Here is a 187,748-nt window from a genome sequence, read left to right on the forward strand (position 1 = left end):
TGCAGCCGCCCGGCCTGCGCCAGGAGCTGGCAGACCATGACCTCCGGGTTGGTCGAGCCGAGCGAGTTGTCCCGGGTGTCGAGGGTCCCGTAGTCGGGGTTGTAGGCGTGCGCGATGTTGCCCAGGGCGGCGGGGGCGACGTCGAGCACCTCGGCCAGCGCCTGACGCTGCTGCACGAGGGTGAGGGTGACGTCGGCGAGCCGGTCGACGTTGGTGGTCAGCAGCGTGGTGTTGGTCCGCACGAAGCTGGCGATCTCCCCGAGCGCCTGCGAGAGCAGGGCGACGGCGGCCGCGAGGTCCTCCCGCTCGCCCTCGAGCTGGGCGGCGACCGCGGCCGTGTTCGCGTTGAACTGCCCGACCTGGGCGTCGATGGAGGCCAGGGCCGAGGTGAAGGTCTGCAGGTTCTCCACCGACCCGAACAGGTCGTCGCGGTTCTCCGACAGCGTCCGCACCGCCTGGGAGAAGCCGGTGAGCGTGCGGTCCAGCGCGCCGCCGTTGCCCTGCAGGTTGTCGGCGCCGACGGCGAGCAGGTCCGACAGGGCGCCGTCGGCGTTGGCGCCGGTGGGCCCGAGCGCCGCGGAGAGCTGGTCGAGGGCGCCGTAGACCGCGTCGAGCTCGACCGGGGTGGCGGTGCGCGAGAGGTCGAGCTCCGCGCCGTCCTCCATCGTCGGGCCGCCGTCGTAGACCGGGGAGAACTGCACGTACCGGTCGCTGACCAGTGAGGGCGCGAGGACGACGGCGTCGGCGTCGGCCGGGATGTCGTACTGCTCGTCGACGAGCATGTCGACGCGCACCCGGTCGCCCAGGGGGACGACGGCGGTGATCTCGCCGACGTCGATGCCGAGGACGCGCACGTCGCCGCCCTCGTAGACGCCGACGGCCTGGCCGAAGTACGCGGTGACCCGCATCTGGCCGGCCGGGCGCAGGACGGTCCAGCCGAGCGCGGTCACCAGGACCGCCGCGGCGGCCAGCGCCACGCCGCGCTGCAGGGTGCCGCTCACCGCCCCTCCCCGCAGGAGACGAGGCCGCCGGGCGCCTGCGCCGCGCCGCCGCACAGCACCGAGCCGACGGCGCCGGGCAGCAGGTTCTCGACGAAGCTGTCGAACCAGCGGCCGTTGCCCAGGGTGTTGGTGAAGACCCGCACGAACGGCGCCAGGTCCGCCACCGTCTCCCCGAGCGCCTGCCGGTTGCGCGACAGGATGTCGGTGACCGTGGCCAGCTGCTGCAGCGCCGGGGTGAGCGCCTCGCGGTTGTCGGCGACGAGGCCGGTCAGCTGCCCGGCGAGCGTCTGGGTGTTCGTGAGGATCGAGTCGATGAGCGCCCGGCGCTCCTGCACCTCGGTGAGCAGGGTGTTCGAGTCGAGGACGAGCCGGGTGAACTCGCCGTCGCGGTCGGCCAGGACGCGGGTGACGTCCTCGGTGGCCGACAGCAGCTCGCGCAGCTGCGCGTCGCGGGAGGCGATGGTGTCCGAGAGCCGGGCCAGGCCGTCGAGGGAGGTGCGCACCTCGTCGGGGGTGTCGGCGAAGGTCTCCGCGAGCACCTCGAAGGAGCCGGCCAGCTGGGCTGTGTCGATCTCCCCGACCGTCGTGGACAGGTCGGCGAAGGCCTCGACGACGTCGTAGGGCGAGGCGGTCCGGGTGAGCGGGATGCGCTCCTCGGGGTCCAGCGGGGACGCCCCGCGCGGCACGAGCGCCAGGTACTTGGCGCCGAGCACCGTCTCGATCCTGATGGCCGCCTCGGAGGCGTCGCCGACGAAGGCGTCGCGGACCCGGAACTCCACGGTGACCGCGCCGTCCTCCAGGGACAGGCTCTCGACCTGCCCGACCTTGACGCCGGCCACCCGGACCGGGTCGTCGGGGCGCAGGCCCGCGGCCTCGGAGAACTGGGCGCGGTAGACGGTGCCGCCGCCGATGAGCGGCAGGTCCTTGGCGTTGAAGGCCAGCAGCACCAGCAGCGCGATGAGGGTGAGGCTGATCGCGCCGATGACCACGGGGTCCCGGTCCCGGAAGGGCGTGCTCGCGCGGCGGGCCATCAGCAGCCCCTCGCGCCGGAGGACAGCCCGCCCGCGGGGACGGTGCTCGGCTCCGTGGACCCGGGCAGGGTCACCGAGCCCGACGCCCCGCACAGGTAGAAGTTGAACCAGGAGCCGTTGACGGCGGTCCGCGTGATCAGGTCGATCTTCGACGGCGCGAGCTGCAGGAACTCCTCCAGGACGTCGCCGGAGTCGGCGAGGTTGCCGGCCAGGCTGCCGAGCTGCTCGACGTCGGCGGCCAGCGGGGCGCGGGCGTCCTCGAGCAGGCCGGCCGTGCTCACCGCCAGCCCGTCGATGGTCTGCAGCGAGTCGAAGATCGCGTCGCGGTCCTGGGCCAGGCCGCTGACGAACTGCTGCAGCGAGACGACGAGCGAGGACAGCTGCTCGTCGCGGGCCGCGACGGTGCCCATGACGGTGGTCAGGTTGTCGATGACGCTGCCGATGACGGCGTCCTTGTCGGCCAGCGACGACGTCAGCGAGGCCACGTGCCCGAGCAGGCTCTCGACGGTGCCGCCCTCGCCCTGGAACACCTGGATGACCTCGAAGGACAGCCGGTTGACGTCCTGCGGGGACAGCGCCTGGAACAGCGGCTGGAACCCGCCGAACAGGGTGGTGAGGTCCAGCGCCGGCCGCGTCTGCGCCAGCGGGATGGTGGCGCCCTCCGCGAGGGTGGCCCCGGCCGAGCCCTCCCCCTCGGTGAGCGCCACGTAGCGCTGCCCGACGAGGTTGCGGTAGCGGATGGTGGCCTGCACCGAGGTGGGCAGCGGGACCTCCGCGTCGACCTCGAGGGACACCTCGGCCACCGGGCGCTCGGTCCGGCCGGAAAGCCCGATGCCGGTCACCTGGCCCACCCGGACGCCGGCGATGCGCACCTCGTCGCCCTCGACCAGGCCGGCGACGTCGCTGAACTGGGCGCGGTAGCCGAGGGACTCGCCGTACCCGGCGTTGGTGATGGTGGTGACCAGGACGTAGCTGGCCAGCACGGTGACCAGCGCGAAGACGGCCAGCTTGGTCAGCGGCGCGGCGAGGCCCCTCATCGCAACGCCACCTGGGTCCCGCGCAGCAGCGGCGCCATGGTCGAGGCGGCGAGGTCGGAGACCCGCGCCGGCTCGGTGCCGGTCTGGTACCCGAGGATGCTGCGCACCAGGTCGAGCTCCGCCGTCGACCCGGGCAGCGCGCCGGGCAGCGCGTCCCCGAGGGAGGCGGCGACGGCGGGGTTCGGCTCGCCGGAGCCGGCGGGGACGTCGGCCGGGCCGCGCCCACCCAGGCAGGTGGGGTTGCCGCTGGAGGGGTTGTCGGCCGACTCGACGCCGTCCTGCGGCGGCACCGGGCAGTAGTACTCGCCCCGGTCGGCCGCGGCGATGATCGCGTCGATGTCGTCGAGGCCCTGGCAGTCGGGCCCCGACCGGTCGAGGTAGGCCGGCTGGTCACCGGGCTGGTAGGCGTTGCGGGGCGGCAGCGTCACGACGATGTCCAGGTTCAGAGCGGGGTCGCCGTCGCCGCCGAAGGCCTCGGTGATCATCGGCGTGAACCGGGCGAGCCCGTCGAGCAGGCAGGGGTAGACCGGCGAGTACTCGGCGAAGGTGCCGAGCACCGGCCGGGAGGTGGCGGCCAGCGAGATGAGGCTGCGCTCGTTGGCCTCCAGGAAGCCGGCCGCGGTGGCCGAGGAGCCGCCGACGACGGTGAACGTGCGCCGCAGCTGCTCGGCCTGGTCGACCAGCGTCCGCGACGTCACCGCCAGGTCGTCGAGGACCGCGAGCAGGTCGTCGGCGGCCGAGTCGTAGGTGTCGGCGACGTCGGCCAGGCCGCTGATGTCGGCCTGCAGCTCGGGCAGCACGGTGTTGAGCTCGCCGACGTAGCGGCCGACGGCGGCCAGGTTCTCGCCCAGGCGCTCGCCGCGGCCGCGCAGCGCGGAGGCGACGGCACCGAGCGTGTAGCTGAGGTCCTGCGGCTCGACGGCGCGCAGCAGCGGCAGCAGGTCGTCGATCACCCGCTGCAGCTCGACCGCGTTCTCCGTGCGGTCCTGGCCGATCTCCGCGCCGTCGGCCAGCCGCTCCGGCGAGGGCTGGTCGGGCACCACCAGCGACACGTAGCGCTCGCCGAACAGCGTCTTGGGCAGCAGCCGGGCGGTGACGTCGGCGGGGATCTGCTCGAGGAACTGCGGCCGGATGCCCAGCTCGATGGTGGCGCCCTCGGCGCTCGCCTCGACCGAGCGGACCTCGCCCACGATGACGCCGCGGACCTTGACGTCGGAGGTCTCCTGCAGCTGGTTGCCCACGGTGTCGGCGCGCAGCACGACGCGGGCGGTGTCGGTGAACGCCTTCTGGTACAGCGCCACGGTCAGCGCCAGCAGCAGCGCCAGGACGACGAGGAACGCCACGCCCTGGAGACGGCGGCGGACGACCGCTCCCCTGCCCTCGCTCACCGGCCGCTCACCCCGCGATCCGGACGGTCGTCGTCGAGCCCCAGATGGCCAGCGACAGGAACAGGTCGATGACCATGACCGCGACGATCGAGAAGCGCACCGCCCGGCCCACCGCGAGGCCGACGCCGGCGGGGCCGCCGCCGGCCCGGTAGCCGTAGTAGCAGTGGCTCAGGATGATCACGACGGCGAACACGAGCACCTTGGCGAAGGACCACAGCACGTCCTGCGGCGGCAGGAACAGGGTGAAGTAGTGGTCGTAGGTGCCGGCCGACTGCGCGTACGCCTGCGTGGTGATCGTCCGCGTGGCGAAGTAGCTGCTCAACAGGCCGATGACGTAGAGCGGGACGACCGCCACGAAGCCCGCGACGATGCGGGTGGTCACCAGGAACGGCAGCGAGGGCACGCCCATGACCTCCAGGGCGTCGATCTCCTCGTTGATCCGCATGGCGCCGATCTGGGCGGTGAACCCGCAGCCGACGGTCGCCGACAGGGCGAGCCCCGCGACCAGCGGCGCGATCTCGCGGGTGTTGAAGTACGCGGAGAGGAAGCCGGTGAACGCCGAGGTGCCCAGCTGGTCGAGGGCCGCGTAGCCCTGCAGCCCGACGTCGGTGCCGGTGAAGAACGACAGGAAGGCGATGACGCCGACCGTGCCGCCGATGACGGCGAGCGCGCCGGTGCCGAAGGTGACCTCGGCGAGCAGCCGGAGCGTCTCGCGCTTGTAGCGGCGCAGGGTGCGCGGCGTCCAGCCCAGCGCCCGGCCGTAGAAGGACAGCTGGTCGCCGAGGTCCTCGAGGGTGTCCATCGGCCGGCCGTACACGCGGCGGACCAGCCGGCGTGCGCCGAGGCGGACCCGGTCGACCGGGGAGAGGAGGGCCACGGGGTCACTGACCCTTCGGCGGGACGAGCTGGAAGTAGATCGCCGTCATCACGAAGTTCACCGCGAACAGCAGCAGGAAGGTGATGACGACGGACTGGTTGACCGCGTCGCCGACGCCCTTGGGCCCACCCCCGGCGCGCAGCCCCTTGTAGGAGGCGACGATCCCGGCGATGAGGCCGAAGACCAGGGCCTTGAGCTCCCCGGACCAGAAGTCCTCGACCTGGGCCAGCGCGCCGAACGACGCCAGGTAGGCGCCCGGGGTGCCGCCCTGCAGGACGACGTTGAAGAAGTAGCCGCCCGCGACGCCGACGACGCTGACCAGGCCGTTGAGCAGCGTGGCGACCACCATCGCGGCGAGCACCCGCGGGACGACGAGGCGCTGGATCGGGTTGATCCCGAGCACCTCCATGGCGTCGATCTCGTCGCGGATCTTGCGGGCGCCGAGGTCCGCGCAGATGGCCGAGCCGCCGGCGCCGGCGATGAGCAGCGCGGTGACGATCGGGCTGGCCTCGCGCAGCACGGCGAGCACCGACGCCGAGCCGGTGAACGACTGGGCGCCGAGCTGGCGGGTGAGCGACCCGAGCTGCAGGGCGATGACCGCGCCGAACGGGATGGCGACCAGCGCCGTCGGCAGGATGGTCACGCTGGCGACGAACCAGGTCTGCTGGACGAACTCCCGCAGCTGGAACGGCCGCTTGGGCATCGCCCGGAAGGTGTCGAGGGCGAAGGCGAAGAGGTCGCCGCTCGCGCGCAGCGGCCGCGTCGGGGACAGCTTCCCGTCGAGCAGCCCCGGCGCCTCGGGCTTCCCGGGAGCCGTCACCGGCCGTCCCGGGGCCCGGGCAGGACGCCGATGGCCTGCGTGCCGTCGGCGGCCCAGTGCCGCCCGCCCGCACCTGCGGGAGGTGCGAGGACGCCGGCGTCGGCCTGGGCGAGCAGGTCGGCGGGCAGGCTGTCGCGGATGGCGTCGGCGGTGGCCGGGTCGAACGCGTGCAGCATCCGTGCGACGCGCTCCTGGCGGCGGCGCTGGGCCCGGCGCTCGGGCAGGCCCGGGGACGGGTCGAGCTGCGGCGGGACGGCGTCGCCGCCGACGGCGCCCTTGGGCCCGACGCCGTTGTGCCGGTCCCCGCCGCGCGCCTGCAGGGCGGCCATCTCGGCCTCGACCTGGGCGACGTCCTTCTCCTCGCTCATGCCGATCGGGCCCTCGCGGCGGCCGTTGAGGAACTGCTGGACGACCGGCTCCTGCGAGGTCAGCAGCTGCTCGCGCGGGCCGAACATGGCCAGGTGCTTGCGGTAGAGCAGGCCGAGGTTGTCCGGCACGGTGCGGGCGGTGCCGATGTCGTGCGTGACGATGAGGAAGGTGGCGTCGATCTGCGCGTTGAGGTCGACGATCAGCTGGTTGAGGTAGGCGACGCGGACCGGGTCGAGGCCGGAGTCCGGCTCGTCGAACAGGATGATCTCCGGGTCGAGCACCAGCGCGCGGGCGAGGCCGGCGCGCTTGCGCATGCCGCCGGAGATCTCCCCGGGCAGCTTCCGCTCGGCGCCCTGCAGGCCGACCATGTCCATCTTCTCGAGGACGATGCGGCGCACCTCGGACTCGGTCTTGCGGGTGTGCTCGCGCAGCGGGAAGGCGATGTTGTCGAACAGGTCCATCGAGCCGAACAGCGCGCCGTCCTGGAAGAGGACGCCGAAGAGCTTGCGCACGTCGTAGAGCCGCGACTCGCTGCACCGGACGATGTCGGTGTCGCTGATGACGATCGAGCCGCGCTCGGGCTTGAGCAGGCCGACCAGGGACTTGAGGAAGACCGACTTGCCGGTGCCGGACGGGCCGAGCAGCACCGAGATCTCCCCCGGCGGCAGCGTCAGCGTGACGTCGCTCCAGATGTTCTGGCTGCCGAAGGACTTGGTCAGCCCCTCGACCTCGACGGCGACGCCCACCACGACCCCCTCGTCCGGCTCCGTCGCCGGTCGCACCCCGGTGTGCGTCCGGCTCTACTGGCGGGTAACGAGGACGCCTCCGGGAGGTTACGGAGATCACTCGCCTCGCGTGACACGGATCGCTGTCGCATCACCCGGAGACGCGACAGGGGCCGCCCTCCCGGAGGAGGACGGCCCCTGTGTGGTGCGGGGTGGTGCAGGTCCCCGGCTCAGGCCGGGGACGGCGTCACTTGACGGTGACGGTGGCGCCGGCGCCCTCGAGGGCGGCCTTGGCCTTCTCGGCAGCGTCCTTGGCGACCTTCTCCAGGACCGGCTTCGGCGCGCCGTCGACCAGGTCCTTGGCCTCCTTGAGGCCGAGCGAGGTCAGGCCGCGCACCTCCTTGATGACCTGGATCTTCTTGTCGCCGGCGCTCTCGAGGATGACGTCGAACTCGTCCTGCTCCTCGGCGGCGGGAGCGCCACCGTCGCCGGCACCACCGGCGGCCGGGGCGGCCGCGACGGCGACCGGAGCAGCGGCGGTGACCTCGAAGGTCTCCTCGAACTGCTTCACGAAATCGGACAGCTCGAGCAGCGTCATCTCCTTGAACGCGTCGAGCAGCTCCGTGGTGGACAGCTTGGCCATGATCTCTCCTTGGGGGTCAGTCGGTGCCGGCCGCGGCGTCGGCGGCGTCGGCGGAGTCGGTGGTGGTGTCGGCAGCAGTGCCATCGGTGGCCTGGGCGGCCGCAGCCGGAGCGTCGCCCTCGGCGGGCTTCTTCTCCTGCAGCGCGGCGGCCAGGCGGGCGACCTGCGACAGCGGGGCCTGGAACAGGCCGGCGGCCTTGGTCAGGTTGCCCTTCATCGCGCCGGCCAGCTTGGCCAGGAGCACCTCGCGGGGCTCGACGTCGGCCAGAGCGGTGACCTCGGCGGGCGTGACCGTGCGGCCCTCGACCACGCCGCCCTTGACGACGAGCAGCGGGTTGGCGCGCGCGAAGTCACGGATGGCCTTGGCGGCCTCGACGACGTCGCCCTCGATGAAGGCGATCGCGGTCGGGCCGTTCAGCAGCGGGCCCAGGTCGGTGTGCCCGACCGAGTCCGCCGCCCGCTTCGTCAGGGTGTTCTTGACGACGGCGTAGCTGCTGCCCGCACCGAGGGAACGGCGCAGCTGGGTCAGCTGCGCCACGGTCAGCCCGCGGTACTCGGTGAGCACGGCCGCACTGGAGTTCTGGAACCGCTGGGTGATCTCGTCGATCACCACGGCCTTCGCCTGCGTGGGCATGGGCCTCCTCTCGTCTGTCGGGCGACCGCTCGTGCGTCGTGCGGGAGCGGGCGATCGGGCCCGGAGACGAGGAACGCCCCGGCGCAGGGCGCACGGGGCGAGGGCGGGCGCGCGCGGCGCCGCCGATCGGACCGTCCTCCTGCGCGGGCCGCCCGGGGATCCGGGACCTTCGATCGCACGCGGACGTGCGACGACCAGCGGTCATGGGTGAACGACGACGAGCATACGCGATCCCGCGGCGGAGGCGGCGGCCGGTCCGGGAGACGACGGAGGCCCCGCCGCGCGGGTGCGCGGCGGGGCCCCTCGTGAGGTGCTGGAACGGCCTCGTCCCGGGGCCCGTCCTGAGCTCGCTCAGGACGGGGAGGACGAGGTCCTTCGTTAGGCGGTGGGCTCGTCCACCGTCAGGTTGCGGGTGCGGTTCGGGTCGACCGGGATGCCCGGGCCCATCGTCGTGGAGATGGTGACCTTCTTGACGTACCGGCCCTTGGCGGCGGCCGGCTTCGCGCGCAGCACCTCGTCGAGGGCGGCGGCGTAGTTCTCGACGAGCTTGGTCTCGTCGAAGGAGGTCTTGCCGATCACCAGGTGCAGGTTGGCCTGCTTGTCGACGCGGAAGTTGATCTTCCCGCCCTTGATGTCGTTGACGGCCTTGGTCACGTCGGGGGTCACGGTGCCGGTCTTCGGGTTCGGCATCAGGCCGCGGGGGCCGAGGATGCGGGCGATCCGGCCGACCTTGGCCATCTGGTCGGGGGTGGCGATCGCCGCGTCGAAGTCCAGGAAGCCGCCCTGGATCCGCTCGATGAGGTCGTCGCTGCCCACGACGTCGGCGCCGGCGGCCTCGGCCTCGGCGGCGCGGTCACCGGTCGCGAAGACGATGACGCGGGCGGTCTTGCCGGTGCCGTGCGGCAGGTTGACGGTGCCGCGGACCATCTGGTCGGCCTTGCGCGGGTCGACGCCCAGGCGCATGGCCACCTCGACGGTGGCGTCGTACGCGGTCGGCGAGGTCTGCTTCGCCAGGCCGGCCGCCTGCAGCGGGCTGTAGAGGTTCTCGCGGTCGACCTTCGCCGCTGCCTCGCGGTACTTCTTGCCGTGCTTCGCCATGGTGGTTCCTCTCCCCCGCCGCGCGGGCGGGGATCTCGTGGTGTGCGGGCCTGGCGGGGCCCTCCCACTGGTGACGTGCTGGTGCGGCCCGGTGGGGCCGCCGGTGCCGTCGGGGGCGTCAGCCCTGGACGGTGATGCCCATCGACCGGGCGGTGCCGGCGATGATCTTCTCGGCCTCGTCGAGCGAGTTGGCGTTGAGGTCGGCCATCTTGGTCTGGGCGATCTCGCGGACCTGGTCACGCGTGACGGTGGCGACCTTGGTCTTGTGCGGCTCGCCCGAGCCCTTCTCGACACCGGCGGCCTTGAGCAGCATGCGCGCGGCCGGCGGGGTCTTGGTGATGAAGGTGAACGAGCGGTCCTCGAAGACCGAGATCTCGACCGGGACGACGTCGCCGCGCTGCGACTCGGTCGCGGCGTTGTACGCCTTGCAGAACTCCATGATGTTGACGCCGTGCTGGCCGAGCGCCGGACCGACGGGCGGCGCGGGGGTGGCCGCACCGGCCTTGATCTGGAGCTTGATGACCGCGGTCAACCGCTTCCTGGGGGGCATGACTTCCTTCTCCGTGACGGGGTGGGACGGCCGCGTCGCAGGGTCCCGCCGTCGATTCTACGAGCGGCGGGGGGCGACCCGGTCCGTCGTCAGATCTTGGCGACCTGGGTGAACGACAGCTCGACCGGCGTCTCCCGGCCGAAGATCGAGACCAGCACCCGCAGCTTCTGCTGCTCGGCGTTGATCTCGTTGATGGTGGCCGGGAGGGTGGCGAACGGGCCGTCCATGACGGTGACCGACTCGCCGACCTCGAAGTCGACGACGGCGACCGGCGACGCGGCCGCGGCGGCCGGCGAGGCCGCCTCGGCGGTCTTCGCCGCCTGCGGCGGGGCGTCGGGGACGAGCAGGTTCACGACCTCGTCGATCGACAGCGGCGAGGGCCGCGAGGTGGCGCCGACGAAACCGGTGACGCCGGGGGTGTTGCGCACCGCGCCCCAGGACTCGTCGTTGAGGTCCATGCGGACGAGCAGGTAGCCGGGGAGCTTCTTCCGGTTGACCTGGGTGCGCTTGCCGTTCTTGATCTCGGTGACCTCCTCGGTGGGCACCTCGATCTGGAAGATGTAGTCCTCCATGTCCAGCGACTGGATGCGGGACTCGAGGTTGGTCTTCACCTTGTTCTCGTAGCCCGCGTAGGAGTGGATGACGTACCAGTCGCCGAACTGCGTGCGCAGGGTCCGCTTGAGCGTCTCCCGGGGGTCCTCGTCCTCCGCCTCGGCCTCGGCGAGCGCCTCGGTCACGATCGGGTCGTGGTCGGGCGCCGGGGCCGCGAGCGGGTCGCCGACGAGGGCGTCGCGCCCGCCGCCCTCGACCGCCGGGGTGACGTCGGCGACGCCGGTGGCGGTGTCCTGGTCGGTGGTGTCGCCCGAGCCCTCGGCGGCACCCACCTCGTCGGCGCCGGTCTCGACGTCGACGCTGCCGCGCACGTCCATGCGGGCGTCGTCGAGGTCGATGTCCTCGACGTCGCTGTCGGTGTCGAACGGCTCGCGGGGGTCGGTCACGGCTTCTCTTCCTTCTCGGGTGGCGGGCGGGCGCAGGGGGCGGTCAGCCGAAGACGGCGAGCACGCCCTGCGCGAAGAGGACGTCCAGGCCCGCGACCAGCGCGACCATGAAGGCCACGAAGAGGATCACGACGGTCGTGTAGGTGATCAGCTCCCGGCGGCCCGGCCAGATGACCTTGCGGAGCTCGGCGACGACCTCGCGGAGGAACCGGCGCAGGTTGCGGCGCTGGCGGACCTCGTCGGCCCGGGCGCGCTGGGCGGCGGCGCGGGAGCGGGTGGCGCCGCCCTCCTCGGAGCGGCCGGCGGGGCGGCTCGCGGCGCGCTCGCGGGCGGGACGGCGGGTGCGCGGCGCGGTCGGCTCGTCGTCCTCGTCGTCGTCGCCGGCGGTGATCCGGCCACCGCGGCGGCGTGCCGGGGCGGGGACGACCTTGTCCTCCTCGGCCTGCGCCTCGGCGGCGACCTCGTCCTCGGCGGCCTCGAGCTCGGCGGCGTCCTCGACGCCCGGGGCCTCACGGTCGAGCTGCTCGTCGGTCAGCTCGGCGTCGGAGGCGGAGCGGGGGTCCTCCCCGCGGCCCGGCTTCTCGTCGCTCACTGCGCCTCGCTCGCGTCGTGGTGGTGGCCGCTGTCGTCGGGCCGTCTGCCGTCGTGCCCCCGGGGCCGCGCGGGCCCCGGGCCGGCACCGGCCGCGCCGGCGCTGCCGGGACACGGGGCGGTGCCGGGTCGTGCTCGTCGCCGGCGCACACCGGCGGCACGGGCAGGGGTGACAGGACTTGAACCTGCAGCCTGCGGTTTTGGAGACCGCTGCTCTGCCAGTTGAGCTACACCCCTAGTGCCCGGGACCGAGGTCCCGAGCGAGCCCCGGGACGGCCGGTCCGCCGGTCCGGCGCGGTCCCAGGAGATGCTCCGGGGCACGCCGGTGGCGGGGTCGATCGCCCCAGGGTTGCCAGTGTACGGGACCGCGCCCGGCACCCGTGACTCCGCTCCGGTCCGTGCCCCGGACGGGGTGCGCGCGGCCGGCTCCCGGCCCCGGGACCGTCCCCGGGCCTGCGGCGACCCGGAACGGGGCAGCCCGGACGGCGGTGCTCCTGACACGATGGGGCGCATGACCGCCGTCTCCCCGTCGGAGCCCGCCGCCCAGTCCCCCGCCCGGTCGCGCGTCTCGCGCCGCGTCGCCGCCATCGCCGAGTCCGCGACGCTCGCGGTCGACGCGAAGGCGAAGGCGCTCAAGGCGGCCGGCAAGCCGGTGATCGGCTTCGGCGCCGGGGAGCCGGACTTCCCGACGCCGGACTACGTCGTCGAGGCCGCGGTCGCCGCGTGCCGCCAGCCGGCCATGCACCGCTACACCCCCGCGGGCGGCCTGCCGGTGCTCAAGGAGGCGATCGTCGCCAAGACCGCCCGCGACTCGGGGCTGGCGCTCACCCCCGCGCAGGTGCTGGTGACCAACGGCGGCAAGCAGGCCGTGTACGAGGCCTTCGCCGCGATGCTCGACCCGGGCGACGAGGTGCTCGTGCCGGCGCCGTACTGGACCACCTACCCGGAGGCGATCCGGCTGGCCGGCGGCGTCCCGGTGCCGGTGGTGGCCGACGAGGAGAGCGGCTACCTGGTGTCGGTCGCGCAGCTCGAGGCGGCCCGCACCGAGCGCACGAAGGTGCTGCTGTTCGTGTCGCCGTCCAACCCCACCGGCGCGGTCTACCCGCCCGACCAGGTGGAGGCCATCGGCCGCTGGGCGGCCGAGACCGGCCTGTGGGTGCTCACCGACGAGATCTACGAGCACCTCACCTACGGCGGGGCCACCGCGCCGTCGATGCCGGTGCTCGTGCCCGAGCTGGCCGACCGCTGCGTCGTCGTCAACGGGGTCGCCAAGACCTACGCGATGACCGGCTGGCGGGTGGGCTGGATCGCCGGGCCGGCCGACGTCGTCAAGGCCGCGACCAACCTGCAGTCGCACGCGACGTCGAACGTCGCCAACGTGTCGCAGGCCGCGGCGGTGGCCGCGCTGACCGGCGACCTGTCGGCGGTCGACGAGATGCGCACCGCCTTCGACCGGCGCCGCAAGACCATCGTGTCGATGCTGCGGGAGATCCCCGGCGTCGCCTGCCCCGAGCCGCAGGGCGCCTTCTACGTCTACCCCTCGGTCAAGGCGCTGCTCGGCCGGCCGATCAACGGGCGCACGGCGTCCTCGAGCGCGGAGTTCGCCGAGATCGTGCTGGAGGAGGCCGAGGTCGCCGTCGTCCCCGGGGAGGCGTTCGGCACCCCGGGCTACGTGCGGATGTCCTACGCGCTGGGCGACGACGACCTCGCCGAGGGCGTCGGCCGGCTGCAGCGGCTGCTCGGCCCGGCCGGCTAGTCCGGGCGGTCGCCCTCGTCGAGGGCACCGGCCGCCACGAGCACGTCGAGGGCGGCCGGCAGGTCGGCGAGGGCGGCCGCGACGTCGTCCGGTGTGGCGATCGCCCAGGCGTTGACCTGCACGTAGCAGCGCAGCGCGGCGTCGAACGGACCCTCGCCGGCCGCCTGCCGCGCGGCGAGCAGGGCGGCGCCGCCCTTGCCGTAGACGGCGTCGAAGTACTCCTCCGTGCCCGCGAACTCGTCCATCGCGCCGCCGACGTCGCCCGGGGCGGCCAGCGCACGGTCGAGGGACTCCTGCGACACCTGGCCGTCGACCCGCTCGGCGTAGGTGGCGAACGCCTCGTCGAGCCACGGGTCGCGGAACTGCGAGTCGCCGACCATCCCGTAGAACCACATGTGCGCGACCTCGTGCTCGAGCACCGACCGGTCGGCGCCGGCCATGAGGATCGAGCTCGGGTACTCGATGCCGCCGCCCTCGGCCGGCAGGAGCGGCACGGTGAGGGTGTCGTAGGGGAAGGCGCCGAGGCGGTCGGCGAGGTCGGTGACGGCCTCGCTGGTCCAGTCGGCGAGTTCGCCGGGGCCCACGTCGGCGCCGTCGAGCACGCCGGTGGTGATCTCGACCCCGCCGGGCGAGGTGAGCGTGGCCGTGCGGAACGGGCCGGCGGCGACGCTGACGTCGCGGGCGACCGGCTCCCGCGAGGTCCAGGTGCGCCGGCCGTCGTCGGGCGCCGAGGGCTCCTCCTGCGCGCCGGTCATCAGCACGGTGAGGTCCTCGGGGGCGTCGACGGTGACCGTGGTGTCGGCGACCGGGCTGCTCGCGGTCTCGCCCAGGACGTCGACGAACGGGTCGCGCGCCCAGCCGGCGCCGGGCTCCCACGCCAGCAGGGGGAAGCCGCTGGCCCACCAGGCGGTGCCGTCGGCCGTGCCGAGGCGCTGCAGGCCGTCACCCCCGCCGAGCGACAGGGTGAAGTCCAGCTCGACCTCGGTCGGGTCGCCCGCGGCGAGCTCGTCGTCGAGCTGCAGCACGTACAGCCCGCCCGGCGACCGCGCGCCGGCGTCCTCGTAGCCGCCCTCGCGGACGTCGTCGCCGCGCACGTCGTCGACGGTCAGCCGGCTGCCGAGCTCGGTACCGCCGGGGCTGTTGGGCACCAGCCGGAACACCATCTCGTCGGTGTCCTCGTCGGGGGTGAAGACGACGGTCTCGGTGCCGGTGACGGTGCGCAGGTCCTCCGACAGCCGGAAGGACAGGTCGACGACGGGCCGGTCGGGGTCGGGCTCGGCGCGCGGGGCGGGGCAGGACGCGTCGCCGCTGGCGTCCCCCTCGTCGGTGGGCGCCGGATCCGACGGCGCGGCGGCCGACGGGGCGTCCTCCGCGGCGACGGTCTCGCTGAAGGAGGTGCAGCCGGAGACGAGCAGGACCGCGGCGGCCAGGGCCGCGCGCCGCAGGGTCATGCCAGGGCGACGGTGGCGCGGGCCAGCGAGAGGACCTTCTCGCCGCCGCTGGTGACCGTGAGGTCGACGCGGACCCGGCCGCCGTCGAGGACCGCCCCGACCTTCCCGCGGACGGTGACCTCGGCGCCGGTGTCGTCGTCGGGCACGACGACGGGGCGGCTGAAGCGCACCTGGTACTCGACCAGCGCGCCGGGGTCGCCGGCCCAGTCGGTGACGGCCCGGGCGGCCAGGCCCATGGTCAGCATCCCGTGGGCGATGACGCCGGGCAGGCCGACGCCGGTGGCGACCCGGTCGCTCCAGTGGATGGGGTTGAGGTCGCCGGAGGCGCCGGCGTAGCGGACCAGGTCGGCGCGGGTGACGCGGTGGACCTGCTCGGGCAGCTCGGTGCCGACGGCGACGTCGGCGGCCGCCGGACGGGCGCTCACGCCGTCCCCCGGGCGACGAGGAGGGAGGTGGCGGTGCAGACGGCCTCGCCGTCCTCGGTGGCGACGTCGACCCGGGTGGTGAGCATGTCGTTGCCGGCGACGCTGCGCACGGCCTCGATCGTGGTGGTGCTGACCAGCCGGTCGCCGGGCCGGATGGGGCGGGTGTGGGTGAAGCGCTGCTCGCCGTGCACGACGCGGCTGTAGTCGAGGGCCACGTCCGGGTCGGCGATGACGACGTCGGCGGCGCCCATGGTGACCACGATGGCGAAGGTCGGCGGGGCGATCACGTCGGGGTGGCCGAGCGCCCGGGCCGCCTCGGCGTCGGTGTGCGCCGGGTCGGTGGCGCCGACCGCGGCGGCGAACTCGGCGATCTTCGCGCGGCCGACCTCGTAGACGGCGGAGGGCGGGTAGCTGCGCCCGACCAGTCCTGCGTCCAGCGCCACTCCCGCCCTCCCTGCTCCGTCCGGGACCTGCGTCAGCGGGTCTCGCGGTGGACGGTGTGCCGCTTGTCCTTGGGGCAGTACTTCTTCAGCTCGAGCCGGTCGGGGTCGTTCCGCCGGTTCTTGCGGGTGATGTAGTTGCGGTTCTTGCACTCCTGGCAGGCCAGGGTGATCTTCGGACGGACGTCGGTGGCTGCCATGGAGGCTCTCCTCGCCTTGTCTGGACCGGCCCGCCACGGGCCGGGGTGCCGTGGCGGCGGGTGCCGACACGGCGACGGACCCCGGAGGTCCGGGGTCCGTCTGGAGTAGCGGTGACCGGACTTGAACCGGTGACACAGCGATTATGAGCCGCTTGCTCTACCAGGCTGAGCTACACCGCCGGGATGACCGTGCGGCCCGGTCTGGCGACTGGACCGGCTGGTCGGAGCCCCTTTACGGAATCGAACCGTAGACCTTCTCCTTACCATGGAGACGCTCTGCCGACTGAGCTAAAGGGGCGTGCTCTGGGAGCCGTCGAGAACCATACACGACGCCTCCGGGCCCTCCCGGCAGGGGTCGCCGGGCCTCTCAGGCGCGGACGAACAGCCGGCGGTGCTGGGCGCCGGGCGCGGCCGAGCGCACGCCGGTGCGGGCCAGCAGCCAGCTCTCCAGCCGCTCGTCGGGCAGCGGCCGGCTGACCAGGAAGCCCTGCAGCTTGTCGCAGCCCATCTCGGTGAGGAGCTTGCGGGTGAGCTCGTCCTCGACGCCCTCGGCCACCACGCGCAGGCCCAGGTTGTGCGCCAGCTCGATGATCGAGCGGGCGATGAACGACTCCCCCTGGCTGGTGGACATCCCCAGCACGAAGGACTTGTCGATCTTCACCTCGTCGATCGGCAGCTGCCGCAGCTGGGACAGCGACGAGTAGCCGGTGCCGAAGTCGTCCATCGACAGCCGCAGGCCCAGCGCGTGCAGCTCGGCGAGGACGGTGCTCGAGCGCACGGAGTCGTCGACGACGCTGCCCTCGGTCAGCTCGAGGATGAGCAGCTCGCCGGGGACGCCGTGCAGCCGCAGCGCACGCTGGACGCGCTCGACGAGGTCGGGCTCGGACAGGCAGCGCGCCGAGAGGTTCACCGCGACCGACAGGGCGATGTCCTGGTCGAGCCACCGGCGGCAGCGGGCCAGGGCGAGGTCCAGCACGTGGTCGGTGAGGTCGCCGATCCGGCCGATCTGCTCGGCGAGGTGGATGAAGTCGTCGGGCGGGATGGCGCCGAAGCGCGGGTGCGCCCAGCGCACCAGCGTCTCCACCGAGACGATGTCGGAGGTCCGGGCGTCGATGATCGGCTGGAAGACGACGCTGATCTGGCCGTCGGCCATCGCCTGCTCGAGCTCGGTGCCCAGCTGCAGGCGGCGCAGGCTCTGCTGGTCGAGGACCTGGTGGTAGCTGGCCACGCCGGGACCGTCCGCGGCTGCGAGCAGCGCGACGTCGGCCCGCTGCATGAGCATCCCCGAGTCGGTGCCGTGCACCGGCGCGGCGGCCACGCCGATGGTCAGCGTGACCTCCAGGTCCAGCCCGGCGACGCGGGCGCGCGTGGAGGTGGCCTCGCGCAGCCGGCGGGCGGCCCGCTCGGCGGCGTCCAGGGACAGACCCGGGAGGAGGACGGCGAACTGCTCGCCCTCCATGCGGGCCACGAGGGCGTCCGGCGGGGCGTGCTCGCGGAGCAGACCGGCGGTGACCAGGAGCAGCTCGTCGGCGGCGGCGTGGCCGAGGGTGTCGACGATCTCGGTGAGGTTGTCGAGGCTCGCCAGCACCAGGCCCGCGCGGGCGCCGACCGGGTCGGCGGCGAGCAGCGTGTCGATCTCGACGGCGAGGCGCTGGCGGTTGGGCAGGCCGGTGAGCCGGTCGTGGTCGGCGTCGTAGCGGATCTGGGTGAGCAGCTGCTGGGCCCGGATGGCCGCGTTGACGTGGGTGAGCATCGAGTCCAGCGCCGCGCGGTCACCCTCGGAGAAGGAGACGACGTCGCTGCGCCGGTCACAGACCTCGAGGTAGCCGGGCTCGCCGGCGGCGGTGGCGACCGGGGCGCCGAGGACCTCCTGCGCGCCGCGGCGGGCGAGGGCGGCCGTCTCGGCGGCCGAGGCCCGGCCGGCCAGGACGAGCACCGGGCCGTCGGAGCCGGGCTCCAGCGCGCGGCGGCGCACCAGGTCGTCGGGGTCCCCCGGGCCGTCGTACCAGCCGGCGCCGCCGTCGGCCGCGACCACCAGCCGGGGCGCCTCGTCGAGGTAGGGCGGCAGCCACAGCGCGACCTTGTCGGCGTTGAGCAGTTCCTTGACCGCCATGGCGATCTCGAGCGACCCGTCCTCGCGCCCGGACACCGCCTCGATCCGCCGGGCGAAGTCGTAGATGCGCTCGAGTCCCTGGCCGGCCCGGGACACCTGGGCGAAGCGGCGGAAGAGGACGATGACCGCCGCAGCGGCCGGGGCGATGAGGACGGCCGCCCAGCCGGTGAGGGTGCTGAGGAGGATGGCCACCAGCCCGACGGACACCGCGAAGGGCGCCACCACGCCGATGGGGAGCAGCAGCTCCTTCCACAGCCGACGACTGGGGTTGCCGCCGCTGAGACGGATGGCGGCGAAGACCAGCGGCGTCCCCACGAGGTTGGCGACCAACACCGCGACGAGCAGGCAGAGCCAGCTGACCGGGTCGGCGAGCGCTCCGAACGGGAGCACCCGGAGGACCGTGACGGCCGCGGCGACCTCGACGACCGAGACCGCGAGGTTGTAGACGACCTTGGCCCAGGAGTAGCGCTGCCAGGCCATGCTCGCGCCGAGTCCCAGGACACGGGCGGCCGCGGCCCAGACGCCGCCGACCTCGATGAGGGCGATGGTCAGCGCGAACTCGCTCACCGACCACGCCCACGTCTGACGTCGGAACTCGACGTGCAGCGACACCATGTCCGTGACGAAGAAGGCCACGACCACGACCAGGAAGGGCACGAGCCGGAACTCGGTCGGGGCGCCGGGGAAGGCCAGGAGGCCGACGACGACCGCCAGGACCACACCGGCAGTGGCGATGACGCCCAGGGGTAGCGGCGTGCCGACGCGACGGGGCGTGACACGCGCGCGACTCGCCAAGGTCACCCAGTCTGTAGAGGAGGTACGGGGCGCCGAGGCTAACAGCGCCGACGCCCCTCCCCTAGATGACCCGACCCCTCAGAGGGAGGTGGCACGCCGGTCTCCGGGAGGACCGGCGCGGCCCGGCAGATCAGCCGTGGGTCAGGCCCACTTCGAACCGCGTGCCCACTTCGAACCCCGTGCCCACTTCGAACCCCGTGCCCACTTCGAACCGCGCTCGTTCATGACGCCTCCTCAGGCATGAAAGACAGCACTCAGACGTGCGGCTGTCACCCAGGCGCGGGGGCAGAGCGTCGTTCGTGTACGGACCGCGCCCGAGACACTCATGCCCTCACCCGGGCGAGGCAAGCACGGAGGATCACGGACGGGTGACGGCCCGTTATGTCGTCACCAACAGTCCAGAGTGATCATCGGAGCGTCACCGAAACGGGTGAACGGTGTGTCGCGTGGGACGGACGGCCCTGGGGACGGGCAGCCTGCGGGAGGCTGGACGGCCCTACGCTCCGCGCCGTGCCGGCGAGGACGGACCCCGACGAGCTCGATGCCGAGCGGGGCTCCGCGCTGCCCTTCGTCCTGGTCTGCTGGCTGGTGGCGGCGGTCATGGCCCTCGGGGCGATCGCGGCGTCGGACGCCTTCCTCGAGCATCGCGACGTCCAGGCGGTCTGCGACGGCGCGGCGCTGGCCGCGGCCAACCGCGCCGACGAGGGCCGCGTCTACGCCGCAGGCGTCGGCGAGGCGCTGCCGCTGACCACCGAGACGGCCCGGGCGGCCGTCGCCGACCACCTCGCCGACGGTGGGACGGCCCTCGACTCCTGGTCGGCCGAGACCGACGGCACGGAGGTCACCGTCCGCTGCGGCCGCTCGGTGCAGATCGCCTTCGGCTGGCTCTTCCTCGGCGGCCGGCCGCTGGAGGTCGCGGCCGTCGCGGGCGCCCGCGCACCGGCTCTCTGAGCACCGCCGATCCGAGCACCGGTCCCGGACACGACAGCGGCCCCCGACCTGCTGGTCGGGGGCCGCTGCGCGTGGGTGTGGCGGGTGAAGGATTCGAACCTTCGTAGGCTAAGCCGACGGATTTACAGTCCGCTCCCATTGGCCACTCGGGCAACCCGCCGTGGTGCCACGGGAGAAGAGTACAAGACGGGCCGACGCCGGCCCGACGGGTCCCGCCCGGGCCACCCCCGCGCGGGAGGGAGGAGCAGACATGGCCGACTCGTCGTTCGACGTCGTCAGCAAGGTCGACCGCCAGGAGATCGACAACGCGCTCAACCAGGCGGGCAAGGAGCTCTCCCAGCGCTTCGACTTCCGCGGCACCAACGCGCGCATCGCCTGGGCCGGTGAGGACGGCGTCCTCCTGGAGGCCGACACCGAGGAGCGGGTGACCGCCGCTCTCGACGTCTTCAAGGACAAGCTGATCAAGCGGGGCATCTCGCTCAAGGCGCTCGACGCCGGCGAGCCCGCGGCGTCGGGCAAGGCCTACAAGCTCTCGGCGCGCATCAAGCAGGGCATCGAGTCCGACACCGCGAAGAAGATCGCCAAGATCATCCGCGACGAGGGCCCGAAGGGCGTCCAGGCGCAGATCCAGGGCGACCAGCTGCGGGTCAGCGGCAAGAAGCGCGACGACCTGCAGGCCGTGCAGCAGCTGCTGCGCGGCAAGGACCTCGACGTCGCCCTGCAGTTCGACAACTACCGCTGAGGGTCCGCCGTCCGGCACGGATCAGGGGGTGACCAGGGTCCTCCCGGATGTGCCGGACGGCGCCCGCGCGGGAGCGTGGACCCGTGCCCGCGACCGTGCTCGACGCCCCGCCCGCGCCGGTGCGCGCGGACGCGGCCGGGACGCGCCGGCCGACCGCGCCCGGCGACCGCCCGACCGTCCAGTTCGTGCGCTTCGTCCTGGTCGGCGGGTCGGCCAACCTCGTCTACGCCGCACTGTTCCTGCTGCTCGGCCGCTTCGGCGACCAGGCGGCCAACGTCGTGGCGGTGCTGGCGTCCACGGCGCTGGCCAACGAGCTGCACCGGCGGCTGACCTTCCGCGCCGGGGACCGGGTGGGCTGGGCGACGGCGCAGTGGGCCGGCGGGGGCATCGCCGCCGTCGGGCTGGCCGTCTCCAGCCTCACGCTGGCCGCCGTCGAGGTCTGGACCGACTCCGCCGGGCCGCTGGTGTCCATCGCCGCGGTGGTCGCCGTCAGCGGCGCCGTGGGCCTGGCGCGCTTCGCCGGGCTGCGCTGGGTGCTGGTCCTGCGCCCGGGCGCGGCCCTGACGCCCGGCCGGCTCAGCGGCCCTCGCGGGCCATCTGCTCGAGCCGGGCGATCCGCTCCCCCATCGGCGGGTGGGTCGCGAACAGCGCCGCGAGGCCGCCGCGGCGGCAGGGCGGGGCGATCATCAGGTGGCTCTGCGCGACCAGCTGCCGCTCGGGCGGGAGCGGCCGGGCCGCCGCCTCCGCGGCGATCCGGCGCAGCGCGTCGGCCAGCGCCTGCGGGTCGCCGCACAACCGGGCGCCGTCGGCGTCGGCCTCGTACTCGCGGCCGCGGCTGACCGCCATCCGCACGAGGCCTGCGGCCAGCGGGCCGAGGAGCACCAGGAGCAGGGCGCCGAGCAGCCCCTCGCCGTCGCGCTCGTCGCTGCGGCCGCCGAGCAGCGCGCTGAACGTGGCGAGGTGCGCCAGGTAGGTGACGACGGCGGCCAGCGCGCCGGCGACCGAGCCGAGCAGCACGTCGCGGTTGTGCACGTGGGAGAGCTCGTGGGCGAGGACGGCACGCAGCTGACGCCGGTCGAGCAGCTCGAGGATCCCCTGCGTGCAGCACAGCGCCGCGCGGCGCGGGGTGCGGCCGGTGGCGAAGGCGTTGGGCTGGTCGGTGGGGCTCACGTACAGCCGCGGCATCGGCTGGCGCGCCTGGGTGGCCAGCTCGCGGACCACCGCGTAGAGCCCGGGCGCCTGGGTCTCGGTGACCGGGAAGGCCCGCATGGCGCGCAGCGCGAGCCGGTCGGAGCGGTACCAGGCCCAGCCGTTCACCCCGAGGGCGACGACGAGCGCCACGAGCAACCCGGTGCGGCCGCCGACCAGCGCCCCGGCGGCGAGGACGAGACCGGCCATCAGGCCCAGCAGGAGGGCCGTCCGCACCCCGTTGTCCCAGCGCCGCACCCCTCGTGAACGGAACGACCGGGACCGCCGTTCCCCGCTCCCCCCTGCGAGGTGGCTCACGGACGGCGGCGTCCGGAATGGCGGCCGCCCGGGCCGGGTTGCGCTGGGAGAGACCCGCACCCCGCTGGGCGCGTCGACCACGCTCCGTGATCCGCCTCACGGGACCGGCCGCGTCACCGCCACGTAACCTCGCCTGCTGGAGGTAACACGCCTGATGACTGCTCTGGACCCGTCCACCACGCCCGGCAGCTCGGCCCCCGGTGGGCTCGTGAAGAGCGTCGTCGAGCTCGACCGCGTCGTCATCCGGCTGGCCGGCGACTCGGGCGACGGCATGCAGCTGACCGGTAACCGCTTCACCAGCGAGACCGCGTCCTTCGGCAACGACCTGTCGACGCTGCCCAACTTCCCCGCCGAGATCCGCGCCCCCACGGGGACCCTGCCGGGCGTCAGCTCCTTCCAGCTGCACTTCGCCGACCACGACATCATGACGCCGGGTGACGCCCCCGACGTCCTGGTGGCGATGAACCCGGCCGCGCTGCGCGCCAACCTGGCCGACCTCCCCGGCGGCGGCCTGGTGATCGCCGACAGCGACGAGTTCACCCCGCGCAACCTGGCCAAGGTCGGCTACGCCACCAACCCCCTCGAGGACGGCTCGCTCGACGGCTGGCAGGTCGTCGCGGTGCCGCTGACGAGCATGACGCTCGAGGCGCTCAAGGACTCCGGCCTGGGCAAGAAGGAGGCCGAGCGCAGCAAGAACATGTTCACCCTCGGCCTGCTGAGCTGGATGTACCACCGGCCCACCGAGGGCACGGTGCGCTTCCTCGAGCGGCAGTTCCGCCGCAAGCCCGAGATCGCCGCGGCGAACATCGCGGCCTTCCGCGCCGGCTACAACTACGGCGAGACGACGGAGGCCTTCGCGGTCTCCTACGAGATCAAGCCGGCCCCCATGGCGCCGGGCCGCTACCGCAACATCTCCGGCAACCAGGCGCTGGCCCTCGGGCTGGTCGCCGCCGGGCAGCGGTCGGGCCTGCCGGTGTTCCTCGGCGCCTACCCGATCACCCCGGCGTCGGACATCCTCCACGAGCTGTCCCGGCACAAGTCCTTCGGCGTGCGCACCTTCCAGGCCGAGGACGAGATCGCCGGCATCGGCGCGGCGCTGGGTGCCTCCTTCGGCGGTGCGCTGGGCATCACGACGACGTCGGGCCCCGGTGTCTCGCTGAAGTCCGAGACGATCGGCCTGGCCGTGATGACCGAGCTGCCGCTGGTGATCGTCGACGTGCAGCGCGGCGGCCCGTCCACCGGCCTGCCCACCAAGACCGAGCAGTCGGACCTGCTGCAGGCGATGTTCGGCCGCAACGGCGAGGCGCCGCTGCCGGTGATCGCCCCCCGCTCCCCCGGCGACTGCTTCGACGCGGCGCTGGAGGCGTCCCGGATCGCGCTCAAGTACCGGACGCCGGTCATGCTGCTGTCCGACGGCTACCTGGCCAACGGCGCCGAGCCGTGGGCGATCCCCGCCGCCGACGAGCTCCCCGACCTGCGGGTCGACTTCGCCACCGAGCCCAACGGCGCCGCCGCCGACGGGACGCCGGAGTTCCTCCCCTACCTGCGCGACCCCGAGACGCTGTCCCGCCCGTGGGCCATCCCGGGCACCGCGGGCATGCAGCACCGCATCGGCGGGCTGGAGAAGGCCGACAAGAGCGGCAACATCTCCTACGACCCGGCCAACCACGACCTGATGACCCGGCTGCGGCAGGCCAAGGTCGACGGGATCGCCGCCGACATCCCGCCGACCGACGTCGACGACCCGGACGGCGACGCCCGCGTGGCCGTCATCGGCTGGGGCTCCACCTACGGGCCCATCGGGGCCGCGGTCCGCCGGATCCGCCGGTCGGGCCGGAAGGTCGCCCAGGTCCACCTGCGCCACATCAGCCCGTTCCCGGCCGACCTCGGCGACGTCCTGCGCCGCTACGACCGGGTCGTGTGCCCCGAGATGAACCTCGGGCAGCTCTCGCTGCTGCTGCGCGCCAAGTACCTCGTCGACGTCCAGAGCCACACGCAGGTGCGCGGGCTGCCCTTCCGGGCCGCCGAGCTCGCCGCCGTGGTCCAGGACGTCATCGACTCCACCCCCGGAGGCCAGAAGTGACCACCTCCCCGCACGTCCACGAGCTCGGCATGCCGGGCAGCCCGATCGACGCGCGCATCCAGCAGGCGATCGCCGACTCCGTGGCCACCCAGGGCGAGAAGCAGACCGCCCTCAAGGCCAAGGACATGAAGACCGACCAGGAGGTGCGCTGGTGCCCGGGGTGCGGTGACTACGTCATCCTCAACGCGGTCCAGAGCTTCCTGCCCTCGCTGGGCATCGCCCGCGAGGACATGGTCATCGTGTCGGGCATCGGCTGCTCCTCGCGCTTCCCGTACTACATGAACACCTACGGGATGCACTCGATCCACGGCCGTGCGCCGGCCATCGCCACCGGCCTGGCCGCCTCCCGGCCGGACCTGTCGGTGTGGGTCGTGACCGGCGACGGCGACGCGCTGTCGATCGGCGGCAACCACCTGATCCACGCGCTGCGCCGCAACGTGAACATGACGATCCTGCTGTTCAACAACCGGATCTACGGGCTCACCAAGGGCCAGTACTCGCCCACCAGCGAGGTCGGCAAGGTCACCAAGTCCACCCCGATGGGCTCGCTGGACCACCCGTTCAACCCGGTGTCGCTGGCCATCGGCGCCGACGCCACCTTCGTGGGCCGGGCGATGGACTCCGACCGCAAGGGCCTCACCGAGGTGCTGCGGCAGGCGGCCGAGCACGAGGGCACCGCGCTGGTGGAGATCTACCAGAACTGCAACATCTTCAACGACGGCGCGTTCGACCTGCTCAAGGACTCCTCGACCGGCCCGATGTGGACCATCCCGCTGGTGCACGGGCAGCCTCTGGTGTTCGGCCCGGACGGCGCCTCGTGCGTGGTCCGCGACGAGTTCGGCGGCCTGCGGATCGCCGAGACCAACCAGGTCGACGCGGGCGAGATCGTCGTCCACGACGCCACCCGCGAGGACCCGTCGTACGCGTTCGCGCTGTCGCGGCTGTCCAGCCAGGACCTGCGGTACACCCCGATGGGCGTCTTCCGGTCGGTGCGCAAGCCCACCTACGACCGGATGATGGCCGACCAGCTCGCCGACGCCCGCACGGAGGGCGCCGGCGACCTGGACACGCTGCTCGCGGGCAGCGACACCTGGACCGTCCCGGCCTGACGAAGGACCTCCCTGCCCCCCCACCGCTCGCACGCTCGCGGCGGGCCCCTACAGGGAGGCCACGGCCGGCCCGTCTCCCTCCGGGGAGGCGGGCCGGCCGCGTCCTGCCAGGACCCCGGCCAGCACGGGCAGCGCCCGCCGGAGCTCCGCCCGCGCCGGCGCGGCGAAGCCCAGGACCAGGCCGGCGGGCGGGTCGTGCGGACCCGGTCCGGCGAGGTGCCGGGCCAACCCGTCGACGGCGAGCCCGCGGGCGGCGGCCGCGGCGACCACCGCCTCCTCGGCCGCGCGGTCGGGCAGCGGCACGAACACGTGCGCGCCGGCCGGGTCGCCGGTCACCGGCACCCCCGCGCCGGCCAGCCCGTCCACCACCAGCGCGCGCCGGTGGGCGAGCTCGCGCCGCAGCCGCCGCAGGTGCCGGGCGAGGTCCCCGGAGGTGGCGAGCGCGGCGAGCACCCGCTGGCCGGCCCGGCCGGGGCGGGTGCCGGTGGCGGTCCGGGCGGCGGCGACGGCGGTGCGCACCTCCGGCGGGGCCACGAGCCACCCGACGCCGAGGGTCGGGCTGAGGACCTTGCTGCTGGTGCCGAGGTGCACGACGACGTCGGGCGCGAGGGCGGCCAGCAGGGGCAGCGGGGCGACGTCGTAGCGCAGCTCGCCGTCGTAGTCGTCCTCCAGCACCCACCAGCCCTCGGCGCGCGCCCGCGCGACCAGCGCGACGCGGCGGGCGGCCGACAGCCGCCGGCCCAGCGGCCACTGGTGCGCCGGCGTGCAGTAGACGGCGGCCAGCCCGGGCGGGACGGCCTCGACGACCAGCCCGTCGCCGTCGACCGGGAGGGGCACCACCTCGGCGCCGGCGGCGCGGAGCGCGCCCACGGCCCGCAGGTAGCCGGGGTCCTCCACGCCGACCCGCGCGCCGGGCGGCAGCAGGCGGGCCACCTCCGCCACCGCCGCCGACGTCCCGCCGGTGGCGAGGACCTCCTCCGGCGCGGCCGGCAGCCCGCGGTGGCGCAGCAGGTGCTCGGCGACGGCGGCCTGGAACGCCGGGTCGGCGGCGGGCTCGGGGCCGGGGTCGGGCGGGCGGTCGCCGGCGGCGCGCCAGGCCCGCCGCCAGGCGGCCGGGTCGAGGACCTCCAGGCACGGCGAGCCGGCGCGCAGGTCGACGGCCGGCCGCTCCGGCGTCGCCCGCGGCGTCCCCCGGCGGGCCGCCGCGGTGCCGGCGGGGGCCAGCCCGACGACGTAGGTGCCGGCGCCGCGGCGGCCCTCGGCCCAGCCCTCGGCGACGAGCTGGTCGTAGGCGGCGGCGGTGACGGTGCGGCTCACCCGCAGGGCCGCGGCGAGCACGCGGGTGGACGGCAGCCGGTCGCCCGGGCGCAGCACGCCGCCGGCGGCCGCGGTGCGCAGCGCGTCGGCGAGCTGCACGGCCAGCGGCCGGCCGGTGGCGCGGTCGAGGACCAGCGGGGGCATGTCCACGCGCGGCTCCGTCCGGGAAGTGGCCTGGTCGAACAGCAGGCTACTGGCCCTTCCGGCAGGCCACTCCCCCGCGCAGGCTGGGCCCGTGACCACCTCGACGCCCCTGTCCCCGACCCCGCGCAGCACCCTCCGGCGGCTCTCCGACCGCGCCCGCACCGACCGGGCCGACCTGTACGCCGTCCTCGACGCGGGCCTCGTCGGGCACCTCGGGATCGTGCTGGGCGGCGCCCCGGTCGTGCTGCCGACCGGCTACGGGCGCGACGGCGACACCCTGTACCTGCACGGGTCCACCGGCGCGGCGACGCTGCGGGCGGCCGCGGACGGGTCGCCGGTGTGCTTCACGGTCACCCACCTCGACGGGATCGTGTACGCGCGCTCGGCCATGCACCACTCGATGAACTACCGCTGCGCCGTCGTGCACGGGACCCCCCGGCCGGTCACCGACCCCGACGAGCGGCTGCGCGCCTTCGCGGTGCTCACCGAGCACCTGGCGCCCGGGTCGTGGGCCGCGACCCGGCAGCCGTCGCGGAAGGAGGCCGCCGCGACGGCGGTGCTCGCCCTGGACCTGACCGAGGCCAGCGTCAAGGTGCGCACCGGCCCGCCCGGCGACGACGAGGCCGACCTGGCGCTGCCCGTGTGGGCCGGCGTGCTGCCGCTGCGCACCGTCGTCGGCGAGCCCGAGCCCTGCCCGCTGCTCCCCGAGGGGACGCCGGTGCCGGACCGCGTGCTCAGCCGGCGGGCGTGATCCGGAGGAGGCGGTCGTCGCCCTCACCGTTGTCGGTCGTCAGGTAGAGGGCGCCGTCGCCGCCGAGCACGGGGGTGCGCACGCGCCCGTAGGTGTCCTCGAGCTCGGGCACCCGGAACTGCTCGACCAGCCGGCCGTCGTCGACCCGCAGCGCCAGCACGCCGGTGTCCTTCTGCACGCCGACGACCAGCACGCCGTCGTAGCCGCCCCACTGCGGGCCGCTGAGGAACTCCGCGCCGCTGGTGGCGATCGTCGGGTCGCCGGAGGACCAGACGGCGGCGAGCGCGCCCGGGATGCCCGGGTCGGTCATGGGCACGCTCTCGTCGTACCCGCCGCCGGCACCGTCGGGGTCCCAGCCGTAGTTGCCGCCGGGCACCGAGAGGTTGACCTCGTCGTCACGGTCGGAGCCCTGCTCGGCGGTGTACACCGCGCCGGTGCCCGGCTGGACGGCGATGCCCTGCACGTTGCGGTGCCCGTAGCTGAGCACCAGCCGGGTGTCGGGGTCGGCGTCGCCGGCGTAGGGGTTGCCCGCGGCCGGCCCGCCGGTGGCCGGGTCGACCCGCAGCACCTTGCCGGCCAGCGTGCCGAGGTCCTGCGGGTTGCCGCCGACGGCGTTGTCGCCGGTGCCGACCAGCAGCGCGCCGCTCGGGTCGAAGCGCACCCGGCAGCCGCCGTGCCGGCCCGAGGACTCGTTGACCGGGATGTCGCCGACGAGCGGGTCGGCGACGCGGGTGGCGCGGGTCCAGCCGTCGTCGACGGTCCAGGCGACCACCTGGATCTCCGCGCCGCCGTCCTCCTCGACGCCCTGGCACGTGTAGAAGCGCCGGTCGTCGGCGAAACCCGGGCTGAGCACCAGGCCCATCAGCCCGGTCTCGCCGTCGGCGAAGAGGTCGGAGAAGTCGGCGTCGAGCCCGCGGGCGGTGCCGTCGGGCAGGACGGCGGTGAGGCCGCCGCCGCGCTCGTCGAGCAGCAGCGTGCCGTCGGGCGCCCGGGCGACGTCCCAGGGGTGGTCGAGGCCGTCGAGGACGGTCTCCACCTGCAGCGCGGGGAGCGCCGCCGGGGTGGCAGCGCCGGCGTCGGGGACGTCGGTGGCCCCCTCGTCCTCCTGCCCGCCGGGCAGGTCGCCCGTCCCGCCGGTGTCGCCGGTGGAGCAGCCGGCGAGCACGAGGACGGCGGCCAGCAGCGCGGCGCGGGGAGACCTCACCCCGCCGAGCATCCCCGGGAACGGCGGACGACGCCGTCCGCGCTCAGCTGGTGCGGGTGACCACGTAGTCGCACATGGCGGCGAGCGCGTCGCGGACCTCGCCGGCCGGCACGCCCGCCAGCGACGCCTGCGCCCGGTCGGCGTACTCGCGCAGCACCCCGCCGGCCCGCTCCAGCGCCGCGGACGAGCGCAGCAGCGCCAGCCCCTCGGCGTGCTCGCCGTCGTCGGACAGCGGGCGGGAGACCAGCTCCCGCAGCCGCGCGTCGGCCGGGTCGTCGCCGGCCAGCGCGATGAGCGCCGGCAGCGTGGCGATGCCCTCGCGCAGGTCGGTGCCCGGCGACTTGCCCGAGGTGCCATCGGTGACGATGTCGAGCAGGTCGTCGGAGAGCTGGAAGGCGACGCCGACCTCCTCGCCGAAGCGGGTCAGCGCCTCGACCAGCCCGGGCTCGACGCCGGCGAAGCTCGCGCCGAAGCGCGCGGAGGTGGCCACGAGCGAGCCGGTCTTGTCGGCCAGCACCTCGAGGTAGTGCGCCACCCGGTCCTCGCCGGGCCGGGCGCCGACGGTCTCCCGGATCTGACCGGTGACCAGCCGCTCGAAGGTGCGCGCCTGTATCCGCACCGCCTCGGGGCCGAGGTCGGCGAGGATGTCCGACGCGCGGGCGAAGAGCAGGTCGCCGGTGAGGATGGCCACGCTGTTGGTCCAGCGGCTGTTGGCGCTCTGCGCCCCGCGGCGCACGTCGGCCTCGTCCATGACGTCGTCGTGGTACAGCGTCGCGAGGTGGGTGAGCTCGCAGACGACGGCGGCCTGCACCACCTCGGGCGCCCGCGCGTCGCCGAGGTGCGCGGCGAGCAGCGCCAGCATCGGCCGGAACCGCTTGCCGCCGGCGGCCATCAGGTGCCCGGCGGCCTCGGAGACGAAGGGGTGCTCGCTGGCGACCGCGGTGGCCAGGGTGGCCTCCACGCGGGACAGGCCCTCGGCGAGGGACTCGCCGAGGGCCCCCGACGGGAGCCAGGGGCCCATCGTGGAGGCGGGGGTCGCGATGCGGTGCCAGACCTCGGCCGGGGCGATCCCGTCGACGGCGGCACGGGGTCCGGTCATCAACCGACGAAGATAGCCGCCCGATCGGCCAGTCCGAGCACCGCCCCGGGGACGACGCCCAGGACCAGCGTGGCCGCGGCGGTCACCGCGAGCACGATCGTCGTGGGCATGCCGGGCACGCCGACCGTCGGGCCGTCGGCCGCGGGCTCGGAGAAGTACATGAGCACGATGACCCGCAGGTAGAAGAACGCCGCGATCGCGCTCGCGAGCAGCGCCACCAGGGCCAGCGGCCAGGCGCCGTCCTCGATCGCCGCCCGGAACACCGCGAACTTGCCGGTGAAGCCGCTGGTCAGCGGGATCCCGGCCAGCGCCAGCAGGAACAGGCTCATGACGGCGGCGGTCAGCGGCGAGCGCTGCGCCAGCCCCGCCCACTGCGACAGGTGGGTGGCCTCGCCGTCGCCGCTGCGGACCAGGGTGAGGACGGCGAAGGCGCCGAGCGTCGTCGTCCCGTAGGCCAGCAGGTAGAACAGCACCGCCGGCAGCCCGGACCCGGCCGGGTCACCGGTGGCCGGGAAGCCCACGACGCCGACGAGCAGGAACCCGGCGTGCGCCACCGACGAGTAGGCGAGCATCCGCTTGAGGTCGGTCTGGGTGAGGCCGAGCACCGCGCCCACCACCATCGACACGATCGCGACGCCGTAGACCAGCGGCCGCCACGTCCACTCCTCGGTGCCGAAGGCGACGTAGAGCACGCGCAGGATCGCCCCGAAGGCCGCGACCTTGGTGCAGGCGGCCATGAACGCGGTGACCGGGGTGGGGGCGCCCTGATAGACGTCCGGCGTCCAGGTGTGGAAGGGCGCCACGCTGGCCTTGAACAGCAGGCCCACGACCAGCAGCGCCAGCCCGAGGACCAGCAGGGTGTCGCTCTCACCCGCGCCCACGGCGTCGCGGACGGCCGACAGCCGCACGCTGCCGGTGGCGCCGTAGACCAGCGCCAGGCCGTAGAGGAAGAACGCCGACGCGAAGGCGCCGAGCAGGAAGTACTTGACCGCCGCCTCCTGCGACAGCAGCCGCCGCCGGCGGGCCAGGCCGCTGATCAGGTACAGCGGCAGGCTGAGCACCTCGAGCGCGACGAACATGACCAGCAGGTCGTTCGCCGTGACGAACAGCATCATGCCGCCGACGGCGAAGGTGGCCAGCGGGTAGACCTCGGTCTGCACGCGCTGGACGGTCAGCAGCTCCCGGTCGCGGGCGCTGCCCGCCGGCACCGCCGCCGACACGACGAACGCCGACCGCGCGGGGTCCAGGTTGCGCTCGGCGAACAGCAGCACCGACAGCGCGCCCAGCCCGGCGATGGTCGCCTGCAGGAACAGCCCGGCGCCGTCGACGGCGAGCGCGCCGCCGGCGGTCACCTCCTGGGTGCCGGCCAGCAGCAGCGTGGTGACCAGCCCGCCGAGCATGCCGACCAGCGCGACGCCGACCTGCACGGGATGGCGGCTCTCCCGCGGGCCGAACGCCTCCACCAGCACGCCCACGCAGGCGGCGCCCAGGACGAACAGCAGCGGCGCCAGCGCGGCGAAGGACAGGTCGGGTGCCTCGATGGGCATCAGTCGGTCCCCTCGGACGGTGCGGACCCGGCGCCGACGTCGCTCATCGTCGCGGCGACGGCGGGCTCGATCAGCCGGATCAGCGGCTGCGGGTAGACGCCGAGGACGAGGACCAGCGCCACCAGCGGGGCGACGACGAGGGTCTCGCGGCGGGTGAGGTCGTACATCCGCGAGGCCCCGCCGGACCGGGCCGGGGCGGGCGCGGTCAGGGTCGCCGTCGCGCCGTGGGCGCCGTGCCCGCCACCGGCCGGGGCCGCCGTCGCTCCGTGCCCGGCACCGGCCGGGGCCGCCGTCGCTCCGTGCGGGGCGGCTCCGTCCGCGGCGCCGCCCGCGGCGTCGTCGGCGGCGGCGTCGGCGGCGGCGTCGGCCGGGAACAGCACGCCGCGCGGCGGGCCGTGCATCGTCCGTTGGTAGAGCAGCAGCACGTAGAGCGCGGCTAGGATGATGCCGACGGTGGCCAGCACGGTGAACACCGGGCGGGTCGGGAACGAGCCGATGAGCACCAGGAACTCGCTGACGAAGCTGTTGGTGCCCGGCAGGGCCAGCGAGGCGAGACCGGCGACCAGGAAGACGCCGGCCAGCTTCGGCGCCCGCGAGGCGACGCCGCCGTAGTCGCCGACCAGCCGCGAGCCGCCGCGGGCGATGAGCATCCCGACGACGAGGAACAGCAGGCCCGTGGCGATGCCGTGGTTGACCATGTAGAGCACCGCGCCGGTGCCGGCCTCGGTGGTGAAGGCGAAGACGCCGAGCGCGATGAACCCGAAGTGGGCGATCGAGGTGTAGCTGATCAGCCGCTTCATGTCCGTCTGGCCCATCGCGAGCAGCGCCGCGTAGAGGACGCCGGCGACGGCGAGCACGAGCACGAGGGGGGCGAACTCCCGCGACGCCTCCGGGAACAGCGGCAGGCAGTAGCGCAGGAAGCCGAAGGTGCCGACCTTGTCCAGCACGCCGACCAGCAGCACCGCGCCGCCGACCGGGGCCTCGGCACCGGCGTCGGGGAGCCAGGTGTGCAGCGGCACCAGCGGCGCCTTGATCGCGAAGGCGACGAAGAAGCCGAGGAACAGCAGCCGCTGCACTCCGGGGTCGATGTCGAGCTGACGCAGCGACTCGAAGGCGAAGGTGCCCTCGCCGGCCGCCTCGCTCACCACGTACAGGCCGATGACCGCGGCCAGCATGACCAGCCCGCCGACCAGGCTGTAGAGGAAGAACTTCACCGCCGCGTACTGCCGGCGCGGGCCGCCGAAGCTGCCCACGATGAAGTACATCGGGACGAGCATCGCCTCGAAGAAGACGTAGAAGAGGAAGACGTCGGTGGCGGCGAAGACGCCGACCATGCACGCCTCGAGCAGCAGCAGCCAGGCGAAGAAGGTGCGCATCGACCGGTTGGGCGGCGCGGTGTCCTCCCACGAGGCGAGCACGACGACCGGCACGAGGACGCCGACCAGCAGCAGCATCACCAGCGCGATGCCGTCGACGCCGAGGGCGAAGTCGACGCCGAAGCCGGGGATCCAGGGCACCGAGCTGGTGAGCTGGAACCGGTCACCGCCGGGGTCGAAGGCGACGGTCGCGAGCACCGCCAGGACCAGCACCACCAGGCTGACGCCCAGCGCGAGCTGCCGGGCGGTCGCCGTCCGGTGCTTCGGCAGCCCGGCGACGACGGCGGCGCCCACCGCGGGCACCACCACCATCGCCACGAGCAGCAGCGAGTCGCTCACGCCGTCTCCCCCTCCAGGGCCGTGGACCTGCGCCCGCTCATCCCGCCGTCACCGCCAGCAGCGCCCCGGCCACGACCACCGCGCCGCCGAGCATCCCGAGCGCGTAGGAGCGCACGAATCCGGTCTGCGCCCGGCCCAGCCGCGACGACGACCCGCCGAGCGTGGCGGCCAGGCCGTTCACCGCGCCGTCGACCCCGCGGTTGTCCACCCACACCAGCGCGCGGGTCAGCCACTGGCCCGGGCGCATGAACACCGCCTCGTTCACCGCGTCGGCGTACAGCGACCGCCGGGCGGCGCGGGTGACCGGCGAGACGCGCGCCGGCGCCACCTCGGGCACCTCGCGGCGGCCGACGAACAGCCACGCGGCGAGCACACCCACCGCCATCACCGCGGTGACCACCACCCCGACGACGGCCGGCGCGACGACGTGCTCGGCCTCCTCGGGGACGCCGAACACCGGCTCGAGCCAGTCGCCCAGCGGCGCGAGCACGACGAGCAGGAAGCCCGCGGCCACCGACCCGATCGCCAGCAGCACCATGGGCGCGGTCATCACCGACGGGGACTCGTGCGGGTGCTGGCCCTCGGTCCACCGCGGCCGGCCGAGGAAGGTCATGATCATCAGCCGGGTCATGTAGAACGCGGTGAGCCCGGCGCCGAGGACGGCGACCCCGCCGAGCAGCCAGCCGGCCCAGTCGCCGCGGTCCAGCGCCGCCTCGATGATCGCGTCCTTGGTCCAGTAGCCGGACAGGAACGGGAAGCCGATCAGCGCCAGGTAGCCCAGGCCGAACGTCACGAAGGTGACCGGGAGCTTGCGCGCCAGTCCGCCGAAGCGGCGCATGTCCACCTGGTCGCCCATCGCGTGCATGACCGACCCGGCGCCGAGGAACAGCCCGGCCTTGAAGAAGCCGTGGGTGAGCAGGTGCGCGATGGCCGCCGCGTAGCCGACGGGGCCGAGCCCGACGGCCAGGAACATGTAGCCGATCTGGCTGACCGTGGAGTACGCGAGCACCTTCTTGATGTCGTCGTACGCGCAGCCCACGATCGCGCCGTACAGCAGCGTGACCGCGCCGACGGCGAGGACGACGGCCCGGGCGGTGGGCGTGAGGTCGTAGATCGGCGCGGACCGGGCGATGAGGTACACGCCGGCGGTGACCATGGTGGCGGCGTGGATGAGCGCCGACACCGGCGTCGGGCCCTCCATGGCGTCGGGCAGCCACGCCTGCAGCGGGACCTGGCCGGACTTGCCGCACGCGCCGAGCAGCAGGAGCAGGCCGAGCGCCGTCAGCGTGCCGCCGGCCAGGGCGCCCACCCCGCCGAAGACGCCCTCGTAGGAGACCGTCCCGAGCTGGGCGAACATCACGAAGATCGCGATCGCCAGGCCGACGTCGCCGACCCGGTTCATCACGAACGCCTTCTTCGCGGCGGTGGCCGCGGCCGGGCGGTCGTGCCAGAAGGCGATGAGCAGGTAGGACGCGAGGCCCACGCCCTCCCAGCCGACGTAGAGCGCCACGTAGTTGTCGCCGAGGACGAGCAGCAGCATCGCCGCGACGAACAGGTCCAGGTAGGCGAAGAACCGGCGGCGGCGCGGGTCGTGCGCCATGTAGCCGATCGAGTAGACGTGGATGAGCGCGCCCACGCCGGTGATCAGCAGCATGAACGTCGCCGACAGCGGGTCGACCAGCAGGCCGGCCTCGACGTCGAGCGACCCGGCCGAGACGAAGGTGAACAGGTCGACGTCGACCACGCGCTCGTCGAGGCCGGCCAGCTGCACCGTGCACAGCAGCGCGACGACGAACGCGGCGACGACGGTCGCCGTCCCCAGCAGGTGGCCCCAGCGGTCGGTGCGCCGCCCGCCCAGCAGCAACACCGCGGCGCCGAGCAGCGGCAGCGCGATGACCAGCCAGGAGGACGACAGCAGCCCCGAGGCCGCGACGGTGTCCATGGGTGCGCCGGCTCCCGTCAGTACTTCAGCAGGTTGGCGTCGTCGACCGACGCCGACCGGCGCGTCCGGTAGATCGACATGATGATCGCGAGCCCGACGACGACCTCCGCCGCGGCGACGACCATGACGAAGAACGCCATGATCTGGCCGTCGACGGTGCCGGTGGCCCGCGCGAAGGTGACCAGCGTCAGGTTGACCGAGTTGAGCATCAGCTCGACGCACATGAACACGACGATCGCGTTGCGGCGCACCAGGACGCCGACCGCGCCGATGGTGAACAGGATCGCCGCGAGCACCAGGTAGTGCGTGAGCGTCATCGCTCGGTCTCCGCGCTGCCGAGGGCGGCGTCGGGGCTGCCGAGTTGCGCGCGGCCGGTCGGGCGGGGCATCTGGTCGGCCTCCTGCGCCTCGATGCCGGTGGCCAGGCTGTCCTCGGCGGTCCGGCCGTCGGGCAGCAGCGCGCCGACGGCGACGGAGTTGGCCCGCGCGAACACGCCGGGACCGGGCAGCGTCTGCGGCCGGTCGCCGAGGAAGCGGGCCCGCGAGAGCTCCTTCTGCGTCTGCCGGGTGCCGGGCTCCCGCTCGATGTGGGCGAGCACCATCGCGCCGACCGCGGCGGTGATCAGCAGGGCGCTGGTCACCTCGAAGGCCAGCAGGTAGCGGGTGAACAGCAGCTCGGCGATCGCCTCGATGTTGCCCACGCCGCCGGCGTCGGCCAGGCCGCCGGCGGGGATGTCCTCCGTGGCCCGCGCGATGCCCGCGCCGACCAGCCCGGCGAAGCCGACGCCGAGCACGGTGGCGGCGACCCGCTGCCCGCGCAGCGTCTCGACCACCGAGTCGGAGGAGTCGCGCCCGACCAGCATGAGCACGAAGAGGAACAGGATCATGATCGCGCCGGTGTAGACGATGATCTGCACCGCGCCGAGGAACGGCGCCTGCTGGACGACGTAGAAGACGCCCAGCGCCAGCATCGTGTTGACCAGCCACAGCGCCGAGTGGACGGCGTTGCGGCTGAACACCATCCCCAGCGCCCCGGCCAGCGCGACCGGCCCCAGGATCCAGAAGACGACGGCCTCGCCGGTGCCCAGCTGCGTGGTGGTGCCCGCCGCCGCGGCCAGCACGCTCATGCCCGCTCCACCGTGACCGGCTCGGCGGCGGACCCGGCCTCGGGCTCGCGCACGTAGTACGCCTTCTCGTCGTCGCCCAGGCGCATCGCGTGCGGCGGGGCCTCCATGCCGGGCAGGAGCGGCGCCATGAGCTGCTCCTTGGTGTAGATGAGGCTCTGCCGGTCGTCGTCGGCGAGCTCGAAGTCGTTGCTCATCGTCAGCGAGCGGGTGGGGCAGGCCTCGATGCACAGCCCGCAGAAGATGCAGCGCAGGTAGTTGATCTGGTAAACGGCGCCGTACCGCTCCCCCGGCGAGTAGCGGGCGTCCTCGGTGTTGTCGCCGCCCTCGACGTAGATGGCGTCGGCCGGGCACGCCCAGGCGCACAGCTCGCAGCCGACGCACTTCTCCAGGCCGTCGGGGTGCCGGTTGAGCACGTGCCGGCCGTGGTAGCGCGGCTTGGTCACCTTCGGGACCTCGGGGTACTGCTCGGTGGTCACCTTCTTGAACATCTGGGCGAAGGTGACGCCGAAGCCCTGCCCGGGCGCGGGCAGCAGGCTGCGCCGGGCGGGCGCCGCGCCGCCGTCGCGGCCGGCCCGCTCGACCTCGCCGCCGGTGCGCCCGGCCGCGCCGGCCCCCGCGGGGGTGGGCTCAGTCATCGCTGTCCTCCTGTGCGCTGGTGGCGGTGGCGCCCGCGGTGCCGCCGGCTCGGCGGCCGGTGCCGACGACCCCGCCCTCGGACCGGCGGGCGCCCACGGGCTCGGCGCGCCGCAGCCGGGGCGACGGCGGGACGGTGAGGTCCATCGGCGGGACCGGGAACCCGCCCTCGGCGCGGGCGGGCCCGGTGCGCTGCGCCGGGCGGGTGCGCGGCCCGGCCGGCGGCAGCACGTCGGGCTCGGGGTCGACGGCGTGCACCCCGCCGGCCGCGGCCTCCTCGGCCATGAGCCGGGTGTCGCGGTTGCTGGCGCGGCTGGCGATCGACAGGCCGAGCAGCACCACCAGGGCGATCGGCACGCCGACGAAGACGGCCACCTCGCCGGTGGACAGGTCCGCCTCGCGGGAGACGGTGCGCATCGTGGCGACGGCGAGGATCCACACCAGCGCCGTCGGGACGAGCACCTTCCACCCGAACCGCATGAACTGGTCGTAGCGGAGCCGGGGCAGCGTGCCGCGCAGCCAGATGAAGACGAACAGCGCCAGGCAGACCTTGAGGAAGAACCACAGCATCGGCCACCAGCCGGAGTTGGCGCCGTCCCAGATCGACAGCGGCCACGGGGCCCGCCAGCCGCCGAGGAACAGCGTCGCGGCCAGGGCCGAGACGGTGACCATGTTGATGTACTCGGCGAGGAAGAACAGCGCGAACTTCAGCGACGAGTACTCGGTGTGGAACCCGCCGACCAGCTCGGACTCGGCCTCGGGGAGGTCGAAGGGCGCCCGGTTGGTCTCGCCGACGACGGCGATGGCGTAGATGACGAAGCTGACCGGCAGCAGCACGGCGTACCAGCCGGGGCCGGTGAACTCGAACCCGAAGAAGGACAGCTGCGTGCCGTCGGCCTGCGCCGCCACGATCTCCGACGTCGACATCGTGCCGGCGTAGAGGAACACCGCGACGATCGACAGCCCCATCGCGATCTCGTAGCTGACCATCTGCGCGGCACTGCGCAGGCCGCCGAGCAGCGGGTAGGTGGAGCCCGACGCCCAGCCGGCGAGCACGATGCCGTAGACGCCCATCGCCGAGCAGGCGAGCACGACGAGCACGCCGATGGGGGCGTCGGTGAGCTGCAGCGGCGTGCGCTCGCCGAAGATGCTGACCGTCGGCCCGAGCGGGATGACCGAGAAGGCCAGGAACGCCGGGACGGCGGCGATCACCGGGGCCAGGAAGTACACCGGCTTGTCGGCGAGCGCCGGCATGATGTCTTCCTTGAAGGCGAGCTTCAGCCCGTCGGCGAGGCTCTGCAGCGACCCGCGCGGCCCGACCCGGTTGGGGCCGACCCGCTGCTGCATCCGCGAGACGACCTTGCGCTCGAAGACGATCGCGAACAGCGTCATCAGCACGAGCACGACGAAGACGCCGACGATCTTGATGAGCACGATCCACCAGACGTCGGACCCGAAGTCCTCGAGCGTCGGCTGGTCGGGTGCGGCGAGCAGCATCAGGCGGCCCCTCCGGTGCCGAGGCGGACCAGCCCGCCGGGGGCGGTGCCGAGGCCGGCGCGGACCTCGCTGCCGGGCGAGCGCATGGGCAGCCACACGATGCCGTCGGGCATCTCGGTGACCAGCACCGGCAGCGTCACCGAGCCGGTCGCGCCGGTGACGGTGAGCGGGTCGCCGTCGGCCAGGCCGAGCCGGGCGGCCGCCTCCGCGCCGATACGGGCCACCGGCGGGCGGGCGGTGCCGGCGAGCTCGGGCTCGTCGCGCTGCAGGGTGCCGGCGTCGAGCAGCTGCCGCCACGAGGCCAGCAGCGCCTCGCCGTCGGCGGGCTCGGGCGCCACGGCGGGGGCGACGTCGAGGCCGGCGCCGTCGGCGCGGGTGCCGGTGTCGCCCAGGGCGGCGAGCTCCGCGCGGGCCGCCTCGGGCGTGGGCAGCCGCAGGTCGGCGTCCATCAGGTCGGCCAGACCGTGCAGCACCCGGCCGTCGGGCAGTTGGCCGGTGCCGTGCAGCGTCGCGTCGAAGGACCGCACCCGGCCCTCCCAGTCGAGGTAGCTGCCGGCCTTCTCGGGCGCCGCGGCCACCGGCAGGACGACGTCGGCGTGCTCGGTGACGGCGGAGGGCCGCTGCTCGAGGCTGACGACGAAGCCCGCGGCGGCCAGCGCGGCCTCGGCCAGCGCCGGGTCGGGCAGGTCGGCGGGGTCGACGCCGCCGACGAGCAGGCCGGCGAGCCGGCCGTCGCGGGCGGCGGTGAGGATGCCGGTGGTGTCGCGGCCCGGCGTGGCCGGCAGGTCGGCCGGGTCGACGCCCCACAGCGCGGCGACCTCGGCCGCGGCCACCGGGTCGGCGACCGGGCGGCCGCCGGGCAGCAGCCCCGGCAGCGCGCCGGCCTCCACCGCGCCGCGCTCGCCGGCCCGCCGCGGCACCCAGGCCAGCCGGGCGCCGGTGGCGCGGGCGAGGGCGGCCAGCGCGGTGAACGCGCCGGGCACCTCGGCCAGGCGCTCGCCGGCCAGGACCACCGTGCCGGGCTGCCGCAGCGCCTCGACCGCCGGGCCGCCCCAGCTGCCCTCGGCCAGCGCGCCCAGCGCGCGGGCCTCGTCGCCGGGTCGGGTGACCAGCACGGTGGCCTGGAGCTTCTCCGCCGCGCGGGTGGCGAACGGCGCGAGGTCGTAGACGGTGAGCGACCCCGTCCGCACGGCCTTGCGCAGGCGCAGGAAGACGATGGGCGACTCCTCCTCCGGCTCGAAGCCGGCCAGCAGCACCGCCGGGGCGGCCGCGAGGTCGTCGTAGGTGACCGCGCCCCGGCCGGGGCCGGTGCCCGCCACGTGCGCGGCCAGGAACGCCTGCTCCTCCGGCGAGTGCGCGCGGGCGCGGGCGTCGACGTCGTGGGTGCCCAGCACCACGCGGGCGAACTTCGCGTAGGCGTAGGCGTCCTCGACCGTCAGCCGGCCGCCGGGCAGCACGCCGACGCCGCCGGCCGCGCGGGCCGCGCGCAGCCCCTCGGCCGCGGCGGCCCAGGCCTCCGGCCAGGACGCCGGCTCCAGGACGCCGTCGCGGCGGACCAGCGGGGTGGTCAGCCGGTCGTTGCTGGTGGCGTAGCGGTAGGCGAAGCGGCCCTTGTCGCAGGTCCACTCCTCGTTGACCGCCGGGTCCTCGCCGGCCAGCCGGCGCATGACCTTCCCGCGCCGGTAGTCGGTGCGCATCGAGCAGCCCGACGAGCAGTGCTCGCAGACCGACGGCTCGCTGCGCAGGTCGAACGGCCGCGAGCGGAACCGGTACTGCGCGCTGGTGAGCGCGCCGACCGGGCAGATCTGCGTGGTGTTGCCCGAGAAGTAGGAGGAGAACGGCTCGTCCTGGTCGACGGCGACCTGCTCCAGGGCGCCCCGCTCGAACAGCTCGATGAACGGGTCGCCGGCCACCTGCTGGGAGAAGCGGGTGCAGCGGGCGCACAGCACGCAGCGCTCGCGGTCCAGCAGGATCTCGGTGCTGATCGGCAGCGGCTTGGGATAGGTCCGCTTGACGTCGACGAACCGGGTCTCGCCGCGGCCGTTGCTCATGGCCTGGTTCTGCAGCGGGCACTCGCCGCCCTTGTCGCAGACCGGGCAGTCCAGCGGGTGGTTGATCAGCAGCAGCTCCATCGTGCCCTGCTGCGCCTTGTCGGCGACCGCGCTGGTGAGCTGCGTCTTCACCGCCATCCCGTCGGTGACCGGCATGGTGCAGGAGGCCACCGGCTTGCGCTGGCCCTCCACCTCCACCAGGCACTGCCGGCAGGCGCCGACCGGGTCGAGCAGCGGGTGGTCGCAGAACCGCGGGATCTGGATGCCGACCATCTCGGCCGCCCGGATGATGAGCGTCCCCTTGGGCACGGCGACGTCGAAGCCGTCGATGGTGCAGTGGACGGCGTCGGGCGGGGTGTGCGGTCCGGGGACGCCGGGCGGGACGGCCGCCGCGGGCTCCGGGCTCACGGGGGTCAAGGTCACGAGGCGACTCCGACGGGCTCGAGGCGCAGGGAGCGGCCCAGGCGGGCCTGCTCCTCGGGCGGCAGCAGGGCGACGTAGTCGTCGCGGAAGTACTTGAGCGAGCTGGTGATGCAGCTGGTCGCGCCGTCACCGAGGGCGCAGAACGAGCGGCCGAGGATGTTGTCGCAGGTGTCGGTCAGCAGGTCGAGGTCGGCGGCGGTGCCCTGCCCGTCGACGAGGCGCTGCAGCACCTGCACCAGCCAGTAGGTCCCCTCGCGGCACGGGGTGCACTTGCCGCAGGACTCGTGCGCGTAGAACTGGGTGAACCGCAGGGTGGCCTCGACGATCGAGTCGGTCTCGTCGAACACCATGAGCGCGGTGGTGCCGAGCATGGAGCCCGCGGCGGCGACCGAGTCGAAGTCGAGCGGGACGTCGAGGTGCTCGGCGGTGAAGTACGGCGTCGACGAGCCGCCCGGCGTCCAGAACTTGAGCTCGTGCCCGGCGCGCACGCCTCCGGCCATCTCCAGCAGCTCGCGCATCGTGGTGCCCATGGGGGCCTCGTACTGGCCGGGCCGGTTCACCCGGCCCGACAGCGAGTAGATCTTCGGTCCGGGCGACTTCTCCGGGCCGAACTCCTTGAACCACTCGGCGCCGCCGCGGACGACGAACGGCACGGTGGCCAGCGTCTCCACGTTGTTGATGACCGTCGGGGCGCCGTACAGGCCGGCGACCGCGGGGAACGGCGGCTTGAGCCGGGGCTGGCCGCGGTAGCCCTCGAGCGAGTCGAGCAGCGCCGTCTCCTCGCCGCAGATGTAGGCGCCGGCGCCGGCGTGCACGACCAGCTCCAGGTCCCAGCCGGAGCCGAGGACGTCGCTGCCGAGGTACCCGGCCGCGTAGGCCTCCTCGACGGCGGACACCAGCCGCCGGTGGGCGTGCACGGCCTCGCCGCGGACGTAGATGACGGCGAACCGGCAGCGGATCGCGTACGCCGAGATGATCACGCCCTCCACCAGGGAGTGCGGGTCGGTCATCATCAGCGGCAGGTCCTTGCAGGTGCCCGGCTCCCCCTCGTCGGCGTTGACCACGAGGTACTTGGGCATCGCGGCCGGCCCGGTGGGCGTCTCCCCCGGCTTGGGCTGCGGGATGAAGCTCCACTTCATGCCGGTGGGGAAGCCGGCGCCGCCGCGGCCGCGCAGGCCGGAGTCCTTGACCAGGGAGACCAGCTCGTCGGGCTGCATGGTCAGCGCGGTGCGCAGCGCGGAGTAGCCGCCGAGGGACTCGTAGGTGGACAGCCGCCAGGGCTGGTCGGCGCCCCAGCGCGAGGTGAGGACGGGGGTGAGGGGCATGGGTCAGGCCTCCCGGGTCGCGGGCCCCTGGCCGGAGGTGCCCGGCTCGGTGCCCGCGGGGGTGTCGGGGGTGGGACGGGGGCCGCCGGGCGTGCGGCGGCCGTACTCGGTACCGCGGTCGGGGTGCGCCTGCGCGGCGCCGGCCCGCTCGGCCGGGTTGTCGGCCGCGGCGACGCGGGCGTCGGCGGCCTCCTGCTCGGGCGTCTGCCCGGCGTCCCCGGACGGCGCGACGGTGTCGGCGGGCTCCCCGGCGTCGGCGGGCTCCGGCTCGGGGCCGGTCATCGGCGGGGCGGACTCGCCGCGCTCGGCGGCGAGCCGGACGCCGGCCAGCGTCGGCCCCCACTCCCCCGGCGCGTCGACGGCGGCCGCGGCGGCCGCGACGTCGGCGTGCTGGGAGAAGCCGGCGAGCTGGCGGGAGACGCCGCGGAAGTCGGTGAGCGGCGCGCCCCGGGTCGGGTGCGGCTTCTCGCCGCGGCGCAGCGCCGCCACCAGCGCGCGGGCGCTGTCGACGTCCTGCTGGTCGTAGAACTCGTAGTCGACGGTGACCACGGGCGCGTAGTCGCACGCCGCCAGGCACTCGGCGTGCTCGAGGGTGACCGACCCGTCGGCGGCGGTCTCGTCGTGGTGGACGCCGAGGTCGTCGGACAGGGCGTCCATGATCCGCTGCCCGCCGAGGACGGCGCACAGCGTGTTGGTGCAGACGCTGACGATGTGCCGGCCGGTCGGGCGGCGCTTGTACATCGTGTAGAAGGTCGCGACCGCGCCCACCTCGGCGCGGGTCAGGCCGAGCTCCTCGGCGCACAGCCCGATGCCCTCGGGGCTGACGTAGCCCTGGTAGCTCTGCACCAGGTGCAGCATCGGGAGCAGCGCCGAGCGCGGCTGCGGGTAGCGGGCCATGATCTCCCGCGCCTCGAGCCGGGTCCGCTCGGTCAGCGGCGGCAGGTCGGCGGTCGCCGGCGCGACGGGGCTGTCGACCAGTCCCGTCGTCGCCGCGCCCTCCGCCGATCCGGGCAGGGCGGTCACCGGTCGACACCTCCCATCACCGGGTCGAGCGAGGCGATCGCGGCGATGACGTCGGCGATCATGCCGCCCTCGCTCATCGCCGCGGTGGCCTGCAGGTTCACGAAGCTGGGGTCGCGCACGTGGACGCGCCACGGGCGGGTGCTGCCGTCGCTGACCACGTGGTAGCCGAGCTCCCCGCGCGGCGACTCGACCGGCACGTACACCTGCCCGGCCGGCACCCGGAAGCCCTCGGTGACCAGTTTGAAGTGGTGGATCAGGGCCTCCATCGAGGTGCCCATGATGTGCCGGACGTGGTCGAGGGAGTTGCCCATGCCGTCGGCGCCGAGGGACAGCTGGGCCGGCCAGGCGATCTTCCGGTCCTCGACCATCACCGGGCCGGGCTCGAGCCGGTCGAGGGCCTGCTCGACGATCCGCAGCGACTCGTGCATCTCCGCCATCCGGACCAGGAACCGGCCCCAGGCGTCGGAGGTGTCGGCGGTGGGCACCTCGAAGTCGTAGGTCTCGTAGCCGAGGTAGGGCTCGATCTTGCGCAGGTCCCAGGCCAGCCCGGTGGCGCGCAGCGGCGGCCCGGTGACGCCGAGCGCCAGGCACCCGCTGACGTCGAGGTACCCGACGTCCTTGAGCCTCCGCTGCCAGATCGGCTGGGCGGTGAGCATCTGGTGGTAACCGGCCAGCTGCCCGGGCATGACCCGGAGCCACTCGCGGATCGACTGCTCGGCGCCCGGCGGCAGGTCCTGCGCGACGCCGCCGGGGCGGATGTAGGCGTGGTTCATCCGCAGCCCGGTGATCTCCTCGAGCAGGTCGAGGCACATCTCCCGCTCGCGGAAGCCGTTGGTCATGCCGGTGAGCGCACCGAGCTCCATGCCGCCGGTGGCCAGGCACACCAGGTGCGAGGCGATCCGGTTGATCTCCATGACCAGCACGCGGATGGTCTGCGCCCGCTGCGGCACCTCGATGCCGAGGAGCTTCTCGACGGCCATGCAGTAGCCGGCCTCGTTGAACAGCGGGGACAGGTAGTCCATCCGCGTCACGAAGGTCGTGCCCTGCGTCCAGGTGCGGTACTCGGTGTTCTTCTCGATGCCGGTGTGCAGGTAGCCGATGACCACCCGCGCCTTGGTCACCGTCTCGCCCTCGAGGTCGAGCACCAGCCGGAGGACGCCGTGCGTGGAGGGGTGCTGCGGCCCCATGTTGACGACGAGGCGCTCCTCGCCGGTGAGGTCGCTGCCGAAGGTCTGGTCCCAGTCGCCGCCGGTGACCGTGTAGACGCGGCCCTCGGTGGTCTCGCGCGACCCGGCGTACGGGTCCTGCCCCGTGGACGTCGTGGCGGTCACCGGTAGCTCCGGCGGGTGTCCGGCGGCGGGATCGTCGCGCCGTGGTACTCCACCGGGACGCCGCCGAGCGGGTAGTCCTTGCGCTGCGGGTGCCCGTCCCAGTCGTCGGGCATGAGGATCCGGGTGAGCGCCGGGTGGCCGTCGAAGACGATGCCGAACATGTCGTAGGTCTCCCGCTCGTGCCAGTCCGCCGTCGGGTAGACCGACGACACCGACGGGACGTGCGGGTCCTCGGCGGTGACGGCCACCTCGAGCCGGACCCGGCGCCGGTAGGTCATCGACGTCAGGTGGTAGACGACGTGCAGCCGCGGCCGCCCCGGCGTCGCGACCGGCCCGCCGCTGCCCTCGTAGTCGACGCCGGAGACGCTGCTGCACAGCTCGAAGCGCAGCGCGTCGTCGTCGCGCAGCGCCCGGACGAGGGTGAGCAGGTGCTCGCGGGCGACGAAGTAGGTGATCTCCCCGCGGTCGACCAGCACCCGCTGGACGGCGGCGGCGTAGGTGGCCTCGCCGACCGCCTCGGCCAGCGCGTCGGTGACCTCGTCGAACCAGCCGCCGTAGGGCCGCTCGGTGGAGTGCAGCGCGACCGCGCCGCCGGGCTCGACACGGACCAGGCCGCCGAAGCCGGAGGTGTCGCCGCTGCCGGAGACCCCGAACGCGCCCTTGCGGAAGCCCCCGGACGGGGCCGCGACCCCCTGGCCGGCGTCGGCGCCGCTGCGGTCGCCGGGGCCGGTCACCGGGCGCCGCCGTACTGCTCGGGCAGCAGGACGGCGTTGCCGCCGCGCCGCTCGATGAGGAACTGGCCGGTGCGGCCGGCCGCCGCGGCCTCCTCGTAGGCCCGCCGGGCCTCCTTGTCGGCGCGGATGCTCGAGGGCATCTCGACCAGCAGGTCGCGGGCGCGACCCTCGGCCCGGTCCTGCTCGAGCTGGCGGGCCCGGCGGGCGCCCAGCGGCTCGTTCTGGATCTTGTGGTGGAGCTTGAGGATGGCGTCCATCAGCATCTCCGGGCGCGGCGGGCAGCCGGGCAGGTACATGTCGACGGGGACGACGTGGTCCACGCCCTGCACCACCGCGTAGTTGTTGAACATGCCGCCGGAGCTGGCGCACACGCCCATGGCGAGCACCCAGCGCGGCTCGGGCATCTGGTCGTAGATCTGCCGCAGGACCGGCGCCATCTTCTGGCTCACCCGGCCGGCGACGATCATCAGGTCGGCCTGGCGCGGGGAGGCGCGGAAGACCTCCATGCCGAAGCGCGCGAGGTCGTAGCGGCCGGCGCCGGTGGCCATCATCTCGATGGCGCAGCAGGCCAGGCCGAAGGTGGCCGGCCACAGCGACGACTTGCGCGTCCAGTTGACGAGCTTCTCGACCGTGGTGAGCAGGAAGCCGCTCGGCAGCTTCTCCTCGAGACCCATGTGTGTCAGCTCCTCGCCGTCGGGGTCACGCCCGTCAGTCCCACTCGAGGCCGCCGCGGCGCCAGACGTAGGCGTAGGCGAGGAAGACGGTGGCGATGAAGACGACCATCTCGACCAGGCCGAACAGCCCCAGCGCGTCGTTGGCGACGGCCCACGGGTAGAGGAAGACGATCTCGATGTCGAAGACGATGAACAGCATCGCCGTCAGGTAGTACTTGACCGGGAACCGGCCGCCCTGCAGCGGCTGGTCGACCGGCTCGATGCCGCACTCGTAGGCCTCGAGCTTCGCCCGGTTGTAGCGGCGCGGGCCGACGTACGGCGCGACCGCCACGGAGAACAGCGCGAAGGCCGCGGCGAGCGCGAACAGACCCACGATGGGGACGTAGGCCGACAGCACCGGCGCCTCCCTCGGCGACTCGAACGCTTGTGAAGAATTTCACAAACTGGTGCATCGAGCCTATGCCGCGACCCCGGGGGATGGAAGCGCCGGGGGTGAGTGAGTTCACATCGGGCGGTCACGGTCCGGTCACGGACCGCCGCGACGGCCGCGTTGGACCCAGGGCGTCAGACCGAGGGCGTCAGCCGGGTGAGGACGGCGACCGCGCGGTCGAACCGGTCGCCGTCGCGGCCGTCGGAGAGGTTCCCCATGAGCCGCAGCGCGGCGTTCACCATCGCCGGGCGCTTGAGCCCGTGCGCCGTGGCGAAGCGGACCAGGCCGGGGCGGTCGAGCAGCGCCAGGAAGGCCGTGCCGAGCCGGTGGTGGCGGCCGTAGGCCTCCCGCAGCCGCTCGGGGTAGGCGCGCAGCACCGCCTCGCGGGCAGGGCCCTCGGGCGCGCGCAGCGCGGCGGCCGCCGTCTCGCCGGCCATCCGGCCGGTCTCCAGGGCATAGCTGATGCCCTCGCCGTTGAACGGGTTGACGACGCCCGCGGTGTCGCCGGCCAGCAGCAGCCCGCGGGTGTAGGCGGGGCCGCGGTTGAGCGCCATGGGCAGGCCGGCGCCGCGCAGCGGGGTGACGGCGTGCTCCTCGCCCAGCTGCCACTCCGGCGGGAGCGTGGCCAGCCAGCGGCGCAGCACGGTGCGCGCGTCGGTCTCCCCGCCGCGGCGGGTGTCGAGCAGGCCGAAGCCGACGTTGGCGGTGCCGTCGCCCATGCCGAACGACCAGCCGTAGCCGGGCATGGAGTCGGCGGTCGGGCCCTCGGCGGACAGGTCGAAGGAGATGTCGAGGTAGTCGTCCTCGCCGCGCGGCGTCCGGACGTAGCGGCGGACGGCGACGCCGAGCGGGCGGTCCTCGCGGCGGGTCAGCCCGATGGCCTTCGCCAGCCGCCCCGACAGGCCCTCCGCGGACACCACCAGCGGCGCCCGCCAGGTCACCGGCTCCTTGCCCGGCCCGGCCTGCGCGTGCACGCCCGCGACCCGGCCGGCGTCGTCGAGCAGCGGGTCGGTGACGGTGACCTCCTGCTCGAGCCGGGCGCCGGCGGCCACGGCGTGCTCGGCCAGCATCGGGTCGAGGTCCCTGCGCTGCCGGATGAGGCCGTAGGGCGGCCAGGAGTCCAGCGACGGCCAGTCGACCTCGACGACCTGCCCGCCGCCGAAGACCCGCAGCCCCCGGTGCCGGACCCAGCCCGCGGCCGGGGAGACGTCGACGCCCATCTCGTCGAGCGCCTTGACCGCGCGCGGCGTGAGGCCGTCGCCGCAGACCTTCTCCCGCGGGAACCGGGCCTTCTCCAGCACGACGACGTCGAGCCCGGCGGTGGCCAGCGCCCAGGCGGCCGCCGACCCCGCGGGGCCGGCACCCACCACGACGACGTCGGCACTGCCCCCGGCGGTCGGAGTCGTCACGCGCTGGCCCCCTCGGTGCTCGGTCGCGGCCCGGGCGGACCGACCGTGCGAGCCTAGGCGGGGCCCCGGCGGGCGGCGGAGGCGAGCGCGGCGACCACCTCGTCGTCGCCGGTCTGGCCGAAGTCGTCGTACCAGCGGCCCACCGCGCCGAACGGCCGCGGGGCGAGCAGGCAGACGACGGCGTCGGCGTCGAGGGCCACGCCGGGCGCGGCGACCGGGACGGCCACGACGACGGCGGCCGGGCCGGTGCGGCGCACGGCGACCAGCGCGGCGCGCATGGTGGCGCCGGTGGCGAGGCCGTCGTCGACGAGGACGACGGTGCGGCCGGCCGGGTCCGGCGGCGGGCGGTCGCCGCGGTAGGCCGCGCGGCGCCGGTGCAGCTCGGCGAGCTCGGCGCGGCGGACGTCGGCGGCGGCCGCCTCGTCGACCTCGACGCGGGCCAGCACCTCCTCGACGGCGACGCTCTCGACCGCCTCCCCCACCGCCGCGACCGCCCCGACGGCCAGCTCCGGACGGCCGGGCAGGCCGAGCTTGCGGACGGCGACGACGTCGAGCTCCGCACCCAGCGCCGCGGCGACCTCCGCGGCGACGAGCACCCCGCCGCGGGGCAGGCCGAGGACCAGCGCGCCGGCGTCGAGCGGGACGGCGGGCGCGGTGGCGGGGTCGGTCAGGCGCGCGGCGAGCTGCCGGCCGGCGTCGCGCCGGTCGGCGAACGGCGGCGGGCCCACCGCGGCCGCCGGGTCAGACCGGCTGTGGTCCCGCCGGCGGGGGCGCGGTCGGGTCGGTCGGGCTCGGCTGCGGCAGCGGGGCCGGCGACGGCGGGGAGATCGGGTCCACCGGGGACGGCGAGGGGCCGGGCGGCTCGGGTGCCGGGAACGGATCGGTCATGGACCGACGCTATCCCCGTGGACGCGGGCCGGCGTCGGCGTCCGCGCCCGGCCTACGGGCGGCGGGCGCGGTGCAGGGCGACGATCCCGCCGGTGAGGTCGCGCCACTCGACGTCGGCCCAGCCCGCGGCCTGGATGCGGGCGGCGAGCGCCGGCTGGTCGGGCCAGGCCCGGATCGACTCGGCGAGGTAGACGTAGGCGTCGGGGTTGCTGCTCACCGCGGTGGCGATCCGCGGGAGCGCCCGCATCAGGTACTCGGTGTAGACGGTGCGGAACGGCGTCCACGTGGGGCTGGAGAACTCGCAGACGACGAGCGTGCCACCGGGCCGGACGATGCGGGCGAACTCGCGCAGCGCGGTGTCGGGGTCGGCCACGTTGCGCAGGCCGAAGGAGATGACCAGCCCGTCGACGCTCGCGTCGGCCAGCGGCAGCGCCATCGCGTCGCCGGCCACCATCGGCACCGGCCGCCACGCGCCCGCGCGCAGCATCCCCTGGGAGAAGTCACAGGCCACCGCCCGGACGCCGCCCGCGGCGAGCTCGACCGTGGAGACGCCGGTGCCGGCGGCGACGTCGAGCACGACGTCCCCCGGACGGGCGCCCAGCGCCTCGCGGGTGGCCCGCCGCCAGGACACGTCGCGGCCGGCGGACAGGACGGTGTTGGTGAGGTCGTAGCGCCGCGCGACGCCGTCGAACATGGCCGCGACCTCGTGCGGCTGCTTGTCCAGACCGGCCCGCCGACCGGCGGTGTGTGCGCTGTCTCGCCGGTCCGTCACGGCGCCGACGCTACCGGCCTGCCTACGCTGGGGAGCGTGACAGCCGCGGCGGTGACCTCCCCGGACCCCGTCGCGCCCGCGGTCACGACGGTCGCGCTGCCCGACGCCCCCGACCTGCTGTCGCTGCTGCCGCGCGAGGGCGCCCTGTCCTGGGTGCGCCGCGGCGAGGGGATCGTCGGCTGGGGCGAGGCCGACCGCCTCGAGGTCTCCGGCCCTGGCGCGCTGGCCGAGGCGGCCGCCTGGTGGGCCGACCGCAGCGCCGCGCTCGCCGTCGACGACGACGTCGCGGTCCCCGGCTCCGGCCCGGTCGTGTTCGCCAGCATCGCGTTCGACCCGGCCGCGGGGACGTCGGTGTTCGTCGTCCCGGAGGTCGTCGTCGGCCGGCGCGGCGGGGTGGCGTGGATGACCACGACCGGCGACGCCGACCCGCGTGACCTGCCCGCCCCCGCTCCCCTGCCGCCGTCGCCCGGCCGGCTGCGCTACGCCGACGGGGCGCTCGACCCCGCGTCCTGGTGCGGCGCGGTGTCCGCGGCGGTCGCCCGCATCGGCGACGGCGACCTCGCGAAGGTGGTGCTGGCCCGCGACCTGCTGGTCACCGCCGACGTGCCGCTCGACGCCCGCCGGCTGCTCGACCGCCTGGCCGCCCGCTTCCCCGACTGCTGGACCTTCGCCGTCGACGGACTGCTCGGCGCCACCCCGGAGCTGCTGCTGCGCCGCACCGGCCGGCAGCTGTCGGCCCGGGTGCTCGCCGGCACGGCGCCGCGCGGCGCGGGGGCCGACGACGAGCGGCTGGCGGCGGGCCTGCTGGCCAGCCCGAAGGACCGCGCCGAGCACGCCCTCGCCGTCGACTCCTTGGTGCGGGCGCTCGACCCGTTCTGCACCGCGCTGTCGGTGCCGGACGAGCCCTCGCTGCTGACGCTGCCGAACGTGCGGCACCTGGCCACCGACGTCGTCGGCACGCAGCGCCGGTCCGGGGAGCGGGGGCGCGCGGGACTGCTGGACCTGGTCGACGCCGTGCACCCGACGGCGGCCGTCTGCGGCACCCCGCCCGACGTCGCGCGCGCGGTCATCGCCGAGCTCGAGGGGATGGACCGCGGCCGCTACGCGGGGCCCGTGGGCTGGCTCGACGCCCGCGGCGACGGCGAGTTCGGCCTGGCGCTGCGGTGCGCGCAGTTGTGCGACGACGACCCCGCCTCGGCCCGGCTGTTCGCCGGGTGCGGCATCGTGGCCGGCTCCGACCCGGCCGCCGAGCTCGCCGAGACGCAGTCGAAGTTCGCCGCCTTCCAGGCCGCGCTGGAGAGCTGATGCGGCTGGTCCCGGACCTGCGCTGGGACCACAACACGTACTACCGGCACCTGCTGCTGCGCGCCGTGCCACCCGGCGCCGCGCGGGTGCTCGAGGTCGGCTGCGGTGCCGGCGACCTCGCCGCCGAGCTCGCCGGGCGGGCGGCGCGGGTGGACGCCGTGGACCGCTCGGCGGAGATGGTCGCGCTGGCCCGCGCGCGGGTGCCGGCGACCGTGCGGGTGGACCGGGCCGACGTACTGGACCTCGCGCTGCCGGCGGGCGGGTACGACGCCGTCGTCGGCATGAGCGTCCTGCACCACCTGCCCCTGGAGGAGGCGCTGCGGGCCCTGGCCGCGGCCCTGCGCCCGGGCGGCGTGCTGGCGATGGTCGCCCTGCCGCGCACCGACCTGGCCCGCGAGCTGCCGCTGGAGCTCACCGCGGCGGTCGCGGACCGTGCCGTCGGGCTGCGGCGGGCCGTGCGCGGGCACGCCGCCGGAGCCCCCGTGCCGGGCATGCCGATGCGCGACCCGGAGCTCACCGTGCGGGAGGTGCGGGCGCGGGCCCGGGCGGTGCTCCCGGGCGTGCGCGTCCGCCGGCTGCTGTTCTGGCGCTACCTGCTGGTGTGGCAGCGGCCGGCCTGACCGTGGGAAAGGAGTCGGCAGGCGACGACGGCGCTGGTTGGCTGGCGCGGTGCGCCCCGTCCCCACCGTCGCCGGTGCCCGATCGCTGCCGCCGCCGTTCGACCACCCGCACGCCTCCGCGGAGGCCCGCGCGATCGCCGAGCGGGGGACGGTCCTGCGCGCCCAGGTCGGGTCCGGCGTCCACGGCACCTCCGTGGCCGGCCAGGACGACCGCGACGAGATGGGCATCTGCCTCGAGCCGCCGGAGTTCGTGACCGGCACCGCGCGGGTGCCGGCGGGCCTGTCGACGACGGCGACCGTGCCGTTCGAGCAGTACCACCGGCACACCGCCTGGGACCGGCCCGGTGGGCTGGTCAACCGCTCCGGCGCCGGCGACCTCGACGTCGTCGTCTACTCGGCACGCAAGTGGGCGCGGCTCGCGCTCGGCGGCAACCCGACGGTCCTCCTCCTGCTGTTCGTGCCGGACGAGGAGGTCGTGGTCCGCACCGAGGCCGGTGCGGAGCTGGTCGCGCACGCCGACCGGTTCGTCTCACGCCTGGCGGCCGACCGCTTCCTCGGATACCTGCGCGCCCAGCGGGCGGCGATGACCGGCGCCCGCCCCGGCCGCGCGGAGCTGGTCGACGCACACGGGTTCGACGTGAAGTTCGCGATGCACGCGCTGCGGCTCGGGGTGCAGGGCGCCGAGCTGCTCGGTACGGGGCGGATCACCCTGCCGGTGCCGGAGCCGGACCGGGCGTACCTGCGCCGGGTGCGCCGCGGGGAGGTGCCGCTCGCCGAGGTGGTCGAGGCGGTCGAGGACGCCGAGGCGCGCTTGCTGGCGCTGCGCGACAGCCCGGCGGTGCCGCCGCTTCCCGACCGCGCCTGGGTGGACGGCTGGCTGCACCGTGCCCACCTCGCGTACTGGGCGTCGCTGCCCTGAGATGGCGGGGTGTCAAGACCTGTCCGGCATCTGTGGACAGGCTCGTGACCTGCGGATACAGGTCGCCGCACCACACTCGGGGCGGTAGACTCCGTACATGTGTTCGAGCGGGATCGGCGGCGGGGGCGTGTTGGACGACGTCGCCGCGCTGGTCGCCGAGCGCAACCGGATCGACGCCCGCCTGGCGCGCGCGGTGCGGGCCGCCGAGGCGTCCTCCGCTCCCGAGCGCGACGGGCTGAAGTCCGTGGCGTCGTGGTTGCGGGGGCACTGCCGGTTGTCCGGGCGGGAGGCGTCCCGGCCGGCGCACAACGCTCGTGCGCTGGAGCACCTGCCGGCCCTCGCCGAGGCGCACCATGCCGGGCTCGTCACCGCCGCCCAGGTCGCTGTGGCCGCGGAGGTGACCACCCCGGACCGGCTGACCGCAGCCGCCGCGCAGGGCGTCGACCTCGGCGAGATCGACGCCGTCCTCACCGACGTGGCGGTCGAGCAGGAGCACGACGCCCTGGTCGTCGTGGTGAAGCGCTACTGCACCGCCCTCGATCCCGACGGCCCCGCGCCCGACCCCACCGAGGGGCGGCGCATGTCGGTGGTCCGCCACGCCGACGGCACCGTCACCTTCCACCTGCACCTCGACCCGGTCGGTGCCGAGCGGTTCGCCACGGCGGTGGAAGCACACGTGCAGGCCGACCGGCCCGCCGGCGACGACCGCAGCCGCGCGCAGCGGCTCGCCGACGGCGCTGTCCAGCTCGCCGACACCGCGCTGGCCACCGGCGCGGCACCGCAGCTGCGCGGGGTCAAGCCGCAGGTGGTCGTGAAGGTCGACGCGGAGGACCTGCACGACCCCGCCTGTCCGGCCGACCAGGCCACGACCGGCTCAGGAGCCGGGACCGACGGTGACGGCGCCGGCCAGGCCGACGCCGCGACCGACAGCGACGCCGACTCCTCCGCGGCCGAGACAGGCGGTGCCGGCGAGGCGACCAGGAGCATCCGCCAGGCCCGTGCCGGGTCGAGGAGGACGTCCTCGCTGCCGCGGTGGCGGGGCAGCGCGACCCTCGGGTCCGGTGCCGTGGTCCCCGCGGCCGCCGCCCGCTGGCTGGCCTGCGACGGCGCGATCACCCGCGTGGTGCTCGGCCCCGACGGCGTCCCCCTCGACCTGGGCCGGGAGCAGCGCCTCGCCGACCGGCACGTCCGCCGCGCCGCGGAGGTCCGCGACGGTGGGTGCGTGTTCACCGGCTGCGGCGCCCCCACCTGGTGGTGCGACGTCCACCACGTCGTGCACTGGCTCGACGGCGGACCGACGTCGCTGGAGAACTCGGCGCTGCTGTGCGAACGCCACCACACGAAGGTCCATCACGGCTTCCGCGTGCAACGCCTGGCTGACGGGCGATGGCACACGTGGCGGCCCGACGGCACCGAAATCCGCACACCCGCGGCGCTGCGGTCGCCGCCCCTCGTCCCCGCCTGAGACGACGAGGACCCCGGCCGCGGGCGGCCGGGGTCCTCGTGTCGGGCGGTGGTCAGCCGACGTAGTTCACGTGCACGTGGTCGAAGTGGTTCGCGGTGACGCCACCGCGGTCCTCCATGGCGCGCCACGCGCCGTCGGGCGAGGTGAGGATGCGCTGCTCCCAGATCACGTACTCGACACCGAGCTCGTCCCAGTGGTCCACGTGGTACTGCGCGATGGCGTCGCCGAGGGTGGCGTCGCTCATGACCATGTAGTCCAGGGCCTTGCCCGAGGGGTGCCCGTCGGGGTCGACGGCGCTGGGCCGGGTGCCGCCGAGGGTGATGTCACCGGCGCCGGGCACCGCGCTCACGACGGCGTTCGCGGCCGCCTGCACCGCGGCGTGGATCGGCCCGGAGCTGTTGGTGATGGTGGCGACGGCGGCGGCCGAGGCGGGCGCCGCGGCGACCTCGGGGGCGGCCTCGGCGAGCGGGGCGACCTCGCCGACCGGCGCAGACTCCCCGGCGTTCGAGCCACCGGCGGGCGTCTCGGCAGGGGCTGCGGCGGGCGCGGGGGCCGGGGCCTCGGCGGGGGCCGCGGCAGGCGCGGGGGCCGGCGCCTCGGCGGGCGCGGCGGCCGGAGCCGCCCCGCTCACCGCGAACACCTGACCCGGGAAGATCAGGTTCGGGTTGCTGCCGATGACGTCGACGTTGCGCTCGTAGAGCTCCCGCCAGCTCTGGGCGTGGGCGGCGGCGATCTTGGCGACGGTGTCGCCCCACCGGACGGTGTAGTCCTCGGTGTCGCCAGCGGCCGGCGCAGGCGCGGCCTCGGCCGGCGCGGCCGGGGCGGCGGGAGCGGCCTCCGGCGCGGGAGCCTCCGCGGCGGGCGCGGCGGGAGCGGGGGCCTCCGCGGCGGCCGCGGTGGTGCCCTCGGCCAGGTACTTCCCGCAGGACGGCCAGGCGCCGACGCCCTGACCGGCGAGGACGGCCTCGGCGATCTCGACCTGCTGGGCGGGGGTGGCGAGGTCGGCGCGCGGGGCGAGCTCGGTGCCGCCGAACGCGGCCCAGGTGGACTGGCTGAACTGCAGGCCGCCGTAGTAGCCGTTGCCGGTGTTGATCGACCAGTTGCCGCTCGACTCGCACTGGGCGACGCCGGACCAGTCGTGGCTGGTCGAGGCGGAGGCGGGCGAGCTGAGGACGCCGATCCCGACGACGGTGGCGCCGGCGGCGACAGGGGCCTTGGCGATGACCTTCTTGGTGCGGACGTAACGGGGTGCGCGGTGCTTGGGCATGGTGATGATCTCCCGATCACCGCCGGCGAGGTGAGCTGTCGGGTTCGGGCGATCGGTGCCCGGCCGCGGGACGCGGCTTCACCCCGGAGACGCGTTCAGGTCAGGCCCCCGTAGGCCGTCACGCGCCGGAAGTGGGTCCCCCACCCCTGCCCTTGGGAGTTGACGTGAGCGACCGGTGGGCAGGGTTTGGCGGACCGGCGCCGCGCTCCGGTGTGCTGAGCGCAGCCAAAACGTTACATATCGTCATGGCAACTGTCGTCGTGTCGCCGGTCACGTCGAGGTTGTTCTGTGCTCCTGCGGGGTATCGGCACCCCTCGGTCGAGGGGCCGGCGACCCCGCTCTCCGGACGATCCACCCTGGTCGCGCCCCGTGTCGCGGAGACGGCCCCTGCCCTGCACCGACGGCCGGGACCAGCGGCGGCCGGTGACGCAGCACACCGGCCGCGCGGGTCAGGTCAGGGCACGGGCGGCGGTCTCCCGCAGCGCGACGGCGAGGCCGGCCTCCGCGCGCTGGTCGGTGCGCACGACCACCACCCGCGGCCCGCCGAGCGCCAGCGCCGCCGGCAGCTCGTCCGCGGTGGTCACCGCGGTGGCCGCCCAGCCCAGCGCCCGGGCGACGGCGACCAGGTCGCGGCCGTGCGGCGTGCCGAACACCCGCCGGTAGTCGCGCTCGTGCGCGGGCCGCCCCGGCTCGAGCTGGGCGAAGATCCCGCCGCCGTCGTTGTCCGGGACGACGACGGTGAGGTCCGGCCGGGCCTCGCCCTCGCCGGTCAGCAGCCCCTGCAGGTCGTGCAGGAAGGTCAGGTCGCCCATGAGCGCGACCGCCGGGCCGCCGTGCACCAGCGCGGCCCCGATCGCCGTGGAGATCGTCCCGTCGATGCCCGCGACGCCGCGGTTGGCCAGCACGCTCACGTCGCCGCGCGGCACGGCGAGCCGGTCGACGTCGCGCACGGGCGTCGACGAGCCGAGCACCAGCAGCGCGCCGGCGGGCAGCGCGGCGACGACGTCGCGGGCCAGCCGGGCGGCGGTCAGGCCGGGAGCGCCGTCGAGCAGCGCGTCCACGGCCGTGCCCACCCGCGCGGCGGCGTCGCGCCAGGCGACTGCCCAGGCGGCGTCCGCGGGCGGCCCGGACGGCGGGACGGCGCGGGTGACCGACGTGCTGGAGCGGCCGGGGTCGGGCCAGCGCGGGCCGGACACCACCGTCTCCACCCGCACCCGGGGGTCGGCCAGCAGCGCCGAGACCGGCCGCGACAGCGTCGGCCGCCCGAGCACGACCACCCGCGCGGGCCGGTGCTCCTCCAGCCAGTCCGGCGCACCGAGCAGCAGCGCCCCGCCGCGCACGGCGTCGCCGGTCCACGCCCCGCCGCTGGGCTCGGCGACCACGGGCCAGCCCGCGGCCGCGGCACCCTCGGCCCACGCCCGGCCGGCCGCCGACGGCCCGTCACCGGCGACCACCAGCGTGCGAGGGGCGTCGGGCAGCGGATCGACCGGCGCGAGGGAGGCCCGGCCCGCGGTCCACGCGCCGCCGTCGTCCCGCCCGGCCCACGGGCCGGTGAGCGGGCCCGGTTCCTCCTCCGGCAGCAGCGGGTCGCGCAGCGGCAGGTCGAGCTGCACCGGCCCGGGGTCGCCCGACAGCGCGCCGGTGGCGGCGAGCAGCGCGCGGGAGACCACGGAGCGCCAGTAGCGGTTCTGCGCGGCCTCGCGGCCGGCCTCGGGCACGCCGACGTCGGCCGCCCAGCGCACCGCGCCGCCGTAGAGCCCGGGCTGCTCGATGGTCTGGTTGGCGCCGGTCGAGCGCAGCTCCGGCGGCCGGTCGGCGGTCAGCGCGAGCAGCGGCACGCCGGTGACGTCGGCCTCGAGGACCGCGGCGTGCAGGTGCGCGGTCGCCGTCCCGGACGTGGTGAGCACCGGCACCGGCCGGCCGGAGGCGCGGGCCAGGCCGAGCGCGAGGAAGGACGCCGTCCGCTCGTCGATGCGCACGTGCAGCCGCAGCGAGCCCGCGCGCTCCGCGGCGGCGAGGGCGAGCGCCACGGGCGCCGAGCGCGACCCCGGGGCGACGACGGCGTCGCGGACCCCGCCGCGGACGAGCTCGTCGACCAGCACGCGGGCGAAGGCGGTGGAGGGGTTCACGCCGCGAGCACCGCCGCGAGCCGCCGGCCCCAGCGGCCGGCGACGTCGTCGGGCGCGGTCACCTCCGCGAGCCGGTCGGGCTCCACCGCGCGGACGGGCAGCGCGCCGTCGACGGGCAGCAGCGGGTCGGCCGTCACGTCGCCGCCGAGCAGCGCGACGGTCGCCAGGCCGCACGCGAAGGGCAGCTCCGGCAGCGCGGCGGCCAGCGCCACCCCGGCGGCGATGCCGACCGAGGACTCCAGCGCCGAGGACACCACGCAGGGCAGGCCGTGCGCCTCGGCCACCCGCAGCGCCGCGCGCACCCCGCCGAGCGGCTGCACCTTGAGGACGACGACGTCGGCGGCCTCGCGCAGGTCGACCGCGAGCGGGTCGCCGGCCCGGCGCACGCCCTCGTCGACGGCGACCCGCACGTCGACCCGGCGGCGCAGCGCGGCCAGCTCCTGCAGCGTGGCGCAGGGCTGCTCGACGTACTCCAGGCCGACCCGGTCCAGCTCCCGGATCCTGGAGACGGCCGTGTCGACGTCCCACGCGGCGTTGGCGTCGACCCGCACCGCGCCCGCGGGGCCGAGCGCGTCGCGGACGGCCTCCACGCGGGCGAGGTCGTCGGCCGGCGTCTGCCCGGGTTCGGCCACCTTCACCTTCGCCGTCCGGCAGCCCGAGGCGGTCACGATCGCGTGCGCCCGCTCCGCGTCGACCGCCGGCACCGTGACGTTGACGGGAACGGAGTCGCGCACCGGCGCGGGCCAGCCCTCCAGCGCCGCCTCCGCCGCGGCGGCCCACCAGCGGCGGCTCTCCGCCACGCCGTAGTCCCAGAACGGGGAGAACTCGCCCCAGCCGGCCGGCCCGCGCACCAGCACGCCGTCGCGGACGTCGATGCCGCGGAACCGGGTGCGCATCGGCACCGACCACACCGCCGTCGCCGTCGTCCCGGGCGGGAGCGGCACGGAGGTGATCACGGCGGCAAGCGTATGCCGGGCGGGTCGTACCCTCGGGGATCGTGCCCCGGCAGCTCACCGTCCTCCCCGCGCCGGAGGCCCCCGCAGACGTGCTGGGCTCCGTGCTGCCCGCCGTCCACGCCGCGCTCGAGGGGTCCGCGCCGCTCGCCGTGCTGCCCGCCGGCCCCGCCGCCGCTGCCGCCCGGGAGGTGCTCGCCCCGGAGGAGCCGCTCGAGGACGGCGCCGACCTCGTCGTCGTCACCTCCGGGTCCACCGGCGGCGGGCGTGGCGTGCTGCTGCCCGCCGCGGCGCTGCGGGCGTCGGCGACCGCCACCCTCGACCGGCTCGGCGGCCCGGGCACCTGGCTGCTGGCGCTGCCGGTGTCCGCGATCGCCGGGCTGCAGGTGCTCGTCCGCTCGGCGCTGGCCGGCACGCTCCCGGCCGTCCTCGCGCCCGGGGAGGGCCTGGCCGCGGCCGCCGCCCGGATGCCCGGCGGCCGCCGGTACACCGCGCTGGTGCCCACGCAACTGCGCCGGTACCTGGACCGCGAGCCGGAGGTGCTGCGCACCTTCGACGCCGTCCTGGTCGGCGGCGCGGCCACCGACCCCGCACTGCTCGCCCGGGCCCGCGCCGAGGGCGTGGCCGCGGTGACCACCTACGGGATGAGCGAGACGGCCGGCGGCTGCGTGTACGACGGCGTCCCGCTCGACGGGGTCCGCGTGCGGGTGGACGACGACGGGATCGCCATCGCCGGGCCGGTGCTCGCCCTCGGCTACCGCCGCGACCCGGCGAGCACCGCGGCCGCCTTCACCGGCGGGGAGTTCCGCACCCGCGACGCCGGGACGATCGGCGCCGACGGGCGGCTGACGGTCACCGGCCGGCTCGACGACGTCGTGGTCACCGGCGGGGTGAACGTCGCGCCGCAGGCCGTCGAGGGCGCGCTGCGCGAGCACCCCGACGTCGCCGACGCCGTCGTCTTCGGCCGGCCCGACGACGAGTGGGGCCAGCGCGTGGTGGCCGCCGTCGTGCCCGCGCCCGGCGCGGCCCCCGAGCTGGCCGCGCTGCGGGCCTGGGTGAGCGGGCGGCTGGGCGGGCCGAGCGCGCCGCGGGAGCTGCACCTGCTCGACGCCGTCCCCACGCTGCACACCGGCAAGCCCGACCGGCTCGGCGTCGCCGCCACGGTGACCCGCTGATGGCCACCCCGGCGCAGTGGGTGGCCGGCGCCCGGCCCCGCACGCTGCCCGCCGCGCTCTCGCCCGTCCTGGTGGGCACCGGCGCGGCCGCCGCGCTCGACGGCTTCCGGCTCGTCCCGGCGCTGCTGGCGCTGCTGGTCGCCCTCGCGCTGCAGGTGGCGGTCAACTACGCCAACGACTACTCCGACGGGAAGCGCGGCACCGACGCCGACCGGGTCGGGCCGATGCGGCTCGTCGGCTCCGGCGCGGCGCCGGCCCGGCAGGTGCTCACCGCGGCGCTGCTGTCCTTCGCCGTCGCGGCGGGCGCGGGCCTCGCGCTGGCGGCGCTGTCGAGCTGGTGGCTGGTCGCCGTCGGCGCGGTGTGCATCGCCGCGGCCTGGACCTACACCGGCGGCCCGCTCCCCTACGGCTACCGGGCGCTGGGCGAGGTCTTCGTCTTCGTGTTCTTCGGCCTGGTCGCCGTCGCCGGGACGACCTTCGCCCAGACCGGCCGGGTCGAGGGCCTGGCCCTGGCCGCCGCGGTGCCGGTCGGGCTGCTGTCGGTGGCGCTGCTGGTGGTCAACAACCTGCGCGACGTCGAGGGCGACGCCCAGGTGGGCAAGCGCACGCTCGCGGTGCTGCTCGGAGCCCCGCGGACCCGGCTGTTCTACGTCGGGCTGCTGGCGGTCGCCTTCGCCGTCGTCGTCGCCATCGGGGTGGGCCGGCCCTGGGCGCTGCTCGCGCTGGCCGCCGCGCCGCTGGCCGTCCCGCCGGCGCGGGTGGTGCTCTCCGGCGGGCGCGGCCCGGCGCTGATCGCCGCGCTGCAGGCCACGGGCCTGCTCACCCTCGCCACCGGCGTGCTGCTGGCGGCGGGGCTCGCCCTCAGCGGCTGATCGCGCTCAGGCGGGCTGGTCGCCCGACAGCCGGGTGCGGAACTCCTCCTTGGCCCGGCGCTTCTCCTCCGCGCGCAGGACCAGGGCGACGCTCAGCTGCTCGCGGGAGCGGCGGAGCAGGAAGTACGCCACCGGCATCGACGCGACGAGGCCGAACAGCAGGCCGGACCAGAAGTCGAGGCCGACCATCCACAGCACGACGGTCAGCAGCGCGAAGACGGCCAGCCGGCCGACGGTGTGCATCACCAGCCAGGGCAGCACCCTCGGCCGCGGCAGCGGCTTGCCGTCAGGGCCCACCGGGGTGCGCGCCTGCTCAGTCATGTCGTCCCTCCCACTTGGTCGAGAGCACCACGGTCGTGCGGGTGCGCGCGACGCCCTCGATCCTGTTCAACGCGTTGATGGCGGCCTCCAGTGCCGGGATGTCGGTCACCCGCACCTTGAGCACGTAGCCCTCGCTGCCGGCCACCCGCCAGCAGTCCTCGACCTCGGGCATCGCCCGCAGCGCTGCCTCGACGCCGGTGTCGTCGACCGAGTCGCTCTCGATGACGCCCACCAGCGCGGTGACGTCGAGGCCGAGGGCGGCGGGGTCGACGACGGCGCGGTAGCCGGTGATCACCCCGGCGGTCTCCAGCTTGCCCACCCGCTCGTGCACGGCCGGCGCGGAGAGGCCGACCTGCCGGGCGAGCTCGGCGTAGCTGGCCCGTCCGTTGGCGCGCAGCAGGTCGACGAGCTGTCGGTCGACGGCGTCGATGGGGCACTCCGTCCGGGAGGGGGCGAGGGATCGAGGCGGCGCGCCGCACTCGCACTGGCGAGTATCCCCGCGGTCGTACAGTGGCGGGGAGACGAGGAGGTGGGCCCGGTGGCTCCGTTGTTCCTGCTGGTGGTCGCCGTGGTCGTGGTCCTGCTCGTGATGCGGGCGACCGCCGCGGCCGGCCGTGGGGTGCGCCCCCAGCGCCCCGCCCGCCGTCCGCGCCCGCCGCGCGCCACGCGACCGGTCGCGCCCGACGACGACCCGGAGTTCCTGCGCGAGCTCGGCCGCCGCGCCCGCCGCGACGACGGGTCGCCCGCCTAGTCGCCAGGTGGCAGGCGGCCGCCGCTCAGGCGGCGGTGCCGCCGAAGATCCGGCGCCATCCGCGCCGCGTGGGCGGCTCGGCGTCGTCCCCGAGTCCGTCCGCGGGGTCGTCCCCGAGGACGTCCCGCGGGTCCGGGACGGCCGGGACGGCGTCCATGCGCGTGGTCTCCCGCAGCACGTCCTCCGCGGCCTCGACGACGGCCCGCTCGGCGTCCGCGTCGACGGCCCCGACGGTCTCCACGACCTCGGCGGCCTCGCCGGCCGGCCGGGCGTCCTGGGCCGCGGCCCGGTCGATGCCGCCGGGCCAGCCGAGGCCCCCACCGGTGGTGGTGTCCCCGGGCCAGCCCAGGCCGCTCTCCGTGCCGCCGTCCGTGCCGCCCTGGGTGCCGCTGCCGGTGCCGCCGTCGGGGGAACCGTCGGCGGTGGCGTGGCGGGTCCCGGGAGCGGCGCCGTCCTGCGACGCGAGCGCTGCGGCGACGATCGGGTCGGTGCCTGCTCCGTCGGCGGCGGCGTGCCTACCCACGGTCAGCCCCCGTGCGTGCGGTCATGGCGACAAGTGGAGCACGCAGCGGGAGCCACGGGCGCCCGGACCCCGAACGGGAGGGGCGGGACGCGCGTGCTGGGACCCGTGGGGCGGAAGTCAGTTGACCCCGCCGTAACTGTGCAGCCCCGTGGACACCATGTTCACGTACAGCAGGTTGAACACCATGACCGCGAGGCCCACCACGTTGACCCACGCCGCGGGCCGGCCGCGCCAGCCGGCGGTCGTGCGGGCGTGCAGGTAGGCGGCGTAGACCACCCACGCGATGAAGGCCCAGGTCTCCTTGGGGTCCCAGCCCCAGAACCGGCCCCAGGCGCTCTCCGCCCAGATGGCGCCGGCGATGACGGCGAAGGTCCAGATCGGGAAGCCGAAGACGGCGGTGCGGTGCGCGACGCGGTCGAGCGTGGCCGCCGACGGCATGCGGGCCACCAGCCGCGAGGACGACGGGTCGCCGCCGCGGGCCTCGTACCGCGACCGGACCAGGTAGAGCACGCTCGCGATGCCGCTGACGAAGAAGACGCCGAAGCCGAGGATCGCCGTCGACACGTGCACGGCCAGCCAGCTCGAGCGCAGGGCCGCCACCAGCGGGCCGCCCTCGACGTAGAGGAACAGGCCGATCGCGACCATGCTGACCACGACCGGGGCCAGCACGAACAGGCCCAGGTGGCGCAGGCCCGGCGAGCGCAGCGCCAGCACCAGGAAGGCCACCACGGCGACGAGCACGACCGCCGTGGCGAACTCGTACATGTTGCCCCAGGGCAGCCGGTCGGTGGCCATCCCGCGGGTGACCAGCACGCCGGCGTGGGTGAGCGCCCCGACGGTGGCCAGCAGCATCGCCACCCGGCCCCAGCGGCGCACCGACGGCGGGTCCTCGGGCAGCGCGCCCGGGTCCGCCGGGGACGGCGGCGGCAGCTCGGCGGCGCCCCCGCCGGCGGTCACCAGCGCCCGCTCCCGGGCCGGGCGGCGGCCGAACGCCAGCTGCGCGCAGAACGCGACGGTGGCCAGCGAGTAGAGGCCCACGCTGGTGGAGAACAGGGTGTCCGACAGGCCGGACAGCTGGTCGGGCGTCACGCGGATGTTCCTCCGGTCGAGGATGCGCCCCCGGACGGGGCGCGGTCGGCACGGGCGGGGTCTCGGCTGGCGAGGACCGCCCGCAGGTCGTCGGTGAGGGCCGCGAACCGCGGCGCGCCGTCGCCGCTGCCGCGGGTCAGCGCACCGACGTCGAGCACCGTACCGCCGGTGGCGGGGTCGGTGTCGGCGCGGGCGAAGACCCGCTCGCGGCGCAGCAGGAGCATCCCGAGCAGGCCGGCGAGCACCGCGATCGCGGCGCCGAGCACCCACACCTGGCCGGGGTCGTGCGAGAACTGCAGGGCGGCGAACTCCGAGTACCCGTCGAAGGTCACCGTGGTGCCGTCGGGCAGGTCCAGCGACTCCCCCACCGACAGGTTGCCGCGGGCCACCTCGGTGAGCCGGCCGCGCTCGATCTGCGACTGGTCGAGGGAGTAGACCGACTGCGGCAGCCCGGAGTCCAGGCCGAGGTAGCCCTGGAAGGCCACGACCGCCACCTGCGGCGCGAGCGGCCGCGGGTCGATCGAGGTGAGGACGTCGTCCTGCACCAGCCCGGTGGGGGCGAAGAAGCCCTGCAGCGCGAGCTGGTCGTCGGAGCCGGCGCCGAGGTCGGGCAGCTTGAGCGCGCCCTCGCTGGACATCGTCGACTGCTCGACGGGCAGGAACGGCGCGGAGACGTCGGCGAAGGTGCGCCCGTCGGGCAGCGTCACGGTGAACCGCGGGCTGAAGCCGTGGCCGGTCACGTAGACGCGGTCGCCGTCGACCCGCAGGGGGTCGTTCACGCCGATCACCTCGGGGCTGCCCTCCTCGCCGGGGGCGCCGTAGGTGATGTCGGCGGTGAAGGAGGCCGCCGTCAGGTTCTCCTCGTACTCCGCGCGGAAGTCCTCGAGGCCGACGCAGACCGGCGAGAGGTCGCCGCTGTCGACCAGGGCACCTGCGGAGTAGGTGTCGTACTGCTGGAACGAGTTGCAGAACCGGTCGCCCTCGGTGACCAGGATGCTGCCCTCGTAGCCCCAGAGCTTGCCGCCGGCGAGACCCAGCAGCAGCGCCACCAGCGCGAGGTGGAAGACCAGGTTGCCGGTCTCCTTCAGCAGCCCCTTCTCCGCGGACAGCTCGGCCACGCCCCCGCGCTCGCGCCGCACGACGCGGTAGCGGCGCACCCGCAGCTCCTCCTCGACGGCGTCGAGGGCGGCGCCGGCCGGCAGCGTCGTGCCCAGCCGGGCGGAGTCGGGCAGCCGGGTCAGCCGGCGCGGCGCCGGCGGCGGCGGGGTGCGCAGCGCGCGGGCGTGCTCGAGCGCGCGCGGCAGCACGCAGCCGATCAGCGAGACGAACAGCAGCAGGTAGACCGCGGCGAACCACGGGGAGCTGAAGACGTCGAACAGGAAGAGGTCGTCCAGGACCGGCGCGAGCGTCGGGTGGTCGGCGAAGTACTGCTGGACGTTGGCCTGCGACAGCGAGCGCTGCGGCAGCAGCGAGCCGGGGATGGCGGCGAGCGCGAGCAGGAACAGCAGCACGATCGCCGTGCGCATGGCGGTCAGCCGCCGCCACTGGCGCAGCAGGAACCCGCCGAGACGGCGGACCGCGGAGGGGCGCGCGGGCGAGGACGGCGGGGGCGCGGCGGCCGGCCGGGGCGGGGCGACGGTGCTCACGGCGCCTCCTCGCTGACGCTCGTCGGTGCCGTGAGCAGGGCTGCTCTGTCCATCGGTGACCTCGCGAGCTCGGTCACAGCGCCGACTCCCCCAGGCCGGTGGCGGCGAGCCACGCGCGCAGCCAGGCCATCATCTCGGTCCACGCCCCGGTGAGCAGCAGCAGCCCGACGAGCACGAGCACCGCGCCGCCGAACCGGGTGACCGCGCGCGCGTGCCGGCGCAGGAACGTCGTCGCCCCGACCGCCCAGCGGGCGCCGAGGGCGACCAGCACGAAGGGCACGCCGAGGCCGACGCAGTAGGCGACCGACAGCAGCGCGCCGCGGCCCGCGGTGGCCTCGGTGTAGGCGAGCGAGTAGACCGCCGACAGCGTCGGGCCGAGGCACGGCGTCCAGCCCAGGCCGAAGACGACGCCGAGCAGCGGCGCCCCGGCGAGGCCCGCCGCCGGGCGCACCGACAGCCGGGCGGTGCGCTGCAGCAGCGGCAGCCACCCGAGGAAGGCCAGGCCCACGACGACGACGACGACGCCCATCACGCGGGTGATCACGTCGTCGTACTGCACGAGCAGCCGTCCCAGCCCGCCGAACGCGGTGCCGACGGCGACGAAGACGGCGGTGAAGCCGAGCACGAACAGCAGCGCGCCGAGCACCATCCGCCCGCGCGGGGAGCGCTCGTCGGTGCGGACGGCGGTGGCCGTCGCCCCGGGCGCCGCGCCGTCGCCGGCGGGCGCGGGGGCCGTGCGGGCGCCGCTCGCCGCCCCGCTGCCCACGAGGCCGGTGACGTAGGAGAGGTAGCCGGGCACCAGCGGCAGGACGCAGGGTGAGGCGAAGCTGACCAGCCCGACGAGGGCGGCGACGGCGGCGGCGACCAGCAGCGGCCCGTCGGTGACCAGCGCGGCGAACTCCTGTCCCACGTCAGCCCTCCCCGAGCAGCAGGTCCAGCACGGCCCGCAGGTCGTCCTGCGACACCTCGCCGGTGTAGACGGCCGCGACCCGGCCCTCCCGGTCCAGCACGATCGTGGACGGGATCGCGTTGGCCGGGTAGTCCCGGAACGTCAGCGCGACCTCGCCGGCGGGGTCGTAGAGGGAGGGGAACTCGATGCCCTGGGTGTCGACGAACGCCTGGCCGAACTGCTCGTCGGCCTCCTTGACGTTGAGCCCGAGGAACTCCACGCCCTCGTCGCGGACCTCGGCGTAGACCTCCTGGAACTGCGGCGTCTCCACCCGGCAGGGCGCGCACCACGAGCCCCAGAAGTTGAGGACGGCGATCTGCCCGTCGAGCTCGTCGGACGTCCAGTCGCCGCCGCCGAGCAGCGTCCCGCCGAAGTCGGGGGCCGACTGGCGCTCGCCCTCCGGGATCACCTCGCCGGCGGGGGTGCCGGCGACGAAGCGGAACTGCCCGCCGTTGGTGACGTCGACCTGGTCGTCGCCGGTGGAGCAGCCGGTGAGGACGGCGAGCGCGGCCGCGGCGGCCAGCAGGGCGCGTCTCATGCGCCGGGGACGGCGTCGGGGTCGGTGGCCCCCGCCGGCTCGGCGTAGTCGATCCGCGCGACGGAGTCGCCCTCGTACGTCACCGAGGTGACGCTGGCCAGCCCGCACTGCCGGCGGCGCGGGTCGTGCGCGTACCGCTTGCCCTCCAGGTGCAGTCGCAGCGTCCAGATCGGAAGCTGGTGGCTGACGCAGACGGCGGCCCCGCCGCGCGCGGCGTCGCGGGCGGCCTCGACGGCGAGCAGCATCCGGGCGGCGATCTCCACGTACGGCTCGCCCCACGAGGGCCGCACCGGGTTGCGCAGCCGCCACCAGTTGCCGGGCGAGCGGAACACGCCCCGGCCGCCGGCCACCCGCAGCCCCTCGAAGGCGTTGCCGGCCTCGATGAGCCGCTCGTCGACGGCGACGTCCAGGCCGAGCGCGTCGGAGACCGGCGCGGCGGTCTGGCGAGCGCGCTCCAGCGGGCTGGACACCAGGTGCGTGACGCCGCGGCCGGTGAGCCACTCGGCGGCCCGGCGGGCCATGTCCTCGCCGGCCTCGGACAGCCGGTAGCCGGGCAGCCGCCCGTAGAGCACGCCCTCGGGGTTGTGCACCTCCCCGTGCCGCAGCAGGTGGACGACCGTCGTCTCCATCAGGGCTGCAGCTCCTGGGCGTCCTTGGCGTCCTCGTCGGACGGCGCGTCGGCGGGGTCGGCGGCCGCGGCGGCGCGGGCGGCGGCGGGCAGCGCGTCGAGCACCCGCTCCACGGCCTCGTCGTCGAGCGCGGCACTGACGAACCAGGCCTCGAACGCCGACGGCGGCAGGTACACGCCGCGGGCGAGCATCTCGTGGAAGAAGGCGCGGTGCGCCGCGACGTCCTGGGTGCGGGCGTCGTCGTAGTCGCGCACCTGGCGCTCGTCGGGGACGAAGAACACCGAGAACATGGAGCCGGCCTGCTGCACGCGGTGCGGGACGCCGGCGGCGAACAGCGCCGCGCTGGCCGCGCCGCGCAGGGTCACGGCGACCTCGTCGCAGCGGGCGTAGACCTCGTCGGTGCAGTGCCGCAGCGTGGTGAGCCCGGCGGCGACGGCGACCGGGTTCCCCGACAGCGTGCCGGCCTGGTAGACGGGCCCGACGGGAGCGAGCTGCTCCATGAGGTCGGCGCGGCCGCCGAACGCCGCGGCCGGCAGCCCGCCGCCCATGACCTTGCCGAAGGTGAACAGGTCGGCGTCGACGGGGTCGAGGCCGTACCAGCCCGAGCGGGACACCCGGAAGCCGGTCATCACCTCGTCGAGCAGCAGCAGCGCGCCGTGCTCGGCGGTGATCCGGCGGAGGGAGGCGTTGAAGCCGTCCAGCGGCGGGACGACGCCCATGTTGCCCGGCGCCGCCTCGCTGACGACGACGGCGATGTCGGACCCGCGCTCGGCGAAGACGGCCTCGACCGCGGCGACGTCGTTGTAGGGCAGCACGATCGTGTCGGCGGCCGCGCCGGTGGTGACGCCGGGGGTGTCGGGCAGGCCGAGGGTGGCCACGCCGGAGCCGGCGGAGGCCAGCAGCGCGTCGACGTGACCGTGGTAGTTCCCGGCGAACTTGACGACCAGCGGGCGGCCGGTGGCGCCGCGGGCCAGGCGCAGCGCGGAGAGCACCGCCTCGGTGCCGGAGTTGACCAGCCGCACCCGCTCGACCGGGGCGACGCGGTCGACGATCTCCTGCGCGAGGTCCAGCTCGCCCTCGGTGGGCGTGCCGAAGGAGAAGCCGCGGCGGGCGGCCGCGGTGACCGCCTCGACGACGGCCGGGTGGGCGTGGCCCAGGATCATCGGCCCCCACGAGGCGACGAGGTCCACGTAGCGGCGGCCGTCGGCGTCGGTGAGCCAGGGCCCCTGCGCCTGCGCCATGAAGCGCGGCGTGCCGCCCACGGCGCGGAAGGCGCGCACCGGCGAGTTGACCCCGCCGGGGGTGAGGCGCTGCCCGCGGGCGAACAGGTCGGCCGAGACGGGGGCCGCGTAGTCGTACCGGGTCGTGTCCAGCGAGGTCACGGCCCCAGTGTCCCCCTGCCGGCCGGGCGGCCGTCGGGGGTGTCGCGGTCGGCGGGGTGTGACATCGGGCTCGGCGGCGGGGCGCTCCCCGGCACCGCGGCGAGCAGGGCCGCGGTCAGCGCCGCGGGGTCCCTCGTGGCTACGAGCACGGTGCGCCCGTCGGTCAGCCGCAGCGGCAGCCCGGTGCGCCCGCGCGGCACCGACCAGCCGCCGCCGAGCACGGACGCGCCGGCGTCGACGCCCGCCGTCCCCTCGCGGACGGCGCGCAGGTGGGCGGCGTCGACGTCGGCCAGCGGCACCCGCTCGCGGCCCACCGACAGGGCGCCGTCGGGGCCCGCGGCGTCGACCCGGACGGTCCACGCCCGTCGCCCGGCGAGGCAGCCGGAGGCGACGACGCCGAGGACCGCGACGACGGCGACCAGCCACAGCAGCGGCGGCACGTCGGGCCCGGGCAGCACCAGGTCCAGGACGCCGAGGAGCCCGAGGACCCCGGCGACCGTCCAGAACGGCCGCCAGGAGCCCCCGGGCTCGACGTGTCCCACGGTCAGCGGGTGAGCAGCCGCGCGGCCTCGACCGCCCAGTAGGTGAGCACCTGGCCGGCGCCGGCCCGCCGGATGGCGGTGAGCGTCTCGAGGATGGCCCGCTCGCGGTCGATCCAGCCGTTGGCGGCGGCCGCCTCGACCATCGCGTACTCGCCGCTCACCTGGTAGGCGCTGACCGGGACGTCGACGGCGTCGGCGACCCGGGTGACGATGTCCAGGTAGGGCAGCGCGGGCTTGACCATGACGGCGTCCGCGCCCTCGGCGAGGTCCTGCGCGACCTCGCGCAGCGCCTCGTCGGCGTTGGGCGGGTCCATCTGGTAGGTCGAGCGGTCGCCGAACTGCGGCGCCCCCTCGGCGGCCTCGCGGAACGGGCCGTAGAAGCCGCTCGCGTACTTCGCCGCGTAGGCGAGGATCGGCGTCTCCGTGAAGGCGCGGGAGTCCAGCGCCCGGCGGATCGCCGCGACCTGCCCGTCCATCATCCCGCTGGGGGCGATGACGTGGGCGCCGGCCTCGGCCTGGGCGATGGCCACCGAGGCGTAGCGGTCCAGCGTCGGGTCGTTGTCGACGACGCCTGCGGGCGTGACCAGGCCGCAGTGCCCGTGCGAGGTGTACTCACACAGGCACAGGTCGGCGATGAGGACCAGCTCGTCGCCGAGGTCGGCCCGCAGCTCGCGGAGCGCGACGTTGACGATCCCGTCGGCGGCGTCGGCCTGGGAGCCGGCCTCGTCCTTCTCGGCGGGGATGCCGAAGAGGACGAGGCCGCCGATCCCGGCCTCCGCCGCCTCGTGCGCGGCCTTCCGCAGCGAGTCGGTCGTGTGCTGGACGACGCCGGGCATCGAGCCGATCGGGACCGGCTCGGAGATGCCCTCCTTGACGAACACCGGCAGCACCAGGTCGGCCGGGGCCACCCGGGTCTGCGCGGTGAGGCGGCGCAGCGCGGGCGTCGACCGCAGCCGGCGCCCGCGCGCGAAGCCCGGGACCGCCCCGCCCTGCGCCGGGGTCACTCCCCGGCCTCCGCCCGCTTGGCCTCGGCGTACTCCGCCAGCGCGTCGACCAGCGGCGCGACGGCGGCCGTCTCCGGCTGCACGTCGACCCGCAGGCCGAACTCCTGCGCGGTCGCGGCGGTGGCGGGGCCGATCACCGCGACGACGGTCTTGGCGTGCGGCTTGCCCGCGATGCCGACCAGGTTGCGCACGGTGCTCGACGAGGTGAAGCACACCGCGTCGAAGCCGCCGCCCTTGATCGCCTCGCGGACCGGCGCCGGCGGCGGGGCCGCCCGGACGGTCCGGTAGGCGGTGACGTCGTCGATCTCCCAGCCGCGCTCCTGCAGGCCCGCGGCGAGGGTCTCGGTGGCGATGTCGGCGCGCGGCAGCAGCACCCGGTTGATCGGGTCGAGCACGTCGTCGAACTCGGGGAAGTCGGCCAGCAGGCCCTCGCTGGACTGCGCGCCCGAGGGGACGAGCTCGGGCACGATGCCGAACGAGCGCACCGCCTCGGCGGTCTGCTCGCCGACGCAGGCGACCTTCACGCCGGCGAACGCGCGGGCGTCGAGGCCGAGCTCGGCGAACTTCTCGCGCACGGCCTTCACGGCGTTGCCGGAGGTGAACACGATCCAGCCGTAGCGGCCGGTGACCAGGCCCTTGACGGCGCGGTCCATCTGGGCGGCGCTGCGCGGCGGCTCGACGGCGATCGTCGGCACCTCGACCGGCACCGCGCCGTAGGCCCGCAGCCGCTCGCTCATCTCGCCGGCCTGGTCCTTGGTGCGCGGCACGAGCACCCGCCAGCCGAACAGCGGGCGGCTCTCCCACCAGGAGAGCTTGCCGCGCTTGTCGACGGCCGAGCCGACGGTGGCCACGACCGGCCCGGTGAGGCCGCCGAGGTCGGCGGTCTTCTCCGCGACGGCGGACAGCTTGGCGGTGACGCTCCTCTGGCCGGTGCCCGAGCCGCCGGTGGTGACGACGACCGGGGTGCTGCCGGACAGGCCGCCCTCGACGAGCCGGGTGGCGGCGTCGGGGAGCTGCTCGGCACCGGCCTGCAGCACCACGGGGGCGCCGAGGGCGGCGGCCGCGGTGGCGAGCGCGGCGACGTCGGTCCCGCCGTCGCGGATGTCGGCGGTCAGCGAGGTGCCGCCGAGCGCGACGCCGGCGTAGGCGGGCACCGCGGTGGACGGGGCGACGCCGGGGACGACGTCGAAGGGCACCGACGTGCGGCACACGGCGAGCACCTCCTTGACGGCGGCCTCGGAGGTGTACGGGTCGCCGGCGACGAGCCGGACGACGACGTCGCCGTTCTTGGCGGCGGCGACGGCGGTCTTGGCCACCTCGGCCGGCTCGCCGCTGACCGTGGTCGGCTCGAGGCCGGGCCGCTCCTCGCGGACGGCGTCGGTGAGGGCGGCCGGCACGTCGGGGTCGACGAGCACGGCCGTGGCCTCGGCCAGCGCGGCCGTGGCCCGGGCGGTCAGCATCCCGGGGTCGCCGGGGCCGGCGCCGACGAAGACGACGCGGCCGGGGGTCTTGCGGAAGCGCGTCATCGCGAGCTCCTGGTCCTTCTGGGGGTCGATGCCCTGGGGAGGGCGTGTGCGGGGGTCTGGGGGTGCGGGTCCCGGCGGGTCACCGGGAGGCCGCCATGAGCGCGGCGGCGCCGCGGTCGAGCAGGTCGGCGGCGAGCTCGCGGCCGAGCCGCTCCGCGTCGCCGACCGGGCCGGTGAGCGAGCCGCGGACGCCGTCGCTGCCGTCGATCGCGGTCACCGACGCGCGCAGGTACAGCTCCGGGCCGTCGTCGCCCTCGGCGAGCTCCGCGTAGGCGGCGACGGGGGCGCTGCACCCGGCCTCCAGCGCGGCGAGCGTGGTCCGCTCGGCGAGCACGGCGGCGCGGGTGTCGGGGTCGTCGAGCGCGGCGAGCAGCGCGCGCGTGCGCTCGTCGTCGGCCCGGCACTCGACGGCGAGCGCGCCCTGCGCGGGCGCGGGCAGCACCTGCAGCGGGTCGAGGGTCTCGGTGACCACCTCGAGCCGGCCGAGGCGGGCGAGCCCCGCGCGGGCGAGGACGACGGCGTCGAGGTCGCCGGGGACGACGCGGGCCATGCGGGTGTCGACGTTGCCGCGGATCGGCACGATCTCCAGCCCCAGGCCCAGCGCCCGCAGCTGCGCGACGCGGCGCGGGGCGCCGGTGCCGACGCGCGCGCCGGCCGGCAGCTCGCCGAGGGTGAGCCGGTCGCGGGCGACGAGGGCGTCGCGCGGGTCCTCCCGCGGCGGGACGGCGGCCAGCACGAGGCCGGGCTCGGGCGCGGTGGGCAGGTCCTTGTAGCTGTGCACGGCGACGTCGACGGTGCCCTCGAGCAGCGCCCGGCGGATCGCGGTGACGAAGACGCCGGTGCCGCCGAGCTGCGCGATCGCCGCGGAGTTGCGGTCGCCCTCGGTGCTGATGTGCACGAGCTCGACCGGGACGCCCGCGGCCGCGCTGAGCGCGTCGGCGACGGTCTGGGACTGGGTGCGGGCCAGCTGGCTGGCGCGGGTGCCCAGCCGCAGGGTCGCGGTGGTCTGCGGGCTCACGCGGCACCGCCGGGGCGCAGGTCGTCGGGGTCGACGGCGACCGCCTGCGCCAGCCGCGGGCCGTCGGCGGGCACCTCGGCGTCGAGGCCCAGGCCGAACAGCGCGCGCAGGGCGTCGGCGTAGTCGACGCCGCCGGGCGTGCTGGCCAGCTCCTTCACCCGCACGGTGGGCTCGTGCAGCAGCTTGTCGACGACGCGGCGCACGGTGCGGGCGATCTCGCTGCGGGCGCGGGCGTCGAGGTCGGGCAGCCGGGTGGACAGGCGCAGCAGCTCGGCGTCGACCACCTCGGCGGCCTGGCTGCGCAGCGCGGAGACGGTGGGCGCCACGGCGGCGGCCTGCCGCTCGGCGCGCAGCAGCGCGGTCTCGGCCTCGATGAGGGCGTGCGCGGCGGAGACGTCGTCGGCGGCGACCGGGCCGGCGCCGTCCTCGCCGGCGGCCGAGCGCTCGCCCTGCAGCAGGGCCAGGTCGACGACGTGCACGCCGGGCAGCGCGGCCACGCCGGGGTCGACGTCGCGCGGCAGGGCCAGGTCGACGACGGCCAGCGGGCGCCCGCCGCGGTCGGCCATGGCGGCGGCGACGACGTCGGTGCCCACGACCAGGCCGGTGGCGCCGGTGCAGGTGACCACGACGTCGGCGTCGGCGATCGCCGCGCGCAGGTCGGCGAGCTCGGCGGTGCCGCCGTCGACGGCGGCGGCGAGGCGCGCGGCGGACTCCGGGGAGCGGCTGGCGACGGTGACCAGGGCGCCGCGCCGCGACAGCGTGGTGGCGGCCAGCGCGCCCATCGAGCCGGCGCCGACGACCAGGGTGCGGCGGCCGGCCAGCGGGCCGACGCGGTCCTCCGCGTGGTCGAGGGAGACGGTGACCAGGTTGGCGCCGGCGCGGTCGATGCCGGTCTCGGAGTGCACGCGCTTGCCGACGCGCAGGGCGTGCTGGGCGACCGGGTGCAGCGACCGGCCGACCGTGCCCTCCTCCTGGGCGAGGGCGTAGGCGGCGCGCAGCTGGCCGAGCACCTGGGTCTCGCCGACGACCATCGAGTCGAGCCCGGCGGCCACGGTGAACAGGTGCGCGACGGCCTGGTCCTCGTAGTGGACGGTCACGTACGGGGTGAGCTCCTCGACGCCGGCGCCGGACTGGCGGGCCAGCACGCGGCTGACCTCGGCGACACCGCCGTGGAAGCGGTCGACCTCGGCGAAGACCTCGATGCGGTTGCAGGTGGCGAGGACCAGCGCCTCGCTGACGTGGTCGCTCTCGACGAGCTCGTGCAGCGCCTTGACCTTGTCGTCGGTGGTCATGGCGAACTGCTCGAGCAGCGCCACCGGCGCCGTCTGGTGGCTGATGCCGACCGACAGCAGGCTCATGCCATCCCCCCGGCGGGCGCGAGGGCGTCCAGCCGGATGCCGGGGACGGCGCCGCGCTGCTTGTCGAGGAAGGCGAGGACCTGCAGCTCGACGGAGAGGTCGACCTGGCGGACGTCGACCCCCGCGGGCGCGCTCAGGGTCACCGGCGCGAAGTTCAAGATGCTCCTCACCCCGGCCGCGGCCAGCCGGTCGCAGACCGGCTGGGCCACCTCGGCCGGTGTCGCGATGACCCCGATCGTCGCCCCGGTGGCGGCCACGACGTCCTCGAGCTCGGCCACCGGGCGCACCGGGAGGCCGCCGATCTGCTGACCCACCCGGGCCGGCGAGGCGTCGAAGAGCCCGACGAACTCGAAGCCGCGGCTGCCGAAGCCGCCGTAGCCGGCGAGCGCCGCGCCGAGGTTGCCGATGCCGACGAGCACGCAGGCGTGGGCGGTCTCCATGCCGAGCACGCCGGCGATGCGGTCGCGCAGGGTGGACACCTCGTAGCCGACGCCGCGGGTGCCGCAGGGGCCGAGGTGGGAGAGGTCCTTGCGCAGGCCGGCCGGGTTCACGCCGGCCGCGGAGGCCAGCTCGCCGGAGGAGACGGTGCGCCGACCGCCGTCGGCCAGGCCGGTGAGCACCCGCAGGTACACGGCCAGCCGGGCGACGGTGGCCTCCGGGATCCGGGGCCGCGACTGCATCACGGGCCTACTCCACAGCGGTCGCGCCCGGGCGACGGCGGGAGCCGAGGGGGGCGGACGACATCGGGGATCCGGGCGGTCGGCCGCCCGGCGTCTGCCACGGTAACCGCTTGTGAACGCAGGAACAAAGTCGCGCGGGGGCCCTCGGGCCCCGGGCCTGCGCGGATGCGGCGACCTGTGTCCGACACCATACCCGCGCGGATGACGGGAGACCCGGGGGTCAGCCGGTCCCGAGGTCGCGGCGCAGGCGCGGGACGTCGACGGTGAAGTAGGAGTGCTCGCGGCCGTCGAGCAGCACCACCGGCACCCGGTCGCCGTACTCGGCCTGCAGGTCGGGGTCGGCGTCGACGTCGACCTCCCGGCTGGTCACCCCGGCCTCCGCGGCGAGGCGCGCGAGGGTCTCGGCGGCGGTGACGCACAGGTGGCAGCCGGCGCGGGTGAGCAGCGTCAGCCGGGCCTCGGGGCCGGTCACGGGGCCACGTCCCCGGTCGACGGCTCCCCGGTCGCCGGGCCCCCGGTCGCCGGCTCGTCGGTCGCCGGCTCGCCGGTCTCCAGGCCGAGCTCGCGCAACCGGGCGCGGCTGACCTTGCCCGTGAGCGAGTGCGGCAGCGCCGGGCGGAACACCACGGTCGTCGGCACCTTGTAGCGGGCCAGCGACGCGGCGGCGTGCGCCCGCAGCGCGGCGGCGTCCACCTCCGCGCCGGGGACGGTCACCACCACGGCGACGACGGCGGCGCCGGTGCGCGCGTCGGGCACGCCGATGACCGCGCTCTCGGCGACGGCGGGGTGCGCGTCGAGCACCCGCTCCACCTCGGCCGGGTAGACGTTGAAGCCGCTGACCAGCACGAGGTCGCTGCGCCGGTCGACCAGGCGCAGGTCGCCGTCGGCGTCGCGGTGGGCGAGGTCGCCGGTGGCCAGCCAGCCCGCGGCGTCGGGCCCGTCGGCGCCGTCGGGCCAGAAGCCGGCGAAGAGGTTGGGGCCGCGCACCCACAGCTCCCCCGGGCCCTCACCGGCGTCCGGGTCGCCGCCGTCCGGGTCGCCGCCCGCCTCGCGCAGCGCGACCTCCACGCCGGGCAGCGGGCCGCCGATGCAGGCGGGCTTGGCCCGGCCGGTGGCCAGGGTGCTCGCCACGACCGGGCAGGCCTCGGTGAGGCCGTACCCCTCCCACACGCGCACGCCGGCGCGGTCGAGCATCGCCGTCCAGGTCTCCTCGGGCAGCGGCGCGGCGCCGGAGGAGGCCATGCGCACCGAGGCGAGGGCCGCGCGCAGCCGGGTGTCGCCGCCCTCGGCGTCGGCCACCGCGAGCCAGGCCTGGTACATCGGCGGCGCGCCGGGGACGGCCGTGACCCGCTCCCGCTCGACCACCTCGAGCGCGGCCCGCGGGTCGAACGCCGGCAGCAGCACCGCGCAGGCGCCGGTGGCCGCGACCAGGCCGAAGCCGGCGTTGAGGCCGTAGACGTGGAACAGCGGCAGGACCAGCAGCACGCGGTCGTCGGACCGCACCGGCGGCGGGTCGAGGGCCAGGCACTGCTCCTGGTTGGCCCGCAGCGCCGCCGCGGTGAGCATCGCGCCGCGCGGGCGGCCGGTCGTGCCGCTGGTGTAGGCGAGGAAGGACAGCGCGGCGGGGTCGTCGTCGTCCGCGGGCGGGTCGCCGTCGGCGTCGGGCGGGCCGGCCAGCACCGGCACCCCGGCCACGGGCTCCCGCTCCCCCGCGGCCACGAGCAGCGACGCCCCGGAGTCGGTCAGCACGTGCGCGACCTCGGCGTCGGTGTAGGCGGTGTTCACCGGGACGACGACCAGCCCGGCGCGCAGCGCCCCGAGGACCGCGCGCAGCCAGGCGACGCCGTTGGGCAGCTGCACGGCCACCCGGTCGCCGCGGCGCAGCCCCCGCGCGGCCAGGGCGGCGGCGCTGCGGTCGACCAGCGCGTCGAGCTCGCCCCAGCTCAGACGGGTGTCGCCGTCGACGACGGCGGGCGCGTCCGGGCGGCGGCGGGCGGCGTCCCGCACGAGCGCGGCGAGGCCCGTGGGCGCGGCGGGCGGGGTCACGCGCACCTCCTCCGGGCGAGGCGGTCCCCCGGGGGAGGTACCGCGGAGTACCGGCCGACCGCCCGGCGTGGACGGTTCGCAGTCATGTTGTCACCATGGGGCAGGACCCGCAGCAGCGCGGGACCCCGCCGAGCTGGGGAGGCCCCCGTCGGGCGAGCCGTCCGCGCTCGGCGGGCCGACGAGGAGGTCGACGTCCCGCATGCCGCAGTCGCGCCCGGTGGACGAGCGGTCGTCCGCCGTCCCGACCGGGCGGCGGCCCGGCCCGCGTCCGCGCCCGACGCCGCAGCCGCGTGCCAGCGCGGAGGGCGCCCCGCCGGCGGACGCGGCCCCCGTCGAGCCTCCCGCGGTCGAGCCTCCCGCGATCGGGCCGGCGCAGGACGCCGAGGACGACGGCGCGCTGGCCGAGGAGCTCGCCGCCCTCGAGGAGGCGCTGCCCGGGGACCGGGTCGACGTCTGGGGGCTGGTGCACCGCGCCCAGGACGGCGACGCCGAGGCGTTCGGGCAGCTCTACGACCACTACGTGACGCTGGTGTACCGCTACGTGCTGCACCGCGTGGGCGACCGGGCGCAGGCCGAGGACTTCACCAGCGAGACCTTCGTGAGGGCGCTGCGGCGCATCGACTCGCTGTCGTTCCAGGGCCGCGACGTCGGCGCGTGGCTCGTGACCATCGCCCGCAACATCATCCGCGACCACGTGAAGAGCAGCCGCTTCCGGCTGGAGGTCACGACGGCGGACATGCGCGACGCCGACCAGGCCACCGACGGGCCCGAGGACGCCGTCGTCGCCCGGCTGACCAACGAGCAGCTGCTGGCCTGCATCCGGCAGCTGGGCAGCGAGCAGCAGGAGTGCATCTCGCTGCGGTTCCTGCAGGGGCTCTCGGTGTCGGAGACCGCCGCGGTCATGGGGAAGAAGGACGGCGCCATCAAGGCGCTGCAGCACCGGGCGGTGCGCCGGCTGGCGAGCCTGTTGCCGGAGGGGCTGCGGTGACCGCCGGGACCCCGGGCGGGGGACACGCCGTTGTTACCGGCCGGTACCCCGTAACGGCCCCCCACCTGCGTCGTTGCTCCGGTCGATCCCGTCCCGACCGACCGACCGGAGGCCTCAGGTGAGCGCCGAGCACGACGCCGCGGGCAGGCCGCGCCGCGCGTCCGTGCAGGAGCGCGAGCTCGCCGTCGAGGAGCGGCTGCGGGCCCTGGCCACCGACCTCGACGACGGCCCGGCGCCCGACTTCCGCGCCGCCACCCGCGCCCGGCTGGTCGCGATGGCCGCCGTCCGCACCCCGGAGCCGGCGCCCCGCCGCGGCCTGGCCCGGCTCGCGCCGTCCCGGCGGCGGTCGAACCCGTGGCGCGCCCGCCTGGCGGCCACGGTCGCGGGTGTCGCGATGGCGGTCACCGCGCTCGGCACGCTGGTGGCGCTGTCGAGCGACGCGCAGCCCGGCGACGTCCTCTACGGCCTCAAGCGCGGCACCGAGCAGACGCAGCTCGCGCTGGCCGGCGACGAGCGAGGGCTGACCCTGCTCGAGTTCGCCACCACCCGGCTGCAGGAGCTCGACGCGCTGGTCGAGGCCACCGGGGGCGCGCCGCCGGCCGACCTGGTCCGCGACACCCTCGCGACGATGGACGCGCAGACCACCGAGGGCGCAGCGCTCGTGCTCACCACCGCCGTCGACGCCGCGGACACCGCGCCGCTGACCGTGCTCGGCGGCTGGGCGCAGCAGCAGGGCACCGGGCTGTCGGACATCCGCGCCGCGCTGCCTGCCGAGGCCGGCACGTCGATCGCGCTCGTGGAGCGGGTCGGCTCCCGCACCGCCGCCCTGCAGACGGCGCTGACCTGCCCGTCCGGTCCGGCCACCGCCGGCCGCGACGCGCTCGGCCCGCTGCCGGGCGAGTGCGGCGCCGCGCCGGCCGCCCCCTCGGCGCCGGCTCCGCCCACCGCCCCCGCACCGGGCACCGGCACCCCCTCCGCCGAACCGCCGGCCGGCCGGACCCCGGCGGTCCCGCCGGCGGACCCCGAGCCCTCCTCCCCCACGGGCGGCACCCCCGCCCCGGCGCCGGCGCCCGCCCCCCCGGGTGGCGCGCAGCCGACGCCCTCGGTGCCGACCGGCGGCAGCGGACCGCAGACGCCGGCCCCGACCCCGGGGCTGCCGCTGCCCCCGCTGCCGGTCCCGGGCGGCACGGGGCCGACGACGTCGTCGCCGTCCCCGGGCCCGCTGGTCGACCTCCCGCTGCCGATCTGCGTCTGGCCGCTGGTCTGCTGACGCCCGGCCGCCGCACCTGCTGCGGGACCTGCTGCCGCGACGGGTGGCCCGGCGGCGGCCGATAGGGTCGGGCGCGGGGGACCGCCGCGAGGCGGGGCCGCAGAGCCAGGGAGGGAGCCCGTGCCGGGACTGCCGTTCCGCGGCCGCCGCCGGTCCGACGCGGCGACGCCGTCGGAGGAGGAGATCCGCGCGCACGTCGCCGGTCTGGCGTCGGCCGCCGCCGCCGAGGTCGAGCCGGTCCCGGCCGTCGTCCACGACCGCACCGCGGCCGCGTTCTTCGACGTCGACAACACGATGATGATGGGCGCGTCGCTGTTCTGGTTCGCTCGCGGCCTGGCCTCCCGCAAGTACCTGACCTCGCGCGACATCGCCCGCTTCGCCTGGCAGCAGGCCAAGTTCCGCGTCGCCGGCAACGAGAGCGCCGGCGACATGCTGACGATCCGCGAGACCGCGCTGGCCTTCGTGGCCGGGCGCGAGGTGGCCGAGATCGTCGACGCGGGCGAGGAGATCTACGACGAGCTGATGGCCGACCGGATCTGGTCGGGCACCCGCAACCTCGCCCAGCAGCACCTCGACGCCGGGCAGCGGGTGTGGCTGGTGACCGCGACGCCGGTGGAGCTGGCGCGGATCATCGCCCACCGGCTCGGGCTGACCGGCGCGCTCGGCACCGTGTCGGAGGTGGTCGACGGGCGCTACACCGGCCGGCTGGTCGGCGAGCTCATGCACGGCGAGGCCAAGGCGGAGGCGGTGCGGGCGCTGGCCGAGCGCGAGGACCTGGACCTCTCGCGCTGCACCGCCTACAGCGACTCCGCCAACGACCTGCCGATGCTGTCGCTGACCGGCACCGCGGTGGCGGTGAACCCCGACACCGAGCTGCGCGCCGTCGCCCGGTCCCGCGGCTGGACGATCCGCGACTTCCGCACCGGCCGGAAGGCCGCCCGCATCGGCGTCCCGACGGTGGCCGCGGCGGCGCTCACCGGCGGCGTCGTCGGGGGCGCGCTGGCCTTCCGCCGCCGCAAGACGGTCTGACCGCTCCACCGGGAGTGCAGCCAGCGGGCTCTCCGCGCCACCCCGCGCCCCCGGCAGGCGCACACTCGCGCCGCGCTTCGTGCACGCATCGCGCTCGAACGCGGCCGCACACCGCGCTGCGTGCCCATCCCGCCGCCGGCGATCGAGCGTGCGCCCGGCGGGGCCTCGGACCACCCCGTGACCCCGACAGGCGCACACTCGCCCCACGTCTTGTGCACACACCGCGCCCGAGCGCGGCCGGACACCGCGCTACGTGCACATCCCGCGGGCGACCACCGATCGTGGCGCTCGGCCGGGCATCCCTCCACCCCGCGCTCGCGACGGTTCGTGCGCACGACGCGCCAGGACGTGGGGCCGCACCGCGCTGCGTGGACACCCGCCCGGACGCCCGGCGCGGTCAGCTGAAGACGGAGCTCCGCTGCAGGAGGAGCTGGTAGATCGACTGCTGGATGGTCTCGCGGACCTGGTCGGTCAGGTTGAACACCAGCATCGGGTCCTCGGCGGCCGCCGGGCCGTAGGACGCCGTCTCGATCGGCTCACCGAAGGCGATCAGCCACTTGGACGGCAGCGGCACGAGGCCGAGCGGGCCGAGCGCGGGGAAGGTCGGCGTCACCGGGAAGTACGGCAGCCCGAGCAGGCGGGCCAGCGTCTTCGCGTTGCCGATCATCGGGTAGATCTCCTCGGCGCCGACGATGGCGCACGGGATGATCGGTTTGCCGGTGCGCAGGGCCGCCGTGACGAAACCCCCGCGGCCGAACCGCTGCAGGGTGTACCGGTCGCGGAACGGCTTGCCGACCCCCTTGAAGCCCTCGGGGAAGACGCCGACCAGCTCGCCGCCGCACAGCAGTCGCTCGGCGTCCTCGCTGCAGGCCAGCGTGGCGCCGAACTTGCGGGCCAGGGAGCCGACGACCGGCAGGTCGAACACCAGGTCGGCGCCGAGCAGCCGGAAGCGCCGCTGCGCGGGGTGGTCGTCGTGCAGCGCCACGGTGGCCATGAGCGCGTCGACCGGGACCGTGCCCGAGTGGTTGGCCACCACGAGCGCGCCGCCGTCGGTGGGCACGTTCTCGACGCCGGAGGTCTCCACGCGGAACCAGCGGGAGAACAGCGGCCGCAGCAGCGGCAGCAGCACGTGGTCGGTGAGGTCGGGGTCGAAGCCGAACTCGTCGGTCTCGTAGTCGCCGGTCAGCCGGCGACGGAGGAACTCCAGCCCGCCGGCGACCTGGTCGTCCCAGCTCGGGTCCGACGGCGGCGGGACGTGCGGCTGCTCGTCGTCGGGACGCAACCGGATGACGCGGGCCTCAGGCATCCCGCACCGCCCGCAGTCCCGGGGGCGCCGGCGCCGGCCGCAGCCGCCCGTGCACGGTGGTGCCCACGGTCGAGGCCACGGAGGAGGCGACCGATCCGGCCCGGTGGACGAGGCCCTCCGCGCGGCCCGCGAGCTCGCCGACCAGGTCGGGCGCGACGACCGGCGGCACGGTGCGCGCGTAGTCGGCCAGGGCCTCGGACGTGATGTAGCGGGGCGTGTAGCCGAACTCGGTGCGCAGCACCGTGGTGTCGACGACGCGGCCGAAGTTGAGGAAGCGCATCTGCTCGGGTGAGTAGTCGACGTAGCCGAAGCGGCGGGTGAGCCGGCCCAGCGACCCCAGCGCCGGCGAGGGCACCGGGAGCTGGAGCCGGCCGAGGCGGCGGATGACCTGCGACAGCAGCAGCGTGCCCTCTCCCCCGACGTTCACGGTGCCGGCGAACCCGCCCGTGGTGGCGCGGGTGAGCACGCCGAGGGCGTCGTCCTCGTGCAGCAGCTGCACGCGGGCGTCGTAGCCGAGCGCCGTGGGCACCACCGGCATCCGCAGGAACCCGGTGAGCACCGAGTCGATCCGCGGGCCGATGAAGTTGGTGAACCGCAGGACGGCGACCCCGACGTCGGGACGGCGGCGCGAGAACGACCGCACGTAGCCCTCGATGTCGAGGCTGTCCTTGGCGAAGCCGCCCGAGGGCACCCGGCGGGCCTGCATCCGCTCGGTGAAGACGGCCGGGTCGCGCGGCGAGGCGCCGTAGACGGCGCTGGTCGACTTGAGCACGAGCCGGCGGACCGACGGGGCGCGCTGGCATGCGGCGAGGAGCTGCATCGTCCCGATGACGTTGAGCTCCTTCATCGGCCCGCGCCCGCCGGCACCGGCGGGCGTGGAGCTGATGTTCATGTGGACGACGGTGTCGACCCCCGCGGTGGCGATGACCTTGCCGATCAGCGGGTTGCGGATGTCGGCGCGCACGAACTCGGTGCGGCCGAGGCGGCGGAGCAGCTCCGCCGACGGGGGGACGGTGTCGACCCCGATGACCCGGTCGATGGCCGGGTCGCGAGCGAGCTCGGCCGCCAGCGCGCCACCGAGCCACCGGCTCACGCCGGTGACCAGGACGACCGCGGGCGGCACGAGCGTCAGCTCACTTCTTGTTGCGACGCTGCACGCGGGTCTTCTTCAGCAGCTTGCGGTGCTTCTTCTTCGCCATCCGCTTGCGGCGCTTCTTGATGACCGAACCCATGTCCTGCTCCCGACGTGTTGGCCGCGTGGCGTGCGCCGGTGGCCGCAGGGGCGGAACCGGACGCCACGCGAGTGTGGATCAGCTCGTGTGCGACGGTTCCGGCCGGGGCCGGGGTTGTCGCTCGGCGCCCGAGCCTACCCGGCGCCCCCGCGGCGACGCTGCCGCGGGAACCGGGCCGGACGGATCCCACCCCGAGGGGTGGGGGCGCCGATCGACGGTCGATCGGTGGTGCCGCGTGGTGCTCAGGTGGTGCTGCCACGGCCGGGAGCCGCGGCGACCGGGACGGGCCCGGTCAGGCGGGCACCGATCAGGCGATGTCGGTGTAGGCGTCGCGCAGGTAGTCCTGGACGGCGCGCTCCGGGACGCGGAACGACCGGCCGACGCGGACGGCGGACAGCTCGCCGGCGTGGACGAGGCGGTACACGGTCATCTTGGAGACGCGCATCATGCTGGCGACCTCGGCGACGGTCAGGAAGGTGACCGCGGCGCGCGGCTGCGGGACGGCCGGGCGGCCGACCGGCATGGCGGCGGGGTGCTGCGGGCCCACGGGGCGGGCGACGGCGGCGGCCGGGATGGGGCGGGCCATCGGGCGCGGGCCGGGGACGGCCGGGCGGACGTAGGCGGCGTTGGTGCGCTGGGGCATGGTCATGATCAGCTCTCCGGACCTAGCACGAGTCGGGCGCCGGCTTCCCCACCGGCTACGGGACACGCACGTGCTGATACAGAGAGTAGGGGGGCCCGCGTGACTGATGCGATGGAAGAAACGAACACGGGGAACGGTCCGTCCCTGGCAGAACTACACCTATGCAACTCGCTTCACAGCCGTATCGGCGCGTCCACGAGTAGATGTGTCGACACGGTGACGCAGCGTCCACCCGTCCCGGCCTGAGCCGGGGTACGGTCACCGGCTCCCGTCGGCGCGGCCCAGCTCCACCGAGCGCCGCGCGGCCGCCTCGATGGCCGCGATGAGCGCCGAGCGCACCGAGTGCCGCTCCAGCTCCCGGATGCCGGCGATCGTCGTCCCGCCCGGGCTGCTGACCGCGTCCCGCAGCTGGGCCGGGTGCTCGCCGGACTCGCGCAGCATCACCGCCGAGCCCAGCGCCGTCTGCACGACCAGCTCCGTCGTCAGCGCCCGCGGCAGGCCCAGCAGCACGCCGGCGTCGACCATCGCCTCGACGAGGTAGAAGAAGTAGGCCGGGCCGCTGCCCGACAGCGCCGTCACCGCGTCCTGCTGGTACTCCGGCACCCGCGCCACGCGGCCGACGGTCGACAGCAGCGCCTCGGCCTCGTCGAGCTCGGCCTCCCCGGCCGAGGCACCGGCCGACAGGACGCTCATCCCCTCGTCGACCAGCGCCGGGGTGTTGGGCATGACCCGCACCACGGGCACGCCGGCGGGCAGGGCCGCCTCGACGGTCGCCGTCGAGATGCCCGCGGCGATGCTCACCACCAGGTGGCCCGGGCCGACCGACGGCGCGAGCCGCTCCAGCAGCGCCGGGAGGTCCTGCGGCTTGACGGCCAGCAGCAGCACCCGCGAGCGCGCCGCCGCCTCCTCGAAGCCGACGACGTCGATGCCGTAGCGCGCCGCGAGCTCCGCGCCGCGCTCCGGGTGCCGCTCGCAGACGACGACGCCGTCCGCGCCCTGCCGCCTCACCAGCCCGGCCAGCAGCGCCTCGCCCATCTTGCCGCCGCCCAGGACCGCCAGGCCCCGCCGCTCGCCCATCCGCCCGCTCCCGCCTGTCGAGGTACCGGTCGGACCGTAGTGCGCCGGGGTGTGCCGCCCGGGAGCCCCGGGTAGCCGCGCCCGCATGGCAGGAGAACTGGACGGGATGAAGGTGGCCGTGCTCGCGACCGACGGCGTCGAGCAGGTCGAGCTCGAGCGGCCGTGGCAGGCGCTCGAGGAGGCGGGGGCCGAACCGGAGCTCGTGTCGCTCGACGGCGGCTCGATCACCATGTACCAGCACATCGACAAGGGCGACACCAAGAAGGTCGACACCACCGTCGCCTCGGCCGACCCCGAGGACTACGCCGCGCTGGTCCTGCCCGGCGGCGTCATCAACGGGGACTTCGTGCGGGCCGACGCCGACGCCGTGGCGTTCGTGAAGGCCTTCTTCGAGGCGGACAAGCCGGTGGCGGCCATCTGCCACGCGCCGTGGGTGCTCGCCGAGGCCGACGTCGTGCGCGGGCGGCGGATGACGTCGTGGCCCTCGCTGCAGACCGACCTGCGCAACGCCGGCGCCAAGTGGGTGGACGAGGAGGTCGTCGTCGACGGCAACCTGGTCACCAGCCGCAACCCCGACGACCTCGACGCGTTCTCCGCAGCCATCGTGGAGCAGTTCGCGCAGGCCGACGCCGGGGACGACGAGGACGAGTGAGCCCCGGCCGGGCCGCTCGCCCCGTCAGGAGGCGGCGGCGAGCAGCCCGGCGGCCGGGGCGATGGTGAGCAGCGTCCCGGCGAAGACGAGGACGGCGACCACCTTCGGCCCCACCGGCTCCCGGCCGGTGCGGCTGCGCCAGGCGCCGACGCCGGCGACCAGGGCGGTCACCGCGAGCGGGGCGAGCACCACGGCCACCTGGGGCAGCTGCTCCCAGACGACGGTGGACAGGAAGTAGATGCCGACGCCGGCGGCGAGGGCCAGCACCAGCTCGCCGGCGAAGCGCAGCCAGGCGAGCGCGCCCTCCTTGGCGCCGAGCGGCTCGTCGAGGACGTCGGTCTCGCCGGCCCGGGTCACGGGGATCGGGCCGGTGGCGGGCGCGGGGTCGGAGGCGCCGGGGACGCCGGGCTTGCGCGAGGGCCCGCCGAGACCGGGGATGGCGGCCGTCGTCGGGCCGTCGGGTCCGCGGCCGGCCTTCGCCGGGGCGCTGCGCCCGGTGTCCCGGTCGGCGTCACGGGCCGGGCGGACGGCCTCCCGCCTCCGGCCGGTGTCGGAGACGCGGCCCGTGTCCGAGACCCGGCCCGTGTCGCTGGCCCGCCGGCCGGGGTTGGGGCGGCCGCCGTCGGTGTCGGGCTCGCGCTGGCGCTGCTTGACCGGGATGTCACCGGTGTCGCCGCGGCGGCGCCGGGCGCTGCGGGGTGCCTCGATGCCCGCCTCGCGCAGGATGTCGGCCAGCGGCCGGCCACCGGTCTCCGGACCGGGCTGTGACATCACGCGCCTCCCAGGGTGTCGAGCCGCCGGAGGATGACGCCCTCCCGCAGGGCCCACGGGCAGATCCGCACGGAGGGTAGATCCAGAGCCTGCATGGCGGCCTGCGCCACCACGGCACCGGCGGGCACCTGGTGCGCGCGGTCGGGCGACACGCCGCGCAGCTCGGCCAGCGCGCGGGACTCGATCCGGGAGACGAAGCCGATCAGCTGGCCCAGCCCGTCGGCGCTGAGCTCCCGCGGCACCCGCAGCCCCGCCGAGTAGGGCGCCGCGCCGGTGAGCCGGGCGAGCGTGCGGAACGTCTTGCTCGTCGCGGCCACCAGGTCCGGCGGCCCGGCCGCGCGCAGCTTCTTCGCCGCGGGCCGCAGCACGTCGGAGGCGTGCTCGCGCAGCGCGTTGAGGGCGGCGAGGTCGGGACGGCCGCCGGTCGCGGCCTCGGGCAGGAAGCGGCGGGTCATCCGGCCGGCACCCAGCGGCACCGACAGCGCCATGTCGGGGTCCTCGTCGGTGCCGGTCGCCAGTTCCAGCGAGCCGCCGCCGATGTCGAGGACCAGCAGCCGCCCGGCGCTCCACCCGTACCAGCGGCGGACGGCGAGGAAGGTCAGCCGCGCCTCCTCCTCCCCGCTGGTCACCTGCAGGTCGACGCCGGTGCGCGAGCGGACCCGGTCCAGCACCTCCATGCCGTTGCGCGCCTCGCGGATGGCGGAGGTGACCAGCGCGAGGACCTCGTCGCACTTCTCCTTCTCCGCCTGGTCACAGGCCTTCTGCACGGCCTTGACCAGCGCCTTCTCGCCCTCCTTGGACAGCACGTCGTCGGCGCCGACGTGCTCGGAGAGGCGCAGTAGCCAGCGGTCGTCGTGCTGCGCGGTGGGCTCCGCGCCGCGGTGGGCGTCGACCACCAGCAGGTGCACGGTGTTCGAGCCGACGTCCAGCACCCCGAGCCGCATGGGCACCAGTCTGCCGGGCGGGCCCCCCGCGGGCCCGCGGCGGGCCGACCGCGGGAGCCGACCTAGCCTGATCGGGTGCAGGACGTGCCGCCCGAGGTCGACCCCGACTTCGCCCGCGAGTGGGTGGAGTTCCCCGACCCGGCCGACCCGCGGCACCGCGTCCGCGCCGACCTGACCTGGCTGTCCTCGGCCTGGACCTGCGTGTTCGGGCGGGGCTGCGCCGGCGTCGTCCCCGGCCGGGCCGACGACGGCTGCTGCAGCCACGGCGCTTTCTTCAGCGACGAGGACGACCTCGCCCGGGTGACCGCCGCCGTCGCCGACCTCACCGACGACGACTGGCAGCTCGCCCCCGTCGGCCGCGGAGCCTGGACCGAGGAGGACGACGCCGACGACGAGGCCGACGACGAGGCCCCCGCGGAGGGCGGCGTCCGCTCCCTGCGCACCCGCCTGGTCGACGGCGCCTGCGTCTTCCTCAACCGGCCCGGCTTCGCCGGCGGCACCGGCTGCGCGCTGCACCGCATGGCCCTGCGCGAGGACCTGCACCCGCTGCTCACCAAGCCCGACGTCTGCTGGCAGCTGCCGGTGCGCCGCGAGCAGGAGGAGGTCGAGCGGGGCGACGGCAGCACCGTCCTGGTGAGCACCATCGGCGAGTTCGACCGCCGGGGCTGGGGCCCGGGCGGCGCCGACCTGCACTGGTGGTGCACCGGCTCCCCCGCCGCGCACGTCTCCCCCGAGCCGCTGGTCCTCACCTACGCCGCCGAGCTGACCGCGCTGGTCGGCCCCGACGCCTACGCCGAGCTGCGCCGGCTCACCGAGGCGCGGCTGGACCAGGGGCTCGTCGCGCCGCACCCGGCCAGCCCCGCGCCGGTGCCGCTGACGCTCCTCCCCCGGCGGCCGGGAGCCTGAGACCGCTCGCCCGTCCGGGTGCGGCGGGGCCTGACGATCACGGTCCGCCACTACCCTGCGGAGGACGACCGCGACGACCGGACGGCGAGGACTGTGAGCGACGGACATGCGGCGAGCCCGGGCACGCACGGGCCCGGGTCGTCGGCGACCGGTCGGGGCACCGACAACGCGCTGGTCGCGCTGCTGCGGATCCCGGTCTTCCGGCGCATGTGGGCGGCGATCGCCGTCTCCAGCCTCGGCGACTGGCTGGGCCTGCTCGCCACCACCGCGATGGCCCAGCAGCTCACCCGCGACGAGTCGACGGCGGTGCAGGGCGTCGCCATCTCCGGCGTCATCCTCGTCCGGCTGCTGCCCGACCTGCTCCTCGGCCCGATCGCCGGTGCCCTGGCCGACCGGCTCGACCGCCGCACCACCGTCATCGTCGGCGACCTGCTCGCCTGCGGCCTGTACCTCTCCATCGCGCTGAGCTACGAGCTGACCTGGCTGTACGTCGCGCAGTTCCTGGTCGAGGCCGTCGGCCTGTTCACCAACCCGGCCAAGCAGGCCAACTGGGTGGCCATCGTCCCGCGCGAGCGGCTGGCGACCGCGAACCAGGTGTCGCTGTTCAGCGTGTACGGGTCGGTGCCCGTCGCCGCGCTGCTGTTCGCCCTGCTGTCCACCGTCTCGCGGGTGTTCCCGGGCGGGGAGGCCGGCGACACCCGGACGGCGATCGTCGTCGCGCTGGTGTTCAACTCGCTGACCTTCGCGCTGTCGGCGGGCATCGTGCTGCTGTCGCGGGCGCTGATACCGGCCACGCAGGTCGACCGCGAGGCACCGGCGAACGTCTTCTCCCTCGTCGTCGAGGGCGTCTCCTTCCTGCGCGGGCAGCCGCTCATGCGCGCCCTCTACGTCGGCGTCATCGGGGCCTTCGGCGCGGGCGGGCTGACCGTCGGCGTCGCCCAGCTCTACGTCGTCACCCTCGACGCCGGTGCCGCGGGCTACGGCATCCTCTTCGGCGTCGTCTTCACGGGCCTGGCGATGGGCATGCTGGTCGGCCCGCGGATCCTGCCGACCATCCCCCGGCGCACCCTGTTCGCCCGCTCCATCGGCCTGGCCGGCCTCGCGCTGCTCGCGATGTCGCTGCTGCAGGAGTTCGTGCTGGCCGCGGCCGCGGCGTTCCTCGTCGGCCTGTTCGCCGGCGTCTCCTGGATCATCGGCTACACCCTGATCGGCTTCGAGGTCGAGGACCGGCTGCGCGGGCGGGTGTTCGCCTTCGTCTTCTCCTCGGTGCGCATCGAGCTGCTGCTCGCCGTCGCCGTCGGCCCCGGCCTCGCCGGGCTGCTCGGCTCGCACGAGCTGAACGTCGGCGAGCTGCGGTTCACCGTCAGCGGCCCGGGCCTGACGCTGCTGGTCGGCGCGCTGCTCGCGCTCGGGGTCAGCGCCTACGCCGTCCGGCAGGTGGCGCCGCGCGGGCGCCCCGGCACGCGGGCTCGCGACGTGTTCCGGCTGCTGTGGGGCAGCTCGGACCTGCTGTCGGCGTCCTCCAGCGGGGTGGGCCTGTTCGTCGTCGTCGAGGGCGCCGACCGCGACCTCACCCGCCGCTACACCGCCGACCTCGCCCGCGTGCTGCGCGCGGACGACCGCCCGGTGGTCACCACGCACGAGCCCAGCGACACCGCGCTCGGCCGCCAGGTGCGCGGGCTGCTGTTCCCGCCGGCCCCGCCGCCCGCCGACGGCCGAACGGCGACGGACGGCCGCACGGTCACCGACGACGAGGGCCGCCCGGTGGCGGCCTACACCGCGGCGCTGCTGGCCGCCGCCGACCGCGCCGAGCACGTGGCCACGGTCATCCGCCCGGCGCTGCAGCGGCGCGAGATCGTGGTGTGCAACCACTACGTGGACACCTCGATGGCCTTCCACGGAGCCGGCCAGGGCCTCGACGCCGACCGCATCCTGCGCACGTCGCTGTGGGCCACCCGCGGCCTGCTGCCCGACCTGACCGTGCTGGTCGACTCGCCGGTCACCGCCGGGCCCGACGGTGCCGACGCCGACGCCGTGCGCGCGGGGTTCCTCGCCCGGGCCGACGCCGCGCCCGACCGCTACGTCGTCGTCCCCGGGGAGCTGCTCGACGCCGACGCGCCGCACGACGGCGACGGGCTGGTGTCGGCCGCGGTGCGGCGCCGACTGGGCACGCTGCTGGCCCAGCGCTACCCCGAGAGCGGCATACCGGCCCCCGCGGATGCCTCCGACGGCGCGAGCGGCCCGGCCGACGCGCCGGTCGGCGCGGGCCGGACCGGTACCGGGACCGTCCCGGGAGGCTCCGTAGGCTGACCGCCGTGGCTGCCCCGGTGACCCCTCCCCCGCCGACCTGGACGGCCGAGGACACCGAGGAGGTCGACTGCTGCCTCTGCGGCGTCCGCGGCCGGCTCGTGCACGACCTGGCACCCTTCGGCGTCGTCCGCTGCCCGTCCTGCGGCCTGGTGTTCGTCAGCCCGCGGCTGCGCCCGGAGGCCCTGCAGCGCCTCTACGACGACGTCGGCTACTTCGAGGGCGGCGTCTACGGCGGTGCGGTCGACGGCGGGTCCGCCGACGGCGGGGCGCAGGAGACGGGGCGGTTCGACCCGGCGATGGTCCTGCAGCGCACCTGGACGGCGGGCCGGCTCGCCCTGCTCGACCGGGTGCGCGGTCGCGCGGCCGGGGGCCGGCTGCTCGAGGTCGGCGCCGGCTACGGGCTGTTCCTCGACGCCGCGCGCCGCGCCGGCTGGACGACCAGCGGCGTGGAGCTCTCCCGCACCGGCGCGCAGCACGCGGTGGACGCGCTCGACCTCGACGTCTTCTGCGGCCAACTCGCCGACGCGCCGTTGACCCCGGGCTTCGACGTCGTCTGCGCCTGGGACACCGTCGAGCACGTGCCCGACCCGCTCGACTTCTGGCGGACGGCGCGCTCGCTGATGGCCGAGGACGGCGTCGTGCTGTTCTCCACGCCCTACGTGTCGTCGCTGCCGGCGCGGCTGCTGGGCACCCGCTGGTGGACGCTCAAGCCCGCCGAGCACATCTGGCACTTCACCCCGCGCACGCACGCGATGGTGCTGGCGCGCGCCGGCTTCGCCCTGACGCAGGTGGTGCGCAGCCCGCTCGCGCCGAGCAACGCCGGCCGGCTGGACAGCCTGGTGGGCGTCGCCCGGCCGATCCCGGTCTGACCCTCCTCCGCCCTCAGGCGGCCGAGCCCTCGCCGACCGGTACCAGGGCCGCGGCGCGGAAGGTCTGCCGGTAAGCCCGCGGTGAGACGCCCCGGCGGCGGCCGAACTGCTCGCGGAAGCCGGCCGCGGTGCCGAACCCGACGAGCCGGGCGATCTCCTCGACCGGGGCGTCGCTCTCCTCGAGCAGCGTCTCGGCCGCGGCGAGGCGCTGGGCGAGCAGCCACGCGTGCGGCGTCGTCCCCGTGGTGGCCTTGAAACGGCGGGCGAAGCTGCGCGGGCTCATGAGCGCACGCCGGGCGAGGACCTCGACGCTGATGTCCTCGGCGAGGTGCGCGCGGGCCCAGTCGAGGACGAGGCCCAGCAGGTCGTCCTCGCAGCGGGCGACGGGCTCGTCGATGTACTGGGCCTGGCCGCCGTCGCGGTGCGGCGGCACGACCATCTCGCGGGCCAGCGCGTTGGCCGCCGCCGAGCCCCACTCGCGGCGCACGAAGTGCAGCAGCGCGTCGACGCCGGCGGCCGTGCCGGCACCGGTGATCAGGGTGCCCTCGTCGACGTAGAGGACGCGCGGGTCGACGTCGACCGCCGGGTACCGGGCGGCGAGCTCGCCCGCGTAGCGCCAGTGGGTGGTGGCCCGCTTCCCGTCGAGCAGCCCGGCCGACGCGACGACGAACGCGCCCGTGCAGTGGCTGATGATCTGGCCGCCGCGGGCGTGCACGGCGCGCAGCGCCTCGAGGACCTCGTCCGGCACCGGCTTCGACAACTTCTCCCAGGCGGTGACCAGGACGACGTCGGAGACCGCGAGCCGCTCGAGGCCGTGCTCGGCGTGGACGGCGAGCCCCGTGTCGGTGCGCACCACCCCCGGCGCGGTGCTGACGATCGCGAAGTCGAAGCGCGGCAGGCCGAAGCGGGAGTGGTCGTAGCCGAAGACCTCCGCGGCGACGCCCAGGCCGAAGGCGCCCAGGACGCCGTCCCCGGCGAGGAGGCTGACGACGACGGGACGGTCGGTTCCGGTCACGCCGACATCATGGCAGGAAAGACGCGGTCCATGTCACCCCTGCCACTCGTCGGCGCAGGTCGGCCGGAGCACGCTCGTCCCATGTTGCTGATCACCTGCCCCGTGACCCGGACCGACGAGCTGGTCGCCGACCGGCGGATCCGATCGGTCACCAACCACCCGACCCACGTCGCGCTGGCCGTGGAGTGCCCCTCCTGCGGCAGCGTGCACGTCTACCGGACCGGCCGCCGCTGGGAGTCCCGCGAGGCCGCGCCGGCCGCCGCGGCCGCTCGACCTGCGCCGGAGCTCGCGCGCGCCTAGGCTCGAACACATGAGCGAATCGAACGTCAACACCGGTCAGGCCGGCGACCCCACGGCGGAGAAGGACCCGTCGGACTGGGTGACCGGCGACGAGCCCGCCACGGGCGCGCAGAAGAGCTACCTCCACACGCTGGCCCGCCAGGCCGGCGAGGACGTGCCGGAGGACATCACGAAGGCCGACGCGTCGAAGAAGATCGACGAGCTCCAGGAGGAGACCGGCCGGGGCCAGTGACCCCGGTCGGTCAGCTCGGGCGGCGGGTCCGGAGGACCCACCCCCGAGCTGACGGGAGCGCGCGGTACGAGGTGAGCGGCACGGAGCCGCGTCACCCGACCGCAGTCGCTCTGCGCAGGACGGCGGACCGGTCGCGGGGCCGGAGGCTCCCGACCGGCACGCCGTGGCAGGGCTCAGCGCAGGCCGGGACGGCACTTGGTCGCGGTGTCGGCCGGTAGGCCGACGGTGTGATCGCCCTGCGAGGACGGTGGACCGGTCGCGGGGCCGGAGGCTCGTGGTGACGTGCTGGAACGGCCCTGTCGCAGGGACCCGCCCTGAGCTTGCGAGGGGTGGGGGGCGACGGGGTCCTTCTACTGCTCGAACTTGTAGCCCAGGCCGCGGACGGTCACCAGGTGCTTGGGGTTGGCCGGGTCGGGCTCGATCTTGGCCCGCAGGCGCTTGACGTGGACGTCGAGGGTCTTGGTGTCCCCCACGTAGTCCGAGCCCCAGACGCGGTCGATGAGCTGGCCGCGGGTGAGCACCCGCCCGGCGTTGCGCAGCAGCAGCTCGAGCAGGTCGAACTCCTTGAGCGGCAGGGCCACCTGCTCGCCGTCGACGGCGACGACGTGCCGCTCGACGTCCATGCGCACCGGGCCGGCCTCGAGCGCGCCCTCGACGGGGGCGTCGACGTCGCCGCGGCGGCGCAGCACCGCGCGGATGCGGGCGACGAGCTCGCGCGCCGAGTACGGCTTGGTGACGTAGTCGTCGGCGCCGAGCTCGAGGCCCACGACCTTGTCGACCTCGGAGTCCTTGGCCGTGAGCATGATGATCGGGACGTTGCTGCGGGAGCGCAGCGCCCGGCAGACCTCGGTGCCGGGCAGGCCCGGGAGCATGAGGTCGAGCAGGACGATGTCCGCTCCGGCGCGGTCGAACTCGGCCAGCGCCTCGGGCCCGGTGGCGGCCACGACCGCCTCGAAGCCCTCACGGCCGAGCATGTAGGACAGCGCGTCGGAGAAGGACTCCTCGTCCTCCACCACGAGCACTCGCGTCATTTCCGTCCTTCCTGGAGGACCCCGGCCGGGGCGTCGTCCGCCGCGCCGGGAGGTTCGGGGCGGTCGGAGGGGTCCTCGACCGCGAGGGGGATGCGCAGGGTGAACGTGGAGCCGAGGCCCTCCTCGCTCCACACGCTCACCGAGCCACCGTGGTTGCTGGCCACGTGCTTGACGATCGCCAGACCCAGCCCGGTCCCGCCGGTGCTGGTGGCCCTTGACTGGTCGACCCGGTAGAAGCGCTCGAACACCCGCTCCCGGTCGGCCCGGGGGATGCCGATGCCGCTGTCGGTGACGGCGATCTCGGCGAACCCGCCGCGGGACCGCGCGCCGACGGCGATCTTCGTGTTCTCCGGGCTGTAGGCGACGGCGTTGGCCAGCAGGTTCGTGACCGCCGTCGTCAGCTGGTTCTCCACGCCGCGGACGGCGAGGCCGCGACGCCCGCCGACGGCGATGGTGATGCCCTTGGCGGCGGCGGCGAGGCCGGTGCGGTCGACGGCCTCGGTGAGCACGGTGTCGACGTCGACCGGCGCGAGCTCGGGCAGCGGCTCGGCGCCCTGCAGCCGGGACAGGTCGATGAGCTCGCGCACCAGCTTGGCCAGCCGGTCGGCCTCGTGCGCCATCCGGGCGGCGAAGCGCTGCACCGTGTCCGGGTCGTCGGCCGCACCCTGCATCGCCTCGGCGAGCAGCCCCAGCGCGCCGACCGGCGTCTTGAGCTCGTGTCCGACGTTGGCGACGAAGTCGCGGCGGACCGCCTCCACGCGGCGCGCCTCGGTGACGTCCTGCAGGACGAGCGCGACGGGGCCGGGGACGACGGTGGGCGCGGCGTCCAGCGGGACGCCGTGCGCCCCGACCAGGCGGGTGCCGCCGCCGACGACCTCGCCGGGCAGGGAGACGTCGGCGCGCCGGCTGCCGGAGGTGCGCACCGTGCGGACGAGGTCCGACAGGGCCGGCACCAGCAGGCGCCGGTCACGGACCAGGCCCAGGGCGCGGGCGGCCGGGTTGGCCACGACGACGGCGTCGTCCTTGTCGAGCACCAGGACGGCGGGGTCCATGAGGTCGATGAGCCGCCGGGCCAGCGCGGCCTCGCGGGCGGCGTCGCCGGGGTCGGCGGCGGCCCGCGCGGCCGCGTCGGACGGCCGGCGGGCCAGGACGACCGCGACGGCTCCCAGCGCCGCACCGACGACGAGGCCGGCCACGACGGCGACCAGCAGGCTCACGCCGCCGATGCTAGGCGTCGCGGGGCCCGGGACATCCCCCGTGTGAGTGGTCGCGGAACCGGGTAGACCGATTGTTCATGCCCGGGTGCCCCCGCGTTCACCGGGCGGGATCTCGCGGCGTCCGGTGAGCACCTACCCTCGGTGTCCTGGGGACGGCCGCCGAGCAGAGGTGTCCGGACGGCGTGACCGGTGAGGGCCGGCCCGACGAGGAGGACCCGTGCGCGAGCACTACCGCGAAGAGCTCGAGGACATCAACAACTGCCTCGTGGAGATGTCGAACTCCGTGGGCTCGGCCATGAGCAAGGCCACCACCGCGCTGCTCGACGCCGACGTCGCCCTCGCCGACCTGGTGATCGCCGGCGACGAGCACATCGACGCGGTGCGCGAGAGCATCGAGGAGCGCTGCTTCACCCTCCTCGCCCGCCAGCAGCCGGTCGCCACCGACCTGCGCACGGTCACCACCGCCATGCGGATCGTCGGGGACCTCGAGCGCATGGGCGACCTCGCCGTCCACGTGGCCAAGCTGGCCCGGATGCGGTTCCCCGAGTCCGCCGTCCCCACCGAGGTCCGGCCGATCTTCCTCGAGGCCGGCCACGTCGCGCAGAGCCTGGTGACCCAGGTCGGCACGGTGATCGCCAAGCTCGACGTCCAGGGCGCCGCCCAGCTGGAGCGCGACGACGACCTCATGGACCAGCTGCACCGCCAGCTGTTCACCGAGCTGCTGAGCCCCGGCTGGCCGCACGGCATGGAGTCGGCCATCGACATCACGCTGCTCGGCCGCTACTACGAGCGCTTCGCCGACCACGCCGTCAGCGTCGCCCGCCGGGTGGTCTTCCTGGTCACCGGCGAGCGGGACATGGTCGCGCTCCCCAACTGAGCCGCCGCACGACGAGGGCCCCCGCACCGGACGGTGCGGGGGCCCTCGTCACATCGTCGCCCTACCGGGCTCCCACCGCGGCCACGTGCAGCCCGAGTCGCGTGGAGCACCGACCGCGCTTCCTCGCGGAGGCCTCCGGCCCCCACTCGTCAGCGCGAGCTCGCTGCCGCTCGCTACTTCTTGCCCTGGTTCTTCACGGCCTCGATGGCGGCCGCGGCGGCCTCGGGGTCGAGGTACTCCCCGCCCGCCTTGACCGGCTTGAGGTCGGCGTCGAGGTCGTAGCGCAGCGGGACGCCGGTGGGGATGTTGAGCCCGACGACCTCGTCCTCGCCCATGCCGTCGAGGTGCTTGACCAGCGCCCGCAGGCTGTTGCCGTGCGCGGCGACCAGCACGGTCGCGCCGGTGCGCAGGTCGGGGACGATCGAGTCGTACCAGTACGGGAGCATCCGGACGACGACGTCGGCCAGGCACTCGGTGGCCGGCCGCACCTCCGGGGGCAGGAAGCCGTAGCGCGGGTCGGCGTCCTGGGAGTACTCGCTGCCGAGGTCGATCGGCGGCGGCGGGGTGCTGTAGGAGCGGCGCCAGGTCATGAACTGCTCCTCGCCGTACTCGGCGAGGGTGGCGGCCTTGTCCTTGCCCTGCAGCGCGCCGTAGTGCCGCTCGTTGAGCCGCCACGACCGGCGCACCGGGATCCACTGCCGGTCGGCGGCGGCGAGCGCCAGCTCGGCGGTGGTGATGGCGCGCCTGAGCAGCGACGTGTGCAGCACGTCGGGCAGCAGGCCGTGCTCGGCCAGCAGCTGCCCGCCGCGCGCGGCCTCGGCGCGTCCCTTCTCCGACAGCTCGACGTCGACCCAGCCGGTGAACAGGTTGGCCCTGTTCCACTCGCTCTCGCCGTGGCGGAGCAGCACGAGGGTCCCGGGCGTGGTTCCCGCAGACATGGTCACGGGTCCATCCTGCCCGACGCCGTCCTCAGCGGGTGACCAGTGGCCAGAGCACCCAGGCCTCGTAGAGCGCCGGGGGCGCCAGGCCGGCCAGCAGCCAGGGGCTGCGCACCCGCCGGGCGGCGCCCCACCGCACCGCCGCCACCAGCGCGACGCAGCAGCCCACGGCGACCGCGAGCCACAGCACGGTGGCGCCGACGTCGACCACGAACAGCTGGGCGAGCACGAGCTGCACGGCGCACAGCAGCAGCGGGTACACCAGGCCGGAGGCGGCCACCACGCCCATCAGCGCGCGGCCGAGCCGCTCCTGCTGCGCGGGTGGCTCCTGCACGCCCCCACGCTAGGCGGCGGAGGCCTCCCGCGCGCCCGGCCGGCGGCGGCCTGGCAGCCACACCAGGACGACGACGGCGGCGACCGCGGAGGCCGCGGCGGTGCCGACGGCGGTCAGGTGCATCGCCGAGACGAACGCGTCGCGGGCGGTGTCCTCGAGCGCCCCGGCGGCGGCGACGGTCTGCGCGTCCCCGGCGGCGCGGGCCCGCTCGGCCGTCGTCCGGGCCGCCTCCAGCGTGGCCGCGATCGACGTGCTCGCCTCCGCGCGGACGCCGGCGGGCAGCACGTCGACCGCGCGGCCGACGTTCGCGGCGTAGGCGGTGGCCAGCACCGACCCGAGGATGGCCACGCCGAGCGCGCCGCCGACCTGGCGGACGGTGTTGTTCACCGCGGCGCCGGCGCCGGCCTTCTCGCGCGGCACCACGGCCATGATCGACTCGGTGGCCGGCGCCATCACCGCGCCCATGCCGAGGCCCTGCACGGTCAGCGCGGTCAGCAGCAGCCACAGCGGTGCGGCCTGGTCGAGCAGCTGGAAGCCCAGGAACGACAGCGTGATGAGCACGAAGCCGCCGGCGCAGACGGCCTTGGCGCCGAACCGCTCGGCCAGCCGCGAGCTGCGCGGGGCCATCAGCGCCATGCCCAGCGCCACCGGGATCAGCGCGGCGCCGGACTGCAGCGGGTCGTAGCCGCGGGCGCCCTGCAGGTAGTAGACGAGGTAGAACGTGGCGCCCATCAGCGCGAAGAAGTTCAGGCCCAGCGCCGCGGCGGCCGCGGAGAAGGCCGGGTTGCGGAACAGCGAGACGTCGAGCGCCGGGTGCGAGGAGCGCCGCTGCAGCCAGACGAACAGCGCCAGCAGCAGCGCGCCGCCGAGCAGCGGCACGAGCACGCCCGGCGTCGTCCAGCCCACCCCGGAGCCGCCGTGGATGATCCCGTAGACCAGGCCGGCGAGCGCCGCGATCGACAGCAGGACGCCGGGGACGTCGAGGCGGCCGGGCGCCGGGTCGCGCGACTCGGGGACGAACACCAGCGTGGCCACGACGCCGAGGACGGCGACCGGCACGCCGATCAGGAAGATCGCGCCCCACCAGTAGTGCGTGAGGACGGCGCCGCTGGCCAGCGGCCCGCCCGCGACGGCGAGCCCGGCGGTGGCCGCCCAGATGCCGATGGCGCGGCCGCGCTCGCCGGGCGGGAAGACGTTGGTGAGCACGGCGAGGGTGGTCGGCTGCACCGCCGCGCCGCCGACGCCCATGACCGCGCGCCAGGCGATGAGCTCCAGGGGGCTGTCGGAGAACGCGGCGAGGACCGACCCGGCGGCGAAGACGGTGAGCCCGATCAGCAGCACCCGGCGGCGGCCGATCCGGTCGCCGATGACGCCCCAGGAGAACAGCAGCCCGGCGAACACGACGATGTAGGCGTCGACGGCCCACTGCAGCTCGCCCTGGGTGGCGCCGAGCTCGCGCTGCAGGGTCGGGATCGCGACGTTGAGCGTCGTGTTGCCCATGATCACCACGAGCAGGCAGACCGTCATGGTGGCCAGCACCCACCAGCGCCGGGCGTAGCCGGGGCGCTCCTCGGCGGGGGCGGCCAGGTCCTCCCGCCCGGGAGCGGTCATCCCCCGCCGTCCGGTGCGGGCGCTCCCCCGCCGTCCCTCCGGTCGGCTCCCCCGGCCTGCGCGAAGGCGGCGAAGGCCTCCAGGTTGCGCAGCGACTCCCCGCGCCTGACCCGCCACTCCCACTCGCGCCGGATCGAGGTGCCGAAGCCGATCTCGAGCAGCGTGTTGAACGAGTCGTCGGCGTAGCTGAGCACCGCGCCGAGCACGCGGTCGAGCTCCTCGGGCGTGACCGCGGCGTGCGGCAGCCGGCCGGTCAGGTAGATGTCGCCGACCCCGTCGATCGACCACGCGACGCCGTACATGCGGGCGTTGCGCTGCAGCAGGTGGGTCCACAGCTGCTCGCGGTTCTCGTCGGGCTGGCGGCAGACGAAGGCCTCCACGCGCAGCGCGTGCTCGCCGACGACGAGGCCGCAGACCGTCTTGAGCTTCTTCGTGCCGGGCAGGTCGACCAGCCAGCGGCCGGGCGCGGGGTGCTCGTGCACCAGCTCGGCCTCGCGCAGCGTGGCGTCGATGACGGCGTCGAGCGCCGCGACGACGTCGCCCCGCGCGGTGCGGACCTCCTCCGGGCCGCTCACCAGGCCACCTGCGGGACCGTCGGGAGGCCGGCCACCGGCCGCAGCGCCGGGCGCCCGGCGGCGGCCATCTCGGCGGCGGCCGCCGCGTAGGCGTCGACCAGCGCGCCGGCCGTGCGGTCCCAGGAGAACGCCGCGGCGTGCCGGCGGGCGCCGGCGGCGAGCATCGGGCGGCGGGCGAGCACCGCGCGGATCGCCGCGGCGTAGGCGCCGGGATCGCGGCTGCCGACGAGCACGCCGGAGACGCCGTCGCGCACGGCCGTGGGCAGGCCGCCCACCGCGGCGGCCACGACCGGCGTGCCGCACGCCTGGGCCTCCAGGGCCACCAGCCCGAAGGACTCGTTGTGGCTGGGGACGACGGCGACGTCGGCGGCGCGGTAGTGCAGGGCCAGCCGGTCGGGGCTCTGCGGCGGCAGGAAGCGCACCAGGTCGCCGATGCCGAGGTGCGCGGCGAGCTCCTCGAGCTGCCGCGGCGCCTCCAGCCCGGAGCCGCTGGGCGCGCCGACCACGTGCACGCGCAGCCGACCACGCAGCGACGGGTCGTCGTCGAGCATCCGCGCGGCGGCGGCGAGCAGCAGGTCGGGCGCCTTGAGCGGCTGGATCCGCCCGACGAAGGTCAGCACGACGGCGTCGGCGGGGACGCCCAGCGCGCGGCGGGCGGCGGCGCGGTCGCCGGGGGTGAACCGGTCGAGGTCGACGCCGGGCGGGACGACCAGCGTGCGCCGGGGGTCGGCCCCGTAGTGCTCGACGAGCTGGCGGGCCTCCTCCTCGGTGTTGGCGACCAGCCGGTCGGCCTCGGCCACCACCTGTTCCTCACCGATCACCCGCGCCCGCGGCTCGGGGCGGTCGCCGTCGGCCAGGGCGGCGTTCTTCACCTTCGCGAGGGTGTGCGCGGTGTGGATGAGCGGCACGCTCCAGCGGTCCCGCGCCAGCCAGCCGACCTGGCCCGACAGCCAGTAGTGCGAGTGGACGACGTCGTAGTGCCCGGGCTCGTGCAGGGCCTCCTCGCGCAGCACGCCGGCGGTGAAGGCGCACAGCTGGCCGGGCAGCTCCTCCTTGCCGAGGCCCTCGAACGGTCCGGCGCTGACGTGCCGCACGGTGACGCCGGGGCTCATCTCGACCACCGGCGGCAGGTCGCTGGAGGTGGCGCGGGTGAACACGTCGACGGCGATGCCGCGCGCGGCCAGCCGCCGGGACACCTCGACGATGTAGACGTTCATGCCCCCGGCGTCGCCGGCACCGGGCTGGTCGAGGGGGCTGGTGTGCACCGAGATCGTCGCGACCCGGCGCAGCGCGCGGGAGCCGAGGCGTCGGCGAGCAGGCACCCGCGACCTCCCGCCTCGCGCCGTCCTGGGTGCCGTCGCGGCACCCCTGTCGGCTCTCCATCCTGCAACAGGGACAGGATGGCCACATGCCCGGTGTCGCCGATCTCTCACCGTCCACCGCCCGTCCCCTGCCGGGGTCCGGGCGCACCGCCGTCGTCACCGGGGCCTCCAGCGGCATCGGCGCGGCCACCGCGGAGCGCCTGGCCGCGGACGGCTTCGACGTCGTCCTGGGCGCCCGGCGGCTGGACCGGCTCGAGGCGCTGGCCGAGCGCACCGGCGGCCGCGCGCTGCAGCTGGACGTCACCGACCCGGCGTCGGTGGAGGCGTTCGCCGCCGCGCTGCCGCGGGTCGACGTCCTGGTGAACAACGCCGGCGGGGCCTTCGACACCAACCCGGTGGCCGACGCCGACCTCGACTCGTGGGCGCGCACCTACGACGTCAACGTGCTCGGCACCGTGCGGCTGACCAAGGCGCTGCTGCCGGCACTGCGGGCCTCGGGCGCCGGCGACCTGCTGTTCGTGGGCTCCACGGCCGGGCTGGTCAGCTACGAGGGCGGGGCGTCGTACACGGCGGCCAAGCACGGCGTGCACACGCTGGCCGGGACGCTGCGCCTGGAGCTGGTGGCCGAGCCGGTGCGGGTCATCGAGATCGCGCCGGGGATGGTGCGCACGGAGGAGTTCTCGCTCAACCGCACGGGCAGCCAGGAGAAGGCCGACGCCGTCTACCGCGGCGTGCGGGAGCCGCTGGTGGCCGAGGACGTCGCCGACTGCATCGCCTGGGCGCTCACCCGGCCGCACCACGTGAACGTCGACCTGCTCGTCGTCCGCCCCCGCGCCCAGGCCGCGCAGCACAAGGTCCACCGCGAGGACTGACGGCCGCCGCACCCGCGACTCCCGGGGAGTCGCTAGTCGGACGGGTCCGCTGACGGCGACTTCCCCGCAGTCGTCGTCGGCGCGGGACGCCGGCCGACACTCCCGCCAGCCTCGCGCCGCGGTGCCCGACCTCGCGCTACGGGGCGAGGCCGGGCACCGCGGGACGAGGGTGGCCCGGGACGCCGTGGCAGGGCTCAGCGCAGCCGGGGAACGGCCCCTGGCCGCGGTGTCGGCCGGCAGGCCGACCACGTCACAGCCGCTGCGGCTCGGGGACCAGCGTGACGCCGAACCGGTCGTGGACGGCGGTGACGACGCGGTCGGCGAAGGCCATCAGCTCCTCCGCCGTGGCGCCGGGCTCGGTGGTCAGCGCCAGGCTGTGCCGCGACGAGGTGCCCACCCGCCCGTCGCGGGTGCCGCGGCCGAAGCCCGCCGACTGCACCAGCCAGGCGGCGCTGAGCTTCACCCGGCCGTCGGCGGCGGGCCAGCTCGGGCAGCCCGGCACCGCCTGCTCGGGCGGGACCACCGGGTTGGTGAAGAACGAGCCGGCGCTGCGGGTGTCGGGGTCCGCCGGGTCGACCACCATGCCCTTGCCGCGCCGCAGCTCCAGCACGGCCGCCCGGACGTCGGCCAGCGGCGCCCGCCCGCCCAGCTCGACGTCGAGGCGCTTTGCGAGCTCGGCGTACTGCACGGGGCGGGACAGCGGACCCGCGTCGAGCGCGAAGGTGACGGTGAGGACGACGAACCGGCCGGGCTCGCGCTTGAGCCGGCTGTCGCGGTAGCCGAACGCGCAGTCGGCGTTCGACAGCACCCGCTCCTCGCGGGAGGTCCGGTCCCAGACGCGCACCTCGGTGACCGTCTGCGCGACCTCCTGGCCGTACGCGCCGACGTTCTGCACCGGCGTCGCGCCGGTGGAGCCGGGGATCCCCGACAGCGCCTCCATCCCGGCCAGCTCCTGCTCCACGGTGAGCGCCACGAGGTCGTCCCACGGCTCGCCGGCCTGCACCTCGACGACGTCGCCGCGCCGCTGCACGCCGCGGCTGCGCACCGCCACGACGTCGCCGGACCAGCCCGCGTCGGGGGCGACGACGTTCGAGCCGCCGCCGAGCACGAACAGCGGGCGCCCCGCGTCGTCGGCCTCGCGGACGGCGGCGACCAGGTCGGCGGCGGTGGTGACCTCGACCAGCCGGTCGACGGGCCCACCGACCCCGAGCGTCGTGAGGTCGGCGAGACGGGCGTCGGAGCGGACGAGCACCCGCCCACGGTAGCCACGGCCCGCCAGCCCGCCGGGGAGGCGGACTACGCTCGGGTCCGGTGAGCGAGGGCGACAGCGGGCACAAGCGCCGGGCGTCGCTCACCCCCCGCAGGGCCAACCCGCGCCTGGCCGCCGGCCGGGCCCGCGCGCTGGGCCTGCCCACCCGCGGCACCACGAACGCCAACCGGCTGCGCCGGGTCGACCGCTGGATCCTCGCCACCCAGCTCCCCCGCCTGCGCGACGCCGCCCGCCCGCTCGTCGTCGACCTCGGCTACGGCGCGTCGGCGGTGACCACCCTGGAACTCGTCGACCGGCTGGCCCCCGCCGTGCCCGGCCTCGAGGTCGTCGGGCTGGAGATCGACCCCGCCCGGGTGGCCGCCGTCGAGGCCGACCGCGACCCGCCGCGGGTCGACTTCCGCGTCGGCGGGTTCGAGCTCGCGGGGCTGCGCCCGGTGCTGGTGCGCGAGTTCAACGTGCTGCGCCAGTACGACGAGGCGTCCGCGGCACGCGCCTGGGAGACCACCTGCGCGGCGCTGGGCCCCGGCGGTCTGCTGGTGGAGGGCACCTGTGACGAGTGGGGACGGCGGGCGACCTGGGTGGCCCTCGACGCCGACGGCCCGCTCACGCTGACCCTCGCCGCCCGCGTCGCCGAGCTCGACCGGCCCTCCGACCTCGCCGAGCGGCTGCCCAAGGCGCTCATCCACCACAACGTGCCCGGGCAGCCCGTGCACGACCTGCTGCGCGCCCTCGACGCCGCCTGGGCCGCCGCGGCGGGGCTGACCGCGTTCGGCCCGCGCCAGCGGTGGGTCGCCGCGGTGCAGGCCCTCGCCGACGACGGGTGGCCGCTGGTGGGCTCCACGCGGCGCTGGCGGCACGGCGAGCTGACGGTGCGCTGGTCGGCGGTGGCGCCGTCGTGAGGCGCGGCGAGCGCCCCCCGGTGGTGCCGCCGGGTCCCACCGAGGTCGACGGCGGCACGGCCGAGCTGCTCGGCGACGCCGACCGCGACGGCTCGTGGGTGCTGATGGTCGAGGGGACGCCGCAGTCGCACGTCGACCTCGACGACCCCGCCCACCTGGAGTTCGAGTACGTCCGCCGGATGGGCCACGTGCTCGACCTGGCGGCGCCCGAGGGGCAGCCGGTCGACGCCGTGCACCTCGGCGGCGGCGCGCTCACGTTGGCCCGCTACCTCGCGGTGACCCGGCCCGGCTCCCGGCAGCGGGTGGTGGAAGTCGACCAGCGGCTCACCGACCTGGTCCGCGCACACCTGCCGCTGCCCCGCGACGCGCGAGTGCGGGTGCGCGCCGCGGACGCCCGCGCCGGGCTGGCGGCGCTGCCGCCGGCGAGCGCCGACGTCGTCGTCAGCGACGTCTTCGCCGGGGCGCGGACGCCGGCGCACCTGACCACCGTCGAGTACGCCGCGGAGGCGCACCGGGTGCTGCGGCACGGCGGCGTCCTGGCCGTCAACGTCGCCGACGGCCCGCCACTGCGCTTCGCCCGCGGGCAGGTGGCCACGCTGCGGGCGGTCTTCGCGCACGTCTGCGTGCTCGCCGAGCCCGGCACGCTGCGCGGGCGGCGGTTCGGCAACCTCGTCGCGGTGGCCTCGGACGCGTCGCTGCCGGTGGCCGCCCTGACCCGGCGCTGCGCCGCCGACCCCATGCCCGCGCGGGTGGTCGAGGGCGAGGACCTGGCCCGGTTCGTGGGCCGCGCTCAGCCGGTGACCGACGCCGGGGCGGTCGCCTCCCCGGAGCCGCCGCCGGGCGTGTTCAGCCGCTGACCAGGGTCTTCCCCGATGCCGGTGTGCCCGGAGCGCGCCTAGGGTCGGGGCATGACCTATCCCGCACCGGCCCCGCGCCGGCTCGCCCGCGACACCCGCAACAAGATGATCGCCGGCGTCTGCTCCGGCATCGCCCGCCGCTACGGCATCTCGACCGGCGCCCTGCGGCTGGCCTTCGTGGTCTCGTGCATCCTGCCCGGACCGCAGTTCATCGCCTACCTGGTCCTGTGGGTGCTCATGCCGCGCGACGACCGGTACTGACCCGGCCGCCCGCGGTCACCAGGGGCTGTTGCCCCGCTGCACCCCGCGGACCGCGGGCCGCACGTCGACCAGGTAGACGACGGCGGCGATGACGGCGGGCAGGCCGAGGAAGGTCATCGGCCCGGACAGGTAGAGCACCACCGCGGCCAGCGCGGTGATCGCCGCCCAGGCCGGCTTGGTGAGCTTCCCGGCGGCCTCGTAGTTGGGCGCCGGGCGGATGACCGCGTCGGCGAGGGCCCAGACGGTCAGCGCGAGGGTGGCCCAGTACAGGGCCTCGAGCAGGACCGCGTCGAACGCCATGCCGGGCAGGGTACCCGCCGGGAGGGACCGCGGGATCCCTCCGCAGGGAGGACACGGCCAGGGACGCGACAGGGCCCCGGAGCGCCTGCGGCAGCTCCGGGGCCCTGGTCGGGTACCGAGGTCAGTCGGTGGTCTTGGCGGTGCGGGTGCGGCTCACGCGGGTCGAGGTGCCGGCGGCCTTGCCGCGCGCGGCAGTGGTGCGCTTGGCCGGCTTGCGGGCGGCCTTCGCGGTCGCCTCGTCGGCGGCCTCGGCGGTCTCCTCGATGGTGGCCTTGGCCGAGTCGGCGGCCTCCTCGACGGCCTCCTCCGCGCGGGCGGCGGCCTTGGTGGTCTTCGAGGCGGCCTTCTGGACGCGCGAGGTGATCTCGTCGGAGGCCTCGGTCACGGCCTCGGCGGCGTCCTCGATGACCTCCTCGACGGTCTCCTCGACGGTGTCGACGGCGGCCTCGGCCTTGGCGGCGAAGCGGCGGAAGCCGGGCTGGCGGCGCAGCTCCTGCAGCACGTCGGCGCCGCGCTCGGCCAGCACCTCGACGGTGCCGGCGGCCTGGGCGCGGGCCTGCTCGACCAGCGTGTTCAGGGTGCCGACGACGGCCTCGGGGCGGACGGCGCCGGCCAGGCCGCGGGCGCGGTCGGCGGCGAGCTCGGCGCGGGTGCGGGCCTCCTTGGTGGCCAGGTCGACCTGGACCTGGGCCTCACCGGGGAGGGCCTCGGCGCGGGAGCGCAGCGTGGCGAGGACGGTGCGGGCCTGCGTGACGGCGAGGTCACCGGCGCCGACGGCGACCAGCAGCGGGGTGCGGCCGCGCTCGGCGACCTGCTCGAGCAGGGAGGTGGCGGTGGTCATGCTGTCTCCTCGGAGATCGTGGGCCCGTCCGCGGGGACGCGGTGCGGGGCGGGGCTCGGGGCGGTGCTCGGGGAGGTGCCGGGTGTCCGCGGGGCGGCGGCGTGCTCGCGCACGTAGGTCTCGTACAGCTCGAGGAGCACGGCCTTGTGCCGTTCGAAGAGCTGCTCGTCGGACCGGATCGCCGCGATCGTGTCGGGGTTGCCGGGGCGCCGGTCGAGGATGCCCGCCTGCTCGTAGAGCGTCTCGGCGGAGATCTCCAGGCCCTTGGCGATGGCGGCCAGGATCTCCGCCGACGGCTTGCGCAGCCCCCGCTCCACCTGCGACAGGTAGGGGTTGCTCACCCCCGCGGTGCGGGCGAGCTCGCGCAGGGACACCCGGGCGACGCTGCGCTGCTCCCGGATGAACTCCCCCACCTGCGAGCGCACGGTCGAGACCTGCTGGGCCTCGGCCGCGACGGTCTCCGCGACGCTGCCGGCGAGCTGGTCCACCTTCTCGCGGACCGACCTCACCTGACCGCTCACGAACTCGCCGGGGGTCTGCACGTACTAGACGGTAACCAGGGGTGCTAGCAACTGCAAGCGCAGCTGCTAGCACCTCTGGGTGAGTCCTCTCACACCCGGCGTGTCCCCCGCCGGGGCGCGGGTCAGGCGGTCAGCACCGCCGACGGCCGCACCTCACCGACGACGCCGTCGCCGCCGGTGACGGGCGGGGCCGACCAGCGGGCGAGCACGTCGGCGTCGACCCCGAGGCGGCGCAGCGCGGCGGCGAGCACCGGCGCGCGGCCGCGGTCGCCGCCGTCGTCGAGCTTGTAGGCGATCGCACCGCGGCCGGGCAGCGCGGCGACGTGCACGCCGTCGGCCCCGCCCTTGACCAGCAGGCCGGGCACGGCCTCCATGAGCAGGGTGTCGTCGCGGTCGGTGCCGGCGACGTACCAGGGGTGCGCCCGCATCGCGTCGGCCACCGCCCGCTCGGGGCTGCCCCCGGGCGCCTCGACCAGCCGGCCGACGCCGCGCGCGAGCCCGGTCAGCGACAGCCCGTGCTGCGGGGCGCCGCAGCCGTCGACGACGACGGCGGCCACCGGCTCGCCGGCGGCCGCGGACAGGCGGGCCTCGATCGCCTGCTGCAGCGGGTGCTGCGGGTCGAGGTAGCCCTCGGTCGGCCAGCCGGCCGCGACGCAGGTGGCGAGCATCGCGGCGTGCTTGCCCGAGCAGTTGAACGCCAGGCGCTCGGGTGCGCGGCCGCCGGTGATCCAGGCGGCGCGCGTCGCCTCGTGCCCGGGCAGCGCGGCCGGGCAGCCGAGGGCGCCCGCGTCGAGACCGGCGGAGGCGAGGATCGCCTCGGCGCGGTCGCGGTGGCCGTCCTCGCCGGCGTGCGAGCCGGCGGCGATGGACAGCTCCTCGCCCGTGCGCGGGCGCCAGCCGGCGGCGAGGTAGGTGGTGGCCTGCACCGGCTTGTTGGACGAGCGGGGCAGCACGGGGCGGGCGACGTCGCCGGCCGACCAGCGCACGTCCCCGTCGGGGCCGAGCACGACGACGGCGCCGCGGTGCACCGACTCGAGGAAGCCGGAGCGCCAGACCTCGACGAGGACCGGCGCGTCGGGCCAGGGCGCGCTCAGTGCCGGGCCTCGTCGGCGAGGAGCGCGGCGACGTCGGCTTCGCCGTTGCGGTAGCGGCGGGCGAGCTCGCCGGCGAGGGCGTCCATCACCTGCTGCACACCGCGGCGGCGCTCGGAGAGGGAGCCCTCCGCGGCGGCCAGGGCGCGGGCGGCCTGCTCGAGGTCGGCGTCGGGGAGCCCGGCGACGTCGGACAGGTCGACGCCGCGGGTCAGGCCGTTCACCCAGGACTCGTAGCGCTCGGGCGCGGCCGGCTGCACCGTCTGGTGGCGGCCCAGGCCGTGCGCGGGGCCGCGGCCCTTCTCGGCGAGGATCTCCGGCAGCAGGTCGACCAGCGAGCGGCCGTCGTGCTCGGCCCGGCGCTGCAGCTCCCGGCGCACGATGTCCAGCCGCCCCTGCAGCAGCCGCCGCGTGTAGGAGAGGTTGACCTCCTCCTGCTCGGCCCGGCGGCGCAGCCCGCGGACGTCGGCCATCGGGCGGGACTCGACGCCGGCGAGGAAGGCCGGGTCGAGCAGCTCGTCGACGGCCGCGCCGCCGGCGGGGGTCGGAGGGGTGCTCGCGGAGGTCACCGCCCGATGGTGGCAGACCGGACGGCGCGGACGCGGTCGCGGGCGGCGGCCCGGGTGTCGTCGAGCGCAGCGGGGGCGTCGTCGGGGTCGATCACGGCCCGCGATCCGCCCACCGTCAGCTCGTCGCCGGTGCCCACCGACTGCTTGACCAGGGCGAGCGCGACGACGCCGAGCTCGTGGTGGCGCACGACCGTGCCGGCGCGGCCGACCTCGCGCTCGCCGCGCAGCACCGGCGCGCCCGCGGCCGGCAGGTCCTCGCTGACGCCGTCGAGGTGCAGCAGCACCAGCCGCCGCGGCGGGCGGCCGAGGTTGTGCACGCGCGCGACGGTCTCCTGGCCGCGGTAGCAGCCCTTCTGGAGGTGGACGGCGCTGTCGAGCCACTCCAGCTCGTTGGGGATGGTGCGGTGGTCGGTGTCGGCGCCCAGCCGCGGACGGCGGGCCTCCACGCGCAGCGCCTCGTAGGCGTCCAGGCCGGCGGTCCCGGCGCCGGCGGCCGCGAGCGCGTCGGCGCGGGCGGCGAGCTCGGCGCGCGGCACCAGCAGGTCGACCGCGGGGACGCCGTCGCCGAGGGCCGGCATCCGGCGCACCCAGCCGCCGCCGGGCAGGGCGGCGACGGCGTACGGGGCCTCCGGCGCGGGCAGGCCGGCGGCGGCGAGCACGTCGGACCCGCGGGGGCCGACGAGCGTCAGCAGCGCCCAGTCGCCGGTCACCAGGGCGGGCTCGACGCGGAGCATGAAGACCATCCGCTGCAGGAAGGTCGCCAGCGCGGCGCCGGTGCCCGGCTCGACGTCGGCCCAGGTGGTGCCGCCGAGCTCGGCGAGCACGAGGTGGTGCTCCACGTGGCCCTGCGGCGAGAGGACCAGCGCCTGGGTGCCGGTGCCGTCGGCGAGCCGCTCGAGGTGCTGGCTGGTGAGGCTGTGCAGCCACGAGAGCCGGTCGGGGCCGGGGATCGCGAGGACGTCGCGGTCGCTGCGGTCGACGAGCCCGGCGCCCTCGGCGAGCAGGCGCTGCTCGCGCAGCGGGTCGCCGTGGTGGGCGGCGACGGAGCCGCCCTCGGCGACGACGGCGCCCGCTCGCGCGGCGAGGGGGGAGGTGGTGCTCATGCGGTCACTCCTGGGACGTCCCGGACTCTCGGCAGCGGCGGCACGTGCCCGACAGCGCCACGTGCCCCACGTCCAGGGTGAAACCCAGGTCGGCCGCCAGACGTTCCGCCGCCTGCTCGAGCACCTCCGGGTCGGCGGAGGAGATCTCCCCGCAGGAGGCGCAGACCACGTGCAGGTGCGGGTGCTCGGAGGCGTGGTAGACCGGCGCGCCCTTGGCGACGTGGGTGTGCCAGACCAGGCCGAGCCGCTCGAGCAGCTCCAGCGTGCGGTAGACCGTCGAGGTGTCCGGCGCGGCGCCGCCCGGCCCGGCCTGTTCGCGCAGCCGGGCGCCGATCGCCTCCGGGGTGGCGTGGTCGAGCTCCGCGACCGCCGCCAGCACCTGCTGGCGCTGGTGCGTCAGCCGCAGGCCCTGCGCACGCAGCCGCTCCGCGAGGGGGGCACCGGGATCGGACACGCGCGACAGCCTAGGACCGGCCCGTGCTCACGGGACGGCGCTGCGCGAGGCCTCCAGCACCCGCCGCAGCGACTCCAGGTACCGCGCCGGGATGCCGTGCTCGCCGCGCGGCGGGAGGAACCGGGCGACGGTGGCGTCGGTGACCTGCGCGGCGTCGGCGGCCTCGGCGCCCAGCAGGCGGACCACCGGCTGCGAGCCCCACGAGCGGGACGCGGCCAGGTGCGCCATCGCGGCGGCGCTCTCGGCCCGCTCCCCCACGCAGTCGAACGGCTTCTCGGTGGCCCACAGCCGCCGGAAGCCGTCGGCCAGCGACGGGTCGGCGAGCGGGTTGCCGCCGAACATCTCCTCCGCCTCGGCCGGCGGGAGGAACACCGCGAAGCAGAGGAAGGTGAACAGGCACTTGTCGCAGTGCAGGCACCAGCGCTGCTCGGCCTGCCCGCCGATGCCCATGTGCTTCTGCGTGTACGAGCGGTTGCAGCTGAGGATGTCGCCCCGCAGCGGCAGGGCGGCCACGGCGGCGACCGTCGCCAGCTCCGAGAGCTGCCGGGTCAGGCTGAAGTACCCGGTGCCCACCTCCGCGGCGGCCGCGGTGAACAGCCGCTCGAAGGCGTACGACTTCGAGTACTGGTGGTTCACGCTGGCGCCGTCGACGGTGAGGGTCTCCTCGTCGGCGGACCGCTCGTTGGCGAAGACCACCGGGTCGTACCCGCCGAGGACGGCGACCAGGGTGGCGATGGCGGAGTTGATCGCGGTGACCGGCACGTGCCCGTTGAGCCCGCCCTGCGCGGTGCGCTCGGCCAGCAGCGGGGCGAGCCGGCGCCGCACCTCGACCAGCGGGACTCCGGCCGCGCGGGCGACGTCGCGCTGCGCGCCGGTCGGGTTGACCGCCAGCGCCGTCCCGTCGGGGATGACCACGAGCGCGAGCGCGGAGTCCTTCCCCCCGCCGACCGGCAGCAGCGCGCCGCGGCCGCCGGGCTCGACCGCCTGGCCCGGCTCGCGCACCTCGGCGTCGAACTCCACCCGGTGCGGCACCGGCAGCCGGTTGACGGCGGCGAACTCGCCGAGGCCGTCGGTGTAGGCGGCGCGCGCGACGGCGAGCTGCGCGGCGGTCACCGGTCGCTCGACGACCACCCGGCCGGGCGCGGCCAGCTTGTAGTAGCTGGTGCCCATGACCAGGTGGACGAGGTCGAGGGCGGCGTCGAGCGCCGCCGGGGCCGGCCCGCTGCCGAGCAGCACCGGGTCGAGCACGAGCCGCTCGGTGAACTCGTCGGCGCCGAGGCGGTAGGAGAAGGCCGCCTCGCCGGTGGAGAGGTCGAGGGACCGTCCGGCGACGACGAACGCGCCGGTCTCAGACACCGGGGACGCGCTCGGCGCCGGAGTCGACGAGGATCTGCTCATAGGTGGCTGCCAACTCCTCGAAGTCGCGGAAGCGGTTGTAGCTGGGGGCGCCGGGTGAGAGGAGCACGACCCCGCCCGGCGGGGTGCCGGCGATCGCCGCCGACACCGCCTCGGCCAGGGACTGCGTCTCGGTGAGGCGCACCGCCGCCCCGGCGGCCTCCCGGCGGACGTCGTCGGCCAGCCGCGCCCCCGTGTCGGGGACAGTGACCAGCGCGACGGTGTCCCGCCGCTGCACCAACGTCGCGGCCAGGCCGGTGTAGTCCAGGCCCCGGTCCTGCCCGCCGGCGATGAGGGTGAGCGGGCGCCCGGCGAGCGCGTCGAGCGCGGCCAGCACGGACACCGGCGTGGTCGACAGCGTGTCGTCGACGAAGGTGACGCCGCCGAGCGTGGCCACGGGTGCGAGCCGGTGCGGCAGCGCCCGGAAGCCCGCGACGGCGGCGGCGACGGCGTCCGCGGTCGCGGCGAGGTCGAGGCCCAGCAGGGCGCAGGCGGCCAGCGCCACCTCGACGTTGCTGCGGTTGTGCGCGCCGGGCAGGTGCACCGGCTGGACGGCGTCGGCGAGGCCCGCGGGCAGCACCTCGGCGGGGTCGACGAGCTGCGCGGGCCGCAGGTACCGCTCGGCGACCGGGCGGGCCTGCGCGCCGACCGCGACAGAGCGGTCGGGGCAGCCGGCGAAGACGCGCAGCTTGTCGCGGAAGTAGGTGGCCTCCGAGCCGTGCCAGTCCAGGTGCTCGGGCGCCAGCGAGGTGAGCGCGCCGCGGCCGGCGAAGTCGGGGACGGCGGCGGCCTGGTAGCTCGACACCTCGACGACCAGCGTGCGGTCGCCGACGCCGTCCAGCACGGCGTCGAGCAGCGGGGTGCCGATGTTCCCGGCGTGCACGGCCGGGCGCCCGGCGGCGGTGAGGACGGCGGCGGCCAGCGCGCTGGTGGTGCTCTTGCCCTTGGTGCCGGTGACGCACAGCACCGGGACCCCGCGGGCGGCGGCCTCGGCCAGGGCGACGCCGGTGCCGGTGGTCACCACGGTGCGGTCGGCGAGCGACCGCGCCTCCCCGCGGTAGGGACTGATCCCCGGCGACCGGAAGACGACGTCGCAGCCGGCGAGGTCGGCGACGTCGGCGGTGGCGGTCACGCCCGGCGGCAGCGCGGCGGGGTCGACCGGCCGGCTGTCGGCGACGAGGACGGCGGCCGCGCCGGCGTCCAGCGCGGCCCGGACGGCGGCGCGCCCCTCGCGGCCGTGGCCCCACACGCCCACCCGGCGGCCGGCCAGCTCGGCCAGCCGGAGGGACCGCTCCCGCGGGGGAGGCGCCGGGCGGGGGTCCACGGCGACCACTCTACGGAGCGCCCTCCACTCCGGACGGCGACGACGGGCGGGTGCCGATACGGTGGACGACGGTGTGCCGGGAAGTCTGGTCGGCGGGCTGCCCCTGAGCGGGCAGGGCCGAGCCGACCCCTCTCCCGCCGGAGCCGCCCCATGAACGCCCCCCACGGGTCCACCCGCGTCTTCGCCCGCGGCTCCTGGGCCGAGGCCAGCCGGATCGCCGCGGTCCTGCGCCGCGAGACCGTCGGCGGCCTGCTGCTGCTGGCCGGCACGGTCGTCGCGCTCGCCTGGGCCAACTCCCCCTGGAGCGGGGCGTACGAGGCGCTGCGCGACACCCGCGTGGGCCCGGCCTCGCTGCACCTGGACCTGACGCTCGGCACCTGGGCGGCCGACGGGCTGCTCGCGGTCTTCTTCTTCGTCGCGGGCCTGGAGCTCAAGCGCGAGTTCGTCGCCGGCGACCTGCGCGACCCGCGCCGGGCGGTGCTGCCGGTCGCGGCCGCGGTCGGCGGGATGGTCGTGCCGGCGGTGCTCTACGTGCTGGTCAACCTGGGCGGCGACGGCCTGCGCGGCTGGGCCGTCCCGACGGCCACCGACATCGCCTTCGCGCTCGCCGTGCTGGCCGTCATCAGCACGCACCTGCCGAGCGCCCTGCGGACGTTCCTGCTCACGCTCGCCGTCGTCGACGACCTGCTGGCCATCACGATCATCGCGGTCTTCTACACGTCGTCCCTGGCGGCGGGGTGGCTCGCGCTGGCGCTCGTCCCGCTCGCCGTCTTCGGGTTCCTCGTGCAGCGGCGGGTCCGCTCCTGGTGGCTGCTGCTGCCGCTGGCGGTGCTCACCTGGGTGTTCGTCCACGAGTCCGGGGTGCACGCCACGGTCGCGGGCGTCCTGCTGGCGTTCACCGTCCCGGTGGTGCGCAGCGAGGCCGCCGGCGGCCCGGACGCCGGCCCGGGGCTCGCCGAGCACCTCGAGCACCGCTTCCGGCCGATCTCGGCCGGGATCGCCGTGCCGGTCTTCGCGTTCTTCGCCGCGGGCGTCACCGTGGGCGGCCTGTCCGGGCTGGTGGAGTCGCTCGGCGACCGGGTCGCGCTCGGGATCGTCGCCGGACTGGTCGTGGGCAAGGTGGTGGGCATCGTCGGGGCGACCTGGCTGGTCACCCGGTTCACCCGGGCGGAGTTCGCCGACGAGCTGGGCTGGCCCGACCTCGTCGGCATGGCGCTGCTCGGCGGCATCGGCTTCACGGTGTCGCTGCTCATCGGCGAGCTGGCGTTCGGCACCGGCAGCGAGCGCGACGACCACGTCAAGGTCGGCGTCCTGGTGGGGACGGTCGTGTCGGCGCTGCTGGCCGCCGTGGTGCTGAGGCTGCGCAACCGCCGGTACCGGCGCATCGAGGAACTCGAGTCCGTCGACGAGGACGCCGACGGCATCCCCGACGTCTACCAGCGCGGACCGGACGCCTCGGGGACCCCCCGTCCGCGGCCGTTCACCGACGGCTGAAGAACGGCGTTGCAGACCCCCGGAACGGCGACGTACCGTCGAGCTACACGAGAGGGGAGGTGGTCCGAACAATTGAATTCTTATCGGACTCGTGAGGTGGCTGTCCGCTAGCCGCCGTCCAGATGGGCCGCCCGTTCGGAGTGGAATCCGAGCGGAGGCACTGATCGCCCGTCCGTCGCACGGCGGCGAGCGAGAACCGGACAGTCACCCGACCCCCGGGCCGCCGACACTTGTCCAGTCGGCCCGCGAGCTGCCTCCTCTCGAGGCGCCGCGGAGCAGCCCGGGGGTTGTCCGTTCTCCGGGGGAGGGAGCAGCGGCCGTGCAGACCGCTGGGCGCACCGCACAGGCCGGCCGCTGGATCGCCGACGCCGTCCGCGCCGCTCCGCCCGACACCGTGGCCGCCCTCGTGCCCGCCGTGTTCCCCGCGCACGCCCGGGTGTTCCACCCCGCCGTCCGCTACGAGGGCGACACCGACGTCTTCGTCCGCTGGGACGAGGTGGCCGCGGCCAACGGGACGACGCCGCACCGGCTCATGCAGTGGCCCGGCATCACCGGCTCGTGGGAGTACCTCGGCGAGGACGACCAGCCCGGGCTGTGGAACGACGCCCCCGCCGAGGGGCACCTCGCCGCGCACGTCGCCGGCGAGCTCGCCGCCGTCCTGGCCGCGCACACCGCCGGCCCCGGCGAGTGCTGGTTCGGCTGGGACGACGAGGGGGCGGCCGACCTGCCGCGGCTGCGCCTCCCCCGCAGCGACCTGCTGCTCGTCCGCGCGCCGGTCGACCGGGCGGCCACCAACTTCGCCCCCGAGCCGCGCGAGCAGAGCGCGACGCTGTGGTGGCCGGCCGACCGGTCCTGGTGCGTGGTCACCGACCCGGCGCTGACCAGCACGTACGTGGGCGCGAGCGTCGCCGCCGTCGACGAGCTGCTGGCCAGCCGGCTGGAGGTCGCGCCGGCGCTGCCCGGCGACCCGGTCACCCCCGACAGCGACCCGGTCAACCGGGTCGACGCCCGGGGCTGAACCCGCCTCAGACCCCCGCGCCCACCGGGGCGCCGGCGGTCGCCGCGACCACCTCGTCCCACGGGGTGGCGGCCAGGCCGAAGGTCCGCTCGGTCGCCGAGGCGTCCAGCACGTACTCCTGGTCGAACTGGTGCCGCACGTCGACCACCTCGCGCATCATCGGCGAGAACCAGCCCATCGCGGTGAGCACCGGCCAGGGCAGCCCGCTCACCGGGGCCGGCGCCCGGCCCAGCGCGCGGGACAGGTCACCGAGCGCCTGGCGCTGGGAGCGCGGCGCGTTGCTCGGCACGTGCCAGGCCCGCCCGAGCGCGCGCTCGTCGGTGCCGAGGACGGCCAGGGTCGCGGCGACGTCGGGCAGGTAGGTCCAGCTGCGCGGGGCGTCGGGGTCGCCCACCACCCAGGCGCGCCGGCCGCGGCACAGCGCCGGCAGCTGCCGCACCAGGTGCGACTGGGCGGCCGGCACCTGCGGGCCGACGAAGTCGCCGGCGCGCGCCTCGGCCATCCGGATGCGGCCGGCCTCGTGGGCGGCGAGCGCGTCGCGCCACATCGCCACCCGCACCCGGCCCTTGGTGTCGGTGGCCGCCAGCGGGCTGTCCGGGGTCATCGGCCCGGCAGGGCGGCCGTAGACGTAGAGGTTCGACATGGTCACCAGCACGGCGCCGGAGCGCTCGGCGGCGGTGAGCAGCGCGGTCGCGACCGGTGGCCAGTCGGTGGTCCAGCGGTGGTAGGCCGGGTTGACGGCGTTGTAGAGCGCGGCCGCGCCGGCGGTGGCGGCGGTGAGCGCGGCGGCGTCGGCCGCGTCCACCCGGCGGTGCTCGACGGCGCCGGTGGAGATCCCGCCACTGCGCGACAGGACGCGCACCTCGTGCCCCCGGGCGGCCAGCAGGTCCGCCGTCGTCGTGCCCACGGGGCCCTTGCCCACGATCACGTGCAGTGCCATGAGGACTCCTCGTCCGGTCCGCGAGAGCGGTGCTCTCGTCCGAGGACGACGCTCCCACCGGTCCGGTCCGGTGTCAAGAGCGGTGCTCTCTCTTGCGTCCGCCGCTCTCGTCGGCGGAGGATGCGGGGGTGCCCACCGCCCGCGAGCGCGTCCGCGCCGAGATCACCGCCGAGATCACCGCGGCCGCGCGCCGGCAGCTCGCCGAGGTGGGCGCGGCCGCGCTCTCGCTGCGGGCGGTGGCCCGCGACGTCGGGATGGTGTCGTCGGCGGTCTACCGCTACTTCCCGAGCCGCGACGACCTGCTGACCCGCCTGATCATCGACGGCTACGACGCCCTCGGGACGGCGGCCGAGACCGCCGACGACCCGGCCGCCGGGCCGGAGGAGCGCTGGGCCGCGGTGTGCGGTGCGGTGCGGGACTGGGCGCGGGCGCACCCGCACGAGTACGCGCTGCTCTACGGCTCGCCGGTGCCCGGCTACTCGGCGCCGCGCGACACGGTGCCGGCCGCGTCGCGGGTCGGGATCGTGCTGGGCACGATCCTGGGCGACGCAGCCCGCGCCGGCCGGCTGACCGGCGGCAGCGGGGACGGTGGGAACCGCCGGGTGCCCGGGCTGATCGGCGACGCCGCCGTCGAGGTCCTGGGGAAGGGCGCCCCGGGGGTCGACGACGCCGTCCGCGTGCGCGCCCTGCTGGCCTGGAGCTCGCTGTTCGGCAGCATCAGCTTCGAGCTGTTCGGCCACCTCGTGGGGTCGGTCGAGGACGCCGACGCCTACTTCGCCCGCGTGGTCGCCGAGCTGGGGACGCTGGTCGGGCTGGGCCCGGCCCGCTAGAGCGCCGCGAGCTCCGCCTCGAGGTCGTCGAGGCCGAGGGACCCCTGCGACAGCGCCGCCATGTGCCACGCCTTGAGGTCGAACGCGGCACCGCGGGCCCGCTGCGCCGCCGCCCGGCCGGCCAGCCAGGCCCGCTCCCCCAGCTTGTAGCTGATCGCCTGCCCGGGCAGGCCCAGGTAGCGGATGAGCTCGCTGTCGAGGAAGGCCGGGTCACTGCCCAGGTGCTCGCCGGCGAACGCCCGCGCGAGCTCCGGCGTCCACGGCTCCCCGCGGTGCCCGGCGAGCACGCCCTCGGCGTCGGCGGGGACGGGCAGCCGCAGGTGCATGCCGATGTCGATGACCACCCGGATCGCGCGCAGCTGCTGGGCGTCGAGGTAGCCGAGGCGGGCGCCGGGCTCGGTGAGGTACCCGAGCTCGTCCATGAGCCGCTCGGCGTACAGCGCCCAGCCCTCGACGTTGGCGCTGACCGAGCCCAGCGACGTCTGGTAGGTGGACAGGTCGCCGGAGACGTACGCCCACTGCGCGAGCTGCAGGTGGTGGCCGGGGACGCCCTCGTGGTACCAGATCGAGACGAGGTCCCAGAGCGGGAAGCGCTCGCGGCCCAGCGTCGGCAGCCAGGTGCGGCCCGGGCGGGAGAAGTCCTGCGCCGGTCGGGTGTAGTACGGCGCGGCCGCGCTGCCGGGCGGCGCGATCATCGCCTCCACCCGGCGCACCGGCTCGGCGAGGTCGAAGTGCGTGCCGTCGAGCGCGGTGATCGCCTCGTCCATCATCGCCTGGAGGCGCTGCCGGATCGCCTCGACGCCGTCGACGGCGGGCCCGTGCTCGTCGAGCCAGGCCATCGCCTCCCTCGGCGAGGACCCCGGCCGCAGCGCCTCCGCCTCGGCCCGCTGCTCGGCCAGCAGCCGCCGGTGCTCGCCCCACCCCCAGGCGTAGGCCTCCTCCAGGCCCTGCCCGGCGCCGAGGTCCGAGCCGTTCCACCGGCGGGCGGCGACGGCGTAGCGGTCGCGGCCGACGGCGTCCGGCGTCCCCTCGGCCCGCGGGAGGTACTCGTCGCGCAGGAAGTCGCGGACCTCGGCCACCGCGGCGTCGGCCGCGCGGGCGGCGGCGTCGAGGTCGCGGCGCACGGCGTCGGGGCCGGAGGCGGCCAGGCCGGCGAAGAACGGCCCGGACAGCCACTCGCCGAGCTGGCCGACGACGGTGGACACCTGCCGCGGCGCCACGAGCAGGCCGCGCCGGGCGCCCTCGCGCAGGGTGTCGAGGTAGCCGCGGTACGCCCCGGGCACCCGGGCCATCCGGCGGGCCACCACGGCCCAGTCGTCGTCGGTCGCGGTCGGCATGAGCAGGAACACCGAGCGGATCGAGTGCACCGGGCTGAACAGGTTCGACAGCGCGCGGAAGCCCTCGCCCGCGTCGTGGGCCAGCAGCTCGGCGCCGAGGCGCTCGCGCAGCAGCCGGGCGCAGCGGCGCTCGACCGGGTCGGCGTCCAGCGCGGGGTCGGCGGCGAGGACGGCGTCGAGCTCGGCCAGTGTGCGGCGGGTCAGCTCGGCCTCGGCCTCGATGCCCGCGGGGCTCGGGTCGGGCAGCCGGTCGTCGCCGGGCCGGGTGCCCAGCGACGTCGCGACGATCGGGTCGAGGTCGCAGACGGCGTCGACGTAGCGGTCGGCCACCTGGCGGGGCGTGGCGCCCGGGGCGGTCACCGGAGGCGCTCCAGCCGGGCCGACATGGTGGGCCGCAGGTCGGTGTCGGCACCGGCCCGGTCGATGGCGTACATGAGCGCGCCGTCGACGATGCCGTACAGCCGCACGGCGCGCGTGGTGTCCGGCGCGTCGGGCGTGCGGGCCACGACGTCGCTGGTCAGCTCCCAGCTGGTGGTGGTCCGCGCCGTGCCGACGTAGAGCTCGATGATCCCGTCGTGGCTGGCGACCAGCAGCTCGACGTCGTCCTCGCCGCGCGGCCGCCAGAAGCCCGACTCGCGGGTGGCGGGCCCCGCCACGGCGCCGTCGTCGCCGATCAGCCAGGCGCGGGCCTCGTAGGCGAGGAAGTCGCGGCCGTCGTGGGCGAAGCGGATCCACTGGCCGAAGCGCCGGTCGCCGGCGTCCCCGCCGGCCAGCACGCCCTCGCCGTGCCACTCGCCGAGCAGCGGCAGCACCGACAGCAGCCCGTGGGCCACCTCGGGTCCCGAGCGGACGTCGACGGTGTCGGCGACGGGCAGTTCGGTCGGGCCGGTCACCGGCCGGCGTCCCGCGGAGGCATGCCCGCCACGGTAGTCAGCGGCCGCGCGCCCCGCGGCCCGGCGGGGGCACGGCGGCCCGGGCGGCAGGCCGGTCGGCGCTGCGGGCGGCGGCACGGTCGGCGGTCCGGTCGGCGCTGCGGGCGGCGGCACGGTCGGCGGCCCGGCGCTCCCGGCGCGGGCGGCCCCCGGGCCGGGCCAGCCGCCCGACGGCGACCGCGCAGCCCAGCGCCAGCAGCGCGGCGAGCGCGACGAGGACCCACGCGGCGACCACGGCGCCACGGTAGGCGCGCCCGGCCGGGGTCGGACGGCGGACCCGCCGCGCCGGGGACGATGGCGGCCGTGCCGTTCACCGGGAGCCACCCCGCCGCGGTGCTGCCGTTCCTGCAGGCCGGGTTGCCGGCCTCGGCGCTGGTGGCCGGGAGCCTGGCGCCCGACGTCCCGCTGTACCTTCCGTCGACCCTCGGCCTCCGGACGCACACCGCGCTCGCCGTCGTCACCACCGACGTGGTGCTCGGCGCGCTGCTCTGGGCGGTCTGGCACGGGCTGCTCGCCCGCCCGGCCCTGGCCTGGGCGCCCGCCGGGCTCGCGGCACGGCTGCCCGGATCGGCGGCGCCCGGGCTGCGGCGGCGGCTGCGCGCGCCGGTGCGGGTGCTCGCCGCCCTCGCCGTGGGCGCCGCCACGCACGTGCTGTGGGACGAGTTCACCCACCCCGGCCGCCTGGGGACCGAGCTCGTGCCCGCCCTCGGGCGCACCTGGGCCGGCGCGCCGGGCACGGCCTGGGCGCAGGACGGGAGCGGGCTGGTCGGAGCGCTGCTGCTCGCGGCCTGGACCGGCCGGTGGTGGCGGCGGACACCGCCGCGGGCGGCCCCGGGGACCACGCGGTGGTGGTGGGCGCCCTGGGCGGTCCTGGCCCTCGTCGCGGCCGCCGCGGGGGCGGCGCAGGCGGCCGGGGCACCGGACCCGCGGTCGGCCGCGGTCGCCGCCGCCTTCGCCGGGGGCGGTGCCGCGTCGGCCGCCGCGGTGCTGCTCGCGCTGGCCTGGTCACTGTGGGCGCGCCGCGGCTGAGCCCATGGGGCAGGCTGGTGTGACACCAGCGAGACCGAGGAGGACGGCGCGATCGACAGGCGAGGACCGGCGGCCGACGGCGGGCTGTCCCGCGTGGAGGCCGAGCTGGCGCGGACGGCGGCCCGGCACGAGCGGGTGCTCGCGACCGTGGCCGACGGCATCTACGGCCTGGACCGGGCCGGCCGCGTGGAGTTCGTCAACCCGTCCGCGGAGCGCATCACCGGCCGGACGGCCGCCGAGCAGCTCGGCCACGACCAGCACGCCCTGGTGCACGCCACCCGGCCCGACGGACGGCCCTACCCGCGCCACGAGTGCCCGGTCTGGCAGGCGCTCACGACGGGGCGGACGGTGTCGGCCGACGACGAGGTCTTCTGGCGCGCCGACGGCACCGCGATGCCGGTGGAACTGGTCGCCGTGCCGATGGTCGAGGACGGCGGGGTCAGCGGCGTCGTCGTCTCCTTCCGCGACCTCACCGACCGGCTGGCCGCCCGGCGGCAGGCCGAGGAGCTGCGCCGGCTGACCGCCCAGAACGCCGCCGACCGCATGCTGTCCGACCGGCTGCAGCGGGCGCTGCTCACCCCGCCGCCGGAGCCCGACCACCTGCACGTCGCCGTCCGGTACCGGCCGGCCGCCGTCGGCGCCCGGGTGGGCGGGGACTGGTACGACGCCTTCCTGCAGCCCGACGGCGCGACCGTGCTGGTGATCGGCGACGTCGTCGGCCACGACAGCTCCGCCGCGGCGGCGATGGGTCAGGTCCGGGGCCTGCTGCGGGCGCTGGCCTACGACGGCGACCGCTCCCCCGCGGCCACGCTGGCCCGCCTCGAGCACGTCGCGCGGGGCCTCGACGTCAGCACGCTCGCGACGGTGGTGCTGGCCCGCGTGGAGCGGCACCCCGACGTCCCCGTCGCCGGCACCCGGGTGCTGCGGTGGAGCAACGCCGGCCACCTGCCGCCGGTGCTGCTCGCCCCCGACGGCACGACGACGCTGCTGGAGACCCGCGCCGACCTCATGCTCGGTGTCGACCCCGACGCCCGCCGCGCCGAGCACACCGCCGAGCTGGCCGACGGGCACACGCTGCTGCTGGTCACCGACGGGCTGGTCGAGCGCCGCGACGCCGACCTCGACAGCGGGCTGGCCGCGCTCCGCGAGGCGCTGCGCGACCTCGGGACGACGCCGCTCGAGGAGCTGTGCGACACGCTGCTGGCGCGAATGGTGCCGGCGGCCGGCGCCGACGACGTCGCGCTGGTGGCCGTCCGCGCCTATCCGGAGGACCGGCCGCGCCCGCCGGAGGCCGGGCCGAACCGGCTGCCGCCCGAGCACCCCGCGACGTGACGGAGCCCCTCCCGGCCGCGGCCGGGAGGGGCTCCGTGGGGGCGAGGAGATCCCTCGTCAGTCGAGGACGACGGTCGTCTCGGTCAGCCCGACCTCGGCCTCGACGACGCGCTCACCGCGGCCGACGGGGGCCAGCGAGCGCAGCTTCCAGGTGCCGGGGGCGGCGAAGAACCGGAACTCGCCCTCGGGGCTGGTCACCACCTCGGCGGTGAACTCGTCGGTCGCGTCGAGCAGCCGGACGTAGGCACCGGCCACCGGGGCGCCGTCGTGCCACACCTGGCCCTGGATCACCGTCTGGGTGTCCAGGTCGATGCCGGCGAGGGCACCGCCCTGCTTCGGGGCTCCGCACATGTCAGCTCACTTCTCGATCGGCACGCCGACGAGCGAGCCGTACTCGACCCAGCTGCCGTCGTAGTTCTTGACGTCGGACTTGCCGAGCAGCTCGCGCAGCACGAACCAGGTGTGGCTCGAGCGCTCGCCGATGCGGCAGTAGGCGATGGTCGGGCGGCTGTCGTCGAAGCCCTGCTCGGCGTACAGCTCGGCGAGCTGCTCGTCGCTCTTGAACGTGCCGTCCTCGTTGGCCGCCTTGCTCCACGGGATGTTGATCGCGGTGGGCACGTGACCGGCCCGCTGCGACTGCTCCTGCGGCAGGTGGGCGGGGGCGAGGATCTTGCCGGAGAACTCGTCGGGCGAGCGCACGTCGACGAGGTTCTTCGAGCCGATGGAGGCCACGACCTCGTCGCGGAAGGCCCGGATCGACAGGTCGGGCTCGGAGGCCTGGTACTGCGTGGCCGGGCGCTCGACGGCGTCCTTGGACAGCGGGCGGCCGTCCAGCTCCCACTTCTTGCGGCCGCCGTCCATGAGCTTGACGTCGCGGTGGCCGTAGATCTTGAAGTACCAGTAGGCGTAGGCGGCGAACCAGTTGTTGTTGCCGCCGTAGAGGACGACGGTGTCGTCGTTGCCGATGCCGCGCGAGGACAGCAGGCTCTCGAACGAGGTCTTGTCCAGGTGGTCGCGGCGCAGCGGGTCCTGGAGGTCCTTCTTCCAGTCCAGCTTGACGGCGCCCTCGATGTGGCCGCCGTCGTAGGCGCTGGTGTCCTCGTCGACCTCGACGAGGACGATGCCGGGCTGGCCCAGGTGCTCCTGGACCCAGTCGACGCTGACGAGCACGTCGTTGCGGCTCATGGGGGGTGTTCCTCCCTGTGGTGGGTGTGCGGTCGGGTCAGGCGGTGCGCGCCGGGACGACCCGGCGCACGGTCAGGTACAGCTCGCAGCCGAGGCAGAAGCCCGTGGCCGCGTTGAGCAGGGCCGCCACCAGCGCGAGGCCGGTGGCGACGGCGCCGAGGACCGGCGCGCCGAGCAGGTAGCCGGCCGCGCCGACGGCGGCGAACACGAACCCGACGAGCTGGGCGAAGCGCACCGGCGCCTCGGGCTCCCGCTCGCGCACCGGGCCCAGCCGCGGGGCGAGCAGGGTGCGGTACAGCACGGCGTAGGGCGCGTACCGCAGGCCGGCGGCCGCGCCGACGGCGAAGACGGCGGCCTGCGCCGCGGCCAGCGGGCCGCTCGCGGTGAGCAGGACGACGGCCAGCACGGCGCTGGTGACCCACGCGGCGGCGCGGGGCCCGCGCACGTCGACCGTGCGCGTGGAGCTCTGGGACATGGGATGGGCTCTCCGGACGGCGGTCAGGGCACGTCTGGGCGGAGCGGTACCGCCCTCAGGAGGCGCGACACAGGCAGCTGCCGACGCGGCACAGGTCCACTGTGCGGCGCGAGGTCAGCAGGGTGCCCATGCGGCGAGGGTAGCCGATCAGGCCCGGGGGCCCGTGTGGGCGTCGACCAGGGCGGTGAGCTCCTCCGGGCGCGGGGCGCCGCTGCTGCGGCCGAGCACCGCGCCCCCGCGGTCCAGGTAGAACAGCGTCGGGGTGCGCCGGACGTCGAGCTCGCGGACGGCGTCGAGGTGGCTCTCGGCGTCGACGTGGACGTAGGCCAGGCCCGGCCGGGTGACCTGCAGGTGCTGCAGGCGGGCGCGGGTGGTGCGGCACGGCCCGCAGAACGCCGTCGAGAACTGCACGACCGTCAGGTCCGCCTCGCCGGGCCGCACGCCCAGGTCGCCGAGCACCGCCGCCGGTCCGCGCACGCCGTCCTCCTCCTGCCGGGCGGGTGCCCGCACCGCGCCGTCGCGGGCGCGCAGCCACCACGCCGCGGCCCCGGTCAGCACCAGCGCGGCGGCCAGCACGGCCAGTCCCGTCCCGCTCATCCCCGGCGGCAACCCGGCCGGGCCGGCCGGCATTCCGTCACCCGGTGGTGAACACCGCGTCGGTGGCCCCGGCGGTGACGACCACGCCGTCGTCGGCCGGGCGGACGCCGGTCAGCTGCAGGCCGAAGGGCAGCACGACCGGGTAGCGCAGGTCGAGCAGGTCCACCGCCCGGTCGACGACGAAGTCCGGCACGTCCACGCCGGCGGCCGACGCGTCGGCGACGTCGACGACGAGGTCCTGGCCGTCGAGCGACACCGTCCCGGTGGCGGTGAGCGGCAGCGTGTAGCCGAGCACCTCGACCGTGCGGGTGACCCGCAGCCCGTCGCCGGCCCGCTCGAGCACGGTGTCCGCGCCGAGCTGCGCCGACAGCAGCGCGTAGGACAGCGTCGCGGTGCCGTCGACCCGGTCGACCGGCACCTGCCGCACCGACCCCGACAGCACGTCCGACAGCGGCACGTGCACGCCCTGCAGGACGACGTCGGCCCGCGTGCCGGCGGGCTGGCCGAGGTCCTCGGCGGTCAGGGAGATGCGGACGTCGTCGTAGGTCCCCGACACCGCCTGGGTGAGGAACGGCCAGCCGGTGACGTCGACCTCCGGGGTGCCCGCGAGGCCGCCGCCGTCGCGCAGGGCCGCCGCCACCCGGTCCTCGGCGACGCCCTCCGCGAGGGGGTCGGCCACCAGCCCGACGACGAGGAGCAGCGCGGCGAGCAGCGCGAGCAGCCCGAGGAGGGTGCGCACGGGCTCAGACGACGGCGAGCGCCAGCAGGGCCGGCGCGCACACGGCCAGCGGCAGCAGCGCCTCGACGCCCGCGGCGGCGGCCGCCGGCACCCGGCGGCCTGAGGCGGCGGTGTCGGCCAGCGCGAACGACGAGGTCATGCCCGCGAGCGCGGCGACCAGGCCGACCACCAGCCCGGTGGTGAGGCCGGCCAGCACGTCGACGGTCTCTGCCGTGCCGGTCTCGGCCAGGGCCACGGCCACCGCCGCGGCGAGGGCTGCGAGCACGCCGAGCCCGCCGCGCGGGACGCCGTCGGCGACCGCGGGGCGGGGCACGAGGGCGTCGGCCAGGTGGCCCGCGGCCAGGGCCGCCCCGGCGACCAGCAGCGGCGAGGCGGCCGGGGACGCCGCGTCGCCGGCCACCTCGGGGAGCAGGAGCAGCGCCAGGGCGCAGACGGCGGCGACCAGCAGCGCCACGGTGCCGAGCGAGCCCACGACGTCGGCCCGCGGCGGGCGGCGCAGCATCTGGTGGACGACCGCGACGACGAGCGCGGGCCCGGCGACGACGAGCAGCACGCCCGGCCCGGGCCCCCCGGTCGGGTCGGCGGACGCGGCCAGCAGGTCGGCGGCGACGGCGGCCGCGAGGGCCAGCGCCGCGGCACCGCGGGCGCCCGCCGGGGCCACCGCGAGCACCCAGGCGGCCACGAGCGCGGCCTGCAGCACGAGCACCACGCCCAGCCGCGCGGCCTCCCCGCCCGCCTCGGGCGCCCAGGCGAGCGCGGCGGCGGCGAGCGCGACGGCGGCCGCCGCGGCGACGTGCCGCCCGCGCGTGGCGGCCGGGGTCTGCAGCGCGGTCGTCACGTCGCCTCCTGCCCGCGGACGGCGGGTGCGTCCGCCGGCGCCCGCTGGACCCCGATCGTCGCAGATCCCCGCCGGACGGCCCGCCGGCGAGCCGCGTGCGCCCGCGTGTCGGCGAGGTCACAGGGAGGTGGCCGGCCGTCGGCTATCCTGCGGTCTCGGTTCGACAGCGCCGTCGACGCCCTCCCCGAGGAGACGACATGCGACTCGTGCTCATGACCGCGGCGCGTCAGGCCACGACCGAGGTGCTGCCCGCCCTGGGCCTGCTCGGTCACCAGGTGCGCGTGGTGGCACCCGAGCTGTCGAGCCTGCTCGACGGCGACTCCGGCGACGTGGTGCTCGTCGACGCCCGCCACGACCTGATCCAGGCGCGCACGCTGTGCAGCCTGCTGTCCTCCACCGGGGTGGCCTCCGCACTGGTCGCCGTGCTGTCGGAGGGCGGCCTGGTCGCGCTGTCGGCCGACTGGGGCGTCGACGACGTCCTGCTCGACACCGCCGGCCCCGCCGAGGTCGACGCCCGGCTCAAGTGGGCCACCGCGCGCCGGATGGCCGCCGCCACCCCCGCCGACGGCGCCGACGGCGGCGTCACCCAGGCCGGCGAGCTGGTCATCGACGAGCACAGCTACTCCGCCAAGCTCCGCGGCCGCCCGCTCGACCTCACCTACAAGGAGTTCGAGCTCCTCAAGTACCTCGCCCAGCACCCGGGCCGCGTGTTCTCCCGCGCCCAGCTGCTACAGGAGATCTGGGGCTACGACTACTTCGGCGGCACCCGCACCGTCGACGTCCACGTCCGGCGGCTGCGCGCGAAGCTCGGCACCGAGCACGAGGCGCTGATCGGCACGGTGCGCAACGTCGGCTACAAGCTCGACCAGCAGGTCGCCGACGCCACCGCCGCTGCCGCGCGCGCCGAGGCCGAGGCCGACCCCTCGCGCAGCACGGCGCCGCTGCTCTGAGCACGCCCGCCGTCCGGGACTCCGCGGGCTTCGCGCCCGCGGAGACCGCCGCCGTCCTCGCCCTGCTCAAGGACGCGGCCGCCGCCGACGGCGTGCGCCCGCTGTCGGAGGAGGGCGAGCTGCGGCTGCAGCACGGCGGCCCGCCCGGCGGGCGCGACGTGCTCGCCACCGACGCCGACGGCGTGCCGCTGGGCTACGCCCGCCTGGAGCTCGGGGAGCCCGGGTCGGCCGACGACGCCGAGGCCGAGCTCGTCGTCGCCCCCGCCGCCCGGGGTCGCGGCACCGGCCGCGCGCTGCTGGCCCGGCTCGAGGAGCTCGCCGGCGGGCGCCCGCTGCGGGTCTGGGCGCACGGCGACCTGCCGGCCGCGGCCGCCCTGGCCGGTGCCCGCGGCTACACCCGCGCGCGGGTGCTGCTGCAGATGCGCCGCCCGCTCACCGACGCCGACCTCGACGCCCCGGCCCCGCTGCCCGAGGGCGTGCACGTCGAGGCGTTCCGGCCCGGCCGCGACGAGGAGGCGTGGCTGCGGGTGAACGCCCGCGCGTTCGCCACCCACCCCGAGCAGGGCTCGTGGACCGCGACGGACCTCGCGCTGCGCGAGGCCGAGCCGTGGTTCGACCCCGCCGGCTTCCTGCTCGCCTGGCGCGGCGACCCGGCCGGCGGCGGCACGCTGCTCGGCTCGCACTGGACGAAGGTCCACCCGCCCGGCGACGCCGGCCCCGACCCGGCCGGCGAGGTGTACGTCCTCGGCATCGACCCCGGCGCCCAGGGGCTCGGGCTCGGCCGCGCGCTGACCGCGCTGGGGCTCGCGCACCTGCGCCGGACCGGCCTCGGGCAGGTGCTGCTCTACGTCGAGGAGGACAACGTGCCCGCGGTCGCGCTGTACGAGCGCACCGGGTTCACGCGGTTCGCCGTCGACGTCTCCTGGCGCCTCTCCCGCTGACGCGCGGAGCGCCCGACCGGGCGCAAACGCCCCTTTCTGCCGCACGCGGAGTGGCCGTCGCCACCTGACGCGCACGCGTTCACCTGCTGGACGTGACGCCGTTCTCACCCGGTCGGGAAAGGTCCCGCGGGCGTTCACCACCCGTTCACCGAGCGACCCGGGACCGGCCACCTGTGCTGCCTACCGTCCTCGCCGTTGGTCCCGCTCTGCCCGGCAACGAGGTCCGGGTCCCCCTCTCCGAAAGGCACAGAGTTGAAGCTCAGCACCAGGTCGCGCGCCGCCGTCCTCTCGACGGCACTGGCCAGCACCCTCGCGCTCGCCGCGTGTGGCGCCGCGAACGAGTCCGAGGCCTCCTCGGGCGGCAGCGACAGCGGCAGCGGCTCGAGCGCCGCCGAGCTCAGCGGTGACCTCGTGGGCGCCGGCGCCAGCAGCCAGCAGGCCGCCATGGAGGCGTGGCAGGCCGGCTTCGAGGGCGAGTACCCCGACGTCCAGTTCAGCTACGACCCGGCCGGCTCGGGCGCGGGCCGCGAGCAGTTCATCGACGGCCGCGCCGACTTCGCCGGCTCCGACGCCGCGCTCGACGAGGAGGAGCTGACCGCCGCCCAGGAGCGCTGCGGCGGCGGCGAGGTCTTCGAGCTGCCGAACTACATCTCGCCGATCGCGGTCATCTTCAACCTCGAGGGCGTCGACCAGCTCAACCTCTCGCCCGAGGTGATCGCCCGGATCTTCACCGGCCAGATCACCACCTGGAACGACTCGGCGATCGCCGAGGCGAACCCGGACGTCGAGCTCCCCGACACCGCGATCACCCCCGTGCACCGCGCCGACGACTCGGGCACCACGGACAACTTCACCGACTACCTGTTCCAGGCCGCCGGTGACGTGTGGACCGCCGAGCCCGACGGCGTGTGGCCGCTGCCCGGTGGCGAGGCCGCGAACGGCACCTCCGGCGTCGTGGGCGTCGTCGAGAGCACGGCCGGCGCCGTGACCTACGCCGACGCCAGCCGCGCCGGTGAGCTCGGTGTCGCCAACGTCGGCGTCGGCTCGGAGTTCGTGGCCCCGTCGGCCGAGGCCGCCGCCGCCGTCGTCGAGAACTCCCCGGCCGTCGAGGGCCGCGGCGAGTACGACTTCGCCATCGAGGTCAACCGGCAGACCGAGGGCTCGGGCGAGTACCCGATCGTGCTGGTCAGCTACCACGTCGGTTGCGTCGAGTACGACGACCAGTCCACCGCCGACAACGTCAAGGCCTTCATGACCTACGTGGTCAGCGAGGACGGCCAGCAGGCCGCGGCCGACAACGCCGGCAACGCGCCGATCTCCGACACGCTCCGCGAGCAGGCCCAGGGCGCCGTCGACGCCATCACCGCCGCGGGCTGATCCGTCACACTCCCGGTGGCCCGGGGCGTCGACCGACGCCCCGGGCCACCACCCCGCCCGGCGACGGGCGTCCCGCACCACCCCGACCACCCGGAGCAGCGGTGACCGCCACGAAGGCCCCCACCCCACCCCCCGTGCAGCAGCGCGTCGTGCGCCGGGCGGGTGACCGCATCTTCGCCGGCAGCGCCAAGGGCTCCGGCATCTTCATCCTGCTCGTGCTGGCCGGCGTCGCCGCCTTCCTGATCAGCGAGGCGATCCCGGCCCTCACCGCGCCCGCGGAGGACATCCCCGGCGGCGAGGGCCTCGGCTCCTACATCGCGCCGCTGGTCCTCGGGACGCTGCTCGGCGCCGTCCTCGCCCTCCTCGTCGCCACCCCGCTGGCCGTGGGCATCGCGCTGTTCGTCACCTACTACGCGCCCCGCCGCATCGCTGCCGGCCTCGGCTACGTGATCGACCTGCTGGCGGCGATCCCCAGCGTCGTCTACGGCTTCTGGGGCCTCGCGGTGCTCGCCCCGGCGCTCGTGCCCTTCCACGTGTGGGCCGCCGACAACCTGAGCTGGCTGCCGATCTTCGCCGGCCCCGCCTCCACCAGCGGCCGCACGATGCTGACCGTCGGCCTGGTGCTCGCGGTCATGATCCTGCCGATCATCTCGGCCATCGCTCGCGAGGTGTTCGGCCAGGCGCCGGCGCTGCACCGCGAGGCCGCCCTGGCCCTCGGCGCCACGCGCTGGGAGATGATCAAGATGGCCGTCCTGCCCTACGGCAAGTCCGGCGTGATCGCCGGCGCGATGCTGGGCCTGGGCCGCGCGCTCGGCGAGACGATGGCGGTCGCCATCGTGCTCTCCGGTGGTGCCGGCGCCACGCTGAACCTGATCAGCAGCTCGAACCCCTCGACGATCGCGTCGAACATCGCCCTGCGGTTCCCCGAGGCCACCGGCCTGGGCATCAACACCCTGGTCGCCAGCGGCCTGGTGCTGTTCGTCATCACGCTGGCGGTCAACATGCTCGCCCGCTGGATCGTCAACCGGCGCGCCGACTTCTCCGGAGCCAACTGATGAGCACCTCGACGCAGTCCCCCGTCCGGGTCGCCGAGGAGCCCTCCGGCCCGATCCGGCCGCAGCGCAAGCTCCCCCGCTACGCGGGCCTCGGCCTCTACGTCGCCGGCCTCGCCGCCGGCGCCCTGCTGGCGGCCCTCACCGGCTCCGGCATCGCCCTCGCCGTCGTCTACGGCGTCGTCCTCGGCACCCTGGCGGTGTACGTCGGCTCGCGAGCCGTCGAGGGCACCCGGAAGGCCACCGACCGGCTGGTCACGGCGCTGGTCACCACGGCCTTCGGGATCGCGATGATCCCGCTGGTGTCGCTGGTGTACACGGTCCTCGACAAGGGCCTGGCCCGCTTCGACGCCCAGTTCTTCTCCAACTCGATGTTCCGGGTCGTGGGCGAGGGCGGCGGTGCCTACCACGCCATCCTCGGCACCGTGATCATCACCGCGGTCACCGCGGTGATCTCGGTGCCGATCGGCCTGCTCACCGCCATCTACCTGGTGGAGTACGGCACCGGCCGGCTCAAGAAGGCGATCACCTTCTTCGTCGACGTCATGACCGGCATCCCGTCGATCGTCGCCGGCCTGTTCGCCTTCGCGCTGTTCACGCTGCTGTTCGGCAACGACGTCCGGCTCGGCCTCATGGGCGCCGCGGCGCTGTCGGTGCTGATGATCCCGGTGGTCGTGCGCTCCTGCGAGGAGGTCCTCAAGCTCGTCCCCAACGAGCTGCGCGAGGCCAGCTACGCCCTGGGCGTGCCGAAGTGGCGGACGATCGTGAAGGTCGTCCTGCCGACCGCCGTCGCCGGTCTCGGCACCGGCATCACCCTCGCCGTCGCCCGCGTCATCGGTGAGACCGCGCCGCTGCTCATCACCGTGGGCCTCATCACGGGGACGAACCTCAACCCGTTCGACGGACGGATGGCGACGCTGCCGGTGTTCGCCTACTACCAGCTGACCCAGCCGGGAACCGACACCCAGGCGTTCCTGGACCGGGCCTGGACGGCGGCGCTCGTCCTCATCATCCTGGTCATGGTCCTCAACGTCGTGGCCCGCCTGATCAGCCGTTTCTTCGCCCCCAAGACCGGTCGCTGACCGGCCCCGACCCGGAGGATCTCCCCGTGGCCAAGCGCATCGAGGTCTCCGACCTCAACATCTACTACGGCAACTTCCTGGCCGTGGAGGGCGTCAACGTCTCGATCGAGCCCCGCAGCATCACGGCGCTGATCGGCCCCTCGGGCTGTGGCAAGTCGACGTTCCTGCGGTCGCTCAACCGCATGCACGAGGTCATCCCGGGCGCGCGCGTCGAGGGCAAGGTCGTCATGGACGGCGTCGACCTCTACGGCGCTGACACGGACCCGGTCGACGTCCGCCGGCAGATCGGCATGGTCTTCCAGCGGCCCAACCCGTTCCCGACGATGTCGATCTACGACAACGTCATCGCCGGCAACCGGCTCAACAACAAGAAGATGAAGAAGGCCGAGACCGACGAGCTGGTGGAGCGGGCCCTGCGTGGCGCGAACCTCTGGAACGAGGTCAAGGACCGGCTCGACCGCCCGGGCTCGGGCCTCTCGGGCGGCCAGCAGCAGCGGCTGTGCATCGCCCGCGCGATCGCCGTCGAGCCCGACGTGCTGCTCATGGACGAGCCCTGCTCGGCGCTGGACCCGATCTCCACCCTGGCGATCGAGGACCTCATGGCCGAGCTCAAGGACCGCTTCACCATCGTGATCGTCACGCACAACATGCAGCAGGCGGCACGGGTGAGCACGTCGACCGGCTTCTTCAACCTCAACGGGGTGGGCCAGCCCGGCCGGCTCATCGAGTTCAACCCCACCGAGAAGATCTTCAGCAACCCCGACCAGAAGGCCACCGAGGACTACATCTCGGGCCGCTTCGGGTGAGCTGAGCGCTCCTCGGACCGACGGGGCCCCCGCGAGCAGCAGCTCGCGGGGGCCCCGTCGTCTGCGCGGGGAGCCTCGTCGTCCGCGGGAGGGCTCAGCCGCCGGGAAGGACGGGCGGGTCAGCCGCAGTTGACCGGGCCGGTGGTGGTCGCCGGGTCCGGGGCCGGGGCGGTGGTGTCCGCGGGGGCCGGGGTGTCCGCCGGGGTCTCGGCGACGACGGGCACGGGCGCGGCCACCTGCACCGGCACGACGCCGGTGTAGCCGGGGCCGAGGACCAGCTGCACCGTGTCGCCGATCGCGTCGCTGGGCTGCAGCACGGCGCCGGGCACCGCGGCGGCCACCGTGCGCGCCTGCTCGGCCACGCCGGGGCCGTGCCGGACCACGGTCTCGTTGACGACGCCGGTCTCGTTGCCGACCTGGCCGACGGTGAAGCCCTGGGCGCGCAGCAGGTCGGCGACCGTGGAGGCCAGCCCGCTGGTGGCGGTGCCGTTGAGGACGTCGACGGTCACGCCGGACGGGGCCACGGTGAGCGCCTGCGGGGCCGGCGCGGCCGCGGAGGGCTCCGGCGCCGGGGCGGCCGCGGCGGCGGGGTCGGGCGCCGCCGCGGTGGCCGCGGCCACCGCGGGGGCGGCGAGCTCGGCGGGCACGCGGGTGTCCTCGATGACGCCGTCGAACAGGGAGCGGACGCCGGTGCCGTCGAGCAGCACGTACGCCTGGTCGGTGCCGGCCGGCACGTAGCCGACCTGGGACACGGGCAGGGCGGCGCGCTGGACGGCGCCGCCCTCGAGGTCGCCGAGCGCCGAGGCCAGCGTGCGCAGGTCGCCGAGCGTCGTCTGCTCGTCGAGGGTCAGCGCGCCGGCGGCGCGGGTGAGGAAGGTGGTGAGCTCGGGGGTGTCGAGCAGTGTGCCGGCGCTCACCGCGGTGCGCAGCGTCGCCGACAGCAGCAGCTGGGTCCGCTGCGCCGCGGCGGCGCCGGTGACGTCGGACCCGGCCTCCCCCGGCGTGAGGTAGCTGCTCGCACGCTCGCCGTCGAGCTCCGTGGTGCCGGCCGGGAGGGGCGCGGCGGAGGAGGCGTCGGCGTCGGCGGTGGGCAGGCAGACGCTCACCCCGCCGACGGCGTCGACCAGGGCGGGCAGGCGGCCGAGGTCGAGGCCGAGGTAGTGGTCGACCCGCAGGCCCGACAGCTGCTGGACGGCGCGCACGGTGCACGCGGGCCCGCCGTCGAGCAGGGAGGTGGCGAAGGCCTCCGAGACCGGCTCGCGGAACTCGCCGTCGTCGGTGCGGCAGCCCGGGGTGTCGACCAGCGCGGTCGGCGGGACGCTGACCAGCGCCGCCCGCTCCCCGTCGGACGACACGTGCACCAGCATGGTCGTGACCGACGCGGCGCCCTCGGTGCCGGGCAGGCCGGTGCCGACGACGAGGTAGGTGGTCGCACCCTCCTGCAGCTGCGCCGCGATGACCTCCGGGCCCTCGGGGGCCAGCGCGGAGACGCGGGTGATGCTCTGGTCGACGTAGGAGTACAGGCCCAGGTGGTACGCGGCGACGACGCCGACCAGCGCCCCCGCGCCGATCAGCGCCCGGCGGATCCGGCGGCGGGCGGGGCTGCGCGGCGGCCGGGGCGGCGACGGCCGCCGCGTGCTGCCGGCGCCGGACATGGCCGGCGCGTCGATGCCCGGGATGGGCGGCAGCGGTGCCGGCCGGCGGGTGGCGCCGGTGGGCGGCCCGAGCGGCGGGAACAGCGGGGTGGAGGGGCGGGCGCCCGGCGTCCCCGGCAGCGGCGGCACGGGCGCGGAGCGGTGCACGGCGCCGGGCAGCGGCGGCACCGGCTGCGAGCGGTGGACGGCGCCCGGCAGCGGCGGCACGGGCGCGGACGGCTGGGCGCCCGGCAGCGGCGGGACCGGGCCGGAGCGGTGCACCGGCCCGGTCCCCTGCCCCGGGAGCGGCGGCACGGGCTGCGAGCGCTGCACGCCGCCGGGCACCGGGGGCAGGCCACGGCGTGGCGTCTCGTCGGCGGGCTGGGCGGGCGGCTGCGAGGCGGGCTGGGCAGGCGGCTGCGAGGCGGGCGGTGCGGCGGGCGGTGCGGCCCGGTCGGCGGCCGGCGGCACGGGCGGGCGGGGCCCGCGGTGCGACGGCAGTGATTCCCCCGGCTCGAGCGGGATGGGGACCTCACCGGTCCGGCGCGCGGCGCGGCGGCCGGTGGCGTTGCCGGACCGGGCGATCAACTGCTCCACGGTGATCGGGCCCGGCGCGTCGGACCCGCGGCCGTCGGCCCGGTCGTCCCGCCCCCGCTCGTCGCCCACCGGTGTCGACATCCCATCGTCGTCGTTCCGTGTCCGTCGTCCGCGGTTGCTCCCCGCACACGCGGCAGCACTCGACGATACGGCCCGCGGGCCGGATCGCGGGCCGACGCGCGGGACCGGCGGGCTCCGGGATGCGTCCGGGGCTACCCGTGCGGGGGGCGGACCACTCGCCGACCGGGCGTCGCGCCGCCCCCGGACGTAGCGTCGGCGCGTGCGGCTCCCCTCGATCCCCGGCCCGTCCGACGTCTTCTCCGCCGTCGAGAGCCTGCGCGACGGCGTCGCCGAGGCCCTCGCTCTCGTGCCGCGGGTGGCGGCGGCGGTGGACCGGCTCGACGACCTGCTCGACCGCGTGGACCGGGTGGTCGGCCGGGCGGAGGGCCTGGTGGAGCACGCCGGCGGGACGATCGCCGCCGCCGACCGTGCGATCGAGGCGGTGGGCAGCACCCGCGAGCGCGCGGACGCCGCCATCGCCGACGTCGCCCGGACGCGGCAGCGGGCGGACGAGGCGATCGCGAGCGTCGAGGAGACGCAGCAGCGGGCGGACGCCGCCATCGGCAACGTCCAGGCGACCCAGCAGCGCGCCGATGCCGCCATCGATAACGTCGAGCGGACGCAGCAGCGGGCGGACGCCGCCATCGGCAACGTCGAGGCGACCCAGCAGCGCGCCGACGCCGCGATCGGGAACGTCCAAGCGACGCAGCAGCGCGCCGACGAGGCCATCGGGAACGTCGAGCGGACGCAGCAGAAGGCCGACGCCGCCATCTCGGCCGTCGAGCAGACGCAGCTAAAGGCCGACGCCGCCATCTCCGCGGTCGAGCTGACGCAGCAGAAGGCGGATGCTGCGATCAGCAACGTCGAGGCGACCCAGCAGAAGGCCGACGCGGCGATCTCCGCCGTCGAGCAGACCCAGCAACGGGCCGACGAGGCGATCGGTGCGGTCGGCCGGACGATCGACGGCGCGCAGGGCGCCGTGGAGCGCACCGAGGGGCTGGTCGGCCGGATCGACCCGCTGCTCGCCGGCTACGAGGAGCCGCTGACCCGGCTGACGCCGTCGGTCCGCCGGCTGGCCGAGACGCTGGACCCGCACGAGGTCGAGGCGCTGGTGCAGCTCGTCGACCGGCTGCCCTCGCTGGTCACGCACCTCGACGAGGGCGTGATCCCGGTGCTCGAGGGGCTCGGCGACGTCGGCACCGACGTGCACGACCTGCTCGACACCATGCAGGACATCCGCGAGGTGGTGAAGGGCTTCCCCGGCTCGAAGCTGTTCCGCCGCCGGGGTCGCGAGGAGATCGCCGACGAGGCCGACAACGGCTCCCCGGACGGCCAGGAGGCCCAGGAGCGCACCGGCTCCTGAGCCTCCTCGGCCGGCCCCGAGGGGCCGCGGGACCAGGTCAGGTCTCGGTCGGGTACCCCAGCGCCCGGGCGACGTCGCCGATGCGCTCGTAGGTCTCGCCCTCGGGCAGCCGCTCCAGCTCGGCGACGACGGCGTCCGGGGCGCGGTGGTCCTGCGCGGCCTCGACCAGGGCGGGGCCGTCGGCCGGGAAGTCGGCCCGGACGAGCCAGCGCGCGAGCTCGGCCCGCGCGACCACGGCGTCCTCGGTCATGCCGACCGGGACGCCGCCGATCAGCGTGCTGTTCGGGCTGCCGGCGGGGTCCGGCTCGCCCTCGGCCACGGGCTCCACCTCGCGGAACTCCTCGGACCGGGTGGCGCGCCCGGACTTGAGCATCCCCTGGATCTCGTGCTCGATCTCCTCGTCGAGACGCGGGTTGTGCTTGTCGCTGCGCGACGACACCCCGGCGAATCGGTCGTCCATCTCGCTCACGGCATCTCCTACTTCTCGTCGAGCGCGGACGGCTTGTGCACCGCCGTCTTCCCGCTCTTGTCGCTCTTGACCTCGTACTGCGGCTCGTCGGAGCTGGCCTTGACCTTCCGGCCGCCGGCCTCGGTGTCCTTCGTGATCTTCTTGGTGACCTCGCCCTCGGCCTTGCTGCCGTGGCTGTTCCAGGTGACGTGGTCACCCTTCGTGAACTCGTCGGCCATGACCCCGTCCTCGGTCGTCCGTGTGGTCCTCCCCCGGTGCCCGGCCCGTCCGGGGGGCACACATGCCGCCCGGGCCGGCCGGCGAGCGACCCAGATCACCCCGGCGGCGGGGAGGTCCACCCGATCGGGCAGTGCCGCGGACGCGGCGGTCACGTAGCGTTCACGTCGACGGGGGTCACCGACACGAACCCGCTGCTCCGAGTCGAGGGGCAGTGACGGAGCGTGAGGTCCTTCGTCCTCGATCGCCGGCCCGGTCGACCTCATTCCCCCGGGGTCGGCCGGGTCGGCCCGCATCGGCCCCCGGTCCCTACGCTCGCTGCGTGTCCGAGCCCGGCGATCCCCGCAGCGTCGACGTCCTCACCGTCACCTGCGTCGCGGACGCGACGCCGTCGGTGCGGCGGGTGGTCCTGTCCGGCACGGCGGACGCCGTCGCCGCGGCCGGCCCGACGGTCAACCTGCTCGTGCCCCGGGTCGGCGACCCGGACCCGCGCTGGCCGTCGGTCGCCCGCGACGGGCGCGTGGTCTGGCCGGTGGGCGCGCACGGGGTGAGCCTGCGCAGCTACACGGCCCGCCGGCAGGACGTGCAGCGCGGCGAGGTGGAGATCGACTTCGTGCTGCACGGCGACGGCCCCGCGGCGTCGTGGGCGGCCGCCGCGGCCCCGGGCGCCCTGCTCGGGGTGGCCGGGAGCGGGGCCCTGGGCGACCGGCCCGCGCGCACGCTCCTGCTGGCCGGTGACGAGACGGCGCTGCCGGCGATCAGCCGGATCCTCGCCGCGGCCGCGCCGGACACCACCGGCACCGCGCTGCTGGAGGTGGCGGGCCCCGAGGAGGAGCAGTCCCTGGCCGCCCCGGCCGGCGTCGAGGTGCGCTGGCTGCACCGCGGCGGCACCCCGCCCGGGGAGGGCACGCTGCTCGCCGACGCCGTCGCCGCCCTCGACCGCCCGGCCGGGGACGACCTGTTCGCCTGGGTGGCCGCCGAGTCCGCCGCCGTCCGGGTGGTGCGGGCCGACCTGCGCGGCCGTTGGGGCCTGTCCCGCGCCCAGCACCACGCGATCGGCTACTGGCGGCGCGGCCGGGCGATGTCCCCCGCCGGCTGAGCGGCGACGTCCGGACCGCGGGACGTCCTGACCACCGACGTCCAGGGAGCTCACAGGTACCGTCCAGTGCACCCGCAGCCGCGCCCCGCACCGTGGGTGCCATGACGACGGTAGCCAGGCGTCCGACGGGAGATGTCGTGACGGGGACCCGCAGCGCTCGCGCCACCGGACCGGAGGCCCGCCTCCTGGTGGTCGACGACGAGCCGAACATCCGCGAGCTGCTCTCGGCGAGCCTGCGCTACGCCGGCTTCGAGGTGGCGACGGCGGCCGACGGGCAGCAGGCGCTCGCGCTGGCCGCGTCCTTCCGGCCCGACCTGCTGGTGCTCGACGTGATGATGCCGGGGCTCGACGGCTTCGGCGTCGTCCGGCGGCTGCGCGAGAGCGGCCGGCACACCCCGGTGCTGTTCCTCACCGCGCGCGACGCCGCGGAGGACAAGGTCTCCGGGCTGACCCTCGGCGGCGACGACTACGTCACCAAGCCCTTCAGCCTCGACGAGGTGCTCGCCCGCATCCGGGCCGTCCTGCGCCGCAGCACCGGCCAGCAGCGCGCCGCCGAGAGCCCCCGGCTGTCCTTCGCCGACATCGAGCTCGACGAGGAGTCGCACGAGGTCGTGAAGGCCGGCGAGGTCGTCAGCCTCTCGCCGACGGAGTTCAAGCTGCTGCGCTACCTGATGGCCAACGCCGGGCGCGTGCTGTCGAAGGCGCAGATCCTCGACCACGTGTGGAACTACGACTTCAACGGCGAGGCGAACGTCGTCGAGTCCTACATCTCCTACCTGCGGCGCAAGGTCGACACCACCGAGCCCCGCCTGCTGCACACCATCCGCGGCGTCGGCTACACGCTGCGCCTGCCGCGCGGTTCGTGAGCACGCCCGCCGGGGCCCCGCCCGCGGCCCGCGGCGGCTCCCCCCTGCCGCGGGTCCCGCTGCGGATCACGCTGGTGGCGCTGCTGCTCGTGCTGGTCACCGTCGCGCTGGTCGCCACCGGCGTGGCGGCGACGTCGCTGCTCAAGCGCTACCTCGTCGACCAGCTCGACCAGCAGCTGGAGAGCACGCTGCGCCAGTCGGTGGAGCAGGAGAACTACGTCACCGCCTGCCTGTTCGGCGGGCGGCAGCGCTACGTCACCCCCGGCGACTACCAGGCCTGCCTCGTCCCCGGCGACGAACGGCCGGTGGTGCTCTCCGGCCCGCTGTCCGACGACGACCTGCCCGCCCTCGACGACGACACGGTCGAGGAGCTGACCTCGGAGGCCGGGCGCGGCCGCCCCGGCCCCGGCGGCCACGGCGCCCACACCGTCGCCTCCGCGGACCGGGACACCTACTGGCGGGTGACCGCCGTGGAGCTGCCCGGCGGCCTGGTGCTCGTCGCCGGCGGCGACCTGGACCGCGACGACCGGGTGATCGCCCGGCTCGTCGTGATCGAGGTGGTCGTCGGGCTGGTCGTGCTCGCCGCGCTCGGGGTGGCCGGGTACGCCCTGGTGCGCAGCAGCCTGCGGCCGCTGGCGGCCGTCGAGCGCACCGCGCAGGCGATCGCGGCCGGCGACCTGTCCCAGCGGGTGCCCGAGGGCGACGGCCGCACCGAGGTCGGCCGGCTGTCCCAGGCGCTCAACGGCATGCTCGCCCGCATCGAGAGCGCCTTCCGCGCCCAGCAGCGCTCCGAGGAGCAGGCGCGGGCGTCGGAGGAGCGGATGCGCCGGTTCGTCGCCGACGCGAGCCACGAGCTGCGCACCCCGCTGACGTCGATCCGCGGCTTCGCCGAGCTCTACCGGCAGGGCGCCGTCGGCAGCGCCGAGGAGACCGGGCGGCTGATGGCCCGCATCGAGAGCGAGGGCTCGCGGATGGGCGTGCTGGTCGAGGACCTGCTGCAGCTCGCCCGCCTCGACCAGCAGCGCCCGCTGTCGCTCACCCCGGTCGACCTGGCCGAGGTCGCGGGCGACGCCGTCCACGACGCGCGGGTGCTCCAGCCCGACCGGCCGGTCTCGCTGCACCTCGAGGACTCCCTCACCGAGGTGCCCGTGGTGCTCGGCGACGAGGCGCGGCTGCGCCAGGTGGTGGGCAACCTCGTCACCAACGCGGTGGTGCACACCCCGCCGACGGCGCGGGTCACCGTCTCCCTCGGCGAGGACACCAGCGACGGCGGCGACCGGGTGGTGCTGCGGGTGGCCGACGAGGGCCCGGGCATGGCCCCGGAGGACGCCGCGCGGGTGTTCGAGCGCTTCTACCGGGCCGACGCCTCCCGCAGCCGGGTGGCCGGCGGCACGGGGCTGGGCCTGGCGATCGTCTCCTCGCTGGTGGCCGCGCACGGCGGCGACGTCTCGCTGGACACCGCCCCTGGGCGGGGCGCGGTGTTCACCGTCCGCCTGCCGCGCTCCGGGCCCGACGCGGGCGGGGTCCCCGGACAGGCGCCGGCGGGCGCGGACGTACCGTCCGCGGGTGACTCGTGACGCCGAGGGCAGCCCCTCCGACCCCGCGCTGACGGCCCCGGTCGCCGACCCGGGCGACGCGCCCGTCCGCGGAGGTGCCCGGTGAGGGACGTCGAGGTGGCCGCGGCCGCCGCCCGGGCCGCCGCGGACGTGCTGGTGGAGCTGCGGGCCAGCGGGCTGACCGGGCGGGCGCTCGGCGACGCCGGGGACGCGGCCGCGCAGGAGGCCATCGCCGGGGTCCTCGCCGCGCACCGGCCCGACGACGTCGTGTTCAGCGAGGAGGCCGCCGACGACCGCAGCCGCCTGGAGGCCGGGCGGGTGTGGATCGTCGACCCGCTCGACGGCACCCGCGAGTACGGCGAGACGGACCGGTCCGACTTCGCCGTCCACGTGGCGCTGTGGGCAGCCGGGACGCTGACCGCCGCGGCCGTGGCGCTGCCCGCCGCCGGCGAGGTGCTGGTCACCGACCCGGCGCCGGCCCTGCCCGCCGCCGTCGCGCGGGCGCCCCGGATCGCGGTCAGCCGCACCCGTCCGCCCGCGCAGGCGGCCGCCGCGGCGGCCGCGGTCGGCGGCGAGCTCGTGCCCCTGGGGTCGGCCGGCTACAAGGTCACCGCGGTGGTGCGCGGCGAGGTCGACGCCTACGTGCACGCCGGCGGGATGTACCAGTGGGACTCCGCGGCGCCGGTCGCCGTCGCCCTGGCCGCGGGCCTGACCGCGCTGCGGTTGGACGGGTCGCCGCTGCGCTACAACGAGCCCGACCCGTCGCTGCCCGACCTGCTGGTGTGCCGGCCGGAGCTGGCCGCGGACCTCCTGGCCGCCGTCCGCGGCACGACGTGACGGACACTGGGGACGTGACGACCCCCGCCCACCGGCTCACCCAGCTGGAGACCCTCGAGGCCGAGTCGATCCACGTCATCCGCGAGGTGGCCGCCGAGCTCGAACGCCCGGTTCTGCTGTTCTCCGGCGGCAAGGACTCCATCGTCATGCTGGAGCTCGCCCGCAAGGCGTTCGCCCCGGCGCGCATCCCGTTCCCGGTGATGCACGTCGACACCGGGCTGAACTTCCCCGACGTGCTCGAATTCCGCGACAAGCGGGTGGCCGAGCTCGGCGTGGAGCTCGTCGTCGCCTCGGTGCCCGACGCGATGGCCCGCGGGCTGGTGCGCGAGGAGCCCAACGGCTCGCGCAACCGCATCCAGACGCCGGTGCTGCTCGAGGCGGTCGAGGAGCACGGGTTCACCGCCCTGTTCGGCGGCGCCCGCCGCGACGAGGACAAGGCGCGGGCCAAGGAGCGGGTGTTCAGCTTCCGCGACGAGTTCGGCCAGTGGGACCCGAAGAACCAGCGGCCGGAGCTGTGGGACCTCTACAACGGCCGGATCCACCTCGGCGAGTCGATCCGGGTGTTCCCGCTGTCGAACTGGACCGAGCTCGACATCTGGCAGTACATCGCCCAGGAGGGCATCGCGATCCCGCCGCTGTACCTGGCGCAGGAGCGCGAGGTCGTCGAGCGGCAGGGGATGCTCTACGCCGTCAACGAGTTCGTCCGCCCGCGCGAGGGCGAGCAGGTGACCCGCGAGACCGTCCGCTACCGGACCGTCGGCGACGCCAACCTCACCGCGGCGGTCCGCTCGCGGGCGACGACGGTCGAGGAGGTCATCGCCGAGATCGCGGTGACCCGGCTGACCGAGCGCGGCGCCACCCGCGGCGACGACAAGGTCAGCGACGCCGCGATGGAGGACCGGAAGAAGGAGGGCTACTTCTAGCCCGCGCCCGCCTGCGGTACCGGCGCAGCAGGACGACGACGGTGACGGCGAGCAGCAGGAGGCCCGCCGGCCACCCCACCGCCTCCGGCGCGCCCACGCCGAGCGCCTCGGCCACGACGTAGCCCACCGAGTAGCCGGCGACGACGACCAGCAGCACCGGCACCAGGAACACCAGACCGCCCACTGCGGCTCCTCCCCGCGGGCGCCCGGTGGCGCCGCTCACACCAGCGTCCCCGCTCGCGGCGCCGCGTGTCACGGCTGGGACGATGGGGGCCATGTCCGACCTGCCCGCCGTCGACGTCCACTCCGCTGCCGCCGAGCAGGCGGCAGAGATCGCGACGGCCCGCCGGGACATCGCCCGCATCGCCACGGCCGGCTCGGTCGACGACGGCAAGAGCACGCTCATCGGCCGCCTGCTGTTCGACAGCAAGGCCGTCTTCGAGGACCAGTACGCGGCGATCGAGCGCGCCAGCCGCGGCGACTACGTCGACCTGGCGCTGCTCACCGACGGCCTGCGCGCCGAGCGGGAGCAGGGCATCACCATCGACGTCGCCTACCGGTACTTCAGCACCCCGCGGCGCACGTTCGTCCTCGCCGACACCCCGGGGCACGTGCAGTACACGCGCAACATGGTCACCGGCGCCTCGACCGCCGACCTCGCGATCGTGCTGGTCGACGCCCGCAAGGGGATCCTCGAGCAGAGCCGCCGGCACGCCTACCTCGCCGCGCTGCTGCGGGTGCCGCACCTGGTGGTCGCGGTGAACAAGATGGACCTCGTCGACTGGTCGCAGGAGGCGTTCGAGGCGATCCGCGACGAGTTCCGCGCCTTCGCCGCGCGCCTGCACGTCCCCGACCTGACCGTCGTGCCGGTCTCGGCGCTGCGCGGCGACAACGTCGTCACCCGCTCCGACGCCGCCCCCTGGTACGACGGCCCGTCGCTGCTCGAGCACCTCGAGTCGGTCGAGGTGGCCGGCGACGCCAACCTCACCGACGTCCGCTTCCCCGTGCAGTACGTCATCCGCCCGCAGTCGGACGCGTTCCACGACTACCGCGGCTACGCCGGCACGGTGGCCAGCGGCGTGCTGCGGCCCGGCGACGCGGTGGCGGTCCTGCCGTCCGGCCGGACGACGACGATCGCCGGCATCGACGGCCCGCGCGGCCCGGTCGACGTCGCCGTCCCGCCCATGTCGGTGACCGTGCGCCTCGCCGACGACCTCGACGTGTCCCGCGGCGACATGCTCTGCGGCCCCGACGGCGGCCCGGAGGCCACCCAGGACCTCGACGCGCTGGTCTGCTGGATGGCCGAGGAGCCGCTGCGCCCCCGGCAGCGCCTGGCGGTCAAGCACACCACCCGGTCGGTGCGCGCGATGGTCAAGGAGGTCGTGCACCGGCTCGACGTCAACACCCTCGACCACGAGGAGGAGGCCGGCGAGCTCGGCCTGAACGACATCGGCCGGGTGCGGCTGCGCACCACCCAGCCGCTGTTCGTCGACGACTACACGCACAACCGCGCCACGGGCCGGTTCATCCTCGTCGACGAGGCCACCAACGCCACCGTCGGCGCCGGGATGCTCGTCCCCCACTGACCCGGGGTCAGCGCAGGGCGACCGGCAGGGTCGCCCAGCGGCGCAGCGTCCGCAGGTCGCGGCGCACCGGCGTCCCGGCCACCCGCAGCCGCGGGAAGCGCTCGGTGAGCACCTGCAGGCCCACGGTGCCCTCCAGGCGGGCCAGCCCGGCGCCCAGGCAGTAGTGGACGCCGCCGGAGAAGGCCAGGTGGTCGCGGGCGTTGGGGCGGGTGACGTCGAACCGCCCCGGGTCGGCGAAGACGGCGGGGTCGCGGTTGGCCGCGCCGAGCAGCACGGTGACGCGGGTGCCGGCCGGCAGCGGGACGCCGGCGAGCTCCGCGTCCCGGGTCAGGCTGCGGCCGGTGAGCTGCACGGGGCTGTCGGCGCGCAGCACCTCCTCGACGGCGCCGTCCCAGCCGGCGGGGTGCTCCCGCAGCGCGTCCCACTGGTCGCGGTGGGCGTCGAGCAGCACGACGGCGTTGCCGAGCAGGTTGACCGTCGTCTCGAAGCCGGCGCCGAGCAGCAGCATCACGGTGGCGTGCAGCTCGCGCTCGCTCAGCGCCTCGTCGCCGTCCAGCGTCACCAGGCGGCTGACCAGGTCGTCGCCGGGGTCGGCGCGCAGCCGGGCGAAGTGGCCGCGCAGGAAGGCGTGCATGGCGCGCAGCCCGCGCTCCGCGGCGAGGTAGCGGCGCGGGGACAGGCCGGCGTCGAGGGTGGCGGCGGCCGCGGCGCCCCAGCGCAGGAAGTCCTCGCGCCGGTCGGCGGGGACGGCGAGCAGGTCGGCGATGACGAGCACCGGCAGCTGCGCGGCGTAGGCGCCGACGAGGTCGACGACGCCGTCGCGGCCGGCGAGGTCGTCGAGCAGCGCCTCGGCGGTGCGCCGGACCATCGGCGCGGAGGCGAGCGTGGCGCGCGGGGTGAAGGCGCGGCCGACCAGGCGGCGGAAGCGGGTGGTCGGGCGGGTCGGTGACCAGCATCGACGGCGGCTCGGCCACGCCCGTGGCGTCGAGCTCGTCGCCCAGCCGCAGGGCCCAGCGGATGGGTGCCGGCGCCTGCGAGCGGTCCCAGCCCACGCCTGCGGCGTCGGAGCGCAGCACGGCGGCGGCCACGGCGTGCGAGGTGGTCACCGGCCCCAGCGCGCCGGCGGTGACCGGCCCGCGGTCGCGCAGCCGCTCGTGGAGGTCGTACGGGTCCTCGCGGGCGGCCGGGTCGCGCAGCAGGCGGGCGAGGGGGTCGCCGCGGCGGGCGGCCCGGGAGAGGTACACCGCCGGGAGGCCGTGCCGCACGGCGTAGCGGGCCGCGGTGCGCACCGGGCGCAGCAGTGGCGACCGCGGCGGCTCGGCGGGGACGGCCGGGGCCGGGCGCGGGGACGTCGTCGTCATGGGCACCTCCCGCCCGGCGCTCGCCGGGCGGGAGGCAGTGTCGCAGGACCTACCGGTCGGTGTCGGACGGCTCGGGGGCCTGGCTCGCGTCGCCGTCCCAGTCCTTGCCCGCCTTGTAGGCGTGACCGGAGGCGCTGTCGGTCTGGTCGGCGACGGCCTCCACCATCTCCTCGTCGGACAGGCCCTCGCCGGCTGCCTCGGTGTGGCTGGTGGGCTCGCTCATCACGTCTCCTCCGTCGGACGGCATCGGTCTCCCCAGCCCTCCCCGGGGAGCCGCCGGGGCAAACGCGCGGTGCGTCTCAGCCCGCCGACCGGGAGTCCAGGACGAACCACACCCGCTTGCCGTCGCCGGCGTCCTCGACGCCCCAGTCGTTGGCGATGGCCGCGACGATCTGCATGCCGCGGCCGCGCGGCTGGTCGCCGCGCAGCTCGCCCACCACGGGGCGGACGGCGCTGCCGTCGGCGACGGCGACCCGCAGCCAGCCGTCGGAGTACTCGAGCTCCAGGGAGAGCACGGCCTCTCCCTCGACGTGGTCGACGACGTTGGCCACGAGCTCGGTGACCAGCAGCTCGACGTCGCCCGCGTCCTGCGGGGCCCGCCAGGCGCGCAGCACCTCCCGTGCGACGTGGCGTGCCACGGGCACGCTCCGGGGGGACGGTGGCAGGTCCACCCGGGCGGTGAGCGTCGACATCGGTCTCCCTGGAACGGCACCGGACCGACACGGAGCAGTCTCGGTTGTGCACTATCGGATCGGGGACGACCCTCCCAGGTCGGCGGCCGGTGTGCAACCACCCCTTGCGTGTCACGCGTGTTGCACGCAACGCCCGTTCAACAAGGTAGTGTGCAACCGTTCCCGGTGGAGCAGACCGCCGGGGAGGACGCGGGAGGACGACCGTGGCAGGACCGCAGCAGCTTCCGGTGGAGCCGGAGCAGACCGGACCGCAGGACGACGGGCGCGAGCGGGACACCGCGCTGGCCGCGCTGCAGGACCTGGTGCGCGAGATCGACCGCTGCGCCGTCGAGCTGCAGGGCGCGCGCGAGCGCGCCGAGCTCCTGCTGGCCGAGCGCCGCACCGGGCGGGCGTGGCTCGACATCGTCAGCGCCGAGGCCCGGCCGCTGGTCGTCGAGCGGATCACCACGGTGCTGTCGGCCCTCGCGGGCGCGGGCTCCGCCTGGCGCCGCGCGCAGGCCCGCGCCCTGCAGGACGAGCAGGTGAGCATCAACCGCATCGCCGCCCTGTTCGGCGTCACCCGGCAGCGCATCTCCGCGCTGCTGCGCGAGCCGGCGTCGGACCCCGTGCCGGACCCGGACGCCGCGCCCCCGGCCTGAGCGCCGGGGCGGTCTACGCCGTGAGCGCGTCGATCGCCTTGTAGAGCCGCTGCTCCGACACCGGGCGGGGCGTGCCGATCTGCTGCGCGAACAGCCCGACGCGCAGCTCCTCGACCATCCACCGGATGCGGGTGACCGGGTCGTCGGGGGCGCCGGTGGGCGGCACCTCGCGGCGCAGCTGCTCGTACTCGGCGGTCACGGCGGCGACCTGGTCCGTCCAGAGGGCGTCGCGCACCGCGTTGGCCGGCAGCTTCTCCAGCCGGTAGGCCATGGCCCTCAGGTAGCGGACCAGGTCGGGCAGCCGCCGCCGGCCGGCATCGGCGACGAAGCCGCGGTGCAGCAGGCCGCCCATCTGCCGGCGCAGGTCGGCGACGGCCGCCTCGGGCACCCACCGGCCGGGCGCCGCGCCGATCGCGACGGCGACCTCGCGGGCCTGGGTGAGCACCGCCTCGACCCGCCGGACGGTGTCCTGGGTGAGCGGCAGCAGCTGCTCCTTCGCCGTCGCGACCAGCGCGGCGAAGGCCGCCCCGTCGCGCGGCGGCCCGCCCGCGGCGGCGACCAGTTCGTCGGCGGCGGCGTCGACGCAGTCGTCGACCAGCGCCGGGATCTCGCCGTCGGGGTTGAACTGCAGGGCCAGCCGGCTCCTCGGTGACAGCCCCTTGACCACCTGCCGGGTGGGCGAGCCCGCCACGAGCACGAGCAGCCGGCGGGCGCCGCGCCAGGACAGGCGCGCGGCCTCGGCCTCGGTGGAGACGACCCGCACGCCGACGGTGGCGCCCTCGTCGACCAGCGCCGGGTACGCGGTGACCGCGTGCCCGCCGCGCCGCACCTCGACGGTGCGCGGCAGCTCGCCGATCGTCCAGGCCGTCAGCCCGGTGCGTTCGACGTCGGAGGCGGCCGCGGCGAGGCTCGCCCGCGCCTGCGGGGCGACCTCGCGGCGCAGCGCCTGCAGGTCCTTGCCGGTGGCCAGCGCGCGCTGCCGGTCGTCGACCACGCGGAAGGTCGCGCGCAGGTGGCCGGGGACCTGCGCCGGCTGCCAGGCGTCCGGCGGGACGACGACGGCCGCCGCGCGCCGCAGCTCGCGCTCCAGGGCCGGCAGCAGCGGCTCGGTGGGGGCGATGCGCGGCAGCACCTCGCGGACCCGGTCGGGGATCGGCACGAGCGCGCGCCGGAGCTGCTTGGGCAGCGTGCGGAGCAGCGCCGTCACCAGTTCCTCCCGCAGTCCGGGGACGGTGAAGGCCAGCGACTCCCCCGACGTCTGCTCGACCACGGAGTCGAGGACGGCGAGCGGGACGTCGACGGTGACGCCGTCCTCCGGCGCCCCGGGCGCGAAGGCGTAGGACAGCGGCAGGGTCAGCCCCTGGGTGAGCGGCACCTCGTCCGGGAAGTCCTCGACGCGCACCTGCCCTGCGGCGGCCGCGTCGGTGAGCATCTCGGGCGTGAGGGTGAGCAGGTCGGGGGTGCGCTGGCGCGCGGTCTTCCACCAGCGGTCGAAGTGCCGGGTGGAGACGACGTCGGCCGGGACGCGCGCGTCGTAGAGCTCGAACAACGTCTCGTCGTCGACCCGGATGTCGCGCCGCCGGGCGCGCTCCTCCAGCTCGGCCACCCGCTCCAGCGCGCGCTGGTTGTCGGCCCAGAACCGGTGGTGCGTCGTCCACTCACCCTGGACGAGCGCGTGCCGGATGAACAGCTCACGGGAGACGACCGGGTCGATCGAGCCGTACTGCACGCGCCGGCCGACCACGAGCGGGATGCCGTACAGGGTGACCCGCTCGGTGGCGACGACGGAGCCGCGCCTGGCGTCCCACCGCGGCTCGGAGTACTCGCGGGAGACCATGTGGCCGGCCAGCCGCTCGACGTCCTCGGGGTCGACGCGCGCGACGGTGCGGGCGAACAGCCGGCTGGTCTCGACCAGCTCCGCGGCCACCACCCAGCGCGGCGGCTTCCTCGCCAGCGGGGTGCCGGGCGCGATGACGAACCGGGCGCCGCGGGCGCCGAGGTACTCGCGGCCGCCGCGCCGCCGGTCGCCGTCCTTCCGCTTCTCCTCCAGCTGGAGGCCGACCTGGGACAGCAGCCCGGCGAGCAGCGCGGTGGAGACGCCGCGCTCGTCGGGCTCGGCGGCGAGGGCGCCGACGGTCATGCCGAGGCGGCGGGCGGTGCCGCGCAGCTGGCCGTGCAGGTCCTGCCACTCGCGGATGCGCACGTAGTGCAGGAACTCGCGCTTGACCGTCTTCCGGAACTGGCTGCCGGAGAGCGCGTCCTGCTGCTCGGTGAGGTACCGCCACAGGTTGAGCAGCGCGAGGAAGTCGGAGTGCTCGTCGGCGAACCGGGCGTGCATCTGGTCGGCGGCCTGCTGGTGCTCGGCGGGACGCTCGCGCGGGTCCTGGATCGTCAGGCCCGCGGCGATGACGAGGACCTCCTCGAGCACGCCGCGGCGGTCGGCCTCGACGACCATGCGACCCAGCCGCGGGTCCAGGGGCAGCTGGGCGAGCGCCCGGCCGGTGTCGGTGAGCCGCCCGTCCTCCAGTGCCCCGAGCTCCTCGAGCAGGGCGCGGCCGTCGGTGACGGCGCGGCGGTCGGGCGGGTCGACGAACGGGAAGTCCTCCACCGCGCCGAGGTCGAGCGCGGCCATCTGCAGCAGCACCGAGGCGAGGCTGGTGCGCAGGATCTCCGGGTCGGTGTACTCCGGCCGGCCCTCGAAGTCCTCCTCGGTGTAGAGCCGGATGGCGATGCCGTCGGCGACGCGGCCGCAGCGCCCCGAGCGCTGCCGCGCGGAGGCCTGGCTGATCGGCTCGATCGGCAGCCGCTGCACCTTCGTGCGCGCGCTGTAGCGGGAGATGCGGGCGGTGCCGGGGTCGACGACGTAGCGGATGCCCGGCACGGTCAGCGACGTCTCGGCCACGTTGGTGGCCAGCACGATGCGCCGGCCGGTGTGCGGCTGGAAGACGCGGTGCTGGTCGGCGGCCGACAGGCGCGAGTAGAGCGGCAGCACCTCGGTGCCGGGGAAGCGCTCGGTGAGCACGTCGGCGGCGTCGCGGATCTCCCGCTCGCCGGCGAGGAACACGAGGACGTCGCCGGGGCCCTCGGCGGCCAACTCCTCGACGGCGTCGCCGATGGCGGTCACCTGGTCGCGGTCGGGGTCGGCTGCCCCGTCCCCCGCCCGCCCGTCGGGGTCGAGGACGGGCCGGTAGCGCACCTCGACCGGGTAGGTGCGGCCGCTGACCTCGACCACGGGCACCTCGGCGCCGTCGAGGCCGAAGTGCTTCGCGATCCGCTCGACGTCGATGGTGGCCGAGGTGATGACGACCTTGAGGTCGGGACGGCGCGGCAGCAGCTGGGCGAGGTAGCCCAGCAGGAAGTCGATGGTGAGGCTCCGCTCGTGCGCCTCGTCGACGATGATCGTGTCGTACTGCCGCAGCAGCCGGTCGTGGGCGATCTCGGCGAGCAGGACGCCGTCGGTCATGAGCTTGACCGAGGTGGCGTCGCCGACCTGGTCGGTGAAGCGCACCTTCCACCCGACCGCGCCGCCGAGCGGGGTCTCCAGCTCCTCGGCGATCCGCTCGGCCACCGTGCGGGCGGCGATCCGCCGCGGCTGGGTGTGGCCGATGCGGCCGCGCACGCCGCGGCCGAGCTCGAGGGCGATCTTGGGCAGCTGGGTGGTCTTGCCCGAGCCGGTCTCGCCGGCGACGACGACGACCTGGGACTCGCGCAGGGCGGCGGCGATGTCGTCGCGCCGGGCGCTGACGGGCAGCCCCTCGGGATAGGTGACCGCGGGCACGGCGGCGCGGCGGCGGGCGATGCGCTCTTCGGCGGCGACGACGTCGGCGGTGATCCGCTCCAGTGCCCGCTCGCGGGCCGCGGCGTCGCGGGTGCGGCGCAGCCCCTCCAGGCGGCGGCCGAGACGGTGCTCGTCCTCGAGGGTCAGCGCGGCCAGCCGGGACCGGAGGTCCGGGAGGGTCGCGGTCACGGCGGTGCTCGGCTCCATCCATCGAGAGAGGGCCCGGTGCGGGTCGGGTCTCGCCCAGGATCGCACCGGTGGGGCCCGCGCCGTCGGCGTCCGGGGCCGACGGGGTCAACGCCCGCAGGCCGGTGGCTGTTCCTCCTCCGGCACCGCGGGGTACCGGAGTCGCACGGCTCACAGTGCGTGCACGACACAACTGGTTGCATGTACCGCGCAACGGTTTGTACGGTACATGCACCCGTCCCTCCGTCCCGGAGTCCTCCTGTGCCCTCCCCCGCCCTGCCTCCGGCAGGCGCCCGCTCCGCCGAGGTCCGGCGGCTGTCGGAGCAGATGCCGCGCTTCATGCGGCTGGTGCACGCGTTCAAGAGCCAGCAGGCCGCCGGCGACGGCCGTGAGCGCGCCGCGCTGGTGCTGCTGTTCCCGCTGACGCGGATCGGCCCGCTCCGCCAGAGCGCGCTCGCCGAGCTCGTGCACGCCGACCCCTCCACGGTCAGCCGGCACGTCGCCTCGCTCGTCGAGCAGGGCCTCGTGCAGCGCGTCGCCGACGAGACCGACGGCCGAGCCACCCGGCTGGTCGCCACCGACGCCGGCCGCGACGCCGTCGAGCGGCTCGCGCAGGAGCGCGCCACGCAGCTCGAGGCGATGCTCGCCGGCTGGTCCGACGACGACCTCGCCGCCCTCACCGGGCTCTTCGGGCGCCTGCTCGACGACCTCACGGCAGCGCTGCCGTCCCCCTCCGCACTCCCCGTCCCGAGAGAGAAGCCATGAGCCAGACCACCGCCCGCCCCGCCGGCGGGCGCAGCGGCGCCCGCGCCGCGGCGGCAGCACCGGACTCCTCCGGCGCGTTCACCCACCGCCAGATCGTCACGATCCTCGTCGGGCTGATGGTCGCGATGTTCCTCGCGGCCCTCGACCAGACGGTCGTCTCCACCGCCATCCGCACCATCGCCGACGACCTGCAGGGCTACGACCTGCAGGCCTGGGCGACGACGGCGTTCCTCATCACCTCGACGATCGCCACGCCGCTCTACGGCAAGCTCTCCGACATCTACGGCCGACGGCCCTTCTACCTGTTCGCCATCGCCGTGTTCGTCGTCGGCTCGGTGCTGTGCGGCATGGCGACGTCGATGTACGAGCTGGCCGCCTTCCGCGCAGTGCAGGGCATCGGCGCCGGCGGCCTGATGTCGCTCGCGCTCGCGATCATCGGCGACATCGTCCCGCCGCGGGAGCGCTCGCGGTACCAGGGCTACTTCATGGCCGTCTTCGGCACCTCGAGCGTGCTCGGCCCGGTCATCGGCGGCTTCTTCGCGGGCCAGGGCTCGCTGCTCGGCGTCGACGGCTGGCGCTGGATCTTCTACGTCAACGTGCCGCTGGGCGTGCTCGCCTTCGTCGCCGTCTTCCGCGTGCTGCACCTGCCGCACGAGCGCCGCGAGCACCGCATCGACTGGCCGGGCGCGCTCGCGCTCATCACGTTCCTCGTGCCGCTGCTCGTCGTCGCCGAGCAGGGCCGGCTCTGGGGCTGGACCTCGGGCCGCTCGCTCGCCTGCTACGCCATCGGCGCCGTCGGCTTCGTGCTGTTCATCCTGGCCGAGCGCGCCTACCGCGACGACGCCCTGCTGCCGCTGCGCCTGTTCCGCAACCGCAGCTTCTCGGTGGTCGGCGTCGGCAGCGTCGTCATGGGCGCCGGCATGTTCGGCGGGCTGCTGCTCCTGCCGCAGTACCTGCAGATCGTGCACGGCTCCAGCGCCACGGTCGCCGGCCTGCAGATGATCCCGCTGGTCGCGGGCATCATGACCGGCGCGATGAGCTCGGGCATCGCGATCTCGAAGACCGGCCGGTACAAGGTCTTCCCGCTCGTGGGCATCGCGCTGATGACCGGCGCGCTCCTGGCGATGTCGTTCGTCGTCGACGCCGACACCTCGGTGTGGACCCTGGTGCCCTTCATGGTGCTGCTGGGTCTCGGCCTCGGCTTCAACTTCCAGCCGGCGATCCTCGCGGTGCAGAACGCCGTGTCGCCGCGGGAGATGGGCGTGGCCACCTCGTCGGTGACCTTCTTCCGGCAGATGGGCGGCACGATCGGCACCGCCGTCTTCCTGTCGGTGCTGTTCAGCCGGCTGCCGCAGGACATCGGCGACGCCGTCACCTCCGCCGCGGCCTCCGACCCGCGGGTGGCCGAGGCGGTGCAGGGCGGTCAGCTGCCCGCGGGCGGCGACGCGCTCTCGGACACCTCGTTCATCCAGACGCTGCCGTCGTTCCTCGCGGCGCCGTTCAAGACCGGGTTCTCGAACTCGATCGACCTGGTGTTCCTCATCGCCGCGTGCGTGGTGGCCGTCGGGTTCTTCGTGTTCCTGTTCCTGCCGCAGCTGGCGCTGTCGAACAAGTCCGGCATCCAGGCGCGGCAGGCCGGCGAGCAGACCGCCGGCGGCCACGCGGCCGACCACGACGGCGCCGAGCAGGCCGTGCAGTCGGCCGGGGCGTCCGCGCCGACGTCGACCGCCCCGCCCGTCGGCCGTCCCGGCGACGCGGAGACCACCGGCCGCTCCTCCGGCTGACCTCCACGCACCACGAGAGGCCCCTCCCCGCGAGCTGCGGGGAGGGGCCTCTCGCCGTCCCGGGGCCGGATCAACCGTCTCGGCGGTTGATCATCGGACGCGTGCACGCCCCGGCGGCGTGTCGCACCGTGTCCCGTGCACGCAGCCGATGATCAACACGGATCGCCGCCCGCGGGTCAGCCGTGCGGCAGGAAGACCGCGCGCACGCAGCCGTCCTGCTTCTCCTTGAACAGCTCGTAGCCGCGCGCCGCCTCCTCCAGCGGCATGACGTGCGTGGCCAGGTGCTCGGTGACCAGCTCGCCGCTCTCCATCCACTCGAGCAGCCGCGGGATGTAGCGCGGGCCGTGCACCTGGGCGCCGCGCAGGGTGAGGCCCTTGTTCATCACCGCGCCGAGCGGGAACTTGTCCACCATCGCGGCGAAGACGCCGAGCGTGAACACGCTGCCGCCCTTGCGGCACGCCATGATCGCCTCGCGCACCGCCGACGTCCGGTCGGTCTGCAGCCGCAGCTGCTGCTTGACCTGGTCGTAGACGCCCTGCGGGCCGGGGCTGTGCGCCTCCATGCCCACCGCCTCGATGCACACGTCCGGGCCGCGGCCGCCGGTGCGCTCGCGCAGCTCCGCGGCGACGTCGGTGCTCGAGTAGTCGATCACGTCCGCGCCGGCGTGCGTGCGGGCCTGCTCGAGCCGCTCGGGCAGCCGGTCGATGACGACGACCTGCTCCGCGCCCACCAGGGCGGAGATCCGGGCGGCCATCTGACCGACGGCGCCGGCTCCCCACACCGCGACGGTGTCGCCGGGCCGCACGCCGCCCAGGTCGACGCCGGTGAAGGCGGTCGACGCGGCGTCGGAGGCGAACAGCGCCCGGTCGTCGGGGACGCCGTCGGGGACGACGAAGCTGCCGACGTCGGCGAAGGGCACCCGCATGTACTCCGCGTGGCTGCCGGCGTAGCCGCCGACGGCGTGCGAGTAACCGAGGCAGCCGCCGATGGCCTGGCCCCACAGCCCCTCGGTGATGCCCGGGTTGGGGTTGCTGTTGTCGCACAGCGAGTAGAGCTCGTTGCGGCAGTACCAGCAGTTCCCGCAGGAGACGAAGGAGGCGACGACGACGCGGTCGCCCACCCGGCGGTTGCGGACGCCGCTGCCCACCTCGACCACCTCGCCCATGAACTCGTGGCCGATGACGTCGCCGGCGCGCATGAACGGGATGTAGCCGGAGAGCAGGTGCAGGTCCGACCCGCAGGTGGTCGTCCGGGTGATCTTCAGGATCACGTCGTGGTCGTTGAGCAGCTGCGGCTCCGGGACGTCCTCCACCGACAGCTGGTTCACCCCGGTCCAGGTCAGCGCCCTCACAGCAGGCCCTCCTTCCGCGACGCGGCCACCGCGCCGTCGAGCAGCCGGCCACCGGGGGTGTCGGCGCGCTCACCGTGCGGGCGCGGGTCCATCCGGAGCACCTCACCCACCTCCACGAGCTGCTTGGCCTCCCGCAGCGCCTGCCGCAGCCGGCCGAGGTCGTCGTCGGTGGCCGGCCCGCGGAACCGGGCGGCGAGCTCGGTGCCCTTGTCGCCGGGCGCGGGGGTCACCCGCGTCTCGACCCGGTCCCCCAGCGCGGCCAGCGGGGAGGGCAGGTCGGCCAGCCGGTCGGGTGCGGCGAGCACCGTGACCGCGCGCCAGCGCCGCGCGGCGGTGGCCGGGTCGTCCTTGGCCGAGGCGGTGCCGACGCCGGGCAGCCGCACGGACTGCAGCCGCCCGAGCAGCGCCGCCCCCGCGCCGGTGGTCAGGCCGGTGGCCCGGCTGATGAGCTGGTCGAGGTCCATGGCGGACCTGCTACCCGGCCGCGGCCCCGGCCTATCGTGGGCCGGTCGGGCCGCGCGCCCGCCTCTCCCGCCGCCGTCGTCCGTGGAGGCCGTCGTGTCCTCGCTCATCCTGTCCCGCCGCGACCTGGAGTTCCTCCTGCACGAGTGGCTGGAGGTCGAGACGCTGACCAAGCGGCCCCGGTTCGCCGAGCACTCCCGCGAGACGTTCGACGCCGTGATGGAGCTCGCCGAGCAGATCGCCACCGAGCACTTCGCGCCGCACAACCGGAAGGCCGACGAGAACGAGCCCCGGTTCGTCGACGGCCGGGTCGAGATGATCCCCGAGGTCGGGCGGGCGCTCGAGGTCTTCCGCGACTCCGGGATCATGGCCGGGACCTTCGACGAGGAGTACGGCGGCATGCAGCTGCCGCAGACCGTCGGGCAGGCCGCGTTCGCGTGGTTCAAGGCGGCCAACGTCGGCACGTCGAGCTACCCGTTCCTGACCATGGGCAACGCCCGGCTGCTGCTGGCGCACGGCTCGCAGGAGCAGAAGGACCGCTATGTGCGGCCGATGCTGGAGGGCCGCTGGTTCGGCACGATGGCGCTGTCCGAGCCGCAGGCCGGGTCCTCGCTCGCCGACATCACCACCCGCGCCGAGCCCCAGGACGACGGCACGTACCGGCTCACCGGCAACAAGATGTGGATCTCGGCCGGCGACCACGAGCTGACCGAGAACATCGTCCACCTGGTGCTGGCGAAGATCCCCGGCGGCCCGCCCGGCGTGAAGGGCATCTCGCTGTTCGTCGTGCCGAAGTACCTGGTCGCCGACGACGGCTCGGTGGGCGAGCGCAACGACGTCGTCCTGGCCGGGCTCAACCACAAGATGGGCTACCGCGGGACGACGAACACGCTGCTCAACTTCGGCGAGGGCGTGCACACCCCGGGCGGCCGCGCGGGCGCCGTCGGCTACCTCGTGGGCGAGCCCCACAAGGGCCTGTCCTACATGTTCCACATGATGAACGAGGCCCGGATCGGCGTCGGTATGGGCGCCACGGTCCTCGGCTACACCGGCTACCTGCACGCGCTGGAGTACGCGCGCACCCGCACGCAGGGTCGTCCGGCGAGCAACCGGGACGCCTCCTCGCCGATGGTGCGGCTGGTCGACCACCCCGACGTCCGCCGGATGCTGCTGGCCGCCAAGAGCTACGCCCAGGGCGGGCTGGCGCTGGGCCTCTACTGCGCCCGGCTGGTCGACGAGGAGCGGACGGCGGAGACCCAGGAGGAGCGCGAGCGCGCCCACCTGCTGCTCGACACCCTCACGCCGATCGCCAAGGCCTGGCCGTCGCAGTGGGGCCCGGTCGCCGACGACCTGGCCATCCAGGTGCACGGCGGCTACGGCTACACCCGCGACTACCCGGTCGAGCAGTTCTACCGGGACAACCGGCTCAACCCGATCCACGAGGGCACCAACGGCATCCAGGCCCTCGACCTGCTCGGCCGCAAGGTGACGATGCACGGCGGCGCCGGCCTGCGGCTGCTCGCCGAGACCATCGGGGCGACGACGGCGCGGGCGGCCGGCACCCCGTTCGCCGACCTCGCGGCCGACGTCGACACCGCGGTGCGCCGCCTGGTCGAGGTCACCGGCACGCTGTGGGGCACCGGCGACCCGGCGCTGGCGCTGGCCAACGCGAGCGCCTACCTCGACGCCGCCGGGCACACCGTCGTCGCCTGGCTGTGGCTGGAGCAGGCGCTGGCCACCCGCGACGAGACCAGCGACTTCCACGAGGGCAAGCGCACCGCGGCGCGGTGGTTCCAGCGCTGGGAGCTGCCGAAGGTGCACACCTGGCTGGACCTGCTCGAGTCGCTGGACCGCACGGTGCTCGACGCCCCCGAGGCGCACCTGTGACCGCCCCCGGACGCACTCGCGCCCCGCGGCTCCGGAGCGGAGCGGCGGGGCGCGGGTCGTCGCGGGAGGTGCGGCGCGGTCAGGCGGCCTGTGCGACCCCCACGGCCTCGGCACCGGCGGGGGCGGGCGTGGCGGCGCGGGCCGCCCGCTGCTCCTGCTCGTAGCGCGCGGTCGTCGAGGCGCCCATCACGATCACCAGGCCGGTGAGGACCAGGAAACCGACGAGGGCGACAGCGGGCCACAGAACCATCTCGAACTACCCCTTGCTCGTCTCGTCTCGCGCCGCCGGGACCGGGCCCCGCGGCTCGTCGTCTGGGGACTGTGTCCCCAGCCGATCGCCCTCTCAATCGTCGGCACGTGATGTTCACCTGACGGACTGTGATCGGAAGCACAACCGGGCCCGCGCGGAGCCCGGACGGTGCCGAGGGCGGACGCATGGTGTCATCGGGACGTGTCCGCAGGTGCGCAGGCCCGACCACCCGGCACGGCCTCCGGCACCCGCCCGACGCGTCCCGCGCTCCTGGTCCTGACCCTGTCACTGGGTGTCACGACCCTGTCGTTGCTGCAGAGCCTGGTCGTCCCGGTGCTCGGCCCGATCGGCGAGCAGCTCGGCGTCTCGACCGCCGCCGCGAGCTGGGTGCTGACGGCGAACCTGCTGGCGGCGGCGGTGCTCACGCCGGTCCTCGGCCGGCTCGGCGACATCCACGGGGAGCGCCCGGTCGTGCTCGGCGTCCTGGCGGCGGTCGCCGTCGGCACGCTGCTCGCCATCGTCACCCGCTCGCTGCCGCTGCTCATCGTGGCCCGGGTGCTGCAGGGCTCCTCCTACGGCCTGTTCCCCCTGTCGATCAGCCTGCTGCGCCGCGAGCTCCCGCCCGAGCGGCTGAGCGTGGCCATGTCGATCGTCAGCAGCACGCTCGGGGTGGGCGGCGTCGTCGGACTGGTGGCCGCCGGGCTGCTCACCGGCGACGGCGGCGACTACCACCGCCCCTTCTGGATCGGCCTCGGCGTCACCCTCGCCTCGCTGGCGCTGGCCGCCGTCGTGCTGCCGCGCCGCCCGGCGACCGCGACCGGCCGCGTCGACTGGGCCGGCGCGGTCGTCCTCGGTGCCGGCCTGGTGCTCCTGCTGCTGCCGGTCTCGCAGGGCAACGGCTGGGGCTGGACGTCGCCGCTGACGCTCGGCTGCGCCGCCGGCGCGCTTGTGGTGCTCACCGGCTGGGTGCTGCTGCAGCGCCGCCGCGCCGATCCGCTGGTGCGCCCGGCGCTGCTGGCCGACCCGCGGATGCTCGTCCCCAACCTCGCGGGCCTGGCCACCGGCGTCGGGCTGTTCGTCTCCTTCCTCGTGGTCATGCAGTACGTGCAGACCCCGCCCGCGGCCGCCGGCTACGGCTTCGGCGCCCCGGTGCTCGAGGCCGCCGTCGTCTACCTGCTGCCCGGCGGCGTGCTGGGCATCGCCCTGGCCCCGCTGGCCGGCCGGGTCGTCGACCGGATCGGCGCCCTGCCCACGCTGCTCGTCGGCTCGGTCACCGGGCTGGCCGGCTTCCTCGTGCTCGCGCTGGGCCGTGCGGAGCCCGCGTGGGTGGTGGTGGCCGGGCTGCTGTCGCAGGCCTGGGTGACGGTGGCCTACGCCGCGCTGCCGTCCCTGGTGGTCTCGGCGGTGCGCCGCAGCGAGACCGGCGTGGCCAACGCGGTGAACTCCATCGCCCGCTCCACCGGCCAGGCGGTGGGCAGCACGCTCACCGTCGCGCTGCTCGGCGCGGGCCTCGACCCGGCCACCGGCTTCCCCCGCGCCTCGGCGTTCACGGCGGTGTCGCTGCTCGGCGCGGGCGCGGCCGCGGCGGTCGTGCTGGTCAGCGTCGCCGGGATGGTGCAGGCCCGCCGGCGGGGGCCCGGCGAGCCCGACGACCTGGCCGAGGTGGAGCGGGCCTGCGCGCGGGCCGGCGAGTGGTCGCCGATGTCGGGAATCCGCTGAGCGGACACGCCGGGTGATCACCCGGGTGCATGGAACGGGACCGTCCGGGGAATCGATCACCGGAACGCCCACGCTCCCTGCACCGGAGGACCACGATGGCCCGACCCCACGGCTCACGCGCCGCGAGCACCGAGGCGTCGAAGCCGACGCGCTTCTCCGGCAACTCCGCCGGTGATCCCGCGCCGCACGACGACAAGGTGAACTCCACGCGCTTCGACAGCGCCCCCAAGGGCCACGAGCGCACGACCACGACCATGGGCACGGTCAAGCGGACCCTCAAGGAGTTCAGCGAGGACAACCTCACCGACTGGGCCGCCGCGCTCACCTACTACGGCATCCAGGCGCTGTTCCCGGCGATCATCGCGCTGGTCTCGATCGTGGGCCTGCTGACGACGCCCGAGCAGCTGACCAGCGCGCTCACCACGGTCCTGCCGGGGCAGGCGGCCGACACGCTGGGCCCGGTCATCGAGCAGGTCGCCGGCAACCAGAGCGCCGCCGGCATCGGCCTCGTCGTCGGTCTGCTCGGTGCGATCTGGTCGGCGTCGGGCTACGTCGGGGCCTTCACCCGGGCCGCCAACGTCGTCTACGAGACGCCCGAGGGCCGCAAGATCTGGAAGCTCAAGCCGCTGCAGCTGCTGGTCACGCTGATCGGCATCCTGTTCGCCGCCACCATCGTCCTGATGCTGGTGCTCAGCGGCCCGGTCGTCGAGGCCGTCGGCTCGGCCATCGGCCTGGGTGACACCGCCCTGACCGTGTGGAACGTCGTCAAGTGGCCCGTGATCCTGGTGATCCTGGCCCTGATGATCGCCGTCCTCTACTACTCGACCCCGAACGTGAAGCTGCGCGGGTTCCAGTGGGTCAGCCCGGGTGCCGGCGTCGCGATCCTCGTCGCGGTCGTGGCCTCGGCCGCGTTCGCCTTCTACGTGGGCAACTTCGGCAGCTACAACAAGACGTACGGCACGCTGGCCGGCGTCGTCGTCTTCCTCATCTGGTTCTGGCTGATCAACCTGGCGCTGCTGTTCGGCATCGAGTTCGACGCCGAGATGGAGCGGACCAAGGAGATGAAGGAGGGCGTCCCGGCCGCCGAGAAGGAGATCCAGCTCGACGCCCGCGCCGAGCCCAAGGACCGCAACACGAACTGACCGCTGCACCGCAGAGGCCCCCTCCCCGGCCGGGGAGGGGGCCTCTGCAGTGTGGTCAGCGGGCGGTGGGCGGCCCGTCGCCGCGGCGGGCGGGCGGGGTGCGCTCGACGACGCCGGCCACCGCGGCCAGGCCGCGGCTCACGACCTGACCCGCCGGGGCGACGGCGGGCACCCGGCGGACGACGGCGTCGACGGCGTCGCGGCTGCGGTCGAGCAGCGACAGCGGCAGCCCCGAGAGCGCGTTCCCGGGCGGACGGCGGGACACCGTGGGGTGCGCCCGGGTCGGCGAGATGCGGCGCATGACCTCCCAGCGGCGGCCCAGGCGGCGCAGCTCGGCGGCGTCGAGACGCTCCTGCAGGCGGGGGAACATCACGTCCTCCTCGTCGCGGACGTCCTCGCGCAGCACCTGCACCAGCCGGGCGAGCCGGGCCGGGCGCTCGGGGGAGTCGGGCCCGCCCTCCTCGAGGGCGGCGACGAGCTCGTTGACCTCCTGGTGCTCGATCTCGACCCGGCGGGTGATCTCGTCGCCGTCGGGCAGCACGCGGCGGACCACCGGCCACAGCACGGTCTCCTCGGCGAAGGCGTGGCTGAACACCAGCCGGTCGATGCGGGTGAGCACCTCCTCCTGCTGCCGGCCGGTGGTGCCGTCGAGCTCGTGCAGCAGCCGGTCGAGCGCGACGTGGTCGGCGCGCTGGCGCACCAGCACGCTGCCGGGACCGCCGAGCTCGGCCTCGGTCTGGTCGGCGATGGAACGGGGCACGGGACCCTCCTGCGGGGTGTGCGGACGGAATCGTCCGCTCCTGCCCGCCGCCGGCGTCGGCCACACCGGGTTGCCCGGGCGGACGGCGGGTAGGTCGGGCGGACGGGACGCCGCGGTCCCGCTGTCGCCAGGAGGCACCCATGGCAGACCGGCCACCCGTCACGTCGGACTTCTACGACCTCGAGGCGCTGCTCGACGAGCAGGACCGGGCGACGCTGCACCGCGTCCGCGCCTTCATGGACGAGCAGGTGGAGCCGATCATCAACGAGTACTGGACCCGGGCGCAGTTCCCCCGCCAGCTCATCCCCGGCCTGGCCGAGCTGGGCATCGCCGGCGCCCAGTACTCCGGGCACGGCTCCCCCGGCCGGTCCTCGCTGTTCGACGGCATGGTGGCGATGGAGCTCGGCCGCGGCGACCCGTCGGTGGCCACGTTCATGGGCGTCCACGGCGGCCTGGCGATGGGCACCCTGCACCTGTGCGCCTCCGAGGAGCAGAAGGAGCGCTGGCTCCCGGCCATGGCGCGGATGGAGCGGATCGGCGCGTTCGGCCTGACCGAGCCCGAGCACGGCTCCGACGTCGCCCGCGGCATCCAGACCACGGCCCGCCGCGAGGGCGACGAGTGGGTGCTCGACGGGCAGAAGAAGTGGATCGGCAACGGCAGCTTCGCCGACCTGGTCGTCATCTGGGCCCGCGACGTCGAGACCGACCGGGTGCTCGGCTTCGTCGTGGAGACGCCCACGCCGGGCTTCTCCGCCGTCGACCTCGAGGACAAGATCGCGCTGCGTGCGGTGCAGAACGCCCACATCACCCTCGAGGGGGTGCGCGTGCCGGAGGAGAACCGCCTGCAGGACGCGAACTCCTTCCGCGACACCGCGAACGTGCTGCGGGCGACGCGGGTCAGCGTGGCGTGGTCGGCGGTGGGCTGCTCGCGCGGCGCCTACGAGCACGCGCTGCGCTACGCGATGGACCGCGAGCAGTTCGGCCGGCCGATCACCTCGTTCCAGCTGGTGCAGGACCTGCTGTTCCGGATGCTCGGCAACATCACCGCCTCCGCGGCGCTGTGCGCCCGGGCCTCCCAGCTGCAGGACTGCGGGATGCTGCGCGACGAGCACGCCTCGATGGCCAAGGGCTACAGCACCATGCGGATGCGCGAGACCGTCGGCTGGGCCCGCGAGCTGATGGGCGGCAACGGGATCCTGCTGGAGAACCACGTGGGCCGGTTCGTCGCCGACGCCGAGGCGATCTACTCCTACGAGGGCACCCGCGAGGTGAACAGCCTGATCGTCGGGCGGGCGGTGACGGGCCGCAGCGCGATCGCCTGAGCGTCCGTGTGCCGGACCGCGCCGCCTGTGCTTGGGTGAACCAGGTCACAGGCGTCGATCCCCAGGAGTCCGGGATGACCACCACCGCCGCGCGTCCCTCCCCCGACGGCCCCCGTCCCCGGCCGGCCCCGGCCGCCGCGGACGCCGGCGGCGCGACCTCCGCCGAGGAGGCGGCCTCGGAGGCCGTCACCGGCCTGGACATGGTCCTCGTCGACGCCGCCCGCGGGCCACTGCGGCGGATGGTCCCGCCGGTCCGCACGCTCGGGGCGCTCGGCGCGGCGCTGGTCCGGAAGCCCGACGCCGTCACCGGCCGGGGCGGCGAGCTGGTCCGTGAGCTCGGCCGGATCGCGGTGGGCCGCTCGGAGGTGGCGCCCTCGCCGAAGGACCGCCGCTTCGCCGACCCGGCGTGGACCGGGAACCCGTTCCTGCGGATCCCGATGCAGGCGCACATCGCCGCCGCGCGGGCGGCCGCGGGCATCGTCGACGACGTCGACCTCGGCTGGCAGGACGACGAGCGGATCCGCTTCGCCCTGACCAACGTCGTCGACGCGCTGGCGCCGAGCAACGTGCCGTTCCTCAACCCGCTGGCGCTCAAGGCGGTCATCGACACCGGCGGGCGCAACCTGGTCACCGGGGCGCGCCGGTTCGTCTCCGACGTGCTGTCCCCGCCGCGGGTGCCTTCGATGGTCGAGCCCGACGCGTTCACCGTCGGGGAGGACCTCGCCGTCACCCCGGGCGCCGTGGTGCTGCGCACCGACGTGTTCGAGCTGATCCAGTACCGGCCGTCGACGGAGACGGTGCGCAGCGTGCCGCTGGTCGTCGTCCCCCCGACGATCAACAAGTACTACGTCACCGACCTCGCACCCGGCCGCAGCATCGTGGAGAACTACGTCGCCGCGGGCCAGCAAGTCTTCATGATCAGCTGGCGCAACCCCGACGAGCGACACGCCGACTGGGGCCTGGACACCTACGGGCAGGCCGTCCTCGACGCGATGGACGCCGCCGCGCGCATCACCGGCAGCGAGCCGGTGTCCCTCCAGGGGTTCTGCAGCGGCGGGATCATCCTCGCGATGGTGCTCGCGCACCTCGCTGCGACCGGCCGCCTGGGCCGGGTGGCGGCAGCGAGCTTCGCCGTCACCGTCCTGGACTGGGCGAAGGCCGGCACGGTCGGCGCGCTCATGGACCCGGAGGCGGTCAGGGAGGCCACGGAGAAGTCGCGGAAGAAGGGCTACCTCGACGGCGCGATGCTCGCCGAGGTGTTCGCCTGGCTGCGGCCCAACGACCTGGTGTGGAACTACTGGGTCAACAACTACCTGCAGGGCAACCCGCCGCCGGCCTTCGACATCCTCTACTGGAACGCCGACACCACGCGGATGAGCGCGGCGCTGCACCGCGACTTCATCGAGGTCGCCGTCGGCAACGGGCTGACGACGCCCGGCGCGACGACGATGCTCGCCACGCCGGTCGACCTGTCCACGGTCGACGTCGACACCTACGTCACCGCCGGGATCGCCGACCACCTCTGCCCCTGGCAGTCCTGCTACCGCACCACGCAGCTACTCGGCGGGGACAGCCGGTTCGTGCTGTCCACCAGCGGCCACATCGCCTCGCTGGTCAACCCGCCGGGCAACCGCAAGGCGTCGTTCCGGGTGGCCCCCGAGACGCCCGCGGACCCCGAGCGGTGGCTCGCCTCGGCGCAGGAGGAGAAGGGCTCGTGGTGGCCGGACTTCACCGCCTGGCTGGGCGAGCGGTCCGGCGCGGAGGTGCCGGCGCCGCAGGAGCTGGGCAGCGCCGACCTGCCCGTGCTCGGGGACGCGCCGGGGACCTATGTCTTCGACAAGTGAGGTCGTGCGCACGCTGACCGTCGGCGGGCGCACGCTGCGGGTGGCCGAGCGGCGCGGCGACGGGTCCGGGCCCCCGCTGGTGCTCATGAACGGCATCGGGGCGAGCCTGGAGGTGCTGCAGCCCTTCGTCGACGCGCTCGACCCGCGCCGGACCATCGTCCGCTTCGACGTCCCCGGGGTGGGCGGCTCCCCCGCGCCCGTGGTGCCCTACGTGCTCGCCACGCTGACACCGGTGGTGTCGGGGCTGCTCCGGCGGCTGGGCCACGACGGGCCGGTCGACGTGCTGGGCCTGTCCTGGGGCGGCGGGCTGGCGCAGCACTTCGCCGTCCAGCACCGGCGCCGGTGCCGCCGGCTGGTGCTGGCCGCCACCGGCACCGGGTCGCTCATGGTGCCGGCGTCGCCGCGGGTGCTCTTGCACATGCTCACGCCGCGGCGGCACCGCGACCCGGCCTACGCCGAGCGGGTCGCCGGGACGATCTACGGCGGCTCGGTGCGCACCGACCCCGCGCGGGCGGCCCGGGCCCTGCACGCCGAGACCCGGCTGGGCCCGCAGCGCGGGTACTACTACCAGCTGGCGGCGAGCGCGGGCTGGAGCAGCCTGCCGTTCCTGTCGCTCATCCGGCAACCGACGCTGGTGCTCTGCGGCGACGACGACCCGATCATCCCGACGGTCAACGCCCGCATCCTGGCCCGCGGCATCCCGCGCGCCCGGCTGCACCTCTACGCCGGCGGGCACCTGGCGCTGGTCACCGAGGCCAGCGAGCTCGCCCCCGTGGTGGACGCCTTCCTCGACGCCCCGGACTGAGCACGGTTCAGAGGCCGCAGCTGCCGCCGCCGTCGACGAAGCCCTGGCGGAAGGAGTCGACGAGCTGGAAGCCCGATAGCCCGGAGTCGGGGACGACGGCGGGGTCGGTCGCGTACTGCAGCAGCACGACGGCGGCCTCGTCGACGTCGCCCGGCGAGATCGCCAGCTGCGCCGCGTCGATCTCGCCGAGGTACATCTCGCGCGCGAGCCAGCCGGTGGCGCAGACGGCGCTGGTGACGGCGTCGGTGCCGGTGACCGGCAGGCCGCGCTGCTCGCGCACCGACAGCGCGTAGGGCAGCCCGAGCAGCGTGGTGACGGCGAAGTCGCCCACCTCGTCGTAGGCCGGCTCGAGCAGCCCCGCGGCGTCGTAGCGGACCGATCCGTCCTCCGGGCAGAACTGCAGGTCCAGCTCGGCGCCCCCGCCGCCGCACACCATGCCCGCCCCGTCGGCCGCGCGGACCTCGGGCTCGTCCAGCGCCCCGCCCAGTGCCCCGGTGCCCGGGAAGCCCGCGGTCACCGCCTGCTGCCAGAAGGCGTCGAGGACGTCGTCGGTGGTGTCCAGGATCTGCTCGTAGGGCAGGTCGCCGCTGCCGTCGGAGGAGTCGGACTCCTGCTCGGTGAACACCCGCGCCTCGTCGAAGGCGGCGCACGCCTGCGGCCCGTCGGCGTACCCCTCCTGGAACGCCGACAGCTGGTCGAACAGCGAGCCGTGCGCGTCCTCGGCGTCGGGCGAGGTGCCCACCGCGTCGCCGAAGTACAGGTAGCCGAGCAGGTAGGGGTCGAGCTCCTTCGGCTGGACCGCGAAGTGCCGCGACCGCCCCTCGACCACCCAGCGCGTCCACCCGCCGGCGAAGCACTCCGCCTGGGTCTCGGCGACGATCGACGGGTCGTCGAGACCGGCGTGCGCCTGCACGGCGTGCGCGATCTCGTGCGCCATGACCTCGGCGATCATGAAGGGCCCGTAGTCGCCCGCCAGCTCCTCCAGCCAGGCCCGGTCGTACACGATGACGTCGTCGCCCCCGCAGTAGTAGGCGTTCTCCGCGAGCTCGGCGACGTCCTCGGCGAAGCAGTCGCCGCCGGGCAGGTCGTCGGCGTCGGTCTCGTCGGGGTCGATCGACCAGAAGCCGCCCTCCACCTCGCCGAACGATCCGCCGTAGACCTGCGGGTACGTCTCCTCCCAGTAGGCGAGGACGTCGGCGATGGCGTTGCGGGCGATGCGGTCGGTCTCGCCGCCGGGCTCGGCCAGCCGCACCGGCACGTCGGCGTCCGTGGCGTCGGTGCGCAGGCCGCCGCCCGGCGGGTACGCGGTGCCGACGACGACGCCGGTGCAGCCGGTGAGGGCGACCACCGCGGCGAGCAGCAGCCCCGCGGCGGCGCGGACGGTGCGCCCGGGACCGGTGCGCCCGGGATGGTCACGCACGGGACACCTCCGCTCGGGCCGGTGGGGGGGGCGTCCGGGCCGGCGGCAGGAGGCTCTCCCGGCCGGACGGCCCCGGTCAACCCGCCGCGCGGCGTCCCGGCGGTCCTCAGGCGGACGCGAGGGGAGCGGCGGCGGGCGCGCGCCGCAGCAGGGCGCCGGCCTCCCCCGCCGGCAGCGGGCGGTGGAACAGGTAGCCCTGCGCGTGGTCGCAGCCCTGCGCGCGCAGCCGCTCCAGCTGCGCCGGCTCCTCGACGCCCTCGGCCACCACGGTCAGCCCGAAGGTGTGCGCCGCGCGGATCACCAGCGCCACCAGCTCGCACTGACCGGGGTCCGGCGACGTGACGAAACTCCGGTCGATCTTCAGGGTGTCCGCCGGCATGTGCCGCAGCTGCCCGATCGAGGTGTAGCCGGTGCCGAAGTCGTCGATCGCGATCGAGACGCCCAGCGCCCGCAGCTCCGCGAGGTGGGTCATCGCCACCGGGTCGTCGACGAGCAGGGTCTCGGTGACCTCGAGGACGAGCAGGTGCGCCGGCAGCCCCGACGCGGCGAGCGCGTCGGCGACATCGGCCACGACCCGCCGGTCGGTCAGGTGCCGGCCGGACAGGTTGACCGCGATCGTCGGCTCGGGCTCCCCCGCCGGCACCGGCGACGCGGCCCGCCAGGCGGCGAGCTGCCGGGTGGCCTCGTGCAGCACCCAGCGGTCGACGTCGCAGATGAGCCGGCTGGCCTCGGCCACCGGGATGAACTCGTCCGGCGGCACCAGCCGGCCGTCGCGCTCCCAGCGCACCAGCGCCTCGAACCCGTGCAGCCGCTGGCCCGCGACGTCGACCACCGGCTGGTAGTGCAGCCGCATGCCGCCGTCGGCCAGCGCCGCGCTGATCGCCGCCTCGGTCTCGGCCCGGGCGGCCAGCTGGCGGCGCAGCGCGTCGTCGAAGAGCTCGGCGCGCCCGCGGCCGCGCTGCTTGGCGCGGTGGGCGGCGGTGTCGGCCTCGGCGAACAGCACGTCGGCGTCGGCGCCGCCGTCGCGGCTGACCGCGATGCCGATGCTGGCGCCGACCCGCACCGGCCCGCCCGGGACGTCGACCGGCTCGCTGACCGTCGCGATCAGCCGCTCGGCGAGGTCCACGAGGTCGCGCTCGGTGCCGGCCGGCTCGACCAGCACGACGAACTCGTCGCCGCCCAGCCGGCAGACGACGTCGCCGGGCCGCACCCGGGCCGTCATCCGCGCCGCGACCTCGCGCAGCACGGTGTCGCCGGCGGCGTGGCCGTGGCCGTCGTTGACCGCCTTGAACCCGTCCAGGTCGACGAACAGCAGCCCGGTCGTCTCGCCCGAGCGGCGGGCGCGGTGCAGCGCGGCCGTGACCAGCGTCAGCGCCTGCGCGCGGTTGGGCAGCTCGGTGAGCGGGTCGTGGGTGGCCCGGTGGGCGAGGGCGAACTGCAGCTCCTCGCGCTGCCGGACCGAGGACACGATCTGCTGCACGGAGGCGTGCACGACCTCGCCGAGCGGGCCGGGCAGCGGCCGGTGCAGCAGGGCGTCGTCGAGGTCGCCGCGGGCCACCGCCTGCGCCTGGTCCTGGATCCGGCGCAGGCCGGCGACGGCGTCCCCGAGCGCGGCGGACACGGTGCGCACCTCGCGCGGCCCGGCCACCTCGACCTCGACGAGCTCGCCCTGGCTGATCTGCGTCGCCTGCCCGGCGAGCAGGCCGAGGGAGCGGGCGACGGTGCGGCCCAGCCACCAGGCGCCCAGGCCCGACAGCGCCAGCAGGCCCAGGCCGAGGGCGAGGGTGGTGCGCAGGTCCGCGGCGGCCTCGTCGCGGTCGGCGGCGGCCAGGGACAGCGCACTCGCGACGGCGGTGTCGACCAGCTCGCCGAGCAGGGCGTCCCGGTCGCCGCTGCGGAAGAAGACGTCGGTCGTGCGGGTGATGTCGGAGACCTGCACCTCCGGGCTGTCCGTCGGGGTGAGCAGCCGGTCCATGTCCACCATGAGGTCCGCCCGCTGCACCTCCTGCCAGGCGGTGCGCAGCGAGGGCTGGGACAGCTCGTCCATCTGCCGCTTGGCGTCGGTGTAGGCCAGCCAGCCGGTGTCCCAGGCGAGGCGGGAGCCGATCAGGGCGTTGTCGGAGGCGAAGAGGGACCCGAGGTAGAGCGGCATCTGCCGGCTCGCGTCCTGGGCGAGCTGGGCGACGGTCTGCACGTCCTGCACGGCGCGGACCGTCCGGGCGGGCACGCCCTCGGAGACGGCGGCCGAGGCCGCGGCGCGCTCGGCGGTCATCACCTCGTTGGAGACGTCGAGGTAGCCCAGGTAGATCGACTCGAGCCGCTCGCCTCCGGTGTCGCTGCGGGCACGCAGCCAGGTCAGCGCCTCGGTGACCCGCCCGGCGACCTCGGTGCCGATCGCCCCGTCCGGCACCGCCTGCAGCGCCGTGTCGGTGATCCTGCGGCGCGCCTCGATCGCGTCGAGGGCGGTGGTCCGGACCCCGCCGAGCAGCCAGGGCTGGACGCCGAGCTCCACGGCGGCGGCCGGGTCGTCGATGACGGTGAGTGCGAGCGCCGGGAGGATCTCCTGCTCCACGGCCGCCCGGATGGCGTCGAGCCGGGCGACGGCGCGGACCGCGTCCTCGGCCCGCGCCGCGCTCTCCACCGCGTCCGTCCGCGCGCCGGCGGTGATCGTCGTCAGGACGCCCACGCCGAGGAGCGGGACGGCGACGAGGGCGGTGAGGTGGCACCAGAGGGCGATGCCACGCCGCCGCACCCGGTCCGTCGTCGTGCTCGTCATGCCGTCGACTACGGCCGGGTTCCGGCCGATCTCGACCCGCAGGGCCCGGCTACCCCCCCGACGGGTGGGTCCGGATGGCGGTCACCAGGTGGCAGCCGGCCTCGGCGAACTCCTCCACGACGAAGCCGAACTGCACCAGCAGCGTGCCGAGGGTGCCGTTCATGGTCCGCTGGACGGCGGTGTCCAGGGCGGCGCCGCGCACCTGCTGCAGGCTCATCCGGTCGTGCTGGCGCCAGCTGACCAGGATCCCGCCGTGCAGCGGCTCCGGGGTCAGGCACACCCCGCCCGACGGGGTCTCGCCCGTGTCGGCGCCGGAGCAGTCGTGTAGCGGCAGGCCCGCCTCCACGAGCGCGGCGGTCACCTCCACGACGAGCGTGGTGAGCGCGTCCTCGTCGGTGAGCAGCTCGTCCCAGTCCTCGGGGAGGCGGTCGAGCTGCTCGCCGAGCTCGGCGAGCCAGGCGCGGTCCTGCGCCGAGGGCCGGCGGGAGACGGTGCCATCGGGCCGCAGCACGCCGTGGACGGCGCGGGCGTCGGCGTCCAGGCCGTTGGCCACCGCCGCCCAGTCGGCCTCGACGCGGTCGGCGAAGGGGCCGGCCAGCGCGGCCGGGGCGGACCGGTCGCCGTCGACGTCGACCAGCCACCAGGCGGTCGGCGCGCCGGGGTCGGCGAGCCGGCGGCCGGCCGGGTGGGTGGCCAGCCCGACGGCGGTGCGCGCCTGGGGGGCCACCTCCACCGCGCCGGCGCCGGGCAGCGGGGCGTCGACGCGGGCGCGGGCGCCCTCGCCGCCGGGGCCGCCGGTCTCGCCGAGGGCGGGGCCGGCCGGGGCGGCGGGGCCGGCCGCGTCGCCGCCGGCAGGGGCCGGGACGTCGGCGGGGCGCTGCTGCCCGGCGCGTGCGAGGTTGCGCTCGAACTCGTACCGGGCGGTCGAGGCCCGGCCGAGGGCGACGACCAGGCCGGCCAGCCCGAGGAAGCCCAGGACCGCGACCAGCGGCCAGAGGAGGACCGGGTCGTTCACCACGCGCACCAGGAACGCTGCGGGCCGGCGCCCCACGCGGCGGCGCGGCGGACCCAGCTCCGGACGAGGGCGACGGCGTCCACCGGCGCGCGGCCGGCGGGCTCGTCGGCGGGCACGTCGCCCGTCTCGTCGGCGGGCTCGCCGGCCGTCTCGTCGGAGAGGTCGGCCGGCGTCTCGAGGCCGAGCAGGCCGACGAGGTCGGCGATGCTCAGCCCGTCGTCGGCCGCGGCCGGGGAGAGCAGGGACCGGCGGGGGGCCGGCGGGGCGGGCGCGCTCACGGTGGGGTTCCTCCCGGACTGACGTCCCGGCCGGGGAAGGTGCCGGGGACGGGACGAGCATCGGGCCCGGAGCGCCCCGCGGACCCCCGTCCGGCACGCCCCCGGCGCCGCCGTCACGTGATCGTTGTGTCCGTGCTGGTCAGGAGTGGGTCACCCGCCGCTGCGGCCGACGTCATGTCGACTCGCCGTGCGCTCTCCCGCGTGGGAGCGCCCGCCGGGCCGCCGGTCACCCCGGACGGGCCCGGGACGCGCGGCGTGTCGGTCCGGTCAGCCGAACGTCGTCGTCTTGTACGGCGCGCCGGAGCGGTCGTACGTCGTCCACTCGCCGGTCTGCCGGCCGGCGTCGAAGGTGCCCGACCGCAGGAGCGTCCCGTCGAGCCGGAACCACTCCCAGTACCCGTGCGGCTGACCGCCGGCGACGGGGCCGCGGGCGCGCAGCGACCCGTCGCGGTGGCGCTCCTCGTGGAGCCCCTCGTCGGGGAAGGCTGCCTGCGGCACGTGCGGCAGCCTGCCACGGGGCACCGACCGTCCCCGGGAACGCCACAGGGACGCCGTCGACATCGACGGCGTCCCTGAGGGGGGTGGAGCGGGGTGGGGTCCTTCAGTCGGCGTAGCGGACGACGTGGCCGCCGGCCTCCTCGCCGAGCGGGGTGACGTCGAGGCCGCGCAGCCAGAGGACGTCGGCCAGCGCGCGGTTCATGACCGCCTGGACGGAGATGTCGGCGACCAGGCCGTGCACCTGCTCGACGCTCATCCGGTCGTGCTGCCGCCAGCCGACGACGACGCCGTCGAGGGCGGGCTCGGCGCTCAGGCAGGCGCCGCCCAGCGCGCCGCCGGCGCCGGAGGCGTCCCACAGCGGGAGGCCGGCCTCGGTGAGCGCCGCGGCGACCTCGACGACGAGGGTGGCCAGCGGGTCCTCCTCGCCGAGCGCGGCGTCCCAGTCGTCGGGCAGCCGGTCGAGCTGGTCACCGAGGTGGGCCAGCCACGCCAGCTCCTGCGGCGACGGGCGGCGGTGCAGCCCGCCGTCGGGCCGGCGCAGGCCGTAGACCGGGCGCAGGCTGCTGCCCTCGTCCACCGCGTGCCCGGCCGCCGCCCAGGCCGCGCCGGAGCGGTCGGGGAAGGGCCCGTCCACCAGCCGGCCGGGCCCGAGCCCGTCCTCGCTCACCAACCACCAGCCCAGGCGTGCCTCGCCGTCGAGCCGGACCTCACTGCTGCGCAGAACCACCGTGTCCACCGTTCGTCCCGTCCATGGGGCCGTCGAGGGGAAGTGCGACGGCACCCGCACCGCCGTGGGGAGGCGGTGCGGATGGCAGAACGGTAGGGCGGCGCGACGCCCGCCACACGCCGTTGCGCCCCTCCGGGACGCGGCGTTCCCGGATCGTTGCGAAGCCGCGTAGCACAGCCGGTGACCCGCCTCCCCAACCGCCCACATGTCGACCGTTCCGCGCTCCCCCGGGCGTGGGGAGTTGCCGAACCCGGCCGGTCACCCCGTTTCGGCTGGAGTCCCCGGCGCGTCCCGCGGGACGGGTGGACGGCGCCCCGGCGGCTGCGCAGGATGGGGTACCCGGCCGTACCGGTCGCCGGGCGCGAGGGAGGCGACGGGGATGACGGCGGGGACGACGGCGCGGACGACCGCGGGGACGACCGCGCGGACGACCGCGGGGACGACGGCGCGCAGCGCGGTCCGGTGGGCGGCGACGCACGGGGTGATGCGGCTGGCGATCCGGGCCCGCGCCCGGGCCGGCGACCCCGACGCCGAGGTGCTGCGCGACCCGGCCGTCCGGGAGGACCCGTTCGCGCACTACGAGCGGCTGCGGACCGCCGCGCCGCTGGTCGGCGGCGCGTTCTCGAAGGTGAGCGTCCACCAGGACGTCTGCACCGAGGTGCTGCGCAGCGCCGACTTCGGGCAGATCGGCGGCTCCCGCACCGAGGGCCTGCCGCCGGTCCTGCGCACCGCGCTGCGCCTGGCCGGGCCGCGGGCGAGCGTCGGCCCGATCGACCCGCCGTCGATGCTCGCCGTCGACCCGCCCGAGCACACCCGCTACCGGCGGCTGGTCACCCGGGCGTTCAGCGCGCGGGCCGTCGCGCGGCTGCGCGAGCGCACCCGCGCCATCGCCGAGGAGCTGCTCGACGACCTCGAGCGCGACGCCGCCGCGTCGGGCGGGCGCACCGACCTCGTGGCGCGCTACGCCAGCCTGCTGCCGGTCACCGTCATCTCCGAAATGCTCGGCGTCCCGGTCGCCATGCGGGAGCAGTTCCTCGCCTGGGGCGACGCCGCGAGCCCCAGCCTCGACATGGGGCTGGACTGGCGCACCCACCGCGGCGTCGAGCGCAGCCTCGGCGAGCTCGACACCTGGTTCCGCGGGCACCTGCGGGAGCTGCCCCGCTCCCCCGGCGACGACCTGCTGTCGGCCCTGGTGACCACGGCCGACGACGACGGCAGCGGGCTGACCGAGCAGGAGTTGCTGGCCACCGCCCTGCTGGTGTTCGGCGCCGGCTTCGAGACGACGGTGAACCTCATCGGCAACGGCGTCGACCGGCTGTTCGCCTACCCGGACCAGCGGCGGCTGCTGGCGGAGGACCCCGCGCTGTGGCCCAACGCCGTCGACGAGGTGCTGCGCGTGGAGTCGCCCGTGCAGCGCACCGGCCGGCGGGCGCTGCGCGACACCACCGTCGCCGGCGTGCCGGTGCGGGCCGGCGACCTGGTGATCCTCGTGCTGGCCGCGGCCAACCGGGACCCGCGCGTCTTCGACGACCCGCACGCCTTCGACGTCACCCGCGCCAACGCCCGCGAGCACGTCGCCTTCTCCAGCGGCATCCACTACTGCCTGGGCGCCGCGCTCGCGCGGATGGAGGGCGAGGTGGCGCTGCAGGCCCTGTTCGAGCGGTTCCCCGACCTCGCCCCGGCCGGGCCCGCCCGGCGGCGCCGCACGATCATCCTGCGCGGGCACGACACGCTGCCGGTGCTGCTCGGCCCGGCGGCCGACCGGCGCACCGTCCCCGCCTGACCCTCTCCTGCGCCAGGATCACCGCCATGAGCGATGCGACGCCGCAGGTGGTGGACGTGCCGGAGGCCGGCCGCTTCGAGGTGCGGGTGGACGGCGCCGCCGCCGGCTTCGCCGAGTACCGGCGGACGGCGTCGTCGCTGGCCTTCACCCACACCGTCGTCGACCCGGCCTTCGAGGGCCGCGGGCTGGGGTCGGTGCTGGCCCGGGGTGCCCTCGACGCCGCGCGCGCCGAGGGCGTGCCGGTGCTGCCGTTCTGCCCCTTCATCCGCAGCTGGATCGAGCGGCACCCCGACTACGTCGCGCTCGTCCCGGCCGCCCGCCGCGCGCAGTTCTCGCTGCCGGAGGGCTGAGCCCTCAGGCGGGCACGGCGGCCGCCGTCCGGCGCACCGGCGCCGGGTCGGGGAAGGAGCGGTCACCGAAGAGCACGCGCCGGGCGGCGGCCCGGCCGGGCGGGGTGCGCAGCAGCGCAACGCCGGCCCCGGCGACGGCGGGCGTGCGCACCGCGGCGAGGCCCCGCCGCAGGAGCAGCCGGCCACGGAACGACGCGCGCAGCGTGGCGCCGTCGTAGGCGGCGAGCGCGTCGCGGCGGCCGGTGCGCAGCGCGTCGTCGAGGACCTCGGCGGCGTGCGCCGACAGCCGCAGGCACGGGTCGAGGCCGCCGGCGGTCAGCGGGGAGACCGCGCCGGCGGCGTCGCCGACGAGCAGCCCCTCCGGGCAGCCGATCCGGCGCAGCAGGCCGCCGACCGGGATGGGGCCGCCGCGCCGTTCGACCGCCTCCGGCCGCGGGCCGGGCAGCCCGGGCGCGGTCGCGGCGAACCGGTCGAGCGCGGCGCGCAGCCCGGACGGGAAGCGGTGCGCGTACCCCGCGACCCCGACGTGCGCGTGCCGCCCGTCGTCCACCACCCAGGCGAGGTAGCCCGGCGCCAGCGTCGGGTCGAGCACGCAGTGGAAGGTGGGCGTGCGGCCGGTGTCCGGGACGGCGTACACCTCCTCCGCGCCGGTGAGCAGCTCGGTGTTGCGGTCCAGGCCGAGGTCGCGGGCCACCCGGGAGCGGGCGCCGTCGGCACCGACGAGGAACCGCGTCCGCACCCGCAGCGGGCCGCCGGGGCCGGTGAGGACGACGGCGCCGTCGTCGGCGCGGCCCTCGTAGCGGGTGCCGAGCGCCAGCCGCACGCCGGCCGCCACGGCGGCGCGCGCGCCCGCCTCGTACAGCGGGCCCATGTCGCCGACGCGGTACTCGTCGCGGTCGCTGTCGAGCACCACCGGGCGGCGCAGACCCGGCGGGTACAGGGCGACGCGGCGGATGGGCGGGCCGAGGTGCTCGGGCGGCAGGTCGAAGTCGTCGAGGGTCCGGCGCACGAAGATCCCGGTGGTGCGGACCGCCCCGGTCAGCCGCGGCCGCCGGTCGGCGAGCAGCACGTCGTGCCCGCCCCGGGCGAGCAGCGTGGCCGCGTGCAGCCCGGCGAGACCCGCCCCCACCACGACGACGTCGGCGCCGTCGTGCCCCTTCCCGTCGGCGCTCACCGGCGGGCCTCCTGCACGGCGGCCGGCGCGTCCTGCTCGTCGGGCACCCACTCCAGCAGGTCGCCGGGCTGGCAGCCGAGCACCCGGCACATGGCCTCGAGCGTGCTGAACCGCACCGCCTTGGCCCGGCCGTTCTTGAGGACCGCGACGTTGGCCGGGGTGAGCCCGACGCGCTCGGCGAACTCCCCCACGCTCATCTTGCGGCGGGCCAGCTCCACGTCGATCCGGACGACGATCGCCATCAGATGACCGCCTCGAGGTCGTCGTGCAGGGTCGTGGCGGAGCGCAGCAGCGCCCGCAGGACCACGACGAGCAGCCCGACCGCCGCGCCGACCACCGCCAGCCCGAGCAGCGCGGGGGGCAGCCCCGGCGGCGCCCCGGCTGCGGCCGCGTACGCGGTGGCGGCCAGCAGCAGCACCTCCGCGGCGGCGACCAGCAGGACGACGGCGTCGACCCAGGGCCGGGACGCCGCGCTGAACACCCGGTCCCCGGCCACCAGCGCCAGCAGCCGCCAGGTGCAGACGACGACGGCCTCGGCGCAGGCGAGCACCAGCACGCCGGCGACCAGCAGCGGGCCGCGCAGCCCGTCGTCGGCCAGCTGCCCCACCGCCCAGGGGAGGCCCGCCACCTGGGCGGCGAGGAGGGTGGCGAGCACCAGGACGAGCAGGACGCGCAGCGGGCGCACCACGCGGGACAGCGGAGGCATGCATCGAACGTCGCGCACTTGCTATCGATTGTCAATCGGTACACGCCGTCGGTCGATGGTCCGTCGCGCACGGACTGTCCCCGCGGCGGCTCCGGTGGCACCATCCGCCCGTGACCAGGCCACCGGACGACCGCGAGCACCTGCGCGACCTCGCGCGGCCGCGCCGCGTGCGCGACCGGATCGACCGGGAGTACGCCCAGCCGCTCGACGTGGAGGCGCTGGCCCGGGGCGTGCACGTGTCGGCCGGCCACCTGAGCCGCGAGTTCCGGCGGGCCTACGGCGAGTCGCCGTACTCGTACCTGATGACGCGCCGGATCGAGCGCGCGATGGCCCTGCTGCGCCGCGGCGACCTCACCGTCACCGAGGTCTGCTTCGCCGTCGGCTGCTCGTCCCTCGGCACCTTCAGCACCCGGTTCACCGAGCTCGTGGGCGTGCCGCCGAGCACCTACCGGCGGGAGGCGGCGCGCGCGGCGGACATGCCGTCGTGCGTGGTCAGGGCGGCCACGCGACCGGTCAGGAATCGAGAAGCACCCGTGGGGGCGCCGTCCCTAGCGTGAGCGGCATGACCCTCACCATCCACCACGCCTTCCTCCCCCACGACGACCCCGAGGCCTCGCTGGCGTTCTACCGGGACGCGCTCGGCTTTGAGGTGCGCAACGACGTCGGCCACGCCGGCATGCGCTGGATCACCGTCGGCCCCGCCGACGAGGCCGCCACCTCGCTGGTCCTGCACCCGCCGGCCGCCGACCCGGGCGTCACCGACGAGGAGCGCCGGGTGATCGCCGAGATGATGGCCAAGGGCACCTACGCCTCGCTGGTCCTCGCGACGGAGGACCTCGACGGCACGTTCGACCGGATCCAGGCCTCCGGCGCCGAGGTGGTGCAGGAGCCCACCGAGCAGCCCTACGGCGTCCGCGACTGCGCCTTCCGCGACCCCGCCGGGAACATGGTCCGCATCCAGGCCGTCACCTGAGCCGTTCCCCGGCCGCCTGCGCGTCCACCGGACGGGCGGCGGACTCCCGTCCCGTCGTCCCCGTCCGGTAGACAGCGGCTGCGACCCCGCCACCCCGGATGGAGACTGCGATGAGCACGGCCACGCCCGACGCCCGCCCGAGCTCGCCGCACGCGGCGGACAGCCACGACCTCATCCGGGTGCACGGAGCCCGCGAGAACAACCTCAAGGACGTCAGCGTCGAGCTGCCCAAGCGCCGGCTCACGGTCTTCACCGGCGTCTCCGGGTCGGGGAAGAGCTCGCTGGTGTTCGGCACGATCGCCGCGGAGTCGCAGCGGCTGATCAACGAGACCTACAGCGCCTTCGTGCAGGGCTTCATGCCCACGCTGGCCCGCCCCGACGTCGACGTCCTCGACGGCCTGACCACGGCGATCATCGTCGACCAGGAGCGGATGGGCGCCAACCCGCGCTCCACGGTGGGCACCGCCACCGACGCCAACGCGATGCTGCGCATCCTGTTCAGCCGGCTCGGGCAGCCGCACGTCGGCGGGCCGCAGGCGTTCTCCTTCAACGTCGCCTCGATCAGCGGCGCAGGCGCGGTCGCGTTCGAGAAGGGCGGGCGCGAGGTCAAGGAGCGCCGCGAGTTCAGCATCACCGGCGGCATGTGCCCGCGCTGCGAGGGCATGGGGCGGGTCAACGACATCGACCTGACCGCGATCTACGACGCGGAGAAGTCGCTGCAGGACGGCGCCCTGAAGGTGCCCGGCTACAGCATGGACGGCTGGTACGGGCGCATCTTCGCCGGCGCGGGGCTGCCCATGGACGTGCCGGTCGGGGAGTTCACCGAGAAGCAGTTGCACACGCTGCTGCACGGCGAGCCGACGAAGATCAAGGTCGAGGGCGTCAACCTCACCTACGAGGGTGTGATCCCGAAGATCCAGAAGTCGATGCTGTCCAAGGACGTCGAGGCGATGCAGCCGCACGTGCGCGCCTTCGTCGAACGGGCGGTCACCTTCACCGCCTGCCCCGAGTGCGGCGGCACCCGGCTGAGCGAGGCCGCCCGGTCGTCGAGGATCCGCGGGCTGTCCATCGCCGACGTCTGCGCGATGCAGATCAGTGATCTCGCCGCCTGGGTCGGCGAACTCGACGAGCCCTCGGTCGCGCCGCTGCTGGCCTCGCTGCGGCACACCCTCGACTCCTTCGTCGAGATCGGGCTGGGCTACCTGTCCCTCGACCGGCCGTCGGGGACGCTGTCGGGCGGCGAGGCGCAGCGCACCAAGATGATCCGCCACCTCGGCTCCTCGCTCACCGACGTCACGTACGTCTTCGACGAGCCGACGATCGGCCTGCACCCGCACGACATCGCCCGGATGAACGAGCTGCTGCTGCAGCTGCGCGACAAGGGCAACACGGTGCTCGTCGTCGAGCACAAGCCCGAGGCCATCGCGATCGCCGACCACGTCGTCGACCTCGGCCCGCGCGCCGGCACCGCGGGCGGCGAGGTCGTCTTCGAGGGCACCGTCGAGGGCCTGCGGGCCAGCGGCACCCTCACCGGCCGCCACCTCGACGACCGCGCCGCGCTCAAGCCCGCGGTGCGCACGCCCACCGGTGCGCTCGCTGTCCGCGGCGCGGCCACCCACAACCTGCAGGGCGTCGACGTCGACGTGCCGCTCGGGGTGCTCGTCGTCGTCACCGGGGTCGCGGGGTCGGGCAAGAGCTCGCTCGTCCACGGCTCGGTGTCCGGGCGCGAGGGCGTGATCACCGTCGACCAGGGCGCCATCCGGGGCTCGCGGCGCAGCAACCCGGCCACCTACACCGGCCTGCTCGACCCGATCCGCAAGGCGTTCGCCAAGGCCAACGGCGTGAAGCCCGCGCTGTTCAGCCCCAACTCCGCCGGGGCCTGCCCCACCTGCAACGGCGCGGGCGTCGTCTACACCGACCTGGCGATGATGGCCGGCGTCGCCAGCCCCTGCGAGGTGTGCGAGGGGCGCCGGTTCATGGACGAGGTGCTCGAGTACAAGCTGGGCGGGCGCGACATCAGCGAGGTCCTCACGATGTCGGTCGCCGAGGCGCTGGAGTACTTCGGCGCCGGGGAGGCGCGCACGCCGGCGGCGCACGCGCTGCTCACCCACCTGTCCGACGTGGGCCTCGGCTACCTCACCCTCGGGCAGCCGCTCACGACGCTGTCCGGCGGCGAGCGGCAGCGGCTCAAGCTGGCCACCCACATGGCCGGCAAGGGCGAGGTCTACGTGCTCGACGAGCCCACCACCGGCCTGCACCTGGCCGACGTCGAGCAGCTGCTCGGCCTGCTCGACCGGCTGGTCGACTCCGGCCGCTCGGTCATCGTCATCGAGCACCACCAGGCGGTCATGGCGCACGCCGACTGGGTCATCGACCTCGGTCCCGGCGCGGGCCACGACGGCGGCCGGGTCGTCTTCGAGGGCACCCCGGCCGACCTGGTCGCCGCCCGCTCCACCCTCACCGGGCAGCACCTGGCCGCCTACGTCGGCGCCTGAGGCCGTGCCCCGGCGGGCGGTCCGCGACGAGACCGGCCGGTACGCCGTCCTCCACCCGCTGGTCGCGGAGGCGGCGCGGCGGGCCGGCGCGGACGCCGTCGGGCTGGTCGACGTCGGCCGCCCGGCCGCGCTGAACACCGCCGTCGACCGGGTGGGGGTCCGCTACGACGACGGCCCGGTCCTCGGCGACCCCGCCTCCCCGGTGCAGGTGACCGCCGGGACCGTCGGCGGCCGCCCGGTACCGGCGACGGCGCTCCCGCCGGTCGTCGCCCGGGTTGGCGTCGACCGCGCGCCGCTCGACGTGACCGATCCGGACGACGCCCGGGAGCTGCTGGCGTCCGGGCCGGCGGACGACCGGGAGCGGGCCGCGCTGCTGGCGGCGGAGGTCGCGCTGGCGGCCGCCGCCCCGCCGGAGCTCGTGCGCGGCGACCCGGTGGACGGCCTGCCGGAGGCGCTGGCGCGGGTGCCGGCGGGCGCGCTGCCCGTGGTGACGACGACGTGGGCGCTGTCCCGGCTCGCGCCCGCGCGCCGCGCCGCGTTCCTGGGACGCCTCGAGGAGGCCGCGGCCGGGCAGGCGCTGGCGTGGGTGTCGGCGGAGGGCGTGGGGGTGGCGCCGTCGGTGCCGACGCTCGGCGACCGCCCCGCCTCCGGGCACAGCCTGCTGGCCGTGGCGGTGTCCGACGGCGGGCGCCTGCGCGTCGACACGGTGGGTCGGTGCTGGTCCCGGGGCCGTCTGGTGGCGTGGTTCCCGGACGCCCCGTGATCACGTCGCGGTTAGGGCAGGCTAACCTGCCCGGGTGTCTCCGCGTCCGGGTCTCTCGCGCCCGTCCCGTCTCGTCGTCCCCCTCGCCGTCCTGGCCCTCACCGGCGGCCTGACGGCCTGCGGCTCGGAGGAGGAGCCAGCCGCCGACGCCGGCTCGTCGTCCTCGTCGTCCTCGGGCGCCTTCCCCGTGACGATCGAGAACAAGTTCGGCACCACGGAGATCCCCGAGGAGCCGCAGCGGGTGGTCACCGTCGGCTTCAACGACCAGGACTTCGTGCTCGCGCTGGGCGTCACGCCGGTCGGTGAGCGCGAGCTGCTCGGCGACTACGACGCCACGACCCGCCCGTGGGCGGAGGAGCAGCTCCCCGACGAGGAGATCCCGACCGTGGGCGGCGAGGAGATCGACGTCGAGGCCGTCGCCGCGCTCGAGCCCGACCTGATCGTCGGCGTGTACTCGTTCATGGACGAGGCCGTGTACGAGCAGCTGTCGGGCATCGCCCCGACGCTCGCGCAGACCGACGAGTACGCCGACGGCGCCACCCCCTGGCAGGAGCAGACGCTGCTCATCGGCCAGGCACTCGGCCGCGAGGACGAGGCCCAGGCGCTCGTCGACGACGTCGAGGGCCGGTTCGAGACCGCGGTCGAGGAGAACCCCGACTTCGCCGGGAAGTCGATCGCCGTCGACCTGACGGGCGTCGGCTCGGGCCACTACCTGCTCGGCTCCGACGACCTGCGCACCCAGTTCTTCACCGACCTGGGCTTCACCGTCCCCGAGACCAGCACCGACGTCAGCCAGGAGCGGCTCGACCTGCTCGACGCCGACGTGCTCGCGGTGAACGGCTACGACCGGGCCGCCGCCGACGCGGACACGCTGTTCTCCGCGCTCGACGTCGTCACCTCGGGCCGCACGGTCCTGCTGGGCACCTACTCCGGCGACGTCTCGGCGGCGCTCGGCTTCGGCAGCCCGCTGTCGCTGCCCTACCTGGTCGACGAGGTCGTCCCGGCCATGGCCGCCGCGGCCGACGGCGACCCGGCCACCGAGGTCCCCGTCCTCGGCTGAGGTCCGGTCCCCGACGCGCCCCCGGCCTCCCGGCCGGGGGCGCGTCGCGCTTCCGGATCAGTGTTCCGGCGGCCGATGCCGTCGGCGGTCCGCCAGCCTGCCGAGCAGCTCGTACCTCGCCAGGATGACGACGACGACCAGGACGCCGAGGCCGACCACCAGTAGCGCCTCGATCACCCGCGCACCCCGTAGCGGCGGCGGGCCCAGGCGCGGAACCCGAGGACGACGACGAGCAGCAGGACGACGTTGACCACGGCAGCCTGCCAGCCCAGCGTGACCAGGCCGACCAGCGCCAGGAAGGCGATCCAGGGCAGCTCCTTGGCCAGAGTCTGCGTGACTGACCCACCGAAGTGGCTCCGCACCCAGGCGGCGTTGCCCGCCTCGTCCTCCGCCTTCGCCGCCTCGTACCGGCTGTGCCACGCCCCGTCCCGCCTCGCACCCATCCGGGCATCCCTCCGGCAGCGGAGTCCGGCGCAGCTCCCCCCAGCTGTCGATCGCCGGCCGGCTCGGACGCTCGCCGCCGACCCTGACGGCAGTCCCACGCCGTCGCAAAGGGACGGCCGCGGGGTCCGCCGATCGGGGGACGGGTGGAGTCGCCCGGAACGGCGAGCCGCGCGGCTCGGCGCCCCGGGTGCGGGCGTCAGGCTGCGACCAGGTTCTGCACGGTGGTCGCCGCGGCGGACGCAGCGCCGGTGCCGGTGGCCAGCCACGAGGCCGTGGCGACGACGCCGCCGCCGATCATCAGCAGGGCGACGATCCCGATGACGCCGATCCGGCGGCGCAGGCGGCGCTCGGGGCGGATGGACATCGGCTGGTCGGCGCTGCAGGGGCAGGTGCAGGTGCGGGTCGTGGCGGGCTCCGGGCGGTCGGCGTTCGGTTGTGGACCGGAACGTCTTCCTCCCGTTGCACACGACCATCGGGCGTCCCGCAGGATTGCTTGAACCCGATCTCGTCGCTGGGCCGCCCCCGCGAGGTGGTCGAGCCGCCGCGGTCCGGGCCCTACGGCGTCGGGCCCGGGACCGGGGACTCCACCCGGCCGGAGCCGGTGCCCGGCGCCGCCGCGCGGTCCTCCTGCCGGAGCCCGTTCATCTCGCCCTTGAAGATGCGCAGCGAACGGCCGAGGGAGCGGGAGGCGTCGGGCAGCTTCTTGTACCCGAAGAGCAGCATGACGGCGACGAGGATCAGGCCGATCTCGGTCGGTCCGAGGTTCATGGGAGTCCCTCTCTGAGCGGTGGTGGTGGGTGGGTCCCGGGGGGGGGCGTCGACCCGACCCGGGTCGGGTGCTCCGCAGGACTCGAGGGCACGTCACCGGGGACGACGTGCCCTCGAGCCCGAGGACCGGGGCGGCGGGAGGGACGGGGGCGGAACCTCCCGCCGCCTCGGTCAGCCGTTGGCCAGCGTGATCGGCCCGACCTGGCCCCCGCCGCTGGAGACGGCGAAGACGTTCGTGGGCCGGGTGGTCGCGTACTGGCCGGTCCGCACCCGCAGGGTCCAGACCCCGGTCACGGCGCCGGCGGCCGGCTGAGCGACCGTGGCCGTGCCGATGACCGGGCCGGTCGGGCCGTTGGCGCGGATGCTGATGGTGGCGCCGGGCTGGGTGCCCGTGCCCTCGATCCGCAGGTCACCGGCCTTCCAGGAGGCCCGGGTGACGGCCACCGTGTCGCTGGCCGGCGCCGTCGGGACCACCTGCACCGGCGCGGAGGGCTGGCTCGTCCCCGCCGTGCTCGTCGCGGTGGCCGTCACCGCGTAGGTCACGCCGTTGACCAGGCCGGTCACCGTGGCGCGGGTGGCGTTCGCCCCGGCGTCGACCGACACCGGGACGGCGGCGGCCGGCGAGCCGGCGGCCGGGGTCGCGGTGATGCGGTAGCCGGTGACCGGGCTGCTGCCCGGGGCCGCAGGCGCGGTCCAGCTGACGACGGCCTGCCGGTCGCCGGCGGTGACGGTGCCGACGGTCGGGGCGCCGGGCGCAGCGCTGGTGCCGAAGGTGTAGGTCTCCGTCGTCACCATGGAGGTGTTGCCGGCGGCGTCGATGGCGACGTACCGCAGCGTGACGGTCGGCGTGGCGCTGCTGAGCCCCAGCGGCACGGGCGTGCCCTCGTACTTGAGTGCGCCCGCGCTGGCCGCGTCCGGTGCGTCCAGCGGGCTCGATCCGTCGAGGGTGTAGAAGACGTCGGAGCCGGCCTCGGGGGTGAAGCTGACGGACACGTCCTGGGTGAAGGTTCCACCCGCGGGGCTGAGCCGGACGGTCGGCGCCGTGGTGTCACCGTCGCCGCCACCGGGCGTGCCGGTGGAGGTGCCGTTGAGGGCGGGCGGCCAGGACTCCCCGTTGGCCGTGATGGCCCGGACCTCGACGCGGTTGCCGGCGAGGGTGCCCGGCAGGTCGACCGTGGTCGCCGCCGGGTTGCTCAGGCGCACGCCGAACTCCGTCTGCACCCCGCCCGTGCTGGCGGTCGAGACCGCCCGGACCGACCAGCCCTGGACCGGTGCGGTGCCGGGGTTCTGCTGGGCGGGCGTCCACGTCACGCGGATCCGGTCGCCCTGCTGCGCGGCGGTCACGCTGCTCGGCGACCGGGGACCCTGTCCCGCGGCGCCGGCCGGGCATCCGCCCATGCCGGGACCGTCGATCTCGCCGAACTCGCTGATGGTGAGGCCCTGGCGGTTGCCGTCCGCGTCCTCGTCCTGCCACGCCATCACGCGCAGCTGCCCGGCCTCGGCCGCCTCGGCGGTGCCCGGGGTCGGGAACTCGTAGGTGGCGGTGAAGGACCCACCGGACACCGCGAGACCCGAGCGGTAGTCACCCTTGGGGGCCTGCACGAGTCCCGCCGGCGGCACCGCGCGGACGTCCCGACGGCCGATGGCCGGGTCGTCGCGCATCTCCGGGTTGATGATCCGCTGCTCCAGCTGGGCGGTGTTGACGCCCGCGCCGACCGTGCCGGTGACCTCGAGCCGGTTGCCGTCGCGCGTCGCCCCGGTCACCTCGGCCGCCTGGACGGTCGTGTCGTAGGTCTGGCCGTCGAAGCGCACGGTGATCACGTCGCCGGCCCGGATGTCGGGCGTGACCTGCAGGCCGCCACCGGCTCCCCAGCAGACGCCGCCGGGGTGGTTCACCTCGACGGTCGGTTCGCCGGCGGCGATCGCGGCCGGGGAGGCGCCCGTCCCGGTGGTCGAGCCGATGACCGTCGAACCACGGCGGACCTCGATGGTCACGGGCTTGCCGGAGGCGGCGGCGAATCCCTCGAGGGACACCATGTCGCGGTTCGGGAACACCACGATGTTGTCGGGGAACGCCGGGACCGCGGCCCGGGCGGCGGGTGCCAGGGCCACGGTGATCGACGCACCGGCCAGCGTGAGCGCGCAGGCCGCGAGTGCCGTGCGCCGGCGCCGCGGCGGGATCGGGGTCCGGGCGGGCACCGGGGCCCGGTGCCTTCCTGCGGTGGTGGTCGTGCTGTCTGTCATCGGAGGTCTCCCCATCGGACGGCTTCTCCGCGGCCTCCTGCGACCGACGAAGCTGTCCCGGTCGACACTCGCGACAGCGGCCCCTCCGGACGACTCCCGGGCGGGGGGGCACCCCACCCCCCAACCGTGGGGAGGCGGCTCAGCAGCCGTGCTCGTGCAGCGGGCCGGGAGCCGGCCACACGCGCGCGAGCACCGCCCCGACGACGTCGGTCGCCGGGACGGTGCCGAAGGTCCGGGAGTCGACGGAACTCCCCCGCGCGTCGCCGAGAAGGAAGAGCTCGCCGGCGGGCACGGTCACGGGGCCGAAGAAGACCCCGTCGAGGCGGCTGTGGTCGACACCGGCCTCGCACACCCGCTGCCCGTCGACGACGAGCCACCCGTCCTCGAGGGCGACCCGGTCACCCGCGGTCCCCACGACGCGCTTGACGAGCAGGCCGCCCGTCACCGGGGAGCGGACGGCGACGACGTCCATCCGCCGGACCGGCCCCGTGTCGTGGTCGACGAGGACCAGGTCCCCCGCCGCCAGGGTGGGACGCATGCTGTCGGAGTCGACGCGCATCAGCTGCAGGGGCAGCAGACCCGCCACCGAGGCGGCGACGAGTGCACAGAGGAGCGCCGCCAGGGCCGACGTCACCCGGCCGGCGCGGCTGCGGCGGCGCAGGGACGGGGCGGGCTCCCGGTGCGTCAGGAGAGGACGCCCGTCAGCCACAGGAGCCAGGTGACGGCGCCGAGCGCGAACAGCCCGTCGAGCACCCGCCGCCGGGCACCGGTCGGCAGCAGCGCGGCGAGGGCGACCAGGGCGAGGCACTCGGCGCCGGCGGTCAGCGTCCCGAGGACGGGGGCCTCCGGCGCCTCGACCGGCTCGGTGCCCAGGGCGATCGGACCGGTCGCCGTGGTGTGCGCCGCGTGGTCGGCCGCTGCGCCAGGTGCTGCGGAGTGGTCGTGCCCGAGGAAGGGGTCGAGCAGGTCGGTGGTGTGCCCGACGACGTAGAGCAGCAGCAGTCCTGCCGTGGCGGTGACCACCGCCGTGAGGAAGCGCGGGTCCCGCGCCCCGTCGGGCCCCAGGGCCAGCCAGGCGGCGGCTCCGAACTGGGCGAGCGCCGTGAGGAGGAAGAACCCGACGACGAGGTCGCTGGTGCCCAGGTGGTCGACCGCGGCCAGGACGTGCAGGCCCGCGGCGGCCGCGGTGGCCGCCGCCGCGGCCCAGCGGAGGCCCGTCATCCGCGGTGCGGCCGCGACGGCCGGCTCGGCAGCGGCGGTCCCGGCGGTCACAGCGCGGGCTCCGGCGCCGAGCTCGGCGGGGCCGCGTGGATGGGGTCGCAGTCGGGGTCGTGGGCCCCGACCTGGAACTGGGTCATCATGTCGTGGTCCTCGTGGCTGAGGTTGTGGCAGTGGACCATGTAGCGGCCGTGCGGGCCGTCGGGCGAGGAGAACCGCATCAGCAGCCGGACGGTCTCGTTCTCGCCGACGTAGACGACGTCCTTCGGCCCGCGCTCCTCGGGACGCGGGGGGCGGCCGTTGCGGGAGAGGACCTGGAAGTCGACCAGGTGGATGTGCAGGGGGTGGAACCAGCCACCGGAGCGGTTCTCGACCTCCCAGATCTCCACCGCGCCGGGGTCGACGCGCGCGAACAGCGGCTCGTACTCGCCGTCCTCGACGTCCTTCCACGTCTTGCCGTTGATCGACCACAGCCCGGGCTCGCCGGTGCGCTCCAGCCGCATGCGGCGGGTCGCCGTCGACATCCCGGCGGTCAGCGCCATGGCGGGGTGCGGCGGGGCCAGCGTCGCGGGGACGCTGTTGTTCCGGGTGTCGGTGGCCGGACCGCTGACCTCGAACTGCATGACCTTGCCGGTGTGGTCGTAGTCGACGGCGTTGTTGACGCCGAGGTTGACCAGCTGGATCTTCTGCCCGGCGGTGATGGCGGCGAAGTCGACGACGATCTCGTAGCGCTCGGCCATGCCGACGGTGATCTGGGTGACCGTCTGCGGAGCGGACATGAGACCGCCGTCGGTGGCGATCACCTGGAACGGCTGCCCGTTGCTCAACCGCAGGCGGTAGCCGCGGGCGATCGACGCGTTGAGGATGCGGAAGCGGTACTTGCGCTGCTCCACGCGCATGGTCGGCCAGGGACGGCCGTTGACCAGGATGACGTCGCCGTAGACGCCGGAGTGGCTGTTGTCGTCCCAGAGCAGCGAGCCGTTCTCCGCGAAGGCGACGTCGCCGATGGTCAGGGGGACGTCGTAGGCACCCCGGGGGATGGGCAGCGCCGCCTCGACGGGGTCGCTGACGTGGTACTGCCCGGCCAGGCCCATGTAGACGTTCTCGGCCGTGTGGTGCACCCCGTGGTCGTGGTACCAGAGCGTCCGCGCCTCGCAGCTGTTCGGGTAGACGTAGTCCTTCCACTGCCCGGGCATGGAGTTGTCCCCGGCGTACCCGTCGTACTGCGGCTCCGACGGCATCCCGTGCAGGTGGGTGGACGTCCAGGGGGTGTACCCCAGCGTCGGGTGGACCGCCGGCAGTGCGTTGACCTGTCGCACGATCGTGCGCCGGCCGCGCGTGGCCTTGATCGTGGGCCCGGGGACCATGCCCTCGTATCCCCACAGCGGCGTCTGCACGCCCGGGAGGATCTGGCCGACGAACGGCCGCTGCACGACCCGGTAGTAGTCCGTCGTGGCGTCGCTGCGCACGGCACGGAGCACCGGCGGCACGGCGAACGGCACGGTGTAGGGCCGGGGGATCTTGTTGCTGGCGATCCGCGACGCCGACTTGGCCGACAGCACTCCCTGCCACGGGATGGCCAGGGCGGCCGCGCCCAGGGCGCCGATCTTGAGCAGGTCTCGTCGGCTGACGGCGGGTGCACTCACGGGAACTCCTCGGACTGGCGCGTGTACGACGCCAATCTGCCGAGGTCAGCGGGGGGATCCCAGCCGCGAGGAGGGGGAGGGGGAGCCCCCTAGATGTGGGTGGTCGACATGGGTGTCGTCACGCACCGTGTGGAATCGGCAGCAGCGCGGTCAGCACGGTGCCGCCGTCCGCCCCGGGCTCGACGCTGACGGTGCCGCCGAGGTCGCGCACCCGGTCGTGCACGAGCCGCAGGCCCAGGTGTCCCGCGCCGGCGTCGTACCCGTCGTCGACCCCCACACCGTCGTCGGCCACCGTCAGGACCACCGCGCGGTCGCCGTCGGCACCGGTCGGGGCCAGGCGCACCTCCGCACGGTCGGCCCGCGCATGACGGGCGACGTTGGCCAGGGCCTCCTTGACCGTCCGGTAGAGGACGGCGGCCACCTCGGGCCCCACCTCGGGCAGCGGCTCCGTCCGGACCTCCACGTCGACGCCGTCGGAGCGGAGCCGCTCGGCGAGGTCGTCGAGGGCGGCGACCAACCCCTCGGGGCTGAGGTCGGGCGGGTAGATGTCGAACATGAGCCGGCGCAGCGAGGTCACCGCGTGCCGGACGGTGGAGACCAGCCGGTCGACGTGCGGCTGCCGGTCGTCGGGGACCGAGGAGCGCAGGGCGGTGAGGGCGTAGCTCACGCCGGCCAGGTCCTGTACCGGGCCGTCGTGGACGTCGGCGGCGATGGACCGGCGCTCGCGATCGGAGGCGGCGAGGCTGCGCGTCACCAGGTCGAGGCGCTCGGCCTCCTGACGGCGCACGCGCCGGGCGAGTGAGGCGGCGATGGGCAACTGGACGAGCTGGAGGACGACCAGCGCCCCGACCGCCAGGGGCACGATCTCGCCCCGCAGGAGCGCCGCCTGCTCGTCGACGGCGTCCGTGGCGAAGTAGGCCTCGACCGCCATCCTCTCGGCGCCGACGTCGATGGGCACGTAGACCTCGAGGAGCGGTCCCTGGACGTCCCCGTACGCGGTCTCCGGTTCGTCGTCGACGTGGGCGACCACCACTCCGCCGAGCGCCGCCACCAGGTCGTCGGAGGGCGGTTCCTGCCGTCCGATCAGCTGCTCGATGGTCGCGTAGACCACCTCGCCGCGGTCGGTCCAGACGACCACCGAGGTGATCGAGCCGTCGCTCAGCCGGTTCGTGAGGACGCGGTCGAGCTCCTCCCACCGCTCGGGCATCCCGCTGACGGCCTCCCGGACCAGCGGGGCCACGATCAGGTCGGCGAGCCGGACGGCGATGCGTTCGGCCTCCGCGAGCGCGTTGTCGCGAGCGATGCGGTCGCTGATCAGGACGGTCGTGGTGCCGACCGCCACGAGGACCAGGAGCGCCGCGGCGACGAAGGCGGCGAACTGCCGCCTCGCGCCGTTCCTCGCGCGACCCCGCGGGTCAGTGGGCACTGGGGGTGAGCAGCCCCAGTTCCTGGGCCTTGACGACCGCTTCGAGCTGGCAGCGGACACCGAGCTTGGCGTGGATCGACTTCACGTACCCCCGGCAGGTCTCCAGGGTGATCCCGAGGACGCGGGCGATGTTCTTGACCTGCATCCCCCGCCCCAGGCAGTCGAGGACCTCCTGCTCACGCCGGGTCAGCTGCGGCCGCATCGGCCCCCGGGGAGCCGGGATCGCGGAGGCGCCGCTCGCGAACGTCGAGGGCGCGACGAGCATCGACCCCGCCTCGACGCGACCCAGGACGTCGATCATCTCGGCGAGCGAGCCGTCTTTCGGGACGAAGGCGGACGCCCCGGCCTGCGCCGCCCGCACGACCCAGTCGGGATCACGGTGGGCGGTGACGACGGCGACCACCGCGTCGGGTGCCACCTCCCGGACCCGACGGGTCGCCGCCAGGCCGTCCTGCTGCGGCATCTCGATGTCCATGACGACGACGTCGGGCTGCAGCTCCCGCGCCATCGCGATCGCCTGCGCGGCGGACGACGCGATGCCGACCGCGACCATGCCCGATGACTCCAGCGCGCCCGCCAGCAGTTCGGCGAAGGTCACGTGGTCGTCGACGACCAGCACGGTGCGGGTAGCACTGGCCGTCCCGGCGATGGACGCGAGCGTCACGGAAGCCCCCCGACTCCACGAGATCCACCGCGGGTCCGCGGTGTGACGCGCATTACGACACGCCGTGACCTCGCGGAGAAGGCCGTGCCCCGCGGCTGGGACCAAGGTCCCTCGTCCGAGGGGTCCGGCGCAGCAGGTTGTGACAGATCGTGCTCGACGTTTCACGCAAGCGCTCAGTCGGCGGACGCCTCGCCGAGCGCGTGGACGCCGGCCGACCAGGCGACGCCCCCCTCGGCCACCGCGCGCACGCGCGCCGCGAGCAGCGTCGGGTCGTCGTCCTTGAGCAGGTACCCCGCCACCCCGATCCGGCGGGCCTCACGGACCGATCCGGGGGACGCGTCTCCCGTCAGCATGACGACCCGGGCGGAGGCGTCGACGGCGAGCACCTCCCGGGCTGCCTCGAGGCCCGTCACCCCGGGCATCGCCAGGTCGAGGAGGAGGACGTCGGGTCGGTGCCGGCGGAAGGCGGGCAGGACCTCGGCGCCTCCGCGGCACTCCGCGACCACCGTCGTGTCGGCCGCGCTGTCGAGGACGTCGACCACGGATGCACGGAAGAAGGCGTGGTCGTCAGCGACGAGGACCTCAATCACCGGCCACCTCCTGGGCGAGGGCTACGCGACGTGGTGCCGGGCGGCCGGATGGCCGACACACCGATCATGCCGCATCGGATGGCGGAACGAATACGTCCGTAGGGCCCGGGTGAGGGGTTCCGGGACCCCCAATCCCGGGGACGCGCCCCGGCGCGGGCACTGCGGGCCCGGACGGCAGCGCACCAGGGCCCCACCGCACCGGCGGGGCCGCGGTCGATGCGCGGACCGGGACGTCGCGAGCACCCGCCGCGCCGCCGACGGCGCACCGGCCCGCTTCCACACCCCGGGTCCGATTCGGCGCGGTGGGCCCCGTGGGGATCGAACCCGCAACCCGCGGATCAAGAGCCCCTCTGGGACACTGTTCTGACCAGCTCGGTCTCGACCGATCCGGCCTCTGAGCTGGCCTGTTGCCATTGGTCGTGTGCGGCCACGGTTGGCCCGGCTGGCCCCTTCTGCGGGCGTCCTGTGGGGGCGGTGCGGGGGGGGGGCGGTGGCGGTGTGGGCGCGGTGTGGGCGTGGAGCGGGCGGCGCGGCTTCCGACC

The 187,748-nt window shown here is 75.6% G+C and carries 187 protein-coding genes, 4 tRNA genes, 1 pseudogene and 1 riboswitch (1 of these 193 running past the window's edge); of the genes and pseudogenes, 62 read left to right on the forward strand and 130 right to left on the reverse strand.

The features are described 5' to 3' along the window. The 14 genes from WA616_RS06155 to WA616_RS06220 all read right to left on the reverse strand — a co-directional run. Positions 1-1,001, reverse strand: partial view of an MCE family protein gene (locus WA616_RS06155; protein WP_336028204.1) — the 5' portion only. The gene continues 241 nt to the left of window position 1, outside the view; 1,001 of the gene's 1,242 nt are visible here — the first part of the coding sequence; the start codon lies at positions 999-1,001; the stop codon falls past the left edge of the window. Next, positions 998-2,032: an MCE family protein gene (locus tag WA616_RS06160; protein ID WP_336028205.1), complete on the reverse strand. Its 1,035-nt coding sequence runs from the start codon at positions 2,030-2,032 to the stop codon at positions 998-1,000. The genes WA616_RS06155 and WA616_RS06160 overlap by 4 nt, the downstream gene beginning before the upstream one ends. Continuing rightward, positions 2,032-3,069: an MCE family protein gene (locus WA616_RS06165; RefSeq protein ID WP_336028207.1), complete on the reverse strand. Its 1,038-nt coding sequence runs from the start codon at positions 3,067-3,069 to the stop codon at positions 2,032-2,034. The genes WA616_RS06160 and WA616_RS06165 overlap by 1 nt, the downstream gene beginning before the upstream one ends. Beyond that, a complete protein-coding gene (locus WA616_RS06170) occupies positions 3,066-4,457 on the reverse strand; it encodes an MCE family protein (RefSeq protein ID WP_336028210.1) in 1,392 nt (463 codons plus the stop codon). Before WA616_RS06170 ends, WA616_RS06165 begins: the two co-directional genes overlap by 4 nt. 7 nt (positions 4,458-4,464) lie before the next feature. Further along, a complete protein-coding gene (locus WA616_RS06175) occupies positions 4,465-5,334 on the reverse strand; it encodes an MlaE family ABC transporter permease (RefSeq protein ID WP_442901978.1) in 870 nt (289 codons plus the stop codon). Between the two features lie 4 nt (positions 5,335-5,338). Then, entirely contained in the window at positions 5,339-6,154 is an 816-nt protein-coding gene (locus WA616_RS06180) for an MlaE family ABC transporter permease (RefSeq protein WP_442901979.1), read from the reverse strand. Continuing rightward, the gene (locus WA616_RS06185; RefSeq protein WP_336028212.1) at positions 6,151-7,272 is read right to left on the reverse strand and encodes an ABC transporter ATP-binding protein; all 1,122 of its coding nucleotides are present in this window, start codon (positions 7,270-7,272) and stop codon (positions 6,151-6,153) included. The genes WA616_RS06180 and WA616_RS06185 overlap by 4 nt, the downstream gene beginning before the upstream one ends. Positions 7,273-7,495: 223 nt before the next feature. Continuing rightward, the gene (rplL, locus tag WA616_RS06190; RefSeq protein ID WP_073421315.1) at positions 7,496-7,891 is read right to left on the reverse strand and encodes a 50S ribosomal protein L7/L12; all 396 of its coding nucleotides are present in this window, start codon (positions 7,889-7,891) and stop codon (positions 7,496-7,498) included. 16 nt (positions 7,892-7,907) lie between these two features. Then, a complete protein-coding gene (rplJ, locus tag WA616_RS06195; RefSeq protein WP_336028215.1) occupies positions 7,908-8,525 on the reverse strand; it encodes a 50S ribosomal protein L10 in 618 nt (205 codons plus the stop codon). A gap of 378 nt (positions 8,526-8,903) precedes the next feature. Beyond that, positions 8,904-9,623 carry a 50S ribosomal protein L1 gene (gene rplA / locus WA616_RS06200; protein WP_073421311.1) on the reverse strand — a complete coding sequence of 240 codons (720 nt, stop codon included), beginning with the start codon at positions 9,621-9,623 and terminating at the stop codon, positions 8,904-8,906. A 118-nt stretch (positions 9,624-9,741) separates the two neighbouring features. Continuing rightward, positions 9,742-10,173 (reverse strand): 50S ribosomal protein L11, encoded by a 432-nt coding sequence (gene rplK, locus WA616_RS06205; protein ID WP_073421309.1) that lies wholly within the window; start codon positions 10,171-10,173, stop codon positions 9,742-9,744. Positions 10,174-10,262: 89 nt separating this feature from the next. Further along, positions 10,263-11,171 carry a transcription termination/antitermination protein NusG gene (gene nusG, locus WA616_RS24460; RefSeq protein ID WP_442901980.1) on the reverse strand — a complete coding sequence of 303 codons (909 nt, stop codon included), beginning with the start codon at positions 11,169-11,171 and terminating at the stop codon, positions 10,263-10,265. Positions 11,172-11,214: 43 nt separating this feature from the next. After that, positions 11,215-11,763 (reverse strand): preprotein translocase subunit SecE, encoded by a 549-nt coding sequence (secE, locus tag WA616_RS06215; RefSeq protein WP_336028220.1) that lies wholly within the window; start codon positions 11,761-11,763, stop codon positions 11,215-11,217. 163 nt (positions 11,764-11,926) lie between these two features. After that, positions 11,927-11,999 (reverse strand) — tRNA-Trp (locus WA616_RS06220). Positions 12,000-12,273: 274 nt separating this feature from the next. Between WA616_RS06220 and WA616_RS06225 the strand changes: the two genes are divergently transcribed. Beyond that, entirely contained in the window at positions 12,274-13,518 is a 1,245-nt protein-coding gene (locus tag WA616_RS06225) for a pyridoxal phosphate-dependent aminotransferase (protein ID WP_336028222.1), read from the forward strand. On the opposite strand, the gene WA616_RS06230 is transcribed toward WA616_RS06225, so the two are convergent. The 7 genes from WA616_RS06230 to WA616_RS06260 form a co-directional block, all read right to left on the reverse strand. Next, positions 13,515-14,969, reverse strand: a complete 1,455-nt coding sequence (locus WA616_RS06230; RefSeq protein ID WP_336028224.1) for a M1 family aminopeptidase — start codon at positions 14,967-14,969, stop codon at positions 13,515-13,517. The genes WA616_RS06225 and WA616_RS06230 overlap by 4 nt on opposite strands. Continuing rightward, positions 14,966-15,394: a MaoC family dehydratase gene (locus tag WA616_RS06235; protein ID WP_336028226.1), complete on the reverse strand. Its 429-nt coding sequence runs from the start codon at positions 15,392-15,394 to the stop codon at positions 14,966-14,968. Before WA616_RS06235 ends, WA616_RS06230 begins: the two co-directional genes overlap by 4 nt. Next, on the reverse strand, positions 15,391-15,837 hold the full coding sequence (locus WA616_RS06240) for an FAS1-like dehydratase domain-containing protein (protein WP_336028228.1): 447 nt from the start codon (positions 15,835-15,837) through the stop codon (positions 15,391-15,393). Before WA616_RS06240 ends, WA616_RS06235 begins: the two co-directional genes overlap by 4 nt. Before the next feature lie 32 nt (positions 15,838-15,869). Beyond that, positions 15,870-16,034 carry a 50S ribosomal protein L33 gene (rpmG, locus tag WA616_RS06245; protein ID WP_073421301.1) on the reverse strand — a complete coding sequence of 55 codons (165 nt, stop codon included), beginning with the start codon at positions 16,032-16,034 and terminating at the stop codon, positions 15,870-15,872. 106 nt (positions 16,035-16,140) lie between these two features. Next, positions 16,141-16,214, reverse strand: a tRNA-Met gene (locus WA616_RS06250). A 45-nt stretch (positions 16,215-16,259) separates the two neighbouring features. Further along, positions 16,260-16,332: transfer RNA gene (locus WA616_RS06255), tRNA-Thr, on the reverse strand. A 69-nt stretch (positions 16,333-16,401) separates the two neighbouring features. Beyond that, positions 16,402-18,867, reverse strand: coding sequence for a putative bifunctional diguanylate cyclase/phosphodiesterase (locus WA616_RS06260; protein ID WP_336028232.1), 2,466 nt, complete (start codon positions 18,865-18,867; stop codon positions 16,402-16,404). A gap of 585 nt (positions 18,868-19,452) precedes the next feature. Here WA616_RS06260 and WA616_RS06265 point away from each other — a divergent pair. Then, positions 19,453-19,893, forward strand: a complete 441-nt coding sequence (locus tag WA616_RS06265; RefSeq protein WP_336028234.1) for a pilus assembly protein TadG-related protein — start codon at positions 19,453-19,455, stop codon at positions 19,891-19,893. A gap of 78 nt (positions 19,894-19,971) precedes the next feature. Here the strand turns inward: WA616_RS06265 and WA616_RS06270 are convergent. After that, positions 19,972-20,053 (reverse strand) — tRNA-Tyr (locus WA616_RS06270). Between the two features lie 90 nt (positions 20,054-20,143). On the opposite strand from WA616_RS06270, the gene WA616_RS06275 reads away from it, so the two are divergent. Together WA616_RS06275 and WA616_RS06280 are read left to right on the forward strand one after the other, a co-directional pair. Then, positions 20,144-20,635 carry a YajQ family cyclic di-GMP-binding protein gene (locus WA616_RS06275; RefSeq protein WP_073421299.1) on the forward strand — a complete coding sequence of 164 codons (492 nt, stop codon included), beginning with the start codon at positions 20,144-20,146 and terminating at the stop codon, positions 20,633-20,635. Positions 20,636-20,682: 47 nt separating this feature from the next. After that, a pseudogene (locus WA616_RS06280) lies at positions 20,683-21,156 on the forward strand (GtrA family protein); the annotation flags it as partial. Between the two features lie 55 nt (positions 21,157-21,211). On the opposite strand, the gene WA616_RS06285 reads toward WA616_RS06280, so the two are convergent. Next, positions 21,212-22,060 carry a M48 family metalloprotease gene (locus WA616_RS06285; RefSeq protein ID WP_336028238.1) on the reverse strand — a complete coding sequence of 283 codons (849 nt, stop codon included), beginning with the start codon at positions 22,058-22,060 and terminating at the stop codon, positions 21,212-21,214. A 235-nt stretch (positions 22,061-22,295) separates the two neighbouring features. Between WA616_RS06285 and WA616_RS06290 the strand changes: the two genes are divergently transcribed. Then, the gene (locus WA616_RS06290; protein WP_336028240.1) at positions 22,296-24,224 is read left to right on the forward strand and encodes a 2-oxoacid:acceptor oxidoreductase subunit alpha; all 1,929 of its coding nucleotides are present in this window, start codon (positions 22,296-22,298) and stop codon (positions 24,222-24,224) included. Beyond that, entirely contained in the window at positions 24,221-25,333 is a 1,113-nt protein-coding gene (locus tag WA616_RS06295) for a 2-oxoacid:ferredoxin oxidoreductase subunit beta (RefSeq protein WP_336028242.1), read from the forward strand. Before WA616_RS06290 ends, WA616_RS06295 begins: the two co-directional genes overlap by 4 nt. Positions 25,334-25,381: 48 nt before the next feature. Here the strand turns inward: WA616_RS06295 and pdxR are convergent, their stop codons facing one another. After that, positions 25,382-26,794: a MocR-like pyridoxine biosynthesis transcription factor PdxR gene (gene pdxR / locus WA616_RS06300; RefSeq protein WP_336028555.1), complete on the reverse strand. Its 1,413-nt coding sequence runs from the start codon at positions 26,792-26,794 to the stop codon at positions 25,382-25,384. Between the two features lie 91 nt (positions 26,795-26,885). Between pdxR and WA616_RS06305 the strand changes: the two genes are divergently transcribed. Continuing rightward, positions 26,886-27,545, forward strand: coding sequence for a pyridoxamine 5'-phosphate oxidase family protein (locus WA616_RS06305; RefSeq protein WP_336028244.1), 660 nt, complete (start codon positions 26,886-26,888; stop codon positions 27,543-27,545). Here the strand turns inward: WA616_RS06305 and WA616_RS06310 are convergent. The 20 genes from WA616_RS06310 to WA616_RS06405 form a co-directional block, all read right to left on the reverse strand. Next, positions 27,529-28,749, reverse strand: a complete 1,221-nt coding sequence (locus WA616_RS06310; RefSeq protein WP_336028245.1) for a PQQ-dependent sugar dehydrogenase — start codon at positions 28,747-28,749, stop codon at positions 27,529-27,531. The two genes, WA616_RS06305 and WA616_RS06310, sit on opposite strands and share 17 nt — an antisense overlap. Positions 28,750-28,792: 43 nt before the next feature. Beyond that, positions 28,793-29,848: a polyprenyl synthetase family protein gene (locus WA616_RS06315; protein ID WP_336028247.1), complete on the reverse strand. Its 1,056-nt coding sequence runs from the start codon at positions 29,846-29,848 to the stop codon at positions 28,793-28,795. After that, on the reverse strand, positions 29,848-31,395 hold the full coding sequence (nuoN, locus tag WA616_RS06320) for an NADH-quinone oxidoreductase subunit NuoN (protein ID WP_336028249.1): 1,548 nt from the start codon (positions 31,393-31,395) through the stop codon (positions 29,848-29,850). Before nuoN ends, WA616_RS06315 begins: the two co-directional genes overlap by 1 nt. Beyond that, a complete protein-coding gene (locus WA616_RS06325; RefSeq protein ID WP_336028251.1) occupies positions 31,395-33,110 on the reverse strand; it encodes an NADH-quinone oxidoreductase subunit M in 1,716 nt (571 codons plus the stop codon). The genes nuoN and WA616_RS06325 overlap by 1 nt, the downstream gene beginning before the upstream one ends. 37 nt (positions 33,111-33,147) lie before the next feature. Beyond that, positions 33,148-35,052: an NADH-quinone oxidoreductase subunit L gene (gene nuoL, locus WA616_RS06330; protein WP_336028252.1), complete on the reverse strand. Its 1,905-nt coding sequence runs from the start codon at positions 35,050-35,052 to the stop codon at positions 33,148-33,150. 17 nt (positions 35,053-35,069) lie between these two features. Further along, a complete protein-coding gene (gene nuoK, locus WA616_RS06335) occupies positions 35,070-35,369 on the reverse strand; it encodes an NADH-quinone oxidoreductase subunit NuoK (RefSeq protein WP_073421291.1) in 300 nt (99 codons plus the stop codon). Beyond that, entirely contained in the window at positions 35,366-36,178 is an 813-nt protein-coding gene (locus WA616_RS06340; RefSeq protein ID WP_336028255.1) for an NADH-quinone oxidoreductase subunit J, read from the reverse strand. The genes nuoK and WA616_RS06340 overlap by 4 nt, the downstream gene beginning before the upstream one ends. After that, positions 36,175-36,813: an NADH-quinone oxidoreductase subunit NuoI gene (gene nuoI / locus WA616_RS06345; RefSeq protein ID WP_336028256.1), complete on the reverse strand. Its 639-nt coding sequence runs from the start codon at positions 36,811-36,813 to the stop codon at positions 36,175-36,177. The genes WA616_RS06340 and nuoI overlap by 4 nt, the downstream gene beginning before the upstream one ends. Beyond that, positions 36,806-38,308, reverse strand: coding sequence for an NADH-quinone oxidoreductase subunit NuoH (gene nuoH / locus WA616_RS06350; protein WP_336028257.1), 1,503 nt, complete (start codon positions 38,306-38,308; stop codon positions 36,806-36,808). Before nuoH ends, nuoI begins: the two co-directional genes overlap by 8 nt. Next, positions 38,308-40,767, reverse strand: coding sequence for an NADH-quinone oxidoreductase subunit G (locus tag WA616_RS06355; RefSeq protein ID WP_336028258.1), 2,460 nt, complete (start codon positions 40,765-40,767; stop codon positions 38,308-38,310). Before WA616_RS06355 ends, nuoH begins: the two co-directional genes overlap by 1 nt. A gap of 11 nt (positions 40,768-40,778) precedes the next feature. After that, entirely contained in the window at positions 40,779-42,107 is a 1,329-nt protein-coding gene (gene nuoF / locus WA616_RS06360; RefSeq protein ID WP_336028260.1) for an NADH-quinone oxidoreductase subunit NuoF, read from the reverse strand. 3 nt (positions 42,108-42,110) lie between these two features. Next, complete coding sequence (nuoE, locus tag WA616_RS06365; protein ID WP_336028262.1) at positions 42,111-43,130, reverse strand: NADH-quinone oxidoreductase subunit NuoE; 1,020 nt, start codon at positions 43,128-43,130, stop codon at positions 42,111-42,113. Continuing rightward, entirely contained in the window at positions 43,127-44,461 is a 1,335-nt protein-coding gene (locus WA616_RS06370) for an NADH-quinone oxidoreductase subunit D (protein WP_336028264.1), read from the reverse strand. Before WA616_RS06370 ends, nuoE begins: the two co-directional genes overlap by 4 nt. Then, entirely contained in the window at positions 44,458-45,195 is a 738-nt protein-coding gene (locus WA616_RS06375) for an NADH-quinone oxidoreductase subunit C (RefSeq protein ID WP_336028265.1), read from the reverse strand. Before WA616_RS06375 ends, WA616_RS06370 begins: the two co-directional genes overlap by 4 nt. Then, positions 45,192-45,869, reverse strand: coding sequence for a NuoB/complex I 20 kDa subunit family protein (locus WA616_RS06380; protein ID WP_073421285.1), 678 nt, complete (start codon positions 45,867-45,869; stop codon positions 45,192-45,194). The genes WA616_RS06375 and WA616_RS06380 overlap by 4 nt, the downstream gene beginning before the upstream one ends. Positions 45,870-45,903: 34 nt before the next feature. Beyond that, on the reverse strand, positions 45,904-46,266 hold the full coding sequence (locus WA616_RS06385) for an NADH-quinone oxidoreductase subunit A (RefSeq protein ID WP_425432421.1): 363 nt from the start codon (positions 46,264-46,266) through the stop codon (positions 45,904-45,906). 167 nt (positions 46,267-46,433) lie between these two features. Further along, positions 46,434-47,708 carry a geranylgeranyl reductase family protein gene (locus WA616_RS06390; RefSeq protein ID WP_336028267.1) on the reverse strand — a complete coding sequence of 425 codons (1,275 nt, stop codon included), beginning with the start codon at positions 47,706-47,708 and terminating at the stop codon, positions 46,434-46,436. A gap of 53 nt (positions 47,709-47,761) precedes the next feature. Continuing rightward, a complete protein-coding gene (locus tag WA616_RS06395) occupies positions 47,762-48,436 on the reverse strand; it encodes a phosphoribosyltransferase (RefSeq protein WP_336028270.1) in 675 nt (224 codons plus the stop codon). A gap of 13 nt (positions 48,437-48,449) precedes the next feature. Then, entirely contained in the window at positions 48,450-48,596 is a 147-nt protein-coding gene (locus tag WA616_RS06400; RefSeq protein ID WP_175562904.1) for a hypothetical protein, read from the reverse strand. Between the two features lie 52 nt (positions 48,597-48,648). Then, a complete protein-coding gene (locus WA616_RS06405) occupies positions 48,649-49,368 on the reverse strand; it encodes a demethylmenaquinone methyltransferase (protein WP_336028273.1) in 720 nt (239 codons plus the stop codon). Between the two features lie 36 nt (positions 49,369-49,404). Here WA616_RS06405 and WA616_RS06410 point away from each other — a divergent pair, with 36 nt between their 5' ends. The 4 genes from WA616_RS06410 (at position 49,405) to WA616_RS06425 (ending at position 53,677) form a co-directional block, all read left to right on the forward strand. Then, on the forward strand, positions 49,405-50,673 hold the full coding sequence (locus tag WA616_RS06410; RefSeq protein WP_336028275.1) for an isochorismate synthase: 1,269 nt from the start codon (positions 49,405-49,407) through the stop codon (positions 50,671-50,673). Continuing rightward, positions 50,673-51,293, forward strand: a complete 621-nt coding sequence (locus tag WA616_RS06415; RefSeq protein WP_336028278.1) for a class I SAM-dependent methyltransferase — start codon at positions 50,673-50,675, stop codon at positions 51,291-51,293. The genes WA616_RS06410 and WA616_RS06415 overlap by 1 nt, the downstream gene beginning before the upstream one ends. Positions 51,294-51,342: 49 nt before the next feature. Further along, positions 51,343-52,212 carry a nucleotidyltransferase domain-containing protein gene (locus WA616_RS06420; RefSeq protein WP_336028280.1) on the forward strand — a complete coding sequence of 290 codons (870 nt, stop codon included), beginning with the start codon at positions 51,343-51,345 and terminating at the stop codon, positions 52,210-52,212. 97 nt (positions 52,213-52,309) lie between these two features. Beyond that, positions 52,310-53,677, forward strand: coding sequence for an HNH endonuclease signature motif containing protein (locus tag WA616_RS06425; protein ID WP_336028281.1), 1,368 nt, complete (start codon positions 52,310-52,312; stop codon positions 53,675-53,677). A gap of 52 nt (positions 53,678-53,729) precedes the next feature. On the opposite strand, the gene WA616_RS06430 is transcribed toward WA616_RS06425, so the two are convergent. The 3 genes from WA616_RS06430 to WA616_RS06440 form a co-directional block, all read right to left on the reverse strand. Further along, positions 53,730-54,944: a transglycosylase family protein gene (locus WA616_RS06430; protein ID WP_336028283.1), complete on the reverse strand. Its 1,215-nt coding sequence runs from the start codon at positions 54,942-54,944 to the stop codon at positions 53,730-53,732. A 4-nt stretch (positions 54,945-54,948) separates the two neighbouring features. Continuing rightward, positions 54,949-55,119, reverse strand: a riboswitch (cyclic di-AMP (ydaO/yuaA leader). 274 nt (positions 55,120-55,393) lie between these two features. Beyond that, positions 55,394-57,073 (reverse strand): 2-succinyl-5-enolpyruvyl-6-hydroxy-3-cyclohexene-1-carboxylic-acid synthase, encoded by a 1,680-nt coding sequence (gene menD, locus WA616_RS06435; protein ID WP_336028285.1) that lies wholly within the window; start codon positions 57,071-57,073, stop codon positions 55,394-55,396. Next, complete coding sequence (locus WA616_RS06440) at positions 57,070-58,029, reverse strand: o-succinylbenzoate synthase (RefSeq protein WP_336028286.1); 960 nt, start codon at positions 58,027-58,029, stop codon at positions 57,070-57,072. The genes menD and WA616_RS06440 overlap by 4 nt, the downstream gene beginning before the upstream one ends. A gap of 41 nt (positions 58,030-58,070) precedes the next feature. Between WA616_RS06440 and menE the strand changes: the two genes are divergently transcribed. Then, positions 58,071-59,201: an o-succinylbenzoate--CoA ligase gene (menE, locus tag WA616_RS06445; RefSeq protein WP_336028288.1), complete on the forward strand. Its 1,131-nt coding sequence runs from the start codon at positions 58,071-58,073 to the stop codon at positions 59,199-59,201. After that, complete coding sequence (locus WA616_RS06450) at positions 59,201-60,073, forward strand: 1,4-dihydroxy-2-naphthoate polyprenyltransferase (RefSeq protein WP_336028289.1); 873 nt, start codon at positions 59,201-59,203, stop codon at positions 60,071-60,073. The genes menE and WA616_RS06450 overlap by 1 nt, the downstream gene beginning before the upstream one ends. Positions 60,074-60,079: 6 nt before the next feature. Here WA616_RS06450 and WA616_RS06455 read toward each other — a convergent pair whose 3' ends face one another. Together WA616_RS06455 and WA616_RS06460 are read right to left on the reverse strand one after the other, a co-directional pair. Beyond that, positions 60,080-60,394 carry a DUF4229 domain-containing protein gene (locus WA616_RS06455; protein ID WP_073421274.1) on the reverse strand — a complete coding sequence of 105 codons (315 nt, stop codon included), beginning with the start codon at positions 60,392-60,394 and terminating at the stop codon, positions 60,080-60,082. Beyond that, positions 60,387-61,025, reverse strand: a complete 639-nt coding sequence (locus tag WA616_RS06460; RefSeq protein WP_336028559.1) for an Lrp/AsnC family transcriptional regulator — start codon at positions 61,023-61,025, stop codon at positions 60,387-60,389. Before WA616_RS06460 ends, WA616_RS06455 begins: the two co-directional genes overlap by 8 nt. On the opposite strand from WA616_RS06460, the gene WA616_RS06465 reads away from it, so the two are divergent. Continuing rightward, a complete protein-coding gene (locus WA616_RS06465) occupies positions 60,933-61,145 on the forward strand; it encodes a hypothetical protein (protein WP_139253007.1) in 213 nt (70 codons plus the stop codon). The genes WA616_RS06460 and WA616_RS06465 overlap by 93 nt on opposite strands. A 25-nt stretch (positions 61,146-61,170) precedes the next feature. Here WA616_RS06465 and WA616_RS06470 read toward each other — a convergent pair whose 3' ends face one another. The 15 genes from WA616_RS06470 to WA616_RS06540 form a co-directional block, all read right to left on the reverse strand. Beyond that, the gene (locus WA616_RS06470; protein WP_336028294.1) at positions 61,171-61,668 is read right to left on the reverse strand and encodes a hypothetical protein; all 498 of its coding nucleotides are present in this window, start codon (positions 61,666-61,668) and stop codon (positions 61,171-61,173) included. Positions 61,669-61,785: 117 nt separating this feature from the next. Beyond that, on the reverse strand, positions 61,786-62,757 hold the full coding sequence (ccsB, locus tag WA616_RS06475; RefSeq protein WP_336028295.1) for a c-type cytochrome biogenesis protein CcsB: 972 nt from the start codon (positions 62,755-62,757) through the stop codon (positions 61,786-61,788). Next, complete coding sequence (resB, locus tag WA616_RS06480; protein WP_336028297.1) at positions 62,754-64,403, reverse strand: cytochrome c biogenesis protein ResB; 1,650 nt, start codon at positions 64,401-64,403, stop codon at positions 62,754-62,756. Before resB ends, ccsB begins: the two co-directional genes overlap by 4 nt. A gap of 73 nt (positions 64,404-64,476) precedes the next feature. Further along, positions 64,477-65,313, reverse strand: a complete 837-nt coding sequence (locus WA616_RS06485) for a cytochrome c biogenesis CcdA family protein (RefSeq protein ID WP_336028299.1) — start codon at positions 65,311-65,313, stop codon at positions 64,477-64,479. A gap of 1 nt (position 65,314) precedes the next feature. Then, a complete protein-coding gene (locus WA616_RS06490) occupies positions 65,315-65,890 on the reverse strand; it encodes a TlpA family protein disulfide reductase (RefSeq protein ID WP_336028301.1) in 576 nt (191 codons plus the stop codon). Next, on the reverse strand, positions 65,887-66,519 hold the full coding sequence (locus WA616_RS06495) for a histidine phosphatase family protein (protein WP_336028303.1): 633 nt from the start codon (positions 66,517-66,519) through the stop codon (positions 65,887-65,889). The genes WA616_RS06490 and WA616_RS06495 overlap by 4 nt, the downstream gene beginning before the upstream one ends. After that, on the reverse strand, positions 66,519-67,901 hold the full coding sequence (gene hemL, locus WA616_RS06500) for a glutamate-1-semialdehyde 2,1-aminomutase (protein ID WP_073421268.1): 1,383 nt from the start codon (positions 67,899-67,901) through the stop codon (positions 66,519-66,521). Before hemL ends, WA616_RS06495 begins: the two co-directional genes overlap by 1 nt. Continuing rightward, entirely contained in the window at positions 67,898-68,443 is a 546-nt protein-coding gene (locus tag WA616_RS06505) for a hypothetical protein (protein WP_336028308.1), read from the reverse strand. The genes hemL and WA616_RS06505 overlap by 4 nt, the downstream gene beginning before the upstream one ends. 2 nt (positions 68,444-68,445) lie before the next feature. Further along, positions 68,446-69,447: a porphobilinogen synthase gene (gene hemB, locus WA616_RS06510; protein WP_336028311.1), complete on the reverse strand. Its 1,002-nt coding sequence runs from the start codon at positions 69,445-69,447 to the stop codon at positions 68,446-68,448. Then, complete coding sequence (locus tag WA616_RS06515) at positions 69,444-70,973, reverse strand: uroporphyrinogen-III synthase (protein ID WP_336028312.1); 1,530 nt, start codon at positions 70,971-70,973, stop codon at positions 69,444-69,446. The genes hemB and WA616_RS06515 overlap by 4 nt, the downstream gene beginning before the upstream one ends. A 79-nt stretch (positions 70,974-71,052) precedes the next feature. Next, positions 71,053-71,991: a hydroxymethylbilane synthase gene (gene hemC, locus WA616_RS06520; protein WP_336028315.1), complete on the reverse strand. Its 939-nt coding sequence runs from the start codon at positions 71,989-71,991 to the stop codon at positions 71,053-71,055. Continuing rightward, entirely contained in the window at positions 71,988-73,349 is a 1,362-nt protein-coding gene (locus WA616_RS06525; RefSeq protein ID WP_336028318.1) for a glutamyl-tRNA reductase, read from the reverse strand. The genes hemC and WA616_RS06525 overlap by 4 nt, the downstream gene beginning before the upstream one ends. Beyond that, positions 73,346-74,029, reverse strand: a complete 684-nt coding sequence (locus WA616_RS06530; RefSeq protein ID WP_336028320.1) for a redox-sensing transcriptional repressor Rex — start codon at positions 74,027-74,029, stop codon at positions 73,346-73,348. The genes WA616_RS06525 and WA616_RS06530 overlap by 4 nt, the downstream gene beginning before the upstream one ends. A gap of 220 nt (positions 74,030-74,249) precedes the next feature. After that, on the reverse strand, positions 74,250-74,501 hold the full coding sequence (locus tag WA616_RS06535) for a glutaredoxin family protein (RefSeq protein WP_336028322.1): 252 nt from the start codon (positions 74,499-74,501) through the stop codon (positions 74,250-74,252). Beyond that, positions 74,498-76,075, reverse strand: coding sequence for a class I adenylate-forming enzyme family protein (locus WA616_RS06540; protein ID WP_336028324.1), 1,578 nt, complete (start codon positions 76,073-76,075; stop codon positions 74,498-74,500). The genes WA616_RS06535 and WA616_RS06540 overlap by 4 nt, the downstream gene beginning before the upstream one ends. Before the next feature lie 199 nt (positions 76,076-76,274). Between WA616_RS06540 and WA616_RS06545 the strand changes: the two genes are divergently transcribed. The 3 genes from WA616_RS06545 (at position 76,275) to WA616_RS06555 (ending at position 79,362) form a co-directional block, all read left to right on the forward strand. Further along, on the forward strand, positions 76,275-77,063 hold the full coding sequence (locus tag WA616_RS06545; RefSeq protein ID WP_336028326.1) for a sigma-70 family RNA polymerase sigma factor: 789 nt from the start codon (positions 76,275-76,277) through the stop codon (positions 77,061-77,063). A 118-nt stretch (positions 77,064-77,181) separates the two neighbouring features. After that, entirely contained in the window at positions 77,182-78,333 is a 1,152-nt protein-coding gene (locus WA616_RS06550) for a DUF5667 domain-containing protein (RefSeq protein WP_336028328.1), read from the forward strand. A 120-nt stretch (positions 78,334-78,453) separates the two neighbouring features. Continuing rightward, positions 78,454-79,362: an HAD family hydrolase gene (locus tag WA616_RS06555; protein WP_336028331.1), complete on the forward strand. Its 909-nt coding sequence runs from the start codon at positions 78,454-78,456 to the stop codon at positions 79,360-79,362. A 397-nt stretch (positions 79,363-79,759) separates the two neighbouring features. On the opposite strand, the gene WA616_RS06560 is transcribed toward WA616_RS06555, so the two are convergent. The 5 genes from WA616_RS06560 to proC all read right to left on the reverse strand — a co-directional run bounded on the left by WA616_RS06560 (position 79,760) and on the right by proC (position 83,620). After that, the gene (locus tag WA616_RS06560) at positions 79,760-80,668 is read right to left on the reverse strand and encodes a lysophospholipid acyltransferase family protein (protein WP_336028333.1); all 909 of its coding nucleotides are present in this window, start codon (positions 80,666-80,668) and stop codon (positions 79,760-79,762) included. After that, positions 80,661-81,791, reverse strand: coding sequence for an NAD-dependent epimerase/dehydratase family protein (locus tag WA616_RS06565; protein WP_336028336.1), 1,131 nt, complete (start codon positions 81,789-81,791; stop codon positions 80,661-80,663). Before WA616_RS06565 ends, WA616_RS06560 begins: the two co-directional genes overlap by 8 nt. A gap of 10 nt (positions 81,792-81,801) precedes the next feature. Continuing rightward, on the reverse strand, positions 81,802-81,900 hold the full coding sequence (locus WA616_RS06570; RefSeq protein ID WP_012854759.1) for a 30S ribosomal protein bS22: 99 nt from the start codon (positions 81,898-81,900) through the stop codon (positions 81,802-81,804). 307 nt (positions 81,901-82,207) lie between these two features. After that, a complete protein-coding gene (locus WA616_RS06575; RefSeq protein WP_245794646.1) occupies positions 82,208-82,549 on the reverse strand; it encodes a helix-turn-helix domain-containing protein in 342 nt (113 codons plus the stop codon). Between the two features lie 252 nt (positions 82,550-82,801). Further along, complete coding sequence (proC, locus tag WA616_RS06580; RefSeq protein ID WP_073421257.1) at positions 82,802-83,620, reverse strand: pyrroline-5-carboxylate reductase; 819 nt, start codon at positions 83,618-83,620, stop codon at positions 82,802-82,804. Between the two features lie 85 nt (positions 83,621-83,705). Between proC and WA616_RS06585 the strand changes: the two genes are divergently transcribed. Beyond that, positions 83,706-84,272: a type 1 glutamine amidotransferase domain-containing protein gene (locus tag WA616_RS06585; protein ID WP_073421256.1), complete on the forward strand. Its 567-nt coding sequence runs from the start codon at positions 83,706-83,708 to the stop codon at positions 84,270-84,272. A 24-nt stretch (positions 84,273-84,296) separates the two neighbouring features. Here the strand turns inward: WA616_RS06585 and WA616_RS06590 are convergent, their stop codons facing one another. Then, entirely contained in the window at positions 84,297-85,043 is a 747-nt protein-coding gene (locus WA616_RS06590; protein WP_336028351.1) for a hypothetical protein, read from the reverse strand. Beyond that, positions 85,043-85,987, reverse strand: a complete 945-nt coding sequence (locus WA616_RS06595) for a Ppx/GppA phosphatase family protein (RefSeq protein ID WP_336028354.1) — start codon at positions 85,985-85,987, stop codon at positions 85,043-85,045. Before WA616_RS06595 ends, WA616_RS06590 begins: the two co-directional genes overlap by 1 nt. 75 nt (positions 85,988-86,062) lie before the next feature. On the opposite strand from WA616_RS06595, the gene WA616_RS06600 reads away from it, so the two are divergent. The 3 genes from WA616_RS06600 to WA616_RS06610 all read left to right on the forward strand — a co-directional run bounded on the left by WA616_RS06600 (position 86,063) and on the right by WA616_RS06610 (position 90,072). After that, the gene (locus WA616_RS06600) at positions 86,063-86,893 is read left to right on the forward strand and encodes a hypothetical protein (protein ID WP_336028356.1); all 831 of its coding nucleotides are present in this window, start codon (positions 86,063-86,065) and stop codon (positions 86,891-86,893) included. 93 nt (positions 86,894-86,986) lie between these two features. Continuing rightward, positions 86,987-89,203 (forward strand): bifunctional MFS transporter/dTMP kinase, encoded by a 2,217-nt coding sequence (locus tag WA616_RS06605; RefSeq protein ID WP_336028358.1) that lies wholly within the window; start codon positions 86,987-86,989, stop codon positions 89,201-89,203. 5 nt (positions 89,204-89,208) lie between these two features. Beyond that, entirely contained in the window at positions 89,209-90,072 is an 864-nt protein-coding gene (locus tag WA616_RS06610) for a class I SAM-dependent methyltransferase (protein WP_336028360.1), read from the forward strand. Positions 90,073-90,085: 13 nt separating this feature from the next. Here WA616_RS06610 and WA616_RS06615 read toward each other — a convergent pair whose 3' ends face one another. Continuing rightward, a complete protein-coding gene (locus WA616_RS06615) occupies positions 90,086-91,087 on the reverse strand; it encodes a helix-turn-helix domain-containing protein (protein WP_336028362.1) in 1,002 nt (333 codons plus the stop codon). 81 nt (positions 91,088-91,168) lie between these two features. Here WA616_RS06615 and WA616_RS06620 point away from each other — a divergent pair, with 81 nt between their 5' ends. Further along, positions 91,169-91,387: a hypothetical protein gene (locus WA616_RS06620; RefSeq protein WP_336028366.1), complete on the forward strand. Its 219-nt coding sequence runs from the start codon at positions 91,169-91,171 to the stop codon at positions 91,385-91,387. 10 nt (positions 91,388-91,397) lie between these two features. Next, on the forward strand, positions 91,398-91,619 hold the full coding sequence (locus WA616_RS06625; RefSeq protein WP_073421249.1) for a DUF3072 domain-containing protein: 222 nt from the start codon (positions 91,398-91,400) through the stop codon (positions 91,617-91,619). A 350-nt stretch (positions 91,620-91,969) separates the two neighbouring features. On the opposite strand, the gene WA616_RS06630 is transcribed toward WA616_RS06625, so the two are convergent. Continuing rightward, the gene (locus WA616_RS06630) at positions 91,970-92,650 is read right to left on the reverse strand and encodes a response regulator transcription factor (protein WP_073421248.1); all 681 of its coding nucleotides are present in this window, start codon (positions 92,648-92,650) and stop codon (positions 91,970-91,972) included. Next, positions 92,647-93,867: a sensor histidine kinase gene (locus tag WA616_RS06635; RefSeq protein ID WP_336028372.1), complete on the reverse strand. Its 1,221-nt coding sequence runs from the start codon at positions 93,865-93,867 to the stop codon at positions 92,647-92,649. Before WA616_RS06635 ends, WA616_RS06630 begins: the two co-directional genes overlap by 4 nt. Before the next feature lie 217 nt (positions 93,868-94,084). On the opposite strand from WA616_RS06635, the gene phoU reads away from it, so the two are divergent. Then, complete coding sequence (phoU, locus tag WA616_RS06640; protein ID WP_073421246.1) at positions 94,085-94,744, forward strand: phosphate signaling complex protein PhoU; 660 nt, start codon at positions 94,085-94,087, stop codon at positions 94,742-94,744. A 173-nt stretch (positions 94,745-94,917) separates the two neighbouring features. Here phoU and WA616_RS06645 read toward each other — a convergent pair whose 3' ends face one another. The 5 genes from WA616_RS06645 to mshA are packed head-to-tail and all read right to left on the reverse strand — an operon-like array spanning position 94,918 to position 99,524. Further along, entirely contained in the window at positions 94,918-95,682 is a 765-nt protein-coding gene (locus WA616_RS06645; protein WP_336028562.1) for a phosphoglyceromutase, read from the reverse strand. A gap of 31 nt (positions 95,683-95,713) precedes the next feature. After that, positions 95,714-96,016 carry a hypothetical protein gene (locus tag WA616_RS06650; RefSeq protein ID WP_336028377.1) on the reverse strand — a complete coding sequence of 101 codons (303 nt, stop codon included), beginning with the start codon at positions 96,014-96,016 and terminating at the stop codon, positions 95,714-95,716. Positions 96,017-96,025: 9 nt separating this feature from the next. Beyond that, the gene (locus WA616_RS06655) at positions 96,026-97,627 is read right to left on the reverse strand and encodes an MFS transporter (RefSeq protein WP_336028379.1); all 1,602 of its coding nucleotides are present in this window, start codon (positions 97,625-97,627) and stop codon (positions 96,026-96,028) included. Further along, complete coding sequence (locus tag WA616_RS06660) at positions 97,624-98,202, reverse strand: YbjN domain-containing protein (RefSeq protein WP_336028381.1); 579 nt, start codon at positions 98,200-98,202, stop codon at positions 97,624-97,626. Before WA616_RS06660 ends, WA616_RS06655 begins: the two co-directional genes overlap by 4 nt. After that, positions 98,199-99,524 (reverse strand): D-inositol-3-phosphate glycosyltransferase, encoded by a 1,326-nt coding sequence (gene mshA, locus WA616_RS06665; RefSeq protein ID WP_336028382.1) that lies wholly within the window; start codon positions 99,522-99,524, stop codon positions 98,199-98,201. Before mshA ends, WA616_RS06660 begins: the two co-directional genes overlap by 4 nt. Before the next feature lie 86 nt (positions 99,525-99,610). Between mshA and WA616_RS06670 the strand changes: the two genes are divergently transcribed. Continuing rightward, positions 99,611-100,396 carry an SDR family oxidoreductase gene (locus WA616_RS06670; RefSeq protein ID WP_336028384.1) on the forward strand — a complete coding sequence of 262 codons (786 nt, stop codon included), beginning with the start codon at positions 99,611-99,613 and terminating at the stop codon, positions 100,394-100,396. 250 nt (positions 100,397-100,646) lie between these two features. Here WA616_RS06670 and WA616_RS06675 read toward each other — a convergent pair whose 3' ends face one another. Continuing rightward, complete coding sequence (locus WA616_RS06675) at positions 100,647-101,648, reverse strand: UDP-N-acetylmuramate dehydrogenase (RefSeq protein WP_336028385.1); 1,002 nt, start codon at positions 101,646-101,648, stop codon at positions 100,647-100,649. 59 nt (positions 101,649-101,707) lie between these two features. Between WA616_RS06675 and WA616_RS06680 the strand changes: the two genes are divergently transcribed. From WA616_RS06680 to WA616_RS06690, 3 genes are read left to right on the forward strand one after another with little or no spacing between them, the layout of a single operon-like run. After that, complete coding sequence (locus WA616_RS06680) at positions 101,708-102,565, forward strand: class I SAM-dependent methyltransferase (RefSeq protein WP_336028386.1); 858 nt, start codon at positions 101,708-101,710, stop codon at positions 102,563-102,565. Continuing rightward, positions 102,562-103,422: a spermidine synthase gene (locus WA616_RS06685; RefSeq protein ID WP_336028388.1), complete on the forward strand. Its 861-nt coding sequence runs from the start codon at positions 102,562-102,564 to the stop codon at positions 103,420-103,422. The genes WA616_RS06680 and WA616_RS06685 overlap by 4 nt, the downstream gene beginning before the upstream one ends. A gap of 51 nt (positions 103,423-103,473) precedes the next feature. Then, the gene (locus WA616_RS06690) at positions 103,474-103,683 is read left to right on the forward strand and encodes a PspC domain-containing protein (protein ID WP_073421237.1); all 210 of its coding nucleotides are present in this window, start codon (positions 103,474-103,476) and stop codon (positions 103,681-103,683) included. 15 nt (positions 103,684-103,698) lie between these two features. Here WA616_RS06690 and WA616_RS06695 read toward each other — a convergent pair whose 3' ends face one another. The 9 genes from WA616_RS06695 to murD form a co-directional block, all read right to left on the reverse strand. Beyond that, on the reverse strand, positions 103,699-103,983 hold the full coding sequence (locus WA616_RS06695; protein ID WP_336028391.1) for a DUF2516 family protein: 285 nt from the start codon (positions 103,981-103,983) through the stop codon (positions 103,699-103,701). Positions 103,984-104,104: 121 nt separating this feature from the next. Beyond that, the gene (locus WA616_RS06700) at positions 104,105-104,824 is read right to left on the reverse strand and encodes a hypothetical protein (protein WP_336028393.1); all 720 of its coding nucleotides are present in this window, start codon (positions 104,822-104,824) and stop codon (positions 104,105-104,107) included. Beyond that, on the reverse strand, positions 104,821-105,366 hold the full coding sequence (locus WA616_RS06705) for a helix-turn-helix domain-containing protein (protein ID WP_336028396.1): 546 nt from the start codon (positions 105,364-105,366) through the stop codon (positions 104,821-104,823). Before WA616_RS06705 ends, WA616_RS06700 begins: the two co-directional genes overlap by 4 nt. A 101-nt stretch (positions 105,367-105,467) precedes the next feature. Continuing rightward, positions 105,468-106,439: an asparaginase gene (locus WA616_RS06710; protein WP_336028564.1), complete on the reverse strand. Its 972-nt coding sequence runs from the start codon at positions 106,437-106,439 to the stop codon at positions 105,468-105,470. Then, a complete protein-coding gene (locus WA616_RS06715; protein WP_336028399.1) occupies positions 106,436-107,005 on the reverse strand; it encodes an RsiG family protein in 570 nt (189 codons plus the stop codon). The genes WA616_RS06710 and WA616_RS06715 overlap by 4 nt, the downstream gene beginning before the upstream one ends. Next, on the reverse strand, positions 107,002-108,108 hold the full coding sequence (gene ygfZ / locus WA616_RS06720; protein ID WP_336028400.1) for a CAF17-like 4Fe-4S cluster assembly/insertion protein YgfZ: 1,107 nt from the start codon (positions 108,106-108,108) through the stop codon (positions 107,002-107,004). Before ygfZ ends, WA616_RS06715 begins: the two co-directional genes overlap by 4 nt. A 4-nt stretch (positions 108,109-108,112) precedes the next feature. Further along, on the reverse strand, positions 108,113-108,562 hold the full coding sequence (locus WA616_RS06725) for a Fur family transcriptional regulator (protein ID WP_073421231.1): 450 nt from the start codon (positions 108,560-108,562) through the stop codon (positions 108,113-108,115). Between the two features lie 27 nt (positions 108,563-108,589). Beyond that, positions 108,590-109,918 (reverse strand): hypothetical protein, encoded by a 1,329-nt coding sequence (locus WA616_RS06730; RefSeq protein ID WP_336028402.1) that lies wholly within the window; start codon positions 109,916-109,918, stop codon positions 108,590-108,592. After that, positions 109,911-111,281 (reverse strand): UDP-N-acetylmuramoyl-L-alanine--D-glutamate ligase, encoded by a 1,371-nt coding sequence (gene murD, locus WA616_RS06735; RefSeq protein ID WP_336028403.1) that lies wholly within the window; start codon positions 111,279-111,281, stop codon positions 109,911-109,913. Before murD ends, WA616_RS06730 begins: the two co-directional genes overlap by 8 nt. A gap of 150 nt (positions 111,282-111,431) precedes the next feature. On the opposite strand from murD, the gene nhaA reads away from it, so the two are divergent. Both nhaA and WA616_RS06745 read left to right on the forward strand, forming a co-directional pair. Further along, the gene (nhaA, locus tag WA616_RS06740; RefSeq protein WP_336028405.1) at positions 111,432-112,775 is read left to right on the forward strand and encodes a Na+/H+ antiporter NhaA; all 1,344 of its coding nucleotides are present in this window, start codon (positions 111,432-111,434) and stop codon (positions 112,773-112,775) included. 319 nt (positions 112,776-113,094) lie between these two features. Beyond that, positions 113,095-113,793, forward strand: a complete 699-nt coding sequence (locus WA616_RS06745; RefSeq protein ID WP_336028408.1) for a hypothetical protein — start codon at positions 113,095-113,097, stop codon at positions 113,791-113,793. A gap of 7 nt (positions 113,794-113,800) precedes the next feature. Here WA616_RS06745 and WA616_RS06750 read toward each other — a convergent pair whose 3' ends face one another. Continuing rightward, a complete protein-coding gene (locus WA616_RS06750) occupies positions 113,801-114,733 on the reverse strand; it encodes an NAD-dependent epimerase/dehydratase family protein (protein WP_336028410.1) in 933 nt (310 codons plus the stop codon). Positions 114,734-114,861: 128 nt separating this feature from the next. Between WA616_RS06750 and WA616_RS06755 the strand changes: the two genes are divergently transcribed. Next, on the forward strand, positions 114,862-115,563 hold the full coding sequence (locus tag WA616_RS06755; protein WP_336028412.1) for a TetR/AcrR family transcriptional regulator: 702 nt from the start codon (positions 114,862-114,864) through the stop codon (positions 115,561-115,563). Here WA616_RS06755 and WA616_RS06760 read toward each other — a convergent pair. Genes WA616_RS06760 through WA616_RS06770 form a run of 3 tightly spaced genes read right to left on the reverse strand, consistent with a single transcriptional unit; the run spans position 115,560 to position 118,067 of the window. Continuing rightward, the gene (locus tag WA616_RS06760; RefSeq protein WP_336028414.1) at positions 115,560-117,260 is read right to left on the reverse strand and encodes a DUF885 domain-containing protein; all 1,701 of its coding nucleotides are present in this window, start codon (positions 117,258-117,260) and stop codon (positions 115,560-115,562) included. The two genes, WA616_RS06755 and WA616_RS06760, sit on opposite strands and share 4 nt — an antisense overlap. Beyond that, positions 117,257-117,793, reverse strand: a complete 537-nt coding sequence (locus WA616_RS06765; protein WP_336028415.1) for an FABP family protein — start codon at positions 117,791-117,793, stop codon at positions 117,257-117,259. Before WA616_RS06765 ends, WA616_RS06760 begins: the two co-directional genes overlap by 4 nt. Before the next feature lie 37 nt (positions 117,794-117,830). Further along, on the reverse strand, positions 117,831-118,067 hold the full coding sequence (locus tag WA616_RS06770; RefSeq protein WP_336028417.1) for a hypothetical protein: 237 nt from the start codon (positions 118,065-118,067) through the stop codon (positions 117,831-117,833). A 68-nt stretch (positions 118,068-118,135) separates the two neighbouring features. Between WA616_RS06770 and WA616_RS06775 the strand changes: the two genes are divergently transcribed. Together WA616_RS06775 and WA616_RS06780 are read left to right on the forward strand one after the other, a co-directional pair. Then, positions 118,136-118,861 (forward strand): DUF4184 family protein, encoded by a 726-nt coding sequence (locus WA616_RS06775; protein ID WP_336028418.1) that lies wholly within the window; start codon positions 118,136-118,138, stop codon positions 118,859-118,861. Positions 118,862-118,954: 93 nt separating this feature from the next. Continuing rightward, positions 118,955-120,193, forward strand: a complete 1,239-nt coding sequence (locus tag WA616_RS06780; protein ID WP_336028420.1) for a PP2C family protein-serine/threonine phosphatase — start codon at positions 118,955-118,957, stop codon at positions 120,191-120,193. Between the two features lie 57 nt (positions 120,194-120,250). On the opposite strand, the gene WA616_RS06785 is transcribed toward WA616_RS06780, so the two are convergent. From WA616_RS06785 to WA616_RS06810, 6 genes are all read right to left on the reverse strand, one after another. Continuing rightward, positions 120,251-120,544, reverse strand: a complete 294-nt coding sequence (locus WA616_RS06785) for a DUF1416 domain-containing protein (RefSeq protein ID WP_073421221.1) — start codon at positions 120,542-120,544, stop codon at positions 120,251-120,253. Between the two features lie 6 nt (positions 120,545-120,550). After that, complete coding sequence (locus WA616_RS06790; protein WP_073421220.1) at positions 120,551-121,378, reverse strand: sulfurtransferase; 828 nt, start codon at positions 121,376-121,378, stop codon at positions 120,551-120,553. A gap of 37 nt (positions 121,379-121,415) precedes the next feature. After that, the gene (locus tag WA616_RS06795) at positions 121,416-121,853 is read right to left on the reverse strand and encodes a DUF4395 domain-containing protein (RefSeq protein WP_336028424.1); all 438 of its coding nucleotides are present in this window, start codon (positions 121,851-121,853) and stop codon (positions 121,416-121,418) included. A gap of 147 nt (positions 121,854-122,000) precedes the next feature. Continuing rightward, positions 122,001-122,450: a thioredoxin family protein gene (locus WA616_RS06800; protein ID WP_336028426.1), complete on the reverse strand. Its 450-nt coding sequence runs from the start codon at positions 122,448-122,450 to the stop codon at positions 122,001-122,003. A 37-nt stretch (positions 122,451-122,487) separates the two neighbouring features. After that, positions 122,488-123,189 (reverse strand): LmeA family phospholipid-binding protein, encoded by a 702-nt coding sequence (locus WA616_RS06805; protein ID WP_336028427.1) that lies wholly within the window; start codon positions 123,187-123,189, stop codon positions 122,488-122,490. Positions 123,190-123,193: 4 nt separating this feature from the next. Beyond that, positions 123,194-124,027: a hypothetical protein gene (locus WA616_RS06810; protein WP_336028430.1), complete on the reverse strand. Its 834-nt coding sequence runs from the start codon at positions 124,025-124,027 to the stop codon at positions 123,194-123,196. A 197-nt stretch (positions 124,028-124,224) separates the two neighbouring features. On the opposite strand from WA616_RS06810, the gene WA616_RS06815 reads away from it, so the two are divergent. From WA616_RS06815 to pstB, 6 genes are all read left to right on the forward strand, one after another. Further along, positions 124,225-124,977, forward strand: a complete 753-nt coding sequence (locus WA616_RS06815; protein ID WP_073421216.1) for a winged helix-turn-helix transcriptional regulator — start codon at positions 124,225-124,227, stop codon at positions 124,975-124,977. Further along, a complete protein-coding gene (mshD, locus tag WA616_RS06820) occupies positions 124,974-125,918 on the forward strand; it encodes a mycothiol synthase (protein WP_336028565.1) in 945 nt (314 codons plus the stop codon). Before WA616_RS06815 ends, mshD begins: the two co-directional genes overlap by 4 nt. Positions 125,919-126,170: 252 nt before the next feature. Next, positions 126,171-127,295, forward strand: coding sequence for a phosphate ABC transporter substrate-binding protein PstS (pstS, locus tag WA616_RS06825; RefSeq protein ID WP_336028433.1), 1,125 nt, complete (start codon positions 126,171-126,173; stop codon positions 127,293-127,295). Between the two features lie 101 nt (positions 127,296-127,396). After that, positions 127,397-128,350 (forward strand): phosphate ABC transporter permease subunit PstC, encoded by a 954-nt coding sequence (pstC, locus tag WA616_RS06830; protein ID WP_083628740.1) that lies wholly within the window; start codon positions 127,397-127,399, stop codon positions 128,348-128,350. Continuing rightward, a complete protein-coding gene (gene pstA / locus WA616_RS06835) occupies positions 128,350-129,429 on the forward strand; it encodes a phosphate ABC transporter permease PstA (RefSeq protein ID WP_073421214.1) in 1,080 nt (359 codons plus the stop codon). The genes pstC and pstA overlap by 1 nt, the downstream gene beginning before the upstream one ends. 26 nt (positions 129,430-129,455) lie before the next feature. After that, positions 129,456-130,235: a phosphate ABC transporter ATP-binding protein PstB gene (pstB, locus tag WA616_RS06840; protein ID WP_073421213.1), complete on the forward strand. Its 780-nt coding sequence runs from the start codon at positions 129,456-129,458 to the stop codon at positions 130,233-130,235. A 119-nt stretch (positions 130,236-130,354) separates the two neighbouring features. Here pstB and WA616_RS06845 read toward each other — a convergent pair whose 3' ends face one another. Then, positions 130,355-132,547 carry an LCP family glycopolymer transferase gene (locus WA616_RS06845; RefSeq protein ID WP_336028437.1) on the reverse strand — a complete coding sequence of 731 codons (2,193 nt, stop codon included), beginning with the start codon at positions 132,545-132,547 and terminating at the stop codon, positions 130,355-130,357. A gap of 199 nt (positions 132,548-132,746) precedes the next feature. On the opposite strand from WA616_RS06845, the gene WA616_RS06850 reads away from it, so the two are divergent. After that, positions 132,747-133,889 carry a hypothetical protein gene (locus WA616_RS06850; RefSeq protein ID WP_336028438.1) on the forward strand — a complete coding sequence of 381 codons (1,143 nt, stop codon included), beginning with the start codon at positions 132,747-132,749 and terminating at the stop codon, positions 133,887-133,889. A gap of 37 nt (positions 133,890-133,926) precedes the next feature. On the opposite strand, the gene WA616_RS06855 is transcribed toward WA616_RS06850, so the two are convergent. Beyond that, entirely contained in the window at positions 133,927-134,349 is a 423-nt protein-coding gene (locus WA616_RS06855) for a DUF2795 domain-containing protein (protein ID WP_073421910.1), read from the reverse strand. Between the two features lie 17 nt (positions 134,350-134,366). Continuing rightward, positions 134,367-134,576 carry a DUF2945 domain-containing protein gene (locus WA616_RS06860; protein WP_336028440.1) on the reverse strand — a complete coding sequence of 70 codons (210 nt, stop codon included), beginning with the start codon at positions 134,574-134,576 and terminating at the stop codon, positions 134,367-134,369. 320 nt (positions 134,577-134,896) lie between these two features. Here WA616_RS06860 and WA616_RS06865 point away from each other — a divergent pair, with 320 nt between their 5' ends. From WA616_RS06865 to cysD, 5 genes are all read left to right on the forward strand, one after another. After that, positions 134,897-135,673: a siderophore-interacting protein gene (locus tag WA616_RS06865; RefSeq protein WP_336028441.1), complete on the forward strand. Its 777-nt coding sequence runs from the start codon at positions 134,897-134,899 to the stop codon at positions 135,671-135,673. A gap of 137 nt (positions 135,674-135,810) precedes the next feature. Further along, positions 135,811-136,539: a response regulator transcription factor gene (locus tag WA616_RS06870; RefSeq protein WP_175562903.1), complete on the forward strand. Its 729-nt coding sequence runs from the start codon at positions 135,811-135,813 to the stop codon at positions 136,537-136,539. Then, complete coding sequence (locus tag WA616_RS06875) at positions 136,536-138,116, forward strand: sensor histidine kinase (protein WP_336028443.1); 1,581 nt, start codon at positions 136,536-136,538, stop codon at positions 138,114-138,116. The genes WA616_RS06870 and WA616_RS06875 overlap by 4 nt, the downstream gene beginning before the upstream one ends. Before the next feature lie 81 nt (positions 138,117-138,197). Continuing rightward, positions 138,198-138,932: an inositol monophosphatase family protein gene (locus tag WA616_RS06880; protein WP_336028445.1), complete on the forward strand. Its 735-nt coding sequence runs from the start codon at positions 138,198-138,200 to the stop codon at positions 138,930-138,932. 14 nt (positions 138,933-138,946) lie between these two features. Further along, positions 138,947-139,855 carry a sulfate adenylyltransferase subunit CysD gene (gene cysD / locus WA616_RS06885; RefSeq protein ID WP_073421204.1) on the forward strand — a complete coding sequence of 303 codons (909 nt, stop codon included), beginning with the start codon at positions 138,947-138,949 and terminating at the stop codon, positions 139,853-139,855. Here the strand turns inward: cysD and WA616_RS06890 are convergent. Then, the gene (locus tag WA616_RS06890) at positions 139,809-140,039 is read right to left on the reverse strand and encodes a hypothetical protein (protein WP_073421202.1); all 231 of its coding nucleotides are present in this window, start codon (positions 140,037-140,039) and stop codon (positions 139,809-139,811) included. The genes cysD and WA616_RS06890 overlap by 47 nt on opposite strands. A gap of 91 nt (positions 140,040-140,130) precedes the next feature. Between WA616_RS06890 and WA616_RS06895 the strand changes: the two genes are divergently transcribed. Beyond that, positions 140,131-141,441, forward strand: coding sequence for a sulfate adenylyltransferase subunit 1 (locus tag WA616_RS06895; protein ID WP_336028448.1), 1,311 nt, complete (start codon positions 140,131-140,133; stop codon positions 141,439-141,441). 7 nt (positions 141,442-141,448) lie between these two features. On the opposite strand, the gene WA616_RS06900 is transcribed toward WA616_RS06895, so the two are convergent. The 3 genes from WA616_RS06900 to WA616_RS06910 form a co-directional block, all read right to left on the reverse strand. Beyond that, positions 141,449-142,309, reverse strand: a complete 861-nt coding sequence (locus tag WA616_RS06900; protein WP_336028449.1) for a cytochrome P450 — start codon at positions 142,307-142,309, stop codon at positions 141,449-141,451. Positions 142,310-142,851: 542 nt separating this feature from the next. Continuing rightward, on the reverse strand, positions 142,852-143,025 hold the full coding sequence (locus tag WA616_RS06905) for a hypothetical protein (RefSeq protein WP_336028452.1): 174 nt from the start codon (positions 143,023-143,025) through the stop codon (positions 142,852-142,854). 76 nt (positions 143,026-143,101) lie between these two features. Next, positions 143,102-143,494, reverse strand: coding sequence for an ATP-binding protein (locus tag WA616_RS06910; protein ID WP_336028453.1), 393 nt, complete (start codon positions 143,492-143,494; stop codon positions 143,102-143,104). A gap of 203 nt (positions 143,495-143,697) precedes the next feature. Here WA616_RS06910 and WA616_RS06915 point away from each other — a divergent pair, with 203 nt between their 5' ends. Continuing rightward, entirely contained in the window at positions 143,698-144,132 is a 435-nt protein-coding gene (locus tag WA616_RS06915; protein WP_245794635.1) for a hypothetical protein, read from the forward strand. 13 nt (positions 144,133-144,145) lie between these two features. Here WA616_RS06915 and hrpA read toward each other — a convergent pair whose 3' ends face one another. Next, positions 144,146-148,099, reverse strand: a complete 3,954-nt coding sequence (gene hrpA / locus WA616_RS06920) for an ATP-dependent RNA helicase HrpA (RefSeq protein WP_336028457.1) — start codon at positions 148,097-148,099, stop codon at positions 144,146-144,148. A 258-nt stretch (positions 148,100-148,357) separates the two neighbouring features. Here hrpA and WA616_RS06925 point away from each other — a divergent pair, with 258 nt between their 5' ends. Continuing rightward, positions 148,358-148,861 (forward strand): MarR family winged helix-turn-helix transcriptional regulator, encoded by a 504-nt coding sequence (locus WA616_RS06925; protein ID WP_336028458.1) that lies wholly within the window; start codon positions 148,358-148,360, stop codon positions 148,859-148,861. Then, entirely contained in the window at positions 148,858-150,645 is a 1,788-nt protein-coding gene (locus WA616_RS06930) for an MDR family MFS transporter (protein WP_073421191.1), read from the forward strand. The genes WA616_RS06925 and WA616_RS06930 overlap by 4 nt, the downstream gene beginning before the upstream one ends. A 176-nt stretch (positions 150,646-150,821) precedes the next feature. On the opposite strand, the gene WA616_RS06935 is transcribed toward WA616_RS06930, so the two are convergent. Together WA616_RS06935 and WA616_RS06940 are read right to left on the reverse strand one after the other, a co-directional pair. Then, on the reverse strand, positions 150,822-151,997 hold the full coding sequence (locus WA616_RS06935) for a zinc-dependent alcohol dehydrogenase (RefSeq protein ID WP_336028461.1): 1,176 nt from the start codon (positions 151,995-151,997) through the stop codon (positions 150,822-150,824). Further along, positions 151,994-152,461 (reverse strand): hypothetical protein, encoded by a 468-nt coding sequence (locus WA616_RS06940; protein ID WP_336028463.1) that lies wholly within the window; start codon positions 152,459-152,461, stop codon positions 151,994-151,996. Before WA616_RS06940 ends, WA616_RS06935 begins: the two co-directional genes overlap by 4 nt. Before the next feature lie 94 nt (positions 152,462-152,555). On the opposite strand from WA616_RS06940, the gene WA616_RS06945 reads away from it, so the two are divergent. Continuing rightward, positions 152,556-154,346, forward strand: a complete 1,791-nt coding sequence (locus WA616_RS06945; protein ID WP_336028465.1) for an acyl-CoA dehydrogenase — start codon at positions 152,556-152,558, stop codon at positions 154,344-154,346. A gap of 79 nt (positions 154,347-154,425) precedes the next feature. Here the strand turns inward: WA616_RS06945 and WA616_RS06950 are convergent, their stop codons facing one another. Then, a complete protein-coding gene (locus tag WA616_RS06950) occupies positions 154,426-154,596 on the reverse strand; it encodes a hypothetical protein (RefSeq protein ID WP_175562901.1) in 171 nt (56 codons plus the stop codon). A 201-nt stretch (positions 154,597-154,797) separates the two neighbouring features. Between WA616_RS06950 and WA616_RS06955 the strand changes: the two genes are divergently transcribed. Further along, positions 154,798-156,315, forward strand: coding sequence for an MFS transporter (locus WA616_RS06955; RefSeq protein WP_336028467.1), 1,518 nt, complete (start codon positions 154,798-154,800; stop codon positions 156,313-156,315). Positions 156,316-156,410: 95 nt separating this feature from the next. Next, on the forward strand, positions 156,411-157,457 hold the full coding sequence (locus WA616_RS06960) for a YihY/virulence factor BrkB family protein (RefSeq protein WP_336028468.1): 1,047 nt from the start codon (positions 156,411-156,413) through the stop codon (positions 157,455-157,457). Positions 157,458-157,512: 55 nt separating this feature from the next. Here WA616_RS06960 and WA616_RS06965 read toward each other — a convergent pair whose 3' ends face one another. Next, positions 157,513-158,217 carry a hemerythrin domain-containing protein gene (locus WA616_RS06965; RefSeq protein WP_336028469.1) on the reverse strand — a complete coding sequence of 235 codons (705 nt, stop codon included), beginning with the start codon at positions 158,215-158,217 and terminating at the stop codon, positions 157,513-157,515. Between the two features lie 140 nt (positions 158,218-158,357). Between WA616_RS06965 and WA616_RS06970 the strand changes: the two genes are divergently transcribed. The 3 genes from WA616_RS06970 (at position 158,358) to phaZ (ending at position 162,188) form a co-directional block, all read left to right on the forward strand. After that, complete coding sequence (locus WA616_RS06970) at positions 158,358-159,539, forward strand: acyl-CoA dehydrogenase family protein (RefSeq protein ID WP_073421184.1); 1,182 nt, start codon at positions 158,358-158,360, stop codon at positions 159,537-159,539. Between the two features lie 74 nt (positions 159,540-159,613). After that, positions 159,614-161,383 (forward strand): PHA/PHB synthase family protein, encoded by a 1,770-nt coding sequence (locus WA616_RS06975; RefSeq protein WP_336028471.1) that lies wholly within the window; start codon positions 159,614-159,616, stop codon positions 161,381-161,383. Positions 161,384-161,387: 4 nt separating this feature from the next. Further along, entirely contained in the window at positions 161,388-162,188 is an 801-nt protein-coding gene (phaZ, locus tag WA616_RS06980; RefSeq protein ID WP_336028473.1) for a poly(3-hydroxyalkanoate) depolymerase, read from the forward strand. A 7-nt stretch (positions 162,189-162,195) separates the two neighbouring features. Here the strand turns inward: phaZ and WA616_RS06985 are convergent, their stop codons facing one another. The 6 genes from WA616_RS06985 to WA616_RS07010 all read right to left on the reverse strand — a co-directional run bounded on the left by WA616_RS06985 (position 162,196) and on the right by WA616_RS07010 (position 168,911). After that, positions 162,196-163,608, reverse strand: a complete 1,413-nt coding sequence (locus WA616_RS06985; RefSeq protein ID WP_336028476.1) for a hypothetical protein — start codon at positions 163,606-163,608, stop codon at positions 162,196-162,198. A gap of 106 nt (positions 163,609-163,714) precedes the next feature. Further along, positions 163,715-166,384: a putative bifunctional diguanylate cyclase/phosphodiesterase gene (locus tag WA616_RS06990; protein WP_336028478.1), complete on the reverse strand. Its 2,670-nt coding sequence runs from the start codon at positions 166,382-166,384 to the stop codon at positions 163,715-163,717. 49 nt (positions 166,385-166,433) lie between these two features. After that, a complete protein-coding gene (locus WA616_RS06995; RefSeq protein WP_336028479.1) occupies positions 166,434-167,399 on the reverse strand; it encodes a hypothetical protein in 966 nt (321 codons plus the stop codon). Continuing rightward, on the reverse strand, positions 167,396-167,677 hold the full coding sequence (locus WA616_RS07000; protein ID WP_336028481.1) for a hypothetical protein: 282 nt from the start codon (positions 167,675-167,677) through the stop codon (positions 167,396-167,398). Before WA616_RS07000 ends, WA616_RS06995 begins: the two co-directional genes overlap by 4 nt. 267 nt (positions 167,678-167,944) lie before the next feature. Continuing rightward, on the reverse strand, positions 167,945-168,175 hold the full coding sequence (locus WA616_RS07005) for a toxin-antitoxin system YwqK family antitoxin (RefSeq protein ID WP_073421168.1): 231 nt from the start codon (positions 168,173-168,175) through the stop codon (positions 167,945-167,947). A gap of 103 nt (positions 168,176-168,278) precedes the next feature. Continuing rightward, on the reverse strand, positions 168,279-168,911 hold the full coding sequence (locus WA616_RS07010) for a hypothetical protein (RefSeq protein ID WP_073421167.1): 633 nt from the start codon (positions 168,909-168,911) through the stop codon (positions 168,279-168,281). Between the two features lie 370 nt (positions 168,912-169,281). On the opposite strand from WA616_RS07010, the gene WA616_RS07015 reads away from it, so the two are divergent. Both WA616_RS07015 and WA616_RS07020 read left to right on the forward strand, forming a co-directional pair. Beyond that, entirely contained in the window at positions 169,282-170,685 is a 1,404-nt protein-coding gene (locus WA616_RS07015; protein ID WP_336028483.1) for a cytochrome P450, read from the forward strand. 26 nt (positions 170,686-170,711) lie between these two features. Beyond that, positions 170,712-171,035 (forward strand): GNAT family N-acetyltransferase, encoded by a 324-nt coding sequence (locus WA616_RS07020; RefSeq protein WP_336028485.1) that lies wholly within the window; start codon positions 170,712-170,714, stop codon positions 171,033-171,035. A gap of 4 nt (positions 171,036-171,039) precedes the next feature. Here the strand turns inward: WA616_RS07020 and WA616_RS07025 are convergent, their stop codons facing one another. Genes WA616_RS07025 through WA616_RS07035 form a run of 3 tightly spaced genes read right to left on the reverse strand, consistent with a single transcriptional unit; the run spans position 171,040 to position 172,915 of the window. Then, the gene (locus tag WA616_RS07025; protein WP_336028487.1) at positions 171,040-172,209 is read right to left on the reverse strand and encodes an NAD(P)/FAD-dependent oxidoreductase; all 1,170 of its coding nucleotides are present in this window, start codon (positions 172,207-172,209) and stop codon (positions 171,040-171,042) included. Continuing rightward, on the reverse strand, positions 172,206-172,451 hold the full coding sequence (locus WA616_RS07030; RefSeq protein WP_073421161.1) for a helix-turn-helix domain-containing protein: 246 nt from the start codon (positions 172,449-172,451) through the stop codon (positions 172,206-172,208). The genes WA616_RS07025 and WA616_RS07030 overlap by 4 nt, the downstream gene beginning before the upstream one ends. Next, positions 172,451-172,915: a DUF2975 domain-containing protein gene (locus tag WA616_RS07035; RefSeq protein WP_336028490.1), complete on the reverse strand. Its 465-nt coding sequence runs from the start codon at positions 172,913-172,915 to the stop codon at positions 172,451-172,453. Before WA616_RS07035 ends, WA616_RS07030 begins: the two co-directional genes overlap by 1 nt. A gap of 110 nt (positions 172,916-173,025) precedes the next feature. Between WA616_RS07035 and WA616_RS07040 the strand changes: the two genes are divergently transcribed. The 5 genes from WA616_RS07040 (at position 173,026) to WA616_RS07060 (ending at position 178,206) form a co-directional block, all read left to right on the forward strand. Continuing rightward, a complete protein-coding gene (locus WA616_RS07040) occupies positions 173,026-173,472 on the forward strand; it encodes a helix-turn-helix transcriptional regulator (RefSeq protein ID WP_336028493.1) in 447 nt (148 codons plus the stop codon). 5 nt (positions 173,473-173,477) lie between these two features. Next, on the forward strand, positions 173,478-173,888 hold the full coding sequence (locus WA616_RS07045) for a VOC family protein (RefSeq protein ID WP_336028495.1): 411 nt from the start codon (positions 173,478-173,480) through the stop codon (positions 173,886-173,888). A gap of 110 nt (positions 173,889-173,998) precedes the next feature. Beyond that, positions 173,999-176,383 (forward strand): excinuclease ABC subunit UvrA, encoded by a 2,385-nt coding sequence (locus tag WA616_RS07050; RefSeq protein WP_336028497.1) that lies wholly within the window; start codon positions 173,999-174,001, stop codon positions 176,381-176,383. Between the two features lie 4 nt (positions 176,384-176,387). After that, positions 176,388-177,146: a DUF2332 domain-containing protein gene (locus WA616_RS07055; protein WP_336028499.1), complete on the forward strand. Its 759-nt coding sequence runs from the start codon at positions 176,388-176,390 to the stop codon at positions 177,144-177,146. Between the two features lie 34 nt (positions 177,147-177,180). Then, positions 177,181-178,206 (forward strand): iron-siderophore ABC transporter substrate-binding protein, encoded by a 1,026-nt coding sequence (locus tag WA616_RS07060; RefSeq protein ID WP_336028502.1) that lies wholly within the window; start codon positions 177,181-177,183, stop codon positions 178,204-178,206. A gap of 173 nt (positions 178,207-178,379) precedes the next feature. On the opposite strand, the gene WA616_RS07065 is transcribed toward WA616_RS07060, so the two are convergent. The 10 genes from WA616_RS07065 to WA616_RS07110 all read right to left on the reverse strand — a co-directional run bounded on the left by WA616_RS07065 (position 178,380) and on the right by WA616_RS07110 (position 187,206). Then, positions 178,380-178,649 (reverse strand): hypothetical protein, encoded by a 270-nt coding sequence (locus tag WA616_RS07065; protein ID WP_336028505.1) that lies wholly within the window; start codon positions 178,647-178,649, stop codon positions 178,380-178,382. 197 nt (positions 178,650-178,846) lie between these two features. Beyond that, a complete protein-coding gene (locus WA616_RS07070; protein WP_336028507.1) occupies positions 178,847-179,014 on the reverse strand; it encodes a hypothetical protein in 168 nt (55 codons plus the stop codon). A 191-nt stretch (positions 179,015-179,205) separates the two neighbouring features. Continuing rightward, entirely contained in the window at positions 179,206-179,418 is a 213-nt protein-coding gene (gene tatA, locus WA616_RS07075) for a Sec-independent protein translocase subunit TatA (RefSeq protein ID WP_336028510.1), read from the reverse strand. Positions 179,419-179,589: 171 nt separating this feature from the next. Further along, complete coding sequence (locus WA616_RS07080) at positions 179,590-181,617, reverse strand: fibronectin type III domain-containing protein (protein ID WP_336028512.1); 2,028 nt, start codon at positions 181,615-181,617, stop codon at positions 179,590-179,592. Between the two features lie 184 nt (positions 181,618-181,801). After that, entirely contained in the window at positions 181,802-182,371 is a 570-nt protein-coding gene (lepB, locus tag WA616_RS07085; RefSeq protein WP_336028515.1) for a signal peptidase I, read from the reverse strand. Beyond that, positions 182,347-182,934, reverse strand: coding sequence for a hypothetical protein (locus WA616_RS07090; RefSeq protein ID WP_336028516.1), 588 nt, complete (start codon positions 182,932-182,934; stop codon positions 182,347-182,349). Before WA616_RS07090 ends, lepB begins: the two co-directional genes overlap by 25 nt. Beyond that, complete coding sequence (locus WA616_RS07095; RefSeq protein ID WP_336028519.1) at positions 182,931-184,526, reverse strand: multicopper oxidase family protein; 1,596 nt, start codon at positions 184,524-184,526, stop codon at positions 182,931-182,933. Before WA616_RS07095 ends, WA616_RS07090 begins: the two co-directional genes overlap by 4 nt. A gap of 118 nt (positions 184,527-184,644) precedes the next feature. Beyond that, positions 184,645-185,952, reverse strand: coding sequence for a sensor histidine kinase (locus WA616_RS07100; RefSeq protein WP_336028522.1), 1,308 nt, complete (start codon positions 185,950-185,952; stop codon positions 184,645-184,647). Next, a complete protein-coding gene (locus WA616_RS07105; protein WP_336028525.1) occupies positions 185,942-186,616 on the reverse strand; it encodes a response regulator transcription factor in 675 nt (224 codons plus the stop codon). The genes WA616_RS07100 and WA616_RS07105 overlap by 11 nt, the downstream gene beginning before the upstream one ends. Before the next feature lie 173 nt (positions 186,617-186,789). After that, positions 186,790-187,206 carry a response regulator gene (locus tag WA616_RS07110; protein ID WP_336028527.1) on the reverse strand — a complete coding sequence of 139 codons (417 nt, stop codon included), beginning with the start codon at positions 187,204-187,206 and terminating at the stop codon, positions 186,790-186,792. Between the last annotated feature and the right edge of the window lie 542 nt (positions 187,207-187,748).

Origin of the sequence: Geodermatophilus sp. FMUSA9-8, from assembly GCF_037034165.1 — a bacterium.
Lineage (GTDB): Bacteria > Actinomycetota > Actinomycetes > Mycobacteriales > Geodermatophilaceae > Geodermatophilus > Geodermatophilus nigrescens.

What these genes read in the sequence shown, in the direction of transcription:
- WA616_RS06900 (WP_336028449.1), bottom strand. Translation starts at nt 142,309, where the DNA reads ATGGTCCGGCGCACCGCCGAGGCGCTGCTCGACGACCTCGCCGGCCGC.
- WA616_RS07045 (WP_336028495.1), top strand. Translation starts at nt 173,478, where the DNA reads ATGACCCTCACCATCCACCACGCCTTCCTCCCCCACGACGACCCCGAG.
- WA616_RS06800 (WP_336028426.1), bottom strand. Translation starts at nt 122,450, where the DNA reads ATGAGCGGGACGGGACTGGCCGTGCTGGCCGCCGCGCTGGTGCTGACC.
- WA616_RS06530 (WP_336028320.1), bottom strand. Translation starts at nt 74,029, where the DNA reads ATGCAGTCGCGGCCCCGGATCCCGGAGGCCACCGTCGCCCGGCTGGCC.
- tatA (WP_336028510.1), bottom strand. Translation starts at nt 179,418, where the DNA reads ATGAACCTCGGACCGACCGAGATCGGCCTGATCCTCGTCGCCGTCATG.
- nuoN (WP_336028249.1), bottom strand. Translation starts at nt 31,395, where the DNA reads ATGCCCATCGAGGCACCCGACCTGTCCTTCGCCGCGCTGGCGCCGCTG.
- pdxR (WP_336028555.1), bottom strand. Translation starts at nt 26,794, where the DNA reads ATGCCCCCGCTGGTCCTCGACCGCGCCACCGGCCGGCCGCTGGCCGTG.
- WA616_RS06595 (WP_336028354.1), bottom strand. Translation starts at nt 85,987, where the DNA reads ATGCGGCTCGGGGTGCTGGACGTCGGCTCGAACACCGTGCACCTGCTG.
- nhaA (WP_336028405.1), top strand. Translation starts at nt 111,432, where the DNA reads ATGAACGCCCCCCACGGGTCCACCCGCGTCTTCGCCCGCGGCTCCTGG.
- WA616_RS06655 (WP_336028379.1), bottom strand. Translation starts at nt 97,627, where the DNA reads ATGACCGCTCCCGGGCGGGAGGACCTGGCCGCCCCCGCCGAGGAGCGC.
- WA616_RS06430 (WP_336028283.1), bottom strand. Translation starts at nt 54,944, where the DNA reads ATGCCCAAGCACCGCGCACCCCGTTACGTCCGCACCAAGAAGGTCATC.
- WA616_RS06545 (WP_336028326.1), top strand. Translation starts at nt 76,275, where the DNA reads ATGCCGCAGTCGCGCCCGGTGGACGAGCGGTCGTCCGCCGTCCCGACC.
- WA616_RS06340 (WP_336028255.1), bottom strand. Translation starts at nt 36,178, where the DNA reads ATGAGCGTGCTGGCCGCGGCGGCGGGCACCACCACGCAGCTGGGCACC.
- WA616_RS06225 (WP_336028222.1), top strand. Translation starts at nt 12,274, where the DNA reads ATGACCGCCGTCTCCCCGTCGGAGCCCGCCGCCCAGTCCCCCGCCCGG.
- WA616_RS06570 (WP_012854759.1), bottom strand. Translation starts at nt 81,900, where the DNA reads ATGGGTTCGGTCATCAAGAAGCGCCGCAAGCGGATGGCGAAGAAGAAG.
- pstA (WP_073421214.1), top strand. Translation starts at nt 128,350, where the DNA reads ATGAGCACCTCGACGCAGTCCCCCGTCCGGGTCGCCGAGGAGCCCTCC.
- WA616_RS06575 (WP_245794646.1), bottom strand. Translation starts at nt 82,549, where the DNA reads ATGACCATGCCCCAGCGCACCAACGCCGCCTACGTCCGCCCGGCCGTC.
- WA616_RS06495 (WP_336028303.1), bottom strand. Translation starts at nt 66,519, where the DNA reads ATGGAGACGACGGTCGTCCACCTGCTGCGGCACGGGGAGGTGCACAAC.
- WA616_RS07020 (WP_336028485.1), top strand. Translation starts at nt 170,712, where the DNA reads ATGAGCGATGCGACGCCGCAGGTGGTGGACGTGCCGGAGGCCGGCCGC.
- WA616_RS06585 (WP_073421256.1), top strand. Translation starts at nt 83,706, where the DNA reads ATGGCAGGAGAACTGGACGGGATGAAGGTGGCCGTGCTCGCGACCGAC.
- WA616_RS06860 (WP_336028440.1), bottom strand. Translation starts at nt 134,576, where the DNA reads ATGGCCGACGAGTTCACGAAGGGTGACCACGTCACCTGGAACAGCCAC.
- WA616_RS06560 (WP_336028333.1), bottom strand. Translation starts at nt 80,668, where the DNA reads ATGCCTGAGGCCCGCGTCATCCGGTTGCGTCCCGACGACGAGCAGCCG.
- WA616_RS07070 (WP_336028507.1), bottom strand. Translation starts at nt 179,014, where the DNA reads ATGTCCATCCGCCCCGAGCGCCGCCTGCGCCGCCGGATCGGCGTCATC.
- WA616_RS06785 (WP_073421221.1), bottom strand. Translation starts at nt 120,544, where the DNA reads ATGTGCGGAGCCCCGAAGCAGGGCGGTGCCCTCGCCGGCATCGACCTG.
- WA616_RS06625 (WP_073421249.1), top strand. Translation starts at nt 91,398, where the DNA reads ATGAGCGAATCGAACGTCAACACCGGTCAGGCCGGCGACCCCACGGCG.
- WA616_RS07035 (WP_336028490.1), bottom strand. Translation starts at nt 172,915, where the DNA reads ATGCCTCCGCTGTCCCGCGTGGTGCGCCCGCTGCGCGTCCTGCTCGTC.
- rpmG (WP_073421301.1), bottom strand. Translation starts at nt 16,034, where the DNA reads ATGGCAGCCACCGACGTCCGTCCGAAGATCACCCTGGCCTGCCAGGAG.
- WA616_RS06960 (WP_336028468.1), top strand. Translation starts at nt 156,411, where the DNA reads ATGGCCCGACCCCACGGCTCACGCGCCGCGAGCACCGAGGCGTCGAAG.
- WA616_RS07065 (WP_336028505.1), bottom strand. Translation starts at nt 178,649, where the DNA reads ATGGGTGCGAGGCGGGACGGGGCGTGGCACAGCCGGTACGAGGCGGCG.
- WA616_RS06895 (WP_336028448.1), top strand. Translation starts at nt 140,131, where the DNA reads ATGTCCGACCTGCCCGCCGTCGACGTCCACTCCGCTGCCGCCGAGCAG.
- WA616_RS06695 (WP_336028391.1), bottom strand. Translation starts at nt 103,983, where the DNA reads ATGGCGTTCGACGCGGTCCTGCTCGAGGCCCTGTACTGGGCCACCCTC.
- WA616_RS06275 (WP_073421299.1), top strand. Translation starts at nt 20,144, where the DNA reads ATGGCCGACTCGTCGTTCGACGTCGTCAGCAAGGTCGACCGCCAGGAG.
- WA616_RS06855 (WP_073421910.1), bottom strand. Translation starts at nt 134,349, where the DNA reads ATGGACGACCGATTCGCCGGGGTGTCGTCGCGCAGCGACAAGCACAAC.
- WA616_RS07030 (WP_073421161.1), bottom strand. Translation starts at nt 172,451, where the DNA reads ATGGCGATCGTCGTCCGGATCGACGTGGAGCTGGCCCGCCGCAAGATG.
- WA616_RS06845 (WP_336028437.1), bottom strand. Translation starts at nt 132,547, where the DNA reads ATGTCGACACCGGTGGGCGACGAGCGGGGGCGGGACGACCGGGCCGAC.
- WA616_RS06160 (WP_336028205.1), bottom strand. Translation starts at nt 2,032, where the DNA reads ATGGCCCGCCGCGCGAGCACGCCCTTCCGGGACCGGGACCCCGTGGTC.
- rplK (WP_073421309.1), bottom strand. Translation starts at nt 10,173, where the DNA reads ATGCCCCCCAGGAAGCGGTTGACCGCGGTCATCAAGCTCCAGATCAAG.
- WA616_RS06815 (WP_073421216.1), top strand. Translation starts at nt 124,225, where the DNA reads ATGCGACTCGTGCTCATGACCGCGGCGCGTCAGGCCACGACCGAGGTG.
- rplL (WP_073421315.1), bottom strand. Translation starts at nt 7,891, where the DNA reads ATGGCCAAGCTGTCCACCACGGAGCTGCTCGACGCGTTCAAGGAGATG.
- WA616_RS06490 (WP_336028301.1), bottom strand. Translation starts at nt 65,890, where the DNA reads ATGAGACGCGCCCTGCTGGCCGCCGCGGCCGCGCTCGCCGTCCTCACC.
- WA616_RS06230 (WP_336028224.1), bottom strand. Translation starts at nt 14,969, where the DNA reads ATGACCCTGCGGCGCGCGGCCCTGGCCGCCGCGGTCCTGCTCGTCTCC.
- WA616_RS06315 (WP_336028247.1), bottom strand. Translation starts at nt 29,848, where the DNA reads ATGACCGGACCCCGTGCCGCCGTCGACGGGATCGCCCCGGCCGAGGTC.
- WA616_RS06970 (WP_073421184.1), top strand. Translation starts at nt 158,358, where the DNA reads ATGGCAGACCGGCCACCCGTCACGTCGGACTTCTACGACCTCGAGGCG.
- WA616_RS06450 (WP_336028289.1), top strand. Translation starts at nt 59,201, where the DNA reads ATGGCCACCCCGGCGCAGTGGGTGGCCGGCGCCCGGCCCCGCACGCTG.
- WA616_RS06380 (WP_073421285.1), bottom strand. Translation starts at nt 45,869, where the DNA reads ATGGGTCTCGAGGAGAAGCTGCCGAGCGGCTTCCTGCTCACCACGGTC.
- WA616_RS06700 (WP_336028393.1), bottom strand. Translation starts at nt 104,824, where the DNA reads ATGACCACCGCCACCTCCCTGCTCGAGCAGGTCGCCGAGCGCGGCCGC.
- WA616_RS06620 (WP_336028366.1), top strand. Translation starts at nt 91,169, where the DNA reads ATGTTGCTGATCACCTGCCCCGTGACCCGGACCGACGAGCTGGTCGCC.
- WA616_RS07015 (WP_336028483.1), top strand. Translation starts at nt 169,282, where the DNA reads ATGACGGCGGGGACGACGGCGCGGACGACCGCGGGGACGACCGCGCGG.
- ygfZ (WP_336028400.1), bottom strand. Translation starts at nt 108,108, where the DNA reads ATGAGCACCACCTCCCCCCTCGCCGCGCGAGCGGGCGCCGTCGTCGCC.
- rplJ (WP_336028215.1), bottom strand. Translation starts at nt 8,525, where the DNA reads ATGCCCACGCAGGCGAAGGCCGTGGTGATCGACGAGATCACCCAGCGG.
- WA616_RS06455 (WP_073421274.1), bottom strand. Translation starts at nt 60,394, where the DNA reads ATGACTGAGCAGGCGCGCACCCCGGTGGGCCCTGACGGCAAGCCGCTG.
- WA616_RS06795 (WP_336028424.1), bottom strand. Translation starts at nt 121,853, where the DNA reads ATGTCCCAGAGCTCCACGCGCACGGTCGACGTGCGCGGGCCCCGCGCC.
- WA616_RS06425 (WP_336028281.1), top strand. Translation starts at nt 52,310, where the DNA reads ATGTGTTCGAGCGGGATCGGCGGCGGGGGCGTGTTGGACGACGTCGCC.
- WA616_RS06165 (WP_336028207.1), bottom strand. Translation starts at nt 3,069, where the DNA reads ATGAGGGGCCTCGCCGCGCCGCTGACCAAGCTGGCCGTCTTCGCGCTG.
- WA616_RS06415 (WP_336028278.1), top strand. Translation starts at nt 50,673, where the DNA reads ATGCGGCTGGTCCCGGACCTGCGCTGGGACCACAACACGTACTACCGG.
- WA616_RS06515 (WP_336028312.1), bottom strand. Translation starts at nt 70,973, where the DNA reads ATGACGCGCTTCCGCAAGACCCCCGGCCGCGTCGTCTTCGTCGGCGCC.
- WA616_RS06950 (WP_175562901.1), bottom strand. Translation starts at nt 154,596, where the DNA reads ATGGTTCTGTGGCCCGCTGTCGCCCTCGTCGGTTTCCTGGTCCTCACC.
- WA616_RS07050 (WP_336028497.1), top strand. Translation starts at nt 173,999, where the DNA reads ATGAGCACGGCCACGCCCGACGCCCGCCCGAGCTCGCCGCACGCGGCG.
- WA616_RS06990 (WP_336028478.1), bottom strand. Translation starts at nt 166,384, where the DNA reads ATGACGAGCACGACGACGGACCGGGTGCGGCGGCGTGGCATCGCCCTC.
- WA616_RS06525 (WP_336028318.1), bottom strand. Translation starts at nt 73,349, where the DNA reads ATGAGCCTGCTGTCGGTCGGCATCAGCCACCAGACGGCGCCGGTGGCG.
- nuoK (WP_073421291.1), bottom strand. Translation starts at nt 35,369, where the DNA reads ATGACGCTCACGCACTACCTGGTGCTCGCGGCGATCCTGTTCACCATC.
- WA616_RS06940 (WP_336028463.1), bottom strand. Translation starts at nt 152,461, where the DNA reads ATGGACCTCGACCAGCTCATCAGCCGGGCCACCGGCCTGACCACCGGC.
- WA616_RS06905 (WP_336028452.1), bottom strand. Translation starts at nt 143,025, where the DNA reads ATGAGCGAGCCCACCAGCCACACCGAGGCAGCCGGCGAGGGCCTGTCC.
- WA616_RS06930 (WP_073421191.1), top strand. Translation starts at nt 148,858, where the DNA reads ATGAGCCAGACCACCGCCCGCCCCGCCGGCGGGCGCAGCGGCGCCCGC.
- WA616_RS06975 (WP_336028471.1), top strand. Translation starts at nt 159,614, where the DNA reads ATGACCACCACCGCCGCGCGTCCCTCCCCCGACGGCCCCCGTCCCCGG.
- WA616_RS06910 (WP_336028453.1), bottom strand. Translation starts at nt 143,494, where the DNA reads ATGTCGACGCTCACCGCCCGGGTGGACCTGCCACCGTCCCCCCGGAGC.
- WA616_RS06690 (WP_073421237.1), top strand. Translation starts at nt 103,474, where the DNA reads ATGACCTATCCCGCACCGGCCCCGCGCCGGCTCGCCCGCGACACCCGC.
- nuoF (WP_336028260.1), bottom strand. Translation starts at nt 42,107, where the DNA reads ATGCCCCTCACCCCCGTCCTCACCTCGCGCTGGGGCGCCGACCAGCCC.
- WA616_RS06400 (WP_175562904.1), bottom strand. Translation starts at nt 48,596, where the DNA reads ATGACCGATCCGTTCCCGGCACCCGAGCCGCCCGGCCCCTCGCCGTCC.
- nuoI (WP_336028256.1), bottom strand. Translation starts at nt 36,813, where the DNA reads ATGACTGAGCCCACCCCCGCGGGGGCCGGCGCGGCCGGGCGCACCGGC.
- WA616_RS06590 (WP_336028351.1), bottom strand. Translation starts at nt 85,043, where the DNA reads ATGTCACAGCCCGGTCCGGAGACCGGTGGCCGGCCGCTGGCCGACATC.
- WA616_RS06290 (WP_336028240.1), top strand. Translation starts at nt 22,296, where the DNA reads ATGACTGCTCTGGACCCGTCCACCACGCCCGGCAGCTCGGCCCCCGGT.
- WA616_RS06645 (WP_336028562.1), bottom strand. Translation starts at nt 95,682, where the DNA reads ATGTCTGCGGGAACCACGCCCGGGACCCTCGTGCTGCTCCGCCACGGC.
- nuoH (WP_336028257.1), bottom strand. Translation starts at nt 38,308, where the DNA reads ATGCTGCTCGCCGCACCCGACCAGCCGACGCTCGAGGACTTCGGGTCC.
- rplA (WP_073421311.1), bottom strand. Translation starts at nt 9,623, where the DNA reads ATGGCGAAGCACGGCAAGAAGTACCGCGAGGCAGCGGCGAAGGTCGAC.
- WA616_RS06750 (WP_336028410.1), bottom strand. Translation starts at nt 114,733, where the DNA reads ATGGCACTGCACGTGATCGTGGGCAAGGGCCCCGTGGGCACGACGACG.
- WA616_RS06630 (WP_073421248.1), bottom strand. Translation starts at nt 92,650, where the DNA reads ATGACGCGAGTGCTCGTGGTGGAGGACGAGGAGTCCTTCTCCGACGCG.
- nuoL (WP_336028252.1), bottom strand. Translation starts at nt 35,052, where the DNA reads ATGGACACCGTCGCGGCCTCGGGGCTGCTGTCGTCCTCCTGGCTGGTC.
- proC (WP_073421257.1), bottom strand. Translation starts at nt 83,620, where the DNA reads ATGGGCGAGCGGCGGGGCCTGGCGGTCCTGGGCGGCGGCAAGATGGGC.
- WA616_RS06790 (WP_073421220.1), bottom strand. Translation starts at nt 121,378, where the DNA reads ATGAGCCGCAACGACGTGCTCGTCAGCGTCGACTGGGTCCAGGAGCAC.
- WA616_RS06670 (WP_336028384.1), top strand. Translation starts at nt 99,611, where the DNA reads ATGCCCGGTGTCGCCGATCTCTCACCGTCCACCGCCCGTCCCCTGCCG.